205 protein-coding genes and 6 tRNA genes (2 of these 211 only partly in view) are annotated in these 227,310 nt (G+C 67.5%); 74 read left to right on the top strand and 137 right to left on the bottom strand.

Annotation, left to right across the window (positions count from 1 at the left end):
- Positions 1-1,825 carry the 3' portion of a PepSY domain-containing protein gene (locus tag ACQHGV_RS03860; protein WP_440979495.1) on the top strand. Its footprint begins 677 nt before the window's first position, so 1,825 of the gene's 2,502 nt are visible here — the last part of the coding sequence; the start codon falls outside the window, past its left edge; its stop codon occupies positions 1,823-1,825.
- A 271-nt stretch (positions 1,826-2,096) separates the two neighbouring features.
- Here ACQHGV_RS03860 and ACQHGV_RS03855 read toward each other — a convergent pair whose 3' ends face one another.
- Positions 2,097-2,918 carry an IclR family transcriptional regulator gene (locus tag ACQHGV_RS03855; protein WP_440979494.1) on the bottom strand — a complete coding sequence of 274 codons (822 nt, stop codon included), beginning with the start codon at positions 2,916-2,918 and terminating at the stop codon, positions 2,097-2,099.
- A gap of 68 nt (positions 2,919-2,986) precedes the next feature.
- Positions 2,987-4,000: a zinc-binding alcohol dehydrogenase family protein gene (locus tag ACQHGV_RS03850; RefSeq protein ID WP_440979493.1), complete on the bottom strand. Its 1,014-nt coding sequence runs from the start codon at positions 3,998-4,000 to the stop codon at positions 2,987-2,989.
- A gap of 133 nt (positions 4,001-4,133) precedes the next feature.
- On the opposite strand from ACQHGV_RS03850, the gene ACQHGV_RS03845 reads away from it, so the two are divergent.
- Positions 4,134-4,472, top strand: coding sequence for an L-rhamnose mutarotase (locus ACQHGV_RS03845; protein WP_440979492.1), 339 nt, complete (start codon positions 4,134-4,136; stop codon positions 4,470-4,472).
- Between the two features lie 149 nt (positions 4,473-4,621).
- Here the strand turns inward: ACQHGV_RS03845 and ACQHGV_RS03840 are convergent, their stop codons facing one another.
- The 11 genes from ACQHGV_RS03840 to epsC all read right to left on the bottom strand — a co-directional run bounded on the left by ACQHGV_RS03840 (position 4,622) and on the right by epsC (position 14,694).
- Positions 4,622-5,845, bottom strand: a complete 1,224-nt coding sequence (locus ACQHGV_RS03840) for a UxaA family hydrolase (RefSeq protein WP_440979491.1) — start codon at positions 5,843-5,845, stop codon at positions 4,622-4,624.
- A complete protein-coding gene (locus ACQHGV_RS03835) occupies positions 5,842-6,144 on the bottom strand; it encodes a UxaA family hydrolase (protein ID WP_440979490.1) in 303 nt (100 codons plus the stop codon). Before ACQHGV_RS03835 ends, ACQHGV_RS03840 begins: the two co-directional genes overlap by 4 nt.
- Positions 6,141-7,172, bottom strand: a complete 1,032-nt coding sequence (locus ACQHGV_RS03830; protein WP_440979489.1) for an aldo/keto reductase — start codon at positions 7,170-7,172, stop codon at positions 6,141-6,143. The genes ACQHGV_RS03835 and ACQHGV_RS03830 overlap by 4 nt, the downstream gene beginning before the upstream one ends.
- Complete coding sequence (locus ACQHGV_RS03825) at positions 7,169-8,056, bottom strand: amidohydrolase family protein (RefSeq protein WP_440979488.1); 888 nt, start codon at positions 8,054-8,056, stop codon at positions 7,169-7,171. The genes ACQHGV_RS03830 and ACQHGV_RS03825 overlap by 4 nt, the downstream gene beginning before the upstream one ends.
- Positions 8,053-8,784 (bottom strand): SDR family oxidoreductase, encoded by a 732-nt coding sequence (locus tag ACQHGV_RS03820; RefSeq protein WP_440979487.1) that lies wholly within the window; start codon positions 8,782-8,784, stop codon positions 8,053-8,055. Before ACQHGV_RS03820 ends, ACQHGV_RS03825 begins: the two co-directional genes overlap by 4 nt.
- A 1-nt stretch (position 8,785) precedes the next feature.
- Positions 8,786-10,090 (bottom strand): L-fucose:H+ symporter permease, encoded by a 1,305-nt coding sequence (fucP, locus tag ACQHGV_RS03815; protein ID WP_440980130.1) that lies wholly within the window; start codon positions 10,088-10,090, stop codon positions 8,786-8,788.
- A 124-nt stretch (positions 10,091-10,214) separates the two neighbouring features.
- Positions 10,215-11,042, bottom strand: coding sequence for an AAA family ATPase (locus ACQHGV_RS03810; RefSeq protein WP_440979486.1), 828 nt, complete (start codon positions 11,040-11,042; stop codon positions 10,215-10,217).
- Entirely contained in the window at positions 11,032-12,003 is a 972-nt protein-coding gene (locus ACQHGV_RS03805) for a 2-hydroxyacid dehydrogenase (protein WP_440979485.1), read from the bottom strand. Before ACQHGV_RS03805 ends, ACQHGV_RS03810 begins: the two co-directional genes overlap by 11 nt.
- A gap of 28 nt (positions 12,004-12,031) precedes the next feature.
- Entirely contained in the window at positions 12,032-12,877 is an 846-nt protein-coding gene (locus ACQHGV_RS03800) for a fumarylacetoacetate hydrolase family protein (protein ID WP_440979484.1), read from the bottom strand.
- Between the two features lie 105 nt (positions 12,878-12,982).
- Positions 12,983-13,723, bottom strand: a complete 741-nt coding sequence (locus tag ACQHGV_RS03795; RefSeq protein WP_440979483.1) for a gamma-glutamyl-gamma-aminobutyrate hydrolase family protein — start codon at positions 13,721-13,723, stop codon at positions 12,983-12,985.
- On the bottom strand, positions 13,720-14,694 hold the full coding sequence (gene epsC, locus ACQHGV_RS03790) for a serine O-acetyltransferase EpsC (protein ID WP_440980129.1): 975 nt from the start codon (positions 14,692-14,694) through the stop codon (positions 13,720-13,722). The genes ACQHGV_RS03795 and epsC overlap by 4 nt, the downstream gene beginning before the upstream one ends.
- A gap of 205 nt (positions 14,695-14,899) precedes the next feature.
- Here epsC and ACQHGV_RS03785 point away from each other — a divergent pair, with 205 nt between their 5' ends.
- Positions 14,900-15,919 carry a class 1 fructose-bisphosphatase gene (locus ACQHGV_RS03785; RefSeq protein WP_440979482.1) on the top strand — a complete coding sequence of 340 codons (1,020 nt, stop codon included), beginning with the start codon at positions 14,900-14,902 and terminating at the stop codon, positions 15,917-15,919.
- Positions 15,920-16,915: 996 nt separating this feature from the next.
- Here the strand turns inward: ACQHGV_RS03785 and ACQHGV_RS03780 are convergent.
- The 9 genes from ACQHGV_RS03780 to ACQHGV_RS03740 all read right to left on the bottom strand — a co-directional run bounded on the left by ACQHGV_RS03780 (position 16,916) and on the right by ACQHGV_RS03740 (position 25,851).
- Positions 16,916-17,968, bottom strand: a complete 1,053-nt coding sequence (locus ACQHGV_RS03780) for a LacI family DNA-binding transcriptional regulator (protein ID WP_440979481.1) — start codon at positions 17,966-17,968, stop codon at positions 16,916-16,918.
- Between the two features lie 37 nt (positions 17,969-18,005).
- A complete protein-coding gene (locus ACQHGV_RS03775) occupies positions 18,006-19,688 on the bottom strand; it encodes a GMC family oxidoreductase (protein WP_440979480.1) in 1,683 nt (560 codons plus the stop codon).
- A gap of 82 nt (positions 19,689-19,770) precedes the next feature.
- Positions 19,771-20,604: a sugar phosphate isomerase/epimerase family protein gene (locus tag ACQHGV_RS03770; RefSeq protein WP_440979479.1), complete on the bottom strand. Its 834-nt coding sequence runs from the start codon at positions 20,602-20,604 to the stop codon at positions 19,771-19,773.
- Positions 20,601-21,191: a gluconate 2-dehydrogenase subunit 3 family protein gene (locus ACQHGV_RS03765; RefSeq protein ID WP_440979478.1), complete on the bottom strand. Its 591-nt coding sequence runs from the start codon at positions 21,189-21,191 to the stop codon at positions 20,601-20,603. The genes ACQHGV_RS03770 and ACQHGV_RS03765 overlap by 4 nt, the downstream gene beginning before the upstream one ends.
- Complete coding sequence (locus tag ACQHGV_RS03760) at positions 21,188-21,997, bottom strand: 3-keto-disaccharide hydrolase (RefSeq protein ID WP_440980128.1); 810 nt, start codon at positions 21,995-21,997, stop codon at positions 21,188-21,190. The genes ACQHGV_RS03765 and ACQHGV_RS03760 overlap by 4 nt, the downstream gene beginning before the upstream one ends.
- Before the next feature lie 17 nt (positions 21,998-22,014).
- Complete coding sequence (locus tag ACQHGV_RS03755) at positions 22,015-22,935, bottom strand: hydroxypyruvate isomerase family protein (protein ID WP_440979477.1); 921 nt, start codon at positions 22,933-22,935, stop codon at positions 22,015-22,017.
- The gene (locus ACQHGV_RS03750) at positions 22,932-24,236 is read right to left on the bottom strand and encodes an MFS transporter (RefSeq protein ID WP_440979476.1); all 1,305 of its coding nucleotides are present in this window, start codon (positions 24,234-24,236) and stop codon (positions 22,932-22,934) included. The genes ACQHGV_RS03755 and ACQHGV_RS03750 overlap by 4 nt, the downstream gene beginning before the upstream one ends.
- 161 nt (positions 24,237-24,397) lie before the next feature.
- Complete coding sequence (locus ACQHGV_RS03745) at positions 24,398-25,438, bottom strand: sugar phosphate isomerase/epimerase family protein (RefSeq protein ID WP_440980127.1); 1,041 nt, start codon at positions 25,436-25,438, stop codon at positions 24,398-24,400.
- A 23-nt stretch (positions 25,439-25,461) separates the two neighbouring features.
- Complete coding sequence (locus ACQHGV_RS03740) at positions 25,462-25,851, bottom strand: c-type cytochrome (RefSeq protein WP_440979475.1); 390 nt, start codon at positions 25,849-25,851, stop codon at positions 25,462-25,464.
- Between the two features lie 119 nt (positions 25,852-25,970).
- Between ACQHGV_RS03740 and ACQHGV_RS03735 the strand changes: the two genes are divergently transcribed.
- Positions 25,971-27,143, top strand: a complete 1,173-nt coding sequence (locus ACQHGV_RS03735; RefSeq protein ID WP_440979474.1) for a Gfo/Idh/MocA family protein — start codon at positions 25,971-25,973, stop codon at positions 27,141-27,143.
- Positions 27,144-27,236: 93 nt separating this feature from the next.
- A complete protein-coding gene (locus ACQHGV_RS03730; protein WP_440979473.1) occupies positions 27,237-28,013 on the top strand; it encodes a hypothetical protein in 777 nt (258 codons plus the stop codon).
- Positions 28,014-28,018: 5 nt separating this feature from the next.
- Here ACQHGV_RS03730 and ACQHGV_RS03725 read toward each other — a convergent pair whose 3' ends face one another.
- Positions 28,019-28,474, bottom strand: a complete 456-nt coding sequence (locus tag ACQHGV_RS03725; RefSeq protein ID WP_440979472.1) for a DUF4126 family protein — start codon at positions 28,472-28,474, stop codon at positions 28,019-28,021.
- Between the two features lie 96 nt (positions 28,475-28,570).
- Between ACQHGV_RS03725 and ACQHGV_RS03720 the strand changes: the two genes are divergently transcribed.
- Genes ACQHGV_RS03720 through ACQHGV_RS03710 form a run of 3 tightly spaced genes read left to right on the top strand, consistent with a single transcriptional unit; the run spans position 28,571 to position 30,186 of the window.
- The gene (locus ACQHGV_RS03720; RefSeq protein WP_440979471.1) at positions 28,571-28,768 is read left to right on the top strand and encodes a hypothetical protein; all 198 of its coding nucleotides are present in this window, start codon (positions 28,571-28,573) and stop codon (positions 28,766-28,768) included.
- Between the two features lie 7 nt (positions 28,769-28,775).
- Positions 28,776-29,732, top strand: a complete 957-nt coding sequence (locus ACQHGV_RS03715; protein WP_440979470.1) for an aldo/keto reductase — start codon at positions 28,776-28,778, stop codon at positions 29,730-29,732.
- A gap of 58 nt (positions 29,733-29,790) precedes the next feature.
- Entirely contained in the window at positions 29,791-30,186 is a 396-nt protein-coding gene (locus ACQHGV_RS03710; protein ID WP_183951120.1) for a response regulator, read from the top strand.
- On the opposite strand, the gene ACQHGV_RS03705 is transcribed toward ACQHGV_RS03710, so the two are convergent.
- Positions 30,168-32,219 (bottom strand): putative bifunctional diguanylate cyclase/phosphodiesterase, encoded by a 2,052-nt coding sequence (locus ACQHGV_RS03705; protein ID WP_440979469.1) that lies wholly within the window; start codon positions 32,217-32,219, stop codon positions 30,168-30,170. The two genes, ACQHGV_RS03710 and ACQHGV_RS03705, sit on opposite strands and share 19 nt — an antisense overlap.
- A 46-nt stretch (positions 32,220-32,265) precedes the next feature.
- Entirely contained in the window at positions 32,266-33,657 is a 1,392-nt protein-coding gene (locus ACQHGV_RS03700; protein ID WP_440979468.1) for a helix-turn-helix domain-containing protein, read from the bottom strand.
- A gap of 184 nt (positions 33,658-33,841) precedes the next feature.
- Between ACQHGV_RS03700 and aceA the strand changes: the two genes are divergently transcribed.
- From aceA to ACQHGV_RS03680, 4 genes are all read left to right on the top strand, one after another.
- Positions 33,842-35,122 (top strand): isocitrate lyase, encoded by a 1,281-nt coding sequence (aceA, locus tag ACQHGV_RS03695; protein WP_440979467.1) that lies wholly within the window; start codon positions 33,842-33,844, stop codon positions 35,120-35,122.
- A gap of 29 nt (positions 35,123-35,151) precedes the next feature.
- Positions 35,152-35,310: a hypothetical protein gene (locus tag ACQHGV_RS03690; protein ID WP_183951124.1), complete on the top strand. Its 159-nt coding sequence runs from the start codon at positions 35,152-35,154 to the stop codon at positions 35,308-35,310.
- A 293-nt stretch (positions 35,311-35,603) separates the two neighbouring features.
- Positions 35,604-36,563: a cation diffusion facilitator family transporter gene (locus ACQHGV_RS03685; protein WP_440979466.1), complete on the top strand. Its 960-nt coding sequence runs from the start codon at positions 35,604-35,606 to the stop codon at positions 36,561-36,563.
- Between the two features lie 8 nt (positions 36,564-36,571).
- Entirely contained in the window at positions 36,572-37,249 is a 678-nt protein-coding gene (locus ACQHGV_RS03680; RefSeq protein WP_440979465.1) for a hypothetical protein, read from the top strand.
- Here the strand turns inward: ACQHGV_RS03680 and ACQHGV_RS03675 are convergent.
- The gene (locus ACQHGV_RS03675; RefSeq protein ID WP_440979464.1) at positions 37,156-37,827 is read right to left on the bottom strand and encodes a DUF4893 domain-containing protein; all 672 of its coding nucleotides are present in this window, start codon (positions 37,825-37,827) and stop codon (positions 37,156-37,158) included. The genes ACQHGV_RS03680 and ACQHGV_RS03675 overlap by 94 nt on opposite strands.
- Positions 37,827-38,612, bottom strand: a complete 786-nt coding sequence (locus ACQHGV_RS03670) for a 3-hydroxybutyrate dehydrogenase (protein ID WP_440980126.1) — start codon at positions 38,610-38,612, stop codon at positions 37,827-37,829. The genes ACQHGV_RS03675 and ACQHGV_RS03670 overlap by 1 nt, the downstream gene beginning before the upstream one ends.
- Before the next feature lie 124 nt (positions 38,613-38,736).
- Here ACQHGV_RS03670 and ypfJ point away from each other — a divergent pair, with 124 nt between their 5' ends.
- On the top strand, positions 38,737-39,639 hold the full coding sequence (ypfJ, locus tag ACQHGV_RS03665) for a KPN_02809 family neutral zinc metallopeptidase (RefSeq protein ID WP_440979463.1): 903 nt from the start codon (positions 38,737-38,739) through the stop codon (positions 39,637-39,639).
- 145 nt (positions 39,640-39,784) lie between these two features.
- Here the strand turns inward: ypfJ and ACQHGV_RS03660 are convergent, their stop codons facing one another.
- Together ACQHGV_RS03660 and ACQHGV_RS03655 are read right to left on the bottom strand one after the other, a co-directional pair.
- Positions 39,785-40,768, bottom strand: coding sequence for an NADP-dependent oxidoreductase (locus ACQHGV_RS03660; protein ID WP_440979462.1), 984 nt, complete (start codon positions 40,766-40,768; stop codon positions 39,785-39,787).
- Between the two features lie 101 nt (positions 40,769-40,869).
- Positions 40,870-42,117: a DUF2171 domain-containing protein gene (locus tag ACQHGV_RS03655; RefSeq protein ID WP_440979461.1), complete on the bottom strand. Its 1,248-nt coding sequence runs from the start codon at positions 42,115-42,117 to the stop codon at positions 40,870-40,872.
- Between the two features lie 246 nt (positions 42,118-42,363).
- Here ACQHGV_RS03655 and ACQHGV_RS03650 point away from each other — a divergent pair.
- The 3 genes from ACQHGV_RS03650 to ACQHGV_RS03640 all read left to right on the top strand — a co-directional run bounded on the left by ACQHGV_RS03650 (position 42,364) and on the right by ACQHGV_RS03640 (position 44,047).
- Positions 42,364-42,439, top strand: a tRNA-Ala gene (locus tag ACQHGV_RS03650).
- A gap of 103 nt (positions 42,440-42,542) precedes the next feature.
- Positions 42,543-43,316 (top strand): NUDIX hydrolase, encoded by a 774-nt coding sequence (locus ACQHGV_RS03645; protein WP_440979460.1) that lies wholly within the window; start codon positions 42,543-42,545, stop codon positions 43,314-43,316.
- Positions 43,316-44,047, top strand: a complete 732-nt coding sequence (locus ACQHGV_RS03640) for an extensin-like domain-containing protein (protein WP_440979459.1) — start codon at positions 43,316-43,318, stop codon at positions 44,045-44,047. The genes ACQHGV_RS03645 and ACQHGV_RS03640 overlap by 1 nt, the downstream gene beginning before the upstream one ends.
- A gap of 55 nt (positions 44,048-44,102) precedes the next feature.
- Here the strand turns inward: ACQHGV_RS03640 and ACQHGV_RS03635 are convergent, their stop codons facing one another.
- From ACQHGV_RS03635 to ACQHGV_RS03620, 4 genes are all read right to left on the bottom strand, one after another.
- The gene (locus tag ACQHGV_RS03635; protein WP_420854063.1) at positions 44,103-44,627 is read right to left on the bottom strand and encodes a hypothetical protein; all 525 of its coding nucleotides are present in this window, start codon (positions 44,625-44,627) and stop codon (positions 44,103-44,105) included.
- A gap of 213 nt (positions 44,628-44,840) precedes the next feature.
- Positions 44,841-45,128 (bottom strand): hypothetical protein, encoded by a 288-nt coding sequence (locus tag ACQHGV_RS03630; RefSeq protein WP_440979458.1) that lies wholly within the window; start codon positions 45,126-45,128, stop codon positions 44,841-44,843.
- A 61-nt stretch (positions 45,129-45,189) separates the two neighbouring features.
- A complete protein-coding gene (locus tag ACQHGV_RS03625) occupies positions 45,190-45,969 on the bottom strand; it encodes a transglutaminase-like domain-containing protein (RefSeq protein WP_440979457.1) in 780 nt (259 codons plus the stop codon).
- A 75-nt stretch (positions 45,970-46,044) separates the two neighbouring features.
- The gene (locus ACQHGV_RS03620) at positions 46,045-46,791 is read right to left on the bottom strand and encodes a Bax inhibitor-1/YccA family protein (RefSeq protein WP_183951137.1); all 747 of its coding nucleotides are present in this window, start codon (positions 46,789-46,791) and stop codon (positions 46,045-46,047) included.
- A gap of 122 nt (positions 46,792-46,913) precedes the next feature.
- Here ACQHGV_RS03620 and thpR point away from each other — a divergent pair, with 122 nt between their 5' ends.
- The 3 genes from thpR to ACQHGV_RS03605 all read left to right on the top strand — a co-directional run bounded on the left by thpR (position 46,914) and on the right by ACQHGV_RS03605 (position 48,793).
- Positions 46,914-47,474 (top strand): RNA 2',3'-cyclic phosphodiesterase, encoded by a 561-nt coding sequence (thpR, locus tag ACQHGV_RS03615; protein WP_440979456.1) that lies wholly within the window; start codon positions 46,914-46,916, stop codon positions 47,472-47,474.
- Positions 47,475-47,526: 52 nt separating this feature from the next.
- Positions 47,527-48,063 carry a superoxide dismutase family protein gene (locus tag ACQHGV_RS03610; protein ID WP_440980125.1) on the top strand — a complete coding sequence of 179 codons (537 nt, stop codon included), beginning with the start codon at positions 47,527-47,529 and terminating at the stop codon, positions 48,061-48,063.
- Positions 48,064-48,130: 67 nt separating this feature from the next.
- On the top strand, positions 48,131-48,793 hold the full coding sequence (locus ACQHGV_RS03605) for an HAD-IA family hydrolase (protein ID WP_440979455.1): 663 nt from the start codon (positions 48,131-48,133) through the stop codon (positions 48,791-48,793).
- Positions 48,794-49,026: 233 nt separating this feature from the next.
- Here the strand turns inward: ACQHGV_RS03605 and ACQHGV_RS03600 are convergent, their stop codons facing one another.
- The 21 genes from ACQHGV_RS03600 to ACQHGV_RS03500 form a co-directional block, all read right to left on the bottom strand.
- Positions 49,027-49,380: a HesB/IscA family protein gene (locus ACQHGV_RS03600; protein ID WP_440979454.1), complete on the bottom strand. Its 354-nt coding sequence runs from the start codon at positions 49,378-49,380 to the stop codon at positions 49,027-49,029.
- Between the two features lie 2 nt (positions 49,381-49,382).
- Positions 49,383-49,841 carry an SUF system Fe-S cluster assembly protein gene (locus ACQHGV_RS03595; protein WP_183951141.1) on the bottom strand — a complete coding sequence of 153 codons (459 nt, stop codon included), beginning with the start codon at positions 49,839-49,841 and terminating at the stop codon, positions 49,383-49,385.
- Positions 49,838-51,043 (bottom strand): aminotransferase class V-fold PLP-dependent enzyme, encoded by a 1,206-nt coding sequence (locus tag ACQHGV_RS03590; protein WP_440979453.1) that lies wholly within the window; start codon positions 51,041-51,043, stop codon positions 49,838-49,840. The genes ACQHGV_RS03595 and ACQHGV_RS03590 overlap by 4 nt, the downstream gene beginning before the upstream one ends.
- Positions 51,044-51,179: 136 nt before the next feature.
- A complete protein-coding gene (locus tag ACQHGV_RS03585) occupies positions 51,180-52,259 on the bottom strand; it encodes a SufB/SufD family protein (RefSeq protein ID WP_440979452.1) in 1,080 nt (359 codons plus the stop codon).
- A gap of 136 nt (positions 52,260-52,395) precedes the next feature.
- The gene (gene sufC / locus ACQHGV_RS03580; protein WP_183951144.1) at positions 52,396-53,139 is read right to left on the bottom strand and encodes a Fe-S cluster assembly ATPase SufC; all 744 of its coding nucleotides are present in this window, start codon (positions 53,137-53,139) and stop codon (positions 52,396-52,398) included.
- Between the two features lie 186 nt (positions 53,140-53,325).
- A complete protein-coding gene (gene sufB / locus ACQHGV_RS03575; RefSeq protein ID WP_440979451.1) occupies positions 53,326-54,789 on the bottom strand; it encodes a Fe-S cluster assembly protein SufB in 1,464 nt (487 codons plus the stop codon).
- Positions 54,789-55,244, bottom strand: a complete 456-nt coding sequence (locus tag ACQHGV_RS03570) for an SUF system Fe-S cluster assembly regulator (protein WP_440979450.1) — start codon at positions 55,242-55,244, stop codon at positions 54,789-54,791. Before ACQHGV_RS03570 ends, sufB begins: the two co-directional genes overlap by 1 nt.
- 249 nt (positions 55,245-55,493) lie before the next feature.
- On the bottom strand, positions 55,494-56,540 hold the full coding sequence (locus ACQHGV_RS03565; protein WP_440979449.1) for a Glu/Leu/Phe/Val dehydrogenase dimerization domain-containing protein: 1,047 nt from the start codon (positions 56,538-56,540) through the stop codon (positions 55,494-55,496).
- Between the two features lie 133 nt (positions 56,541-56,673).
- Positions 56,674-56,750 (bottom strand) — tRNA-His (locus ACQHGV_RS03560).
- A gap of 64 nt (positions 56,751-56,814) precedes the next feature.
- On the bottom strand, positions 56,815-57,537 hold the full coding sequence (locus ACQHGV_RS03555; RefSeq protein WP_440979448.1) for a type II secretion system protein N: 723 nt from the start codon (positions 57,535-57,537) through the stop codon (positions 56,815-56,817).
- Positions 57,537-58,010 (bottom strand): type II secretion system protein GspM, encoded by a 474-nt coding sequence (gene gspM / locus ACQHGV_RS03550; RefSeq protein WP_183951149.1) that lies wholly within the window; start codon positions 58,008-58,010, stop codon positions 57,537-57,539. The genes ACQHGV_RS03555 and gspM overlap by 1 nt, the downstream gene beginning before the upstream one ends.
- Positions 58,007-59,089, bottom strand: a complete 1,083-nt coding sequence (gspL, locus tag ACQHGV_RS03545) for a type II secretion system protein GspL (protein WP_440979447.1) — start codon at positions 59,087-59,089, stop codon at positions 58,007-58,009. Before gspL ends, gspM begins: the two co-directional genes overlap by 4 nt.
- Complete coding sequence (gene gspK, locus ACQHGV_RS03540; protein WP_440979446.1) at positions 59,089-60,078, bottom strand: type II secretion system minor pseudopilin GspK; 990 nt, start codon at positions 60,076-60,078, stop codon at positions 59,089-59,091. The genes gspL and gspK overlap by 1 nt, the downstream gene beginning before the upstream one ends.
- Positions 60,071-60,760 carry a type II secretion system minor pseudopilin GspJ gene (gspJ, locus tag ACQHGV_RS03535; protein WP_440979445.1) on the bottom strand — a complete coding sequence of 230 codons (690 nt, stop codon included), beginning with the start codon at positions 60,758-60,760 and terminating at the stop codon, positions 60,071-60,073. Before gspJ ends, gspK begins: the two co-directional genes overlap by 8 nt.
- Positions 60,761-60,831: 71 nt before the next feature.
- Positions 60,832-61,287: a type II secretion system minor pseudopilin GspI gene (gspI, locus tag ACQHGV_RS03530; RefSeq protein ID WP_440980124.1), complete on the bottom strand. Its 456-nt coding sequence runs from the start codon at positions 61,285-61,287 to the stop codon at positions 60,832-60,834.
- A gap of 73 nt (positions 61,288-61,360) precedes the next feature.
- Positions 61,361-61,828: a GspH/FimT family pseudopilin gene (locus ACQHGV_RS03525; protein ID WP_440980123.1), complete on the bottom strand. Its 468-nt coding sequence runs from the start codon at positions 61,826-61,828 to the stop codon at positions 61,361-61,363.
- A gap of 119 nt (positions 61,829-61,947) precedes the next feature.
- On the bottom strand, positions 61,948-62,403 hold the full coding sequence (gspG, locus tag ACQHGV_RS03520) for a type II secretion system major pseudopilin GspG (RefSeq protein ID WP_183951155.1): 456 nt from the start codon (positions 62,401-62,403) through the stop codon (positions 61,948-61,950).
- Positions 62,404-62,415: 12 nt separating this feature from the next.
- Positions 62,416-63,639 carry a type II secretion system inner membrane protein GspF gene (gspF, locus tag ACQHGV_RS03515; protein WP_312489632.1) on the bottom strand — a complete coding sequence of 408 codons (1,224 nt, stop codon included), beginning with the start codon at positions 63,637-63,639 and terminating at the stop codon, positions 62,416-62,418.
- A gap of 387 nt (positions 63,640-64,026) precedes the next feature.
- Positions 64,027-65,604: a type II secretion system ATPase GspE gene (gene gspE, locus ACQHGV_RS03510; RefSeq protein ID WP_440979444.1), complete on the bottom strand. Its 1,578-nt coding sequence runs from the start codon at positions 65,602-65,604 to the stop codon at positions 64,027-64,029.
- A gap of 19 nt (positions 65,605-65,623) precedes the next feature.
- Entirely contained in the window at positions 65,624-67,846 is a 2,223-nt protein-coding gene (gspD, locus tag ACQHGV_RS03505; protein ID WP_440979443.1) for a type II secretion system secretin GspD, read from the bottom strand.
- Positions 67,843-68,676 carry a type II secretion system protein N gene (locus tag ACQHGV_RS03500; RefSeq protein ID WP_409791819.1) on the bottom strand — a complete coding sequence of 278 codons (834 nt, stop codon included), beginning with the start codon at positions 68,674-68,676 and terminating at the stop codon, positions 67,843-67,845. The genes gspD and ACQHGV_RS03500 overlap by 4 nt, the downstream gene beginning before the upstream one ends.
- 105 nt (positions 68,677-68,781) lie before the next feature.
- Between ACQHGV_RS03500 and ACQHGV_RS03495 the strand changes: the two genes are divergently transcribed.
- Positions 68,782-69,453, top strand: a complete 672-nt coding sequence (locus tag ACQHGV_RS03495) for a prolyl hydroxylase family protein (protein WP_440979442.1) — start codon at positions 68,782-68,784, stop codon at positions 69,451-69,453.
- Between the two features lie 280 nt (positions 69,454-69,733).
- Here the strand turns inward: ACQHGV_RS03495 and ACQHGV_RS03490 are convergent, their stop codons facing one another.
- The 5 genes from ACQHGV_RS03490 to lon all read right to left on the bottom strand — a co-directional run bounded on the left by ACQHGV_RS03490 (position 69,734) and on the right by lon (position 78,057).
- The gene (locus tag ACQHGV_RS03490) at positions 69,734-72,574 is read right to left on the bottom strand and encodes a TonB-dependent receptor domain-containing protein (protein WP_440979441.1); all 2,841 of its coding nucleotides are present in this window, start codon (positions 72,572-72,574) and stop codon (positions 69,734-69,736) included.
- A gap of 113 nt (positions 72,575-72,687) precedes the next feature.
- On the bottom strand, positions 72,688-74,319 hold the full coding sequence (locus ACQHGV_RS03485) for a hypothetical protein (protein ID WP_440979440.1): 1,632 nt from the start codon (positions 74,317-74,319) through the stop codon (positions 72,688-72,690).
- 701 nt (positions 74,320-75,020) lie between these two features.
- Positions 75,021-75,095, bottom strand: a tRNA-Val gene (locus ACQHGV_RS03480).
- A 62-nt stretch (positions 75,096-75,157) separates the two neighbouring features.
- Positions 75,158-75,487, bottom strand: coding sequence for an HU family DNA-binding protein (locus ACQHGV_RS03475; protein WP_312487854.1), 330 nt, complete (start codon positions 75,485-75,487; stop codon positions 75,158-75,160).
- Positions 75,488-75,630: 143 nt separating this feature from the next.
- Positions 75,631-78,057 (bottom strand): endopeptidase La, encoded by a 2,427-nt coding sequence (lon, locus tag ACQHGV_RS03470; protein ID WP_440979439.1) that lies wholly within the window; start codon positions 78,055-78,057, stop codon positions 75,631-75,633.
- Between the two features lie 136 nt (positions 78,058-78,193).
- Between lon and ACQHGV_RS03465 the strand changes: the two genes are divergently transcribed.
- On the top strand, positions 78,194-79,951 hold the full coding sequence (locus ACQHGV_RS03465; protein ID WP_440979438.1) for a M1 family metallopeptidase: 1,758 nt from the start codon (positions 78,194-78,196) through the stop codon (positions 79,949-79,951).
- A 123-nt stretch (positions 79,952-80,074) separates the two neighbouring features.
- Here the strand turns inward: ACQHGV_RS03465 and ACQHGV_RS03460 are convergent, their stop codons facing one another.
- The 5 genes from ACQHGV_RS03460 to clpP form a co-directional block, all read right to left on the bottom strand.
- Positions 80,075-81,202 carry a calcium:proton antiporter gene (locus tag ACQHGV_RS03460; protein ID WP_240455956.1) on the bottom strand — a complete coding sequence of 376 codons (1,128 nt, stop codon included), beginning with the start codon at positions 81,200-81,202 and terminating at the stop codon, positions 80,075-80,077.
- Positions 81,203-81,426: 224 nt separating this feature from the next.
- Positions 81,427-82,113, bottom strand: a complete 687-nt coding sequence (locus tag ACQHGV_RS03455) for a RibD family protein (RefSeq protein WP_440980122.1) — start codon at positions 82,111-82,113, stop codon at positions 81,427-81,429.
- A gap of 101 nt (positions 82,114-82,214) precedes the next feature.
- On the bottom strand, positions 82,215-82,805 hold the full coding sequence (locus tag ACQHGV_RS03450) for a GNAT family N-acetyltransferase (RefSeq protein ID WP_440979437.1): 591 nt from the start codon (positions 82,803-82,805) through the stop codon (positions 82,215-82,217).
- 89 nt (positions 82,806-82,894) lie between these two features.
- Entirely contained in the window at positions 82,895-84,166 is a 1,272-nt protein-coding gene (gene clpX, locus ACQHGV_RS03445; RefSeq protein ID WP_183953117.1) for an ATP-dependent Clp protease ATP-binding subunit ClpX, read from the bottom strand.
- 112 nt (positions 84,167-84,278) lie between these two features.
- On the bottom strand, positions 84,279-84,968 hold the full coding sequence (gene clpP / locus ACQHGV_RS03440) for an ATP-dependent Clp endopeptidase proteolytic subunit ClpP (RefSeq protein ID WP_056434117.1): 690 nt from the start codon (positions 84,966-84,968) through the stop codon (positions 84,279-84,281).
- 171 nt (positions 84,969-85,139) lie between these two features.
- Here clpP and ACQHGV_RS03435 point away from each other — a divergent pair, with 171 nt between their 5' ends.
- Entirely contained in the window at positions 85,140-86,552 is a 1,413-nt protein-coding gene (locus ACQHGV_RS03435; RefSeq protein WP_440979436.1) for a hypothetical protein, read from the top strand.
- Here the strand turns inward: ACQHGV_RS03435 and ACQHGV_RS03430 are convergent.
- From ACQHGV_RS03430 to ACQHGV_RS03420, 3 genes are all read right to left on the bottom strand, one after another.
- Entirely contained in the window at positions 86,516-87,448 is a 933-nt protein-coding gene (locus ACQHGV_RS03430; protein WP_440979435.1) for a glycosyltransferase family 2 protein, read from the bottom strand. The genes ACQHGV_RS03435 and ACQHGV_RS03430 overlap by 37 nt on opposite strands.
- A 304-nt stretch (positions 87,449-87,752) precedes the next feature.
- Positions 87,753-89,405: a trigger factor gene (tig, locus tag ACQHGV_RS03425; RefSeq protein WP_440979434.1), complete on the bottom strand. Its 1,653-nt coding sequence runs from the start codon at positions 89,403-89,405 to the stop codon at positions 87,753-87,755.
- 60 nt (positions 89,406-89,465) lie between these two features.
- Positions 89,466-89,550, bottom strand: a tRNA-Leu gene (locus ACQHGV_RS03420).
- Positions 89,551-89,671: 121 nt separating this feature from the next.
- Here ACQHGV_RS03420 and ACQHGV_RS03415 point away from each other — a divergent pair.
- Both ACQHGV_RS03415 and ACQHGV_RS03410 read left to right on the top strand, forming a co-directional pair.
- Positions 89,672-89,830, top strand: a complete 159-nt coding sequence (locus ACQHGV_RS03415) for a hypothetical protein (protein ID WP_183953121.1) — start codon at positions 89,672-89,674, stop codon at positions 89,828-89,830.
- 12 nt (positions 89,831-89,842) lie between these two features.
- Entirely contained in the window at positions 89,843-90,085 is a 243-nt protein-coding gene (locus ACQHGV_RS03410; RefSeq protein ID WP_440979433.1) for a hypothetical protein, read from the top strand.
- A gap of 267 nt (positions 90,086-90,352) precedes the next feature.
- On the opposite strand, the gene gatB is transcribed toward ACQHGV_RS03410, so the two are convergent.
- The 4 genes from gatB to gatC are packed head-to-tail and all read right to left on the bottom strand — an operon-like array spanning position 90,353 to position 94,009.
- Positions 90,353-91,834 (bottom strand): Asp-tRNA(Asn)/Glu-tRNA(Gln) amidotransferase subunit GatB, encoded by a 1,482-nt coding sequence (gene gatB / locus ACQHGV_RS03405; RefSeq protein WP_440979432.1) that lies wholly within the window; start codon positions 91,832-91,834, stop codon positions 90,353-90,355.
- Positions 91,831-92,250, bottom strand: a complete 420-nt coding sequence (locus ACQHGV_RS03400; RefSeq protein ID WP_440979431.1) for a hypothetical protein — start codon at positions 92,248-92,250, stop codon at positions 91,831-91,833. Before ACQHGV_RS03400 ends, gatB begins: the two co-directional genes overlap by 4 nt.
- Entirely contained in the window at positions 92,241-93,722 is a 1,482-nt protein-coding gene (gene gatA / locus ACQHGV_RS03395; protein WP_440979430.1) for an Asp-tRNA(Asn)/Glu-tRNA(Gln) amidotransferase subunit GatA, read from the bottom strand. The genes ACQHGV_RS03400 and gatA overlap by 10 nt, the downstream gene beginning before the upstream one ends.
- A complete protein-coding gene (gatC, locus tag ACQHGV_RS03390) occupies positions 93,722-94,009 on the bottom strand; it encodes an Asp-tRNA(Asn)/Glu-tRNA(Gln) amidotransferase subunit GatC (protein WP_037568622.1) in 288 nt (95 codons plus the stop codon). The genes gatA and gatC overlap by 1 nt, the downstream gene beginning before the upstream one ends.
- A gap of 138 nt (positions 94,010-94,147) precedes the next feature.
- Here gatC and ACQHGV_RS03385 point away from each other — a divergent pair, with 138 nt between their 5' ends.
- The 6 genes from ACQHGV_RS03385 to ACQHGV_RS03360 all read left to right on the top strand — a co-directional run bounded on the left by ACQHGV_RS03385 (position 94,148) and on the right by ACQHGV_RS03360 (position 102,218).
- Positions 94,148-95,254, top strand: coding sequence for a DUF3089 domain-containing protein (locus ACQHGV_RS03385; protein ID WP_440979429.1), 1,107 nt, complete (start codon positions 94,148-94,150; stop codon positions 95,252-95,254).
- Complete coding sequence (ruvX, locus tag ACQHGV_RS03380) at positions 95,251-95,715, top strand: Holliday junction resolvase RuvX (protein WP_183953126.1); 465 nt, start codon at positions 95,251-95,253, stop codon at positions 95,713-95,715. Before ACQHGV_RS03385 ends, ruvX begins: the two co-directional genes overlap by 4 nt.
- A gap of 213 nt (positions 95,716-95,928) precedes the next feature.
- Positions 95,929-98,262: a TonB-dependent receptor gene (locus ACQHGV_RS03375; protein ID WP_440979428.1), complete on the top strand. Its 2,334-nt coding sequence runs from the start codon at positions 95,929-95,931 to the stop codon at positions 98,260-98,262.
- Between the two features lie 190 nt (positions 98,263-98,452).
- Positions 98,453-99,976 carry a hypothetical protein gene (locus ACQHGV_RS03370; RefSeq protein WP_440979427.1) on the top strand — a complete coding sequence of 508 codons (1,524 nt, stop codon included), beginning with the start codon at positions 98,453-98,455 and terminating at the stop codon, positions 99,974-99,976.
- 44 nt (positions 99,977-100,020) lie between these two features.
- Complete coding sequence (locus ACQHGV_RS03365) at positions 100,021-101,004, top strand: aspartate carbamoyltransferase catalytic subunit (RefSeq protein ID WP_440980121.1); 984 nt, start codon at positions 100,021-100,023, stop codon at positions 101,002-101,004.
- Entirely contained in the window at positions 101,001-102,218 is a 1,218-nt protein-coding gene (locus ACQHGV_RS03360) for a dihydroorotase (protein WP_440979426.1), read from the top strand. Before ACQHGV_RS03365 ends, ACQHGV_RS03360 begins: the two co-directional genes overlap by 4 nt.
- Positions 102,219-102,410: 192 nt before the next feature.
- Here the strand turns inward: ACQHGV_RS03360 and ACQHGV_RS03355 are convergent, their stop codons facing one another.
- A complete protein-coding gene (locus ACQHGV_RS03355) occupies positions 102,411-104,150 on the bottom strand; it encodes a DEAD/DEAH box helicase (protein ID WP_440979425.1) in 1,740 nt (579 codons plus the stop codon).
- Between the two features lie 213 nt (positions 104,151-104,363).
- On the opposite strand from ACQHGV_RS03355, the gene ACQHGV_RS03350 reads away from it, so the two are divergent.
- Together ACQHGV_RS03350 and ACQHGV_RS03345 are read left to right on the top strand one after the other, a co-directional pair.
- A complete protein-coding gene (locus ACQHGV_RS03350) occupies positions 104,364-104,825 on the top strand; it encodes a GreA/GreB family elongation factor (RefSeq protein ID WP_440979424.1) in 462 nt (153 codons plus the stop codon).
- A 563-nt stretch (positions 104,826-105,388) separates the two neighbouring features.
- A complete protein-coding gene (locus ACQHGV_RS03345) occupies positions 105,389-106,576 on the top strand; it encodes an NAD(P)/FAD-dependent oxidoreductase (protein ID WP_440979423.1) in 1,188 nt (395 codons plus the stop codon).
- 43 nt (positions 106,577-106,619) lie between these two features.
- On the opposite strand, the gene ACQHGV_RS03340 is transcribed toward ACQHGV_RS03345, so the two are convergent.
- Positions 106,620-107,933 (bottom strand): SPOR domain-containing protein, encoded by a 1,314-nt coding sequence (locus ACQHGV_RS03340; protein ID WP_440979422.1) that lies wholly within the window; start codon positions 107,931-107,933, stop codon positions 106,620-106,622.
- Positions 107,934-108,118: 185 nt separating this feature from the next.
- On the opposite strand from ACQHGV_RS03340, the gene ACQHGV_RS03335 reads away from it, so the two are divergent.
- Entirely contained in the window at positions 108,119-109,153 is a 1,035-nt protein-coding gene (locus tag ACQHGV_RS03335) for an SPOR domain-containing protein (protein ID WP_440980120.1), read from the top strand.
- A 34-nt stretch (positions 109,154-109,187) separates the two neighbouring features.
- Here ACQHGV_RS03335 and serB read toward each other — a convergent pair whose 3' ends face one another.
- Complete coding sequence (gene serB, locus ACQHGV_RS03330; protein WP_440979421.1) at positions 109,188-110,072, bottom strand: phosphoserine phosphatase SerB; 885 nt, start codon at positions 110,070-110,072, stop codon at positions 109,188-109,190.
- Between serB and miaA the strand changes: the two genes are divergently transcribed.
- The 5 genes from miaA (at position 110,071) to ACQHGV_RS03305 (ending at position 115,496) form a co-directional block, all read left to right on the top strand.
- A complete protein-coding gene (gene miaA, locus ACQHGV_RS03325; protein ID WP_440979420.1) occupies positions 110,071-111,003 on the top strand; it encodes a tRNA (adenosine(37)-N6)-dimethylallyltransferase MiaA in 933 nt (310 codons plus the stop codon). The two genes, serB and miaA, sit on opposite strands and share 2 nt — an antisense overlap.
- 86 nt (positions 111,004-111,089) lie before the next feature.
- On the top strand, positions 111,090-112,835 hold the full coding sequence (locus ACQHGV_RS03320) for an acetolactate synthase 3 large subunit (protein WP_440979419.1): 1,746 nt from the start codon (positions 111,090-111,092) through the stop codon (positions 112,833-112,835).
- Positions 112,836-112,972: 137 nt separating this feature from the next.
- Complete coding sequence (ilvN, locus tag ACQHGV_RS03315; RefSeq protein WP_183952815.1) at positions 112,973-113,488, top strand: acetolactate synthase small subunit; 516 nt, start codon at positions 112,973-112,975, stop codon at positions 113,486-113,488.
- Positions 113,489-113,555: 67 nt separating this feature from the next.
- Entirely contained in the window at positions 113,556-114,575 is a 1,020-nt protein-coding gene (gene ilvC, locus ACQHGV_RS03310; RefSeq protein ID WP_306999421.1) for a ketol-acid reductoisomerase, read from the top strand.
- 315 nt (positions 114,576-114,890) lie between these two features.
- On the top strand, positions 114,891-115,496 hold the full coding sequence (locus ACQHGV_RS03305) for a YceI family protein (RefSeq protein ID WP_440979418.1): 606 nt from the start codon (positions 114,891-114,893) through the stop codon (positions 115,494-115,496).
- Positions 115,497-115,541: 45 nt separating this feature from the next.
- Here the strand turns inward: ACQHGV_RS03305 and ACQHGV_RS03300 are convergent, their stop codons facing one another.
- On the bottom strand, positions 115,542-115,943 hold the full coding sequence (locus tag ACQHGV_RS03300; RefSeq protein WP_440979417.1) for a BLUF domain-containing protein: 402 nt from the start codon (positions 115,941-115,943) through the stop codon (positions 115,542-115,544).
- A 293-nt stretch (positions 115,944-116,236) separates the two neighbouring features.
- On the opposite strand from ACQHGV_RS03300, the gene leuA reads away from it, so the two are divergent.
- Both leuA and ACQHGV_RS03290 read left to right on the top strand, forming a co-directional pair.
- Entirely contained in the window at positions 116,237-117,895 is a 1,659-nt protein-coding gene (gene leuA, locus ACQHGV_RS03295) for a 2-isopropylmalate synthase (protein WP_440979416.1), read from the top strand.
- 138 nt (positions 117,896-118,033) lie between these two features.
- A complete protein-coding gene (locus ACQHGV_RS03290) occupies positions 118,034-118,843 on the top strand; it encodes a hypothetical protein (RefSeq protein WP_440979415.1) in 810 nt (269 codons plus the stop codon).
- A gap of 3 nt (positions 118,844-118,846) precedes the next feature.
- Here the strand turns inward: ACQHGV_RS03290 and ACQHGV_RS03285 are convergent, their stop codons facing one another.
- The 9 genes from ACQHGV_RS03285 to ACQHGV_RS03245 all read right to left on the bottom strand — a co-directional run bounded on the left by ACQHGV_RS03285 (position 118,847) and on the right by ACQHGV_RS03245 (position 126,118).
- The gene (locus ACQHGV_RS03285) at positions 118,847-120,295 is read right to left on the bottom strand and encodes a porin (protein WP_440979414.1); all 1,449 of its coding nucleotides are present in this window, start codon (positions 120,293-120,295) and stop codon (positions 118,847-118,849) included.
- 265 nt (positions 120,296-120,560) lie between these two features.
- Entirely contained in the window at positions 120,561-120,914 is a 354-nt protein-coding gene (locus ACQHGV_RS03280; RefSeq protein ID WP_183952820.1) for a dihydroneopterin aldolase, read from the bottom strand.
- Entirely contained in the window at positions 120,911-121,657 is a 747-nt protein-coding gene (locus tag ACQHGV_RS03275) for an SDR family oxidoreductase (RefSeq protein WP_440979413.1), read from the bottom strand. The genes ACQHGV_RS03280 and ACQHGV_RS03275 overlap by 4 nt, the downstream gene beginning before the upstream one ends.
- On the bottom strand, positions 121,654-122,280 hold the full coding sequence (gene folE, locus ACQHGV_RS03270; protein WP_183952822.1) for a GTP cyclohydrolase I FolE: 627 nt from the start codon (positions 122,278-122,280) through the stop codon (positions 121,654-121,656). Before folE ends, ACQHGV_RS03275 begins: the two co-directional genes overlap by 4 nt.
- Before the next feature lie 260 nt (positions 122,281-122,540).
- Positions 122,541-123,383 (bottom strand): S-formylglutathione hydrolase, encoded by an 843-nt coding sequence (fghA, locus tag ACQHGV_RS03265; RefSeq protein ID WP_440979412.1) that lies wholly within the window; start codon positions 123,381-123,383, stop codon positions 122,541-122,543.
- Positions 123,380-124,240: a formyltetrahydrofolate deformylase gene (purU, locus tag ACQHGV_RS03260; RefSeq protein ID WP_440979411.1), complete on the bottom strand. Its 861-nt coding sequence runs from the start codon at positions 124,238-124,240 to the stop codon at positions 123,380-123,382. The genes fghA and purU overlap by 4 nt, the downstream gene beginning before the upstream one ends.
- Positions 124,237-124,620, bottom strand: coding sequence for a VOC family protein (locus tag ACQHGV_RS03255; RefSeq protein WP_183952824.1), 384 nt, complete (start codon positions 124,618-124,620; stop codon positions 124,237-124,239). The genes purU and ACQHGV_RS03255 overlap by 4 nt, the downstream gene beginning before the upstream one ends.
- On the bottom strand, positions 124,620-125,006 hold the full coding sequence (locus ACQHGV_RS03250) for a VOC family protein (RefSeq protein WP_440979410.1): 387 nt from the start codon (positions 125,004-125,006) through the stop codon (positions 124,620-124,622). The genes ACQHGV_RS03255 and ACQHGV_RS03250 overlap by 1 nt, the downstream gene beginning before the upstream one ends.
- Positions 125,006-126,118, bottom strand: a complete 1,113-nt coding sequence (locus ACQHGV_RS03245) for an S-(hydroxymethyl)glutathione dehydrogenase/class III alcohol dehydrogenase (RefSeq protein WP_440979409.1) — start codon at positions 126,116-126,118, stop codon at positions 125,006-125,008. The genes ACQHGV_RS03250 and ACQHGV_RS03245 overlap by 1 nt, the downstream gene beginning before the upstream one ends.
- Positions 126,119-126,225: 107 nt before the next feature.
- Between ACQHGV_RS03245 and ACQHGV_RS03240 the strand changes: the two genes are divergently transcribed.
- Both ACQHGV_RS03240 and ACQHGV_RS03235 read left to right on the top strand, forming a co-directional pair.
- Positions 126,226-126,429, top strand: a complete 204-nt coding sequence (locus tag ACQHGV_RS03240; protein ID WP_183952827.1) for a DUF2945 domain-containing protein — start codon at positions 126,226-126,228, stop codon at positions 126,427-126,429.
- 56 nt (positions 126,430-126,485) lie between these two features.
- Entirely contained in the window at positions 126,486-126,746 is a 261-nt protein-coding gene (locus tag ACQHGV_RS03235) for an SWIB/MDM2 domain-containing protein (protein ID WP_007405135.1), read from the top strand.
- A 56-nt stretch (positions 126,747-126,802) separates the two neighbouring features.
- Here the strand turns inward: ACQHGV_RS03235 and ACQHGV_RS03230 are convergent, their stop codons facing one another.
- A complete protein-coding gene (locus ACQHGV_RS03230) occupies positions 126,803-127,228 on the bottom strand; it encodes a hypothetical protein (RefSeq protein WP_440979408.1) in 426 nt (141 codons plus the stop codon).
- Between the two features lie 174 nt (positions 127,229-127,402).
- Here ACQHGV_RS03230 and ACQHGV_RS03225 point away from each other — a divergent pair, with 174 nt between their 5' ends.
- The 3 genes from ACQHGV_RS03225 to ACQHGV_RS03215 all read left to right on the top strand — a co-directional run bounded on the left by ACQHGV_RS03225 (position 127,403) and on the right by ACQHGV_RS03215 (position 130,308).
- Complete coding sequence (locus ACQHGV_RS03225) at positions 127,403-128,752, top strand: methyl-accepting chemotaxis protein (protein WP_440979407.1); 1,350 nt, start codon at positions 127,403-127,405, stop codon at positions 128,750-128,752.
- A gap of 270 nt (positions 128,753-129,022) precedes the next feature.
- Complete coding sequence (locus ACQHGV_RS03220; RefSeq protein WP_440979406.1) at positions 129,023-129,688, top strand: class I SAM-dependent methyltransferase; 666 nt, start codon at positions 129,023-129,025, stop codon at positions 129,686-129,688.
- The gene (locus ACQHGV_RS03215) at positions 129,685-130,308 is read left to right on the top strand and encodes a hypothetical protein (RefSeq protein WP_440979405.1); all 624 of its coding nucleotides are present in this window, start codon (positions 129,685-129,687) and stop codon (positions 130,306-130,308) included. The genes ACQHGV_RS03220 and ACQHGV_RS03215 overlap by 4 nt, the downstream gene beginning before the upstream one ends.
- Positions 130,309-130,517: 209 nt before the next feature.
- On the opposite strand, the gene ACQHGV_RS03210 is transcribed toward ACQHGV_RS03215, so the two are convergent.
- A complete protein-coding gene (locus ACQHGV_RS03210) occupies positions 130,518-132,194 on the bottom strand; it encodes an aminotransferase class III-fold pyridoxal phosphate-dependent enzyme (RefSeq protein ID WP_440979404.1) in 1,677 nt (558 codons plus the stop codon).
- Between the two features lie 38 nt (positions 132,195-132,232).
- Between ACQHGV_RS03210 and asd the strand changes: the two genes are divergently transcribed.
- Both asd and ACQHGV_RS03200 read left to right on the top strand, forming a co-directional pair.
- Positions 132,233-133,093, top strand: a complete 861-nt coding sequence (asd, locus tag ACQHGV_RS03205; protein ID WP_440979403.1) for an archaetidylserine decarboxylase — start codon at positions 132,233-132,235, stop codon at positions 133,091-133,093.
- Between the two features lie 64 nt (positions 133,094-133,157).
- A complete protein-coding gene (locus ACQHGV_RS03200) occupies positions 133,158-133,610 on the top strand; it encodes an SRPBCC domain-containing protein (protein ID WP_440979402.1) in 453 nt (150 codons plus the stop codon).
- Between the two features lie 230 nt (positions 133,611-133,840).
- Here ACQHGV_RS03200 and ACQHGV_RS03195 read toward each other — a convergent pair whose 3' ends face one another.
- The 6 genes from ACQHGV_RS03195 to ACQHGV_RS03170 all read right to left on the bottom strand — a co-directional run bounded on the left by ACQHGV_RS03195 (position 133,841) and on the right by ACQHGV_RS03170 (position 138,362).
- On the bottom strand, positions 133,841-135,712 hold the full coding sequence (locus ACQHGV_RS03195) for a methyl-accepting chemotaxis protein (RefSeq protein WP_440979401.1): 1,872 nt from the start codon (positions 135,710-135,712) through the stop codon (positions 133,841-133,843).
- A 228-nt stretch (positions 135,713-135,940) separates the two neighbouring features.
- Positions 135,941-136,017: transfer RNA gene (locus ACQHGV_RS03190), tRNA-Arg, on the bottom strand.
- A 57-nt stretch (positions 136,018-136,074) separates the two neighbouring features.
- Positions 136,075-136,506: a DUF1178 family protein gene (locus ACQHGV_RS03185; protein ID WP_409790235.1), complete on the bottom strand. Its 432-nt coding sequence runs from the start codon at positions 136,504-136,506 to the stop codon at positions 136,075-136,077.
- Complete coding sequence (locus ACQHGV_RS03180) at positions 136,503-137,327, bottom strand: carbon-nitrogen hydrolase family protein (RefSeq protein ID WP_440979400.1); 825 nt, start codon at positions 137,325-137,327, stop codon at positions 136,503-136,505. The genes ACQHGV_RS03185 and ACQHGV_RS03180 overlap by 4 nt, the downstream gene beginning before the upstream one ends.
- Positions 137,324-137,581 carry a glutaredoxin 3 gene (gene grxC / locus ACQHGV_RS03175; RefSeq protein ID WP_183952837.1) on the bottom strand — a complete coding sequence of 86 codons (258 nt, stop codon included), beginning with the start codon at positions 137,579-137,581 and terminating at the stop codon, positions 137,324-137,326. Before grxC ends, ACQHGV_RS03180 begins: the two co-directional genes overlap by 4 nt.
- A 31-nt stretch (positions 137,582-137,612) precedes the next feature.
- The gene (locus ACQHGV_RS03170; protein ID WP_440979399.1) at positions 137,613-138,362 is read right to left on the bottom strand and encodes a ComF family protein; all 750 of its coding nucleotides are present in this window, start codon (positions 138,360-138,362) and stop codon (positions 137,613-137,615) included.
- A gap of 72 nt (positions 138,363-138,434) precedes the next feature.
- Between ACQHGV_RS03170 and ACQHGV_RS03165 the strand changes: the two genes are divergently transcribed.
- Positions 138,435-139,280 (top strand): class I SAM-dependent methyltransferase, encoded by an 846-nt coding sequence (locus tag ACQHGV_RS03165; RefSeq protein ID WP_440980119.1) that lies wholly within the window; start codon positions 138,435-138,437, stop codon positions 139,278-139,280.
- Here ACQHGV_RS03165 and ACQHGV_RS03160 read toward each other — a convergent pair whose 3' ends face one another.
- From ACQHGV_RS03160 to ACQHGV_RS03125, 8 genes are all read right to left on the bottom strand, one after another.
- Complete coding sequence (locus ACQHGV_RS03160) at positions 139,281-139,670, bottom strand: response regulator (protein ID WP_183952840.1); 390 nt, start codon at positions 139,668-139,670, stop codon at positions 139,281-139,283. It abuts the gene before it with no gap.
- Positions 139,671-139,733: 63 nt separating this feature from the next.
- Entirely contained in the window at positions 139,734-142,145 is a 2,412-nt protein-coding gene (locus tag ACQHGV_RS03155; RefSeq protein WP_440979398.1) for a tetratricopeptide repeat-containing sensor histidine kinase, read from the bottom strand.
- Positions 142,132-143,448: an EAL domain-containing protein gene (locus ACQHGV_RS03150; protein ID WP_183952842.1), complete on the bottom strand. Its 1,317-nt coding sequence runs from the start codon at positions 143,446-143,448 to the stop codon at positions 142,132-142,134. Before ACQHGV_RS03150 ends, ACQHGV_RS03155 begins: the two co-directional genes overlap by 14 nt.
- A gap of 304 nt (positions 143,449-143,752) precedes the next feature.
- A complete protein-coding gene (gene argE, locus ACQHGV_RS03145; protein WP_440979397.1) occupies positions 143,753-144,922 on the bottom strand; it encodes an acetylornithine deacetylase in 1,170 nt (389 codons plus the stop codon).
- A 157-nt stretch (positions 144,923-145,079) separates the two neighbouring features.
- Positions 145,080-149,315 carry a translocation/assembly module TamB domain-containing protein gene (locus ACQHGV_RS03140; protein WP_440979396.1) on the bottom strand — a complete coding sequence of 1,412 codons (4,236 nt, stop codon included), beginning with the start codon at positions 149,313-149,315 and terminating at the stop codon, positions 145,080-145,082.
- Positions 149,315-151,402, bottom strand: a complete 2,088-nt coding sequence (locus ACQHGV_RS03135) for a BamA/TamA family outer membrane protein (protein WP_440979395.1) — start codon at positions 151,400-151,402, stop codon at positions 149,315-149,317. The genes ACQHGV_RS03140 and ACQHGV_RS03135 overlap by 1 nt, the downstream gene beginning before the upstream one ends.
- 234 nt (positions 151,403-151,636) lie before the next feature.
- Complete coding sequence (locus tag ACQHGV_RS03130) at positions 151,637-152,068, bottom strand: hypothetical protein (RefSeq protein ID WP_440979394.1); 432 nt, start codon at positions 152,066-152,068, stop codon at positions 151,637-151,639.
- Entirely contained in the window at positions 152,065-152,841 is a 777-nt protein-coding gene (locus ACQHGV_RS03125; RefSeq protein ID WP_440979393.1) for a prepilin peptidase, read from the bottom strand. Before ACQHGV_RS03125 ends, ACQHGV_RS03130 begins: the two co-directional genes overlap by 4 nt.
- Before the next feature lie 93 nt (positions 152,842-152,934).
- Here ACQHGV_RS03125 and ACQHGV_RS03120 point away from each other — a divergent pair, with 93 nt between their 5' ends.
- On the top strand, positions 152,935-154,116 hold the full coding sequence (locus tag ACQHGV_RS03120) for an acetyl-CoA C-acyltransferase (protein ID WP_440979392.1): 1,182 nt from the start codon (positions 152,935-152,937) through the stop codon (positions 154,114-154,116).
- A gap of 253 nt (positions 154,117-154,369) precedes the next feature.
- Here ACQHGV_RS03120 and ACQHGV_RS03115 read toward each other — a convergent pair whose 3' ends face one another.
- On the bottom strand, positions 154,370-154,870 hold the full coding sequence (locus ACQHGV_RS03115) for an SH3 domain-containing protein (RefSeq protein ID WP_440979391.1): 501 nt from the start codon (positions 154,868-154,870) through the stop codon (positions 154,370-154,372).
- 138 nt (positions 154,871-155,008) lie between these two features.
- Here ACQHGV_RS03115 and ACQHGV_RS03110 point away from each other — a divergent pair, with 138 nt between their 5' ends.
- From ACQHGV_RS03110 to ACQHGV_RS03100, 3 genes are all read left to right on the top strand, one after another.
- The gene (locus ACQHGV_RS03110; protein ID WP_440979390.1) at positions 155,009-156,007 is read left to right on the top strand and encodes a 2-hydroxyacid dehydrogenase; all 999 of its coding nucleotides are present in this window, start codon (positions 155,009-155,011) and stop codon (positions 156,005-156,007) included.
- 181 nt (positions 156,008-156,188) lie between these two features.
- Entirely contained in the window at positions 156,189-157,592 is a 1,404-nt protein-coding gene (locus ACQHGV_RS03105; RefSeq protein WP_440979389.1) for an outer membrane protein assembly factor BamB family protein, read from the top strand.
- Positions 157,593-157,825: 233 nt separating this feature from the next.
- On the top strand, positions 157,826-158,017 hold the full coding sequence (locus ACQHGV_RS03100) for a hypothetical protein (protein ID WP_183952992.1): 192 nt from the start codon (positions 157,826-157,828) through the stop codon (positions 158,015-158,017).
- A 63-nt stretch (positions 158,018-158,080) separates the two neighbouring features.
- Here the strand turns inward: ACQHGV_RS03100 and ACQHGV_RS03095 are convergent, their stop codons facing one another.
- From ACQHGV_RS03095 to ACQHGV_RS03085, 3 genes are all read right to left on the bottom strand, one after another.
- Positions 158,081-159,484, bottom strand: coding sequence for an NAD(P)H-dependent flavin oxidoreductase (locus ACQHGV_RS03095; RefSeq protein WP_440979388.1), 1,404 nt, complete (start codon positions 159,482-159,484; stop codon positions 158,081-158,083).
- A gap of 92 nt (positions 159,485-159,576) precedes the next feature.
- Positions 159,577-160,713, bottom strand: coding sequence for a glycosyltransferase (locus tag ACQHGV_RS03090; protein ID WP_440979387.1), 1,137 nt, complete (start codon positions 160,711-160,713; stop codon positions 159,577-159,579).
- A gap of 212 nt (positions 160,714-160,925) precedes the next feature.
- On the bottom strand, positions 160,926-161,786 hold the full coding sequence (locus ACQHGV_RS03085; RefSeq protein WP_440979386.1) for an alpha/beta fold hydrolase: 861 nt from the start codon (positions 161,784-161,786) through the stop codon (positions 160,926-160,928).
- Positions 161,787-161,823: 37 nt separating this feature from the next.
- Between ACQHGV_RS03085 and ACQHGV_RS03080 the strand changes: the two genes are divergently transcribed.
- Positions 161,824-163,200: a protein adenylyltransferase SelO family protein gene (locus ACQHGV_RS03080; protein WP_440979385.1), complete on the top strand. Its 1,377-nt coding sequence runs from the start codon at positions 161,824-161,826 to the stop codon at positions 163,198-163,200.
- A gap of 10 nt (positions 163,201-163,210) precedes the next feature.
- A complete protein-coding gene (gene astD / locus ACQHGV_RS03075) occupies positions 163,211-164,614 on the top strand; it encodes a succinylglutamate-semialdehyde dehydrogenase (protein ID WP_440979384.1) in 1,404 nt (467 codons plus the stop codon).
- A 47-nt stretch (positions 164,615-164,661) separates the two neighbouring features.
- Here the strand turns inward: astD and ACQHGV_RS03070 are convergent, their stop codons facing one another.
- Positions 164,662-167,703 (bottom strand): TonB-dependent receptor domain-containing protein, encoded by a 3,042-nt coding sequence (locus ACQHGV_RS03070; RefSeq protein ID WP_440979383.1) that lies wholly within the window; start codon positions 167,701-167,703, stop codon positions 164,662-164,664.
- Between the two features lie 177 nt (positions 167,704-167,880).
- On the opposite strand from ACQHGV_RS03070, the gene cobA reads away from it, so the two are divergent.
- Genes cobA through ACQHGV_RS03045 form a run of 5 tightly spaced genes read left to right on the top strand, consistent with a single transcriptional unit; the run spans position 167,881 to position 171,791 of the window.
- Entirely contained in the window at positions 167,881-168,672 is a 792-nt protein-coding gene (cobA, locus tag ACQHGV_RS03065) for a uroporphyrinogen-III C-methyltransferase (protein WP_440979382.1), read from the top strand.
- Positions 168,669-168,965: a DUF2849 domain-containing protein gene (locus ACQHGV_RS03060; protein ID WP_183953000.1), complete on the top strand. Its 297-nt coding sequence runs from the start codon at positions 168,669-168,671 to the stop codon at positions 168,963-168,965. Before cobA ends, ACQHGV_RS03060 begins: the two co-directional genes overlap by 4 nt.
- 10 nt (positions 168,966-168,975) lie before the next feature.
- Positions 168,976-170,601: a nitrite/sulfite reductase gene (locus ACQHGV_RS03055; protein ID WP_440979381.1), complete on the top strand. Its 1,626-nt coding sequence runs from the start codon at positions 168,976-168,978 to the stop codon at positions 170,599-170,601.
- Positions 170,594-171,052, top strand: coding sequence for a DUF934 domain-containing protein (locus ACQHGV_RS03050; protein WP_183953002.1), 459 nt, complete (start codon positions 170,594-170,596; stop codon positions 171,050-171,052). Before ACQHGV_RS03055 ends, ACQHGV_RS03050 begins: the two co-directional genes overlap by 8 nt.
- The gene (locus ACQHGV_RS03045; RefSeq protein WP_440979380.1) at positions 171,045-171,791 is read left to right on the top strand and encodes a phosphoadenylyl-sulfate reductase; all 747 of its coding nucleotides are present in this window, start codon (positions 171,045-171,047) and stop codon (positions 171,789-171,791) included. Before ACQHGV_RS03050 ends, ACQHGV_RS03045 begins: the two co-directional genes overlap by 8 nt.
- 81 nt (positions 171,792-171,872) lie before the next feature.
- Here the strand turns inward: ACQHGV_RS03045 and ACQHGV_RS03040 are convergent, their stop codons facing one another.
- The 3 genes from ACQHGV_RS03040 to ACQHGV_RS03030 form a co-directional block, all read right to left on the bottom strand.
- Positions 171,873-172,889 (bottom strand): hypothetical protein, encoded by a 1,017-nt coding sequence (locus ACQHGV_RS03040; RefSeq protein WP_440979379.1) that lies wholly within the window; start codon positions 172,887-172,889, stop codon positions 171,873-171,875.
- 26 nt (positions 172,890-172,915) lie between these two features.
- Positions 172,916-173,557, bottom strand: coding sequence for a hypothetical protein (locus tag ACQHGV_RS03035; protein ID WP_440979378.1), 642 nt, complete (start codon positions 173,555-173,557; stop codon positions 172,916-172,918).
- 122 nt (positions 173,558-173,679) lie between these two features.
- Positions 173,680-175,173 carry a replicative DNA helicase gene (locus ACQHGV_RS03030; RefSeq protein WP_183953007.1) on the bottom strand — a complete coding sequence of 498 codons (1,494 nt, stop codon included), beginning with the start codon at positions 175,171-175,173 and terminating at the stop codon, positions 173,680-173,682.
- A gap of 98 nt (positions 175,174-175,271) precedes the next feature.
- Between ACQHGV_RS03030 and ACQHGV_RS03025 the strand changes: the two genes are divergently transcribed.
- Genes ACQHGV_RS03025 through ACQHGV_RS03015 form a run of 3 tightly spaced genes read left to right on the top strand, consistent with a single transcriptional unit; the run spans position 175,272 to position 176,883 of the window.
- A complete protein-coding gene (locus ACQHGV_RS03025) occupies positions 175,272-175,754 on the top strand; it encodes a UPF0262 family protein (RefSeq protein ID WP_183953008.1) in 483 nt (160 codons plus the stop codon).
- The gene (locus ACQHGV_RS03020; protein WP_440979377.1) at positions 175,754-176,428 is read left to right on the top strand and encodes a GH25 family lysozyme; all 675 of its coding nucleotides are present in this window, start codon (positions 175,754-175,756) and stop codon (positions 176,426-176,428) included. The genes ACQHGV_RS03025 and ACQHGV_RS03020 overlap by 1 nt, the downstream gene beginning before the upstream one ends.
- Positions 176,425-176,883 (top strand): cytidine deaminase, encoded by a 459-nt coding sequence (locus ACQHGV_RS03015; RefSeq protein ID WP_409790158.1) that lies wholly within the window; start codon positions 176,425-176,427, stop codon positions 176,881-176,883. The genes ACQHGV_RS03020 and ACQHGV_RS03015 overlap by 4 nt, the downstream gene beginning before the upstream one ends.
- A 364-nt stretch (positions 176,884-177,247) precedes the next feature.
- Here ACQHGV_RS03015 and ACQHGV_RS03010 read toward each other — a convergent pair whose 3' ends face one another.
- Complete coding sequence (locus ACQHGV_RS03010; protein ID WP_440979376.1) at positions 177,248-178,027, bottom strand: MerR family transcriptional regulator; 780 nt, start codon at positions 178,025-178,027, stop codon at positions 177,248-177,250.
- Between the two features lie 113 nt (positions 178,028-178,140).
- Between ACQHGV_RS03010 and dcd the strand changes: the two genes are divergently transcribed.
- A complete protein-coding gene (gene dcd / locus ACQHGV_RS03005) occupies positions 178,141-178,695 on the top strand; it encodes a dCTP deaminase (protein ID WP_440980118.1) in 555 nt (184 codons plus the stop codon).
- A gap of 415 nt (positions 178,696-179,110) precedes the next feature.
- On the opposite strand, the gene ACQHGV_RS03000 is transcribed toward dcd, so the two are convergent.
- The 5 genes from ACQHGV_RS03000 to ACQHGV_RS02980 all read right to left on the bottom strand — a co-directional run bounded on the left by ACQHGV_RS03000 (position 179,111) and on the right by ACQHGV_RS02980 (position 182,616).
- On the bottom strand, positions 179,111-179,470 hold the full coding sequence (locus ACQHGV_RS03000; RefSeq protein WP_221211568.1) for a tetratricopeptide repeat protein: 360 nt from the start codon (positions 179,468-179,470) through the stop codon (positions 179,111-179,113).
- 576 nt (positions 179,471-180,046) lie between these two features.
- On the bottom strand, positions 180,047-180,472 hold the full coding sequence (locus tag ACQHGV_RS02995; protein WP_183953013.1) for an ExbD/TolR family protein: 426 nt from the start codon (positions 180,470-180,472) through the stop codon (positions 180,047-180,049).
- A 35-nt stretch (positions 180,473-180,507) separates the two neighbouring features.
- Positions 180,508-180,981, bottom strand: a complete 474-nt coding sequence (locus ACQHGV_RS02990; RefSeq protein WP_183953014.1) for an ExbD/TolR family protein — start codon at positions 180,979-180,981, stop codon at positions 180,508-180,510.
- Between the two features lie 100 nt (positions 180,982-181,081).
- Positions 181,082-181,882, bottom strand: coding sequence for a MotA/TolQ/ExbB proton channel family protein (locus ACQHGV_RS02985; RefSeq protein ID WP_183953015.1), 801 nt, complete (start codon positions 181,880-181,882; stop codon positions 181,082-181,084).
- Between the two features lie 53 nt (positions 181,883-181,935).
- Entirely contained in the window at positions 181,936-182,616 is a 681-nt protein-coding gene (locus ACQHGV_RS02980; RefSeq protein WP_440979375.1) for an energy transducer TonB, read from the bottom strand.
- A gap of 215 nt (positions 182,617-182,831) precedes the next feature.
- On the opposite strand from ACQHGV_RS02980, the gene ACQHGV_RS02975 reads away from it, so the two are divergent.
- Entirely contained in the window at positions 182,832-183,737 is a 906-nt protein-coding gene (locus ACQHGV_RS02975) for a hypothetical protein (protein ID WP_440979374.1), read from the top strand.
- On the opposite strand, the gene ACQHGV_RS02970 is transcribed toward ACQHGV_RS02975, so the two are convergent.
- Positions 183,713-184,000 carry a Rossmann fold domain-containing protein gene (locus ACQHGV_RS02970; RefSeq protein WP_440979373.1) on the bottom strand — a complete coding sequence of 96 codons (288 nt, stop codon included), beginning with the start codon at positions 183,998-184,000 and terminating at the stop codon, positions 183,713-183,715. The genes ACQHGV_RS02975 and ACQHGV_RS02970 overlap by 25 nt on opposite strands.
- A 5-nt stretch (positions 184,001-184,005) precedes the next feature.
- A complete protein-coding gene (locus tag ACQHGV_RS02965) occupies positions 184,006-184,374 on the bottom strand; it encodes a dihydroneopterin aldolase (RefSeq protein ID WP_183953019.1) in 369 nt (122 codons plus the stop codon).
- A 110-nt stretch (positions 184,375-184,484) separates the two neighbouring features.
- Between ACQHGV_RS02965 and ACQHGV_RS02960 the strand changes: the two genes are divergently transcribed.
- From ACQHGV_RS02960 to ACQHGV_RS02945, 4 genes are read left to right on the top strand one after another with little or no spacing between them, the layout of a single operon-like run.
- Positions 184,485-185,036: a GNAT family N-acetyltransferase gene (locus ACQHGV_RS02960; RefSeq protein ID WP_440979372.1), complete on the top strand. Its 552-nt coding sequence runs from the start codon at positions 184,485-184,487 to the stop codon at positions 185,034-185,036.
- Between the two features lie 2 nt (positions 185,037-185,038).
- Entirely contained in the window at positions 185,039-185,611 is a 573-nt protein-coding gene (locus ACQHGV_RS02955) for a DUF1285 domain-containing protein (RefSeq protein WP_440979371.1), read from the top strand.
- On the top strand, positions 185,608-186,198 hold the full coding sequence (locus tag ACQHGV_RS02950) for a CoA pyrophosphatase (RefSeq protein ID WP_440979370.1): 591 nt from the start codon (positions 185,608-185,610) through the stop codon (positions 186,196-186,198). The genes ACQHGV_RS02955 and ACQHGV_RS02950 overlap by 4 nt, the downstream gene beginning before the upstream one ends.
- Positions 186,195-187,346: a CCA tRNA nucleotidyltransferase gene (locus ACQHGV_RS02945; protein ID WP_440979369.1), complete on the top strand. Its 1,152-nt coding sequence runs from the start codon at positions 186,195-186,197 to the stop codon at positions 187,344-187,346. Before ACQHGV_RS02950 ends, ACQHGV_RS02945 begins: the two co-directional genes overlap by 4 nt.
- On the opposite strand, the gene ACQHGV_RS02940 is transcribed toward ACQHGV_RS02945, so the two are convergent.
- The 4 genes from ACQHGV_RS02940 to ACQHGV_RS02925 form a co-directional block, all read right to left on the bottom strand.
- On the bottom strand, positions 187,337-188,929 hold the full coding sequence (locus ACQHGV_RS02940; RefSeq protein ID WP_440980117.1) for a putative bifunctional diguanylate cyclase/phosphodiesterase: 1,593 nt from the start codon (positions 188,927-188,929) through the stop codon (positions 187,337-187,339). The genes ACQHGV_RS02945 and ACQHGV_RS02940 overlap by 10 nt on opposite strands.
- Positions 188,930-189,130: 201 nt before the next feature.
- Positions 189,131-191,383, bottom strand: a complete 2,253-nt coding sequence (gene parC / locus ACQHGV_RS02935) for a DNA topoisomerase IV subunit A (protein ID WP_440979368.1) — start codon at positions 191,381-191,383, stop codon at positions 189,131-189,133.
- A gap of 62 nt (positions 191,384-191,445) precedes the next feature.
- Complete coding sequence (locus ACQHGV_RS02930; protein ID WP_440979367.1) at positions 191,446-192,180, bottom strand: hypothetical protein; 735 nt, start codon at positions 192,178-192,180, stop codon at positions 191,446-191,448.
- Positions 192,181-192,199: 19 nt separating this feature from the next.
- Positions 192,200-192,382: a hypothetical protein gene (locus ACQHGV_RS02925; protein WP_440979366.1), complete on the bottom strand. Its 183-nt coding sequence runs from the start codon at positions 192,380-192,382 to the stop codon at positions 192,200-192,202.
- A 165-nt stretch (positions 192,383-192,547) separates the two neighbouring features.
- Here ACQHGV_RS02925 and purC point away from each other — a divergent pair, with 165 nt between their 5' ends.
- The 3 genes from purC to purQ are packed head-to-tail and all read left to right on the top strand — an operon-like array spanning position 192,548 to position 194,226.
- The gene (gene purC / locus ACQHGV_RS02920) at positions 192,548-193,327 is read left to right on the top strand and encodes a phosphoribosylaminoimidazolesuccinocarboxamide synthase (RefSeq protein WP_007405170.1); all 780 of its coding nucleotides are present in this window, start codon (positions 192,548-192,550) and stop codon (positions 193,325-193,327) included.
- On the top strand, positions 193,328-193,558 hold the full coding sequence (purS, locus tag ACQHGV_RS02915) for a phosphoribosylformylglycinamidine synthase subunit PurS (RefSeq protein WP_440979365.1): 231 nt from the start codon (positions 193,328-193,330) through the stop codon (positions 193,556-193,558).
- Positions 193,558-194,226: a phosphoribosylformylglycinamidine synthase subunit PurQ gene (gene purQ / locus ACQHGV_RS02910; RefSeq protein WP_440979364.1), complete on the top strand. Its 669-nt coding sequence runs from the start codon at positions 193,558-193,560 to the stop codon at positions 194,224-194,226. The genes purS and purQ overlap by 1 nt, the downstream gene beginning before the upstream one ends.
- A gap of 565 nt (positions 194,227-194,791) precedes the next feature.
- On the opposite strand, the gene ACQHGV_RS02905 is transcribed toward purQ, so the two are convergent.
- On the bottom strand, positions 194,792-195,526 hold the full coding sequence (locus ACQHGV_RS02905; RefSeq protein WP_440979363.1) for a queuosine precursor transporter: 735 nt from the start codon (positions 195,524-195,526) through the stop codon (positions 194,792-194,794).
- Between the two features lie 81 nt (positions 195,527-195,607).
- Between ACQHGV_RS02905 and ACQHGV_RS02900 the strand changes: the two genes are divergently transcribed.
- Positions 195,608-195,684: transfer RNA gene (locus ACQHGV_RS02900), tRNA-Arg, on the top strand.
- 9 nt (positions 195,685-195,693) lie between these two features.
- Here the strand turns inward: ACQHGV_RS02900 and ACQHGV_RS02895 are convergent.
- The 6 genes from ACQHGV_RS02895 to tssK are packed head-to-tail and all read right to left on the bottom strand — an operon-like array spanning position 195,694 to position 204,865.
- A complete protein-coding gene (locus tag ACQHGV_RS02895; RefSeq protein ID WP_440979362.1) occupies positions 195,694-197,502 on the bottom strand; it encodes a serine/threonine-protein kinase in 1,809 nt (602 codons plus the stop codon).
- Positions 197,499-198,254: a PP2C family protein-serine/threonine phosphatase gene (locus tag ACQHGV_RS02890; RefSeq protein ID WP_440979361.1), complete on the bottom strand. Its 756-nt coding sequence runs from the start codon at positions 198,252-198,254 to the stop codon at positions 197,499-197,501. The genes ACQHGV_RS02895 and ACQHGV_RS02890 overlap by 4 nt, the downstream gene beginning before the upstream one ends.
- Complete coding sequence (gene tagF, locus ACQHGV_RS02885) at positions 198,251-198,724, bottom strand: type VI secretion system-associated protein TagF (RefSeq protein WP_440979360.1); 474 nt, start codon at positions 198,722-198,724, stop codon at positions 198,251-198,253. The genes ACQHGV_RS02890 and tagF overlap by 4 nt, the downstream gene beginning before the upstream one ends.
- The gene (gene tssM / locus ACQHGV_RS02880; RefSeq protein WP_440979359.1) at positions 198,694-202,197 is read right to left on the bottom strand and encodes a type VI secretion system membrane subunit TssM; all 3,504 of its coding nucleotides are present in this window, start codon (positions 202,195-202,197) and stop codon (positions 198,694-198,696) included. The genes tagF and tssM overlap by 31 nt, the downstream gene beginning before the upstream one ends.
- Positions 202,197-203,564, bottom strand: a complete 1,368-nt coding sequence (gene tssL / locus ACQHGV_RS02875) for a type VI secretion system protein TssL, long form (protein WP_440979358.1) — start codon at positions 203,562-203,564, stop codon at positions 202,197-202,199. The genes tssM and tssL overlap by 1 nt, the downstream gene beginning before the upstream one ends.
- Positions 203,561-204,865, bottom strand: a complete 1,305-nt coding sequence (gene tssK / locus ACQHGV_RS02870; RefSeq protein ID WP_440979357.1) for a type VI secretion system baseplate subunit TssK — start codon at positions 204,863-204,865, stop codon at positions 203,561-203,563. The genes tssL and tssK overlap by 4 nt, the downstream gene beginning before the upstream one ends.
- 169 nt (positions 204,866-205,034) lie before the next feature.
- Here tssK and ACQHGV_RS02865 point away from each other — a divergent pair, with 169 nt between their 5' ends.
- Together ACQHGV_RS02865 and ACQHGV_RS02860 are read left to right on the top strand one after the other, a co-directional pair.
- Complete coding sequence (locus ACQHGV_RS02865) at positions 205,035-206,384, top strand: M23 family metallopeptidase (protein ID WP_440979356.1); 1,350 nt, start codon at positions 205,035-205,037, stop codon at positions 206,382-206,384.
- A gap of 161 nt (positions 206,385-206,545) precedes the next feature.
- Complete coding sequence (locus ACQHGV_RS02860) at positions 206,546-206,713, top strand: hypothetical protein (protein ID WP_440979355.1); 168 nt, start codon at positions 206,546-206,548, stop codon at positions 206,711-206,713.
- Here ACQHGV_RS02860 and ACQHGV_RS02855 read toward each other — a convergent pair.
- The 10 genes from ACQHGV_RS02855 to tssG all read right to left on the bottom strand — a co-directional run.
- Entirely contained in the window at positions 206,692-207,549 is an 858-nt protein-coding gene (locus ACQHGV_RS02855; RefSeq protein ID WP_440979354.1) for a lysostaphin resistance A-like protein, read from the bottom strand. The genes ACQHGV_RS02860 and ACQHGV_RS02855 overlap by 22 nt on opposite strands.
- On the bottom strand, positions 207,546-210,665 hold the full coding sequence (locus ACQHGV_RS02850) for a CHAT domain-containing protein (RefSeq protein WP_440979353.1): 3,120 nt from the start codon (positions 210,663-210,665) through the stop codon (positions 207,546-207,548). Before ACQHGV_RS02850 ends, ACQHGV_RS02855 begins: the two co-directional genes overlap by 4 nt.
- The gene (locus ACQHGV_RS02845) at positions 210,662-220,030 is read right to left on the bottom strand and encodes a two-partner secretion domain-containing protein (protein WP_440979352.1); all 9,369 of its coding nucleotides are present in this window, start codon (positions 220,028-220,030) and stop codon (positions 210,662-210,664) included. The genes ACQHGV_RS02850 and ACQHGV_RS02845 overlap by 4 nt, the downstream gene beginning before the upstream one ends.
- A 9-nt stretch (positions 220,031-220,039) precedes the next feature.
- Entirely contained in the window at positions 220,040-221,752 is a 1,713-nt protein-coding gene (locus ACQHGV_RS02840; RefSeq protein WP_440979351.1) for a ShlB/FhaC/HecB family hemolysin secretion/activation protein, read from the bottom strand.
- A gap of 119 nt (positions 221,753-221,871) precedes the next feature.
- A complete protein-coding gene (locus ACQHGV_RS02835) occupies positions 221,872-222,354 on the bottom strand; it encodes a hypothetical protein (RefSeq protein ID WP_440979350.1) in 483 nt (160 codons plus the stop codon).
- Between the two features lie 146 nt (positions 222,355-222,500).
- Entirely contained in the window at positions 222,501-222,923 is a 423-nt protein-coding gene (locus ACQHGV_RS02830; RefSeq protein WP_440979349.1) for a hypothetical protein, read from the bottom strand.
- Between the two features lie 36 nt (positions 222,924-222,959).
- Positions 222,960-225,605 (bottom strand): type VI secretion system ATPase TssH, encoded by a 2,646-nt coding sequence (gene tssH, locus ACQHGV_RS02825; RefSeq protein WP_440979348.1) that lies wholly within the window; start codon positions 225,603-225,605, stop codon positions 222,960-222,962.
- A gap of 52 nt (positions 225,606-225,657) precedes the next feature.
- The gene (locus ACQHGV_RS02820) at positions 225,658-226,185 is read right to left on the bottom strand and encodes a hypothetical protein (RefSeq protein ID WP_440979347.1); all 528 of its coding nucleotides are present in this window, start codon (positions 226,183-226,185) and stop codon (positions 225,658-225,660) included.
- A complete protein-coding gene (locus ACQHGV_RS02815; RefSeq protein ID WP_440979346.1) occupies positions 226,182-227,099 on the bottom strand; it encodes a glycoside hydrolase family protein in 918 nt (305 codons plus the stop codon). Before ACQHGV_RS02815 ends, ACQHGV_RS02820 begins: the two co-directional genes overlap by 4 nt.
- Positions 227,096-227,310 carry the final stretch of a type VI secretion system baseplate subunit TssG gene (gene tssG, locus ACQHGV_RS02810; protein WP_440979345.1) on the bottom strand. The gene runs 829 nt beyond the window's last position, so 215 of the gene's 1,044 nt are visible here — the last part of the coding sequence; the start codon falls outside the window, past its right edge; the stop codon is at positions 227,096-227,098. The genes ACQHGV_RS02815 and tssG overlap by 4 nt, the downstream gene beginning before the upstream one ends.

The raw sequence follows: 227,310 nt of genomic DNA, 5'->3' as shown, positions 1-227,310 counted from the left end.
CGGGGTCCAATATCTGTTGGGTACCGAGCGCGCGGCGGCGCACGGGCCGAAAGGCAAGCCGGGCAAGGATGCGCCCCCCGCCAACCTGCCGCTCGCCTGGGCCAGCTTCGCCAGGGCGACCGCCGGCCGAACCTATGAACAGGTGACCGCGACCGTCCGCGACGGCACGGTGCAGTTCCGCGCGAAGCTGCCCGGCGGGCGGCATGACCGCGTGTCCGACGAACTCAGCATCGACGGCGCGACCGGCAAGGTCGTCACCGACCAACGCTATGCCGCGCGTCCGCTGGGTCAGGATATTTTGACCAGCGTCTATGAAATTCATCGCGGCGCCTATTTCGGGCTGATCGGGCGTATCCTGATGGCGCTGGCCAGCCTGACCATGCCGTTGTTCACCATCACCGGCTTCCTCCTCTATTTCGCGCGGCGACGGCGCAAGGCGGCGCTGGGCGCGGTGCTGGCCGAGGCCCCGCCGGCGACCATGTCGGCGGATCACGCGACCACGCTGGTCGCCTATGCCAGTCAGACCGGCACCGCCGAGCGGATCGCGCGCCTGACCGCGCAGGTGCTGCCCGACGCCGCCGCCGTGCCGATCACCGAGCTGGATGCCGACCGGCTAGCCAGAATTCGCCAGCTGTTCGTCGTCGCCAGCACCTATGGCGAGGGCGAGCCGCCCGACAGCGCACGCGCCTTCGCCCGGACGATGGCCGACGCGCCGCCCGCCCTTCCCGACCTGCGCTATGCCGTGCTGGCGCTGGGCGACCGCGAATATCAGGATTTCTGCGCCTTCGGTCATCAGATCGACCGCTGGCTGCATGCCGGCGGGGCCGAGCGTCTGTTCGATGCGATCGAGCTGGACGGCGACGATGCCGATGCGCAGCGGCTGTGGCAGCAGCAGCTCGCCAGCCTGGGCGGCCGTACCGATCAACCCGACTGGGCACCCGCCCCGATGCGCGACTGGCGACTGGTCGAGCGGCGCCTGCTCAATCCGGGCAGCAGCGGCGGGCCGACCTGGCACATCGCGCTGGAACCCGCCGATGGCCATGCCGATTGGGCGGCGGGCGACATATTGGAAATCCTGCCGCAGCAGGACGAACGCCGCGTCACCGCCTTTCTGCGCGCGACGGAATTGGCCGATACGCCAGCGCTTCGCGAACGGCTGCGGACATCGATCCTGCCGGCGGATGCCGGGCCGGGCTTCGACGCCGATACGCTGCGCCCGCTGGCGCACCGCGAATATTCGATCGCTTCGCTTGGGGTCGGCGGCCGTGCCGAGCTGATCGTCCGGCTGTGCGAGGCGGAGGACGGGCTGCCGGGTCTCGGGTCGGGCTGGCTGTGCGAGGGCGCACCGCTCGGCTCGATCGTCTGCGGCCGGGTCCATGCCAATCCCGCCTTCCATTCGCCCGCCGACGCCGCGACGCCGATCGTGCTGATCGGCAACGGCACCGGGCTGGCGGGGCTGCTCGGCCATCTGCGCCAGCGCGCCGCGACCGGCGGCGGGCCGGCCTGGCTGTTCTGGGGCGAGCGGCATCCGGACGCGGACGATTACCATGCCGCCGAGCGCCGGGCCTATGTCGAGGATCGGGTGCTGACCGGGAGTGCGACCGCCTGGTCCCGTCTCGGCTCGGGGCCACGCTATGTGCAGGATGCCGTCGCCGATGCGGCCGAGACGATCCGCCAGGCCGTGGCCGGGGGTGCTATCCTCTATGTCTGCGGCAGCCTGAAGGGCATGGCGGGCGATGTGCACCGCACGCTGACCGGGATATTGGGCGACGACCGGCTGGAAGAGCTGGCGGCGACCGGCCGCTATCGCCGCGACATTTATTGACCGCTGGGAGCGGGATGAAATCGCATCGAGGCAACGCGAGCCCCTCCCCTTCAGGGGAGGGGTTGGGGTGGGGCATCGCGGCGAACGACCCGCCTGTGGAAGCGCCCCACCCTCGGCCCAGTGGCAGGTAAACGATGCGCCGCATCGTTTAGGTCATGCCGGGGGCATGACCGACCTGCCACTCCTGAAGGGGAGGGGTGAATTTGTGTCATGTCACCCGGATGTAGAAACTGTTTGAAAACGTACTGGGGCCACGTTTCCAAACGGACGCTCAGCCTTCGTCCCGGCGATAGCCCAGCTGCGCGGAGATCCGCGTCGTCGTCTCCGCGAGCAGCTTGCGCGCCTCCGCCAGCGTCACCGACTGCGATCCGTCGATCGTCTCGAGGAAGGGGATGGTCAGCGCGGCCATGAACTCGCCGCCAAAGCCGAACACCGGATAGCTGATGTCGGTAACGCCGCGCGTGATCGGGCTTTCGCGCAGCTCATAGCCCTGTGACCGCACCCGGTCGATCGCCTCATGCAGCCCGGCGCGCCCGATCGGCCGCCCCTGCACCAGTTCCAGCCGGTCGATGATCCGCGCCACCTGCCCCGCCGGCGCGAAGGCCAGCAGCACCTTGCCCGAACAGCTGTTCAATATGTCGATCGACGCGCCCATCCGCAGCGCGAAGCCGCGCGTGCCGGGATTTTCCTCGCGCGCGATGACCAGTCCCGCCCCGCCCTCGATCACCACCAGGTGACAGGATTGCCCGGCGGTCAGCGCCAGCGCCTGCATCTCTGGCAGCGCCGCCGCCGTCAGCCGCCGCGCGGGCGTCGCGCGGTACGCGATGTCGAGGAACTTGTACGTCACCCTGTAACGGTCGTCGGCGGGCGACTTTTCCAGATAGCGCGCTTCCTCCATCACCACGACGATCCGGAACAGCTCGCCCAGCGATCGGCCCAGCGCCACCGCCATCTCGCTGACCAGCAGCCCCTCGGGATGGTCGGCCAGCAGCTCGATGATCTGGAACGCCTTGTCGAGTGCGGGCGCGGCATAGCTGCCCTTGCGCACCCGCCCCTCGGCCCGCCCCCCGTCCGCCTTGCTGTCTTGCGTCATGTCATTCCCCATGGGCCACGGGATTAGGATGGCGGTGCTGGCTCGGCAAGCGTGGGGCGAGCGGTGGATCAGATCGTGACGATCGCCTTCAACACGCTGTCGGCCTCGGCGATCAGTTCGGGCATGCGCGCGGGCGCCTCGTCCAGCGTCAGCCGATGGGTACGGATCGCGTCGGTCGGGATCGCGCCGCTGCGGATGCTGGCGATGACATGGTCGAAATCGACCGACAGCGCGTTGCGACTGGCGATCAGCGTCGTCTCGCGCTTGTGGAATTCGGGATCGGCGAAGACCAGATCGTCCTTGCACACCCCGACCAGCGTGTAGCTGCCGCCATGCGCGACATGATCCAGCCCGGCACGCATCGCATGGATATTGCCGGTCGCGTCGAACACATGGTCGAACATCTCGCCATCGGTCATCGCCGACAAAGTCGCGGTCAGATCGCCATCGGCCACCACCCCTTCGTCGAAGCCGAAATGCCGGGCGGCATAGGCCATGCGCGGCGCGCGCGTATCGACAAGCACCACCCGCGCCGCGCCGGCGATCCGCGCGAACAGCGCCACACCGACGCCGATCGGCCCCGCCCCGATGACGACCGCCGTCTCGCCCTTCGCCAGCGCCGAGCGACGGACGGCATGCGCGCCGATCGCCAGAAACTCGACCATCGCCGCCTGGTCGAGCGACAGGCCCGCGGCATCGACCACCGCGTTTTCGGGCACCGCCAGCCATTCGCACATGCCGCCATCACCGTGCACGCCCAGCACGCTGATCGGCGCGCAGCAATTGGGCTTGCCCCGGCGACAGGCGCGACAGGTGCCGCAGGCGATATAGGGATTGACCGTCACCACCTGCCCGGCGGTGAGAGGTGACCCGGCCGGCGCCTCGACCACCTCGCCCGCCAGCTCATGCCCGATAAGGCGCGGATATTGGAGGAAGGGATGCTTGCCCGCATAGATATGATAGTCGGTCCCGCAAATGCCCGCCCGGCGCATGCGCAGCAGCACCTGCCCCTCCTGCCGCACCGGCATGGGGCGATCCTCCACCCTGATCTCCAGCGGCTGCACACAGACCAGCGCCTTCATTCCGACCCCTCCTACATTCTTCTGCGCAACCATGCTCTCATATATGGCATTGATGCGCCAGAGGGTGGTCGCTAGGTTGTTGATTGGAAAGGTTTCGAAGCGATCGGGGCCACCATAGGAGAGAGGAGCCGATATGGCCCGACGGGTGTGTTTCGCGCTGGATCTGGTCGCGGATGCCGATCTGATCGCCGACTATGAACGCGCGCACGCCGCCGGCGCGGTCTGGCCTGCGGTGACCGAGGCGATCCACGCCAAGGGGTTCGAGGCGATGGAGATATGGCGCACCGGCGACCGGCTCTTCATGATCGCCGAGGTTGCGGAAGACTGGCCTCGTGCCATCCCCGACGATCTGGCCGCCACCGACGCCCGATGGGAAGCGGCGATGGACCGGTTTCAAAAGCCCCTGCCCCAGGCCGATGCGGGCGAAAAATGGGTGGCGATGGAGCGAATTTATTCGCTCGCCGACCAGTGACTGGCTGCGTCGATACGGCGGACCTTTTACAGCCCCAACCGCCGTTCAGCCTGAGCGAAGTCGAAGGCCACGCCTCAACGCTTGCGGATAGCCAATCCCTTGGCCTTCGACTTCGCTCAGGCTGAACGGATGACGGAATATTGCCGGCGCTAGGCCACGCGCGGCAGGCAGGACGGGCCGTTCGACCCCGACGCCTTGTAGGTCAGGACGAATTCCTGATGCCCCAGCGCCTCGGACTTGGTCTGCGCGCCGCCCGACACCGCGACGATCAGGTCGACGATCTCCGCACCCACCGCGTCCAGCGTCGCCTCGCCATAGAGGATGCGCCCGGCGTTCACGTCCATGTCGCCCTCCATTCGGGCATACATTTCCGGATTGGCCGCGACCTTGATCACCGGCGAGATGGCGGAGCCGACCACCGAGCCGCGCCCCGTCACGAACAGGTTGATATGCGCCCCGCACGCGATCAGCTCGCCGATCTCGGCATTGTCGACGATGTTGGGAAAGCCGAATTTCGGATCGCCCGGCGGCACCACGTCGAGCAGATAGAGGCCCGGTCCCGGCGCCTGTTCGGCGGGCAGGATCACGCCCGAAATCGGCCGGCTGCCCGACTTGGCATAGGCGCCCGCCGACTTCTCCTCCTGGCTCGACAGGCCGCCTTCGGCATTGCCCGGCGCGAAGCTGCCATAGCCCATCGCGCGGTAATAGCGCTCCGCCTGCGCGACCGAGGCGATCAGGTCCTGCGCGACCGCCGGCGTCGCGGCCCGCTCGGCCATATGGCCTTCGCAGCCGATCATCTCGCCGGTTTCCTCGAAGATGCAGACCGCGCCGGCATCGACCAGCGTGTCGAAGGCGCGGCCCACCGCCGGGTTGCCGGTGATGCCGCTCGTCCCGTCCGACCCGCCGCAGATGGTGCCGATCACCAGTTCGGACATACGCATCGGCACGCGCACGGCTTGCGCATCGGCCGCCGCACGCACCCGCTCGACGGCGGCGATCCCCGCCTCCATCGCGCCGCGCGTACCGCCCGATTGCTGGATCACGATCGTCTCCACGGGGCGCCCCTGTTCGCGCGCATTGGCGGCCAGCGCCTCGCGGTTGAAGCTTTCGCACCCCAGCGACAGCAGGACGACGCCGCCGACATTGGGATGCGTGGTCAGCGCCTTCATCATCGCCAGCGCATAGTCATTGGGGTAGCAGCCGGGAAAGCCGATCAGCTGCACGCGCGGGTCGTCCATCCGGTCGACGATCCGCCGCGCGACATGATGCGCGCACTCGACGAGATAGACGACGACGATCGCGTCGCGAATGCCCTTGCGCCCGTCGGGCCGCGCCCAGGCCTGCCAGGTCCGCTCGGCCATGTCGCCCGTCATGCGTGATCTCCATGCGCGTCGCGCAGATGCGCGGGGATATAGTCGCTTTGCATATTGTGCATGTGGACCCAGCCACCGGCGGGCGCATCATGCGTCATCGACCCGATCGGCATGCCATATTTGATGACCTTGTCGCCGGTTCCCAGGGGCATGACCGCCAGCTTGTGCCCCAGCGCCACACGCTCGGTGATGGCGAGTTCGTAACCATCGACGGTGATCCGCTCGCCCGGCTCGACCGTGCGGCAACAGACCGCGACATTATCCCCCGGGGTCAACCGGATCGCCGCGACACTCATCATGATACTCCTGGCAAGGGCGCATCGGGGCGGACCAGCCCCGCATGCCGCAATTCGTTCCAAAAATCCTGTGGGATCGGCGCGTGATAGAGCCGGATCGTGTCCGCCACCTGTTCCGGATTGGCGAGGCCGGGGATGACGCTCGCCACCTGCGGATGCGCCAGCACGAAGGCGAGCGCCGCCGCCGCCAGCGACACGCCATGCCGCGCCGCCACCGCCTCCAGCGCGCGGACCCGGTCCAGCACGCCCTGCGGCGCAGGGGCATAGTTATAGCGGGGAATGGCCGCCGCCGCGCTGCCGGTCGCCAATATGCCGCTGTTATAGGGACCACCGACGATCAATGCCGTGCCCGCCGCCGCACAGGCCGGGAAAAACCGGTCGAGCGGCGCCTGTTCCAGCAAGGTATAGCGCCCGGCGAGCAGGATGACGTCGAACCGCGCCTCCTCCATCAGCTCCAGACAGACATCGACCTCGTTGACGCCCAGCCCGAAGCCCCGGATCGCGCCCTCATCACGCAACCGCTCCAGCGCCTTCAGCCCGCCGCCCTCGACAAGCTGCGCACGATACTGCGCATCCGCCGCGCCATGCGTGACCCGGCCGATGTCGTGGACGAACAACAGATCGACCCGCGCCAGCCCCAGCCGTTGCAGGCTATGCTCATGGCTGCGCAAAATACCGTCATGGCTATAGTCATAAGCCATGCGGAACGGCATGGCGGTGTGGAAGCCGTCACGCTCGCGGTCGTCGGTGATGGTCGCATCGGGCGCCATCAGCCGCCCGACCTTGGTCGAAACGATGACGTCGCCGACCCTGCGCAGGCCGTCGCCGACCCGGCGTTCGCTCAGCCCCCGGCCATAATGCGGCGCGGTGTCGACATAGCGAAGCCCCGCCGCCAGCGCGGCGTCCAACGTCGCCGCCGCCTGCGCATCGTCGATCGCGGCATAGAGATTGCCCAGCGCCGCCGCCCCGAACCCCAGCTCGGGCAGCGCGAATCCGGACGACCCCACCGGGCGGTGTGGAATGGCGCTCACAGGTCCAGCCCCAATCGATAGATGCGGTTGGCGTTGCGCCCCCAAAGGTCGCGCCGCTCGTCGTCGGAAAAGCCGGTCAGCAGCGTCTCATAGGCACCAAGTGTCCGGTCCAGCTCGGCCGCCAGCCGGTCGGTGGGAAAATTGGTCGCGACCATGACCCGGTCGGTGCCGAAGCGCTCGATCACCTCGGCCACAACATCGCCGAACATCGCCGGGTCGAAGCGCGGAGCGATGAACCCCGCCCCCGACAGCTTGATCGCGGCCTGCGGCATGGCGGCAAAGGCGATCAGGCCGGCGCGCCATTGCTCCCAACCGTCCGCCGGGATCGGCAGCGCGAGATGGTTGAGGATGACCGGCACCTCGGGATGCCGCGCCGCCACCTCGGCCAGTCCCGCCAGTTGCGGCGGAAAGCCATGAAAATCATAGCTCAGGCCATAGCGGCCCAGCAGCGCATAACCGGCCTGCCAGCGCGGATCACGGGTCAGGTCTTGGGAGCAGGCACGACGCGATGGATCGCGCGGGTGCCAGTTGATCAGGTGGCGGATGCCCTTCACCCGCGCATGCGCCGCCTGCCACGCCAGCTGCGGCTCGACCGCCGGATGGTCCAGCTCGACACGCGCGACGATGCCGCTGGGCAGTCCGTCCGCATCGGCGACCCGGTTCAGCCAGACGGTCTCGTCCGCCCCCTGCGCCGGGTCCGCGCCCGCATCGACATGCACCGCGCCGACGAGGTTCCACGCCGCCAGCTCGGCCCGGTAATCGTCAACGCGATAGGTCTCCGCGATCGCCGCGTTCTCCGGCGCATCGAGCCACGGATAGCGCAGCACGTCGCGGTCCCACAGATGGACATGCGCATCGACGAAGGGCGGCCGCTTGGCGCTCACGCCATCGTCCAGCCGCCATCGATGACGTGCATCTGCCCGGTGGTATAGGCGCTCTCGTCCGAGGCGAGGTAGAGCGCCAGCGCGGCGATCTCCTCCGCACGGCCCAGCCGGCCCATGGGCTGGCGCGCGACGAAGGCGGCGCGTGCCGCCTCGGCGTCGCCGGTGGCGGCCAGCCGCTCGTCCAGGCTGGGCGACTGGACGGTGCCCGGGCAGATCGCGTTGCAGCGTATGCCCTTGCCCACATAATCCAGCGCCACCGAGCGGGTGATGCCCGCCACCGCGCCCTTGGACGCGCAATAGGCATAGCGATTGCCGACGCCGATCACCGCGCCCGCGACCGAAGCCATGTTGACGACCGCCCCGCCGCCCTTCGCGATCATCGCGGGCAGGAACGCCTGCAGCATATGGGTGATGGCATGGACGTTCAGGTCGAAGGACAGGCGATAGCCATGATCCTGCGTCGCCAGCAGGTCACCCGCATCGACATAACCGGCGCAATTGAACAGCACGTCGACCGCGCCGACCCGTTCCCCGAACGCGGCGATCGCGGCGGGATCGAGCAGGTCGAGCACTTGCGTATCGCACGTCGTCAGCGTCGCCAGCGCCTCGGCATTGCGGTCGACCGCGATCACCGCTGCGCCCTCGGCGGCGAACAGCTCGGCGGCGGCGCGGCCGATGCCCTGGCCCGCGCCCGTCACGATCGCCCGTTTCGCCTGTAACCGACCCATATCAATTCGTCTCCATTCGGCGGCCCGCCCACCAGGCGAAGGCCGCGACAACCGCAAAGCTCACGACCGGGACCAGCATCGCATTGGTGATCCCGGCCAGGTCCGACACCAGCCCCATCAGCGCGGTCAGGCCGGCACCGCCGATGATCGCCATCACGATCAGCGAGGCCCCCGCCCGGCGCAGCGGCCCCAGCCCCTCGATCCCCAGCGCGAAGATCGTCGGGAACTGGATCGACATGAAGAAGCTCGCCGCCACCAGCGCGATCAGGCCCAGCCAGCCGCCCGCCAGCGCGGCGACCGCGATCAGCGCGATCGACACGCCGGCGAAGATCAGCAGCAGTCGGACGGGCGCCAGCCGCGCCATCAGCGCGCTGCCCAGGAACCGCCCGGCGGCGAACAGCGCCAGCGACAGCAGCAGCGCATCGGCCCCGCCGCGCTCGTTCAGCCCGACATTGGCCTGGGCATAGCGGATCGTATAGCTCCACACGCCGACCTGCGCGCCGACATAGAAGAATTGCGCCACTACCGCCGCGATCAGGCGGGGGCGGCGGAAGACGTCGAGGAACCGGCCTTCGTGTCCGTCCTCATCGGTCGTCGCCGCGTTGGCGGGAAAGACGACCAGCGCGGCGGCCAGCGCGAACAGCAGCACGACGATGGCGATCACGACATAGGGCGGCGCGATCGCCTGCACCTCGGCGCGGTAGAAGGCGTTGCGCGCGGCCGCGTCCATCGTCGCCAGCGCGGTCTCGTCATGTTCGATGCCCGACAGGATGAAATAGCGTCCGACCAGAATGCCGGTCAGCGCGCCGAGCGGATTGGCCGCCTGCGCCCAGTTCAGCCGCCGCGTCGCGCCCGCCGGGTCGCCCAGCTCGCCCATCAGCGGATTGGCCGATGTCTCCAGAAAGGCCAGCCCCGCCGCGATCACGAACAGGCCGAGCAGGAACAGCTGATAGACCCCGGCCGACGCCGCCGGATAGAAGAGCAGCGCGCCGGTGCCATAGAGCAGCAACCCCAGCACGATCGCCGCCTTGTAGCCATAACGCCGCATCACGACCGAGGCCGGCACCGCGAGCAGGAAATAGCCGAGATAGAAGACCTGCTGGACAAAGCTGGTCTCGAAATCGCTGAGCGTGAAGGCTTTGCGAAACTGCGCGATCAGGATGTCGTTCAGGTTGTTGGCCATGCCCCACAGGAAGAACAGGCTGACCGTGATGACGAGCGCGGGGAGATAGCGGCGGGGAACGCCGATGGCCCCGGCGGCGGAAGCCCCGGCGCCGGCGCGGCCGAGCGGCATGTCGGCGTGCATGGCCATCAGGACCTTCCTCCGCCACGGTCGAACGCAGTCCCTGCCGCCATGAGACGCTCCTTCTCCATGAAAACTATCTTTTATGAGCGTGAGGATAAGGGGAGGTGTCGCAAATTGGCAAGCGCTATCGGATGAATTGGTCCTGTCCGTCGTCGGCCACCCGATCCGGGCATTCGACATGATGGATGGCGGTCGGCTGCCGCTGTGCGTCCAGATACAGGGTCAGGTCGGCATAAGCGGGCATGGTCCGCCAGATATGGCGGGTCAGCCGCTCATAATGCTGGACGAAACGGGCCAGTTGCGCCGCATCCATGCCGCGCCCCGCCAACCCGGCCTCCTGCTCGGTCCGCCAGCGCAACACGGTCGGCCAGTCGGGTGGCACCAGCAGCGCCAGAATGTCGATCGATGCGAACAACGCGGGATAGTCGCGCGTCAACGCGGCATGGACATGGGCGCGCCAGAGGCCATCGGCATCCTCCTCGGCTTCCAGCCGGTTGACCGGCGGGACCAGTTCGGCCGGGTCCTGCGGCACCGCGCCGACGCACCAGCCCTCGAAGATCAGCAATTCGCAATCCGCCGGCGCGCAGGGCCATTCTTCGGCCGGCATGCGGTCGTCACACGCCTTGTCGAAGCGCGGCAACGGAACGGGCTTTCCGGCCCGCAAGGCCCCGATCGTCGCGATCCCCAGCGCCACGTCATGCGTCCCCGGCACGCCGCGTGTCGCCAATAGCGGATGGACCCGCCGGCCGAGTTCCTGTCGATCGGCATGGGTGCGGTAGAGATCGTCGAGCGACAGCACCGCGCTGCGTGGAAAACGCCGCGCCAGCCGGGCGGCGATGGTCGACTTGCCGCTCCCTTGCGCGCCGCACAGACCCAGCACCAACGGCCCTACCCCATCGCGGCGCGCCAGCCGCCGGGCGACCAGCGCCGCGATGGCGTCGTCAGGCGACACGATCCCCCGGCGCTTCCCCACGGAAAAAGGCGTCGAGATTGGCGACCGCGCGCATCCCCATCGCCGTCCTCGCCTCGATCGTGGCGCTGCCCAGATGCGGCAGCAGCACGGCGCGCGGATGCGCCAGCAGGCCGGGATGCACCACCGGCTCGTGCTCATAGACGTCCAGCCCGACGCCCGCGATCCGCCCCTCGGCCAGCGCTTCGGCCAGCGCGGCCTCGTCGATCACCGATCCGCGCGCGGTGTTCACCACGATCGCATGGCGCGGCATCACCGACAACAGCGCCGCATCGACCAGATGCCGGGTCGCCTCGCCGCCGGGCACATGCAGCGACACTATATCGCTTTCCGCCGCCAGCGCCTGAAGCGACGCGGCGCGCTCCGCCCCGAGTGCCGCCTCCACCTCGGGGGCGGCGCGCGAACGGCTGGCATAGCGGATGCGCATGCCCAGCCCACGCGCCTTGGCGGCGGTCGCCTGACCGATCCGGCCGAAGCCGACCAGCCCCAAGGTCCGCCCCGCCAGCCCCTGTCCGATCAGATGCGAAGGTCGCCAGCCGGTCCAGCGCCCGTCGCGCAACTCCCGCTCGCCTTCGCCCGCGCGGCGGCTGGCCATCAGCATCAGCAGGATGGCGATCTCGGCCGTCGCCTCGGTCAGCACATCAGGGGTATTGGTGACGACCACCCCCGCCGCGCGCGCCGCGTCGAGGTCGATATGATCGACCCCCGCGCCATAATTGGCGATGATCCGCACCCGGCGATCGGGCCGGCCGAGCAGCGCCGCGTCGATCCGGTCGGTGATGGTGGGCAACAATGCGTCATGACCCGCCATCGCCGCCGCCAGTTGTGCGGGCGTCGGCGGCTGATCCCCGGCGCTCAGCGTCACGTCCCAATGCGCGCGCAAATGCCGCTCCACCGCATCGGGCAGGCGGCGCGTGACGTAGAGCGAGGGCCGGTCGGTCATGATCATCGCTCCCGGCCCCACCCCATCATCAGGCCGCCGCGACGAAGCGCTGCTGCTGCTCGCCCAGCTTGTCGATGCCCAGCCGCACCGTCTGGCCGGCGCGCACGAAGACCGGCGGCTTATAGCCCATGCCCACGCCCTTGGGCGTGCCGGTGGTGATGATGTCGCCCGGCTCCAGCGTGCAGAACTGGCTGACATAGGCCACGATCTCGGCGACCGTGAAGATCATGTCGGAGGTGTTGCCGTCCTGATGCCGGTGGCCGTCCACCTCCAGCCAGAGGCGCAGGTCTTGCGGATCGCCCACCTCGTCGGCGGTAACCAGCCAGGGGCCGGTCGGACCGAAGGTGTCGCACCCCTTGCCCTTGTCCCAAGTGCCGCCGCGCTCCAGCTGATAGGCGCGCTCACTGACGTCGTGGACGACGCAATAGCCGGCGACATGGGCCAGCGCGTCGGCCTGTTCGACATAACGCGCGCGGGTGCCGATCACGACGCCCAGCTCGACCTCCCAATCGGTCTTTTCCGAGCCCCGCGGAATCTCGACATCGTCATTGGGGCCGACGATCGCGCTCGACCATTTGCCGAAGACGACGGGTTCGGCCGGGATCGGCAGATTGCTCTCGGCGGCATGGTCGCGGTAGTTCAGGCCGATACAGACGAACTTGCCCGGCCGGGGGATGCACGAACCCAGACGCGGGTCGCCCTCGACGACCGGCAGGCTGGCGGGATCGAGCGCGGCGATCTCGGCCAGGCCCTCGGGCGACAGCCGCGCGCCGGTCAGGTCACCCAGCGCCTCGGGCAGCGCACGGATTCGGCCATCGGCATCGAGAAGCCCTGCGCGTTCCTGTCCCGGTTGACCATAACGAAGCAGCTTCATCGATTCGGACTCCTCGGATCGCGGGCGCCGGTCGCGCCCCGTTACCCGTCCTCCTTATCGGGGCAGCCGCCACGCTGTCACTTGCAAATATGATCGCGCACTTTCTCATGCATGGCCCCGCGCAGACTCGCCGAGCAGCGAGAAGAAGCGCCGGGCGACCTGGCAATGCGCGACGTCCCATTCGGGATGCCATTGCACCGCCAGCACATCGGCGCCGCAGCCCGGCGCGCGAAACCCCTCGATCAGCCCGTCCTCGCTGTCGCGCGCCTCGACCACCAGGCCATAGCCGAGCTGGTCGATCCCCTGCTGATGCACCGAGTTCACCTCGACCCGGCGATGCCCGCCCTGCCCCGCCAGCCAGCCGCCGGGGGTGAGGTCGACGGGGTGATGATGGCCGAACAGCGACTCGTAATCCTCGTCCCACGACCCGCGATGATGGCGCGGCAGGCCCCCCAGGCAGGTTAGCGAGCCGCCGAACAGCACGTTGATCTCCTGCATCCCCCGGCAGATGCCATAGACCGGCTTGCCACGCTCGATCATCTTGCCGCCCAGCGACAGCGCGACGGCATCGCGCTCGGGGTCGCTGACGCACGGCGCTGCGGCATCGGTGTCGCCATATTGCGCCGGGGCGACATGCGAGCGGCCACCGGTCAGCAACAACCCGTCGAGCATGTCGGCCATGCTGGCGGGATCGACTGCCTCGCGGATCGCGGGGACGATCACGACATTGGCGCCGCACAATGTGACCAGCGGCTCGATGAAACGCGTCGCCACCGCTTGGATCGGGCGGCCGGCGACCTCATTGCCGCACATCAGGCCGATGACGGGCTTGCGCGCGGCGGTCATGCGGTCGTCTCCAGTTCCTGGCGCAGCGCCCGCGCATCGGCACGAGGCAGCGCGCGGGCCTCGGGCTGCACCAGGACACTGTCGGGCTCGACATCGGCCAGCAGCCAGACATTGCCGCCGATCACCGACCGCGCGCCGATCGTCACCCGGCCGAGAATGGTCGCGCCGGCATAGATGATGACATCGTCCTCGACGATCGGGTGCCGCGCGAAACGGTCGTGCGGCGACCGGGGCGCGGTGCCCAGCGCCGACCGCGCGCCCAGCGTCACATGCTGATAGACACGCACCCGCTCGCCGATGATCGCGGTCTCGCCGATGACGACGCCGGTGCCGTGATCGACGAAGAAATGCCGGCCGATCGTCGCGCCCGGATGGATGTCGATCCCCGTCCGCTCATTGGCGAGTTCCGACATGATCCGCGCGACGATGGGGGCGCCCAGCGCGTTCAATTCATGCGCGATGCGGTGATGCAGGCTGGCGACCGCACCGGGATAGCAGAGCAGGATCTCGTCGACGCTCTGCGCCGCCGGATCGGCCAGGAAGGCGGCCTCGACATCGCTGTCGACCAAATCGCGGATACGCGGCAGCGTCGCGCCGAACAGCCGGGCGATCAGCGCGGCCTGTTCGGGCGGGAAGGTCGCATCGGCATCCTTCTGCCAATAGGCCAGCTCCGCGCCGATCTCGCGCTCCAGCGCGGTCAGTCCGGCGAGCAGCTTGGCCGCGACGAAGCGATCCTCCTCGGCCGCGCTTCCCCGAAAATGGCCCAGCCGGCGGGGATAGAGCGCGGCGGCAATCAGCGCGACGACATCCTCGACGCCCGAGCGCACGGGGAAACGTTCGACATCGCGCCCCGCATCCTGCCGCGCGCGCCACGACTGGCGCGCAACGCGCAGCGCGGAGACGATACCGTCGATCCCCGCCGACCCGCTGGCGGGGCTGTGCTGGTCTGCGATGAACGGCCTGCTCGACATCATGGTCCTCCGAGCCCTATCATATCCCATCGTCGCCATAGGATATAACAGATTTGCTACGTCCCGATAAAGCGCCTCCATTGCTTAACCCATGGTTGCGCACGCCGCCGGGCACGGGCAAGGACCATCCGCCACCATGGTTCGGCCCGGCGGGAGGGAGACCGCGGGGTCGATCGTCGCCGTCCTTTCCCGGAGCCTTCCGACGATGCCCACCCCGCGCCAAACCACGCTGACCCGGTTCCTGATCGAGCAGCAGCGCCGATCCGAAGAGACCTGCCCCCCCGAACTCCGCCTGCTGATCGAAACCGTTGCGCGCGCGTGCAAGGCGGTGAACCAGGCGATCTCCAAGGGCGCGCTGGGCGACGTGTTGGGGTCGCTGGGCAGCGAAAATGTGCAGGGCGAGGTCCAGAAGAAGCTGGACGTGATCGCCAACGACCTGCTGCTCGACGCCAATGAATGGGGCGGGCATCTGGCGGCGATGGCGTCGGAGGAGATGGAGACGATCCACCGCATCCCCAACCGCTTCCCACGCGGCGAATATCTGCTGCTGTTCGATCCCATCGACGGGTCGAGCAATGTCGATGTCGACCTGTCGGTCGGCACCATCTTCTCGGTCCTGCGCGCGCCCGAGGATTGCGCGGGCCGTGAAGTGACCGAGGCCGATTTCCTGCAACCGGGCCGCGCGCAGGTGGCGGCGGGCTATGCAATTTACGGGCCGCAGACGCTGCTGGTGCTGACGGTCGGCGACGGCGTCTATGAGTTCACGCTCGACCGCGAGATCGGATCGTGGCGGCTGACCGACGGGCCGATGCGGATACCGTCGGGCAATCGCGAATTCGCGATCAACATGGCGCGCCGCCGCCAATGGTCGCCCGGTATCGCCCGCTATATCGAGGAGCGCATCCTCGGCACCGAGGGGCCGCTGGGCGAGGATTACAACATGCGCTGGACCGCCTCGATGGTGGCGGACATCCACCGCATCCTGAAGCGCGGCGGCGTGTTCCTCTATCCCGGCGACCATCGCGAGGCCGGCAAGGCCAAGCTGCGCCTGCTCTATGAGGCCAATCCGATGAGCTTCCTGATCGAACAGGCGGGCGGCGCATCGATCGACGGCGCGGAACCGATCATGGACGTGGCCCCCATCGGCCTGCACCAGCGCGTCGGCGTGGTGCTGGGCGATGCCGAGGAGGTGGCGCTGGTCGCGGACTATGGACGGACTGGTTAAGGGCTGAACGACGCTAACGCCGTCCATATTCCTCCCCTGTAAGGGGAGGTGGCAGGCCGAAGGCCTGACGGACGGGTGTGGCCGCTGGCAAGGTAAGACCTTCCTCTCAACCGGTGACACCCCTCCACCATGCTGCGCATGGTCCCCCTCCCCTTGCAGGGGAGGAATGAAATTCGTTTTTGACAAGCGCTCTCATGAAGCTTTTCAAGACACGCTCTCCATTCGGCAATTACCCGCCCCCGTTCAGCCTGAGCGAAGTCGAAGGCCAAGGAACGCCCCAAGCCGTTGCACAGCCACCCATCCTTCGACCTATATTCGAACCGCTGGCATCAAGATCTTGCGGCTTTCGTAAAATCAGCGGAACGCATCGCCATTCGCGCCAAAATCATATCGCTTTCTCGCGACCTTTTTGAAAAGCCATTCGCATATCCTGCTTGTCTATCGACTCCTGAAAACAAGACCTATTAGCGCGAACTTTCGAAAATTGCCGATTTATCCGCGATACCTGGTGATCGAACCGGTGACGCGGTAGCGGGTGTTGGCGTTGCCGCACTTCTCAAAAATCATCCCGCGCTGGCGTTTGGCGCAGCGCTTCTCAATCAATTTTCCGGACAATCTAAAGATTATTACAGCTTCTATGCGGGGAGAATATTGAATGAACTTGCGCTCCGAGGAACTCCCGCATCGTCGGTCAAATAAGATGATGAGCCTCGCCATCCTGGCTGGCCTGATCATCACGAGTTACGCAGGCCTAAAAACCTTACCCTTGCCTGGCTTTCTATCGACCGGCTGGCTCACAGGCTTGGTCCTGATTGCCGGCGGAAGCCTATTCTGCCGATGGAGGGCCAAGATGTTTTTGCCCGATCTGAACAACACCGCAAGTGTCGGGTGGTTCGCGATCGGGGTTCTCGTTGCACAAGCCGTTTGCCATGTCGCGGCTATGACCGGGGCCTAAAGTCTGGCCCGATCGGACTCGGCAAACAGGCGGGCCGCTCGCTATCCCCGCCCCACCGACTCCCGCACCACCACTTCATGCGCCACCACCCGGTCCTCCACCGCGCGCGATCGGAGCGAGGCCAGCACCTGCTCCACCGCGCGGAAGGCCATGTCGCCCACCGGCTGGCGGATGACGGTCAGTGGAGGCCATAGCCGTGCCGCGATCGCGGTGTCGTCGAAACCGGTGACCGCCAGATCGCGTGGCAGGGACAGCCCCATGCGATGCGCTTCGCCGATCAGCCCGGCGGCCATGTCGTCGCTGCTGCACAGGATCGCGCTCGGCCTGTCGGGGCGCGATAGCAAGACGCGCGCCGCCGCCGCGCCGCTGGCCGGTTCGAACTCGCCGCGTATCTCCAGCGTCGGATCGACCGGCAGGCCGCTCGCCACGAGGCCGTCGCGAAAGCCCGCCAGCCGCTCGTCCGCCACCGAGAAGCGCGCCAGCCCCGCGACAAAGCCGATCCGGCGATGCCCCTGCCCCGCGACATGGCGGGTCAGCGCCGCCATCGCCGTCCGATTGTCGATCCGCACCGTCGAAATGTCCGGCAAGGCATGGCCCGTCGCGATCGCCGCCGCCGCGACCCCCAGTTGCTCGAACAGCCCCGACCCGCTGAGCAGTTCGGCGAAGGGCGGCACCAGGAGCACGCCCGCCGCGCCGCTCTGCACCAGCGCGCGTACCGCCGCCTCGGCCGCTTCGCGGGTCAGCCCCTCCTCGGCCTGGGCGATGAATTGCAGGCCGCGCGCATTGGTCGCGCGCAGGGCGCCGAGCAACACGGATTCGATGAAGGGTGTTCGCCGGTCGCTGTAGATCAGCCCCAGCGTTGTCGCGCGCGCCTTGGCCAGCCGGCGTGCGGCGATATTGGGGCGGTACCCCAGTTCCTCGATGGCGGCGAGCACGGCCGCGCGCGTCGCCGGCCCGACCTTGCCGGTGCCGTTGATCACGTTGGACACGGTCATCGCCGACACGCCGGCGCGTTCGCCGACCGCGCGGATCGTAACTCCCTCGGGCTTGCGCATGGTCATGACCGGCACGGCGGTAACGGGCTTTTCCGTCACCGGCCAGTGCCCGCCATGAACCGGGGAGCCCGGCGCGTCAGACCGCGCCCGCCTTCAGCCCCTTGACCGCATGGTCGACCGCCCGCGCGGTCAGCGCCATGAAGGTCAGCGAGGGGTTCACGCACGAGATCGAGGCCATCTGCGCGCCATCGGTGACGAACAGGTTGGAGGCGTCATGCGCCTGGCTCCATTTGTTGAGCACCGAGGCACGCGGGTCCGCGCCCATGCGCGCGCCGCCCATTTCATGGATCGCGTCGCCGGGAATATGCTCCTGCTCGCCGCTGGTGACGTTCTTCATCCCCGCTGCGCGCAGCATCGCCTCGCCCTCGCGCCGGGCATCGGCCATCATCTTCAGCTCATTGTCGCGGAAGGTGACGTCGAACTTCATCAGCGGCACGCCGAACCGGTCGACCTTGCTCGGGTGGAGCGAGACGCGATTGTCCTCATAGGGCAGACATTCGCCGAACGCGCCCATGCTGAACTGCCACGGGCCATAGCGGCGCATGCCGTGCTTCATCTCGGCACCGAAGCCGACCGGCTTGGCGGCGTTGCGATAGGCCGATCCCTGATAGCCATAACCCCGCTTGAAGCCGAGGCCCTCGTCGCCCTTCAGATTGCGGAAGCGCGGCACATAGACGCCGCCCGGCCGTCGGCCATATTCGATCAGGTCGTCCATGCCGGGGATCTCGCCCGACACGCCGACGCGAAAGATATGGTCCATGACATAGCGGCCGAGCGTCCCGCTCGAGTCGAAATGGCTACGCTCCGAACCGGCCGCGCGCGAGTTCATCAGGATCTGCACCGATGCCATCGACGATGCGCAGACGAAGACCAGGTTCGCGGTCGCCTGCATCGCCTGACCCGTCTTGGCATCGATATAGCGGACGCCGGTCACCTTCTTCCTGGCCGCATCATAGTCGATGCCGGTCACCACCGCATCCGACTGCAACGTCAGCCGCCCGGTCGCGCGCGCCGCCGGTAAGGTTACCGCCTGGGTCGAAAAATAGGCGCCGAAGGAACAGCCATTGCCGCACTGGTTGCGGAACTGGCACTTGGTACGGTTCTGGTCGGGCTTGTCCTCAGTCATGTTGGACAGGCGGGTGTTGATCAGCTTGCGCCCCGGAAACTGGCCCTCCAGCCGCTCCTTCAGCCATTTCTCCGCGACGTTCATCGGGATCGGCGGCTGGAATTCACTATCGGGCAGATAGGGCAGGTTCTCGCGTGAGCCGGATACGCCGATATATTTCTCGACATAGGCATACCAGGGCTCGACATCATCATACCGGATCGGCCAGTCGGCCGCGACGCCCTCGCGCTTGTTCGCCAGGAAGTCGTCCGGGCTCCATCGGAACGACCAGCGTCCCCAGATCAGCGACTTGCCGCCGACCGCACCGGGCCTGATCCAGTAGAATTTGCTCCCCTCGTCATAGGCATAGGGATTCAGCCGGTCGTCATTGTAGAATTTGCGATTGCTGGGCGCGACATAGCCATGTTTGGCGATGAAATAGTCGCTGTCCATCAACGGCTTGGGCATGATGTTGCGCGCCGGCACCTCGAAGGCGGGCTTGCCGTCATAGGGATAGCCCTCGCCATGTTCGACCATGACGCCCCGATCGAGCATCAGGACGCGCAGGCCCTTTTCGGTCAGTTCCTTGGCGGCGAACCCGCCGCTGATGCCCGACCCGATCACGATCGCGTCGAAACGGTCCGTCGCCGCCATGGCTGTCCTCCCTAATCTCTTATGTCGTTACATTTATTCGTCATTGCTTCGCCGCGCTCGCAATGACGGGATGCGGCATGGTTCAGAACCGCAACGCCCGCAGCGTCCGGTAGCTGGTCGTGATGTCGGGCAGATAGGGCGCGGGCGCTTGGTCGTTCTCGACATAGAAATGCTTCACGCCGACCAGCCCGTTGAGCTTGAAGATCGAGGCGAAGTCGGTCTGGCCCGCGCCCACCGCCGTCATGCTGCCATCGGCGCGCGCGTCCTTGACGTGATAGGCATAGATGCGCCCGGCCAGCCGCCGGATCAGCGCCTTCACATCCTCGCCCGCGTGCAGCGCCCAATAGAGATCGATCTCCAGCTTCACGAGCCTGGGGTCGGTCGCCTTCAGCAGCCGCTCGTACAGGCTGACGCCGCCGGGCTTCACGGTGAACTCGAAATCATGGTTGTGATAGGCGAAGCCCAGCCCCGCCTTCTTCAGGCCTTGCGCAAAGCGGTTGAAATTGGGCAGCGCCGCATTCCACCCTGCCTCGGTGCGATGCTCGTCGGTCATATAGGGCAGGATGACGGTATCCGCGCCCAGCGTCTTGGCCATCGCCACGCTCTGGTCGAACTTGTCGCGCAGGCTTTCATAGGGAACGTGGATCGACGGCGCCTTCAGCCCCAGCCGGTCCTGCGTGCGGCGGAGCATGGCATGGTCCATCGCGTCATAGCCGCCACCGCCATATTCGATCTCGCGATAGCCGATGTTCGCCACCGCCTCGAGCGTCTTGACCGGATCGGCGGCGAACAGCTCGCGGATCGTATAGAGCTGCAAGCCGATGGGCCCCAGCTGCGCCGCCTGCGCCTCGCCCGGCAGGAATCCGGCCGCGCCCAGACCCAGCCCGGCGCCGATGAGCGAACGACGATCGATCATGCCGAATATACCTTGTTGACCTGAGAATAGGGGAAGGCACCATTATATTCGCCGGGCACGGGCAGATATTCGCGCTCCTGCGTGATGCCGATTTCGGACGTGTAATAGCCGGTGATGACGAGCTGCCGGAACGGCTCGAAAAAGGCGCGACCCTCGGGGATGACGCCCTCCATCGCCTCGGTCAGCAGCGTGTCCTGCTGCTGCGTGGTCGCCTTGGCGGCGGCGAGCTTGTTGACGCTCTGGCTGCGCGCGTCGATCGCGTTCAGCCCGTTGACGATCGGTATCCGGTCCTCGGGCAGCGACCAGTCGGCCAGCATCTTCTCGATGAACGCCGGCACCTCGGCGGCAATCGCGCCGGGGGTGTCGGTGGTCGGCAGCACCCGCTCGGCCAGCGCGGTCATCGTCGCGCGTTGGGTGGGGGTGAAGACCGCGACGCTGGGCGGCCCTTCGGAAATGACGGGGATGGCACCGCGCGTCTGTTCCACCGCCCCCGCCGCTCGGGCGATGGGCGCGAACAGCGCGGAGCCGAACATGGCGGTGATCCCCGCCAGCGCGTGGCGGCGGTCAATATGGGGGTGGGCGATCATCGGACATCCTCCGGCAGGTCCTGCGCGATCGCCTCGGGCGGCAGCGGGCGGACCCAGATATTGCGGAACGAAACGGGCGAATCATGATCCTGAAGCTGGATCGGCGCGGCGTCGCCATGCGCCTGATACTGGCCGATCTGCCGCCAGACGGTGGTGCCCAGCATCGCCTGATGGTTCTGGACCAGCACGCCGTTCAGGAACGCGGTGACATAGGCGGGGCGCAGCAGCTTGCCGTCCGCCGCGAAACGCGGCCGCTCGAAGACGATGTCATAGCTTTGCCACTCGCCGGGCTTGCGCGAAGGGTTCACCAGCGGCGGCTTCCAGGCATAGACCGCACCGACCGTGCCATCGGCATAGGTCGGGTTGTCATAGCCGTCGAGGATCTGAACTTCATAGCGCTGCATGAACCAGATGCCGCTATTGCCGCGATCCTGCGACGCTTTCTGCGGCGGGGTCGGCGAGCGGAATTCGAGGTGCATCTGCACGTCGCCGAAGCTCTGCTTGCTGACCAGCACGCTCTCCGCCTTGCCATCGCGCGGCGGCACGGTCATCGCGCCGTCTTTCAGCACCCAAGGCTTGCCGCTGGGCCTCCAGGCGTCCATCGAGCGCCCGTCGAACAGCACCACCGCATCGGACGGTGCACCGCCGGGTTGCGCGGCGGGCGTCACGACCTTGGGCGCGGGCCGGTCGGGGTCATGGACATGCCATTTGCCGCCGGGCAGGATCGGCGTGTCGCGGAACCCCAGCCCCGGCTTGTCTTGCGCGACCGCACCACTCGCCACGGCCAGCGCGATCAACGGCACCATCCGCATCGCTCCCCTCCTCATATTCTCGGATCGATCGCGCGATAGGCGGCGATCAGCTTGTCTTCGCCCGCCCGGCCCTTGACCGAATTGCCATGCTCCATGCCGATCACCCCGGCATAGCCCTGCGCCTTCAGGAAGCGGCAGACATTGGCGTAGTTGATCTCGCCGCTGCCCGGCTCGTTGCGGCCCGGATTGTCGCCGAACTGGATATAGCCGATCTCGTCCCAGCACAGCTTCATCGTCGGGATCAGATTTCCCGACTGGATCTGCTCGTGATAGAGATCGGCCAGCACCTTCACGCCCGGGCTGTTCGCGCCGCGCGCGACCGCATAGCCCTCCGCGATCGACTGCATGAAGACGCCCGGATGGTTGGTCCGCGTGTTGAGCGGCTCCATGACCAGCGCCATCCCATGCGGCGCGACGATGTCCCCTGCGCGGCGCATCACGTCGATGATCCGGCCCATCTGGATGGCGGGGTGCAGACGCTTGTCCATGAAGCCGGTGACGACCGTCATCCGCGTCGCGCCGACCCGTTTTGCGACATCGACCGCGCTGGTCACGTCGGCCAGAAACGCCTGCCGCTCGGCATCGTCGTCCCCGCCCAGCAGGGGCCGCGATTCCGACCATTTGGGCATCGAGGCGACGAACACGCCCATCGTCATCTTGCGGTCGCGCAGCGCCTTGGCGATCGCCTCCTGCTCGGCGATGGGGCGGAGGCGGTACTCATTGTCCTCCCAGGCCCAGAAGCCCTGATCGGCGGCATAGGCGATCTGCTCGACCGAGCTGTCGCCCCGGCTGGCGAAGCTGCCCAGATGCGGCGCGAAGCCCAGTGTGAAGCGCGCGGCATTCGAAGATCGGCCGGCCTTCTGTCCCGCCAGCGTGGCGGCGGGGACGGCGGCGGCCAGGCCACCGATGACGGTACGACGCGACCAGTTCATGCGACGCTCTCCGCAACGGGGCGGCGGGGACGGCGGCGCTCGGCCAGCCAGATTCCGCCGAACACGAACAACAGGATCACCGGCACGATCGCCAGCCGCGCGAAGGACTGCGACGCCGCCGCATCCTCGACCTGGCGCAGCGCCTCACCGGTCAGCCGGGTGAACGCCTCCGGTCCACCGGCCAGCTCGACCTTGGCGGCGTCGAACATCGCGCCCAGACGGGGCAGAACGAAGAAGCTCGCCAGCGCGCCCGCCGATCCGACCAGCCCGAGCGCCCAGGCACCGCCGCGCGGATAACGCTCGGCGACCGAGGCGAGCATGGTCGGCCACATCGCGCAGACGCCCAACCCCCACACGGTCGAGGCCAGGATCGCCGCCACCGGCGACTGCGCGCGCGACAACAAGAACAGACCGATCCCCGCCAACAGGCTCGACACCCAGAGCAGCCCCGGATTGGACAACCGCCCCGCGATCCGCCCGGCGAAATGGCGGAACACGAACATCAGCGCGCTGACATAGACCAGCAGCAGGATACCGCGCATGCCCACCCGGCTGCTGAGCGCGACGTCGAGCCACTGGCCCGGCGCCAGTTCGGAGGCGGCGGTCAGGAACATCGCGGCGAACCAGACGAAGAAGCTCGGCCGCTTGAAGACTTCGGCGATCATGCCGCCGAAACCGACGTCACGGACTTCGCGGGGGACCGGCGGAAAACGGGTGGTCGCCGCCATCACCAGCACACCGAGCGCCGGGATCAGCACCAGCGCCATGATCGCCTGCCACGACAGCGCCTCCGCCAGGAACACCCCCGCCAGACCGCCGACGATCAGCCCGCCGGGATACCAGGCATGAAGCACGTTCAGGCGATGCGTCGTGTCTTCGGGATAAAGCCGTGCGGTCAACGGGTTGATCGATGCTTCCGCCAAACCCCAGCCGATACCGCTGAGCAGCATCCCGCCCCAGACGACATGATAGACGCCCATGCCGCTGGCGACCGAGCCCGCCCCGATGATCGCCGTCGTGCCGACGAGGAAACACAGGCCGCAGCCGATCAGCATCTGGCGCGCCCCGACCCGGTCGAGCAGCGCGCTCGCCACAAACAGGGTCGCGGCAAAGCCCAGAAAGGCCGAACCCAGGGCCGACCCGATCAACTCCCCCGCCTCGACCGGCGCGATCGGGTCGATCCACTGCGCCTTCAGGCTGCTCGCCACCGCCGCACGCAGCGCCGCACTCGCGGCGGCCGTGAACAGGGCCAGCACGCTTAGCCAGAACAGCCGCGACCGATTCTCCGGTATCGCTTCCATGCCCCTCTCCCGCTTATCTTTTTTGTCAGACTTGACCGTCCGGAGCGAATGGTCAAGCCATTGAATTATTATCCGTCATTGCGAGCGCAGCGAAGCAATCCACGGCGCCTTGCCCGGGCACTGGATTGCTTCGCTGCGCTCGCAATGACGGAGAGCATATTTCAAATTCCCAGCCAGCGCCGATTGGCGGCCGGATCGCCCCCACCGGCGAAATCGTCGAAGGCGCGCTCGGCCCGCCGGATCATGTGTGCGGCGATGAAGGGCGCCCCCTCCCGCGCGCCGTCCTCGGGATGCTTCAGGCAGCATTCCCATTCCAGCACTGCCCAACCGGCATAGCCGTACTGCGTCAGCTTGGAGAAAATGCCGCCGAAATCGACCTGCCCGTCGCCCAGCGAGCGGAACCGCCCCGGCCGATCGACCCAGTCGCTATAGCTGCCATAGACGCCCGCACGGCCGGTCGGATTGAACTCGGCATCCTTGACGTGGAACATGCGGATGCGGTCGTGATAAAAATCGATGAACTGCAGATAATCCATCGCCTGCAGCACGAAATGGCTGGGGTCGTAGAGGATGTTGGCGCGGGCATGGCCGCCGACCGCCTCCAGGAACCGCTCGAACGTCACGCCGTCATGCAGGTCTTCGCCGGGATGGAGTTCGTAGCAGAGGTCGACACCTTCCTCCTCGAACGCGTCCAGGATCGGCCGCCAGCGCTTGCCGAGTTCGGCAAACCCTTCCGCCACCAGCCCGGCGGGCCGCTGCGGCCAAGGATAGACGAAGGGCCAGAGCAACGCGCCCGAGAAGGTCGCGTGCGCGTTCAAGCCCAGTCGCCGGCTGGCCTTGGCGGCGTAACGCAGTTGCTGGAACGCCCATTCCTGTCGCTCGGCGGGCTTGCCCCGCACCGCCTCGGGCGCGAAGCCGTCGAACGCTGCATCATAGGCGGGATGGACCGCGACCAGTTGCCCCTGCAAATGGGTCGACAATTCGGTGATCGCGACGCCCGCCTCGGCGCAGCGCCCGGCCAGATCGTCGCAATAATCCTGGCTTTCGGCGGCCAGCTTCAGGTCGATGCAGCGCGCATCCCAGGTCGGGATCTGCACGCCCTCATAGCCCGCCTCCGCCATCCAGCGCGCCGCCGAATCAAGCGTGTCGAACGGGGCGGCATCGCCCATGAACTGGGCCAGGAAGATACCCGGCCCGCGCATCGCCGAGGATGGGGCGGTCTCGGTCACTTCGCGGTCTCGGCCTTGAGGTACGCGATCAGCGCGGCGCGCTTGGCGGGGTCGGCGACGCCGATCGGCATGCGCGTGCCGGGCACCTTCTTCATCGGCGCGGCGATGAACTCGTTGAGGGTCTTGTCATCCCATTTCAGCCCGGAGGCCTTCATCGCGGGCGAATAGTTGAAGCCGGCGATACTGCCCGCCTGCCGCCCGAAGACGCCGTTCAGATTGGGGCCGACCCCGTTGCGCCCGCCCTTGTTGAGCGTGTGGCATGCACGGCATGCGGCAAAGGCCTGCGCCCCGGCGGCGGGCGCGGTCTGCGCGGTCGAGGGTGCCTGCACCGCCAGCATCACGGCGATCGCACCAGGCAGGGCGGCCAACCAGACGAGTTGCCTCATCCTCTCTCTCCTGAAATTTTCTTGTCCAGACTCGCTGGTTCTACACGGAGTTTACCGGTAAACCCGTGGCTTGCAAGTATCGAATGTCGCCTTTCGAGCGACGCGCATGACAGGAGAGGATGATGGCGGGACGCAGGTTGAAGCTGGCGATGGCGGGCGGCGGCGAGGGCGCGTTCATCGGCGGCGTGCACCGGATGGCGGCGGCGCTGGATGGCGACTGGCATTTGGTCGCGGGTGCGTTCAGCAGCGATCCAGCGCGCAACCGGCGCACCGGCGAGCAGTTCGGCCTCGACCCGGCGCGGGTCCATGACACGCTCGATGCGCTGCTCTCCGACGAACGCGCGCGCCCCGAGGGTGACCGGATCGACGCGGTCGCGATCGTCACGCCCAACCATCTCCACGCCCCCATGGCGATCGCCGCGCTCGATGCGGGCTTCCCCGTGTTCAGCGAAAAGCCGATGGCGATGAACCTGGCCGAGGCGCAAGCCATCACCGAGGCGGCGCGGGCGTCGGGCCAACTCTACGCGCTGGCCTTCACCTATAGCGGCTATCCGATGGTCGAGGAGGCACGCGCGCGCGTCGCGCGCGGCGATTTCGGTCGCGTCCGGCTGGTCCATGTCGAATATGTCCAGGGCTGGCTGAGCAGCCCGCTCGACCGCGAAGGCAACAAGCAGGCCGAGTGGCGCACCGATCCCGCGCGGGCGGGCCTCGGCGGCGCGCTAGGCGATATCGGCACCCATGCCTTCCAGCTGGCCGAACATGTCTCCGGCCTCACGGTCGAGGCGCTGTCGGCGGATGTGTCCACTCATGTGGCGGGACGGATGCTTGACGACGACGTCAATGTCCTGCTGCGCTTCGCCGAGGGCGCGCGTGGCACGCTGCGCGCCACGCAGGTGGCGGCGGGCGAGGAGAACGGCCTGCGTATCCGCATCCATGGCGAGAAGGGCGGGCTGGAATGGTCGCAGATGGAGCCGAACACGCTGACCCTGCGCTGGCTCGACCGCCCCGCCGAGATCGTCCGCGCCGGCGGCCCGGGCCTCAGCCCCACCACCCTGCCCCGCCTGCGCACTCCCTCGGGCCATCCGGAAGGCTATATCGAAGCGTTCGGCAACCTCTACCGCGCGGTCGCGGGAAGCCTGCGCGACGATGCCCCGACGGGTGGCGCATTGGGTGAGCCCGACTGGTTTCCGGGGCTGGAATCCGGATTGCGGACGATGGCGTTCGTCGAGGCGGTGCTGGAAAGCGCGCGGTCGGACGAGAAGTGGACCGTGTTTCCCGCGCTAGCCGACTGAGTGCGTCGAGCCGGCTTGACGCAATTCCCATCACATCGATACGTTTTGAAAACGATCGATGGGGAGTTGATCATGCGGTGGTTCGGCATTGGAATGGCCCTGCTGGTCCTGGCGGGTTGCAGCAAGGCGCCCGATCAGGATCAGGCCGGCGAAACCGCGAGCAAGGCCGGCGGCCTGGCCTTTTCCTATCGCTACGACGTGCGCCTGCCGTCGGCGCGGATTTCCGATGCACAGGAGTTGCAAGCCCAGGCATGCGAGCGGCTGGGCGCACGGTGCCGTATCACCGGCATGGCGTTCAACGTCGACAGTTCGGGTCGCGCCTCCGCCAGTCTGGATATGAGTGTTGCCTCGGCCATCGCCCGTACCTTTGGCCGGGAAAGCGTCAAGCGGGTCGAAGCGGCGGGCGGCGCACTGACCGGTGCGGAGATCATCGGCAAGGATACCGTGCCCGACATCCAACAGGCCGATGCCAGCGCCGCCGATACCCGGACCGATCGGAGTGAAATCGACAAAAGGCTGGCGATTCAGGGCCTACCGGCTGCCGAACGAAGCGGATTGCTGATCCGTCGCGCCGCGCTGGAGCGACAGCAACGCGACAATCTCGCCGCCAAGGCTGCCACCCAGGCCAGCGTCACCTTCACGCCCATCAGCTTCTATTATGCCGCCGGGTCCGGCGTCGGACTACAGGCGCAGCTGAGCGAGGTGGCGAACATCGCCTATGCCTCGCTCAGCTGGACGATCACGACGGTTCTGACCCTGCTCGCCTATCTGGGGCCGCCCCTGTTGCTGGGGCTGCTCCTGGCGCTGGCATGGTTTCATGTCGGGCGGCGCTGGTTCGCCCGGCTGTTTCCCGCCGATCGGAACCGCTGAGCCGGTCAGACCCGCCCGCGCACGATCCCGGCCGCGCTGGCGAGCACCGCGACGTCCTCGGCGAAGCCCGTCTTGGTCTGGCCGTAGCGTCCCAATGCGGCCATCCGCCCGCGCCAGCCGGGATAGGAGGCGACCACCGCCGTCACGCCGCCGATCGCCGCACCCAGCCAGCGACGCTTGGGGTCGGCCAGCACCGCGCCGGCGATCGCCGAGGTCGTGAAGCGCGCGACCAGACCGATCGGCACGATCCGGTCGGGCGCGGTCTTCTGCTTGTCGCCCGCCATTTCGCCGATCGCGAGCGCCAGCGTGCCGACGGCGACGACCGGATTGGCCAGCCAGCGCAGCACGCCCTTGCCCGGCTTCAATTCGCCCCGCGCGGCGGCGATCGACACGGCGGCCAGCGGCGTCATCGCGCGCTGTCCGCCGACCAGACCCATTTTGAACGATGCGAGCATGACCATGACCTCGTGCCTTGAAAACAGATCGTCCCAACGCTCGCCCCCGTCCGGCGGGTTCCCCCTTCCCTTCAACACCCCGGCTTTGGCATCATCCGCGCCATGATCCGCATCCTGACCACCGCCGCGCTGCTGGCGCTTGCCGCCTGTTCCTCCAACGACCAGCCCGAGGGGCTGAGTGAGGCGGAGAACCGCCAGCTGAACGAAGCCGCCGCGATGCTCGACGCCAAGGCGGTCGATCTGAACGCGATCGCCCCTTCGGACGTTGAGGCGACGACATCCACCGATAACGAAAGCTGATGCCGTCATGACCGATACGCCGCTCCGCCGCCTGGGCTCGACCGACCTGATGATCGCGCCGCTGGTGCTGGGCGGCAACGTCTTCGGCTGGACCGCCGACCGGGACGCGAGCTTCGCGGTGCTCGACGCATTCGTCGATCAGGGCGGTACGATGATCGATACCGCCGACGTCTATTCCGCCTGGGTCGACGGCCATCAGGGCGGCGAGTCCGAGACGATGATCGGCGAATGGCTGAAGGCCAGCGGCAAGCGCGACCAGGTGCTGATCGCGACCAAGGTCGGCATGCTGCCCGGCGAGGGCGGCGAGAAGCTGGCCCCCGCGCGCATCGCCGCGGCGGCGGAAGCGTCGCTCAAGCGGCTCCAGACCGACCGCATCGACCTGTATTTCGCGCATCAGGATGACGAGGATCAGCCGCAGGAGACGGTGATGGAGGCCTTCGCCAGGCTGGTCGAGGCGGGCAAGGTCCGCGTGATCGGCGCCTCCAACTTCCATGCCGCCCGGCTGATGCGCGCCAACAACGCCGCGCGCGACGCCGGCCTCCCGCGCTACCATGTGCTGCAGCCCGAATATAATCTGGTCAGCCGCCACAAATATGAGGGCGAGTTGCAGGATTACTGCGTCACCGAGAATATCGGCGTCGTGCCCTATTACGGCCTCGCTTCGGGCTTCCTGACCGGCAAATATCGCCGCGAGGCCGATCTGTCGCAAAGCGTGCGCGGACAGAAGATGGGCGAACTGCTTCACGGCAAGGGTGCGGAGGTGCTTGCCGTGCTCGACGGCGTGGCCGAGGAAACTGGGGCCACCCCGGCGCAGGTCGCACTCGCCTGGCTGATGGCGCAGGCCGGCGTCACCGCGCCGATCGCGAGTGCCACCAGCGTCAAGCAGTTGTCCGAACTCACCCCCGCCATGCGGCTCCGGCTGTCGGAGGATCAACTCGCGCGGCTAAATGCGGCCGGATCGTAACCACATAAAATATGTTAGTCGGCGGAAACCATCACGATGACCAAATCATTAAAGCCGCATGACTTCTACACCACGTACCATCATGGTGGTCGATGATCAGTTCCTCCTGCTGCTCCATACGCAATTCGCGTTGGAGGATGCGGGATACCAGGTCGTTCAGGCAAGCTCGGCGGACGAAGCGCTGCGCATGCTCGACAGCAATCCGGGCATCAGCGCGATCTTCACCGATGTGGTGATGCCCGGGTCGCTGGACGGTGCGGCCTTGGCCGCGCGGGTGCGGGATAGCCATCCGCACGTCACGGTGATCGTCACCTCCGGTGAACCCGGATATGATCCGGCGACGCTGCCGGCCGAGGTTCGCTTCCTCCCGAAACCCTATACCGGCCACGAGGTCATTCGCCTGATCGGCGACCTTTCGGCCGGAAACGATCTGCGTCAGGCCGCCTTCGCCTGAAAAGTGGCGGGGCGGCCGATCAGATAGCCCTGGATCTGTTCGCAGCCCAGCGCCTGCAGCACCGCATATTGCTGCTCGCTCTCCACACCCTCGGCCACGACGGGGATATTCAGGCTGCGCCCCAGGCCGACCGAGGCCCGCACGATCGACAGCGCCGGCCCTTCCTCGTTCATCCCGGCGATGAAGCTGCGGTCGATCTTGATCTTGTCGAACGGGAATTGCTGCAAACTGCTGAGCGACGAATAGCCGGTTCCGAAATCGTCCATCACGATACGGACCCCGGCGGCGCGCAGGGCCCGCAAATTGGCCATGGCAGTGTCGCGCTCGTCGATCAGCACGCCCTCGGTCACCTCCACCTCCAGCCGGTACGGGGCAAAGCCTCGCGCCGCGATCGCCGCCAGCATCCGCGCCGCCAGCGCCGGGTCGCGCAGCTGGACGGGCGACAGGTTGATCGCCAGCATCCATTCGACCGGCCATTGCCGCACCACGGTCAGCGCCTCGACGAGCAGATGCTGGCCGATCTCGGCGATCAGGCCATCCTCTTCGGCGATGGCGATGAAGACATCGGGGGACACCGCCCCCAGGACCGGATGGGTCCAGCGGGCCAGCGCCTCCTGCCCGATGATCCGCCGCGTCGCGCAGTCCGCGATCGGCTGGAACGCCAGATGCAGTTCGCCGCGCGTCACCGCGTCGCATAGTTCATGCGCCAGCCAGCGACGCTGCCGGCGCTCCTCGTCCATCGCCGCGTCATAATGGCGCGCGCGATTGCGACCGTCCGCCTTGGCGCGATACAGCGCGATGTCCGCACAGGCATGGAGTTCATCCCCCTCCAGCGCATGATGTTGCGACAGGGCGACGCCGATGCTCAGGCGGATCACCGGGGTGGCGGCCTCATGGCCCGCGATCGCGAATATCCGCTCGACCAGCGCGGCGGCGTCACGCTCCCCATCGGACAGGACATGGATGATCGCGAACTCGTCCCCGCCGATCCGCGCGACCACATCGCCGTCGCGCACCGCCGTCGCCAGCAGCGCGGCGGTGCGGATCAGCATCTTGTCCCCGGTCGCATGGCCCAGCGTGTCGTTGACGCCCTTGAACCCGTCCAGATCGATCGCGAGCAGCGCGACCCGCTGCCCCGCCAGCAACAGCGCGGCCAGCCGTTCGGAAAAGACCACGCGGTTCACCAGCCCGGTCAGCGGATCGTGATGCGCCAGATACTCGACCTGACGCTGAATCCGCGCCCGCTCCGCGCCCGCGCGCGACAGCGCCTCCAGCCCGCGCGTCAGTTCGCCGATCTCGTCCTGGTCGGCCGCCATGGGCAAGGGGGCGAGCGGCTGGCCGGCATTCATCGTCCGGATCGCCGCGACGATGTCGAGCAGCGGCCGCACGATCCGCCGCCGCAGCCAGACGATCAACAGGGAGACGAAGAGCAGGATCAGCACGCCCGCCATCGCCACCTGGATCAGCGCATGGCGCGCCAGCTGCTCGACCTGCGTTCCGCTGATCGCGAGTTGCCGGTTGAGCAAATCGTGCGAGGTCTGCCGCGCCTGTTCCAGCGCGTGCAGGCTGGCGACGAAGGCGGGCATCCCGGCCTTGACCGACGCGGCTCCCTGACGTGCGCCGGCCATCAGCGCCATCGCCGCCGTGGCGAATTGGCGTTGCACCCGATGCTCGGCGACCAGTGCGGCATGGATCGACCGGGGCATGTCGGGCGAGACCGTGACGGGCGTCGACAGGCCGGCGACCGTCTCACGCTCCAGCGGCCGCCAGCGCGCATCGGCGACGGCGCGCCCCTTTTCCACGTCGCGGGTCAGATCGCCGATCGCGATGCGCAACGCGCGCAGCCGGGCATCCTCGGCATCGTGCCGTGTGATCGTCGCCGTCAGATGGCGGTTCGCCTTGACCGTCGTCAGCAGCTGGCTGCCCAGCGCCAGGCCCAGTCCGCACAGCGCGAGCGACACCAGCAGGCCGATGGTCAGCATCACCGCGAAGCGGAACTGCAAGGACCGATGGCGATGCGACAAAGCTCTCATCGCGCGAACCCTAGATCCATGATGCTTAAAAATGGTGAAGCCATGATCAGTCGCCCGCGAAGACGAGCGGCGCGACCCGCCGTTCACGCTCGGTGGTCAGCAGGCTGCGGCCCATGGGGGGATGCGATCGCTGCGGGCAGTCGGGGCGGGTGCAGCGCCGGCACCCCGGCCCGATCGGCGTCGCCGCCCCCTTCAGGTCGCGCCCCCGCGCCGCCGCCAGTCCGTCGGCCAGCGACGCCTCCACCCCCAGGACGATGACGAAGCGCGCGGTGACCCCGCTGATCGAACGTCCCGCCTTCTCGATGCCCGAGGCCATGGTCAGGAGCCGCACGCCACCCTCCATTTCGACCAGCTCGGTCAGCGTCTCGCCCGGCCGGTCGACCAACGACAGCGCCCGCCACAAGGGGCAGCGCCCCTCCGCCTTGACCAGCGCGGGATGCGCGGGGCCGGCATAGCGTTTCGACACCTGCCCCGCCCGGTCCAGCCGCATCAGGAAAAAGGGCAGGCCGCGCGCGCCCACGCGGCCGAGCGTCGTCAGCCGGTGCGCCAGTTGCTCGCGCGACACGGCGAAGCGGCGCTCCAGGACGGGCAGGTCATAGCCCGTCGCCTCGCACGCGCGCAGGAACCGCGCATAGGGCATGACCAGCGCGGCGGCGAAATACTGGCCCAGATAGCGGCGGAACAGCCGTTCGGCGGTGCGGTCCCCGAACGCCGCACCGCGCGTCAGCGCGTCGATCTCACTCCGCGCCTCCAGCAGTCCCAGTTGCATCGCCAGCGCGAAGACGCGCGCGGGCCCCTCCAGCATTTCCGACAGCTGGATCTGGCGGGCATGAAGGTCGAGGCGAACGAGCGTGTCCGGCAGGATGTCGATCGGCAGGATGCGGATCGACAGCGCATGTCGCACACGCAGCCGCTCGGTAAGCGCACCGTACAGATCGGCCGCCCCCATGCGGAGTTCGTCGGCCAGCATTTCGGCGGCGGCGTCGAGATCGGGGAAGTGGTTGCGCCAGCGTTCGATCTCGCGACGGACCATGATCGTCGGATCGATCGCGACCGGAGTGGCGGCCGGCGCGCCCTCCCCGCTCCAGCGGTCGAAGGCGCGGGCGAACGCCTCCGCGCCGCCGGGTGCTGCGGCCAGCCATTCCTCCAGCTCGGCGCGGTCGATCTCCAGATCGGCGAACATGGGATCGGCCAGCCGCCGCCGCATCGCCGCCGCGCCGCCGCCCGGCGCATCGGCCGTCAGCGCGCGTGGATCGAAGTCGAACGTCTCGACCAGCCGGACCAGCAACGCCGCCGACACCGGCCGCTGGTTGCGTTCGATCAGGTTGAGATAGCTGGGCGAGATGTCGAGCATCTCGGCCATCGCCGCTTGCGACAGACCCTGCTGGCGACGCAGCCGCCGCACCGCATGGCCCGCGATCAGCTTTGCCGTACTCATGTCGCCGCTCCCTCTCCGACGATGCTGCGCCCCGCCAACCAGCTTGTCAATTCTTTACATTGCGACTTTTGATAGCTTGGCGATGATGACGTCATCACCCGCCATTTCTTACCACTTGCTGTTCTACGTCGCCCTCACCCGTCAATCTCATCATCAAGGACAGTGACTTTGTAAAGGATATGCCATGACGCTCAGCTTCTCCGACCTCATTCCCGCCCCCGCCGGGCGGTTCGACGGGATTGAGCGCCCCTACAGCCCGGCCGATGTCCAGCGGCTGCGCGGGTCGGTGGCGATCGAGCATACGCTGGCGCGGCGCGGCGCGCTGAAGCTCTGGGAGCTGTTGCGGACCGAGGATTATGTCCATGCGCTGGGCGCGCTGTCGGGCAATCAGGCGATGCAGATGGTGCGTGCCGGGCTGAAGGCCATCTATCTGTCGGGCTGGCAGGTGGCGGCCGACGCCAACACGGCGGGACAGATGTACCCCGATCAGTCGCTCTACCCCGCCAATGCCGGGCCGGAACTGGCGCGGCGGATCAACGCGACGCTGGCGCGCGCCGACCAGATCGAACATGCCGAGGGCGGCGTCACCCGCGATTGGTTCGCCCCGATCGTCGCCGATGCCGAGGCCGGGTTCGGCGGCCCGCTCAACTGCTTCGAGATCATGAAATCCTATATCGCGGCGGGCGCGGCGGGGGTGCATTTCGAGGACCAGCTCGCCTCGGAAAAGAAGTGCGGGCATCTGGGCGGCAAGGTGCTGATCCCCACCCAGACGCATATCCGCAATCTGGACGCGGCACGGCTGGCGGCCGACGTGTCGGGCGTACCGACGATCATCTGCGCGCGCACCGATGCCGAAAGCGCGCGCCTGATCACCTCCGAGGTCGACGAGCGCGACCGCGAGTTCCTGACGGGCGAGCGGACCGCCGAGGGCTTCTACCGCCTGAAGGAGGGAACCGGCGTCGACCATTGCATCAAGCGCGGACTGGCCTTCGCCCCCCATGCCGACCTGTTGTGGTGGGAGACGTCCAAGCCCAATCTCGACGACGCCCGCCGCTTCGCCGAGGCGATCAAGCGCGAACATCCCAATAAAATGCTGGCCTATAATTGCTCGCCCAGCTTCAATTGGGAAAAGAATCTCGACCGCGACGACATCGCCCGTTTCCAGCGCGAGATCGGGGCGATGGGGTACAAGTTCCAGTTCGTCACGCTGGCGGGGTTCCATCAGCTGAACTTCGGCATGTTCGAGCTGGCGCGCGGCTATCGCGATCGAGGCATGGCGGCCTATTCCGAACTGCAACAGGCCGAGTTCGCCGCCGAAACCCATGGCTATACCGCGACCCGCCACCAGCGCGAGGTGGGCACCGGCTATTTCGACCTCGTCGCACAAGTGGCGGCGGGCGGTGAAAGCTCGACCACCGCGCTCGCCGAATCGACCGAAGCCGCCCAGTTCGAGCAGGCGGCATAATAACCCCGAAATGGAAAGGAGACCTGATCATGCAGACCGAACCCCAACGCAGCCGTGCCGTCTTCTCGACCGAGGACTTCGCGCTGATGAAGGAAGCCATCGCCGAACACGTCAAGCGCGTCGCGGACGATCCCCGCTCGGTGAAGTTCGCGCATCTCTACCACCGGCTGGGGCGGATCGCCTCTTGAGGTGATCCCTTGGCCTTCGACTTCGGCGCAACGCGCCGAAGTTTATCCTGAGCGGCTGGCTTGCCAGCCAGTCGAAGGGCTCAGGCTGAACGACGGTTTGGGATCGGCTCTGACACGAGGCCTTTGTCCCAACCTCCGTTCGCGCTGAGCGAAGTCGAAATGCACGCTTCGAATGACAGTAACGCACCCCACCGTCCAAGACTTCCTTGGGGAAGGAGGCACCCCGCCGGCACCCACCGGCGGGGTTTGTTTTCACGGCGGAACAACGACCCCGATGGGACGCTTAGCGCTCCATGCCCGATACCGGCCTGACCGCGCGTATTCGCGAGAACATAGTCCTCTACGGCGCGCTGGCGGCCAATCTGGGCATCGGCGTGGCCAAGTTCGTCGCCGCCGGCATTACCGGATCGTCATCGATGCTGACCGAGGGCGTCCATTCGGTCGTCGACAGCGGCAACCAGATCCTGCTGCTCTATGGCCAGAAGCGCGCCAAACGCGGGCCGGATGCCATCCACCCGTTCGGCTATGGCCGCGAGCTGTATTTCTGGGCGTTCGTCGTCGCCATCCTGATCTTCGCACTGGGCGCCGGCATCTCGATCTATGAAGGCTGGCTGCACGTCCGTGCCCCTGAACCGCTGGTCGACCCGACGGTCAACTATATCGTGCTGGCCATCGCCTTCGCCCTAGAAGGAGCATCCTGGACGATCGCGGTACGCGAGTTCCGCCGGTCGAAGGGCGATGCCGGCTGGTGGCGGGCGATCCACGAGTCGAAGGACCCGGCGGGTTTCATCGTGCTGTTCGAGGATTCGGCGGCGCTGGCGGGGCTGGTCATCGCGGGCCTGGGCGTCTTCCTGTCGCACGAACTTAACGATCCGCGCATCGATGGCATCGCCTCGATCCTGATCGGGGTGGTGCTGGGCCTGGTCGCGGTGCTGCTGGCGCGCGAGGCAAAAGGGCTGCTGATCGGCGAGCGGGCCGACCCGGCGGTGGTCGAGACGATACGCGGCATCGTCGCCGAACGCCCGTGGATCAGCCATGTGAACCATATCCGCACGATCCACACCGCGCCCGACAGCATCTTCGCCGCGATCAGCGCCGATTTCGTCGACAGCCTGCCCATGGGTGCGGCGGAGACGATGATCGAGACGCTGGAGGATGATCTGCGGCGCGCGGTGCCCAGCCTGTCATCCATCTATATTCGCCCGGAAAAGCGCGAAAATGCCGCTACGGCTGCGCCCCAACCCAGGTTATAAGCGGTATCATGACCAAGTCGCTGCGCCTTCTGCTCGCCTTCGCTTTGTGGATCGGATGGGCCCTGCCGGCCCAGGCCGCCGTCACGATCACCTTCTGGAGCCATGAGCTGGGGAACAGCTTTCCCCACGCCTTCTTCTCGCTGCGCGGCACGGTCGATGCGACGGGCCAGCCGGTCGATGCCAATTACGGCTTCACCGCCAAATCGGTGTCGCCGGCGATCCTGATGGGCACGGTGCCGGGGCGGCTCGACATCTCGAAACCCTTCTATATCTCGACCAGCGACGCGCAGTTTTCCTATGTCATGACCGACGCGCAATATGGTGACATATTGGCGCTGGTCGCGGCGTGGGACGACAAGACGGGCGACGGCCATTACAATCTGAACCGGCGCAACTGCGTCCATTTCGTCCAGGAGGCCGCCCGGCGGCTGGGTCTCGTCGGACTGGATCACCCCGAGCTGATGAAGAAGCCGCGCTCCTATCTGAAGGCGGTGGCCAGCGCCAATGCCGACCGGGTCACGGTGCTGGGCATGTCGGGCAAGGCTTATCTCGCCTCGCTGCTGCCGCTGCCGGCTTTCGGCGCGCCGATCGGTCAGGTGCCGCTGGCCCCGGCGGTGCCGCCTGCGCCCGTACCGGCCGTACCTTCATCGGCCACCAGTTCGACCACGTCCAGAATCGACTCGTAAGCCGGATAGGGAAAGGCGATCCGCCAGCTGCGCTCGCCGACCCGCTCCAGCACGCCCGCCATGTCGCGCGCGCGGTCCTGGCCATAGGCATAGGATCGCTCTTCGTCCCCCAGCATCAACGTGCCCAGGAAAATGCTGCGCGCATCGGTGTCGGGGTAGAGGCGCCCCGTCAGCCGCTGCGATCCGGTCAGCTTCACCAGCTGCTTGCCGCCGTCCGACACGCGGCAGCGGAAATAGGGATAGGCGATATAGGTCAGCGTGCCGCGCCCCTGCGACCCCAGCTTGATCGTGCGGCATCGGTAATCGCCATCGGGCAGCCCGGGCTCGGCGATCGAACGGTCCGGATTGACCAGTTCGCCCAGCGCCGCGACGTCCGTTTCCCAGCCGCCGGCCCGTGCCTGGCGCAGCCCCTTCATCCACGCGTCGCGCCAGTTGCGCAGCCGCAGCCGATCCTCCTCGGTCGCGGCGCGCCGCCAGTCGACCGCCTCCGCCTGCCGCCGCGCGGCATGGGCGATCCCCGCCCCGCCAGCCGCGAGCCCCAGCATCAGCACCAGCGAGCAGCGCTTGCCCCCGCGCATCACTGCGCCGTCCAACCGCCATCGACCGACAGATTGGCGCCGGTGATCGCCTTGGCCTCGTCCCGGCACAGGAACAGCGCCAGCGCCGCGACCTGTTCGATCGTCACGAACTCCTTGGTCGGCTGCGCCTTCAGCAGCACATCCTCGATCACCTGATCGCGGGTCAGCCCGCGCGACTTCATCGTATCGGGAATCTGGTTCTCGACCAGCGGCGTCCAGACATAGCCGGGCGAGATGCAATTGGCGGTGATGCCATCGGTCGCCACCTCCAGCGCCACCGTCTTGGTGATGCCGACGACGCCGTGCTTGGCCGCGACATAGGCCGACTTGTTGGGGCTGGCGACCAGGCTGTGCGCCGAGGCGGTGGTGATGATCCGGCCCCAGCCCTTCTCCCGCATATGTGGGATGGCGGCGCGCATCATGTGCCAGGCCGAGGACAGGTTGATCGCGATGATCGCATCCCATTTCTCGACCGGGAATTCGGTGATCGGCGCGACATGCTGGATACCGGCATTGTTGATGACGATGTCGACCGATCCGGTTTCCTTTGCCGCGCGGTCGATCATCGCCGCGATTTCGTCCGGCCGGGTCATGTCAGCGGGGTCGTAGAGCGCGGCGGCGCCACTCGCCTGTTCCAGCGCGGCGCGGTTCGCCTCGATCGCATCCGCATCGCCGAAGCCGTTCAGCATCACAGCCGCCCCCTCCGCCGCCAGCGCCTTGGCATAGGCCAGTCCGATGCCCGAGGTGGAACCAGAGATCACCGCGGTCTTGCCCTTCAGGAACATGCGCTTCTCCTTGATATGCGCCGCACCATGCGGCCTGGCATCCGCGCGTGCAACCGCCGGAAGGGCTTGCGGGTTCAACGAACCAGACCCGATAGGTGGGCGAGGACGAAAGGGGTGATGTGCCATGCGGCTCGACGATTATGACAACGACATCAATGTCGGCGAGGCGCAGGGTGGCGGCGGCTTCGGCGGCGGCGGCGGCGGGCTGCTCTTCGGCCTGTTGCCGCTGATCGGCAGCCGCTTCGGCTGTGGCGGCATCGTCGTCGTCCTGATCATCCTGGCGGTCCTCGGCATGAACCCGCTGGGGCTGTTGACCGGTGGCGGCTCCAGCAACGTGCCCGTCACGCGGACCGCGGGGTCCAGCGAAGGCGGAAATGTGCGGCAGGTCTGCGAAGCCTCGCCCGAACGCCGCGAGACCTGTCAGGCGTTCAGCAACGCCCAGAACACCTGGGAAAAGATCTTCGCCGAGTCCGGCCAGCGCTTCTCGCCGCCGGGTCTGCGCTTCTTCACCGGCTCGGGACAGTCGGGCTGTGGCGCGGCGCAGGCGGCGATGGGGCCCTTCTACTGCCCGACCGACAGCAGCATCTATCTCGACACGAGCTTCTTCGACGAACTCGCCAACCGCTTCGGCGCGAAAGGCGATTTCGCACGCTATTATGTCGTCGCGCACGAGTTCGGCCATCACATCCAGAATCTGCTCGGCACGTCGGATCAGGTGCGGCGCGCACAGCAGGCGGCGGGTCAGGCGGAGGGCAATGCCCTGTCGGTGCGGCTGGAGCTGCAGGCGGATTGCTATGCCGGCGTCTGGGCCGCACGCAATCGCGACCGTCTGGAGCCCGGCGACGTGCAGGAAGGCATGACCGCCGCGCAGGCGATCGGCGATGATACGCTCCAGCGCGAGGCCTCCGGCCGCGTGGTGCCCGACAGCTTCACCCATGGCACCTCGGAACAGCGGATGCGCTGGCTGCGGCGGGGCATCGAGACGGGCGATCCGGCCCAGTGCAACACCTTCTCGGGCGCGATCTGAACGGATCGATCCTCCCCTTATAGGGGAGGTGGCAGGCCGAAGGCCTGACGGAGGGATGTCCCGGTTCGCGAGGAAACAGATCCTCACCACCGGCGACACCCCTCCACCATGCTGCGCATGCCCCCCTTACAGGGGAGGAAGGCGGTTACAGCTTGACGAGCATCTTGCCCTTGTTGCCGCCGGAGAACAGCGCCAGGAACGCCTCGGGGGTCTTGTCCAGTCCTTCGAACACCGTCTCCTCGCGCTTCAGCTTACCCTCCGACAGCATCGCGGCCATGTCGCGATAAAAGCCCTCATGGTCCTTGAAGTCGGACACGATGAAGCCCTGAATCCGCACGCGATTGCCGATCAGACGGGCGAGATATTTCAGGCTGGTCGGCTTGGCGTCGTTATAGACGTCGATCATCCCGCAAATCGCGAAGCGCGCGCCCGGATTGGCATGGGCGAGCGCGGCGTCCAGATGGTCGCCGCCGACATTGTCGAAATAGACGTCGATCCCGTCGGGGGCGACCTGCCCCAGCGCCTCGGTGACCGGCGTGCCGCTCTTATAGTCGATGACCGCATCGGCCCCCAGCTGGCGTACCCATTCGACCTTTTCGGCGCCGCCCGCCGATCCGATCACCGTCATGCCCTTGGCCTTGGCGATCTGCACGACCGTCGAGCCGACCGCACCCGCCGCCGCCGAGACGAACACCGTGTCGCCCGGCTTGGCCTCGGCGACATGCAGCAGGCCGTAATAGGCGGTCATGCCGGGCATGCCGAACTGGCCCAGAAACGCCTGCGGATCGGCCTTGATGTCGGGCAGCGGCTGGACATGCTGCGCGGGTAGCACCGCCTCGTCGCGCCAGCCGGCCATGTGGCTGACCATGGTTCCGACCGCGATGCCATCCGCCTTGCTCTCGACCACCTCGCCGATCGCGCCGCCCTGCATCGGCTCGCCGAGCTGGAACGGGGGCACATAGCTCTTCGTGTCGTTCATTCGCCCGCGCATATAGGGGTCGACCGACAGCCAGCGATTGACGACGCGCACCTGCCCCTCGGCAATATCGGGCAGCGTTTGCTCGACCAGCGCGAAGTCGGTGTCGACGGGCAGCCCCTTGGGGCGCGCGGCCAGGGTCCAGGCCTTCATATAATTGTCCTCTTCGTTACAATATTCGTAAATGGGAAAGGGCCCGGGTGTTGTCCACCCGAGCCCTTCCCTGTCGTCACCGATGGCGACGAGCCGTGCGATCAGTAACCGCGATTGGTGTCCGACGTGCTGCCGGTCGTGGTCGTGCCGGTGGTGCCGGTCGTCCCCGTGGTGCTCGACGTGCTGCCCGTGGTGGACGTGCCGGTCGTGGTCGAGCCGGTGCCGGTGGTCGAACCGGTCTGGCCATAGCTGTTCGACTGGCCGTAGCTGTTCGACGACTGGCCATAGCGGTTGCCACGGTCGTCATTGGTGCGGTCGCCGAACATGGCGCGCGCATTCTCTTCCTCGCGCCACTGGGCCTTGGCTTCGTCGGCGGTCTTGGTCAGCGTGACCTTGTCATCGACCGACTTCAGCCAGCGCGACGGGATCGAGTGGTGCTGGCCGCCCGCGTCGCGGTCGTTCTTGGTCAGCAGGATGCGATCGCCGCGCAGCTTGTCGACGGTGCCGACATGGCTGCCGTCCGAACCGACGACCTCCTGATGCTCCTTCACCTTGTTCAGCAGGTCGCGCTGGCCCTGACGCTCGGTGCGCCAGCTGCTGAACTCGTTCTGGAACTTGGTGCGGTTCTCGCTGCGATATTCGTCATAATCGCGGTCGAGCGCGGCGATCTGGCCCGAGCGCCAGTCGTTGTAATGATGGTCCTGCTCCGCGTAATAACGCTCGTCATAGCGGGCATCGGCCTCGCGACGACGCTCCGCGTCCTCGTCACCGAACCACGAGCGGACCTCGTCCCCGGCGCGAGCGAAGAAGCCGCGATCCTCATAGTCATAGCCCTGCGGCTGGCGACCGTAATCGCCGCGCTGGCCCTGCTGACCCTGACGGCCATAATCGCGGTCCTGGCGATCGTCGCGGCCATAGCGGTCGCCGGTATAGCCATAGCCGCGCGACGAATTGCCGTAGCTCGACGTGCGGTTGTCGTCGCGATCGTAATCGCGGTCGCTGCGGTAATCGCGGCCATAGTCGCGTTCGCCGCGATAGCCGGTATAACCGCCCGAGCGACCTTCGCCGTAACGGCCCTCGTACGCGCGACCGTCGAAATCCTGACGACCCCGGTTCAGCGAGTCGCGGTTGCCATAGCCCTGATAGCCATAGTCGCGTGCGCCATAACCGCGGCGGTCATCGTTGCGGCTGCCATAACGGTCGTCGTCGCGGTCGCGATCGAAGGCGCCCGCCGCTTCATAGTTGCGCGCGCTGGAATAGGTATAGTCACGGCCCGAGCCGTAGTCGCGGCCATAGTCGAAGTCGCGGTCGCCCCGATTGGCGTCGCGGGAATAGCGATCATAAGCCATCCATATTCTCCTGAATTCCGGTCCTGCGGGGGCCAGGGTCGCTCACCGGCGCCTGTACCGTCCGAGCGTTTCAATGAGGCAGATCAAGACATTGTTCCGTGGCCGATGCGGTGCGCACGACGGAATGCGCCACCCGACAGGTCGAAGGAGTCGGAAAAATTTTTGAGCGATGGCATCGAACCGGTGTTGCGTCGCCCCGGATCACCGGCTAATGGCGTCGCTCCCGATCATGATCGGGCACGGGGCGGGGCTGTAGCTCAGATGGGAGAGCGCTGCAATCGCACTGCAGAGGTCAGGGGTTCGATTCCCCTCAGCTCCACCACCCCGCCTATCTCCCGACATCGCCGATCCGACATGAAGCCCGCCAATCGTGCCATCATCGCGCGCGGCTTGCCCGACCGGCGGCTTTGCGCGTTAAGCGGGCGATGAACGACGATCCCGCCATCCCGGATGCGATCCCCGCCGCCAGTCTGATCCTGATACGCGACGGCATGGACCCGGGCGACCCGCCCGAGATATTGATGGTGCAGCGGGGTGCGACGCTCGCCTTTCTGGGCGGCGCGATGGTCTTTCCCGGCGGGCGCGTCGATCCCGCCGATCATGCGCTGGTCCCCCATGACGATCCCGACCCCGCCGACACCGCCGCGCGGATCGCCGCCATTCGCGAGACGATCGAGGAGGTCGGCCTTGCGGTGGGCCTCTCCCCCACCCTCGATGCCGCGGCGCGCGCGGCGCTATGCGAGGGGGTGCGACAGGGCCGGGCGTTGGCGGACGTGCTGCGTGACCACGACCTGACGATCGACACCGCCGCCCTGATCCCGTTCGCGCGCTGGTGCCCCGAACATAGTCCCGTCCGCCGCTTCGACGCGCGCTTCTATCTCGCCCGGATCGACCGCGACCGGTCCGAGACCAGGATCGACGGCAGCGAGACGGTCGATGCGCGGTGGCTTCCCGCCGCCTCGGCGCTGGCACAAGCGGACGCGGGTCGGATGCGGATCATCTTTCCCACGCGCCGCACGCTGGAGCGGCTGGCGCTCTACCAAAGCTTCGCCGCTGCGGCCGCCGATGCCGGAGCATGGCCGGTGCGGCGGATCATCCCGTTTCTGGCCGATCGCGACGGTGTGCCGTCGATCTGCATCCCTGACGATCTGGGCTTTCCGGTGACGGCGGAACCTGCGTCGCGGGCCGAGCGCGGCTGATGCGTGGGCTTCGCCACGGCGTTCGCCTTCTGGTCGGCATCGTCGTCGTCGCGGCGCTGGCGCTGCTGCTCTGGGGCCTGAGCCGGCAAAGGCCGCAAGACGTGCCCTGGGCACCGCTCGACCTCGGCCAACCGGTGGGCATGTCGACCGGGCGCAAGCTGACGGCGCTCACCCAGGATCGCGAGCAATGCATGGCGCTGCTCGACCGGGCGGGCATCCGCTACAACCCCCTGCCGACGCGACGTGATGGCGCACAATGCGGCTATGACGATGCCGTGCGGTTCGCCGATGGCGGCGCGCAGGCCATCGCCTATCGCCCGGCCTCGCTCGGCGTATCCTGTCCGGTCGCCGCCTCGCTGGCGCTATGGGAGTGGAATGGCGTGCAGAGCGCCGCCCGCGAATTGCTGGGGTCCGAGGTCGTCCGGATCGATCATCTCGGCAGCTATAACTGCCGACGTATCAGCGGGCGCAGCACGGGCGACTGGAGCGAGCATGCCCGCGCCAATGCCGTCGACATCGCCGGTTTCGGCTTGCGCGATGGCCGCCGGATCAGCGTGTTGCGCGACTGGTCGGACAGCGGCGCCAAGGGCAGGTTCCTGCGCCGTGTCCGCGACTCGGCCTGCGAGCTGTTCGCGACGACCCTGTCCCCCGATTACAATGCCGCGCATGCCGATCATCTCCATCTCGATCAGGCCTATCGCGGCCCGATGGGATGGCGCGCCTGCCGGTGACTTGACCGGTAATCCCGGCGGTGACGAGGCCCCCCGGCCCGTCACCGGCCCGGGGTCAGCTGGCCAGCGAGGTGCCGTTCGTATCGACCTTTTCCACCCAGTGCGGGAAGAAGGCCGGCTGGCGGCTCGACCAGCCGGCGGCGGTGGCCGCCGCTTCGCTGATCGACTGGAGTAGCTGGCGACGCAGTTCGGGATGCAGATGCGGCAGCGCCGCCGCCGCGCAGAACAGCGAGGGCAGCCACGGCCGCACCTCGGCCCCGATCAGCCGCTCATAGAGAAAGCGAAAGGCCGAGAAGCTGGTCAGACGCCCCTGCCCCAGATCGAATGCCGCGATCATCACCGCTGGCGCCAGAAAGGGTTCAAGCGATTCGAGACCGCTGTCGATCGGAATATGGTGCCGCACCTCGGGCAGGTTGCGATATAGACGCGCCTGCGCGCGGATGCTGGCGGCCTCGACGACATCGCGCGACCAGCGGGTCATCGCATCGTCGCGGTCCAGCCCGATATCGAGCGAGCGGCGGATATAACGCTGCGTCGATGCCGAGAAGCTCGCAAATTCCTTCATTTCGGCCAGGGTCATCGCACCTTCGGCTGGCCTGTTCTTCGATCCCATATCGTCACCCCACCCATTGGTTGAACGCGCCCAGCTTACGCCAAGTTGGTTAACGCAAGGCTGAACGCGTCAGGGACAGACGATCATGAAATGCGCCGCATCGCAACATTGGTTGCGACGAACCGCTGTCGTCGCAACCAATTACGAACCTAAAGCGGCGTCGCGGCAACTTTCATGCGCTCAGTGCTCGTCCTTGTCGTAACCCGAGGACGGTGCCGGATCGCTGCGCCCCGGCTGGGTGATCGAAAGCGGATCGCTGGCGTCCATCGTCTCGTCCAAGCTTTCGTCGAGCTGCGCGTCGACATCGTCGGGATTGCCTTCGATCTCGTCGGTGATCGCCTCGTCCTGGCCGGCATCCTGCTCGGGCTGTTGGCTGGGCTGGTCCGGCCGGTTGCCTTCCTCGGCCTTGGCGCCGCCGGGCGCTACCGAAACGCTGTCCAGCGCGCGATCGTCGATGCTGTCATTCATGGCACTTCCCCATCTCAGTGGACAGGATCAACGAGCCACCCCGCGCAACCGTTCCTGCCCGTCAGTCGAGCCGGTCGACGCGCACGCTCTGCTCGCACAGCTGCGCCTCGCCAAAGATGGTCATGAAGGCGATGTCGGTCGCGTCACGCCCCACCCCGACCAGCGCGATCTCGTCGGCGCGCGCCATGCCGGTGGCGTCGACCAGATGCCAGCGGCCATCGAGCCACAATTCGGCCACCGCATGGAAATCGGGCGGATCGACGCCCGGCGCATAGGCCGAAACGCAGCGCGCCGGAATCTCCGCCGCCCGCGCCAGCGCGACCAGCAGATGGGCATAGTCGCGGCACACGCCGGTGCGCGAGGCGAAGGTGTCGAGCGCGGTCGTAACCCCCTGCGAACTGCCCGCGCGATAGGTCATCCGGGTCTTCACCCAATCGACCAGCGCGGCGGCCAGCGCGCCGCCAGACAGCCCGCCGAAGCGCGCGCGGACGAAGCCCTCCAGCTTGTCCGACTCGCAATAACGGCTGGGCAGCAGATAGGGGATCAGGACTCCGGGCAGCGCGCGGGCCGGCGTCGCCGGCAGGACGTGGAGGTCATGGACCGGGCGGTCGATCACGACCACCGCCTTGTACCGCGCGGACAGGGCATGGTCGGCGCGGACCCAGCAACGCTGCCCGATGCCGTCCTCACCCGGCACCGCCGTAACGCCATGATCGGACCAGATGGTCAGCGACTGTTCTTCCAGCCACTGGTCGGCCATCGCCGCCGCTTCGATCTGCAGCAATATGTCCGCCGGCGCGGTCAGCGTATAATCCAGCGACACTTCGATCGACAGCCGCATACATCATCCCGTCATAGCAAAAGGGCCTGGCGGATCGTCCGCCAGGCCCTGAAAGATACTCATAGTCGCCGTGCGTCAGTCGCGGCTGGAGCCGGTCAGGCGCAGGATGAACAGGAACATGTTGATGAAGTCGAGGTACAGGCTGAGCGCCGACATGATGACCACGCGGTCCTGCATCGACGTACCGCGCACCTCGTAATAGAGCGACTTGGTACGCTGCGTATCATAAGCAGTCAGACCGGCGAACAGCAGCACGCCGACGAAGCTGATGACCAGACCCATCGTCCCCGACTGAAGGAAGATGTTGATGATGCTGGCGACGATCAGACCGACCAGACCGATGATCAGGAAGGTGCCGAAGGCCGACAGGTCACGCTTGGTGGTGTAGCCGTACAGGCTCAGCGCCGCGAAGCCTGCCGCGGTGGCGAAGAACGCGCCCGCGATCGACGAACCGCTATAGACCAGGAAGATGGTCGACAGCGACAGACCCATGACGATCGCGAACGCCCAGAAGAGCAGCTGCATCGTCGAGGTCTTCATCCGCGACTGGCCCATGCTCAGCGCGAAGACGAAGCCCAGCGGCGCGAACATGATGACGTACTTCAGCGGACCGCCGCCCATGAAGACCTGCGCGGCCGGGCTCGACGCCCCGCCCCAGGCGAACAGCAGCGCGACGATACCCGTCAGCAGCACGCCGGACGCCATATAGTTGTAGACGGACAGCATGTACGAACGCAGGCCGGCGTCGAACGCGGTCGAGCCCGTGTTGGCGGTGGTTCCGAACGGCGCGGCGCTCGGCCGTGGATCAGACCAGTTTGCCATGGTGAACTATTGCTCCTTTGCCCGGCCATATGCCGGTTGATGGAAATATCGCTCTCTCGGGGACGCATTTCAAGCCAAAGCGGTTCCCGATCATAGCGTCATTACGATAGAAACACTTTGTTATGCTCCGCCTGTTCATCGCACTCCGCCCGCCGCCCGCCATTCGCGACCTCCTCGCCGATGCGATGGATGGTGTTCCGTCGGCCCGCTGGCAGGATGACGACCAGCTGCATCTGACCCTGCGCTTCATCGGCGAGGTCGATCGCCCGGTGGCCGAAGACATCGCCGCCGCGCTGGAACAGGTCCATGCACCCGCGCCGACCGTGCGGATCGCGGGTGTCGGCACCTTCGATCGCCGGGGGCGGGTCGACACGCTGTGGGCCGGGGTCACGCCGCACGATGCGCTCGCGCATCTGCACCGCAAGGTCGACCAGGCCTGTGGGCGCGCGGGCCTGTCACCCGAGCCGCGTGCCTATCTGCCACATATCACCTTGGCCCGCCTGCCCGGCTCGGCCGGCCGCGCGCCGGAGATCGCGGGGTGGCGCGCGGTCCATGCCGGCCTGTCGAGCGCGCCCTTCGCGATGGAGCACCTCGTCCTCTACCAAAGCCATCTGGGTCATGGCGGCGCATCCTATGAACCCGTGATGCGTTGGCCGCTGGACACCGGCGCGCCCGATGCCTGAACCTTGGCGTGCCGGCTATGAAAAGACGTTCGAACAGGGAGCTTCCGACATGATGAAATATGCCACGCTGCTGACCATCGGCACCCTCGCACTGGGCCTGGCCGCCTGCGACCAGACCAAGATGGAAACCGGTGCCCCCGTCCCCGGCGCCCCGAGCGCGACCGCGATGCTGCGTACCGGCACCGGCGGCGAGGCCGGCCGTGCGACCGCGACCGAGGTAGCGGGCGGCCTGCGCGTCACGCTCGACGCGATGAACGTGCCGGCGGGGCTGCACGGCGTCCATGTCCACACCGTCGGCCGGTGCGACGCGCCCGATTTCACCACCGCCGGCGGCCATTGGAACCCCGCGCAGCGCCAGCATGGCAGCATGAACCCGCAGGGCCCGCATGAGGGCGACATGCCCAACATGACGGTCGGCAATGACGGGCGCGGTACGCTGGGCGTCGTGCTGCCGGGCGCGACGATGGCGGGGCTGCTCGATGCGGACGGCTCGGCGATCATCATCCATGCCGCCGCCGACGATCTGAAGACCGACCCCAGCGGCAATAGCGGCGCGCGTCTGGCCTGCGGCGTGTTCCAGGCCAACTAAGCCCCACTCCGATCGGCCCCGTCGCATGACTCCCGTGCGGCGGGGCTTTTCCTGTCAGGATGTCCGCATGACCAGCGCCCTGCCCACCCGCCGCTTCGGCGGGTTCCTGTTCGACATGGACGGCACGATCCTCAGTTCGATCGCCTCGGCCGAACGCGCCTGGACGGATTGGGCGACGCGGCAGGGGCTGGATGTCGACGCGTTCCTGCCGACCATCCACGGCGTCCAGTCGGTCGAGACGATCCGCCGGCTGAACCTGCCCGGCATCGATCCGGTGGCGGAGGCGCATGCGCTGACCGAGGCGGAGATGCTGGACGTCGACGATGTCGTGCCGATCGGCGGTGCGGCGGAATTCCTCGCCGCGCTGCCGGCGGATCGCTGGGCGATCGTGACCTCCGCGCCACGGCGGCTGGCGGAGGTGCGGCTGAAGGCGGCGGGCCTGCCGCTACCGGGCGTGTTCGTGACGGCGGAAGATGCCGAGCGGAGCAAGCCCGCACCCGACGGCTTCCTGCTGGGGGCGAAGCGGCTGGGCATCACGCCGAAGGATTGCCTAGCGTTCGAGGACGCACCCGCTGGGATCGCGGCGGCCGAAGCGGCGGGGATGACGGTCGTGGTGATCACCGAGACGCATCGTCACGCGATGGATACGGCGCATGCGACGGTGACGGATTATCGCGATCTGGCGGTGGAGTGGGACGGTGCCAGCCTGAAGCTGGACCACCGGATTTAAATCGCCATCCTCACCCTTCCCACCCACCTTCCGTGGGCGGGCCCCTTCCCTCTCCCATCGGGAGAGGGAGGGAGGCGCGGAGTGCCGGAAGGGTGAGGGCATCCCGCCCCACCGTTCAGCCTGAGCGAAGTCGAAGGCCAAAGGATTCCGGATAGTGCAGGGCGTGCACTTCGACTTCGCTCAGTCCGAACGGAACGAGAGCTAGGGGCGACGGACCATCTGGCCGCCTCTCCTCAAACCGTAAAGCTCTCCCCGCACCCGCACGCACCCTTGGCATTGGGGTTCTGGAACACGAAACCGGCGGTGAAATCGTCCTCGACCCAGTCCATGGTCGAGCCGATCAGATACAGGATCGACCCGCCATCGACGAACAGCGTCCCACCCGGCGTATCGATCTTCTCATCGAACGCCTTGGCCTCGGTGACATAATCGACCGAATAGGCCAGCCCCGAACAGCCCCGGCGCGGCGTCGACAGCTTGACCCCGACCGCCCCTTCCGGCGCGCGCGCCATCAGGTCGGCGATCCGCGCTTGGGCCGAGGGCGTCAGGTTCAGTGCGGCGGGGCGCGGACGGAGCGTGGTCGCCATGGTCAGAGCATTCCCAGTTCGAGCTTGGCGTCGTCCGACATCTTCTGCGGGTCCCATGGCGGGTCCCAGACGAGATTGACGTCGGCCGTCGCGATGCCTGGGACCGCCGAGACGCGGAGTTCCACCTCGCCCGGCATCGACTCGGCGACCGGGCAATGCGGGGTGGTCAGCGTCATCGTGACGACCGCATGGCCGCCCTCGGTCACTTCGACGCCGTAGATCAGCCCCAGGTCATAGATGTTGACCGGAATCTCGGGGTCGAAAATATCCTTCAGCGCGTCGATGATGCCATCGTACAGCGCGCCGCCCGGCTGGGTCGGATCGTCGGCGGTCGGCTTTTGCGACAGGAAGCCCGACAGATAGTCGCGCTGGCGCTCCGCCGGGGCTTCGACCACGTCCTGCACGCGCGCCTTGGGCGGCTGCGCCACGCTCTCGACCTCTTCGATCTTGTAATCGCTCATCCGAAAATCCTCGTGACCCGCCGGACGCCATCCACCAGCGCCGCGACGTCATCGGGTCCGTTATACACGCCGAAACTCGCCCGCGCGGTGGCAGGCAGGCCGAGCGCCTCCATCAAAGGCTGCGCACAGTGATGGCCCGCGCGGATCGCCACCCGGCTCTCGTCCAATATGGTGCCGATGTCGTGGGGATGAACCCCCTCGACCGCGAAACTGACGATTCCCGCCGAGTCTTCCGGCCCCAGCAGCCGCACCGAGTTGATCGCCGACAACCCTTCCCGCGCCTGGGCGACCAGCGCCGCCTCATGCGCATGGATCGCATCCAGCCCGATCACCGAGACATAGTCGATCGCAGCATGGAGCCCCAGCGCCCCGACGATATGCGGCGTCCCCGCCTCGAACCGGCCCGGCGGCGGGGCGTAGGTGGTCTTCTCGAAGCTCACCCGGTCGATCATCGATCCGCCACCCTGATAGGGCGGCATCGCCTCGAGCAGTTCCGGCCGCGCCCACAGCACGCCGATGCCGGTCGGGCCATAGAGCTTGTGACCGGAGAAGACGTAGAAATCGCAGTCGAGCGCCTTCACATCGACCGCAATGCGCGGCACCGCCTGGCACCCGTCGAGCAGGATCTTCGCACCGACGCCATGCGCCAGATCGGCCGCGCGCCGTGCGTCGAGTACAGAACCCAGCACGTTCGACACATGGCCCAGCGACACAAGCTTGTGCGCCGGGGTCAGCATGCGCGCCATCGCATCCAGATCGATGCGGTGGTCCGCCGTCAGCGGCAGCACGTCGATCGCGACGCCCAGCCGCTCGGCGACCATCTGCCACGGCACGATGTTGGAGTGATGCTCCAGCATCGACAGCAAGATGCGGTCGCCCGCCTTGAGGTTGGTCACGACCCAGCACTGGGCGACGAGGTTGATCCCCTCGGTCGCACCGCGCGTGAAGACGATCTCGTTCGCCGACCCAGCGCCAATGAACCGCGCCGTCGCCTCGCGCGCCTTTTCATAGGCGACCGTCATGTCGGCCGAGCGCTGATAGACGCCGCGATGCACCGTGGCATAGCTGGTGTCATAAGCCCGCGTGATCGCGTCGATGACAACTTGCGGCTTCTGCGCGGTCGCGGCGGTGTCGAGATAGGCCCAGCCGTCCGGGATCGCGGGGAAATCCGCCACGCGATCAAGAGGTGAAGCGGTCGCCATCAAATCCTCCCCAAGCTGTGCTTGGGGAGGGGGACCATGCGCAGCATGGTGGAGGGGCAAGCCCCTCGCCCCTCCACCACCGCTTCGCGGCGGTCCCCCTCCCCATCGGAGATGGGGAGGATTTGGGTGGTCGTCGTCAAAGCGCCGCCTCCAGCCAGGCATCGGCATCCGCCGCAAAGGCTTCGCGCACCACCTCGTTGCCGATCCGGTCGATCGCGTCCGCCACGAAGGCGCGGGTCAGCAACGCCTGCGCACGGGGCTTAGGGATGCCACGGCTCTGCATGTAGAACAGTGCCTTGGCATCGAGTTCACCCACAGTCGCGCCATGCGCGCACTTCACGTCGTCGGCGAAGATTTCCAGCTCGGGCTTCAAATTCACCGTCGCCGTCCGCTGGAGCAGCAGACCGCGCAAGCTCTGCTCGCCATCGGTCTTCTGCGCATGACGCGCCACTTCGACCCGCGCGGCGAGGCTCGCCTGGCTGCGATCGGCGGCGACCGCACGCCACAGCTGATGGCTCTGGCCGTTCAGCGCAGCATGGCGCAGCGAAACCGCACATTCCTGCTTCAACTCACCCTTGGTCAGCAGCGCGCCGCCGAACTCGGCATAGGCGCCGTCGCCGGTCTGTGTGATGCCGCCATCGATCCGCGCACCCATCGTACCCGCCGCCAGGAAGGTCGCGGTCAGGCTCGCCCCCTCGCCCAGTTCGGCTTCCTCGCGCAGCGACACGAAGCCGTCATCCTGCAGCAGCCGCACCGCCCGCATCAGCCGCGCCGACGCCGCAAGCTTCACCCGCGTCAGCCGGTTGGTCCAGCCGTGCCCGACATAAGTCTCATAGACCTGCGCCGCCGCATCCTCGGCGAGCACGATCTCGGCCGGCAGGTGATTGGCCGCACCGCTGGCGACATGGACGATCTGTACCGGCTCGGCGACAGCATCGCGGTCCAGCCGCAACGACCAGCCACGCCCCAGCGCCTGCCTACCCAGCGGATGGTCGCTGGCATCGATCTGGGTCAGTTGGACCGGGCCGAGATCGCTGGCGCTTTCATCCAGCACGCCGTCGACGAACAGCAGCCGCGCGCCGCCCAAGTCGAGGAAGCGATCCGCCCCCGCGACCGGCACCGCCCGCTCGCTCTCCGCCGCCCGGCGCAAGCTGTCGATATCGGCCCAGCGCCACGCCTCCTCGCGCGTCAAGGGGAGTTCCAAAACGTCCGCCATCAATTCCTCCCCAAGCTTTGCTTGGGGAGGGGGACCAGCCGCAGGCTGGTGGAGGGGCAAGCCCCTCGCCCCTCCACCACCGCTTCGCGGCGGTCCCCCTCCCCATCGAAGATGGGGAGGATTTGGAAGGCCGCGCTCATGCCTCCACCCCGGCATAGCCCTCACGCTCCAGTTCGAGCGCGAGTTCGGGGCCGCCCGAGCGCACGATGCGGCCATCGGCCAGCACATGCACCCGGTCGGGCTGCACATAGTCGAGCAGCCGCTGATAATGGGTGATCAGCAGCACCGCCTTGTCGGGCGCGCGCATGATCCGGTTGATGCCGTCCCCGACGATGCGCAACGCGTCGATGTCGAGGCCCGAATCCGTCTCGTCCAGGATCGCGAACTTGGGGTTCAGGATACCCATCTGGACCATCTCGTTGCGCTTCTTCTCACCGCCCGAGAAGCCGACATTGACCGGACGCTTCAGCATGTCCTGGTTCAGCCCCAGCCCATCGGCCTGCGCGCGGGCGAGCTTCAGGAACTCCCCACCCGACAGCGGCTTTTCGTCGCGCTGGCCGCGCTGCGCGTTCAGGCTCTCGCGCAGGAACTGGACGTTGGACACGCCGGGGATCTCGACCGGATATTGGAAGCCCAGGAACAGGCCCACGGCGGCGCGCTCGTTCGGCTCCAGCTCGAGTAGGTCGACGCCGTCGAACGTCACCGAACCCTCGGTCACTTCGTACCCCGGGCGCCCGCCCAGCACATAGCCCAGCGTCGACTTGCCTGCGCCGTTCGGCCCCATGATCGCATGGACTTCGCCCGCATTAACCTCGAGCGTCAGGCCCTTGAGGATCGGCTTGCCGTCAATCTCGGCGTGGAGGTTTTCAATCTTGAGCATGGCCACCGAAAGCTACTTTCCAAGCTAGTGTATCAAGATCGCCAAACCACTCTTGAGCAAGCGATCGGACGTCTTCTTTCGTCATATCAAACGAGCGAGCTGCCTCGCTAAGTGCGTCGTCCACTGGGAGTTGTATCACCAGCAGGTGATACAAGCAGTTGAGCACCCCTTCCCTGGGAGGAGCCCTCACCCGACCGAACCCTCCAACGAAATCCCCAGCAGCTTCTGCGCTTCGACCGCGAACTCCATCGGGAGCTGCTGCAAGACTTCCCGCGCAAAGCCGTTGACGATCAGCGCGACCGCCGCTTCCTGATCCAACCCACGGCTCATGGCGTAGAACAGCTGGTCCTCGCTGATCTTGCTGGTCGTCGCCTCATGCTCGATCTGCGCGCTGGGGTTCTTCACCTCGATATAGGGCACGGTATGCGCGCCGCACTGGTCGCCAAGCAGCAGGCTGTCGCACTGGGTGAAGTTGCGGACATTCTCGGCGGTCGCCGCCACGCGGACCAACCCGCGATAGGTGTTGTCCGAATGCCCGGCCGAAATCCCCTTCGACACGATGGTGGACCGCGTGTTCTTGCCCAGATGGATCATCTTGGTGCCGGTATCGGCCTGCTGGCGATTGTTCGTCACCGCGACCGAGTAGAACTCACCGACCGAGCCGTCGCCCGCCAGCACGCAGCTTGGGTATTTCCACGTCACCGCCGAGCCGGTTTCGACCTGCGTCCACGACACCTTGCTGTTCTTGCCCTGACAGAGCGCGCGCTTAGTGACGAAGTTGTAGATGCCGCCGACGCCATTCTCGTCGCCCGGATACCAGTTCTGGACGGTCGAATACTTAATCTCGGCATCGTCCAGCGCGACCAGCTCGACGACCGCCGCGTGAAGCTGGTTCTCGTCGCGCATCGGCGCGGTGCAACCTTCGAGATAGGAGACGTACGCCCCCTTGTCCGCGACGATCAGCGTGCGCTCGAACTGGCCGGTATTCTCCGCATTGATGCGGAAATAGGTCGACAGCTCCATCGGGCAGCGGACGCCCTCCGGGATGTAGACGAAGGTGCCGTCCGAGAAGACCGCCGAGTTGAGCGTCGCGAAATAGTTATCCCGCTGCGGCACGACCTTGCCCAGCCATTTGCGGACCAGATCAGGATATTCCTTGATCGCCTCGGAGATCGAGCGGAAGATCACACCCGCCGCTTCCAGCTCCTTGCGGAAGGTGGTCGCGACCGACACCGAGTCGAACACTGCGTCGACCGCGACCTTGCGCGCGCCCTCGACGCCCGCCAGCACTTCCTGCTCGGCGATCGGAATGCCCAGCTTTTCGTAGGTCCGGCGAATTTCGGGGTCGAGCTCGTCCAGCGACGCGATCGTCTTCTTCTGCTTCGGCTCCGCGTAATAATACGCGTCCTGATAGTCGATCGGCGGGATGTTCAGCTTGGCCCAGTCCGGGCTCTCCAGCGTCTGCCACAGGCGAAACGCCTTCAGCCGCCAGTCGAGCATCCATTCGGGCTCGCCCTTCTTGGCAGAGATATAGCGAACCGTATCCTCGCTCAGCCCCTTGGGCGCGAAGTCCTGCTCGACCTCGGTGGCAAAGCCCCACTCGTACTTCTTGTTGGCGGCGGCGAGCGCCTCTGCATTCTTCGTGGCCATCAGGCGAATACCCCCGGACGCGGCGACACGTCCATCACTTGCGATTCAACAGGATCGGCGGCGAGCGTCGCGAGCGTCACCCCGGAAAAGGCGGCGCGTACCGCCTGATTGACGACATGCCAATGCGGACGCACACGACATTGCATTTCCAGGCCGCAATCATGCGCGGCGCCATCGACACAGGCGGTCAGCGCGATCGGGCCGTCCACCGCCTCGACGATATCGGCCAGGCTGATCGTGTCGGCGTCGCGGGCGAGGCGGATGCCACCGCCGGTGCCGCGCGTGCTCTCGATCAGCCCCGCGCCCGCCAGACGGCTCACGAGCTTCTGCGCGGTGGGCAAAGGCACGCCTGTCTGCCCCGCCAGCAGGGTCGCGTTGCTCCGCCCGCCAGCGCCTTCGCGCGCGGCGGCGGTCATCATCACGACCGCATAATCGGCTAGGCTGGAAAGGCGCATGATCTCCAATCGGATGGATTTGGTCCGATTGGCAAATGGGCGTGAGGGAGCGGTTCGTCAACCGCGAATGCGTGTGGGAATTTCGATGGGTGTGAGTGAGGGGGCCTCACTTCTTACTTCTTAAGCCCCTCCCGTAAACGGGAGAAGTTTGGGGAGGGCATGGGGTCTCACCGAGCCTGTCGCCCGTGGCCTTGCCCTCCCCCATCCCCTCCCGCCTGCGGGAGGGGCGTGAGACTCAGCAGGCGTGGGTCAGCGACCGATCAGGCCTTGCGCGATTTCGTCCGCCACATCCGACGCCGGATGGCCGGTTTCGGCCGAGCGCTGCCACACCTGTTCCAGACGCTCCGGGATCTTCGCGATGCGCGCCATGACCTCGGCCTCGTCGCCTTGGCCCAGATATTCCAGACCAACATTGATGATACCGCCCGCATTAATGACGTAATCGGGGGCATAGAGGATGCCCGCTTCCGCCACGCGCGCGCCGTCTTCACGGGTCGCCAGCTGGTTGTTGGCACCGCCCGCGACCACCTTGGCCTTCAGTCTCTGGATCGAGTCGGCGTTCAGCACCGCGCCCAGCGCGTTGGGGCTGACCAGATCGACATCCGCGAACAGGATCTCGTCGGCCGAAGCGACGCTCGCGCCCAGCTCCGACGCCATCTGCTCGGCCCGCGCCTGATTTACGTCCGCGATGGTCAGGACCGCACCATCCTTGGCCAGCAGCTTGGCGAGACCACCGCCGACCGAGCCGACGCCCTGGATCGCGACGCGCACGCCCTTCATGTCGGTCGCACCCAGACCGCGGCTAGCGGCGGCCTTCACGCCCAGATAGACGCCGTGCGCGGTATAGGGGCCGGGATCGCCGCCCGCAGCGCCGCTCGCCACCGGCAGGCCCGAAACATAGCGCGTCTGGGTCGCGATGACCTTCATCCGCTCCTCGGACATGCCGACATCCTCGGCGGTCACGTAGCGCCCGCCGAGCGATTCGACCGCGCGACCGAAGGCTTCGAGCTGGGCGGTGGTGATGACGTCGCCGGGCTTGGCCGCCAGGACCACGCCCTTGCCGCCGCCCAGCGCCAGACCCGCCATCGCGTTCTTGTAGCTCATGCCGCGCGACAGGCGCAGCGCGTCGGTGATCGCCAGCGCGGGCGTGCCATAGTTCCAGAAGCGCGCCCCGCCCGCCGCCGGGCCGAGATGCGTCGAGTGCACGGCGATGACCGCCTGCAGACCCGATGCGGGATCGGTGAACAGATGCACGCCTTCATGCGCGTCGAAATCGGGAAAGCCCCAGTTCGTCATGCTCGTCCTTCGGTCCGACAAATGCGGAACCGGACCGAGTCTTCCGACCCGGCCACCCAGATCGGTGAGGATGTTGGGGGGACACGGCTCTGAAGGGGGCCGGTGCCGTGGCCAGCGCACTGGCCTGAAAGAATGGGGCGACCGACGGGACTTGAACCCGCAACTTCCGGCATCACAAGCCGGCGCTCTAACCAATTGAACTACGGTCGCCGCGAAGGCTTGCGCCCCTAAACGGGATCACCCGGCTTCGTCAAGCGCTCAAAAAGCGCCCGCGTCAAAATCTCCCCTGCGCCGACAGGCGATAGCCGCCGCCCGACCCCGCGACGAAGCCCAGCTGCTCCAGCTTGGCCGCCGCCGCCGGATCGCCAGGCGTCAGGACGAGGTCTGCGGTATAGCGGCCATCGGGGCGGATGCGCAGGTTCACCGCCTCGGTCCCGCCCTGCCCCGTCATCGGCAGCAGCAGCGCGCCGGCCTCGCACCGGGCATTGCCCATCATCGTCGGCGGCAAAGGCAGCCCGCCCGCCTCGCCGGTCACGGTCGCGCGCACGCGCCCGCCCGCTTCCTCGCACACGCCGTCGCGGAAACGGACGGTGACGTCCTCCAGCGACAGCATCGTCACCGGCAATGGCGCGAACAGCGCGGCGGCGGGCAGGTTGGCGGTGACGCCGTCGATGCCCATCGCATGGCGGCTGATCGTCGCGGCGCCCATGATCGGGCGACCATCGGCGCCGGCGCCCTCGAACGCCAGCCGCGCCCGGCCGACGAGCAGGGCGAGCGGTGACAGCGACACACGCAGATCGCCGAGCGCGACCTCACCGAACCGCGCCTCCAGCATGCTGCCGCCCCAGATGGTGCCACCGACCCGCCTTGCGCTCAGCCCCTGAGCGGCCAGCCCGGTCGCGCCTAGCGCCAGGCGCATCGGCAGGAAGACGATCAGCGCCACGACCAGCATCGCGGCGAACAGCACCGATGGCCGCGTGGTCATCCGCAACCGCATCAGGACACCCGTGTCCGCAGGAGGAGTGCGACGCCGACCGTGCGGTCGCCATTGTCGGTCAATGTCGCCTGTTCGACCAGCACGCCGCCCCGCTCCAGCCGGGCGAGCCACGGCGTCAGCGCGGCGGGGCGCGCCGACCCGATCTGCGCGCGGACCCGGCCGGGGCCGTCCTCGGTCAGGCTGGTCAGCGTGAAGCCCGCCTGCTCGGCCGATACGCGCACCGTGTCGGCCAGCGTGCCGGACAGCGCGGCAGGACGGCGGCGGCGTTGCGAGAGTTCGGCGGCGATGGCTTGCGCCTCGCCCAGCCGGATCACCGCATCGGCATGGCGTTCGCGCGCGCTCGACAGGCCATCGCTCATCGGGCGCAGGATGCCGCCCCAGATGATCGTCACGATCAGCAGCGCGCCCATGACCAGCAACAGCCGTTTCTCGCGCAGCGAACGCCCGTCGAACCAGAGTTTCAGCGCCTTCATCGCCCACGCACCGTGAATTCTCCCGTGATCCGGCCGTTTGCCGCGACGAAGGTGCTGGGCTGGACGGTGAAGCCCTGCGCCTCGATCGCGCGCTTCAGATCGGTCGCCAGCGCCTCGCGGTCGACCGCCACGCCCAGCCGGACGTCCCCGCTCGGCTGGAAGTCCAGCGCGGTCAGCTCGGTGCCGGGCACGCCGCGCACCGCCGCGAAGATCGCCGCCGCCGTCCGGCTGAACCCCTGGCCCGGCCCGCGCACCGCCGACAACCGCTCGGTCAACTGCCGGTCGGCATCGACCAGGGTCTCGCCGCGCGGCAGCGCGGTGCGCGCGACCTGCTCGATCTTCGCCTCGGTCGCATCGGCGGCGAAGCTGTATTTGGTCCACTTCACCAGATCGATCGCCAGCGTGACGACGATGATCGTCAGACCCAGCCACGCCAGCCGCCTGACCAGCCGCCAGTCGATCGTAAAGCCGCGCCGCCGCGCGAACGGCCCCTGCCGCAGGTCGAGCGCGGGGGCTGCGGCGACCGCCCCCAACGCCGCCTCGACACCGTCGGCGTCCAGATCGGCGAGCGGCGCCTCACCGGTGACGATCTCGGTAAAGCCCGGCTCGTCGGCAAAGCCCGACGAACGCCCGCGCACCACGCCCTGCCCGGCCAGATCGCCCCGGACATAGCCCTCATCCGGGCGCGGCAGCAGCAACGGCGCAGGCACGACCGCGACCGGGTCCACCCCCGCCGCGCCCAGCCGCGCCAGCCAGCCCGCCATCGCGCCGCGATTGACGATCCCGATCGGGCGGCCGCCATCCTCGTCCTCGCCGACCGCGACATGGAGTTCGTCCATTGGCGCGGCACTGACCTCGGCCGCCAGCAGCCGTGCGGCGGCGGCGGCCTGCGCGGTCGAGCGCGCCGGGATGTCGGCCCAGTGCAGCGACACCGCATCGGCGGGCGCGACCGCGATCACCTCGCCGTCACCCTGGGGCAGGCCCTCACCGCTGGCGGCGATGCGTTCGTCCTCGATCCGCATCCAGCGATAGTCGCCGCCCTCGCCCGGCGGCAGGAACAGGAGGTTGGTCGCACTCATCACTCTTCCCCCCAAATCCGCGCCACCAGCTGCGGCATTCCCTGTCGCGCATCGACCAGCGCGCGTTCGTCGACCCGGACGCTGCCCAGCGTCACCGTGATGCGCAGATTGAACCAGCCGGTGGTCGTCGCCACACCGCCGCCCCCGCTCGCCCCCGGCATCTGCGCCCAGAACGCGCCCGCGTCCGCATAGCCTTGCGGTGGACGGCGCAAAAGGGCCTGCGCGATGGCACCCGGCGAAATCGTATCGACCTGCGCCATCGCGACCAGCGGTGCCTGCTCGGGGGCCAGCGTGTTGATGTTGACCATGGTCGGCGTCGCCTGGGGCAACGTACAGATCCAGGGGCGCAGCTGGGCATACAGCTCGGGCGTCACGCCGTTGACCATGCGGAACTCGCTGACATCCGCCATCATCGCGCCGCCGGTGCGATAGGGCGGATCGCGAGTAAGATAGAGCGCATCCTCCGCGCCGCCGCCCTGCGGGTTCTGATCGCTGTCGATCCAGTCGGAGGTGGCGGTGGCGACCTGCTCGGCGACCTGACCGGGGATACCCAGCAACCGCATCAGCTTGGCGAAATGCGCGACCTCGACTGCGTTGCCGATCAGTACGCCGGGCTGGCCGGGCAGCGCGCTCGCCAGGCCGTTCAGGTTGAAGCAGTTGCCGCCGTCGGTCACCCGCGCCACCGCCGAGCCGCCCCCCGCCATCCCGCCGAGCGGCAGGGCGAAGGGCCGGTCGCTCCATCCGCCCAGCAGCGACACGCGGCCCTGCGCCTGTTGCAGCAGATCGCCGATACGGATCATCGCCAGCGCCTCGGCCGCATAGGCGTATCCGCGCGCCTGCTCGATCGCCACCGCATTGCCGCCCAGCCGGGTCGCCAGCCGCAGCTTTTCCAGCGCGGTCGCGGCCAGCACCGCGATGACCGCGACCAGGATGAGGACGGTCAGCAGCGCGGCGCCCCGCTCGCCGGACTTGGGGTGATGGTCAGCCACCGGGGGTCGCGGTCGGGGTCGGAGTGGGTGTCGGCGTGGCACCCGGCCCGCCGACCGCGCTGGCGGCGGTGCGATAGCCGGTGCCGACCAGAAACAGCTGGCGGAAGATCTGGCCGTCGTCGCGCACGATCGTCACCTCGGCCGCCTGGGGCAGGGCGACGCCCGGTTCGCCCTGCCATTGCTCCAGCCAGGCCCCCTGGAAACGGTAGCGCAGATGCAGCTCGCGGACATGATCCATCAATGCGGCCGGCTCCATCGGCGCGGCCCCGTCGAGCAGCGGCCACGCCGCCCGCTCCAGCACGTCGCCGTTGAGGCGATAGGCGACCTTCTGCAACGACGGCCGCTGGGCATCGTCGAGATTGCTCCAGCCCGCCCGGACCAGCCGCATCGCATCGGGTCCGGCGACCATCGCGGGCGTCTGCACCCCGCCCTCGTCGCGCGTCGGCCGGTCGACCGCCTGCGCCAGATCGGCCGACAGGATCGCGGTCGTCCGACTGACGGCGGCCATCGAATCCAGCCGCTCCCCGGTCACCCCCTGCGCCCGCACGCTGAGCGACAGGATCGCCACCGCGGCGGCGGCCAGCATCGAAAAGATGAGCAGCGCCACCATGACTTCGACCAGGGTGAAGCCCGCCTGCCCCGTACCCCCGCGCGGGCGGGAACCCAGTTCTTTCTCAACCATTGCTGCCGCAGCCGGCGTCAAGGATACTGGGCCCCCGCCCGCGCGGGGGCACCCAAAGGCGGGCAGGCCGATCACGACGCCGCCACCCCGATCGCCGCCGCCGCCATGGGCGGACGCACCATCGTCATCCGCCCGACGATGCTGCCCCCGGCATTGGCGACCGCGACGTCGATCCGCACGACGCGGACATCGCCCGTCCCGCTGACGATCCGCGTCCATTTCCAGCTTCGCCCACCATTCACCTCCGCCCCCGTCGTACGCCCGAGCGCGGGGGCTTGTGGATCGGTGACGGCGGCGATCGCGACGTTGCGCGCGACCATCTGCGCCACCAGCGTCTCGTCTAGGATCGAGGCGCCGCGAATCGTCGCGCTCTCCAGCCGGACCAGCGCCATCGCCGCCAGGCTGAACACCGCGAGCGCGACCATGATCTCGATAAGGGTAAAGCCCGCTTCTGTTCCTCCCCTGCAAGGGGAGGTGGCAGGCCGAAGGCCTGACGGAGGGGTGTAACGGCCAGCGAGGGGACGGATCGCGAGCGGCGATACCCCTCCGTCACGGCTGCGCCGCGCCACCTCCCCTTGCAGGGGAGGAATATGGGATGCCTCACCCATCGACGCGCACCGTACCGTCCGCCCCGATCCGCACGATGCTGCTCGCCCGCTCGCGGGTCAGGCGCAGCTCGACCGGGCGGTCGGCCAGCCCCGTCACGTCGAAGGTGATCCGCACCCGCCCGCTGGCGTCGGGAATTTGCGCCTGCGTTCCGTCCTCCCATTGCGCCACGCGCAACGGCTTGGCGGTCATCGGACTCCACGCGCCCTCCGCGCGCCGGTCGAAGCCATAGCCGCCGCGCGTCACCCAGATGCTGACCGGCGACGCCTCGACCACCGCCACGTCATGCGCGGCGCGGACGCGGGCGGCGAATTTCAACGCCTCGTCCGCCACCCGCCCGCGCCGATCGGGCAGCGACCAGACCGCGATGGCGGAGGCCAACCCGATGACGGTGATGACGATCATCAGTTCGACCAGGGTGAAACCGTTGGCCCTTGCACTTCGACTTCGCTCAGTGCGAATGGAGGTTCGGACCGGTGCCCCCGCTCCGTTCAGCCTGAGCGAAGTCGAAGGCCACGCCCGAACCTCCCCACGCAGGCCCGGCCCGCCGCCGTTCCCGGCATCCAGGCGGGCACGCAGGCTCACTTATCCCAGTTGCCAATATCCGCGTTGATCCCCTCGCCGCCTTCCTTGCCATCGGCGCCATAGGTCCAGACATCCGCCTCGCCATGCTGGCCGGGCGAAGCGTAGAGGTACGGACGGCCCCAAGGGTCGTCGGGCAGCTTCTTGAGATAGCCGCCCTTCTGGTAACGCGACGGATCGGCGAGGCCGGCGGGCATCGTCACCAGCGCCTGCAATCCTTGCGAGGTCGTCGGGAAGGTCAGGTTCTGGAGCTTGTACAGCTCCAGCCCGCCCTCGATCTGCGCGATGTCGGCCTTGGCCTTCTGCACGCGCGCAGTGTCGCCCGAGGGGAGCACGTTCAGCGCGACGATCGTCGCCAGGAGGCCGATGATGACGATCACGACCATCAGTTCGACCAGGGTAAAGCCGTTGGCGGGCCGCTTGCGGCGAATCGGACGGCGATTTTGGGTACGCATCAACATGTCCTCTTATTGACCGGCCAGCGTGTTGAGCTGGAGGATCGGCAGCAGGATGGATAGCACGATCGTCGCGACCACGCCGCCCATCACGACGATGATCGCGGGCTCCAGCAGCGAGAGCGCGGTGGCGGTGAAGCGGTCGAACTCGCGCTCCAGATAATCGGCGGCGCGCTCCAGCATCTCGTCCAGCCGCCCCGCCGCCTCGCCGCTGGCCGCCAGATAGGTGAGCAGCGGCGGAAACACCCCCGCCCGCCGCATCGCCGCCGACAGGCTCCCGCCGCCCCGGATCGAGTCGACGATGGCGTCGGACGCCACGCGCAACCGACGGTTGTGGATGGTCCCGGCGGTCAGCGTCAGTCCTTCGAGCAGCGGCAGCCGGCTGGCCACCATCGTGCCCAGCGTGCGCGCCATTCGCGCAGCGTGCAGGTCGCGCAGCAACCGCCCAAGCAGCGGCAGCTTGAGCAGCCAAGTGTCGAAGGACAGCCGGATCGCCGGCACCTTCAATGCCCGCCAGAAACCGACGCCGACGATCGCCGCCAGCCCCGCCATCAACCACCACCAGCCGACCAGCAGGTCCGACACGCCGATCACCATACGGGTCAGGAAGGGCAGTTCCTGCCCGACCGTGTCGAACTGCTCGACCACCTGCGGCACGACGAACATCATCAGCGCGGTGACGACGCCGAGCGCCACGACCGCCAGGATCGTCGGATAGGCGAGCGCGGTGATCAGCTTGCCGCGAATTTCCGCCTGCCGTTCGAGCAACGCCGCCAGCCGTTCGAGGATGGTCGGCAGCGTCCCTGAACTCTCCCCCGCCGCGACCATTGCGCGATAGAGCGGGGGAAAACTCTTGGGCTCGCGCGCCATCGCGTCTGCCAGGCGACGACCTTCGGTGACGCCCTGATGCACCGTCGCGACGATGGCGCGCACGCGCTCCTGTTCGGTCTGGCGGGTGATGGTGCGCAAGCTCTCTTCCAAGGGCGAGACGCGATTGAGCGTGGCGAGCTGGCGGGTGAACAGGGTCAGCTGCTTGACCGACATGCGCGCCCGGCCGAGCTTCAGCCCGAAGAGCGGACGCCGTTCGGCGGTGTCGCCGCTGCCCGGCTTGACCGAGACGACGTAGAGCCGCTGCTTCTCCAGCGCCGCGCGTGCGGCATCGCTGGTCTCGGCGGGGATGAAGCCGCGCTTCTCCGCACCCTTCGTATCGATCGCGACATAGTCGAACCCGGCCATGTCAGTGCACCTTCACAAAGGCCTGTTCCCCCGCGAAGGCGGGGGTCCAGTTGCTGCGAGGCGTGTCGGATCGCCATTTTATCTCACGCGGAGACGCGGAGACGCGGAGAAGGGCATTTTCGCGCAGGGGCGCAGAGGACGCAGAGATGTCGTCCTTGCCGCGCCAGCGGCCCTCCAGTTTCGGCTTGTTAAAAAGGCTGTGCGCTACCGCGCACGAGACACCTCTGCGTCCTCTGCGCCTCTGCGCGAACCTATTCTTTCTCCGCGTCTCCGCGTCTCCGCGTGAACCGATGACATGACGACCGGCAGCGTTCGCCCCGATACGGCCAAGGTACTGGGCCCCCGCCTTCGCGGGGGAACGGGAGGTGAGGAGCGTGCGCACCCCCCTCACCCCGCGTCGGAATCGCGGCGGGAGACGCGGATGGCTTCCTCCGCCGTCGTGACCCCGTCCAGCACCAGCGTCCGCGCCGCCGCCGCCAGCGGTTGCTGCCGGGCGAAGGCGTGCGCGGCGATCGCCTGTTCGTCGCCGCCTTCGTTGATCAGGCGCCGGATCGTGTCGTCGACGCGAACCGCCTCGTACACCCCGGTCCGCCCCTTATAGCCGCTGCCGTTGCAATGGGGACAGCCGACCGCCTCGTACACCGTCGCCATGTCATCGATGCCCAGCAGCGGCGCGACCGTTTCCTTCGCCTCGACCGGCCGCTTGCACGCCGGGCACAGCCGCCGCACCAGCCGCTGCGCGATGACGGCACGCAGCGTCGAGGCGAGCAGGAACGGCTCGACCTTCATGTCGCGCATCCGGGTGATCGCGCCCACCGCATCGTTGGTATGGACCGTCGACAGCACCAGGTGCCCGGTCAGCGAGGCCTGCACCGCGATCTCGGCCGTCTCGCGGTCGCGGATTTCGCCGACCATTACCACGTCCGGGTCCTGGCGCAGGATTGCGCGCAAACCCGCCGCGAAGGTCAGGCCGACCTTGGCGTTGACCTGGGTCTGCCCCACACCCTCGACCGCATATTCGACCGGGTCCTCGACGGTCAGGATGTTGCGGCTGCCATCGTTGAGCAGGCGCAGCGCGGCATAGAGGCTGGTCGTCTTGCCCGAGCCGGTCGGCCCGGTGACGAGGATGATGCCATTGGGTTCGCTGAGCGCCTCGCGCAGCAGCGCGTACATCGCCGGGTGCATGCCCAGCGCGTCGAGGTCGATGCCGGCATTCTCCTTGTCGAGGATACGCAGCACCACCCGCTCCCCCGCCCGGCTGGGCAAGGTCGAGACACGCACGTCGAGCAGCTTGCCACCCAGCGTCAGCGCCATGCGCCCGTCCTGCGGCACACGGCGCTCGGCGATGTCGAGACGGGCCATGACCTTGATACGACTGACCACGACGGGCGCGACATGCGGCGGCATGCGCAGCGTCTCGCGCAGCACGCCGTCGATGCGCATGCGGACGACGAGGCCGGTCTCGTAAGGCTCGATATGGATGTCCGACACGCCGTTACGCGCGGCGTCGGCGATGATGCCGTTGATGAGGCGGATGGCGGGCGCATCGTCGGCGGTGTCGAGCAGATCCTCGGCGGTCGGGATGCCGTCGGCCAGCATGTCGAGTTCGTCGCCCATACCGACCGCCGCGATCGCGGTCGCCTGTCCGTCCATCGCATAGGCGTCGGACAGGAGGCGGTCGAAGGCGGGGCCTTCCACGCGCGCGATGGCGAAGGGGCGACCGATATGACGGCGCAGCTCGATCAGCGCGCGCGGGTCGGCGCCTTCGCGAAGCGCCACGGTGAGCGGGTCGGTGCTTTGGACGACCGTGCCGAATTTGCGCGCGAAGCCGTAGGGGATGGTCAGCGGGGCGACCAGTTCCAGCGTTTCGTCGGGCGTGGGGAGCGGGAGAGCGGGTGGCCCTCCCCCATCCCCTCCCGCCTGCGGGAGGGGCGTGCCCAGTGGCAGAGGGACAGTGTCCCCCATGGGAAGGGGTTCGCTTGCGTCAGTCACGGCGCTTGATCGGCTCGACCGACTTGGCGACGGGGACGGCGATGCGCGGGTCCTCGATATTGCCGGGCATCGGCGCGTGCGGGATCGGCGGCGCGGCGTTCATGTAATCGCGGACCAGCTCGTCGATCGACGGCTCGACGCCGGGCTGGGCATAGCCCTGCAACTGGCGGAGATAGCCGTAACGCTGTTCGGTGACGCGGCGGCTGTCCTCGGGGGTGCGCAGGATGGTCGGGCGGATGAAGACCATCAGGTTCGTCTTGGACCGGCTGCGCGCCTTGGAGCGGAACAACGCACCGAGGCCGGGGATGTCGCCGAGCAGCGGGATCTTCTCGATCGTGCGCCGCTCATTGTCGTCGAGCAGACCGCCGATGACCGTGATCTGGCCGTCGTCCGGCGTGAAGACATTCTCGAACGCGCGCTTGTTGAGGATCAGTTCGCTGTTATTGCTCGACACCGGCCCCGCGATCGAGCTGACTTCGAGGCGGACATAGAGTTTCAGCGAGCCACCCGCATTGACCTGCGGCTTCACGTCCAGCTGGATGCCGACATTCTGGCGCTGCACGGTGCGGAAGGCATTGTCGAAATTGTTCGACAGCGCTTGGCCGGTCGTCACAGGAATTTCCTGACCCACCAGGCTGTGCGCCTGCTGATTGTCCAGCGTGATGATGTGCGGGACCTGGAGCAGGTTCGAGGTCGTGTCGCTCTTCACCGCATTGATGATCGCACCGAACACCGTGTCGCCGATCTGCCCGCCCCAGCCGGCAAAGCCGCCGGTCGTGCCCAGGATCGACTGCACCGCCGACTGGGTCAGCTGGTTGAACGAGGCGTTGGGGACGTTGGTCTCGGTGCGCGTGCCATCGGGGGCGACGACGACGGTGCGATTGCCGCCCAGCGTCTGCGCACCCACAGCACCTGCGATCTGCAGGATGTTGGGCGCGGTATTGCCATAGGTCGAGGCCGCGAACGCCCCGCCCGACAGGCTGCCGAGCAGGAACTGCGCGCCCAGCCGCCGCGCGGTCTGGTCGGACACCTCGGCGACGATCGCCTCGATCAGCACCTGTTCGCGGCGCACGTCGAGCTGGCGGATGACCTCGCCGATCTGACGCTGGATGTCGGCGGGCCCCGCCACGACGATGGCATTGGCGCCGGTGAAGCGGGTGACGACCGCCGCTGTCCGCCCACCTTGCGTGCTGATCGCGGGCTGCTGGCCATTCTGCCCGCCGGCCCCGGGGGCGCTCTGCGCCTGGGGCTGGGCGACCGGCTGGATACGCTGCGCGATCGAGGTGCCCGCGGCCGAGCCGGCCTGGCTGTTGGTCTGGGTGAAGCTGCCGCGCGACAGGGTGGTTTCCTGCACCGGATCGGGCTGTTGCCCGACGAGTTGCTGGAGCACGGGCAGAAGCTGCTCGGCATCGGCATTTTGCAGGAAGACGACGCGGATTTCAGTGCCGCTCTTGGCTTTGTTGTCCAGGTCGATCGCGATCTGGGCGAAGCGCGCGACGCTCGACGGATCGCCGCGCAGCGCGATCGAGTTAGAGCTGTCGATCGCCACGACCGACACGCCGGTCGACCCCTGCGGCCCACCGCCGCCCTGGCCCCCGCCGCCGCCACCCGCCAGCGTCTGGAGCGCGGTCGCAATCTCACGCGCGCCGGCATTGCGCAGCGCGATGACGCGGGTCGAGGCATTGTCGGCATCGATCCGGCGGACGACCTCGCGGATGCGGCGGATATTGTCGGCGAAATCGACCACGACCAGGCTGTTGCCGCCGCGATTGGCGGTCACCGATCCTTGCGCGCTGACCAGCGGGCGCACCGTCTCCAGCGCGCTCGTCGCATCGATCGCGCGCAGGCGGATGATCTCGGTGACGTAGGAATTGCGGTTCGCGCCCGCAGACCCGATGCGGCTGGGCTGCGACGCGGCATTGTCGATTGGCTGCACGCGGAACGCGCCACCCGAGGTCGGCACCGCGACCAAGCCGTTGGAGCGCAGCGTCGACAGGAAGATCTCGAAATATTCGGAGCGCGACAGCGGCCGGTCGGTGACCACCGTCACCTTGCCGTTGACCCGGCTGTCGATGATGAAGGTCCGCCCCGTCACCTTGGCGGCATCGGCGATGAAGGCGCGGATGTCGGCGTCACGGACGTTGAGCGTGGTCTGCGCCTGCGCGCCCACCGCGAGCGCCAGCGCCAGAACCGAACCGAGAACGAGCTTTTTCATGGCTTGGATGCTGCAATCTGAAGGGACAGCGGCAGCGTCTGATCGCCCCGCTCGACCGTGATGGAAAGAGAGCCGCCCTGTGCGAAGTCGCTCGCCAGACGGTCGATGTCACCGGGGCCGGTCACCGGACGCCCGGCCAGCGCGGTGACGACATCGCCCTCGCGCAGGCCCGCCGACCGGAACGCCGCGCCCGAGCCGATCGGGCGGACGACGAGGCCGGAGACACGCCCGCCCTCCAGGCGCGGGATGAAGCCGATGTCCTGCCGCACCTGCCCCAGCGCGACGCCCTGCCCGCTTGGCGCCGGAGCGGTGGCGACGGGCGTCATGCCCGGTGCGGTGCCGGCGGCGGGGGGCGCGTCGGACTGGTCGAGATACAGGTCCTCGGTCGCGCCGCCGCGATCGATGGTGATATGGTCGAACGCCACCGCCTTCAGCGTGACGCCGGGCTGCACCTCCTCGCCGACCGAGACCGAGCGCTGGACGCCGTCCGGCCCCGCCACGATCGCCGAGCCGCGCCCCGACGCCTCGTCGATGCGCGTGCCGAACAGGGTCAGCTGAAGATTGGTGACGGCGGCCGGCGCGGCCTGCTGCCCCTGCAACCGGAAGAAGGGGTCGAAGCCGTCGAGGATCGCGGCGGTCGATCCGGCGATGACCGGCGCCGCCGGACGCCAGTCACCCAGCGGCGAGACCGGGGTCGCCAGCACCCATAGCAGCCGCGCGCCCTGAACGGCGAGGACCGCCATCAGCGCCAGCTCGGCCACCGAATAGACATTCACGACGGGCAGACGCCGCAACAACCGGCGCCCGCGCGCGTCGAGCCTCAACCGCATGAAACCAGACCCCATCCGCTTTATTCGCACTAGGCATGGCATGTTACATGTTTGCGTCAAAGCCCCGAAACATGTTCGTCATATTGGTTTCACATGAGAGATGCGATGAACGCCCTGTCCGAAGCATGGCCCGATCTGGGCAATGGCCTTGATTCCACACCGATTGTCGCGCGACTGACGGCGACGCCGGGCGTCCAGCGGCTGCCCAGCCCGAAGCTGACCCTGTTCGTCAAACGCGACGTCCTGCCGCCCGAACTCTGCGCCGAGCTGATCACCCGAATCGATGCGGTGCGCCGCCCCTCGACCATCGCCGACCCCAATGGCGACAGCGCGTTCCGGACCAGCGAGACGGGCGACCTGCCCGCCGACGATCCGGCGGTGATCGACACCGAACGCCATATCGCGATGCTGACCGGGCTGTCGGCCGCGCATGGCGAGCCGATCCAGGGACAGCGTTACGCGGTGGGTCAAGAGTTCAAGCCGCACACCGATTATTTCGACCTGAACGGCGCCGACTATCACCGCTATTGCGGGTTGTCGGGCAATCGCACCTGGACGGTCATGCTCTACCTGAACACGCCCGAGGCCGGCGGCGCGACCCGGTTCAAGGCGGTCGACAAGATGATCCAGCCCGAACCCGGCAAGATGGTCGCCTGGAGCAACCGCCGCGCGGACGGCTCGCTCAACCCCGCGACGCTGCACCAGGCGATGAAGGTGCGGGCGGGGGTGAAATATGTGATCACCAAATGGTATCGGGAATTGCCCTGGCGGGGGTGAGTGCCCGCTGGCACGGCTTTCCGCCTCCGTTCTCACTGAGCGCGGTCGAGGCGCACGTCCCGGTGCGGGTGGCTTGGTGGATTGTGTCCCGTGGCCTTCGACTACGCTCAGGCTGAACGGGGGGTGCCGGACAGCCCCACTCCCAACCCCGTTCGCACGGATTCCCACCTCCGTTCGCACCGAGCGAAGTCGAAGTGCACGCCCCCACCCCGCCCAAAACCAAAGGGCCGCCGCCCGGATCACTCCGGACGACGGCCCCTGGCCCACGAACCCTCCGCGATCAGAAGGTCGTGCTGATCCCCAGTGAGAAAACGCGGCCCAGATTATACCGGTTCAGATACACGAACCGGCCATTCCCGAAGTCCTGCCGCTCGTTATAGCGCGTCCGAGTCAGGTTGCGCGCCTCCGCCTTCAGCTCGAACTTGCCGCCGGCCAGCTCGAAGCCCTGACGCGCGACGAGGTCGAGGCGGATGCCGGGCACCTCGATGATGTCCGGCTGGAACCCGTCGCCCGACAGATAGGACGGACCGCGATTGGTCACGCGGTTGCTGGCATAGTTGAACAGCAGCGTGACCTGCGACAGCGCGGCGGTGTCCTCGACGCCCAGCTGCAGGTTGACCAGATGGTCCGACTGGCCGGTCAGCGACGCGCCGTCGCGGAACAGCAGCCGCGCCTGGCCGAAGCCCGAGGCGCACCCGTTCAGGCCGGGCGACCCGGCGGCCACCGCCGGATTGGGCACGCAGGTCGAGTCGGCGTTAATCTTCGACTTGGTGTAGGTATAGTTGGCGATCGCGACCAGGCGGCGGGTCGCGAAGAAGTCGCCGCCCAGGCCCGAAAGCGGCACATATTTCTGCAACTCGACCTCCGCACCATAGAGGATCGCCGAGGGCAGATAGGTGAAGCCCGTCTGCAACCGGTCGTCCGCGCCGGTGTAGAAGCCGACCTGTTCGATCGGGTTCTTGATCCGCTTGTAGAAGCCGGCCAGCGTAAAGCGCTGATCGCGCGCATAGAACCATTCGTAGCGCGCCTCGAGATTCCACAGCTCGCTGTCGCGCAGGTTCGGGTTACCGAAGAACAAGCGGTCCGAGTCGGGATCGCGGAACTGCTGCGGTGCGAGTTCGCGGAACTGCGGCCGCGAGATCGTCTTGGCGCCGCTCGCGCGCAGCTGCATGTCGGCCGCGAAGTTCCAGGTCAGCGTCCCCGCCGGCAGGAAATAGGCGTTCTTCAGGCGGGTCGTGGTGCCAAGCACCGGCGTCACCGTCTCGACCGCGTTTTCATAACGGATACCCGCCACCGCGCGCAGGCCATCGGTGACCTCCGCCTCGGCCTGGGCATAGCCGGCATGCACGTCCAGCTTGGCGTCATAGGCATAGGCGCCGGCCTGGGTCGAGAATTGCAGCTGCAGCGTGCACTTCGGGTCGGCGCGCAGCGGGCAGGCGTTGTTGATCACGTCCGGGCTGAGCAGATAGTCCGGGCGGTACAGATTATACGGGAAGCCCGGCGCGGTACCCGCACCGTCGCTGGTCTGGTAGTTCAGCTGGATACGGCTCGAATAGCGGTCCGTGCCCTGGTAGAAATAACCGGTGCTCAGCGTGATCGGACGGTCGCTGTCGAGCTTGTAGGAAAGGTCGGCCTGACCGGTCCACAGATTCTCGTTCAGTTCCGAGAAGATGATCGAGGCGAACGGCGTGAAGCGCTGCGTCACCTGGAAGGCGCCGTTGCACTGGAAGCCGCCCGCGCCATTGGCGCCGTCATAGCTGATCGGCAGGCCCGTGGTCGTCCGGTTCGAGCAGAGATAGTCAAACTGCCGCTCATAGGGCGCGTTGCGCTTGGAGTTGGCGAAGGCGCCGCGCGCGTCGAACTTCAAGGCGTCGGTCAGCTTGAACTCGCCGACCAGCTGGCTCTCGATCAACTGGCGCTCGAACCAGTTGGTGTTCTGCTGGAAGCGCAGGCCGCTGGGATTGTTGTAGAGTTCGGCCGCCGATCCGCGACCCTGCTTCAGCGTGTCGTGGATATAGACGTTGGTCCAGCGGATCGTGTTGTTGCCGAACTCATAGCCCAGGCCGACCAGCGCGTTGGCGACGATGCGGTTGTCGGTCAGCAGCGTGCGGAAATCGTTGCGCAGCGTGCCGTCGGGCGACACCGAATCCTGCTGGATCGCCGAGCGGGTGCGGAAGGTGTTGGACAGGCTGAGCGACGAGATCACGCCCAGACGGTCGCTGCCGATGTCGAACACCGAACCACCCGACAGCTCGCCCGACCAGTTGGCCGGCAGCTGGTTGTTGCGCTGGAGCAGCGTGGTCGAAGCGTTGGAGAGCTGCGCGACCTGCGCCGCCGGGATCAGGCCCGAGCCACGCCCGGCCTGAATGTCGCGTACGAACTGCGGCACGGCGCGCGTGCCGTCGTCGAAGCCCAGCCAATCGGCGTCGCCGCCGCGATAAGTATAGCCCAGCTCGCTGGTCGTGGCATCGTCGGCCGCCAGCGTGACGCCGCCCGAGATGAAGTTCTTGGCCGGGATCGCCTTGGTCGTCAGGTTGATGACGCCGCCGCCGAACTCGCCCGGATAATTGACCGAATAGGTCTTCTGGACCAGCGCCGAGCCGACAATGGTGGTCGGGAAGATGTCGAGCGGGACCGAGCGGCGTAACGGCTCGGGGCTGGGCAGCGGCGAGCCGTTGAGCAGCGACGAGGAATAGCGGTCGCCCAGACCCCGGACATAGACGAAGCCGCCGCCGACGACCGACAGGCCGGTGACGCGGGTCAGCGCGCCGGCGATGTCGCCCTCGCCCGTGCGCGCGATGTCGGCGGCCGACAGGACCGAGACGATCTGCGGCGTGGCGCGGATGGTGTTGGGGATGTTGCGGCCGACCACGACGATCTCGCCGCTGGCCGAGGCATCGACGCCGGGGGCCGAGATTTCGACCGGCTCTTCCGCCGCCTGGCCGTCCTGGCCGGTCGGGGTCTGGCTCTGCGGGGTCGCCGGCCCGTCGGGGCTGGTGGCGGTGGTGCTGGTCTGCGCGGGCGCAGGGGTGGCGCCACCCGCCGTCTGCGCGAGCAGCGCCGGCGCGACGAGTTGCGAGGTCAGGAGCAGGAGGGAGGCATAAGCGAGGCGTCGCTGCATGGCCGGGTCATCCAATCAGATTTTCATGGGGGAAAGCCGGGGCGGCGATGATCCGCCACCCCGGCTTGCCGAGAGCGCCCGGAGAAGACCCAAGCGCATGGTTCAGCCGGGCCTTAGCGGCCGTTGCAGCTGAAATAGACCGAGGTGAAGACCGGCGGGCCCTGATCCTGCAGGTCGGCATTGGCGGCGCGGATCGTGGTGCGATCGGCGCCCGAGCCGGCACCCGCGATCAGGTTGACGCAGGCGACGCCCGACTGGGTCGACTTCACGATGCCGTTGATGAAGGTCATGTCCGCACCACCGCGCAGGCGGATCGCGGCGGGCGCGTTCGCGGTCTGGACGAAGGTGAAGTTGGCATAGCGGCCGAAGGTGCGCGGCAGCAGGTCCTCGGCATTGTTCGAGTCGATCTCGGTCGAGAAGCTGTCCGCCGTCGCGCCCAGCGTACGCTGCGCCGCGATCATGAACTGCATGAAGCCGCGATACCCATTGTCGATGTCGAAGCCGTCATCGTCCGCGCCTGTGATCGCGATGTACTTCAGGTTCGACGTGCCGCCGAAGATCTCGATGCCGTCATCGGCCGAGTTGTGGCTCTGGATATGATCCAGAACGGTGCCCGACCCGGTGCCGCCCAGCGTCAGGCCCTGCAGCTCGTTGCCGTCCGAGATGGCGATCCCCGAATAGCGGATCTGGACATAGGACATCTGGCCCGACGAGTCGGCCTGGTTCGCGCCGCCATAGAAGCGGCCGGTCACGCCCTCGATCGCCAGCTGGCAGGTAGTGGAGGTACCGGCGGCGTTGTTCGGGCCGGTGCCCGTGGCGCAGACGGCGGTCGGCGCACGGCCGAGTAGGATGATGCCGCCCCACTGGCCCTGGGTTGCGTCGGACACGCCGTTGCTGACCAGATTTTGCTGCGAGGTGAAGACGATCGGCGCGTCGCGGGTGCCGACGGCCGAAATCTTCGACCCGCGATTGACGAGCAGCAGGTCGTTGGTCGCCTCGGTCGCGTCGGCCGCGATCACCACGCCCGGTGCGATGGTCAGGGTCGCGCCGGTGCCACCGGTCGAACCCAGATCGGCACCGACTTCGGTCTGGCCGCGCAGGCGATAGACGACGCCGGCGATCTTCGGCAGCGTCAGGTCGCTGGTGATGTTCTGCGGCAGGCGGCAGAAGCGCAGCGTCGGCGAGGACGAGCTGTTGGTACCGTCATCGGTGGTGCCGGTCGGGCAGGTCGAGGTCGACGCCGAATAGGTGCCGATCGACGGCACCGCGGTGCAGCGCGCACCCGAACCGCCGAATTCAGCCGAGGTCGAGTTGCAGGTCCAGCCCTGGAAGGCGGTGTCCGACGGACCGTTCAGCGCGCCGACATAATTGGTCGAGGTGAAGAAGCTGTTCAGCGTCGAGGGATCAGACGCGGTGGTCAGCGAGGTGCTGCTGGTCGGATAGATGCCGTTCAGCGCACCGCCGGTGCCGTTGACGTTGTTGTTGCTGCCCGCATTGACGATCGCGAACTGCTCGGCGGCGGTGATCGTCACGCCGTTGACGGTCGTTTCCTTGGCGAAGTCGGCCGCGGTGATGGCGGCGGTCGGCGCCGGGGTGGGCGACGGGGTCGGCGTCGGCGCCGGCTGCACGATCACCACACTGCCCGCGCCGGGCGAGGCCACGCTGTCCGCTCCGCCGCAGGCGGCGAGCGCCGCGCAGGCCGAGCTGGTCATGAGAATGAGGCCGAAGCGCTTGATGCTCGCCATCGCCGAAAAACTCCCGATCTTATCGTTGCTGTGCGGGCGAGGGTCCGCCCGGCGATCGACTCGAGCCTGTTCCCCCTGGCCGATCCCGAGCCGGGCGTTAGGCGTGACAGATGACGCCAAGATGCCGTTTCAGAGAAACTTTTGTGACGGTTGCGAGTCGATTTCGTGACAGTGCGGGGTTGCTGGGGTGACGCGTGGGGCGTGGCGGTTGACTTTGCCCAGGTTGAATGAGGCGTGGGAATTGGGGTTTTCGGTCAGAGACTTGTCTCCGAGGCATTCCGTCGGACGTGAAGTGGCGGATCGTGTCGGGGCTGTTAGCGTGGCTTTGGCCCTTGGCCTTGGCCTTCGACTTCGCTCAGGCTGAACGGAGGGGGCAGCGCTGAACGGCGGGTGGAAGGACCGAATGGAGGGTGGGCGCGCGGAGCGGCGGGCGGATGCGCGTGAACCGGGGCAGCTGGGGGGGGGGGGAACGCCTAACGGAGGTCAGAAAACACACTGGAGGAAGGCTTGGACATCGACTTCGCGCGCTCGCCAAAACACCCCACCATCCGTTCACACTGAGCGAAGTCGAAGTGCACGCCCCGCCCTTGCGGCTTGGCCCGCCAACAGCCGCCGTCATCGCAGCACCCCCGCCCCAAACGCAAAATGGCCGCCCGATCCACTCCCGTTGGGAAGCGACCAGGCGGCCATTACCATTTGCATGGTGGGCGCGACAGGGATTGAACCTGTGACCCCACCCGTGTGAAGGGTGTGCTCTACCGCTGAGCTACGCGCCCGGTAACCGGGAGACGGGCCTTTAGGCGGCACCGCGCCGCCTGTCCAGCCCCAAAACGCCGAATTAGTTGACCGAGTCCTTCAGGAGCTTGCCCGGCTTGAACTTGGGCTGCGACGACGCCTTGATCGTCATCGGCTCACCGGTGCGGGGATTGCGGCCGGTCGAGGCCTTGCGCTTGGAGACCGAGAAGGTGCCGAACCCGACCAGACGGACTTCATCACCCTTCTTCAGCGCGGCGGTGATCGCCTCGAACACCGCGTCGACCGCCTTGACCGCATCACCGCGCACGAGACCCGAGGAGTCGGCAACGGTGGCGATCAGCTCCTGCTTGTTCATTCCATAACCCCCTATGATGTCGACGATAAAAGGAACGGACTCGGTGCCGCCCCCGATATGAAAGGACCGATAATGACGTGGCTGAGCGTCGTGTCAAACCCCGTCGTTATGCAAAGCGAACGATTCCGTATACAGAAGCGCATGTCATGGCGATGACACGGGCCGCCGATCCGTGACCGGCGGCCCTCGAAACGCGACGATCAGTGGTGACGCTCGCCCCCGACCGGCGGGATCGGCGCGGGCGGCAGCGCCGCCAGCTCGTCCGCGTCGGTCCAGTCGATCGCCTCCAGCGGCTCGACCAGCGCCAGTCGCAGCACTTCGTCGACATGCGCGACCGGCACGATCTTCAGCCCGTTCAGGATGTTGGCGGGGATGTCCGCCAAATCCTTCTCATTCTCCTGCGGAATGAGCACGGTGGTGATCCCGCCACGCAGCGCCGCGAGCAGCTTTTCCTTCAAGCCACCGATCGGCAGCACGCGACCGCGCAGCGTGACCTCGCCGGTCATCGCCACATCCTTGCGCACCGCGATGCCGGTCAGAGTCGACACGATCGAGGTGACCAGACCGATGCCCGCCGACGGACCATCCTTGGGCACCGCGCCCTCGGGCAGGTGGATATGGATGTCCTTGCGGTGGAACAGCGACGGCTTGATCCCGAAGCTGGGGCTGCGCGCCTGGACGAAGCTGAAGGCGGCCTGCACCGATTCCTTCATCACGTCACCCAGCTTGCCGGTGGTCTTCACCTGGCCCTTGCCGGGCACCGTCACCGATTCGATGGTCAGCAACTCGCCACCCACCTCGGTCCAGGCGAGGCCCGTAACCGCGCCGATCTGGTCCTCCTGCTCGGACAGGCCGTGGCGATACTTCTGGACGCCGGCGAACTCGTGCAGATTCTCCGGCGTGATCGTCACCGACGTCGCCTTGCCCTCTAGTATCTGGCGCAGCGCCTTGCGGGCGAGGCGCGCGATCTCACGCTCCAGCGTACGCACGCCCGCCTCGCGGGTGTAGCGTTGGATCAGGGCACGCAGCCCCTCCTGGGTCAGCGTGAACTCGCCGTCCTTCAGACCATGGGTCTCGACCTGCTTGGCGATCAGGTGACGCTCGGCGATCTCGACCTTCTCGTCCTCGGTATAACCCTCTAGACGGATGATCTCCATCCGGTCGAGCAAAGGCTGCGGCAGGTTCAGCGTGTTCGCGGTGCACACGAACATCACGTCCGACAGATCGATGTCGATCTCCAGATAGTGATCGTTGAACTTCGCATTCTGCTCGGGGTCGAGCACTTCCAGCAGCGCCGAGGCGGGGTCGCCGCGGAAGTCCTGGCCCAGCTTGTCGATCTCATCGAGCAGGAACAGCGGGTTGGACGTACCGGCCTTTTTCAGGTTGGTCACGATCTTGCCCGGCAGCGAGCCGATGTACGTCCGGCGGTGGCCGCGAATCTCGGCCTCGTCGCGCACGCCCCCCAGGCTCTGGCGGATGAACTCGCGCCCGCACGCCTTGGCGATCGACTGGCCCAGCGAGGTCTTGCCGACGCCCGGCGGGCCGACGAGGCACAGGATCGGGCCCTTCAGCTTGTTGGTGCGCGCCTGGACGCCGAGATATTCGACGATCCGGTCCTTCACCTTCTCCAGCGCATAATGATCCTGGTCGAGGATCGCCTGCGCCGCCGCAATGTCCTTCTTGACCTTGGACTTCTTGCCCCAGGGCAGGCCGAGCAGCACGTCCAGATAGTTGCGTACGACCGTCGCCTCGGCGCTCATCGGCGCCATGGTCTTGAGCTTCTTCAGCTCGGCGGTCGCCTTGGTGCGCGCTTCCTTGGACAGCTTGAGCGTCGCGATCTTGCTCGTCAGCTCGGCGATTTCGTCGCCGTCGCCGTCCTCGCCCTCATTGCCCAGCTCGCGCTGGATCGCTTTCAGCTGTTCGTTGAGATAATATTCGCGCTGCGTCTTCTCCATCTGGCGCTTGACGCGGCTCTTGATCTTCTTCTCGACCTGCAGGACGCCGAGTTCGCCCTCCATCAGGGCATAGGCCATTTCCAGCCGCTTGGCCGGATCGGTTTCCACCAGCAGCGCCTGCTTGTCGGCGACCTTGACCGAGATGTTCGCGGCGACCGAGTCCGCCAGCTGCGCCGGGTCCTCGATCTCGGCGAGCTGGACCGCCGTCTCGGCGGGCAGCTTGCGATTGAGCTTGGCGTAATTCTCGAACTGGTCGACCACCGAGCGCATCAGCGCGGCGATCTGCGCCTTCATGTCGTGGTCCTGCGCTTCGAGCCCGGCATCGTCCGCCTCGACCAGCGCCGTGTCGATCGTCGCGGTCAGGAAGGCGCCCGACTCGTCCAGCTCGGCCAGGCGGCCGCGCGTCTTGCCCTCGACCAGCACACGCACAGTGCCGTCGGGCAGCTTCAGCAATTGCAGGACGGTGGCGGTGACGCCGATTTCATACAGATCCTCGCGCGTGGGGTCATCTTCGGCGGGATCGAGCTGGGCGACCAGGAAAATCTCCTTGTCCGCCGCCATCGCCGCTTCCAGTGCCGCGACCGATTTGTCGCGACCGACGAACAGGGGCACGATCATGTGCGGGAAGACGACGATGTCACGCAGCGGAAGGACGGGATAGGACTGGTTCATGCAAACTCCGGTCGGCCCCGACCGGGGCCTGTTTCATCGTTATATATGGGGAGGGTTGCCGATCCATCAATTCCCGCTGCGACCAATCGACCGGGACCGCTTGCCAAGGCCGTGGGCTTGCGCGACACCATGAGCTATGGATCGTATACGGAATTGCGTCGCGGGCCTGCTGGCCTCCTCCCTGTTGCTGACCGCCGCCGTCACGTCGGCGCAGGGGACGAAGCCCCTGCCGGCCAAGGGCGAGCCGCCGCTGACCGCGCAGACCATGGTATCCGGCGGCGTCCGCCCGCCCGAGCAGCTCGCCGTCTCCTTCGACCGCGCCGACCTGTCGTTCGAGGTGCTGCCCGATACACAGGAATTGAACGGCATCGCGGTGCTGGACTTTACCGCCAAGGCGCCGCTGGGCCGGCTGGTCATCGATCTTGACAGGAATCTGCCGGTCGAGGCGATCGCGATCGACGGCAAGCCGCTGAAGGCCGCTGCCTGGTCCAATCCCGAAGGGCAGCTGGTCGTCACCCTGCCCCGCCCGCTCCGCGCCGGGCAGAAGGTCAGCGCGAAGATCACCTATGGCGGCACGCCGCATGTCGCGGTGCGCGCGCCCTGGGATACCGGCGTCGTCTGGGCCAAGACCCCCGATGGCCGCCCCTGGTTCGCGACGACCGCGCAGGGCTATGGCTGCGACCTGTTCTGGCCCTGCCTCGACTATCCGATGGGCGAACCGGGCGTCGTCACGCTGCACATCACGGTGCCCAAGGGGTTGAAGGCCCCGTCCAACGGCGTGCTGCTGGGCATCGATACGCTCGGCGATGGACGGACCCGCTGGAACTGGCGGACCAAGCATCCCAACACCTACGCCATCGCGCTGAATGTCGGTCCGTATGAGGTGGTCGAGGGCAGTTATAAGAGCCGCTTCGGCAACACGATCCCGATGTTCTACTGGTATCTGCCCGGCGAGAAGGAAAAGGCCGAGAGGCTGTTCGCCGAGTTCGCGCCGACGCTGGATTTCTTCGAATCCACCATCGGCCCCTTCCCGTTCGGCGACGAGAAGCTGGGCGTCGTCGAGACGCCGCACAAGGGCATGGAGCACCAGACGATCAACGCCTATGGCAATGAATATGCCAAGGCGCCCGAGGGGTTCGACTGGCTGTTCCAGCATGAGTTCAGCCATGAATGGTTCGGCAACCAGCTGACCAATGTCGACTGGGACGATTTCTGGCTGCACGAGGGCTATGGCAGCTATATGCAGCCCTCCTATGGCCGCTGGCGCGAGGGCGAGGCGCGCTATGCGGTGATGATGGATGCGCAGCGCGGGCAGATCGCGAACAAATCCCCCATCGTCCACGACCGCAGCATGACCGAGCAGGATGTCTATGAGCCGGCCAAGGGCGGCCCCGGTCTCGACATCTATATGAAGGGGTCGTGGATGCTGCACACGCTCCATAATCTGATCGGGGACAAGGCGTTCTGGGACGTGACGCGGCTGGCCGTCTATGGCCGCACCGACCCGAAGCCGGGCAATTTCAGCCCGCGCTATGGCTCGACCAAGGAATATGAAGGCTTTGTCCGGCAGGTGACCGGCAAGGATTATGGCTGGTTCTTCGACGTCTATCTCCGCCAGGCGGCGCCACCCGAGATCGTCGAGACGCGGGAGGGTGACCGGCTGACGCTGAGCTGGAAGGTGCCGGGCGGCGGCCCCTTCCCCCTGCCGGTCGAGGTGAAGGTCGGCGACCGCATCGAGATGCTGCCGATGACGGACGGCACCGGCACGCTGACCGTACCGGCGGGCGCGCATGTCGTGGTCGATCCCTGGTCGAAAATCCTGAAACGTTCGGTCGCGATCGAGCAGTTCCAGGCGTGGAAGGCGGAACAGGCGGCGAAGAAGAAGGCGAATTAAACCTCACCCTCCGTTCAGCCTGAGCGAAGTCGAAGGCCAAGGGAATCCCTGTCCAAAAACCCCTTGGCCACCGTTACCGCGTGGCCTTCAACTTCGCTCAGGCGGAACGGCTGTGGAGATTGGTTACGGCACCACCGTCACGAACAGATAGGCCGCAAAGATCACCAGATGCACCGCGCCGCCCAGCACGGTGGTCCGACCATTGCCCAGCGTCAGCGTGATCGAAAACAGCGACAGCACCAGCAGGATCATCTGCTTGGTGCCGATCCCCAACGCCAGCGGCAGGCCCAGCATCAGCGAGACGATCGCCACCGCCGGAATGGTCAGCCCGATCGTCGCCAGCGCGGACCCGAGCGCGAGGTTGAGGCTGGTCTGCAACCGGTTCCGCCGCGCCGCGCGGTACGCCGCCAGGCTTTCGGGCGCCAGCACCAGTGCCGCGATCACCACGCCGACGATGGCCAGCGGCAGGCCGGCGTTCAGGATCGCCGCCTCGACGATCCCCGACAGCCCCTTCGCCAGCAGCACGACCCCGACCAGCGCGACCAGCAACATGCCCAGCGCCGCCCAGGCGGCCGCATTGCTCGGCGGCTCGGCATGCGCGTCGGCGGGCATGTCCTCATCGGCGGGCAGGAAGTAGTCGCGGTGGCGGACCGTCTGCACCATGACGAAGGTGCCATAGAGGATGACGCTGACGATCGCGACGAAGATCAGCTGCGACGGCGCATAGGTCGGCCCCGGCGCGGACGATACGTAATTGGGCAGCACCAACGACAGCACCACCATCGCGGTGAGCACGTTGAGCGACGAACTGGCGCCCCGCAGCGAAAAGCGCTGCTCGCCATGCCGTGCGCCGCCCGCCAGCAGGCAGACGCCGACGATGCCGTTCAGGATGATCATGATCGCCGCGAACACCGTATCGCGCGCCAGGCTGGAGGCGTCGCCCGCGTCCGACAGCATCAGGCTGACGATCAGCGACACCTCGATCACCGTCACCGCCACCGCCAGCACGAGCGTGCCGAACGGCTCGCCGACCCGGTGCGCGACGACCTCCGCCTGATGCACCGCCGACAACACGCAGCCGAACAGGATGATCGAGGCCACCACCGTGCCGGCCGCCCCCATCTTGTATAGCGACACCGCAATGGCGAGCAGCCCCAGAAGCGGAAACACCAGGGTCCACCAAGGCATCAGCAGCCGCTTGAGCAGCGCCCGCTTCTGTCCGGCGGTGACGATGGCGTCGGGTTCGCTCATGGCTGGTCGGGCCTCCTTTTCGGCATGGTGGGGTGTGACGCTCTATATGCGAATGCGCCAACCGCCGGGTTGGCTCCCAGTGCGATCAAATTCGTTGCGACCGGGCAATAACCGCCCTCACCCTTCCGGCGCTACGCGCCTCCCTCCCTCTCCCATCGGGAGAGGGAAGGGGCCCGCCCGCTTTAGCGGGTGGGAAGGGTGAGGGCAGCCGGACGGTAATCGAGCTAACTAGCCCCATTCTCTACTTTGTACCGCAACCAGACCTCACCACCCGGCAGCATTTCATGATGGGTCAAGGTCAATCCGGTCAGCGGCGCAGGCGTGTCCGCGTCCATATCTGCCGAATGGAACACGCTCGGCGCGCCCGCCCCGCCATCGACCGCCGGGCAGAGCGCCATGCTGATCTCATCGATCAATCCGGCGCGGAGGAATTCGCCATTGGCGGTGCCGCCCCCCTCGACCAGCAAGGTCTCCACACCCAGTTCGCGGTTGAGGATATCGGGGACCGCTTTCAGATCGATCGTCTCGGCGCCCGCAAAAATATAGGACACCCCGTCGCTCCGTAGTCCGGCGAGATGCGTGTCCGACACCGCTTCGGTCAGGACGACGACGATCGGATCACCGCCGATGTCACCACGGCCCCAGACGATCTTACCCTGTTCGTCGAGCACGACGCCGAACGCCTCAGCCTCTCGGCGCGCGAACCAGTTTTCGCGGGGGAAGGTTTCATCGGTGTCGGGGTAGCGATCGCCCTTGGCGAATTCCTGCCCCGTGACGCGCCCGACGATCCAGGCATCGCCGCCGATCCGGTCGTGCAGATCCTCGAACAGCTCGCCCGGTTTGTAGCTTTCCGGCCGCCACCGACTTTGCAGGATACGCCCGTCCAGGCTGCAAATCATGTGGCAGATCATATGGGGCTTCATAGGCGGCTCTCCTGTTCAGAGCGGCAACGCGTGGGGAGGCAGAGGGGTTCGCATGTGATGTATTCCTCCCCTTGCAGGGGAGGAAAGGTTCAGCCTCCGACCGGGCGCAGCATCGACCAGAAACGCGGGCCGCCCTTCGACACCTGCCACTCGTCGACCAGTGCGAAGCCCAGCCTGGCATAGAGCCCGACATTGCTCTTGGTCGCCGTCTCCAGATAGGCGGGCTCGCCCGAGACGTCGCACCGCGCCAGCCCTGCCCGGATCGAGGCGCCGCCCAGCCCCTGCCCTTGCCGCGCCGGATCGACGCCGGCGATATGGAGATACCAGAAGGGTTCGGCCGGGAAATGCGCCTCGATCGCGTGCGACAGGCGCAGCGCACGGGGCAGCGCGGTGCTCAGCGTCGTCAGCAGCGGGATCGCCTGGGCCAGCATCGCGGTCATGGGCACATGCGCCTGCCCCGGTGGCCGCCAGAAGGTGCCGGCATCCGCGTCCTGGGCGACCAGCCGCATCCCCACCGCGTCACTGTCGAAAAGTAGCGCGAACAGCCTGGGCAGGCGCTTCGCCCGCTGCGTCGCGTCGGGGAAGATATAGGACATGGCCGGATCATCGGCGAAGGCGCGGCCCAGCATCCTCGCCACCGCCGCCCGGTCGCCGGCTTGCGCCTCACGGATCGTCACCATCGCACACATCCCATGGGAAACGGGCCATGAAAAACGGGCGCTCCCCGAAGGAAGCGCCCGTCAACAATTCCGAACCGTCACGGTGCCGATCAGGCCGCCGCGCCGTCCTTCTGCTTGGACTTTTCGGCATAGACGCGGATCGGTTCCTTGCGGCCCTCGACCACGTCCTTGTCGACCATCACCTCGTCGACGCCGTCCATGCCGGGCAGGTCGAACATGGTGTCGAGCAAAATGCCCTCCAGGATCGAGCGAAGCCCGCGCGCACCGGTCTTGCGCTCGATCGCCTTCTTGGCGACCGTGGTCAGCGCGTCGTCGGTGAAGTCGAGTTCGACATTCTCCATCTCGAACAGCTTCTGATACTGCTTGACCAGCGCGTTCTTCGGCTCGGACAGAATCTTGACCAGTGCCGAAATGTCGAGGTCTTCCAGCGTCGCGATGACCGGCAGACGGCCGACGAACTCGGGGATCAGGCCGAACTTGAGGAGATCCTCCGGCTCGGTCTGACGTAGATATTCACCCGTCCGCTTCTCCTCGGGAGCCGCGACATAAGCGCCGAAGCCGATCGACTTGCCCTGCAGACGGTCGCCGATGATCTTCTCGAGCCCTGCGAACGCGCCGCCACAGATGAACAGGATGTTCGTCGTGTCGACCTGCAGGAATTCCTGCTGCGGATGCTTGCGGCCACCCTGGGGCGGAACGCTGGCGGTCGTGCCTTCCATCAACTTCAGGAGCGCCTGCTGAACGCCTTCGCCCGACACGTCGCGGGTGATCGAGGGATTCTCGGCCTTGCGGCTGATCTTGTCGATCTCGTCGATATAGACGATGCCGCGCTGCGCCCGCTCGACATTGTAGTCCGACGCCTGGAGCAGCTTCAGGATGATGTTCTCAACGTCCTCACCGACATAACCGGCCTCGGTCAGCGTCGTCGCGTCCGCCATGGTGAACGGCACGTCGAGGATGCGCGCCAGCGTCTGCGCGAGCAACGTCTTGCCGCAACCGGTCGGGCCGACGAGCAGGATATTCGACTTGGCGAGTTCGACGTCGGCGCCCTTCGCGCCGTGGTTCAGGCGCTTATAGTGGTTGTGCACCGCGACCGACAGGACGCGCTTGGCCTGCTTCTGCCCGATGACGTAATCGTCGAGCACGTTGCAGATTTCCTGCGGCGTCGGGACGCCACCATCCTTCTTGGAGACAAGCGCGGACTTGGTCTCCTCACGGATGATGTCGTTGCACAGCTCCACGCACTCGTCGCAAATGAAGACGGTCGGCCCCGCGATCAGCTTGCGCACCTCGTGCTGCGACTTGCCGCAGAACGAGCAATAGAGGGTGCTTTTCGAGTTGCCACCGCTCACCTTGTCCATCAATCACCTCTCGCACCTATGAAGCGGTGCGCTACCGTTGCCGGGGTGCGCATCGTACCGCACCCCGATAAAGTCACAATCGAAATAAACCGTTCACGCTGAACGACCCGTCTTACGCTGCGGTCGACGCGTCGTCGGCCGGGGTCGGACGCTTGTCGAACACCTGGTCGATCAGGCCGAACTCCTTGGCCTCCTCGGCGCTCATGAACTTGTCACGGTCCATCGCCCGCTCGATCTCCTCGAGCGGCTTGCCGGTGTACTTGGCGTACAGCGTGTTCAGGAAGTGCCGCATGCGCAGGATCTCGCGCGCCTGGATCTCGATGTCCGCGGCCATGCCCTGCGCCCCGCCCGAAGGCTGGTGGATCATGATGCGGCTGTTCGTGGTTGCCACGCGCATGCCCGGCTCACCGGCCGACAGCAGGAAGCTGCCCATCGAGGCGGCCTGACCGATGCACAGCGTGCCGACGCGCGGACGGATATACTGCATCGTGTCATGGATCGCCATGCCCGCCGTGACGACACCGCCCGGCGAGTTGATGTACATGTAGATGTCCTTCTTCGGATTTTCCGACTCAAGGAACAGCAGCTGCGCGCAGATCAGCGAGGCCATGCCGTCCTCGACACCGCCGGTGACGAAGATGATGCGCTCGCGCAGCAGGCGGCTGAAGATATCGAACGACCGTTCGCCGCGGTTCGACTGTTCGATGACGATCGGAACCAGCCCGGCCTGCGTCTGCCGCAGCCCGACGCCAGCATGGGCCAGCGGGCTCGCGAAATCGCCGGTCTCGAACGGATTGTGCATGGAAATCTCTCTTATGCCCAGAAGAGCCCCTATGTCGCGTGGGCGGCCCGCAAGTTCAAGCCCCGCCAGCTGTCCCATTGGTGCGGGGCGTGGGTGTTTACCCTCTTTCCATGCGTCCCGGTCTAGGGCCAGGATCGGTCGGGCATCACAAGGGGCGGCGAAAGAAGGATCATGACGGTATCCCAAGCTGACGCCCCGGCGCGCGCCAAACGCCTGACGACCCTGGCTTTCTGGCGCGGGCTGCTGCCCGATGCTGTCCGCGCGGGGCTGGTCGGCATGGTGATCGGGGCGCTGTTCTTCGGCCTGTTCTGCCTCGCCAATCGCGCGAGTCTGGGCCGCGACGTGGCCACCGCCCGTGCGCACATCGCGCAGGCCTTTGCCAGCGGGGCGTTGCAGGATCAGGATTATCTGGACGGCAATACGGACATCGGCCGGCATCAATATAATGACTGTCTGATCCTGCGCCTCGCAGTCGACCAGCGCGCAAGCCCGGCCCAACTGACCGTCAGTCCGCTGGTGCAGGTGCCGGTGCCCCCACGCGGCGAGTGCCAGACGGTACATGGCTTCCTCAATGGCGAACCACCGGTCGGCACCGTCTTCTACCACCGTTATATCCATGGCCATGCGATGCTGGCGCGGTATCTGCTGCCCGTCCTGTCGGTGGCGGCGATCCGCAACCTGTATCACACGGTCCTGACGCTGCTCGTGCTCGCCGGGATCGTCACCGGCCTGATCGCGCTCGGCCGGGGACGCCGGCCGGTACAGGGTCTGTTCTGGCTGATCGTCTTCCTCGCCGTCTCGCGCTGGTTCGGGCTGGAGACCTATGGCCAGTCGCTGGGGCATGGGCCGGCGGACATCGTACTGATCGGCTATCTGCTGTTCCTGGCGGTGGTCGGCACGACGCGGGGGATCGGTCGGCGCGCGGCGCTGATTTCGGCCGCGTTGTTCGGCGCGCTGACCATCTGCTTCGAGTTCCTGACCGGCGGCATCCCGCTGGGGCTGGCGGCGGTGATCGGCGGACTGCCCTTCGCCTGGAGCAGCCGTGCCGAGGCGCGCGGGCCGGTCTTTCCCCTCGCGCCGCTGATCGGTTTCTGCGCGTCGATCGCCACCGTCATGCTGCTGAAAATCGCGCTGGTGCTCAAGGTCTTCGGTCTCGCATCGATGCGCGAGGATGCGCTTCAGCTGAAGATGCGGATGGGCATGGATGCGACACGCGGTGAGACACGCGATCTGGGCCTCGCGCTGATGGCCAAGAAGCTTGCCAAGGGGATCAACGGCTTGGCGCCGGGCATGCATGTCATGGCCGGGGCGATCGTCGCCATCGCGCTGCTTGCCGGCCTATGGGGTGCACGCCACCTGCTGCGCTCCGCCGACCCGGTCATGCGTCAGCGCACCCTGGCGCTCCTCGCCTCGAACGCGGCGATCCTGTTGATGCTGGTCGGTTTCTGGCAGCATACCATGATCCACGCCTGGTTCATGGAGCGGACGTTGGTCTGGACGATCGCGACCGGCTTCGCGCTGTTCGCGCTGGCCTGTCGCGACCGGGCTTATCGCGTGCCGCCCGGCGCGGGGTGCGACAGATAGGCTAGCCGCCGGACCTCCTGTCGTCCGCGCACCACCGTATCCAGGATCAGCCCGGTGAACAGGTTGAGCGCGGCCAGCAGCATCAGCCCCATCGACAGGATCGCGGTCGGGAAGCGTGGCACCTGATGCGTGTGCAGATAGGTCAGGATGATCGGAATGGCGAGCAGTACCGACAGCGCCGCCAACAGCCCGGCGACCGCGCCGAAGAACCACATCGGCCGCTCGATCCGGTACAGCTTGATAATGGTACGCAGGATGCGCCAGCCGTCCGAATAGGTGCTCAGCTTCGACGCCGACCCCTCGGGGCGCGCATAATAGGGGGTCGCGATTTCGGCGCAGGGCATTTTCAGCTCCAGCGCATGGACGCTGATCTCGGTCTCGATCTCGAACCCGACCGACAGGACCGGGAAGCTCTTGACGAACCGGCGTGAAAACACGCGATAGCCGGACAGGATGTCGGTGAAGCTGCGCCCGAACAGCTTGGCGAGCATGCCGGTCAGCATCGCATTGCCGAACCGGTGGCCGCGTCGATAGGCGAGTTCGGCCTCGCTCACCCGCTGGCCGACGACCATGTCGAGCTGTTCCTCGATCATGCGCGCGACCAGCTCGGGCGCCGACGCGGCGTCATAGGTCGCGTCGCCATCGGCCATGACATAGATGTCGGCATCGATATCGGCGAACATCCGCCGCACGACCGCGCCCTTGCCCTGGATACGCTCCGACCGGACGACGGCACCGGCCGCACGCGCGACCTCCACCGTGCGGTCGCGGCTGTTATTGTCATAGACATAGATGGTCGCGGCGGGCAGCGCCTCGCGGAACCCCGCAATGGTCTGCGCGATCGCCGCTTCCTCGTTATAGCAGGGCAGCAGCACCGCGATCCGGGGTTCGTTCACAACCTGTCCTCGTCCAAAGGCGGGCGATCCCGCCCTGCGTCCCTTTGCGCCACCTGACATGGCGCGATGCTCGTATACCAATCCTCCCCTGCAAGGGGAGGGGGACCAGCGAAGCTGGTGGAGGGGTGTCCCCGGTCGCAAAGGCGGTTCGACCTCACCGCGGGTAACACCCCTCCGTCAGGCCTGCGGCCTGCCACCTCCCCTTACAGGGGAGGAATGAAGGCGCTTCCAGATACAGGAAGGGCGACCGCTCGCGCGACCGCCCTTCCCTTGTTTCGTCACGAACCGAAGTCCGACACCGCCCTTATTCGGTCGGCGCCGCCTTCTTGGCGCGCGGCTTCTTGGCGGGCGCCTCGGCAGCCTCGGCCTCGCCTTCCGCCGGAGCGGCGGCCTTCTTGGCGCGCGGCTTCTTCGGCGCGGCTTCCTCGGTCGCCTCGGCGGCATCGCCCTCGACCTCGGCCGGAGCGGCCTTCTTGGCGCGGGTCGTCTTCTTCGGCGCGTCCTCAGTGCCTTCGTCGGCGGCGTCCTCGGTCACGTCGGCCTTGTTGGCCTTCGCCTTCGACTTCTTGCCGTGGTCATGATCATGGTCGTGATCGTGATTATGGACGTGCGTGCCGGTCGCGAAGCCGTCCTCGCTCTCGATCGCGGCTTCCAGCTCCTCACGGGTGGTCTCGCGGTCGGTGATCTCGGCCTTGTCGAACAGGAAGTCGACGACCTTGTCCTCATAGAGCGGGGCGCGCAGCTGGGCGGCGGCCATCGGCTCCTGCTGGATATACTGGATGAAACGCTGGCGATCTTCCGGGCCGTACTGCTGCGCGGCCTGCGCGATCAGGCGGTTCATTTCCTGCGCGGTCACGTCGACGCCGTTCGCCTGACCGATTTCCGACAGCAGCAGGCCCAGACGGACGCGGCGCTCGGCGATCTTGCGGTAATCGTCGCGCTCCTTCTCCATCTCGGCCTTGGCGGCCTCGGGGTCCTCCTCATGGGTCGCTTCATGCTCGAGCTGCGCCCAGATCTGCGAGAACTCGGCCTCGACCATCGACGGCGGCACTTCGAAGTCATGGCCATCGGCCAGCTGGTCGAGCAGCTTGCGCTTCATGTAGGTACGGGTCAGGCCGTTATGCTCCTGCTCGATCTGCCCCTTCAGCAGGCCGCGCAGCTGCTCCAGGCTTTCCAGGCCCAGATTCTTGGCCATCTCGTCGTCGACCTTGGCTTCGCCGGCGGTCTTCACCGACTTGATCGTCAGGTCGAAGGTCGCGGGCTGACCGGCCAGGTTCTTGGCGGGATAGTCCTCGGGGAAGGTGACCGAGATCTGCTTCTCTTCACCGGCCTTCACGCCGACCAGCTGGTCCTCGAAGCCGGGGATCAGGCGACCGCCGCCGATCTCGACCGCCATATCCTCGCCCGAGCCGCCCTCGAAGGCGACGCCGTCGGCGGTCTTGCCGACGAAGTCGACGGTGACCTGGTCGCCCTGCTCGGCGGCCTTGTCGCCCGCATCGTCCCAGCGCTTCTGCTGGTCGGCAAACTTCTGGAGCTGCTCGTCTACCGCCTCGTCGGCGACCGGCACGGTCAGACGCTCGAGCTTCAGCGCGTCGATCGCCGGGGTCGGGACCTGCGGCAGAACTTCGAGCGTGACGTTCAGCGTGGCCTCCTTGCCCTGCTCATATTCACCGACCAGTTCGACCTGCGGCTGCATCGCGGGGCGCAGGTTCTTCTCGGCGATCAGCGACTGCACGCCTTCCTGCAGCGCGGTGTTCAGCGCGTCCTGGAGGAGCGCCGGGCCGTGCATCTTGCGGACCAGGTTGGTCGGCACCTTGCCGGGGCGGAAGCCGGGCATCTTCATCTGCGGAGCGATCCGCTTCAGCTCGGCATCGACCTTGCCCTCGATATCCTTGGCGGTGATGGTGAGCGTGTAGGCGCGCTTCAGCCCCTCGTTCAGCGTCTCGACAGTCTGCATCTAAAGGCCTTCAATCTGGAGAAATTCCGTGTGGCTGTCGCCCCGTTCTTGACCGGGGACTGGTGCGGGCGAAGGGACTCGAACCCCCACATCTTACGATACTGGAACCTAAATCCAGCGCGTCTACCAGTTCCGCCACGCCCGCACGAGGACACCGCCGATGGGCGCGCGTCTATATCACCATGGGCGGCCTGCACAAGGGACAACAGGCAACATGTGCGTGCGACATGCGTTTAAGCCCTCCAATTCCCGAAAGGAGAGCGAGAATGGCCACCCAGCCCCCGCCCGAAAGCCCGCAGCCGACCCAGCCGGCGCAACCCGACACGCCCCCGCCCGAGATCGTGCCGCCCGGCCCGGACATCGACCAGCCCGCACCCGGCGTGGGTCCGGGCGATCCCGGCACGGCCCAGCCGCTACAGATTTGAGAGGAGCTGACGATGGCGAGCAACCCCGAAAACCATCCCGACAGCCCGCCGAGCGAGGCGCCCGAGAACAACCCGGACAGCCCGCCGCGTGAGGATGAGCGCAGCGACATCGAGCAGGCCGTCGAGGCGCGCTCCGATGCGGTCGCGCGGGGTGAGGGCGGTGGGGAGCCGGTGACCTTTACCGATACCGGCGAGCATGACGGCGTCGGCGGGACCGGCGGCGTGGTGCGGAACCAGGATTTGGATGCGCAGTAATTGAGGGGGTGGTCTCGGTGAGACCCCCTTGCCCTCCCCCAGCCCCTCCCGCCTGCGGGAGGGGAGCGGGTTATGGCGGAGTGCGACGATTATCGCAGGTCGATCGGTGCATCCGAATCTCATAACTGCGCATGGCGCTCGCCCGAAGCACGCCCCTCCCGCAGGCGGGAGGGGATGGGGGAGGGAAAGCCACGGGCGACGCCCTCTGCGAGGCTCACTACCCTCCCCCCAACCCCCTCCCGCCTGCGGGAGGGGGAGCACATCACATCACCCCGCCAGCGCCTTCTTCAGCAGGTCATTGACCACCGCCGGATTGGCCTTGCCGCCCATCGCCTTCATCGTCTGACCGACGAAGAAGCCGAACAGCGCTTCCTTGCCCGCGCGGTACTGACCCAACTGGTTCGGGTTTTTCTCCAGAACCTCGGCGATCACCGCCTCGATCGCGCCGGTGTCGCTGGTCTGCTTGAGGCCGCGCTCCTCGACGATCTTGGACGGACCGTCGCCCGTCTCCAGCATGATCTCGAACACCTGCTTCGACAGGCTGCCCGACAGCGTGCCATCGGCGACCAGCGCGAGCAATTCGGCGGCCTGGGCAGGCGACACCGGGCTCTCGGTGATGTCCTTGCCCAGCCTGTTCAGCGCGCCGAACAGCTCTGCCGCGACCCAGTTCGCCGCCTGCGCGGGCTTGGCGCTCGTGCCGTCGAGTGCGTCGAGCAGGCCGTCGAACCAGCGCGCCGTCTCGACTTCGGCGGTCAGCACGCCCGCATTATACGCGGTCAGGCCCAGCGCCTCGTAGCGGCGACGCTTGGCGTCGGGCAGTTCGGGCAGGCTGGCGCGGCATTCCTCGACGAACGCGTCGGTCAGTTCCAGCGGCAGCAGGTCGGGATCGGGGAAGTAGCGATAGTCATGCGCATCTTCCTTCGACCGCATCGAGCGGGTTGTGCCGCTCTCGACGTTGAAGAGGCGCGTTTCCTGGACGATCTTGCCGCCATCCTCCAGCACCGCAACCTGGCGCTTGGCCTCATATTCGATCGCGGCCATGACGAACCGGACCGAGTTGACGTTCTTCGTCTCGGTGCGCGTGCCGAACTCGTCGCCGGGCTTGCGCACCGACACGTTCACGTCGGCGCGCATCGAGCCTTCTTCCATATTACCGTCGCACGATCCGACATAGCGGAGAATGGCACGTAACTTACGGAGATAAGCCCCTGCTTCGGCAGGCGAACGCATGTCGGGGCGGCTGACGATCTCCATCAGCGCCACGCCCGAGCGGTTGAGGTCGACGTATGACCGCGTCGGATGCTGATCGTGCATCAGCTTGCCCGCATCCTGCTCGACATGGATACGCTCGACGCCGATCGACTTGGTGGGACCGTCAGGGTTCTTCTCGTCCAGGCTGATCTCGATCGCGCCCTCACCCACCAGCGGGTGGTAAAGCTGGCTGATCTGATAGCCCTGCGGCAGATCGGCGTAGAAGTAATTCTTCCGGTCGAAGCGCGACCACTTATTGATCTGCGCATCGATCGCCATGCCGGTGCGCACCGCCTGACGGATGCACTCCATGTTGGGCACGGGCAGCATGCCGGGCATCGCGGCGTCGATCAGCGACACCTGCGTATTGGGCTCCGCACCGAAGGCGGTGGCCGCGCCGGAGAACAGCTTGGCGTTGGAGGTGACCTGGGCGTGGACTTCCAGGCCGATCACGACCTCCCATTCCCCCGTCGCGCCCTGGATGCGATATTCGCTCATGTTCGATCTCGATGATGAAGATAGTTGATCGCCGTCAGGACGGCGTTGCTGCCCAGCAGGGCGACGATCCAGCAGGTCGACAGGATGCGCAGGATCGCGGTCTCGAAGCCGAGGTTCCGCGCCTCCCTCAACCCGATATAGGCCGCGCCCGCGCCCAGCAGCAGGAAGAGAACACCCAGCCGAAACTCACCGCGCAGGATCACGCTGTTGCCCACGCAAAGGCACAGGATGAAGCCCGCCACGCCCAGAAAGAAGCGCGCCAGCGTGTGATGGTCGAAGGGGTGATTGTCGATGTTGGTCAGCGACACGCCGACATAGGCGCTGAGGATCGCCCCGAACGCGACGTTCAGGGCGCCCTGCGCCTCCCGCAACACGGCGATGTTGCGGGCCGTAAAGGCGCGGTCGCTTACCACCACGCCTGCGGACGCGCGGTGAAGCCCGCGCGCTGCTCGATGGCCAGGCTGGCGTTCAGCACGCCCTGCTCATCCAGCGCCTTGCCGATGATCTGGAGGCCAAGCGGCAAGCCGTCCTTGTCCAGGCCACCCGGCACCGACATGGCGGGGAGCCCGGCCAGCGAGGCGGGCACCGTGAACACGTCGTTGAGGTACATGGCCAGCGGATCGGCCTGCTTCTCGCCCAGCGCGAACGCCGCCGACGGCGCGGTCGGGGTCAGGAGCACGTCGCACTCGTCGAACGCCCGCTCGAAATCGCGCGCAATCAGCGTGCGGACCTTCTGCGCCTGGGTGTAGTACGCATCATAGAAGCCCGCCGACAGCACATAGGTGCCGATCAGGATGCGGCGCTTCACCTCGTCGCCGAACCCGGCGGCGCGGGTCGCGGCATACATGTCCTGCAGGCCGGCCCCTTCGGGCAGGTCGCGCAGGCCATAACGCACGCCGTCATAGCGGGCGAGGTTGGACGACGCCTCGGCCGGCGCGATGATGTAGTACGCCGGCAGCGCATATTTGGTGTGCGGCAGCGAGACCTCGACGATCTCGGCACCGGCATCGCGCATCCAGTCGATACCCTGCTGCCACAGCGCCTCGATCTCGGCGGGCATGCCGTCGACCCGGTATTCCTTGGGCACACCGACCTTCTTGCCCTTCAGGTCCGCCGACAGCGCGGCTTCCCAGTTGGGCACGTCCAGCTTCAGCGAGGTGGCGTCCTTGGCGTCGAAGCCCGCCATCGCCTCCAGCATGATCGCACAGTCGCGCACGTCGCGCGCCATCGGCCCCGCCTGGTCGAGCGAGGAGGCGAAGGCGATCGTGCCCCAGCGCGAGCAGCGGCCATAGGTCGGCTTGATGCCCGAAATGCCGGTGAAGGCGGCCGGCTGGCGGATCGAGCCGCCGGTGTCGGTACCCGTCGCGCCCGGCGCCAGCCCCGCCGACACCGCCGTCGACGACCCGCCCGAGGACCCACCGGGGGCGAGCGGGGCGGTGTCGTTCGGGCGACGCCAAGGCGAGACGACATTGCCGAACGCGCTGGTCTCGTTGGACGAGCCCATGGCGAACTGGTCGAGGTTCAGCTTGCCCAGCATGCCCGCACCGGCATTCCACAGATTCTGCGAAACGGTCGACTCGTAGGGCGGCACGAAGCCTTCGAGGATCTTGCTGGCGGCGGTGGTCGCGACGCCCTTGGTCGCGAACAGGTCCTTCATGCCGATCGGCACGCCGGCCAGCGGCTTGAGCGTTTCACCGGCGGCACGCGCGGCGTCGGCCGCATCGGCGGCGGCGAGCGCATGCTCCGGAGTCTTGACCAGGAAGGCGTTGAGCGCGTCAGCGCCTGCGACCTTGGCGTTAAAGGCCTCGGCGACTTCGCGCGCCTTGAACTGGCCGTCGCGCACGCCGTCGCGAATGGCGGCGATGCCGAGCGTGGTCAGGTCGGTCATTATTCGATCACCTTGGGCACCGTGAAGAAGCCATGTTCGGCCTGTGGCGCATTCTGCATGAGGAGGTCGCGGATGCCGCCGTCATTGACGACGTCGTCGCGCAGGCGAAGCTGGTTCGGGATTACCGCCGTCATCGGCTCGACGCCTTGGGTGTCGACCTCGCCGAGCTGCTCGATCCAGCCCAGGATGTTCCCAAGCTCGGGGGCGAGGCGCGTCGCGTCCTCCTCGGTGATCGCGATGCGGGCTAGGCTCGCGATCTTCTTCACGGTTGCGGTATCTACGGACATGGATTTGCGGCTAGCATCGCCGCGCGGCTTCGCGCAACGCTTTTGCCGTCCCGGCGATTGCAACGGTGACAAGTGGGGCATCATGGATAGCAATTGCAGGCCCCGATCTTTTGCTGCAACGCACAATGGAGTGACGAGTTGGCGCGCAAATTCCTGTATGTCGTGGCGGCGCTCATCGTGCTGACGATCGCGGCCGCCTTCGCCTATCGGCTGTTCGGCAACCAGCTGCTCCGCTGGTCGACCGTACCCTCCGAGGCGTTCCAGACCCAGGCGGCAACGCGCGCCGAGCAATATCGCGATGCCAGGATGTGGCTGGCGCGCCCCGACCTGCCGGGCAATCCTGCCCTTTGGGTGCCGACGGGGTATGAGCCGGGCAAGCCGGGCCAGGGCGCGGCGGTCTTCTTCATCCACCCGACCTCGTACATCAGCAAGGCGCATTGGAACGCCCCGCTCGACGATCCCGAGACCAATGGCCGCGCCGAGCTGTTCCTGCGGGGACAGGCGAGCGCCTTCAACGGGGCGGGCGACATCTGGGCGCCGCGCTATCGCCAGGCGACCTTCGGCGCGTTCCTGACCAGCATGGCCGATGCCGAGCGCGCGCTCGACCTCGCCTACAAGGACGTGGATGCCGCCTTCACCGCCTTTCTGGCGGATGCCGATCCCAACCGCCCGCTGATCCTCGCTGGACACAGTCAGGGCGCGCTGCATTTGTCGCGGCTGCTGACCGACCGGGTGGCGAAGGACCCCGCGCTGAAACGCAGGATCGTCGCGGCCTATGTCGTGGGCTGGCCGATCTCGATGACCGCCGACCTGCCCGCCATGGGGCTGCCCGCCTGCATGGCGCCCGACCAGACCGGCTGCATCCTGAGCTGGCAGAGCTTCGGCGAACCGGCCGATCCGTCACTGATCCTCGACGTGTTCGACCAGACCAATGGCTATACCGGTCGACCGCGCAAGGATACCCAGATGCTGTGCACCAACCCGCTGACGGGCACGCCGGGCGTCGCCGCGCCGGCGGCCGCCAATCTGGGCACGCTCTACCCCTCCGCCGACCTGAAGACCGCCGCCATCGCGGCGGGCAAGGTCCCCGCCAAGTGCGAGGGGCGTGGCATCCTGACCATCGGCGAGGGGCCGAGCGTCGGCCCCTATGTGCTGCCCGGCAACAATTACCACGTCTATGACTACAGCCTGTTCTGGGCGAATGTCCGCGCCGATGCGGATCGCCGTTTGAAAGCCTTTCGATGAGCCTGATCACCACCGACCGCACCGAGTTCCGCGCCGCCCTCCCCTCGGGTGGGCGGCTGATCGGGCTGGACGTCGGCACCAAGACGGTCGGCACCGCTTTGTGCGATGCCGGATGGAGCTTCGCCAGCCCCGCCACCCTCATCCGCCGGACCAAGTTCACCAAGGACAAGGAACAACTGATCGCGATGATCGCGCAGCAGGGGGTGCAGGGTCTGGTCATCGGCCTGCCCCTCAATCTGGACGGCAGCGAGAGCCCGCGCTCGCAATCGACCCGTGCCTTCGCCCGCAACTGCGCCGATCTGGGCCCGATCCTGCTGTGGGATGAACGCTGGTCGACCGTCGCGGTCGAACGCACGATGATCGAGCAGGATATGAGCCGCGCCAAACGCGCCGAACGTATCGACAACCTCGCCGCCGCGCATATCCTGCAGGCCGCGATCGACGCACTGGTGATGGCGTAAGAACATTCCTCCCCTGGAAGGGGAGGAAAGATCGCTCGTGAACCATGGTGCAGACCGTTGACCATAAAACGATCATTTCCGCCTGAAATGTCACATATTGGTCTTTAACCAGTCGTTAACCCGTCACCCAAGCCCCCTAGCTGCGCCGCTCCTTTGAAAGCCTTTGGGGGGCCCCAAGTCGTGCAGCGTTTCTCTCTTTCCCGTTCCCTGCTGATGATCGGCACCGCTGTCATCGCGATGCCCGCCTGGGCGCAGCAGCAATCCGATCCGACCGCCGCCGAGGCGACGACCAATGGCGATCAGATCGTCGTCACCGCGACGCGCACCACGCGCTCCTCGGTCGAGCTGGGCGCGGCGGAGATTCAGAAAGTGCTGCCCGGCGCGAACCCGGTGAAGGCGATCCAGACGCTGCCCGGCGTGCAGTTCGAGACGGCCGATCCCTGGGGCAATAACGAGCAGAACATCGCGCTGTTCGTCCATGGCTTCAACCAGAACCAGCTGGGCTTCACGCTCGACGGCGTGCCGCTGGGCGACCAGTCCTATGGCAATTACAATGGCCTCAGCCCGCAGCGCGCGGTCATTTCCGAAAACGTCGCGCGCGTCCGCCTGACCGCCGGCGCGGCCGATCTCGGCACCGCCTCGGCCAGCAATCTGGGCGGCGGGATCGAGACCTATTCGAGCGATCCGACCGCGACCATGGGCGTTCGCTTCGCCCAGACGCTGGGCAGCTATGACGCCAGCCGCAGCTTCCTGCGCATCGACAGCGGTGAGGTCGATGGGCTGGGCGGCACGAACAGCGGCTATCTCTCGGTCGTCCGGCAAAAGGCGCGCGCCTGGGAATTCAATGCCAGGCAGGGCGGGTGGCAGGGCAATGCCAAGTTCGTCCACAAGGGCGAGAACGGCACGCTGACCGGCTATTTCAACATTTCGGACAAGGTCGAGCCGAACCAGGACTCGGTCGCGCACAATGCGGGCGGACTGGAGCCCTATTACCGCTCGCTCCTCTATCCGAACTGGCAGGCCGCGCTCGCCTATGTCGATGCGAACGGCGCGCCGCCCGCGAACAATCCCAATAATTACATGAACTATTTCGGCGACGCGCAGCGCACCGACTATCTGGGCTATATCAAATATGAGCGCCGCTTCGGCGACGCCGTCACCTGGGCCAATCAGGTCTATTATCACCATGACGAAGGCCAGGGGCAGATCACCGGCCCGATCGCGGCCGCCGGTCTGCCCGGCCTGTTCCGCATCTATTATCCGGGGCAGAATCTGAAGCAGGTCTTCGGCGGCTCGGGCTATGCGCTGCGCACCACCGAATATGGCATCGACCGCAAGGGGGCGATCTCGACACTGGCGATCCGTGCGGGCGCGCATGAGATCGAGCTGGGCGGCTGGTACGAGCATAACCGCAACACCATCTTCCGCCGCTGGTATGCAGCACCTATCGACAATCCCCCGTCGCCCTATGAATGGGCCGATCCCGCACAGCGCCGCCTGACCCAATATGCCGCGATCACCAAATACGACCTGATCCAGACGCATATCCAGGATCGCTGGCACATCACCCCGGCGGTGACGCTTGAGGCGGGCTTCAAGTCCAGCCTGCAATTCGCAGACGGCCGCGTGCCGACCCAGCCGCTGCCCGGCGCGCTGCCTGGCACCTCGACCGGCTATCCCGAGGGGCGGCTGAACACGAAGAAGTGGTTCCTGCCCGCCATCGGCGCGATCTGGGACATCACCACCAACGACCAGCTGTTCGGTCATGTCCAGAAGAATGTCCGCCAGTTCCAGGCCTCGGTCGCGGCGGGTCTGTCGCCCTTCGCGGTCGGCAGTCAGCAGGCGTTCGACCAGATTAAGGCGAACACCTCGCCCGAAACGTCGTGGACCTATGAGGCTGGCCTGCGCTCGCGCCACGCGCTCGACCTCGGCCCGCTGACCGGTATCGAGGCGCAGATCAGCGCCTATCATGTCGATTTCGACAACCGCCTGCTTCAGATCAGCGCGACGCCGGTCATCGCCTCGGTCATCGGCGGCGTGTCGATCCTGCAGAATGTCGGCCGCGTGCGCACCAACGGCGTCGACGCGGCGGCCACGCTGCGCTTCGGACCGCATCTGTCGGTCTATAACGCGCTGTCCTATAACAGCTCGAAGTATCGCGACAATTATGTCAGCGGCACGACCACCATCGCGACCGCGGGCAAATATGTGCCCAACACCGCGCGCTGGCTGAACAAGACGGTTGTGTCGATCAACGACGGCCCGTTCGAGATTCAGGCGATCGGTGACTATGTCGGGCCGCGCTATGCCACCTATACCAACGATCAGGGTATCGGCGGCCGCTATCTGTTGAACCTGCAGGCAGGCTACAGCCTGCCGCCAATCGACGGGTTAAGCGTCAGGGACCTGAAACTGTCGGTCAACGTCACCAACGTGACCAACCGCAAGGGCATTTACGAACTGGTCGTCGGCGCCGCCGCCAAGACCTGGAACAGCTACGCCCAGCCGCCGCGCATGGGCTTCATCACCCTGTCGGGCGCGTTCTAAGGTCACATCGACATTCATCTGATGACATCGCTCTGAAGCAACCCGAGCCCCTCCCCTGAAGGGGAGGGGTGGATTCGTTTCATGCCATCCTGACCCTAAGGCGAGCGGCGTGCCGGATCGGGAAGCCGGGTGCTCCCGGTCCGGCACGCTGGCTTGCCGCATGGCGAGAGGTGCGGCAGACCGGCACGCCATGACCCCGGATCGCCGCTCCAGCCCGTCGCCACGCCGCCTGCTGCCCGGCGTGCCGTCCATCGTCACGGGCGCGATGCTGGCGATCGTCATCGTCGCGCTGGTCGCGGCCATGAGCTGGGCCATGCGGCTGCGCGGGCCATGGTATGACGAATTCTACACGCTCTATGTCGCGCAGCCCGCCATTCCCCTGCCTCATGCGTTCGACCGTTGGCTGGCGGACAATCACCCACCGCTGTTCTACGCGCTGGTCCGCGCGACCGCTTGGCTGGGGTCGACGGTCGAGGAACGGCGGTTCGTCAACCTGATCCTGTTCGTGGGGGCCGCTATCCAGCTCGCCTGGTGGCTGATCCCGCAGCACCTGCGCCGGATCGGCTGGGTCTTCGCGATCGCGCTCGCCAGCGCATGGCCGGCGATCGACCGGGCGGCGGAGTTGCGCTCCAACTATCTCGCCTTCGCGGGCAGCGCCGTCGCGGTCGCGGCGCTGATCGGGTTCGACCGGGGGCATCGCGCCACCCGAGCCGCGGAATGGGGGATGCTGACGCTGGCGCTGCTCGTCGCGCTGAACGTCCATCTGGCGACCAGCATGATCGTCGGCGGGCTGGTGGCGGCGATCGTCTTGCGGCGGCTGCTCGCGCGCGACTGGCCGGGGGCCGTACGGCTGGCGACGGCGGCGATCGTGGCGGCGGCGCCGATGCTGCTCCACCTCGCCCTGTCATTCGGGCGGATCGAAGCCAATACGCGCAGCTTCTGGATTCAGGGCGGTTTCAACAGCGCACGCTGGGCGATCCAGACCGAGGTCGTGCGCAACCTGTCGGCCAATCCGGCGGTGACGATCGTCGCATTGGTCGGTTTCGGCGTGCTGGCCTATCAAAGCTGGCGCGCGCGACGGCTGGCGCGCGATGCCGATCTGGCGGTGACGCTCGGGGCCGGCCTCGCGCTGGGCTGCATGGTGATGATCGCGATCCATCTGTGGCGGCCGTTCGTCATCGATCGCTATCTGGTCGCCCTGCATCCGCCGCTCGCGATGATCCTGGCACTGGGCGCAGGCGCGCTGCTCGTTCGGGTTCGGCCGATCTTCGCGGTGATCCTGGCGCTGCTCATGGCCTTTTGCGCCATGACCGCCATCACACTGAATGCGGGCGCGACCGTTGCGCGACCCAACTGGTATGGGACGGGTCAGACCATCGCCGTGATCCGGCGCAACTGCCCGGCGACGCGGGTGCATGTCGATCTGCGCGGCAACCGCCCCGTGCTTGATGCGCCACCGACCGAGAACCGCGCGGTCATCCCCTTCGCCTATCACACCGTCGCCGCGCATTTCGGCTTTCCGCTCGCTTCGCCTCGCGATCGGACCATGCCGCGGGAATGCCCGACCCTGTTCTGGACCGAGCATGTCGCGGGCGAATCGGTGACGGCGGAAAGCCTTGCCGCGCCGTTACGCGCCGCCGGCTTCCCGATCGGACGCGCCCGGTTGCTCAGGATCGGCGACGGCCATGTGCTGGAGGCGTGGCCCGCGCGCTAAGCGGCCTTGCCGAACCGCGCGCGCACCGCTACCCGGCGGCTTTAATGCAGACATCGGATCATCGCCCCGGCACGCTCATTCAGGGTGGCGCCGTTTTCCCGCACCGGCATCTGACCGGAATCGACGGCCTTCAACCGCATGAGATCATGTTCCTGCTCGACGAGGCGGAACATTGGCTCGATCGCGGCGCGACCGACACGCCCGATACCAGGCTGGCGGGCCTAACCCAGATCAACGCGTTCTTCGAGAACTCGACCCGTACGCTCTTGTCCTTCGAGATCGCAGGGAAACGCCTGGGTGCCGACGTCGTCAACATGCACGCCGCGCAGTCGAGCGTGAAGAAGGGCGAGACGCTGATCGACACGGCGATGACGCTGAACGCGATGCGCGCCGATGTGATCGTCATCCGCCACATGGCGAGCGGAGCCGTCCGCCTGATCGCCGACAAGGTCGACTGCCCGGTCCTGAACGCGGGCGACGGGCGGCACGAGCATCCGACCCAGGCGCTGCTCGACATGCTGACCATCCGCCGCCGCCGGGGCAGCGTGGCGGGGCAGAAGGTCGTGATCTGCGGCGACATATTGCACAGCCGGGTCGCGCGCTCGGACATTCTCGCGCTCACCGCGCTGGCGGCCGAAGTGCGGGTCTGCGCGCCGTCCACCCTGATGCCCAAGGGGATCGAGCGCATGTTCGTCACCCCCTTCACCGATTTCGATCGCGCGATCGAGGATGCCGATGTCGTCATGATGCTGCGCGTCCAGAACGAACGGATGGCGGGCGGCTATATCCCCTCCACCCGCGAATACCGGATGCGCTACGGCCTGACCGCCGAACGTCTGAAGCGCGCCAAGCCCGACGCGCTGGTCATGCATCCCGGCCCGATGAACCGGGGCGTCGAGATCGACTCGGAGGTGGCCGACGGCCCGCAATCGGCGATCACCGAGCAGGTGGCGATGGGCGTCGCGGTGCGCATGGCGTGTCTGGACGTGCTGACCCGCCGCGCCCGCAAGCTGGAGGGCTGGGCATGAGCATCACCGCCTTCACTAACGCCACGCTGATCTGCCCGGTCGGCGGCGAGATCAAGGGCCAGACCCTGCTGGTCGAGGACGGCATCATCACCGGCACCGGGGACGCTCCCGAGGGTGCGACCATCATCGACTGCGGCGGCAAGATGCTTAGCCCCGGCATCGTCGATCTGGGCGTGTTCAAGGTCGACCGCGCCGCCTGTCGTGCGGGCGGCATCGTGCGCATCGGCCTGATGCCCGATCAGTCGCCGGTCCTCGACGATCCGGGCGTGGTGCAGCGTGCCGCGCTGATCGGGCGACCGGATCTGTGGATTCACCCGATCGCGGCGGCGACGCGCTCGCTCGCGGGGACCGACCTGGCCGAAATGGCAGTCTGCGTCTCGGCGGGCGCGAAGGCGGTCGGCACCGGGCGCGGCTGGATCGCCGATTCGGGCGTCATGCACCGGGTGCTCGCTTATGCGGGCGATCTGGGTCTGACCGTCATCGCCCATGCCGAAGACGGTGGCCTCGCCGCCGACGCGGTCGCGACCGAGGGTGAGACGGCCAGCCGCCTGGGCCTTCCCTCCGCCCCCGCCATCGCCGAAGCGCTCGCGATCGCGCGCGACCTGATGCTGGCCGAAGAGACGGGCGCGAAGCTGCATATTCGGCAGGTCACGACGGCGGCGGGCTTCGACCTGATCCGCGCGGCCAAGCGGCGCGGGGTGAAGGTGACGTGCGGCATCACGCCTGCGCATCTCCACCTGTCCGACATCGCGATCACCGATTTCCGCACCTTCGCCCGCCTCTCGCCCCCTTTGCGCGACGAGAGCGACCGGCAGGCCGCGCTGGCGGCGGTCGCGGACGGGACGGTCGATGTGATCGGCTCGGGCCACGACCCGCATGCCCCGGAAGAAAAGCGCCTGCCCTTCGTCGATGCCGAGGCGGGCATGGCGGGGGCGGAGACGCTGCTGCCGCTGGCGCTGATGCTGGTGCGCGACGAACAGATCACCCTGCCCCGGCTGTTCGCGCTGCTCGCGAGCAATCCGGCCAAGGTGCTGGGGCTCGACACCGGCACGCTGGAGCCGGGCAAGCCCGCCGACCTGATGCTGTTCGATGCCGACACGCCATGGATGGTGTCGGGCGACGCCTTCGCCTCGGCGGGCAATACGCCGTTCGACGGCTTCCCGGTCCAGGGCCGCGCGTTGCGTCTGTGGAAGGCCGGGCGGGAAATTCACTGAGAAATCCTCCCCATCTCTTGATGGGGAGGGGGACCGCGCCGGCAGGGCGTGGTGGAGGGGCGTGGCCAGTTCGTCACGCCCCTCCACCACGCCCTGCCGGCGCGGTCCCCCTCCCCAAGCGAGCTTGGGGAGGAATAAAAAAGCCCTCCCCGAGACGTTTCGGGGAGGGCTTTTCACTTAACCGTTATCGGCTCAACCGCGACGCGGACCGCGCGGGCCGCCCTGGGTGGGGCGCGGCGAGTAGCGGCGCGGGCCGCCGGGGCCACCGGCGGGGCGACCGCCCATCGGACGGTTGCCACCCGGACCACGACGCGGACCACCGCTGGGCGCGCCGCCGGCGGGCGGGCCATCGGCCTGCTCGATCGCGATATCATCCTCGGCATGATCCGCCTCGGTCCGCTTCAGCGCGGCGATGAAGCGCGACGCCAGTGCGGTCGGGATTTCGAACAGCGTCTCGTTGGGCTGTATGCGGATCGCGCCGATCTCGTTGCGGGTGATGTGCCCGCGACGGCAGATCAGCGGCAGCAGCCAGCGCGGATCGGCGTTCTGGCGACGACCGACGCTCATGCGGAACCAGGCGGTATCGTCGAAGCCCTCGCGACGCTCGCGCGGCGGCGGCGCATCGCCCTCGACCAGCTCCTCGGCCTGGGGCAGCGCGGCGCGGTGCGCGCGAACCAGCGCGGCGGCGATGTCCTCGGCCGACTTTTCGGCAAGCAGGCGGGTGGCCAGTTCGCGATCGGCCTCGTCCACCTCGACCGGCGCGAGCAGCGCGGTCAGCAGGCGCTCGCGGTCCTGCTCGCGAATTTCCTCCAGCGTGGGGGCACGACGCCATTCGGCGTCGATGCGCGCGCCGCGCAGCATGCCCTCGACCCGGCGACGGCGCGGGTACGGCACGATCAGGATCGCGGTGCCCTTGCGGCCCGCGCGACCGGTGCGGCCCGAACGGTGCTGAAGCGCTTCGGCATCGCGCGGAATTTCGACATGGATCACGAGCGTCAGGCCGGGCAGGTCGATGCCGCGTGCGGCGACGTCGGTCGCGACGCAGACCCGCGCACGGCCGTCACGCAGCGCCTGGAGCGCATGGTTGCGCTCGTTCTGCGAATGCTCGCCCGACAGCGCCACCGCCGAGAAGCCGCGCTCGACCAGGCTGGCGTGCAGGTGGCGGACATTGTCGCGCGTCGCGCAGAACAGGATCGCGACCTCGGCCTCGTGCAGGCGCAGCAGGTTGACCACCGCCGCCTCGATGTCGGCCGGTGCGACCGTCACCGCCTGATAGGCGATGTCGGCATGGCCCTTGTCCTCGCTGATCGTCTCGATCCGCTTGGCATTGGTCTGATAGCGCTTGGCGAGCTGCACGATCGGGCGCGGCATGGTCGCCGAGAAGAGAAGCGTGCGACGCTCGGACGGCGTGCCGTCGAGGATCTGCTCGAGATCCTCGCGGAAGCCCATGTCGAGCATCTCGTCCGCTTCGTCGAGGACGACGAACTTCAGCGACGACAGATCGAGCGCGCCGCGCTCCAGATGGTCGCGCAGACGACCCGGGGTGCCGACGACGATGTGGGTGCCGTGGCTGAGCGCACGACGCTCGCGCGAGGCATCCATGCCGCCGACGCAGGTGGCGATGCGCGCACGCGCCCCGGCATAGAGCCATTCCAGCTCGCGGCTGACCTGCAGCGCCAGCTCGCGGGTCGGCGCGATGACCAGCGCCATCGGCGCGCCCGGCTGGGGCAGGTGATCGCCACCGTTCAGCAGCTCGCTCGCCATGGCGAGGCCGAAAGCGACGGTCTTGCCCGAACCGGTCTGGGCGGAGACGATCAGGTCACGGCCCTGGGCGTCATCCTCAATGACGGCGGCTTGGACGGGGGTCGGCGCGGTATAGCCACGCGCGGAAAGGGCAGCCGACAAAACCGGCGGCAAAGCAGAAAAAGGCATGGGGACTCCAACGACAAAAAGGAGCGCGTACCGCCGAACCAAGGGACCCATCCCTCTCGGTTGGCGGATACACCCATGCGGCACGGGTGAATGTGTAGCGTTCCGTGAAAGCGTGGCCCTATACACGATTGCAGCCAAAACTCAAGCCGTGCTTGCGGTGAATCGATCGGCCCGTCATGGGAGCCCGGCTATGACCTTACGCGTTGATCCCCGATGAGTGTCGCCTTTCGCCGCGAATCCGATGAGGAACATCTCGAACCCAAATTCGAGCTGCCCATCCCACCCGGCCCCAATCTGGTCACGCCGCGCGGGCTCGAGCTGACCCGCGCGAAGGTGGCGGAGGTGGAGGCGGCCGTCGCGGCGGCGACCGATGACGAGGAGCGTCCCCGCCTCCAACGCGAACTCCGCTATTGGAACACCCGCGCCGCTACCGCCGAACTGGCCCCCGCGCCCGAAGACGGCGAGATCGGGATCGGCAGCACGGTCACGATCCGGCTGAACGGGCAGACGAAGACGCTGACCATCGTCGGCCATGACGAAGCCGACCCCGCGCACGACCGCATCGCCTATGCCGCGCCGCTGGCCCGCGCGCTGATGGGCGCGATGGCGGGCGAAACGGTCGCGTTCGGCGGCAAGGCGGATGCGGTGGAGATACTGGACGTAGGCGCCGCCTGACCTCAATCCCCTCCCGCAGGCGGGAAGGCCCCCTTCTTCTCCCCTCCCGCAAGCGGGAGGGGTCGGGGGAGGGCAAGGAGTCTCACCGAGACCATCGCTCGCGGCCTGCCCTCCCCCATCCCCTCCCGTACACGGGAGGGGCGTGCCAAGCGCCTACCGGAATGCATACTCGAAGCATTTGCCGGAATCACGCAGCCTGCCGCCCCCTTCTTCCTCCCCTCCCGCAGGCGGGAGGGGACCGAAGGGAGGGCAAGGGGGCTCACCGAGACCATCGCTCACGGCCTGCCCTCCCCCATCCCCTCCCGTAAACGGGAGGGGCGTGCCAAGCGCCTACCGGAATGCACGATCGAGGCATTTGCCGGAAACATTTTGCCTGCCGCCCCTTCTTCCTCCCCTCCCGCAGGCGGGAGGGGACCGAGGGGAGGGCAAGGGGTCTCACCGAGACCATCGCTCGCAGCCTGCCCTCCCCCATCCCCTCCCGTAAACGGGAGGGGCGTGCCAAGCAGCGATGGCAAGCGCGGCTCCACCTATCGCCCCCCGCCAAATCCCCCTAAACCCCCGCCATGCAACACTATGACGCGATCATCCTCGGCGCGGGCGCGGCGGGGCTCATGGCGGCGGCGACCGCCGGGCAGCGGGGGCGGCGGGTGCTGGTCGTCGATCATGCCGATGCGCCGGGCAAGAAGATTCTGATCTCGGGCGGCGGGCGGTGCAACTTCACCAATATCGGCACCGCGCCCGACCGCTTCCTGTCCGCCAACCCGCATTTCGCCAAGTCGGCGCTCGGCCGGTATACGGCGGCCGATTTCCTGGCGCTGGTCGAGGCGCATGGCATCGCCTGGCATGAAAAGACGCTGGGGCAGTTGTTCTGCGACGGATCGGCGCGGCAGATCGTCGAGATGTTGCTGGACGAATGCGACAAGGCGACGCGGTCGGGTGGGCAGGTCGACATCGCACTCGGCGCGCCTTTGGACTCGGTAACGCATGACGGCACAGCCTTCCGCATCACTCGACGCGGTAACCAAGCCACCGCCCCCCGCCTGATCGTCGCGACCGGCGGGCCGAGCATCCCCAAAATGGGGGCGACCGGCTATGCCTATGACCTCGCCCGCCAGTTCGGCCTGAAGGTCGTCGAGCCGCGCCCCGCGCTCGTGCCCCTGACGCTGGGCGGCGAGGAGACGCTGTTCCGCTCGCTGTCGGGTGTGGCATCGGAGGTCGTCGCGCGCGCCGGCAAGACCCGGTTCCGCGAAGCCGCGCTGTTCACCCATCGCGGTCTGTCCGGCCCGGCAATCCTGCAAGTGTCGTCCTATTGGCGGCATGGCGAACCGATCGGCATCGACTTTACTCCCGACGCCGTGCCCGACTGGCTGATCGCCGCCAAGCGCGCGCAGCCCCGGCTGTCGCCACGCCGGGCGCTGGGCCAGCATCTGCCCGACCGGCTGGCCGAGACGCTGGCCGAGCGGCTGGCGCTGCCCGCCGAGCTGGGGGCGACGACCGACAAGCTGCTGGCGGCGGCGCAAGGGCGCCTCGCCGACTGGACCTTCCACCCCAATGGCAGCGAGGGCTATGCCAAGGCCGAAGTGACGGTCGGTGGCGTCTCGACCGCCGGGCTATCGTCGCGCACCATGGAGGCGAAGACGGTGCCCGGCCTGCATTTCGTCGGGGAGGCGGTGGACGTCACCGGCTGGCTGGGCGGCTATAACTTCCAATGGGCGTGGGCCAGCGGCCGCGCGGCGGGTGAGGCGGTGTAACGCCATCCGATCGTCCCCTGACCAGCGAGGCCCGCCTGACCCCTTATAGCGCGGCCAGCCCGATTCCGGGGCGCGCCCAGTGGACCACCTGATCGCCGGCGCGCTGGCGCACGAAACAGGCGCCACCCGCCCCTCGATAGCGGCGGCACAGCATATCCGCCTGCGGCCGGGTCAGCCCGCCGACCGACAGGCGGTAGAGATCACCCTCCGGCCGGCGCAGCGTCGCGCTCGACGGGGTATAGCCCGACAGGCCTGCAAATTGGCGGGTCAGCCGTCCCCACGCCTTTTGCGCCCCCTCCTCGTCCGTGAAAGCCCCGATCTGCACGTTCCAGTCACCGCGTGGCAGCGCGGTGCGGCGCTCCTCGGCGCGGCGGAGCAGCGCGGGGGTGGTGACCAGGCCGGGGGCCATCCGGGCAAGGCGGGAGGCCTGCACGGCCATCATCGGCAAGGGCTGAACCACCGGCTGCCGCGCGGCGAAGACGATCGCGGGAGCCATCGGCACCGGCTTTTGGAGGACCGGCTCGGTCGCCGCGATCTCGGTCGGCAGGGGTACAGGCTCGGCCGGCAGCGCGCGGGCCATGTCGCTGACCATCGCGACCGATGGCGCGGCGTTGAGCGCGAGCGTCAGCGGCTGGCCGGTATCCGCCGCGCGCTGCACACCCAGCAGGCCGGCGATCTGATCGGCGGGGCTGGTGGCGCCCGCAAAGGCCGCCCATTCCTGCATCCGCACTTCGACATCGGACGGCGCCATATCGGCCGAGGCGGCCATGCGCGCCATCTCCCACTGACCGGCGAGCGCGAGCACCAGCGCAAGGTTCTGCCGCGTCTTGGCGGTCGCCCCCGGCTCACGCGCGGCGGCATTGAGGATTTGCACCGCCTGCCCCGTATCCCCGGCCAGCGCCATCGCCAGCCCCAGGTCGGCCGCCGGGATGCGATCCGCATGCCCGCCGAGTATCGCGCGCGCCGCCGCACCGTCGCCCCCCGCGATCAGCGCCAGCGACAGGTTGAGCGCCGAACGCCCGTCATCGGGATTGAGCTGCAGCGCATCGACAAAGGCCTGTCGCGCCGAGGCGAAGCGCCCGGCCTGAAGATAGCCCTGCCCCAGCAGCGCGCGATACTCCGCCCGCTGCGGATCGGCCACGACCAGCCGCTCGGCCAGCGTGACCGCGCCGGCGCCATCGCGCTGCGCCAGGATGCGCCGTGTCTGGTCGGCGAGCGCGGCGGTGGCGCGGTCCTCGCCCGTCTTGCCCGTGTCCGCGATCGACCGCGCCGCACGGTGATCGCCGGCGGCACAGCCGGCCAGCATCGCGGTGCCGGCGCCACAGGCGATAAGGGTGCGGATCGTCGTCATGGTCATCACCGGGTTCGAGCATGGCGGGAAGAAACGCGGGCGCGCATGCCCCCTTCCCCGTTCGCCCGTCACGCTACCGAGTGCGCTCTAAGGAAGTGTTAAGCCGTCTGCGGCATAGCCGTCCGGCTTTACCGCAACGGGGCACCGGGGCATGGATGGGCCGGCGACCGCCTGGAGGATGGACGAAGATGATGCGCAGCTTTCCCCGGATCGGCACGGGGCTGACCGCTCTGGCCACCTGTCTCGTCGCGGTGCCGGCGCTGGCCGATGTGAAGGCGGGGGTCGAGGCCTGGGCGCAGGGCGACTATCGCAAGGCGGTCGAGGAATGGCGGCCTGCCGCCATCGCGGGCGATGCCGATGCGCAGTTCAACCTGGGCCAGGCCTATAAGCTGGGGCGCGGCGTTCCGGTCGACCCGACGCTCGCCGAAAGCTGGTTCCGCAAGGCCGCCGCACAGGGCCATGTTCAGGCCGCCGACAATTACGGGCTCGCGCTGTTCCAGTCGGGCAAGCGCGCCGAGGCGCAGCCCTGGCTGGAAAAATCGGTCGCACGGGGCGAACCGCGCGCGCAGTTGGTGCTGGGTACGATGCTGTTCAACGGCGACGGCGTCACCCGCGACTATCCACGCGCCTATGCGCTGATGACGCTGGCCTCGCAGAACGGGCTGAAGGCCGCGTCCGAGACGCTGGCGCAGATGGACCAGTATATCACCCCTGCCGACCGGCAGAGGGGCACCCAACTCGTCCAGCAATATGCGGCGCGCGCCGCCGCCATTCCTACGCCGGCCGCGCTGCCCCCCGAGGCACCGCGCCGCATCGTCGACAATCGCGGGTCCATGCCGGTGCAATCGGTGCCGATACCGCCTTCGGGGCCCGCCACGGCCGGCGCCAGTTATGCGGTGCCGGGCCAGGAACGCCCCGCCGCCGAGGCACCCCGCTCCACCCAGCCCGCACGCGTGGCCGCCAAGCCGCAACCGCAGCCCAAAGCGCAACCCAAGCCTCCGGTCGCGACCAGCGGCCCCTGGCGGATACAGCTCGGCGCGTTTCGCGATCGCGGCAATGCCACCGCGTTATGGCAGAAGGTTCGCGGACGGCTGGGCGGCGCGCAACCCTCCTATGTCACCGCCGGTGGCGTGACCCGGCTCCAGGCCGGGGGCTATGCCAATCGCGCACAGGCCCAGTCGGCCTGCACCCGATCAAGCCAGCCCTGCGTGGTCGTCGCGCCCTAACCCGCCATATCGGGGCGGCGTTCGGATTGCCGGCTCAGGCCTGAACCCACTCGGCGCGCGCGATGCCCTGCGCATAAAGGAGAGCGGTCAGGTCGTTGTGATCGACCCGTGCCGCCGCCGCGCCCGCGACGATCGGCTTGGCGCGATAGGCGATGCCCAGCCCCGCGCGACGGATCATCGCCAGGTCATTGGCACCGTCGCCCACCGCCATGCTCTCGGCCGCATCGATGCCAAGATCGTCGAGCGCGGCGAGCAGCGTCTTTTCCTTGGTGTCCGAGCCGACGATGGGCTTGCGCACCGTGCCGGTCAGCTTGCCATGCGCGATCTCCAGATAATTGGCGATGGCGCGGTCGAAGCCGATCTCGGCCGCGACCGGCTCGGCGAAGCGGGTGAAGCCGCCCGACACCAGAATGGCGTGGCCGCCCCGCGCCTTCATCGTGCGGACCAGCGTCCGCGCGCCCGCCATCAGCGTGACCCGCTCGACCAGGCATTGTTCGATGACGGCCTCATCCAGCCCTTCGAGCAGCGCCACGCGCGCGTCGAGCGCGGCGGCGAAATCGAGTTCGCCGCGCATCGCGCGTTCGGTCACCTCGGCGACCTGTTCCTTGATCCCGGCATAGTCGGCCAGTTCGTCGATGCACTCGACGGTGATCATGGTCGAATCCATGTCGGCGACCAGCAGCCGCTTCCGACGGTGCGCCGCCGCCTGCACGATGACGTCGGTCGCGTCGAACCGCCCCTCCAGCGCCTCACGCGCCGCCAGTGGATCGCCCGTGAAGTCGAGGTCCGCCGCGACACCCGTATCGATCCAGCGGCTTGCGGAAACGGTGCAGCCCACCGCCGCCAGTTTCGCCTGCGCGGTCGTCAAATCGGCATCGGCCAGTTGGCCCTTGGCTGCTATCAGCGTGGCGATGAACATGGCGAACTCCTCTGACCGACCCAGGGTCGCGCTCATCGCAGGGCCGACCGCCAGCGGCAAGTCCGCATTGGCGCTAGATCTGGCGAAGGCGACCGGCGGCACGATCATCAATGCCGATTCGGCGCAGGTGTACCGCGACCTGTCGATCCTCACCGCCCGGCCCGCGCCCGACGAAGAAGCACAGGCTCCGCACCGGCTGTTCGGTCATGTCGACGGCGCGGACACCGGCTATTCGGCGGCGCGTTGGGCCACAGAGGCACACGCGGCCATAGACGACAGCGTGACGGCGGGATCGCTGCCCATCCTGGTCGGCGGCACCGGCCTTTATATGCGCACGCTGCTCGACGGCATCGCGCCGGTGCCCGACATCGATCCCGCCATCCGCGCGCAGGTCCGCGCGCTGGCCGTCGCCGAGGCGCATGCCGCCCTTTCACGCGAGGACCCGGTATCGGCCGCCCGGCTGAATCCCGCCGACACTACCCGCGTCGCCCGCGCGCTGGAGGTGGTACGCTCGACCGGCCGGCCGCTGCACGAATGGCAGGCCCGGAAGGAAGGTGGCATCGGTGACCGCATCGCCCTGTCCGCCGTCATCCTGCTCCCCGACCGCGACTGGCTGAACGCGCGGATCGACCGGCGTTTCGGCGAGATGCTGGACGAGGGGCTGGACGAAGCCGCCGCCCTGCTCGCAAGGCCCGACCTGTCCGACGACGCCCCCATCCGCCGCGCGATCGGCGTTCCCGAGGCCGCCGCGCTGCTGGCGGGCATCATGACCCGCGCCGAGGCCGAAGCGGCCGGCGCACTCGCGACAAGGCGTTATGCCAAAAGGCAATATACCTGGTTCCGGCATCAGCCCGGCCCCGATTGGACGGTGATTTCCGACACCCGACCAGATGTGCGCCGCAACATAATAGAAACTTTATTACGTCTTTGACGGTTGACGCGCACTTTTTAAACCTGTAGCCGCGCCATTCCCGACACGCCCCGTCAGCGGGCAACGGATGCAGAAGGACGAAGACGATGACCGAGAAAAGCGGAGCCGATATCCTGGTCGAGGCGCTGTGCGATCTCGGCGTGGAGGTCGTCTTCGGCTATCCGGGTGGTGCGGTGCTGCCGATCTATGACGCCATGTTCCGGTCGAAGCGCATCCGCCACATTCTCGTCCGCCACGAACAGGCGGCGACCCATGCGGCGGAGGGCTATGCCCGCTCGACCGGCAAGCCCGGCGTGGTGCTCGTCACCTCCGGCCCCGGCGCGACCAATGCGGTCACCGGTATCACCGACGCGCTGCTCGATTCGATCCCGATGGTGGTCATCACCGGCCAGGTGCCGACCGCGCTGATCGGCACCGACGCGTTCCAGGAAGCCGATACGGTCGGCATCACGCGCCACTGCTCCAAGCACAATTACCTGGTAAAGGACCCCGCGCGCCTGGGCGAGGTGGTGCATGAGGCGTTCCATATCGCGACTTCGGGCCGCCCCGGTCCGGTCGTGATCGACATCCCCAAGGACGTGCAGGTCGCCACCGCCCGCTATCAGAAGCCGGGTCCGATCCGCCACAAGACCTATCGCCCGCAGGTGAAGGCCGACCAAGCCCAAATCGAGCAGCTGGTCGACATGCTGGCGGCCGCCGAACGCCCGATCCTCTATACCGGCGGCGGCATCATCAATTCGGGTCCGGCCGCGTCGCAGCTGCTGCGCGAACTGGCTCGTATCACCGGCGCGCCCGTCACCTCGACCCTGATGGGCCTGGGCGCCTTCCCGGCCAGCGATCCGCAATGGCTGGGAATGCTGGGCATGCACGGCACCTATGAAGCCAATATGGCGATGAATCAGGCCGACCTGGTGGTGGCGCTGGGCAGCCGCTTCGACGACCGCGTGACGGGCCGTCTGGATGCGTTCAGCCCCAACAGCCGCAAGGTCCATGTTGATATCGACCGGTCGAGCGTGAACAAGAATGTTCGCGTCGACCTGGCGATCATCGCCGATGTCGGCCACGCGCTGGAGGATGCGGTGCGCATCTGGAAGTCGCGCCAGCATCCCAAGCCCGACACGACCGAGTGGCAGCGCCGCATCGCGGGCTGGCGCGCGGTCGGTTGCCTCTCCTTCCCGGAGAATGGCGACGCGATCATGCCGCAGCGGGCGATCCGCGCGCTGTACGAGGCGACAAAGGCGCGCCAGCCGATCATCACGACCGAGGTGGGCCAGCACCAGATGTGGGCCGCGCAGCATTTCGGCTTCGAGAAGCCCAACAAGTGGCTGACGAGCGGTGGTCTGGGCACCATGGGTTACGGCCTGCCCGCCGCGATCGGCGCGCAGCTCGGCAATCCGGGTGCGCTGGTGATCGACATCGCGGGCGAAGCCTCGATCCAGATGAACATCCAGGAACTGGCGACGGCGACGCAATATCGCCTGCCGGTCAAGATATTCATCCTGAACAACGAATATATGGGCATGGTCCGCCAATGGCAGGAGCTGACCTATGAGAGCCGCTATGCCGAGAGCTATTCGGACAGCTTGCCCGACTTCGTGAAGCTGGGTGAGGCTTACGGCTGGAAGGGCATATTGATCGAGCATCGCGACCAGCTGGAGGACGGCATCGCCGCGATGCTGGACCATGACGGGCCGGTGATCGTCGACTGCCGCGTGGCCAAGCTCGCCAACTGCTTCCCGATGATCCCGAGCGGCGCGGCGCATACCGACATGATCCTGCAGGCCAATGAGGTATCGGGCACCATGGACGACGAGGCCAAGGCGCTGGTTTGACGACCATTTCCCTCCCGCAGGCGGGAGGGGTTAGGGGAGGGCTTTTCCCTCCCTCGCCTTCCCTCCCCGGCCCCTCCCGCCTGCGGGAGGGGAGAGGATATACGGCCCGCCATCACGGGTGCGCAGAAAGAAGACCGATGCACATCAAGACCGAACAGGTGGAACGCCACACGCTGGCGGTGATCGTCGACAACGAACCGGGCATCCTCGCCCGGATCGCGGGGCTGTTCACCGCGCGCGGCTATAATATCGAGAGCCTGACCGTGTCGGAGATCACCGCCGACAAGGCCGTCAGCCGCATCACCATCGTCACCAGCGCCTCGCCGCCGGTGATGGAGCAGATCATCGCCCAGCTTGACCGGCTGGTTCCCGTCCACAAGGTCACCGACCTGACCGTGCTGGGCGACCATGTCGAGCGCGAGCTGGCGCTGGTGAAGGTGGCGGGCACCGGCGACCGCCGGATCGAGGCGCTGCGCCTCGCCGAGGTCTACCGCGCCCGCGTGGTCGATGCGACGATCGGCAGCTTCGTGTTCGAGGTGACCGGCACCATCGCCAAGATCGACAAGTTCGTCGAGCTGATGGGCGAAGTCGGGCTGGTCGAAGTCGCTCGCACCGGCATCGCCGCCATCTCGCGCGGCGCCGAAGCGGCCTGAACCACCCGAAGTTTCCAGACTATCATGAGGCCCGACGCGGCCCGCCTATTTCGAAAGGGAAGTTGAAATGCGTGTCTATTACGATCGCGACGCCGATCTGAACCTGATCTCCGAGAAGAACATCGCCATCCTGGGTTACGGCTCGCAGGGCCATGCCCATGCGCAGAACCTGCGCGATTCGGGCGTCAAGAATGTCGCGATCGCGCTGCGCCCCGGTTCGGCCTCGGCCGCCAAGGCGGAAGCGGCGGGCTTCAAGGTCCTGTCGAATAAGGAAGCGGCCGCCTGGGCCGACATCCTGATGATCCTGGCCCCCGACGAGCATCAGGCCGCGATCTACGACGCCGATCTGAAGGGCAATCTGAAGCCGGGCGCCGCGCTCGCCTTCGCCCACGGCCTGAACGTGCATTTCGGCCTGATCGAGCCGCCTGCGGACATCGACGTCATCATGATCGCGCCGAAGGGCCCCGGCCACACCGTGCGCAGCGAATATGTGCGCGGCGGCGGCGTGCCCTGCCTGATCGCGATCCATCAGGACGCCAGCGGCAATGCGCATGACGTGGCGCTCGCTTACGCCTCGGGCGTCGGCGGCGGTCGCTCGGGCATCATCGAGACCAACTTCCGCGAAGAGTGCGAGACCGATCTGTTCGGCGAGCAGGCCGTGCTGTGCGGCGGCGCGACCGCGCTGGTGCAGGCGGGCTTCGAAACGCTGGTCGAGGCGGGTTATGCCCCCGAAATGGCCTATTTCGAGTGCCTGCACGAGCTGAAGCTGATCGTCGACCTGATGTATGAGGGCGGCATCGCCAACATGCGCTACTCGATCTCGAACACCGCCGAATATGGCGACATCAAGACCGGCCCGCGCATCATCACCGAAGAGACCAAGAAGGAAATGAAGCGCGTCCTCGCCGACATTCAGTCGGGCCGCTTCGTGAAGGACTTCGTGCTCGACAACCGCGCTGGCCAGCCCGAACTGAAGGCTAGCCGCATCGCCGCCAAGCGCCACCCGATCGAACAGGTCGGCAGCGAACTGCGCGCGATGATGCCGTGGATCGGCGCGAACAAGCTGGTGGACAAGGCGAAGAACTGATTTTTCGTCTTGGGGGGTGGGCTCGGTGAGACACCGTGGCCCTCCCCCATCCCCTCCCGTTTACGGGAGGGGAGCGCTGTTTGGCAGTCGTCATCCATTACCGCTACCTATCGGCGCGCTTCTAAGTCAGTTAGCGCGCTTGCCGCAGCCGCTGACACGCCCCTCCCGCAGGCGGGAGGGGATGGGGGAGGGCAAGGGGCCTCGCAGAGACCACCCTCCCCACCCCAACGGAAACGCATCGTTGCGACCTTGGCCTTTGACGCGCGTTAACCCCGCGCCCCACAAAGGCCATCGTTCAACAGGGAGTACCCACCCATGCGTTTCGTCCTTCCCGCCGCACTGGCGCTCGCCACCGTCGCCGCCCCCGCCATCGCCCAGACTCAGCCGGGCGCTGCCGTCGCCTCGCGCGTCACCGCCGGCACCTATGCCGTCGACCCGGCCCATACCCAGGTCACCTGGGCGCTCAACCATATGGGCTTCACCATCCTGGAAGGGCAGTTCGGCGCGTCCGAAGGCTCGCTGACCCTCGACCCCGCCAAGCCCCAGGCGGCCAAGGTCGACGTGACCTTCAAGATCGACGAACTGTCGGTCACCAGCGCCAAGTTCGCCGAGCATCTGAAGTCGAAGGATTTCTTTGACGCGGCCACCTATCCGACCGCGCGCTTCGTCTCGACCGGCGTCAAGGTCATGGGCAACAAGGCGGTCATCACCGGCAACCTGACCATCAAGGACCAGACCAAGCCGGTGACGCTGAACGCCACCTTCTTCGGGGCGGGCACCAACCCGATGTCGAAGAAGCTGAACATCGGCTTCCGCGCGACGGGCAAGATCAAGCGTTCGGACTTCGGCGTCGGCGCCTATGCCCCGGTCGTGGGGGACGAGGTCGACCTGACCATCAACGCGGCCTTCACCGCGCAGTAATCCGCGCTTCGGTTCGCCCCTGGCCGCGATACGGCCGGGGGCGGATCAGAACAGGCGTTTCAGCTCTACAAAGCTTTCGAACGTCGCGCGCACCGCCGGCGATGCCTTCGCCGCCAGCCGGCCGATCCGGTTGATCAGGACCGCACGGTCCTCGCCATCGCGGGCATGGCCCATCGCCCAGTTGCCGAACTCGCGCGCCGCGACCATCCGGTCGGACAGGATTACCAGCGCGTGATGCCGGGGATCGGTGGCGATATGGCGATAGAGCCGCTCCACCGCCTCCACCTCGCCCTCCAGCGCCTGGAGGAAGCGTCGCCCGTCATAATAAAGCAGCCCGGTCACGCCCGACCGGGCGTTGTTACGGCGAGAGACATGCAGGATCGCATCGGGGTTGATCGCCCCGGGATCGCCCTTCACGCTGCTGATATAGACGAGTTGGCGTATCATTCCGATGTCCGCGTGCCCGATGGTTGCCGGCGTCCGATCCCATCGATGCCGAGTGGCGACTTAACAAAGCGTGCACGCGCGCCCCGCCGGATATGGACAAGCCCGGCCCGACGCGGCATGAACCGCTGCATCATGATCGCCGCGCTGCTGCTCCGTTCGCTTCGACTTATCCGCCCTTAGGGGAGGATCGGCGTGGCCATGCGCGACTTCCCTAAGGGCGGAATGAACCATAAGCCTATCCCCGCCGCGCCCCTGGCCTGACGCGGCCGAGACTGCTGGAAGACCCGACGATCATGCTGCGCGATCCCTCGACCAAGTACCGCCCCTTCCCCACCATCGCCCTGCCCGACCGGCAGTGGCCGAACCGTACGATCACGAAAGCGCCGCGCTGGCTGTCGACCGATCTTCGCGACGGCAACCAGGCGCTGATCGATCCGATGGACGCGGAGAAGAAGACGCGGATGTTCGACCTGCTGGTCAAGGTCGGGCTGAAGGAGATCGAGGTCGGTTTCCCGAGCGCGGGCGCGACCGAGTTCGACTTTATCTCCGGGCTGATCCGGGACGACCGCATCCCTGATGACGTGACCATCCAGGTCCTCACCCAGTCGCGCCGCGACCTGATCGAACGCAGCTTCGAAAGCCTGGAGGGCGCGCGCACCGCGATCGTCCATCTCTACAATGCGGTCAGCCCGGCGTGGCGCAAGATCGTGTTCGGCATGACCCGCGACGAGGTTCGGCAGATCGCCGTCGAGGGCGCCAAGATCCTGCGCGACGAGGCGGCCAAGCGACCGAACACCGACTGGTTCTTCGAATATAGCCCCGAGACCTTCTCGACCGCCGAGCTGGATTTCTCGGTCGAGGTCTGCGCCGCCGTCATGGACGTGCTGAAGCCGACGCCCGACCATCCGCTGATCCTGAACCTGCCCGCTACGGTCGAATGCGCGACCCCCAATGTCTATGCCGACCAGATCGAATGGTTCGGGCGCAACATCCCGAACCGCGACTCGGTGGTCATCTCGCTCCACACGCATAACGACCGGGGCACTGGCGTCGCCGCCGCCGAACTGGGCGTGATGGCGGGGGCGGATCGGGTCGAGGGCTGTCTGCTGGGCAATGGCGAGCGGACGGGCAATTGCGACCTCGTGACCGTCGCGCTCAACATGTACACGCAAGGCGTCGACCCCAAGCTCGACCTGTCGGACATCGACGAGGTCGTGAATACGGTCAATTACTGCACCAAACTGCCCGTCCATCCGCGCACCCCCTATGCGGGCGACCTGGTCTTCACCGCCTTTTCAGGCAGCCATCAGGACGCGATCAAGAAGGGCTTTGCAGCCCAGGCGGCGCGCAACGACGATCTGTGGGAAGTCCCCTACCTCCCCATCGACCCCGCCGATCTGGGCCGCAGCTATGAAGCCGTGATCCGCGTCAATTCGCAGTCGGGCAAGGGCGGCGTCGCCTGGGTGATCGAGCAGGACAAGGGGCTGAAGCTGCCCAAGCGGCTCCAGGCCGATTTCAGCCGCCATGTCCAGGCGATGGCCGACGCGACCAGCCGCGAGCTCAACGCCGCCGATATCTGGGGCGGGTTCGAGGCGACCTATCTGCCACGCGAGGGCGATCGGTTCGTGCTGCGCGACTATGAGGAAACCGGCACGACCGGCCAGCGCACCTTTATCGGCCGCGTGCAGGTGGACGGCGAGGAGCGCTCGATCTCGGGTCGCGGCAACGGCCTGATCTCCAGCGTGATCGCGGCGCTGGCCGACACGACCGGCCCGAACCTGGAAGTGATCGACTATAACGAACACGCCATCGGCCACGGCGCGGATGCACAGGCCGCCGCCTATGTCGAGGCGCGGACCCCCGACGGCCGCGTCGTGTTCGGCGTCGGCCTGGACACCGACATCGCCACCGCCAGCGTCCGGGCGGTGCTGTCCGCCGCCAACCGGGCCTGATGCGCCCGACCTCTGCCCTTCTCGGCTAAGACGACGCGCCGTGCCGGCCATCGGAGCGTCGTTCTTTCCTCCCCTGCAGGGGGCGGTGACGGACCGAGGGTCTGACGCAGGGGTGTCCCGGCTTATGGTGTTTCCATCATGAGCCTCGACACCCCTGCCTCCCCTCCGTCGTCGCTCTGGAGCCTCATACCCGAGCGATACCGCGACCAGTTGCGCGAGCGCGGTGCCTCGCTGACGCTGACGATCCTCGCGCATCTGCTGCTCGCCTGGCTGTTGCTGCACCTGGCGCCCAAGCTGATCGCACCAGACAAATCGCCTTCGCTCAGCACCTTTTCGGTCTCCCCCTCGAACGAGAATGCCGGCGCGCCGGTGCCCAAGACGCGCACCGTGACCCGCAAGCCCACCGCCGCCGGCGGGTCGAAGGCGCCCGCTACCGAGAAGCAGCCCGACACGCCGACGCCTCCGACCGAGAAGCCGGCAGAGACAACGCCGACCCCGGCCTGGCAATGGGGCGACAAGTCGCTGTTCGATGCGGGCAACATCGCCGCCCTGCCCAAGGGATCGGGCAAGGGCGTCGGGTCGAGCGAGGGCGACGATCGCGGCGAGGATACCGCCTCGGCCTATGGTCCCGGCGAAGGCCCCGGCGGCAAGCGCCTCTACAACGCGCAATGGTATCCGCGCCCGCCCAGCGATGCCGAACTGCGCGGCTATCTGCGCAACCCGCCGCCGCCGGGCAGCTGGGCGCTCATCGCATGCCGGACCATAGCCGATTACCGGGTCGAGAATTGCCAGATCCTGGGCGAGTCCCCCGCCGGTTCGGGCCTCGCCCGCTCGATGCGCGAGGCGGCGTGGCAATTCCGCGTCCGCGCGCCGCGCATCGGCGGCAAGGAAATGGTCGGCGAATGGGTACGCATCCGCATCGACTTCACCACCCGGGGCGGCGGCTGATCCTCAATAGGTGAATTGCAGCTGGGTGCGGATCAGGTCACCGGTCGCGCGGCCGGTCCGTCGCGAATCCGCCTCGCGTCGTTCCATCCGGGCATAGGCGAGCGTCAGTTCCAGCGCCTCGACCAGTTGCAGCTCGACGCCGGCCTCCCATTCGTCGGTTTCGAGCCGGGGCGCGTCGGCATTGGCCTTCCACCCGCCGCGATAGCGCTGCCAGCGGACATAGGGGATGGCGCGGCCGACCGGGGTCCGGCCCAGATTGCCCATCAGCTGGACATAGCCGCCGCCCAGCGGCGACGATCGCACCATGCGCAGATCGCTGTCGAACTGCGGACCATAGCCGCTGGTCCATTCGGTCTGGATGCCGAAGGGCTGCGGATAGAGGATGGCGTGGAAACCGACGCGTTCGTCGCGATAGCTTTGTGTGCTGACCCCGCCGCTGCGCAGTTCGGGGCGGAAACGGTTGAACAGCGCCGACCCGCCGACCTCCAGCACCTGCCCCCGGAACAAGGGACCCAGGCGATCGAGTTCGATCGGCCAGGTCGCCATCGCGACCTTCATCACCGTCGGATTGCGCTCGGTCCGGTTGGTCCCCTGCCCGTTATAGACCGACAGTCCGAACGCGCCGTAATTGCCGAACAGCTTCTGCTTGGCCTTGGTCAACCGGTCCCAGATTGCCTGGACGCGGTCGGGGGTGTAATAGAGGTTCATCCCGACATCGCGCTCGCCCGGCACGCCGCTGTTCATCGCATCGGACCGGTCGAACGGCACGCGGTTGGACGAGGATTGCAGATTCTCCCATCCGAACGGCACCTTGGACTGGCCGAAGCGCAGCCGCAGGCGGCGCTCGGGATCGAGGAACCAGTCGACATAGACGTCGCGCAGCTGGCCGAAATTCTCGCGCCGCTCCGCACTCGACTGGTTGTTCACCGCCGTGCCGAAGTCGTGCTGGAAATAGAGTTGCAGCCGGTCGGTGATGTCGCCTTGCAGCACCAGCCGGACGCGGCGCAGCAGGAAGCCGCCATCCTCGTTGATCGAACTGTCATGCACCGAGCGCAGACGCGATCCGGTGTCGGACGGCGGGCCGTCCTCGTCCAGCACGGCATTATAGCGCAGCTGCGTATAGCCGCGCAGGCGGAACCGTTCATACCAGGGCGCGCGGGCGGATGGAGGCTTGGCGGCGGCGATGCGCGGTGCCGGGGCGCTGGCCGGGGGCGTGGTCGCCGCCAGTTGCGGCGGGGCTGCAGGAGCGGCCGGGGCGGCGGGCGGGATCGCCGGTGCCGCGACGGTGACGGCCCCCTTTTGCGCGTCGGTCAGCGCCTTGATCTGCGCCTTCAGCTCATCGATCTGACGTTGCAGCTCCTGCACCGTCTGCGCGGCGGCCGGCACCGGGTAGATCGCCAGCGCGATGGTGGCGGCCAGCCCGTAGCGGGCACGATGGGGTCTCGACTTCATCACCATGCTGGTTCCGCCCTGTTTGCGGCGGCTTAGGCCAGCCCCCGGCCGGTTCGCAACAGATTGATGACAGTCCGGTGATAATTTGATGACAGCGCTGGACCACCGCCATGCGATGGAACCATTCCTCACCTCCGGGGACCAGCGAAGGTGGTGGAGGGGTGTCACCGGCTGCGATGACAGCCTCATCTCTCATGGGATGACACCCCTCCGTCAGGCCTTCGGCCTGCCACCTCCCCTTGCAGGGGAGGAATGCCGATTGCTGCTAGCGCGCGCGGCGTATCTCACACCCGACCCGCGCGTCGGGGTAGATGCCGGTCTTCATCGACCGGACCGTCACCATCTCCACGCGCGGATCGGTGAGGCACAGGGCCGCCACCGCTTCGCACAGGCTTTCCTGGAGCGCGAAGCCGGGTCCTTGCGCCATCGCCAATATGCCGTCGCGCAAGAAGTCGTAATCCAGCACCTCGTCGATCCGGTCGGCGCTGGGGGCAGCGGGATAGGTGACGGTCATCGCGACCGAAAGGCTGATCGGCTGTGGTTCGGCTTCGTGGGGGTGGATGCCGAGGCGCATCGCCAGACGCAGGTCCTCGAGCAATATCGTATAGGTCGCGCTCATTCCCGCCCCTCGAACATTACATCGCCGTCACGGCGGCAGAAGCGCTGCCCGCAATCGACATAGAGCGTCTGCCCGGCAATACCCCGCGCGGTCAGCAGGAAGGCCACCGCCTCCGCCACCGCGTCCGCCCCGATCGGGCGGCCGAGCAGGTTCTTGGTCGAGGCGGCGGCGAACTCTTCGTCGGACTGGTCGCCGCTTTGCAAAGTGAGGCCCGGCGCGACCGCGTTCACCGCGATGCGTGGCCCCAAACCTTGCGCCAGCATCGTGTTCGCCCCCGCCAGCGCGAACTTGGCGCAGCTATAGGCGAAGAAATCGGGGTTCGGATTGGCGAGCTTCTGGTCGAGGATGTCGATCACCGCACCGTCCGCCACATCGTCCTGCCGCGCGAGCGCCGACGCCAGCAAGGCAGGCGCGGCGGCGTTGATGGCGTAGAGCTTCGCCATCAGGCCCGCATCCGTTTGCGGCGGCCGGTCGAACGCGAACGCCGAAGCGGAGTTGACCAGCCCGTCGATCGGCCCACCAGCCGCTTCCTGGGCGCGCGTGAACAGCGCATCGATGTCGCCCAGCTCGGACAGGTCACCCTGCACCGTCGGCGCATCCAGCTCCGCCGCCAGTGCCGCCGCCTCCTCGACCGAGCCGTTATAATGGATCACCACCCGGTGCCCGTCCGCGACCAGCCGGCGCGCGATCGCCGCGCCCAGCCGCTTGGCCGCGCCGGTCACCAGGACGGTGCGGCGGATCATCCGGCCATGCCCATCAGCGACAGGACTTCCTTGCGGCTGCGATCATCGTCGCGGAACACACCCATCATCCGGCTGGTCACCATCGACACGCCCGGCGTGCGCACCCCGCGCGAGGTCATGCAGCCATGCGTCGCCTCGATCACCACCGCGACGCCCAGCGGCTTCAGATTCTCCCAGATACAGTCGGCCACCTCGGCGGTCAGTCGCTCCTGCACCTGCAAGCGGCGCGCGAAACCATGCAGCACGCGCGCAAGCTTGGAGATGCCGACGACATGGTTGCGCGGCAGATAGGCGATATGCGCGCGCCCGGTGATCGGGGCCATGTGATGTTCGCAATGCGATTGGAAGGGGATGTCCTTCAGCAGCACGATCTCGTCATAGCCGCCGACCTCCTCGAACACCCGCGACAGGTGCACGGCGGGATCGTCGCCATAGCCGGCGCAATATTCGCGCCAGGCCCGCGCGACGCGCTTGGGCGTGTCGATCAACCCTTCGCGCGTGGGATCGTCGCCGGCCCAGGCGATGAGCGTACGGATCGCGTCGGCGACATGATCGGGCACAGCGATCTTGCCGTCCTGACCGATCAGGTCGCCATCCTCCGGATCGCCATGCGCGCAGCTCATATCATGTCCTTCACGTCAAAGCCGGTGCGATAGCGTATCGATTGCCGGGGTGCAAAACGGGCAACACCTTAACCCATATCACGATTTCGGGTTCAGTGCGGCTTCGCATTGTGTCCCACGCCCGGCCTTCGCCCCCGCCCCGTTCGGCCTGAGCGAAGTCGAAGGCCATGCTATAAGGGCTGAGCCCAGGCGTATTCCCTTGGCCTTCGACTGCGCTCAGGCTGAACGGAGGGAGCGACGCTTGGCCCGGTGGGCAGCAATTACGGCCGCAACCGCTCCGCCGCCCACACCACATGGTCGGCCATGAAGGTGGAGATGAAGTTATAGCTGTGATCATACCCCGGCTGCATCCGCAGGGTCAGAACGATCCCCGCCTTCTCGCACGCCTCGGCCAGCAATTCGGGGCGGAGTTGCTCGGTCAGGAACTGGTCGGCATCGCCCTGATCGACCAGCAGGTCGGGCACCCGCGCGCCGTCCTCGATCAGCGCCACCGCATCCGCCTGTCGCCATGCCGCGCGGTCCGGCCCAAGATAACCGCCCAGCGCCTTTTCACCCCACGGCACTTGAGACGGCGCAACGATGGGAGCGAAGGCCGACACGCTGCGGAAGCGGTCCGGGTTGCGCAGACCGATGGTCAGCGCCCCGTGCCCGCCCATCGAATGACCGGTGATTCCTTGCGCGTCCATGTCCGCCATGGGAAAATGCTCGGCGATCAGCGCGGGCAGTTCCTGCTCGATATAGCTGCGCATCCGGAAATGCTTTGCCCAGGGCTCCTCTGTCGCATCGACATAGAAGCCCGCCCCCTGCCCCATGTCATAGGCGTCGTCATTGGCCACGCCCTCCCCGCGCGGCGAGGTGTCGGGCGCGATGAAGATCACCCGGTGCTCGGCGCAAGGCCCCCGAAACTCGCCCTTGTCGGTGACATTGGCATGGGTGCAGGTCAGGCCCGACAGATACCAGAGGACGGGCAGTTTCTCGCCCTCGTCATGCTCGGGCACGAAGACCGAGAAGGTCATACGTGTCCCCGTCGCCGCGCTGTCATGCGCATAGACGCCCTGCACGCCGCCATGCGCTTTCGAAGTCGACATCGTCTCGATCGTCATCGGAACACCACCGTCCGGTTGTCATTGAGGAACACCCGCCGCTCGCCCACCCAGGCGACGGCGCGGGCCAGCACCTGCGCCTCGATGTCGCGGCCGATGCGGATGAGGTCGTCGACGCTGGCGCGGTGATCGACCCGTTCGACCGCCTGTTCGATGATCGGCCCTTCGTCGAGGTCGGCGGTCACGAAATGCGCGGTCGCGCCGATCAGCTTCACCCCGCGCGCATGGGCGCGGTGATAGGGCTGCGCGCCCTTGAAGCCGGGCAGGAAGCTGTGATGGATGTTGATGCACCGTCCCGGCAGCGCGGCGACCAGCCGCTCGCCCAGCACCTGCATATAGCGGGCGAGGACCAGATAATCGGCGCGGGTGCTCTCCATCAGGTCGAGCATCGCCGCTTCCTGTTCGGCACGGTTGCTGTTGTCGACCGGCAGGTGATTCCAGGGCAGGCCATGCCACTCGACCAGCGGGCGCAAGCTGTCATGGTTGGAGACGACGCCGACGATCTCGACCGGCAGCGTGTTGGTCCGCCAGCGATGGAGCAGATCGTTCAGGCAATGCGAGCCCTTCGACACCGCGATCAGCATCCGGGGCCGCTCGGTGGCGGGGGCGACATGCCAGTCGAAACCGAACCGCGCCGCCGGTTCCGCCAAGGCCGCGCGCACCCCCTCGACCGAGGCAGGGAACCGCGCCCCCTGCCCGGTGAAGACGATGCGCAGGAAGAAGCGCCCCGTCTCCAGATCGGCATATTGCTGGCTGTCGAGGATGAACCCGTCGATCCCCGCCAGCGCGCCGGACACGGCGGCGACGATGCCGACCCGGTCCTGGCACGCCAGCGTCAGGATATAGTCGTTGCTCACGCTTTCGGCAGGCGACAGCCGAGGCACAGCTTGTTGCCGTCCGGGTCACGCAGATAGCCGAGATAGGCCGCGCCCATCGGCGTCTGCCGCTCGCCCACCGGCGCTTCGATCGCGGTGCCGCCATGTGCCACGCCCGCCGCATGCGCGGCATCGAGCTGCGCCGGATCGGCCGCGCCCAGCCCGATCGTCCCGCCATTGGCGAAGGTCGCGGCCTCGCCATCGATCGGACGCGTCACCATGAAGGCCGCGCCATTGTGCCGGTAGAGCAGACGGTCGCCCATCTGCATCCCCGGCTCGCCGCCCAGCGCGCCGAACAGCGCGTCATAAAAGGCCTTGGACCGCGCGATGTCGTTCGATCCGACCATGACATGCGTATACATCAGTTCGCCTCCACCAGATGCCGCGCGCACAGCTTGTTGCCGGTCGGGTCGCGCAAATAGGCCAGATAGACCTTGCCGACGGGCACGTTGCGGATGCCGGGCGGGTTTTCGATCGCGGTGCCGCCGTTTGCCAAGCCTGCCGCATGCCAGGCATCGGCCTGTTCGGGCGATTCCATCGCGAAACCCAGCGTCGCGCCATTGGCGTAGGTCGCGGGCTCGCCATCGATCGGCTTGGAAATCAGGAAGCGCGCGCCGTTATGGCTATAGACCAGCCGCCCGAGAGAATCGACCACGCCCTCGGGCGCGCCCAGCACGCCCAGAGTCGCATCGTAGAAGCGCTTGGCCGCATCGATGTCATCGGCCCCCAGCATGACGTGGCTGAACATCAGAAGATCACCACGCTGCGGATGCTCTCGCCCGCATGCATCAGGTCGAAGCCCTTGTTGATCTCCTCCAGCGTCAGGCGGTGGGTGATCATCGGGTCGATCTCGATCATGCCGTTCATATACCAGTCGACGATCTTGGGCGTGTCGGTGCGCCCGCGTGCGCCACCGAACGCGGTGCCGCGCCAGTTGCGGCCCGTGACCAGCTGGAACGGCCGTGTGCTGATCTCCTTCCCCGCCTCGGCCACGCCGATGATGATGCTCGTGCCCCAGCCGCGATGGCAGGATTCCAGCGCGATACGCATCACCTCGGTATTACCCGTCGCGTCGAAGCTGTAATCCGCGCCGCCATCGGTCAGTTCGAGGACCTTCGCGATCGTGTCCTCGCGGCTCAGCCCCTTGGAATTGAGGAAGTGGGTCATGCCGAAGCGGCGGCCCCATTCCTCGCGATCAGGATTGATGTCGACGCCGATGATCCGGCCCGCGCCCGCCAGCTTGGCGCCCTGGATGACGTTCAGGCCGATGCCGCCCAGCCCGAAGACGACGATATTCTCGCCCGGCTGGACCTTGGCGGTGTTGACCACCGCGCCCACGCCCGTCGTCACGCCGCAGCCGATATAGCAGCTGGTGTCGAACGGCGCGTCCTCACGGATCTTCGCGACCGCGATCTCTGGCAGGACGGTGAAGTTCGAGAAGGTCGAGCAGCCCATATAATGGAAGATCGGCTGCCCCTTGTAGCTGAACCGGGTCGTGCCGTCGGGCATCAGCCCCTTGCCCTGCGTAGCGCGGATCGCAGTGCACAGGTTCGTCTTGCCCGACAGGCACGACTTACACTGGCGGCATTCCGGCGTGTAAAGCGGGATGACGTGGTCGCCCGGCGCCACGGACGTCACGCCCGCGCCCACCTCGCGCACGATGCCGCAGCCTTCGTGACCCAGCACGCTGGGGAAGATCCCCTCGCTGTCCAGACCGTCCAGCGTATAGGCATCGGTATGGCAGATGCCGGTCGCCATGATCTCGACCAGGACCTCACCCGCCTTGGGGCCTTCCAGATCGAGTTCGACGATTTCGAGCGGCTTCTTGGCCTCGAAGGCGACGGCGGCGCGGGTCTTCATGGGTTCCTGTCTCCTTGGATGGCCGCCCTGATGCCCCGCCGGGCCGGGCGTTGCAACCAACGAACGCCCCGGCGGATTGATGGCGACCAAACCTCAGGAGAGTGACGATGACCGAGTTCAAGAAGGGCGATCATGTCGAGTGGAACAGCCATGGCGGCACGGCCGAGGGCAAGGTCGTGAAGAAGCAGACCAGCGATACCCAGATCAAGGGTCACACGGTCCGCGCGTCGAAGGACGAGCCGCAATACATTGTAGAGAGTGACAACGGCGGAAAGGCGGCGCACAAGGCGGACGCGCTGAAGAAAGCGTGATTCACGCGCGTCCCGCCGACAGGCCGGGACGCTGAAGGATTATAGGAAGGAATAACATGGCCACCGCAACCACGGGCACCGGCATCCACGCCCCGGTCCAGCCGTCCGAGGAACTGGGCGCGATCGTCGGCAACGAGAAGCTGCCGCGCAGCCAGGTCATCAGCAAGGTGTGGGACTATATCAAGGCCAACAACCTGCAGAACCCGGAAAACAAGCGGGAAATCCTGGCCGACGACAAGCTGAAGAAGGTGTTCGGCAAGGACAAGTGCACCATGTTCGAGATGAACAAGTTCATCTCGGCGCACCTGAAGAAGTAAGCCTTCCCGCCGCATCCCCGGCCCTTGCCCGGGATGCGGTCCCGCCCGTTCGCGCGCTATCGCAGGTCGAGGACCAGCGGTTTGCGCGCGGCGGGTGACGGCGACGGACGCGGCTTTGGCGAGGCCGGGGCTTTGTTCGTCGATCCCGCAGGCGCGGCGGGCGATGCCGCCGGCGTCTGCACCGATGGCTCCACGCCCAGTTTCTGCGCCTCGATCTGGTTCAGCCGCTGCTCGACCAGTTTCGCATCCAGCAATTTGCGATCCCCCTGCATCATGGCGATCTGCGCCTCCAGGGCCGCCACGCGCTGCTCCAGCATCCTGACGCGGACCTGATCCTCGGTCTGCGCCACCATCTCGCGCGCCGCCTTTTCCTGGCGCGAGCGTTCCTGCTGCTCGGCCTTGGCCAACCGGTCATCGGGTGAGGAGGGCTGACAACCGGCGAGCACGCCCAGGATCAACAGCGGAACACAGAAACGACGCATCGACGATCGCCCGATCAGAGGGAAGCGGCCGGCTTATCGTCCGTCCTCGCCCACGCAAAGCCCCGTTGCGCCGGGGTTTTCCTAAGGACTCCCCTCTAAACCTAAATTAACCGCTCCACGCTATGGCCGGTCGTGATCGACACGCACCGCACCTCACGAGGAAGAGGCCCCGTTATGAAGTGGTTACACCGTCCGACGACCAGCCTGAACGATCAGGTGGCCTCCGCGCTTTTCGAGCGTTCGCCGGACGCCATCCTGCTTCTGTCCGAGAGACGTTTCATCGCCTGCAACAAGGCGGCCGAAATCATCTATGCCCGCCCCCGGTCCGAGATCCTGGGCCATAATCCCCAGACCTTTTCGCACCCGACCCAAGGAGACGGCCGGCCGACAGGTGTCCACGTCATGGAGCGGGTGCAGCAGGGCCTGCGTGACGGATCGGCGCGGTTCGAATGGATCAATCTCACCCCCAAGGGTGAGGAGCAGCGGCTGATGGTGACGCTGATCCCCGCACCCGTGACGAGGCCCGACGACCTGCTGGTCATCATCCAGAATCTGGACGAGACCGCGCAGGTGGTCGACGCGCTGCGCAGCGGCATGGCGGTCATCGCGTCGGGCGACCTGACCTATCGCATCGAGACGCCCTTCCGCAGCGATTACGAGCCGCTGCGCGCCAGCTTCAACGACACCGCCGCGATGCTACACAGCTCGATGGGCGAGATCGACGCCGCCTCGCAGCGGGTGCGCAGCGGGGCCGACGAAATCCACCGGGCGGCCGACGACCTGTCGATGCGCACCGAGCAGCAGGCCGCCTCGATCGAGGAAACCGCCGCCGCCGTGCAGGAGATCAACGTGTCGGCACAGCAATCGGCGGTCAGCGGTGCCAAGGCGGCGGGCGTCGCCTCCTCCGCGCAGGCCAATGCCGCCGAGAGCAGCGTGGTGGTGCAGCGCGCGATCGACGCCATGGCAGGGATCGAGCGCACCTCCGCCGAGATTTCCGAGATCATCGCGGTGATCGACGGCATCGCCTTCCAGACCAATTTGCTGGCGCTGAACGCGGGCGTCGAAGCGGCGCGTGCGGGGGATGCGGGCAAGGGCTTCGCCGTCGTCGCCTCCGAGGTTCGCGCGCTGGCGCAGCGTTCGGCCGACGCGGCCAAGGACGTGAAGAGCCGCATCGGTGCCTCGGCGGATCAGGTGCGCGCGGGCGTCGAGCATGTCCATGCCGCCGGCTCGGCCCTCGACCGCATCGCCGCGCAGGTGCGCGAGATGAGCGGGCTGATCGCCGACATCGCGGGCGCGGCCCAGCAACAGGCGACCGGCTTCTCACAGATCAACCTGGCGATCGGTGACATGGATTCGATGACGCAGCAGAACGCCGCGATGGTCGAGGAAACCACCGCCGCCGCGCGGCAGCTCGCGATGGAGGCCAGCGGCATGGCGGAGACGATCGGCCGATTCGACCATGGCGGCGGGCACCGGTCTGTCGCACCGGCGCATCGGGGATCAGCGCCCCGGCTCGCCGCCTGATAGCGCTCGCTCTCATAAGACACAAAGACCACGAAGACGAAAACCGACGTTGCCGGCCCGGTGAAACACATGTTTCACCGATGCCCGGACGGCGGGATAATATTCGTCACCATCTCCACTATAGGATCATTGCGACATATTCATGCCATGCGCATGACAGTTCGGTTTCTTAATTGCGAAAAATTCGCATGAGACTCGGCATTTGTCGTCAAATTGTCACCGCCCGCTGCGAACAGGGGCCGCATCGTCGTTCAACGGGATGCCCCTTCGATGGCCACGCAGATGAGTACCGCCAGCGTCACCAAGGCCTATGACCGCTGGTCGCCTGTCTATGATTTGGTCTTCGGACCCGTTTTCAAAAAAGGCCGCTCCGCCGCCATCGTCGCCGCCGAGCGGATCGGCGGCCGGATCATCGAGGTGGGGGTCGGCACCGGCATCTCGCTTCCCCAATATTCCAATCGAAACCGCATCGTCGGCGTCGACCTGTCCGAGCCGATGCTCGACAAGGCGCGCGAACGGGTGCGCAGCGGCAAGCTGACCCATGTCGAGCAGATCGCGTACGGCGATGCCGAGGCACTGCAATTCGCCGATGACAGCTTCGACGTGGTGGTCGCGCAATATGTCATCACCGCCGTGCCCAATCCCGAAAAGGCGCTGGACGAGTTCGCGCGCATCTGCCGCCCGGGTGGCGAGATCGTCATCACGACGCGCGTCGGCGCGGGCGAGGGCCTGCGCGGGCGGATCGAAAAGACGCTGATGCCGATCACCAGCCGCTTGGGGTTCCGCACCGACTTCCCGTTCGAGCGCTATACGGATTGGGCGGCGACGCGCGGTGACGTGGAACTGGTCGAAAGCCGCCCCCTACCCCCGCTCGGCCATTTCTCGCTGGTCCGCTTCGCCAAGCGCCAGCCTTCCCTCCAAGGACAAATCCAATGACGGGTTTTCGCGCGCAACTCGCCGAACAGCGGTGGGACGATCATCGTTACTATCATCACAGCCTGGTCAACCAGAGCCTGCACTTCGTCAGCGCCTGCACCTTCCTGACCGCCTATGTGCTGCTGTTCATCGACCCGGCGGTCGCCAGCCTGCTCGCCTGGGGCGTGGCGATGACGAGCCGCCAGGCCGGGCATTTCTTCTTCGAGCCCAAGGGCTATGACCATGTGAACAAGGCGACGCATGAGCATAAGGAAGAGATCAAGGTCGGCTACAATCTGCACCGCAAGTACGTGCTGATGGGCATCTGGGCCGCGATCCCGGTCGTGCTGCTGTTCCAGCCGACTTTGTTCGGTAGCCTCGAATATCCCGATGGCTTCATGGGCTATCTGCGCCATGTCGGCATCGGCTGGCTGGGCCTGGGCGTCAGCGCGATCTTCGTGCGCGTCATGCAGCTCTGGGCGAAGCGCGATCTGGAAACGGGCCTGGTCTGGGCGACGAAGATCGTCACCGACCCGTTCAACGACTTCAAGATGTACAAGAGCGCGCCGCGCCGCCTGATGAAGGGCGAGCGGATGGATCATCACGATGTCGATGATTTCGAGGATTTGAAGGCGGCGTAACGCGTGGCCTGGGTTTGATGGACAGGGCGGCGGTTCGAAAGGACCGCCGCCCGCTTTTGTAACAAACCCTCGTCTCTTGCCGCTCCCCTCCCGCAGGCGGGAGGGGATGGGGGAGGGAAGGCCGCAAGAGACAGGCTCGGTGAGACACCCTGCCCTCCCCCCTACCCCCTCCCGCCTGCGGGAGGGGGAGCAGAAAAAGCGGGAGATGCCTACCCTCCCCGCCTCAACCTGACCGCCAGCGACTCCTTCAAGATCCGCCGCCGGATCGCCTTGTTCGCCGCCTTCAGCTCCTTTGGCGCGTCCGGCGACGTCCACCACCAGCCATCGTCACGCATCTGTTGTCCCGCTGCAACGAAGCGGTCGCAAATATCGGCGAACAGGGTGTCGTCGATGTCGAGGCTGAAGATCAGCCGCCCGGTCCCGACCCAACTCAACGCCAGGCCGTTCGTCCGGAGATAATATTGCAGCATCCAGTTATAGGGCGAGGCGACCGAGTAGAGGATGGTCCAGATCGTCTGGACATGCGCGACCGACAAAGGCAGCCCCGCCGCCGCCATGCGGGCGTTGAACATCGCGGCGCGGGCATCCCAGCGTGCATCCAGCCCCTCGTACAGCGCGCCGACCTCGGGCGTCTCCAGCCGTCGGAGGAAGGCGTTCATCGCCCCCATGACCATGGGATGCGAGTTGAACGTGCCGCGCGCGAAGCAGATGTCGACCGGGCGATCCTCACGCCAGCGCTTCATGAGATGCGCGGGGCCGCAGAGCACGCCGACCGGCAACCCGCCGCCCAGCGTCTTGCCATAGGTGATGAGGTCGGGCTTCACCCCGAAATATTCCGGCATGCCGCCTTTGGCCAGGCGGAAACCCATGAACACCTCGTCGAAGATCAGGACGATGCCGTTCGCCCGGCACACATCCGCCAGCCGGTGCAGCCAGTCGCGATAGGCGGCCAGATCCGCCCCCGCCTTGCGCCCGCCATCGACCAGTTGCCCGTCCGAAGGCGCCGAGCCATTGGGGTGCATCGCCTGGAGCGGGTTGACCAGCACGCAGGCGATGTCCTTGCGGGTGGCGAGCACCTTCAGCGTCCGCTCGGACATGTCGGCCAGCGTCAGCGTGCGGTCGGCGGGCACGGGGTTGCCGATGCCTGGCTGCACGTCGCCCCACCAGCCATGATAGGCCCCCGCGAAACGTACCAGACGCGGGCGCTTGGTATGGTAACGCGCCAACCGTACGGCCTGCATCACCGCCTCGGTCCCCGACATGTGGAAGGACACCTCGTCCATCCCCGACAGCGCGGTCAGACGGCGGACATTGTCGGCGACGACCGGATGGAACGACCCCAGCACGCCGCCCAGTTCGCCGACCATCGCCGCGCCCTCGGCCATGGTCTGTTTGTAGAAGTCGTTGCCGAACAGATTGACGCCATAGGAGCCGGTCAGGTCGATCAGCCTATTGCCGTCCAGATCGACCAGGATCGGCCCTTCCGACCGCTGATAGAAGGCACCCGTCGCCAGCGTCGTGCGCACCTTCTCGCGGAACTGGAACGGCACGCGATAGGCGCCGGTGAATTGCAGATCGGACAGCCCGGAGCGTGTCTCGCGGGTCAGCGCCAGCGTCTTCGCATATCGCTCGGCGAACAGCGCCCCCAGCCGATCGAATCCGGCGCGACGCTGCGCGGCGACCGCGTCCGGCGCATCATCTACACGGAAGAATCGATCCTCACCGTAGCTGTAGAACGGGATCTGCCCGGCGATGCGCTTGGCCATGCGGACATGGCCGCCCAGCCCAGGATGCTTGGCGCGCGACAGGGTCAGTCGCCGATGCCCCTTCGTCAGGGCGACGGCACCGGCGGAAGCGGCCAGCAGGCCAGTGAGAATCGGGTTCATGCGGTCTTTGACCGCGTACCCATGACGGAGGCATGACAATGCGTGGACCCATCATGCGGTTCTTCCTGAACGAGGACATCAATTTCCTCGTCACCAACCGCCTGCCGCGTCGGTTCGCGACGAAGCTGGTCGGCCGGATCGCGCGGATCGAGCATCCGCTGATCGCCCGGCCCAGCCTGGGCTTGTGGAAATTCTTCGCCGGCGTCGACCTGTCGGATGCGCGCACGACGCGGTTCAAATCCTTGCGCGATGGCTTCGTCCGCCCGCTGCGCGACGGCGCGCGCGCGTTCGACGGCGATCCCGATACGCTGGCCAGCCCTTGCGACGCGCTGGTCGGCGCGCACGGCCGGATCGAGGACGACCGGCTCTATCAGGTGAAGGGCTTTCCCTATCGGCTGCAGGACCTGATCCCCGACCCCGCGCTGGTCGAGCGGTTCCGCGACGGATCGTTCGTCACGCTGCGGCTGACGGCGGGCATGTATCACCGTTTCCATGCGCCGACCGACCTCGCGGTCGAAGGCGTGACCTATGTTTCGGGCGACTGCTGGAACGTGAATCCGATCGCGCTCCAACGGGTCGAACGGCTCTTCTGCCGCAACGAGCGCGCGGTGATCGAGGCGCGCACGCTGATCGGCGGCCAGCCGCTGCTGATCGTGCCGGTGGCGGCGATCCTGGTGGCGAGCATCCGGCTTCACTGCCTCGACACCGAACGCACCTTGCGTGAGCGCGGCCCCGGCCGCTCGCCCTGTGCGGCGCGGATCGGCAAGGGTGAGGAAATGGGCTGGTTCGAACATGGCTCGACCATCATCCTGTTCCTGCCCAGGGGGATGCGGCTGGCCGATACGCTGGCGGAGGGACAGGCGATCCGCGCCGGCCACGTGATCGGCCGCGTCGCCTGAAATCGCTATCCCGCCGAAGTCGGGGCCGTTACTCTGGCCCGTAAGCCCATAGGGGAGCGACATCATGGCCGAGGCGCGCTTCGAACTCAGCGTAGAGCGACGGATCGCTGCCCCCGTCGAACGGGTCTGGCACGTCATGACCGCGCGCCTTGAGGAATGGTTCTGCCCCGCCCCCTGGCGCGCCGAGGCGCGGACGCTGGAATGGCATGCGGGCGGCCGCAGCCTGATCGTGATGCACGGCCCCAATGGCGAGGAGATGCCGAACGAGGGCATCGTGCTCGCCGTCGAACCCAATCGGCGCTTGGTGATGACCGATGCCTTTACCGGCGACTGGCAGCCCGCCGGCCCGTTCATGGTCGGGCTGTTCGAAATCGAGCCGGATGGCGACGGCACGCTCTATCGCGGCACCGCCCGTCACTGGACCCGTGAGGCGATGGAACAGCATCGCGCCATGGGCTTCGAGAAAGGCTGGGGCACGGCGGCGGATCAGTTGAAGGCGCTGGCGGAACACGCCTGATCCCGGCGGTATCCGGCTGAGAAACGGTGCTCCGCCAGACAACCGGGATAGCGCCAGCGCCGGGATCGACGGTCACCATGTTGTGACCGTGGCGGAGAATTGTCCCGGTCCGAGAGATCAGACCGCGTCCCTGATTGGAAAACCCGTCCACCATGTTTGGGATGGTCCCCCCTCCCCTTAGAGGCGAGGAGAGAACGGTGGCGGTCTGACCCTGAGGCCGGCTTGTACGGTCAGAACTCTGACCAGTCGCCGTCATCGACCGCGACGGCCACGTTGGACGTGCGGGCGACGCGCGGGGCGGCGGCGATTCGCGGAGCCGCCTGCGCCACACGGGCCTGCACCTGATGCACCGGCAAGTGATGGATAGGCGCGGGTGCGCGCGCGGACACGGCGCCGTCGCTCAGGCGAAACCGCGCCACTTGCCGGGTCATATTGTCCGTTTCCTCCGACAGGCTGCGCGCGGCTGCCGTCGCCTGTTCGACCATGGCCGCATTTTGCTGGGTCACGCCGTCCATTTCCGAGACGGCGGTGTTCACCTGCCGAAGCCCGGTCGCCTGCTGGGCGGCGGCCGAGGCGATGTCGGAGACCAGCACATTAATCTCGCCGATGCGGCCCGTGATGCGGGTCAGCGCGGCCCCGGCCTGCCCGACCAGCTCGACCCCGGCCTCGACCTGATCGGTCGAGGCGTTGATCTTGGCCTTCACGTCCTTGGCCGCATCGGCCGAACGCTGCGCCAGCGCGCGGACTTCGGAAGCGACGACGGCGAAACCCTTGCCCGCATCGCCCGCACGCGCCGCCTCGACACCTGCGTTCAATGCCAGCAAATTGGTCTGGAAGGCGATGCCGTCGATCACCGCGATGATCTCAGAAATCTCGCTCGACGACCGTTCGATGCCGTTCATCGCCTCGACCGCGCGGCGCACCACGTCCGAGGATTGCTCGGCGTCGCCGCGCGTGGTGGTAACGACCTCATTGGCCCGGCGCGCGTTGCTGGCGGTCTCGTTCACCGTCTCGGTGATTTCGTGCATCGCGGCCGCGGTTTCCTCCAAGCTGGCGGCCTGTTGCTCGGTACGGCGGGACAGATCGTCGGACGCCTGGCGAATATCGCTGGCGCCATTGCCGATGCCATGGGCACTGGCGGTGACGGCGGACAGCGTGGCGGAGACGGCTTCCATAGCTTTGTTGAAGTCGTGCTTCAGCTTTTCGAACGGACCGGTCAGCTCGGCATCGATCCGTGCGGTCAGATCGCCCTGCGCCAGCGCGTCCAGCCCGTTGCCGACGCTGTCGACGATCAGGCGGGTCTGCTCCGCCTTGGCACGCTCGGCACCCGCCAGCTGATCGCGAAACGAGACCATCGCCTCAGCCAACTGCCCCACTTCGTCCCGGCGAGGATCGACGGCGACCTGGGCCTCCAAGTCCCCGCCGGCCAGCCGACGCATCGCCGCCGTCATCGCCGCAAGCGGGTGGGCGATGCCCCGGATCAGTGACATCAGCATGAAACCGGTCAGCGCCAGCACCGCAATCGCAATCCCGATGGAGATGTTGCGCGACCAGATATAATCCCGGGTCGCCTGCACCATTTCGCTTTCCATCAGCTCGATCTGCGCAGCCTGCATATCCTCGATCAGGACGTTGCTTTTGTCATACTGGGCCTGACCCATGCGAAAATTGGCGGTAGCCGCCGGGATCGCGCCCTGGCCCGTCAGGACAAGCGTCTGGCGCGCCGTGTCGACGAACGCGCTCCAGTCCTGCCGGAATTGTTTGAACAGCGCGATCGCCTTGGGCGCGGTCAGTGTCTTTTCCAGATAATCGATATGACGGTTGATTTCCGCCAGACTGGTCCGGGCATCCTGCAAAGCGCGGCTGCGCATGGCGGAATCGACCGCGAGAATGCTCACGCCCTGTGCGGCGCGGAAATCGGACGTCGCGGTATTGATCGATGCGATCGCGACTAGCTTCTCCCGACGCGCACGCCCCAGATTTTCCGCCACGCTGTTCAAATGCTGCTGCGCGGCCAGTGACAGTAACATGGTCGCGATCAGCGCCGCCGCGAGGATACCGAAGGCGACACATAATTTTTTGCTGATCTTCAGATTCTTCATCGACTCAACCCCACCCCTGGAATGGCATCAAACATGGATTAGGGGCGTTTAAATCACGTTAGCTGGGGTCGAGGCCGGACGACGGACGGAATCATGCCTTACGAAAAGAGCCGAAGTCCCTTCAAATCATGGCAATATTTATCGATGGCGAGCGCCGAACTCTTGCGGGCCTGCGGCGGGAGGGCCGCAACGACTCCGGCGTTCGACGGATTTTTCAGAGGCTTTGCGTGGTGACCCCGACTGGATTCGAACCAGTGGCCCTCAGATTAGGAATCTGATGCTCTATCCTGCTGAGCTACGGGGCCGCGCACGGGGGCGGTGATAACCGGGACGCGGCATGCGGTCCAGAGTGGTTCGGTGTTTCAGTTCGCCAGCTTGGGCGGCACCACGGGGAAGGGCAGCGGCGCGACGGGGACGCCGTCCTCGACCAGCGCCTTGGCCTCCGCCAGGCTGGCCTGGCCGTGGATCTGGGTCACGGGCGCGTCGCCCTCATGCATCGCGCGGGCGCGGTCGGCGAACGCGGTGCCGACCCAGGTCGATGTCTCCAGCGCCTTGGCCTGGGCCTGCGCCAGCTGCTCCAGCGCGGCCTTGATCGCCTGCGGCGAGGCCATGTCGGGCTTGCTGTTGCTCTTGGCGCCGATCTGCGGGGCCATCACCGCCTTTTCGATCCGGCGGTCGCCGCACATCGGACATTCGACCCGCCCGCCCTCGCGCTGTTCGGCATAGGCGGCCGAGGAGGCGAACCACGCCTCGAACACATGGCCGCTGGTGCAGCGCAGGTCGAAGACGATCATGCCCGCGCCACCGGTCCGATCGTGCGGCGATGGCGGATGGCGGGCAGCCGCGCGCGCACCGCCTCGACCTGACCTGCGTCGATAGTCGCAAGGCCGAGGCCGACCGCCTCGCCCATATCCAGCAGCACCTCGCCCCAGGGCCCCACGACGAGCGAATGGCCATAGGTGGCGCGGCCATCCTGATGGTCGCCGGTCTGCGCAGGCGCGACCAGATGCACTCCCGCCTCGATCGCCCGTGCGCGCAGCAGCACATGCCAGTGCGCCGCGCCGGTCGGCCGGGTAAAGGCGGCGGGCACCGACAGGATCGTCGCCCCCGCCTCGGTCAGCGCGGCGAACAGCGCCGGGAAGCGCAGGTCGTAACAAATGGCCAGCCCCAGCCGCCCGACCGGCGTGTCGACCACCACCGCCTGTTCGCCGGGCGCATAGGATGCGGACTCGCGCCAGCTCTCGCCGCTGGGCAGATCGACGTCGAACAGATGCATCTTGTCATAGCGCGCACGGATGTCGCCGCGATCGTCGATCACATAGGCGCGGTTGGCCAAGCGCCCATCCGCCCGCCGGATCGCCAGCGAGCCGATATGCACCCACAGGCCATGCTCGGCCGCCGCCGCCCGGACGCGCCGCAGGACGAGGTCCTCATCCTCGGGCATCAGCTTGTCCGCCGCACGCGCGCGATCCCGATCGATCAGCCCGGACATTTCGGGCGTGAACAGCATCGCCGCACCGCGCGCCCTGGCCTCGGCGACCGCCTGCTCCAGCGTGTCAGCATTGGCGGCGGGATCGATGCCCGCCGTCATCTGCAGGACGGCGATGTCGGTCATGCCGACAGGAGCGGGTCGAGCCCTCCCCGCTTGTCGAGCGCGGCCAGATCGTCCGAGCCGCCGATATGCTGCCCGTCGATAAAGACCTGCGGCACCGTGGTGCGCCCGCCGGCGCGCTCGATCATCTCGCCGCGCTTCGGCCCGCCCATGGTGATGTCATATTCCTCGGGCTCGACGCCCTTGGAGGCGAGCAGCGCCTTGGCCCGGGTGCAATAGGGGCAGAACGCCTTGGTGTAGATTTCGACCTTTGCCATGGCTGTCAGGTGTGTCGCACGAGGCCGCTTGTCAATCACCGCCGCCCGCATCGCGGTCGATCACCCGCGCCCAGCACAGGATCGCAACCGAGGTGGCGCCCGCGCGCAGCAGCGCCCGGACACAGGCCGTCGCGGTCGCGCCGGTGGTATAGACATCGTCGACCAGCACCACGCGCCGCCCCGCCACCGCCGCGCGGTCGCGCACCCGAAAGGCCGACGCCACCGCCGCCCGACGCTGACGCGGGGACAGACCACGCAGCAGCGGCGTCGGCTTTACCCGGACGAGCGCATCGCGGGCGACCGGCACCTCGCTCCGCCGCGAAACGGCGGCGGCGATCAGCACCGCCTGGTTGAAGCCGCGCCGCCACAACCGCCAGCGGTGGAGTGGCACCGGCACGAGCAGCTCGGCATCGCCCGGCATCCGCCGCACCATCGGCCCCGCCATGGTGTCGGCCACGCCGATCCGCCCGCCATGCTTCAACCGGATCGGCAATTCGCGCGCGATCGGGCCATAGGCGACGGCGGCATGGATGCCGGCATGGACCGGCGGATCGGCCAGACAGCGTCCACAGCGCGAACGCTCGCCGGGCAGGCCGCAGCCGGGACAGCCCGATGCGTCCAGAAAGCGCAGCCCGCCCCAACAGGCGGCACAGAAATGGTGATCCGCCTCGACCGGCTCGCCGCATCCGGGGCAACGCGGCGGCAGCGCCCAGTCAGTGACGACGCGCGGCACGGCCCGCAGCGCTCCGCCCCAGCCCGCCGCAAATCCCGGTCCGTTCATATGCCCCGCCCCATGGAGCGACTTGTTCCCGATCCCACAAGCGCGCACAAGCGCCCCGTGACTGCCCCCGCCATGACCGCACCCGCCATCTTCGACCGATCCGCGCGCCGCCTACGTCGCGACCGCGCCCAGCCCAATTATGCCGAGCATGATTTCCTGCGCGCCGCGATGCTCGACGGCATTGCCGAGCGGCTGGACGCGGTGACCCGGCCGTTCCACGACGTGCTCGACCTGGGTTGTTTCGACGGCGCCTTCCTGCCCCCGCCGGGTGCGCGGGTGGCGCGGGTCGATCCGGGTTTCGCGTTCGCGCGCGCCGCGCACGGCGTCCAGGCGGACGAGGATCGCCTGCCCTTCGCCGATCGCAGCTTCGACCTGGTGGTCAGCATCGGCGTGCTCGACCAGATCGACGACCTGCCCGGCGCGCTGACGCTGATCCGGCGTGTGCTGCGTCCCGACGGGCTGTTCCTGGGCGCGTTCGTCGGCGGCGGTTCGCTGCCCCGCCTGCGCGCCGCGCTGCGCCAGGCGGAGGCCGAGCGGCCGGTGGCGCGGCTGCATCCGCAGGTCGATGTGCGCTCGGCGGGCGATCTGCTGATGCGCGCGGGCTTCACCCTGCCGGTCGCGGACATAGAGACGCTGGACGTGCGCTACCGCGATTTCGGGCGATTGCTGGGCGATCTGCGCGGCATGGGGGCGAGCAATCTGCTGGCCGAGCGGCGGCCGATCGCGCGGACCGCGCTCGCCATGGCGGCGTCGGCCTTTGCCGGCATGGCGGACGACGACGGCCGGACGGCGGAGCAGTTCAACCTGGTCTTTCTGACCGGCTGGGCCCCCGACCCGTCGCAGCCCGTGCCCGCCAAACGCGGCAGCGCCACCGCGTCGCTGGCCGAGGCGCTGCGCACCCCGCCCGAGGCGGGGTGATCAGGCGATCATCGATCCGCCGCGATCGCCCGCCAGGATACGGCCCATCGCCTCGAACAGCTGGTCCATCGCGACCGGCTTGACGATGACGTCGTCGGCACCCGCCGCCAGACAGCGTTCGCGCAGGTCGACGCCGCTGTCGGCGGTGACCACGATGATCGGCAGTTCCGCCTTGGCGTCGCCGCGCGCACGGATGTGACGGATCGCGGTGATGCCATCCATGCCCGGCATGCGCAGGTCGATCAGGATCATGTGATAGGTGTCGCGATCGATCATCTCCAGACCGATCTCGGCGCTCTCCGCCTCGGCCATGGTGGCGCCCGCGACGTCGAGCATGTCGCGCACCACCCGCCGGTTCATGCGATCATCCTCGATGAAGAGGACGTTCATCGCCCTCCCCTCTGGCTGGGGGGGCGTGGCGTTTCGAGCGCGATCATGAATTCGCCCTAACGGTCATGCCGCTTGCGTTACAAGTGGGCGTTGGTCGGATTGCGGCGAGGGGTCGAATATCATGCGCATCACCTCGCCTCCTGCGACAGGCTTCGTGATAACATTGATCAATTCCGCGCCGATAAAATCGTTCCCGGCGGGCGGCTCGTCCTTCGGCCAGAGCAGCGCGACCGGAAGCGGCCGGGGCATGGCCGCCCGAATTCGCACGATCGGCGCGGTGCCCTCGTCCCGGACCGCGCTGTCGTCGATCAGCAATTGCGCGACGTCGCCCTCCCCCAGTCGCGCCGCCGCCTCGTCCGGCGAACCGGCAAAGACCACGCGCGCATAAGGCGAGGCCAGCTTGGTCCACATCGCCCGCCGGATGGGATTGCGATCGACGACCAGCAGCAAGGGCCGTTCCGGCGCGTCGGCGGCGGCGGCCTCCTCGACCAGCGGCAGGGTCAGGGTGAAGCGCGCGCCCCGCCCCATTTCGCTGTCCACCGTCACGTCGCCGCCCATCGCCCGCGCGAGCCGCCGGCAAATGGCCAGGCCCAGTCCGGTGCCGCCGAACTGGCGCGTCGTGCTGGCATCGGCCTGACGAAACGCCTCGAAGATCTCCTCCAGCTTTTCCGCCGGGATGCCGATGCCGGTATCGCGGACCTCGATGGCGATGCCCCCGGCCTGGCGGCGGACGGCCAGCGTCACCCTGCCCTCGCGTGTGAATTTCAAGGCATTGGACAACAGGTTGAAGACGATCTGGCGGATACGCGCGGGGTCACCCGTCACGATCGCGGGGCAATCGCCCAGGTCGACGGCAAAGCCGATCCCCCGCGCCGCCGCCTGATCCTCCCACAGCCGCGACGCCTCGCGAATGGTGGCGGCAAGGTCGAACGAGGTTTGCTCCAGGGTCAATTGGCCATGTTCGATCTTGGCCACGTCGAGCAGATCATCGACCAGCGCGCGCATGGTCAGGCCCGCGCCGTGCATCACTTCCACCCGCTCGCGCGTGGCGGGCGGCAGGCTCGTGTCGGCGAGCATCACCTGGGTCATGCCGAGAATACCGTTCAGCGGCGTGCGAATCTCGTGGCTGGTCGTCGCGAGGAACTCGGTCTTGACCGCCAGCGCCTTTTCCAGCCGGTCGTTGGTGATCGCCAGATCGCCATGCGCGGCGCGTATCCGGTTGCGGCTGCGCCCCAGCGTCAGCAGCCAGATGCCGAGCAGCCCCAGCACGATGATGATCGCCGCGACCGACCCGATCATGATCAGCCGCTGGGTACGCAACTGCCGGCGCTCGAAGGCGATGTTGCGTTGCAGATCGGCCGCCTTCATCCGCGCGATACGCAGTTCCTGATTGGCGAAGTCGAACCGCGCGCTCATCAGCGCCAAATTGGTCGAGGTCGCCAGCCGGGTCGACTCGTCATCGATCCGCTTCAGCGCCTGAAGATGCCGCAGCGCGTCCGCCGTGCGGCCGCTGGCGACATAGATGTGATAGGCGCTTTCATGCGCATCGCGCAGCGACACCGGGGTGGCCGTCAGGTCCATGCCGGCGAAGCTGCGGTCGATCGCCTGCACCGCCCCCACCCTCTGCCCGCGCTGGAACGCCGCCTGCGCCGCGATGCTCAGCAACGCGCGGTGATCGGCGGGGTCGCCATCGGTATCGAGCCGGCGCGCCCTGTCGATCGCGATCTCGGCGGCGGCGACCCGCCCCTGTCGCAGCTCGCCGCGCGCGATATTGCGCCAGATCAGCGCCTGAAGCGGCGCGCTGCCGATCCGCTGGGCGAGGCGAAGCGCGCTGCGGAACTGCGTCAGCGCATCCCCGGTCCGCCCCATACCGCTCAGCGTCAGGGCACGGTTGTTCAGAATGGCGAGTCGAAAGCTGTCGTCACCGCGATAGGTCGCATCGGCCAGTTCCAGATAGTGCAGCGCCGAGGTGAAATCCTTGGCGTCGTTGTACAGGTCGGCGATCTGCAGCAGCGCGCGTGCCTGCCCACGGGAGTCGTTCAGGCGCTGGAAAACGCGATATGCCGACTGATAGGCATCGAGCACGCCGGCGATATTGCCCCGATCACGCTCCAGCCCGCCGCGCGACAGCAGCAGATTGCCGTACAGATCCGATCGCGGCGCCAGTCGCCGCGCGACCGGCAGGGCGCGGGCGATCGCCGCCTCAGCCCGATCCGGCTGATTGAGGCGGATATTGGCCTCACCCTCCAACCAGTCGACCGTGGCCAGCGCCATTTGCCGCGCGGGGTCCGCCGGCATGGCGGAGGCCGCCCGCCTCGCCTGATTCGCATAGTCGATGGTGCGCGCCGGATCGCGCAGCATCTCCGCCTTGGCCGCGCCGATCGCGGTGTCGAAGGCGGAGGACCGGGATGCCCGCGCCTCGGCGCCCGCGATCAGCAAGGCCAGGGCGACGATCGCGATCCTAAGCGCGCGCATGAGCGACGAGGCGCCCCAGCGACAGCGGGGTGGTCCGCGCGATCACCGCCTGATGCGCCTGTTCGTCGAGGAACCGGCACAATGCCTCGAAGCCGATCGGCCGGCTGATCAGATAGCCCTGGACCATGTCGCACCCCATCACCGTCAGCAGCGCGAGCACGTCGGGCGTCTCGACCCCCTCGGCGACCACTTCCATCTCCAGCGCATGCGCCAGATCGATGGTCGACCGGACGATCAGGGGATCGCGGTTGGAACTGGTCAGCTGGGTGATGAACAGCTTATCGATCTTCAGCTCGCAGGCCGGCAGCTGCTTCAGATAGGAGAGCGAGGACAGGCCCGCGCCATAATCGTCGATGGCCAGCGCGATGCCGATATCGACAAAGGTCTGGAGATTGGCGATCGCGCTTTCGGGATCGCGGATGACGGAGGTTTCGGTGATCTCGAACCCGACGCTGGCGCCGCTCTCGGTCACCAGCGCGCAGGCCTGACGAACGAAATCCTCGTCGCCCAGCAGAATGCCCGAAATATTGATGAAGATGCGCTGATCATGCCCCGACGCGCTCAGTCGACGCTGGTCGGCGATCACCCGGCGGATGGTCCACAGCGTCAGCGGCGCGATGATCCGCGACTCCTCGGCCACCGGAATGAACTCGGCCGGCGAGATCAGGCCGTGCACAGGGTGGCGCCAGCGCAGCAGCGCCTCGATGCTGCACACGCGCTGCTGGCGGACATGCACCTTGGGCTGATATTCGACGAACAGCGCATCGCCCGCGACCGCCTGGGTCAGCTCGCGCGCCAGGGTGATGCGGTCGAGCCGATCGACCCGGATCGTCAGGTCGCGCACTACCGAGCGACATTCGATATGCGCATCGGCCAGCGCCTGCTCGGCTTCCTCCAGCAGGCGAATATCGTCTTCGTGCGGGCGGGAGGCAGTCGCGGCGCCCAGCACCGGCTCGATCCGACATTCCTGTCCCGCAATCGTGAAGGGCCGCGCCAGCGCCGTGGCGAGCAGCGCGAGATGGACATCCATGTCCGTCCGCTTGGGCGCCAGCATCATGATCTCGATCTGGGTGGTGCTGGTCGAGCGCACCAGCGCATCGGGGAACAGCCCGGCCACCCGCGCCGCGACCGCATCGGCCAGCAAGGCCCCGTGCGCACGACCGATCTGGCGACGCAGCACCGCGAAATTGCCGATCGCGACCAGGATCAGGAACTGCCACGCCACATCCTCCGCCACGGCACGAGGATCGGTGCCGACAGGGGGCGCGATGCCGGGCGCAGATCGGGGAAGCTTGTCGTTCACACCTCCAGTCTAGGCGCGATCATTAAACAAGGTGTTAACCCCGTTTCTCGCCTTGCGACAAACCGTTGGCCCGATCGCAGGCACTCCATTGCGATATGGTTAATTTCCCATTAACTATCTTTTCGCGCTCAACGGGGCGCTAACAAGGGAGAAATTCCATGCTGAACTTCATTCTCGCGCTGATCTACGGCGAATCCATTCGCCCCTGGTAAACTTAGGTTATGGGCGCGAGGCGGCTGGGACAGACGATGTCCAAGCGCCTCGCGCTTCGCCGCCCCCTCGACCCGATTGATTTTTACGTCCGTTACCGGACCAGATCATCTGCCAGCCGCAGCATGAAGGCCGCGCCCCGCTCCATTTGAGCGATCTCGATATATTCGTCCGGCTGATGCGCCTGGGCGATCGAGCCGGGGCCGCAGATGATCGTCGAGAAACCCGCGCCCTGGAACTGCCCGGCCTCCGCCGCATAGGGCACCGCCCGCGCCGGTCCGTTATCCCCCGCCCAGCCGCGCGCCAGCCGCTCCGCCACGCCATCCGCCTCGGGCGCGAAGGACGGGGTGCGCGAGCGGCGCTCGACCCGCACGCCCGCCCCGGGGAAGCGCGCGGACATCATGGCGTCCGCCTCCGCGCAGGCCGTGAAGAAGGGGGTGAGCAGCGCCTCCGGCTCCTGCCCCGGCAGCGTGCGCAGGTCGAAGGCGAAGCGGCACTCGCGCGCCAGGATGTTGACGGCGGTGCCGCCATGGACCTGCCCGATCGTCAGCGTCGCGTGATGCGGGCAGAAGGGGCTGTGCGGATCGCCCTCCCCCGTCAGACGATCGGCGATGTCGGCCAGCTGCTGCATCAGCCGCACCGCGATCATATTGGCCGATACGCCCAGATGGGTCAGGCTGGAATGCGCCTCATGCCCCGTCACCGTCACGATCCAGGTGGCGATGCCCTTATGCCCGCTGACCACCACCATCTCGGTCGGCTCGCCCACCACGACGGCGGCGGGCGGCGGCACCTCGCGCGCGATCTCGGCGATCATCGACGGCGCGCCGAGACAGCCGACCTCCTCGTCATAGGAAAAGGCCAGATGGAGCGGCCGGGCCGCCCCCTGCCGCGCGACATGCGGCGCGACCGCCAGCGACAGTGCCAGGAACCCCTTCATGTCGCAGGTGCCCCGCCCGAACAGTCGATCGCCGCGCCGGGTCAGCCGCCAGGGGTCGCTGGTCCAGGGCTGGCCATCGACCGGCACGACATCGCTATGCCCCGACAGCACGACGCCGCCGCGTTCCATCGGGCCGATGGTCGCGTAGAAATTGGCCTTGGTACCGTCATCGTTGAACACGCGCCGGCCGGTGACCCCGATCCCGGCCAGATGCCGCTCGACATAGGCGATCAGCGCCAGATTCGATTCGCGCGACGTGGTGTCGATCGCGATCAGGTCGGCGAGGATGGCGGTGGCTTGGGCGGTAAGCTGGTCGGGGGTCATGCCGCCATCCTGCCGGATGTTTCACTTTGGTGAAACCCCGGCGAGCCATCGGCCCTCACCCTTCCCACCCGCTTAGTGCGGGCGGGCCCCTTCCCTCTCCCGGTGGGAGAGGGAGGGAGGCGCGTCAGCGCCGGAAGGGTGAGGGTGGCTCAAAGCCTCAGAAGTCCCGCGAGTAGCGCAGCGATCCGGCCGAGCCACCGAACGACCCGGTCTGGGTCAGCAGGCTGAGCGTCCGGGTCAGCGCGATCTGCAACTGCGTGGCGGTGAAGCCGCGCGCGTCGGTGACGATCTCCACATAGATATTGTCGGTCAGGTACTTGCCCGCCGCCAGGCTGGTGCCGCGTCCGGTCGCCTCGTCGGCGCCCAGCACGCGCAGACGGTCGAACCCGGTCGCCGAGCGCAGCTTGCCCAGCGGGTTCAGCCCGCCACCCGAACCACGCAGTGAATTGAGCGCGGCGGCCAGCTGGATCGCCTCGGTCGCCGACAGATTCTCCGGGTTGGTGCCGAACAGAAGCCGGCTGAGCACCTCGTCCTGCGGCAGGTTCGGGGTCGAGGTGAAGCTGATCTGCGGCCGCTGGCCCGTTCCGGTCACGTTGATGACCGCGGTGATGCCATCGGTGGTGGTCGTCGCCTGGATATTGATGTCCGGATCGGTCAGCGCGCCGCCACGGAAGCGCACCGTGCCCCGGTTCACCTCGAACCGCTTGCCGGCAAAGCTGTAGGTGCCGCGCACCAGGTCCAGCCCGCCATTGATCGTCGGCGCCGCGCTGGTGCCGCCGATGCGCAGATCCATCTCCCATTCCGACTCCAGCCCCATGCCCGACACGAACAGCTGGTTGTCGGCGCGGACACGCAGGTCGAGGCGGAAGAGGCCCGCCGGCTGGGGCGGGGCCGGGCGATCGGTCGGACGGGGTGTGCGGATTTCGCTGCGCCGCCGCACGCCGGTCAGCTCGGGCACTTCGGCCTGGCCCTGGCGGATGATCTGATAGCGGGCGTTGGGGACGGTCAGGTCGCCCTTGATGAGCCCGCCGTCGCGACCATAGGTCACGCGGATCGTCCCGCTGGTCGTCGCGGCCAGCGCGTCGCTGTCGGCCAGCCGTGCATTGTTCAGCTGCGCGCGCAGATCGACGGGATAGCCGCTGTCCGCCGCCAGCCCGATCGAGCCCTGCGCCTGGATGCTGCCCTCGCCCGCCTTGGCCTGGAGCCGCGTGATCTCCAGCCGGTCGTTGTTGAAGCGGCCCGCCAGCTGCATGTTGGTCAGGCGGGTGCCATAGGCCTCGTTGTCATAGGTCAGATTGTCGGCGCGGATCAGGCCGTTCAGCTGCGGCGACGACACGCGCCCGCCGAAATCGGCGGCGACCGCGATCGGTCCGCTGAGCTGCTGATTGGGCAATGCCGCGAAGGAAAACAGCACCGAGGACGGGCCGTTATAGCGGATGCCGCCCGACAGAGGCGCCTGCATCAGCCGGTTGACCCAGCCGCCATTGCCGGGCGGTAGCGGCCGTAGGCTGGCGACCATGCGGCCGACCACCGTCTGCCCACGCCGGATCAGCGCGCGCGCCTCGCCGCCATCGGGGACGAGCCGGCCGGCGAACACCACATCCACCGCCTCGGACACCGCCGACAGGCCGGTGCGCCGGAAATTGGCGATGGTCAGCCGCGCCTCGGCGGTCGGGAAGCTGGCGTCGCGCGCCTGCACGAAGTCCAGCGCGCCGCTCGCCTGCCCCGAAATGCCGAGATTGGGCACGAAGGCGTCGAGGATCGACATCTGCAGCTTGTCGAGCCGCGCCTGCACGTTCAGGCCATTGCCATAGGAACCGGCCATCAGCACCGAACCGCGACCGAAATCTATCCGGGTCGGCGACAGACGCCATGCGCCCTGATCCTGCCGGATGCGCGCCGGATTGGCGGTGCGGAAGCGGATGCCGTTGGCCTGCCCCTGCGCCGCGACCAGATAGTCGTTGGGCGACAGGCGCGCGTTCAGCGCGACGTTGAACGGAATGCTCGACGATCCGGTCAGCACCGCCTGCGCCGTGCCGCGCCCGCCGGTATAGTTCACCTTGGCACGCGCCGACTGGATGACGATCTCGCCATAGCGCGTATCGGCCAGCTGCGCATCGGCGACGATCTGCGGCGCGTTGGGCAGCATCACGACGCTGGCATTCACGATCGCGCGGCCGATGGTGAAGTCGACCATGCCGGGGATGCGCGCATTATAGGCGCGCGCGGCGATGTCGGCGCGCTGGTTGCCACCCTGATCGGCGAGCTGGACGCGGCCGTTGATCCCCTGCCCGGCGAATTGCAGCGCACCCGCGAACGGCCCCGCCGCCGTCTGCACCACGCGGCCCGTCGCGTTGATCCCGGCAAAGACCAGGCTGCGGACATCGATCGCCAATTGCCGCCCGGTGCTGACCAGCACATTGGCGGTGAACGGGCCGTAGTTCGTATCGCCGCGCGCATTGACGGCATAGGCGCCGTTCTGCCCGACGATCCGCGCTTGCAGATTGGCCAGCCCGACGCCGACGCCCGGCCGGGGGGCGCTGAGCACCACCACCGGATTGGTCTGCGACCCCGTCACCCGAGCGGTCAGCGGGCCATATTGGTTGGAATAGGCATCGGCCGACACCGCCACCGCCCCGGTCGCGGGATCATAGCGGCCGGAACCCCGCGTCACGCGGAATTGCGGCGCGGTCAGGCGCAGGCCGCTGAAGGTCACGATGCCTTGCGGGCTATATTCGACATCGGCGCGCACGATCGCGTTGCCGCCCAGGAAGTTGCGCGCGCCCTCGTTGAAGATCTGCTGCGTCTGCGCGACCACGCGGCCCTTCATCCCGAAGCCGCCGGGCGTCGCCACCAGATCGGCGTCGGTCGTCAGGTTGATGATGCCGATGCTCTCGACCCGGTAATTGTTGACCCGGCCCTTCAGCGCACCGGTATAGCGGCCAGTCGACAGGTTCGCGACCACCACCGCCGTCGCGTCAATATTGTCCGATCGGATGCGCAGATTGTCCGACAGGATATTGGGCATGGCGATCGCGAAATCGCCCTCGATCGCGACATTGTTGGTCAGCCCGCCGACCGCCGCGTTCAGCCCCGCGATCCGCTTGGCGCGCGCCTTGACCGGAACCAGGATGCGGTCGGCATTCACCTTGGCCAGACCCTCGGCATAGAGATTCTGGACCGAGGTCTCGCCGAAGCCGAGTGCGGCCGCGCGGACCTTGTAATCCACGGTCGGCGTCGCGAACGCACCGTTCAGCACCACCCGCGCCAGCACGTCGCGACCGGTCAGGTTCGGGGCGATGGCACCGGGCGTCAGCAGTTGCGCATCGACCGCGAAGTTGCCGAACTGGCTGTTGGCCAGATCGATCAGACCGCCCGCATCGACCAGCAGCGCAGAAGAGCGCAGCTTCATCCGCGTATCGGCACGCCGCTCATTGAGCGTGGTGTCGAGCGCCACCTGCAATGCCGGCGCCGTCAGCCGTTCGACAGGGCCTTCCAGGTACAGGCCGGGCCGGGTGACGCCCCGCACCTCGATATGTCCGTCCCGCGCGGTGGCGTTCAGATTCGCGAGCTGACCGCCGCCCAGGGTCGCGATCGCGCGCCCCTGCCACGCCTTCCAGCCGCCGCGTCCATCGACCGACAGGGTCAGCGGCGCCTTCAGCCCCGCCATCGAAGCGACGACGCCCCCGGTCGGCGCGGTCAGCTTGACGTCCACCGCCAGCCGGTCGGCATCGGGCACCGCGTCGAGCACCAGCCGTAGCCGGTCGCCACCCGCCACGCCGGGTCCGCGCAGCGCGTCGGCGCTGGCCGTCACCTGCGCGCGGCGGTCGGCGATATGAACCTTGCCGTCGATCGCCAGCACATGGCGCTGCCCCGTCACCGGCGCACCGATCACGAAGCGCTTGAGCGTCAACCGGTTCACATCGATGTCGAGATCGGGGAGCAGCGGCGCATTGGGATCGCTCGGCGTCGGTTTCAGCTCGGGCCGCCGCGCCAGCGTGACGAGGTCGGCGCTCAGCGAGCGGACGTCGATATGGTTGTTCGTATAGGCGAAGGGCCGCCAGTCGACGTTCAGCCGCGGGCTGGACAGAAACACGCCCTTGGGATCGCTGACCCGCAGATCGACCAGGCTCATCCGGCCGTAAAGCGATCCCTCGATCCGCCCGACCTTGATGTTCAGGCCCGAGGCGGTGGTATAGCCGCCCAGCTGGTCCGCGACGAAGCGGCGACCCGGATCGGTGTTGATCCCCAGGATGATCGCCCCGACCAGCAGGATCAGGCCCAGGATCGCGATACCGATCCATTTGAGCACCCGCTGCCACAGCGGGCGACGCACCACCACGGTCTCGGTCGTGGTTGCAGACTCCGGCGACATGCCCTGTTCGTCCGCCATCAGAATGCCTGCCCGATCGAGATATACAGGGCCACCTTCCCGTCGCCCGGACGCGGGTTCAGCGGGGTCGCGACATCGACGCGCAACGGCCCGAAATTGGTATAGAAGCGCCCGCCGATGCCGGCGCCGAAGCGCAGGTCCTTGCCCGTGGGGAAGGTGCTGTCATAGCTGTTGCCCGCATCGACGAACGGCACGATGCCGAAATTGCCGAAGCGATAGCGTGCCTCCAGCGCGAACTCGTTCAGGCTGCGCCCGCCGACCGGATTGCCCTGCGGATCGAAGGGCCCCAGCCGCTGGAAGCCGTAACCGCGCACCGATCCGCCGCCGCCGCCATAATAGCGCCGCGACGGCGCCAGATCGTCGCGCTCGATCCCGAAGATCGCGCCCGCCCGCGCGCGGCCCGCGATCACCAGGCTGGTGTTCAGCGGATAATAGAAGGTCCCCTCGATCATCGTGCGCGCATAGGGGCGCACCGCGCCGCGCACCGAGGTCTCGGGGCTGAGATTCAGTTTCAGGCGATAGCCGCGCGTCGGGTTGAGCAGATCGTCCGACTGGTCGAACACGACCTGCCCCGGAATGGCCGCGATGCCATAGGTGCCGCGCCGCCGCTCGCCGGCCGTGAAGTCATAGACGCTCTCGTTCGTGCCGGTCAGCTCGCCACCGAACGCATAGGTGAACTTCTTCTGCCAGATCGGCGTCGAGTCATAGCTCCAGCGGAAGGCGACGGTGCCGATGAACGCATCGAACGCATCGTAATTCTGGTGGCTGGCCGAGGCGATCACCTGGAACGTCCGGTCGCGCCGCCCGGCATTGGAGCGGCGGAACGTCCCGCTCAGCCCCTGTTCCTGCGTACCTGCGATCACCGAGGCGATCAGCGCGCCTTCGGGCGGGAAGAGGTTGCGGTGGGTGAAGCTGGCCTGCGCGCGCACGCCCTGGCCGGTCGAATAGCCCGCCTCGCCCGACAGGGTGCGCGCCGGCCCCTTGGTCTGCGTCACCTGCAGGTCGATCGCCTCGGTGCCGTCGGGGTTCATGCGGCCGGTCCGCTTCGGCTCGACCCCGACGCCGTTGAACAGCCCGGTCGCAACCAGCGCGTTGCGCAGATCGTCGGTCAGCCGGGAATCATAGAGCTGGCCTTCCTCAAAACGCGGGAAGATGTTCAGATGGCCGAGGTCGAACACGGCGTCGCCGGTCGTCGTGAGCTGTCCGAAGGACGAACGCGGCCCGGTATCGACCGGCAGCGTATAGGCGCCGACCGGCTCCGGCCCCTGATCCTCCAGCAGGATGTCACGCTCGCCGACCTTGACGAAGGGGTAGCCGCGTTGCGGCAGGACCAGGCTGACATTGGCCTCGGCGCCCTGGATACGCGCCGCCTCGATCGGATCGCCGACCTTCAGCGGTAGGTTCGAGCGGATCAGGTCGGACGGCGTGGTCGGTTGCGCATTCACCGTGATCGACGACAGGCGATAGAGCCGCCCCGGTGTCGCGGTCAGCACGACCTTCAACCGGCCCGCCTCATCCCCACCCTGATCCTCACCCTGGCCGGGGCGTTGCAGCGTCGAGATCGCGGCCGCGTCATAATAGCCGAGCGACTTCATCAGCCGGACGGCCAGCGCCTCGTCCTCGCGCGCGCGCGCCGACACCTGGGTCGCGTTGCTCGCCTTGCCCTTGCCGTCGCGCAGCGCCGAAAGCGAGCGGAACTCGTCATCGAGGTTCAGCTCGGCCAGCCCCTTGACCTCCATGTCGTAGCGGATGTCGGGCGCGCGGTCGCCCTTCACATCGGCCGCCGTCTGGAGCGGGGTGGAATCGAAGCTGCCGAGCGGCGTCAGCGGCTGGGCGAGTTGCGGGTCCTCGGGCGCGACGGGGGCGATCGTATCGCCGGTGGCGAGCGGCTGGCTGGTCGCCGACTGGGGCAGCGGCGGCGCGGTCTGCGGCGTCGGGATGGTCGCCGGTGCCGGTTGCCCGTCGCGCATCGTCGACATCGATTCGAGCGGTGCGTTGATGTCGCCGCTCAGCGGGGGCAGCGCCGCGTTGAACTCGGCATCGGGCACGATCGGCGCATTGCCCTGCGGATCATTCCCCTCGCGCACGTCGCGCGGAAGATCGGGTCCGCGTGCCGGTGCGGTGCCCGGCTGGGTCAGTTGCGAATGAGCGGGGGAAGCAAAAGAGAGAGGAGCGACCAGCGAGACTGCGAGCCAATAATGTCTACCGATCCGTCGCGTCACGCCGTTCAAAGCCCCTTTCCCGCAGGGCCTTCCGTTATTCGGATCGATCCCCCAACATGCCCCTGAACGCAAAAAGGCCCGCGCGGGTTCCGTTGTCGATCAGCGGGATACCGGCGCGCAGCCCACCAGTCCGCCGACCGGCACGACCATTTCGTCCTGTCCGGCGCGCGCGATCCGCAGGCTGGCGTCGCTGACGATCGCGCCGTCCTGCAACGTCTCGCGCTGGGCGATCGTCATCTCCAGCGTCGCGTCGACGCCGTTGGCCGCATAGCGCGTGGTGCTCGCCAGGCCGAGCGCGCCCGCCCCGCCCGCCTGCACCGCCGCCAGATCGGTCGCCTTGCCGTCGAGCATGATGCGCAGCCGCGTCGGCTCGACCATCGCGACGAAGCGCTGGTCCTGGACCGACCACAGATAGGCGGCGCATCCCCGCGCCGGCAGTTCCTGACGCGGCAGGGTGCCGAGCGCCGGCACGGCGGGGGCGGTCGGCGCGGCCTGAATGCCGGCCAGCGCAAGCAGGATGGGAAGCATCATGCCGCCGATCCTATCATCAACAGCCAGGCGGGATAAGCCGCCAGTGCGAGCAGCGTACCCAGCGGCACCATATCGTCCCCCGCCATCCGCCGCCCCAGCCCATGGCGAACCACGACCCAGCCCAACCCGATCAGACAGGCCGCCAGCAACACCCCCGGCAGCATCCGCCACCCCAGCCACAACCCGATCGCACCCAGCAGCTTGGGATCGCCGCCGCCCAGCCCCTCGTGCCCGCGCCACCGGCGATACCCCGCCGCGATGGCCCAGAGCAGCCCGAACCCGATTACGCCGCCCAGCATCCGCTCGCCGAAGGACGGCCCGAACCCCAATGCGCCGGTCATCATCCCCGTCCCCGCCAGCCACAGCGTCAGCCGATCGGGCAACCACAGCGCCAGCGCATCGAGCGCCCCGAGCGCGAGCAGCGACCAGCCGAACAGCGCGCCGGTCCAGCCATCCGGCCCCGCCACCCAGCCCGCAGCGACACCGATCAGCGCCCCCAGCCCTTCGATCCGGCCATGCACCGGATCGATCCGCGCCCCGCACCGCGCGCAGCGACCGCGCAGCCACAGGGCGCTGAGCACCGGCACCAACTCCCGGACGCGCAAGGTCTTGCCGCACGCGTCACAGGCCGAGCGCCCGGTCAGTACCGATCGATCGTCCAACCAGCGCAGCACCAGCGCCGCCACGAACGACCCGACGATCGCCCCCGCCACGCCGTACAATGCGGCCCAGATCGTCGATCCCGCCCCGAAATCCCCCGTCCCGAAATCCATGGGCCCGCCTTACCGCCCCGCCCCTTTGCGCGCCACGGGCAAACAGCGTAAGGCGCGGCGCAAAGACCAGAAAATCGGAGAGAGATCGCCGCCATGACGGACCCCATCGTCATCCTGTCCTATGCCCGCACCCCCATGGGATCGTTCCAGGGCAGCCTGGCCGACGTGACCGCGCCGCAACTGGGCGCGACCGCCGTCAAGGCCGCGGTCGAGCGCGCCGGTGTCGCGCCCGCCGCGATCGAGCGCATCCACATGGGCTGCGTCCTGCCCGCCGGCCTGGGCCAGGCGCCCGCGCGCCAGGCGGCGATCTTCGCCGGCCTGGGCGAGCATGTCGAGGCGACGACCGTCAACAAGATGTGCGGATCGGGCATGCAGGCCGCGATCATGGCGGCCGAGGCGCTGGCCGCCGGATCGGCCGACATGATCGTCGCCGGCGGCATGGAGAGCATGACCGGCGCACCCTATCTCAGCCACAAGCATCGCGGCGGCGCGCGGATCGGCCACGATACGCTGTACGATCACATGTTCCTCGACGGGCTGGAGGACGCCTATGAGCGCGGCCGGCTGATGGGCCATTTCGCCGAGGAAGCCGCGCAGGAATATCAGTTCACGCGGAGTGCGCAGGACGATTTTGCCATCGCCTCGCTGGAGCGTGCCAAGGCCGCGCAGGCCTCGGGCGCGTTCGATCGCGAGATCACGCCCGTGACGGTGAAGACCCGCAAGGGCGAAACCCTCATCACCCAGGACGAACAACCGGCTAAGGGCGACCCGGCCAAGATTCCGACGCTCAAGCCCGCCTTTGCCAAGGACGGCACGATCACCGCGGCCAATGCCTCGTCCATCTCGGACGGCGCGGCGGCGCTGGTGATGACCCGCGCCAGCGTCGCCGAACGCCTCGGCCTGACGCCGATCGCGCGCGTCGTCGCGCATGCCGGCCATGCCCATGCCCCCGCGCGCTTCACCACCGCGCCGGTCTTCGCCATGCGCAAGGCGCTGGAGCGCGCCGGCTGGTCGACCAGCGATGCCGATCTCTATGAGGTCAACGAAGCCTTTGCGGCGGTGGCGATGATCGCGATGCGCGACATGGACCTGTCGCACGACCGGCTGAACATCCATGGCGGCGCCTGCGCACTGGGCCACCCGATCGGCGCCAGCGGCGCGCGCGTGCTGGCAACATTGTTGTCGGCGCTGGAGACGCAAGGGGCCAAGCGCGGGGTCGCGTCGCTGTGCATCGGCGGCGGCGAAGCCACCGCGATGGCCGTGGAGCTGATGTAAGGGCCCCTTCTTCCCTCACCCGTCTGCGGGAGGATGCCCTCTTTCTCTCCCCTCCCACAGGCGGGAGTATGCCCCCTTCTTCTCCCCTCCCGCAGGCGGGAGGGGCCGGGGGAGGGCGAGGAGTCTCACCGAGACCATCGCTCGCGGCCCTGCCCTCCCCCATCCCCTCCCGCAAGCGGGAGGGGCGTGCCAAGATCATCACGCTCGCTGAAAACGGGACCCGGCCCTCAAGCCTCAGGCCTTGCCAGAAACCCTACGGCAACGTCTCCCCCGGCTCCACGCCCCAGATCGCACCGACCGGCACGAAGCCCGCCTGCCCCTTCACATCCAGCCGGCACCAGCCGCCATTACACTCGCTGATCCGCCCGACCACGCCGGGCGCGGCGCGCCACAGCGTCTTGGCATCGTCGCTGGGGGCCGAGCGCATCGGCAGCGGGTCGGCGCTCCGCACGATCGCGGTGCGGGTGTTGCGCAGCAGGACCGCGAGCATCCAGCCCTCGGTGCCGTCCGGGTCCTGCACCTTGCGCCACTCCTTGAACGCGGCGACGACCTTCACGGGCAGGTCGGGACGGCGATAGGTCCAGCTGGCGGGATAGGCGCGCGCCGGGCCGGTCCGCATCCGCGCCAGCGACGCGCCGATTGAGCCATAATAGGGCATGGCCCGCTTTTCGGACGCGGCGGCGGCGGGTGGAGCGATCGGGCCCGCCATCGTCACCACCGCCATGACGGCCAGTCCGGTCATGGACCTGCGCATTCTCAATTCCTCTGCTTACCCGCCCGCACCGGCTCTACGCCGAGCCGGGGTCCCGCTTCAACCATGTTCCATCCCCGGATCGCCGCCGCCCGCATCACCGGTTGACGGGCCGGCGGGCATGGCCCAATCCCTTTGGCCATGGTCGATCCACGCCGCTGCCTGAACCCCAGGGTGGTCGTCACCCGCGAACTCCCCGATCCCATCATGGAGCGGATGGCCGCGCTGTTCGACACCCATCTGAACCGCAGCGACGAGAAATGGAGCCAGGCGGAACTGGCCGAGGCGATGGCGACCTGCGACGTGCTGGTACCGACCGTGACCGACAGCATCGATGCGACGCTGATCGCCGGGGCCGGCCCCCGGCTGAAGCTGATCGCCAATTTCGGCGCGGGCGTGAACCATATCGACCTGAAGGCGGCACGCGCACGCGGCATCATCGTGACCAACACGCCGGGCGTCCTGACCGAGGACACCGCCGACATGACCATGGCGCTGATCCTGTCGGTGCCACGCCGGCTGGCCGAGGGCGAGAAGCTCGTCCGGTCGGGCGCGTGGAAGGGATGGAGCCCCGGCGCGATGCTGGGTCACCGTATCGGCGGCAAGGCGCTGGGGATCGTCGGCATGGGCCGCATCGGCCAGGCGGTCGCGCGGCGCGCGCGCGCCTTCGGCCTGTCGATCCATTATCACAACCGCCGTCGCCTGCCGCCCAGCATCGAGCAGGAGCTGGATGCGCATTGGTATCCCGATCTCGACGCGATGCTGGGGGCAGTCGACATCGTGTCGATCCATACCCCGCTCAACGCCGACAGTCACGACCTGATCGACCGCCGCCGCATCGCCCTGATGCGGCCCCATGTCTATCTGATCAACGCCAGCCGGGGCGGCATCGTCGACGAGGATGCGATGGTCGACGCGCTGGAGGCGGGGCGGCTGGCGGGGGCCGGCCTCGACGTGTGGCGCCACGAACCGCAGATCGACCCGCGCCTGCTGGCGCTGCCCAATGTCGTGATGACCCCGCATATGGGATCGGCCACACTCGAAGGCCGCGTCGCTTCGGGCGAAAAGGTCATCGCCAATATCCGCAGCTGGGCCGACGGCCACCGCCCGCCGGATCAGGTGCTCGAGGGGTGGTTGTAACTCTCTTTTGCGGGCGTGCCGTGGCAAGCGTTCGGAGGATGCTTTGCAATAGGCAACGCCGTGCGCATATGCCCGGCAACTTTTCTCTGGCATTTCGGGGACTTCACAAATCTGGTCCGATAGCGGCCGTCTGACATGCCGGATTCGTATGGACAGACCGCTCCATGATCTTAAGAGATGCATGGATTTTTATTTACTGGATGCCGGGGGGCACATGAAAAAGCTGACGCTGTCTACACTTCCTCTGCTGTTTCTTCTTGGCGCTTGTGGCGGCGGTGACGGTTCAAAGGGCGGGGGCGATATAACCGTTACCCCCGCTCCCTCGCCAATCCCGACGCCTGTTCCGACACCGACACCAACACCGACACCAGCCCCTACTCCGACGCCGACGCCCGCCCCCACTCCGATCGCGCTCACGATATCGCCGCTCATTCCCTCAGACGGAAACTGGTCTACCTTTCAGGGTAATCCCGGTCACACAGGGTACGTCGCCGCCAGCTTCTCCGCTGCCAATTTTGCCGATGCGTGGACCATCACAACGCCCAATGCCCCCAGCGCCGTAGCAGCGACGTCCGGCAAGATTTTCTACAATGTCGTTCAAGCAGACCGCCACGTCTATACGCGTGCGATCGCGACGTCCGATGGGTCCGCGCTATGGGGTTTCGATTTGGGCGGCAACAATGTCTATCCAACCACGCTGCCCTATGGTCCATCCTATGCCAATGGTCGGGTGGCATCCATGGCGCCGAACGATACGTCGTCCGCGGCGCCTTTGCAGGTCATCAATGCCAGCAATGGCGGCTATGTCAGCACCGTGAATTATGATGCCCAATTTAGTCGAGGCAGCGTCCTGACACCAGTCGGCAATGATCTATACTTCGCGTCTGGCTATTACGGCAATGTTGTCTATGCCGCGAATGCGGTCACCGGTGACCGCATATGGCGCACGGCGGACAATTCGCAATATGGCGGCTATGTCATGGAGGGAGAGAGCATAGCAGTCGATCAGGATTATGAGTATTTTTTCAAAGCCGGCTCGCTTTTAATCCTCAGCCGATCCGGAAAAGTTTTGCAGGCGATAGAAAACCCGTTCTTCACAAAGAATTTTATCAGTTACTCTGGCGAATATGTGGGCGCACCGATGCTGGACGGCGCGGGTCATATATTTACATTCTCTGAAAATTACTCAGCCGGACAGGCTCTGCCGATCGTGTCCTTCGCCCTCAACAATAACAAGCCGCTTTGGCGGACCAGCTACAGCTATACTGGACAGCCTGCCACTCGCAATGGCTTCATCTACGCCATCCGATCCGCAAGCGCCATTATCGACATGATCGACGTGTCGACCGGGCTAGTGGCGAAGTCGATGCAGGTCAGCGATGCCGACAATTTGACGAGCAACATCATCGTATCGGACAGCCATATCTTCGTCGCGAATTCCAAAGCGACTTTTGCGATCGACATGGGCAATGCCAATGCACCCATAGCGTGGAAAACATCCTTTGGCGGCAATCTGGCACTGACGCCGGACGGATATCTGGTGATTTCCACCAAAACGGCGATCCATGCCGTAAAGTTGAGGTAAAGAACGGCGACGATCGGGGAGGCAGCCATCGTCATGATGACGGTAGCAATCCGGGGCCTCCTTGGTCGAACCACTCTTCATCATCGTGGCGCTCTACACGACGGGCGGACTGCCACGATGATCTCACCCGATCCTTTGACGCTGCTCGCTTGCCCCATGTCAAAATGTTGCGGCACGGAACCGCTTGGGGGCCGCCGCATTCCCCCTCCTGTCATTCAACAGGAGCTACCCTCATGAAAAAGCTGGCTATTGGCCTGACCCTTGCCGCGACCGCCATGGCGATGTCGGCCTGTTCGACGCTGAAGGGCGCCGCGATCGGTGGCGCGGGTGGCGCGGGTGTGGCCGCTGCGACCGGTGGCAGCGTGGAGCGCGGCGCGGCCGTGGGCGGCACGGCGGGTGCGGTCGTCGGCACCGTCGCCGACTAAATCAAAAGGGCCTCTTCCGACTGGCGGAAGAGGCCCTTTTTCCTTGGTCGGACGCCGACCGGATCAGTCGCCGGTCAGGATGCGGTCGACCAGTTGCTTCACGCTCGGCACGAACCCGTTCGAGTAGAAGGGGTCGCGCTTGAAATTGTACGCCGCATGGCCGGCGAACATCAGATTCTGTTCGACATCGCCGCCATGCGCGATGTCCTGCAGCGTCTTCTGGATGCAGAAGCTGCGCGGATCGGCCAGGCGGCCGGTCGAATTGGTCTCGCTGTCCGCCCAGCTCGAGAACAGGCACTGCGACAGACAGCCCATGCAGTCGGCCTGATCCTTGCGGATCTCCTTGGCTTCCTCAGGGCTGACGAACACCAAGGTATTGTCCGGCGTCTTCAGCGCCATGGTGAAGCCATGGCCGAACCACTCGCGCGCGCGCAGCAAGTCGCCCTTGGTCACCCAGAAATTCTTGCCCTTCACGCCCACGTCGAGCTGGAAGACATGGTCGCCCGCTTCCTGCGTGGAGAAGGCGATCTGGCGGTCCGAACGCGCTTCCAAGTTGCGAAGGAACGGGTTGCGCACCGCACTGGAATAGAAACCGGTCGGCGAGAAACGGTGGAGCAGGACATCGCCCTGCTCGATCGTCATCAGTCGCTGCTTCCATTCCTCGGGGATCGGGCTTTCCTGCGTCAGCAGGGGCCGCGTACCGAACTGGAAGGCGATCTTGCCCAGCTCGGGATTGTCGATCCATTCGTTCCAGTCGCGCAAATACCAGACGCCGCCGGCCATCACGATCGGCACGTCGTCCGAAATCCCGCCCTCGCGCATCGTGTCGCGCAGCGCCTTCACGCGCGGATACGGGTCCTGCGGCTGCAACGGGTCTTCGGCGTTGGACAGGCCGTTATGACCGCCGGCGAGCCAGGGGTCCTCATAGACCACCGCCGCCAGCCATTCCGCCGCCTTGGAATAGGCACGCTTCCACAGCGCGCGGAAGGCGCGGCCCGAGGAGACGATCGGCAGATAGCTGACCTGGTGATGCGCCGCGATCTCGGACAGCTTATAAGGCATCCCCGCACCGCAGGTGACGCCCGCAACCAGGCCCTTGGTGCGCGCCAGCACGCCTTCCAGCACCCGCTGCGCGCCGCCCATTTCCCACAGCACGTTGATGTTGATCGCGCCCTTGCCGCCGGCAATGTCCCAGGCGCGCTTCACCTGCTGGACCGCGCCCTCGATGGCATATTCGATCAGTTCCTCGTGCCGCTCGCGCCGGGTCAGCGCGCGGTAGATCTGGGGGATGATCTTGCCCTCGGCATCATAGCTGTCGGCATTGACCGCCGAGACGGTGCCGATGCCGCCGGCCGCAGCCCAGGCGCCCGCCGACGCATGGTTCGTCGCGGCGACGCCCTTGCCCCCTTCGATCAGCGGCCACACTTCCCGGCCGTTATAGAGGATGGGGCTCAAGCCTTTGAACACGTCGTACCCTTCTGGTCCTGAAAGGGCCTCATATAGCGTGTTAGGAAAGCGAAGCGAGGAGAATTAACGGCACCGTCACATGCACCCCCGGATCAGCCCAGGGCGCCCGGCCGGCCGAGCACCTGTTCGTAGAGCGCCTTGTACCGCGCAACCATCAGGCTTTCGTCGAATTCGGCGCGCGCGCGGGCCTGATTGGCGGCCCCGGCGGCGGCGCGGTGATCGGGGTGCAGCATCAGCGCCTGGATCACGTCGCGCAGTCGCACTTCGTTGGCGCGGTCGGCGATGAACTGGTGATTGGCCTGCGACACCATCGACGCCACGTCCCCCACCGGCAGCGAGGCGATGGGCAGGCCCGCCGCCATCCCCTCCAACACCGAGATCGGCGCCTGTTCGGACAGCGAGGACAGCGCGACGATGTCGAAATGCCGGATGAAGCGATAAGGTCGGTCGAGAAAGCCCGGCATCACCAGCCGGTCGGCGATGCCCATCGCGGCGGCGGCCTGCTGGATATTGGCGCGCTCGGGCCCCTCACCCACGATCACCAGTCGGAACTTGCCGGCCACGCCGCCCATGGCGCGGACCAGCATCGGCAGGTTCTTGACGGTGCGCAGCCCCGCGAGCGCCCCGACCACCACCTCCTTGGGCTGGCGCACGAAGCCGGGAATCGCCTTGGGTTCGGGGTCGCGGGCATAGAGCGCGGTGTTGATGCCGTTGGGGATGCGATGGACGCGTTCGGCCGGCTGCTTCCAGGTCGTGCGCGCGATCCCTTCGAGCACATGGCTGGGCACCGCCAGCGCATCCGCCGCCGACAGCGCGATGCGGCGATAGATATTGCGCTCGATCTTCAGCCCGCGCGCTTCGTCCGCGTTGAAGCCGTCCTCGTGATGGACCAGCGGCGGCGCGCCCTTGGCATAGACGCGGCGCGCCATCACCCCGTCGATCGCGCCCCAATTATAGGTCAGCACCAGGTCGAAGCGGCGCATATAGGCGGCGATCGCCTCGTACCGCTTGACCGAGGGCTTGCCGGTCAGCGGCGGCGCATCCTGCGCGATCTCGTAACGGATGCCCTTGGCGATGGCATCGCGCGCGCCCAGTTCGTCGGGCAACCCCGAGACGATGGTATGCTTCGCGGTATCGCCGAACGCGTTCATCAGCGCGACCGCCCGCGCCTCCTTGCCGCCCAGCGAGAAGGAGGAGTGGAGATGGAGGATGTGAAGCGGACGGGCCATGGCCGCCGGATTAGCGGGCGGCGGCGGCGATGAAAACCGCCCGTACCGATCGCCGTCCCATTTTCCTCCCCTGTAAGGGGAGGGGGACCATGCGCAGCATGGTGGAGGGGTGTCCCCGGTTGTGAGGATACGTCCATCTCTCCGACGGGGACACCCCTCCGTCAGGCCTTCGGCCTGCCACCTCCCCTTGCAGGGGAGGAATGCAACCGGCCTTACCCCGCCACCCGGTCGAGCAACCGGTGGATGCCCGCCAGCGCCTCCGGCTCGGTCAGCAGCGGCGTGTGGCCGACGTGCGGCACCGTCACCAGTTCGGACGGGGACAGCGCTTGCACCATCCGCTCGGCGACATCCGCGCTCAATATGTCCGATCGCTCGCCGCGCACGACCAGGGTCGGCACGCCGTTGAGCGCATCGAGCGCCGCCCACATGTCCGGCCCCGCCTCGCTGCCCGGCACGCGGAACGGCTCGGCGATCTTCAGGTCATAATCGAGCACCACCCGCCCCGCGCTGGTCAGGCGATAGGTGCGCTTGGCCATGGCCAGCCAGTCCTCGATCCCCCAATCGGGATAGACGTCCTCATTATTCTCCTGGACGCAGCGCGCGGCGTGGAGCCAGGTGGGAAAGCTCTGCGCGCGGCCGACATAGCCACGGATGCGCGCCAGCCCCGCCGGCTCGATCTCCGGCCCGATGTCGTTGAGCACCGCGCCCGCCAGCCGCCCGCGCGCGGTCGCCGCCAGCACCATCGTCACGATCCCACCCAGCGAGGTGCCGACCGCGACGAACCGGCCGATGCCCAGCTCGTCCAGCATCGCCTCGACATCCTGGACATAGGTCAGGGGGACGTAGCTCATCGGGTCCTTGGCATAGGCGCTCTCGCCCCGCCCCCGGAAACTGACCGCGATCACGCGCGCGCGGGTCTCCAGCGCCTCGGCCAGCCCCTCGAAATCGCGGGCGTTGCGGGTCAAGCCGGGCAGGCAGATGACCGGGGGCAGCGCGTCATCCCCCGCATAGTCACGCGCATGGAGCCGCAACCCGTCTTTCGACCACCAATATCGATTCTCATAAGAGGTCATGCTTGAAGGTCCTCCGGTGCCGCCTCCATATCGCGGCATGCCCCTATCCCCGCAAGCCTATCGCCCCGCGACCACGCTCACCGAGATCGCCGACGTCCTCGCCGATCCGGTAGCGCCCGCCGACTTCCCGCAAACGATCATCCGCTTCCGCAACGACCGCGCCGCCGCCGAGATCGGGCTGGACACGCTGACCGACGACGAATGGGTCACGCATCTCGGCCGGTTCGCCCCCTTGCCCGGCACGCTGCCGGGGCCGCTCGCGCTACGCTATCACGGGCATCAGTTCCGCCAATATAACAGCGATCTGGGCGACGGGCGCGGCTTCACCTTCGCGCAGATGGTCGCGACCGATGGCCGGTTGCTCGAACTTGGCACCAAGGGCTCGGGGCAGACGCCGTACAGCCGCTTCGGCGACGGCCGCCTGACGCTGAAAGGCGGGGTGCGCGAGATCCTGGCGACCGAGATGCTGGAGGCGCTGAACGTCCCCACCTCGCGCACGCTGTCGATTATCGAGACGGGCGAGGCGCTGCACCGGGGGGACGAGCCCTCCCCCACCCGCTCGGCCGTGATGGTGCGGATGAGCCATGGCCATGTCCGCATCGGCAGTTTCCAGCGCCTCGCGTTCGAGCGCGACGAGGCCGGCATGAGGCGGCTGGTGACATATGTGCTGCGCCATTTCTACGGTGAGGAGTTGGACGATCCCGTCCGCTTGCTGACGCTGGTCGCGGAACGCACCGCGACGCTGGCGGCGCGGTACATGGCGGCGGGCTTCGTGCACGGCGTGCTCAATTCGGACAATATCAATGTGACGGGCGAGAGCTTCGACTATGGCCCCTGGCGGTTCGCGCCCACCTGGGACCCGGAATTCACCGCCGCCTATTTCGACCAGACCGGGCTCTACGCGCTGGGCCGCCAGCCCGAGGCGATCCAGTGGGACGTGATGCAGCTCGCCTCCAGCCTGCGCCTGATCGCGGAGAACGATCCGCTGATCGCAGCACTCGATCGGTTCGCGACGACCTATCAGACCGAAATCGTGACCGCGATCCTGTGGCGGCTGGGCGTCACCCCGCGCGGCGGCACCGAGGACCGCGCGCTGGTCCAGACCTTCGAGCGGGCGCTGCGTGTCTCGCAGGCGAGCATAGCGCAGGTCTATTTCGACCTGTTCGGCGGACAGGTGCCCGATCATTATGACGAACAGTGGAACGGCCTACGCGACCTGATCGAGCCCTATGCCCCCCGCCGCGCGCGCGATCACGCCTATTGGCGGGGCGCGCCCGAATCGATGCTGATCGACGAGGTTGAGGCGATCTGGGCGCCGATCGCCGAGCAGGACGACTGGACGCTGCTGTACGAGAAGGTCGAGCGGGTCCGCGCCATGGGCGAGGCGCTTGCCGATGGTCCCGCCGCGGCCTAGCCTCTCCGCCATGACCCATTTGTCGACCTACGAACCCGCCACCGGCGCGCTGATCGCCGAACTGCCGATCGGCGATGCCGCCCGAGAGGTCGCTGCCGCGCGCGTCGCCTGGCCGGCCTGGGCGGCGACGCCGCTGGCGACACGGATCGCGACATTGCAGCGCTTTGCCACCATCGTCCGTGCGCGCGCCGATGATTTCGCCACGCTGATCGCGCGCGAGACGGGCAAGCCCTCATGGGAGGCGCGGACCGAGGTCGACACGGTGGTCGCCAAGGTCGCCATCTCGATCACCGCGCAAGCCGAGCGCGCGGGCGAGCGTTCGACCGAGCAGCCGGGCGGCGGGCGCATGGCGCTGCGGCATCGCCCCCACGGCGTGATGGCGGTACTGGGGCCGTATAACTTCCCCGCGCATCTGCCCAATGGCCATATCGTGCCGGCACTTCTGGCAGGCAATGCAGTCGTCTTCAAACCGTCCGAGAAGACGCCAGCGACGGCGGCGTTTCTGGTCGATTGCTATCACGCCGCCGGCGTGCCCGAGGGGGTCGTGCGGCTATTGATTGGCGGCCCGGACGAGGGGCGCGCGCTGGCCGGGCATGAGGACATTGACGGGCTGCTCTTCACCGGATCGGCGCGCACCGGCATCGCGCTCAACCGCCAGTTCGCCGAACGGCCCGAAAAGATCCTGGCGCTGGAAATGGGCGGCAACAATCCGATCATCGTCTGGGACGATCCCGATCTCGACGCCGCCGCCGCGCTGATCGTCCAGTCGGCCTATACCAGCGCTGGCCAGCGCTGCACGGCGGGGCGGCGGTTGATCGTCGAGGATCGGCTCTACGATCGGCTGATGGCGGCGCTGACCGGGCTCACCGACCGGCTGATCGTCGGCGCGCCCTTCGACCAGCCGCCGCCCTTCATGGGGCCGGTGATCGACAATGATGCCGCCGACTCGCTTTTGACGGCGTTCGACACACTCGTCGGCTTGGGTGCACGCGTGGTACGCCCGCTGGCGCGGATCGCGCCCGACCGCCCGCTGCTGACGCCGGCGATCCTGGACGTCGGCGATGTCGCCGAGCGCCCCGATGACGAGCTGTTCGGCCCCGTCCTGCAAGTGTCGCGCGCGACCGATTTCGATGATGCGATCGCACAGGCCAATGCGACCCGCTACGGCCTGTCGGCCTCGCTGATCAGTCCGTCGCGCAAGCGCTACGAGTGGTTCTGGACCGGCATCCGCGCCGGTATCGTCAACTGGAACCGCCCGACCAACGGCGCGGCGTCGAGCGCGCCGTTCGGCGGCATCGGCTGGTCGGGCAATCACCGCCCCAGCGCCTATTACGCCGCCGACTATTGCGCCTATCCGGTCGCCAGCGCCGAGACGGAGAGCGCCGCCGCCACGATCCCGGTCGGCCTTCGTTAAATCCCCAAAAAAATGGCCCGGAACCGAGGTTCCGGGCCATATCGCGATCAGAAGCGGGCGGAAATGCCGACCCGCAAGGTCCGCCCCCGCACCGTGTAATAGGTCGGGTAGGTGTTGAAATAGGAATCCGACGAGAAATTCGTGTCCGTGCCGATCAGCGGCGGGTCCTTGTCGAACAGATTCTGGACGTTGAACCGGACGTCGATCCCCTTCACCAGCGTTACGTTGGAGTTGAAGTCGAAATAATTATAGGCGGGAATACGCAGCGCCACCTTGTAGATTTCATCGGGCCGGGCGGCGAGAACCGGGTTGCTCGACAATTTCGAATTGGTGGTGCCGCCGATATGGCGCCATGTGAAGCCGAACCCGCCCTTGATCCAGGGCAGCTGCCAATTCACGCCCGCGACATGCCGCCAGCGCGGCATCGGATCGCGACAGGTGAAGCCGAAATAGCCAAGGCATTCCCAGGGCGTATTGCCCGGGGCGAACTGCTTCTCGAACTTGGTGGTCAGCGTGCCGTTGAAGTTCAGGTTGAAGGTGCCGATGTCCTCGGCGATCCCCAACCGCTTGGGATCGAGGTTATAGGTCGTGCTGAAATCGATACCACGCGTCCTGGTATAGCCCGAATTATTGTACCGGGCATCGGCGACCAGCAATCGTCCGTTCTGCGGGTCGCGCTGATAGAATTGGCAGAAGAAATCGACCTTGTTATCGTAGCATTGCGTGAACGCCATGCCGATGCGGGTCCATTCGAAGGCACCCTCAATATCGATGTCGTACCAGTCGACCGTCGCCGCCAATCCCGGAATGCCTCGCGGCTGGAATACGACGCCCAGCGTCTTGCTGCGCGACCGTTCGGGCTGAAGCGCGGAATTGCCGCCATTGACCAGAGTGGTCGGGCAGAAGCCCTGCGAGTCGCAACCCGTATAGTTGGTCAGCGCGTCATATTGGGCACGAGTCATACCGATCGAGCATTGGTCGAAGGTGTAACGCTGCCGGGGCTTGGCGCCATTGGTCGTGTCGGTCGTCGCGCGCGGCGGCGCGCAAAGATCGAGCATAGGCGTGTTGGGGTAGCGATTCTCGCCCTCCAACCGCTCCTTCACACCAACGCGCACCGCGCGATTATAGCTGCCCCGGAAGCGCAACCCGTCGATCGGGGCCCAGCTGGCTTCCGCCTTCCAGCTATGGACCAGATAATCATAAACGTCATAGTCCGAGATGCGATAGCCGCCGTTGACGCTCAGTTCCTTGAAGAAGGGCCGATCCTCGATCAACGGGATGTCGATTTCGCCACCCAGTTCCTTGACGGTGGTGCGTCCATCAAAGGTGGTGAAGTTCGACCAAGCGCCATAGCCGGTCGATTGGTTGCGATACTTGCGATACTCGCCGGTGACCGCGAAGCCGATACCGTTGCCGGCCCAGGGGCTCTTGATCCCATAATCTTCCAACGTGCCGGACACGACCCCGTTGATGACCTGCAGGTCGTTTTGCTGGCGGCGACCACCGACGTCGGTCAGCCAGTTATAGACCGCATCGCTGATCGACGTATTGGACGAAAAGGCATCGATCGGCTGGCAGGTGGGATCGCTGCCATCGATCTTCGACAGGCAGGTCGGCACGCCGCCGACATTGCGCACCTGAAGGCCACGCCCCAGCCGTTCGGCCTGATCGGGCACCCACTGATGATCGGCCATACCGTTATAGATGCTGCGCGTCTGCTGATAGCTCAGCTCGAAACGGATCTTGTCGACGATCATGCCCGCCAGGTTCAGCGCGCCGCGCCAATCGTCGGTGGAATTGCGGAAATTCATGATCATGCCCGGCCGGAACAGCGACAGCGCGATGGGGTCGCTCAGCGCCGTCGAACCCGCCGCCGCGCCGCAGATCACCTGCGCCTGTTGCGCGCCCAGAAAGGGGTTGTCGCAATTGACGGGGGAGCCGGGCGTATACATGCCGCCATCGATCGAGTTGAAGCCCCGCTCGACGATCTTGCTGTAGAGGAAGCTGCCGCTCAGCCGCATGCCCGCCGGCAGGTCGGCGGTCAGGAAACCGCCGGCATTGACCGTCTCGCTGCGCCGTTGAATCGAATCGATGCTCTGGATGCGCACCTCGTCCGCCGTGGTGTAGGGACGGAAGCTGCGCGAGCCGTCGCGCGCATTGGTCAGATTCTCCCCGCCGGCATAAAAATAGTTATAAGGATTATATACCGTACCGGCGCAGGTCCATTTGACATTCCCCGCCTCGTAATTGTTCGGATCGAACATCAGCAGCGGGCAGTTCGTCGTATCGATATTGCGGAACTGGATCGGGTCCGCCTTCTTATACGTCGCGAAGGCACTGATATTGACCTTGTCGTCGAGCAAATTCTTGCCCGCCGCCAGCGAAGCGAAGTAATTGCCGCCGCCGAGATAAGTCCCACGCGGATAGGTGTAACCCGCGTCCTTCGCCAGGCCCGCCAGCAGCGGGTTGTTGTTGTTATGGTTATACCCGCTGACCTCGCCATCGAAGGCGATGCCGTTGAACTTGCGCTTCAGGATGAAGTTGACGACGCCCGCGATCGCGTCCGAGCCGTACACCGCCGAGGCGCCGCCGGTCATGATGTCGATCCGCTCGATCAGCGCGCCGGGGATGATGTTGACGTCATTGTCCATCCGCTGCCCGTTGAGCAGCGTCAGCGTGCGGCCGCCCCCTAGGCTGCGCAGCCCGACCGGCGCGGAGCCGGAGTCCCACCGCTGACCCTGAAGCCCCAGCATCGGCGTCACCTGCGGCAATTGCGCCAGCGCATCCTCGACCCGTGCGAGCCCCCGCTCCTTCAGGAAGGTCGAGTCGATCGTGGTGATCGGCGCATTGCTGGTCATATTGGGGCGGACGATGCGCGTGCCGGTGACGATCACATCGCCCGGATCGGCCTTCTGCTCCTTGGCGTCGATCTTGTCGGTCGACGCCACCACCCCCGTGACGGTGCCGGCCTGATCCTGCTCCGTCGTATCCGTCGCCGCGGCGGACGTAGTCTGCGCCGCTGCCATACCCGAACAGGCCAGGGCCAGCACCGAAACACCGATGCCGTACTTTACGAAAGCAAATTTCATTTTAAACGCGTCCCCCGACTCTCATCTGTAACGGGGAGTTCAACATAGCTTATATCATTATGCAAATATAATATACGGTATGCCGATTTTTTAGCGCCCACGCTCCCAAGTTAACCTACCCCCGCCCCAAGGATCACTCGGTTGTGGCGCGGCGCCGGGAGGGTCATCTGTCAGGCTATGGCTACCCTTCTCGACCCTGCCGCGCGTGGTCGCGTGATCCTGGTTGGCGCCGGCCCGGGCGATCCGGGCCTGCTGACCGTTCGCGCGGTCGAGGCGCTGAAAACCGCCGATGTCGTCGTCCATGACGGGCTGATCGACGCGCGCGTGCTCGACATCGCCCCGCCGGAGGCCCAGCGCATCTCGGTCGCCAAGCGGCGCGCGCGGCACACTTTGTCACAGGACGCGATCAACGCGCTGATCGTCGCGCATGTGAAGACCGGCGCGATCGTCGTGCGGCTGAAGGGCGGCGACCCGTTCATCTTCGGGCGCGGCGGCGAAGAGGTGGAGGCGGTGCGCGCCGCCGGCCTGCCGGTCGAAGTGATCCCCGGCGTCTCGGCCGCACTCGGCTGCGCGGCGGAGGCGATGCTGCCGCTCACCCACCGCGACCACGCCTCCGCGGTGTCGTTCGTCCCGGGGCAATGCAAGGGGCTGACCGATCAGGACTGGTCGGGGCTAGCCGGGCAAGGCCGCACGCTCGTCATTTATATGGGCGTGGCGACCGCCAATGGCATCGCCGACAAGCTGATGGCCGATGGCGTCGCCCCGGACATGCCGGTCGCGGTGCTGGAGCGCGGCACGCTGGAAGGTCACCGCGCGATCCGTACCCTGCTTGCCGATCTCGGCCCGATGGTCGATCGTGAGCGGGTGCAGAGCCCCGCGATCATCGTGGTCGGCGAGGTCGTCGAATTGTCGGATGCCGAGGACAAGCTCGCGCGTTGGGCCCGCGTGGCGGAAGGAATGAGCGCATGAAGCTGTTGACGGGCAACGACTTGAGCACCGGCGATGTCGTCTGGTGGACGGGGCGCGACTGGTCACGACATATCGAGGATGCAGTCGATGTCGGCGGACAGGGTGAGGCGATCCTGCGCGCCGAAGAGGGCGCGCGCCGGGTCAACGTGCCCTATCTGATCGATGCCGAGGCGACCGAGCAAGGCCCCCGCCCCGCCCATATCAAGGACCGTATCCGCGCGCTCGGCCCCACGGTGCGCCCCGACCTGACGCTGAAGCCCGCCGATGCGGACGCCGGCGCCTGGGTCATCTGAGAGAGACGCCATGTACGTTTACGACGAATATGATCAGAGCATCGTCGATGCCCGTGTCGAGGAATTTCGCGACCAGGTGAACCGCCGCCTGTCGGGCGCGATGACCGAGGATCAGTTCAAGCCGTTGCGGCTGATGAACGGCCTCTATCTCCAGCTGCACGCCTATATGCTGCGCGTCGCGGTGCCCTATGGCACGCTGGACAGCCGCCAGATGCGGATGCTTGGCCATATCGCGCGCAAGTACGATCGCGGCTACGGCCATTTCACCACGCGCCAGAACATCCAGTACAATTGGATCAAGCTGGCCGATGCGCCCGACATCCTCGCCGAGCTGGCGACGGTGCAGATGCATGCCATCCAGACCTCGGGCAATTGCATCCGCAACATCTCGTCCGACCAGTTCGCAGGTGCCGCCGCCGATGAGGTCGCCGACCCCCGCCCTTGGGCCGAGTTGCTGCGGCAATGGTCGACCTTTCACCCCGAATTCACCTACCTGCCGCGCAAGTTCAAGATCGCGGTGATCGCGGCGGACGAGGACCGCGCGGCGATGCGGCTGCACGACATCGGCATCCAGCTGCTCACGCGCGACGGTGTGCTCGGCGCGAAGATCTTCGTCGGCGGCGGCATGGGCCGCACCCCGATGATCGCGCATGAGGTGAAGGACTTCATCACCGCCGATCATCTGATGAGCTATCTGGAGGCGTGCCTGCGGGTGTATAACCGCTATGGCCGCCGCGATAATATCTACAAGGCGCGGATCAAGATCCTGCTGCACGAGATCGGCGTCGACGCCTATCGCGAGCAGGTAGAGGCGGAGTTCGCCGCGATCCGCGAGCTGGGTATCGACCCGCCGGTCGCCGAGCTGGAGCGGATCACGGCGATGTTCGCCGGGCCGGACTTCGCGACCGATGCGCCCGACACGGTCGACCGTTCCGATCCCGATTTCGCGGTCTGGCTCGACCAGAATGTTGCTGCGCACAAGCAGCCCGGCCACGCCATCGTCACGATCAGCCTGAAGCCGATCGGCGGCATCCCGGGCGACGCCTCGGCCGACCAGATCGACCTGATGGCCGACTTGGCCGAGCGGTACGGCCATGACGAGCTGCGTGTGACCCATGCCCAGAACATCGTGCTGCCGCATGTCCGCAAGGCCGATCTTTATGCCATCTGGACCGCGCTTCGCGAGGCGGGGCTGGCCGAGGCCAATCTCGACCTGATTTCGGACATCATCGCCTGCCCGGGCCTCGATTATTGCAGTCTGGCCAATGCCCGCTCCATCCCGCTGGCGCAGAAGATCGGCGAGCGTTTCGCCGGGCGGCAGCGCGAACTGGGCGAGTTGAAGCTCAAGATTTCGGGCTGCATCAACGCCTGCGGCCACCATCATGCCGGGCATATCGGCATCTTGGGCGTCGATAAGAAGGGCACCGAGAATTATCAGCTGCTGCTCGGCGGATCGGGCGCGGAGGATGTGTCGCTCGGCAAGATCACCGGCCCCGGCTTTGACGAGGACGGCGTGGTCGACGCGATCGAGCGCGTGACCGACCGCTATGTCGAACTCCGCGAGACGGACGAGCGCTTTCTCGACACCTATCGCCGCGTGGGTATGCAGCCGTTCAAGGAAGCGATCTATGGTTGATCCCATCACCGTGAACACCAACGCGGGCGAGACGCTGCTGCGCTTCCGCGACGATGTGGTGCATGACGAACCGGCGGTGACGCTGGACGCGTTTCTGGGCCAGACCAACGCCACCGCCGTCCGGCTGGAGGCGGGTGACGATGCGCGCGAACTGCTCCCCCATCTGGGGCAGATCGCTTTGGTCGAGATCAGCTTCCCCACCTTCCGCGACGGGCGCGGCTATTCGGCGGCGCGTATCCTGCGCGAGGCGGGCTTCGAGGGCGAGCTACGCGCGGCGGGCGATGTGCTGGTCGACCAGATTCCGCATATGCGCCGCTGCGGCTTCGACAGCTTCGCCCCCGAAAAGCCGATCGATGCGGCGACGCTGACCAAGCTGCTCGCGCTCTACCCCCAGCCCTATCAAAAGGCCGCCGATGCGCGCGTGCCGGTGTGGAAGCTGCGCCATGGCTGAGCGCGCGCTCGACCGGATCGACGTTCGGCCGGCTTACACGGTGGAGGATGCCGCGGCTTATGAGGCGCGGTTCGCCGGCGTGCCCGCGCCCGAGATGCTACGCACCCTGCTGACCGGCGAGTTGCACGGCGGAGTCGCGGCGGTGTCGTCCTTCGGCACCGAGTCCGCCGTATTGCTGCACATGGTCGCGAGCGCCGATCCGGCGACGCCGGTGGTGTTCACCGACACGCTCAAGATGTTTCCCGAAACGCTCAGCTATCGCGACACGCTGGTCGAGCGGCTGGGCCTGCTGGACGTCCGCGTGATCCAGCCCGACCCCGCCCTGCTGGCGGCGAAGGACCCGGACGGCATCCGTCACGGCTATGACCCCGATGGCTGCTGCGACCTACGCAAGGTCGAGCCGCTGGCACGCGGCCTGGCTCCGTTCGAGGCGTGGATTTCAGGCCGCAAGGGCTTCCAGGCCGGCACCCGCCGCGCCCTTCCCCGCTTCGAGGTCGAGGATGGCCGGCTGAAGCTCAACCCGCTAGCCGATTGGGACAAGGCGGCGCTGGACGGCTATTTCACGGCACACGACCTGCCGCGTCATCCGCTCGAGGCGCAAGGCTATCTCTCGATCGGCTGCGCGCCGTGCACCAGCAAGGTCAAGCCCGGCGAAGACCTGCGCGCGGGCCGCTGGCGCGGGTTCGACAAGGTGGAATGTGGAATTCATCGGCCCATGGAAGCGGCGCCACCGCCTTGAAAGCCAGAGACGTCACTTTCCCCGCAAGGCTCTGAGCCAAGGTGGTGAAGGGCGCGGTGGGAATTCAGGTGTTGCGCACGGTCAGGCGAAGCGGACGTCACTCAAATTTCGAGGCGAAGCGGATTTGGAGAGCCTCTTCAACACCGCCTCCGCCCGGACGAGTTCCTCCGCTTTCCCGCCGGGCCATTGCATACCGAGATAGCGTTGATGCGTGTAGAAGGGGTGACCGAACACCTCCTTGTGAACACGGTCGATGTGATCCTGAACGTTGTTTGCCGGGCGATCGACCTCGACCGTATTGTAAAATGCCATGGCTGAAGCCGGCTGCGATTTAGGATAGTCGGGATCAGACGGCATAGCCTTGATACCGCCAGGCACTCTACGGGCCGGAAGACGGGAACCGATTGGACCGTGGCGCAAAACGTAATCGCGATCCAAGACGACATTCATCAGCATCGCGAGTTCGATCGACGGTCGTAGCTTCTGCCAATCCATTTTCTTTTCGGGCTTGTTCGCCAAAAATGGCGCTTGCATCAAGGCGTCCATCATCGCCTTTTTTTGCCCTGCATTCATCTGGGGATCTTCCAGGATCGCGGTACCAACCCGCTCCACCATCATCCCTTGCGTATCGACAAGGCCCAACAGCTCCTGGCTGCGGCTCAACGGGTCCGTTGCGGTCACGCCGGCCGAAGTATTGCGCGCAAGGTTACTCAGCATGCTAGTGATGGCCGTGCCACCCTTGTCCTTTGCCATGCCCGCCAACTTTCCGAATGCGAACGCCACGGCGGGATGCTTACCATCCGCCTTCAAATAGGATAAGGCGAGCCGCAAATTATCGGCACCCAAGCGCCGCACGCCGATCTTCTGTATTGCACGTCGAAAGCTCGGGGTCGCGATGACGGCCATCAGTACGGAGGTCGGCAGGATCGCGACGATCGATACAAAGAGCTCGGCCTGCGCCTTGGCATTGTCCTCTTCTTTCTTCAGGCTGGCCTGAACCGCCTTATATGCCTCATTATATGCCAGAATATATGGCCGCGCGACGTTGCTACGCCACATAACGGTCGCCCAGTTTACCTGCTGAGAAAATGTCGGCATGTATCTTGGTCCTCGTCAGGGATGCCTTATCGCGTCAGAAATGCGGCCCCTCTTGTCACTAGCGAATGCTCGAAGGTCGGCTGCAAATCGTCGAGATTTGGTTTGCCATTCCGGATCGCGACCGGTTCTTCGCCCCGGAATTCGCCCGAAAGCGACTTTACGACCTGCGGAAAGGCGGAAACCATTGCCGGTTGGCGCATCCATTCCGGCGCAGCGACCAGTTGAAAACGATACGCGACCCTCGGCCCCGCATTGGTATTGGTGATGGCGATGTCCTTGATTTGTCGCCGGGCGTAGCATAGCAGCCAGCCATCGGACGTGCCCCACTTGGCTTTCGTAAAAGAGGGCAAATAGCGCTGGGCGGGGCGATACCGCACGACGCGCTCGCCACCGGCCATCTCGGCTTCCCCCCGAACGCGTTCGATCAATCCGGCCTCCGACAAGGCGCGGGCGGCGGGATCTTGCGGTTGGGCGATCAGATCACCGCTCGTGGCATCCGTCGACAGAAGCGGTGCGCATTGGAGATGTTTGTCGAAATAGGCTTGCAGCGCCGCCCGCACATCATTGGCGCCAGCGATGCTGTTCGCAACCGGGTCCGTGACCGCGCCGCCGCGCTGACAGCCGGCAATCGTCAGTGGCACCATCACCGCCATCAGCGCAGCCAGCAATACGCGTCCGTTCATGCCATGCATTGGTTTCCCCCAAGTGGCAGCAACCAGATAGACGCAACTCTTATAAGGACTGCGGACGTGGCTACAACATAGGAGTGCAGGCGTCGGACAATATCGGATCAATAGCCCGCGAAGTCGGTAAACCGCGTGATCGTCGGGTCGAACTTCATCACCACCTTGCCGGTCGCACCGTGACGCTGTTTCGCGACGATCAGTTCGGCCAGGCCATAGACCCGTTCCACCTCGGTCGCCCATTTCGCGTGATCCTCAAAGACCTTGCCGTCATCGCCTTCCATCGGGCGCTTGGGCTCGCGCTGCATCATGTAATAGTCTTCGCGGAACACGAACCAGACCATGTCGGCGTCCTGCTCGATCGAGCCCGATTCGCGAAGGTCGGACAGCATCGGGCGCTTGTCCTCGCGCTGCTCGACCGCACGGCTGAGCTGCGACAGCGCTAGCACCGGCACGTTCATGTCCTTGGCCAGCGTCTTCAGCCCGCGCGAAATCTCCGAGATTTCCTGCACGCGGTTGCCCTCCGACGACTTGCCCGAACCGGTCAGCAGCTGGAGATAGTCGACTACGACCAGCCCCAGCTCGTTGTTCAGCCGCCGCTGCAAACGCCGGACGCGGGTGTGCAGCGCGGAGATGGTCAGGCCGCCGGTATCGTCGATGAACAGCGGCAACTGCTCCAGCTCGGCGGCGGCGGCGGCGAGCTGCGCGAACTCGTTGCGGCTGATCTTGCCCATGCGCAGCGCCTCGGAGCTGATGCCCGACTGCTCGGCCAGGATACGCGTCGCCAGCTGGTCGGCGGACATTTCGAGGCTGAAGAACGCGACCTTGGCGCCGACCGACTCGGAGGGCGGAATGCCGTCGGCCATGTCGCGCATCCAGCGCCGCGCGGCGTTGAACGCGATGTTGGTCGCGAGCGAGGTCTTGCCCATGCCCGGACGCCCCGCCAGGATCATCAAGTCGGAGCGGTGCATGCCGCCGATCTTGGCATTGACCGAGTCCAGACCCGTGGTGATGCCCGAGACATGGCCGCCCGAGTTCAGCGCGCGCTCGGCATTCTTCACTGCCATGGTGGTGGCCTGGGAGAAGCTCTTCACCGCATTCTCGGAGCCGCCGTCTGCTGCCACCTTGAACAGCTCGTTCTCGGCCAGCTCGATCTGTGCGCGCGGATTCACCTCTTCGGACGTGTCCATCGCCCGGTCGACGAGCGTCCGCCCCACCGTCACCAGCGCGCGCAGCATCGCGAGATCATAGATCTGCGTCGCGAACTGCCGCGCGCCGATCAGGCTCGCCCCCGACCCCGTCAGCTGCGCCAGATAGGACGGGCCGCCCAGCGCCTTCATCCCCTCGTCCGCCTCGAACATCGGACGCAGCGTGACGGGGGTCGCCAGCATGTCGGTGGCGCGCAGATTCTTGATCGCGGAGAAGACGCGGCCATGCACGGGCTCGAAGAAATGCTCCGGGTCCAGCCGGTCGACCAGATCGTCGGCCAGCCGGTTGTCGATCATCATCGCGCCCAGCAGCGCGGCCTCCGCCTCGATATTGCGGGGAAGCTGCTGCGGCTCGGCGCCGGCAGCGGGGTTCGGAAATGCGAGGGTGGCCATTTCTCCGGCGTTAGCGCGAGCGGCCCCTGTCTGTGAAGTTGATTGCGTCGATCAGCAGGGGATTTGCGGCGCACGCGCTTCGCGACTATCCCTGCGGCATGGCCGATCCGCGGATCATCTCTATCGACCTGGACGAACGCAGCCTGGGCTGGCGCTCGGCCGATGTCGAGCAGGAGCGGCGGATCGCGATCTTCGACCTGATCGAGGAGAATTATTTCGCGCCGCAGCGGCCGCAGGCGGACGGCTATGCCGGGCCCTACCGGATCAAGCTGGAGTCCGAGGAAGGGCGCCTCGGCATCCATATGTACCGCGAGGACGGCACGCATATCGAAACGCTGGTGCTGGCGCTCGGGCGGTTCCGGCGGCCGATCAAGGATTATTTCGCGATCTGCGACAGCTATTATCAGGCGATCCGCGCATCCACCCCGCAACAGATCGAGACGATCGATATGGCGCGGCGGGGCATCCATAACGATGCCGCCGAGATGCTGAAGGAGCGGCTGACCGGCAAGATCGAGGTCGACTTCGATACCGCACGCCGCCTCTTCACACTGATCTGCGTCCTGCATATCCGCAACTGATGTCGATTCTCTGGAAAATCGGTGCCGGCCTGCTGGCGCTCGGCGCGGTCACGGCGGGCGGGCGGCATTGGGTGACGCATTGGCAGCCCTCGACCGAGCGCTATCCGCTCCAGGGCATCGACCTGCCCGAAAATCCGCCGACCGTCGAATGGCGGACGGTGCGCGCGCATGGCGCGGACTTCGCCTATCTCGTCGCGACTTCGGGCGCGGACCGGCGCGAGCCGTCGTTCGAGGCGAACTGGGGCGCGCTGCCCGAGGCGGGCCTGCGACGTGGCGCCATCCATATCTATTCGCTGTGCCAGCCCGCGACCGCGCAGGCGGATGCATTCAACATCTTCGTGCCGCGCGTGGGCGACGCCCTGCCCGCCGCGATCGACCTGTCCTATCATGACGACTGCACCGCGCGGCCAGAGCGCGCGACGCTGGTCGCCGACCTGACCCGCTTCGTGACCATGGTCGAGACGCATACCGGCAAGCCGGTAATGCTGCGCGTGTCCAAGCCGTTCGAGTCGGACTATAGCATCACCGCCGCGCTCGACCGTCCGATCTGGGCGATCGGCAATATTTTCAAGCCCGACTACGCCGCGCGCCCCTGGCGCATGTGGCGTGCCAGCGACTTCCGCCGGGTCGAAGGGGTGGAAGGCCCCGTACACTGGGATGTCGTTACACCATGACCGAAACCGCCTCCGACGCGACCGCGCTGATCGCCGCCGCGCGTACCGCCGCCCTGCATGCCCATGCGCCCTATAGCCGGTTCGCGGTGGGGGCGGCGCTGTTGATGGCGGATGGCTCGGTGATCACCGGCGCCAATGTCGAGAATGCCAGCTATGGCCTGTCGCTCTGCGCCGAGACGGTCGCGATCGCCACCGCCTCGGCCGCCGGGCGGCTGCGCGAGATCGTCGCGATCGGCGTGATCGGCGGCGCGATGGACGCCGACGGCAAGGCGACCGGCACCACCCCGGTCAGCCCCTGTGGTCGCTGCCGCCAGGTCATCAACGAAGCCGCGCAGATGGGCGGCCGCGACCTCCCCGTCCATTGCGGCGCGGCCGAGGGCGATGCGGTGCGGACCTATCGCCTGTCCGAACTGCTGCCGGATGCGTTCGGCCCGGCGGATTTGGGGATCGGCTGAATCTGTCGCGCGGCGGCGCGAAGATGGTTCGCGTGGAGGCGCAGAGGCGAAATTCGGAATTTGTCTATCGTCCGCGATAGCGGGCCATCGCCAATGGCAAGCTCTCGCTGCGTCCTCCGCGCCTCTGCGCGAACAAATGGCTTGGCGCTCTCCATACCACGGCAGGTGATTTTCACGCGAAGCCGCGAAGCCGCAAAGATTTTTTCGCGCGGAGACGCGGAGGCGCGGAGAAGACGTGCTTGGTCTCCCGTCTCCAGCGATGACCGGCCATCGTCAACGATGGGATACGCTCCCTCCGCGTCTCCGCGCGAACCAATGTTCTAAAAAGGACTTCGCGGCTGCACCTTTGCGTGACCAAACCGATTCAGCCCTCCGGCTCTTCTCCCCGCGCCTGCATCGCCGCACTGGCGGCCTGAATGAATTGCCACACCTCAGCGGAGAAGCCCGGATCGGCCTGCCCCTTCCAATGTTCCCGGTTCTGGTGCAGCCGCGTCGCCCCCGCCCACATCTCGGGCGTCGCGACGGCCCGGAACGGCGCCAGCAGCGCGGACCACTCACGGACGAAGCCCCGCGCCGCCTCCGAGTCCGGATCGAGCGGTAGCGCCGCCGCGATCCGCCCGCCCAGATCGGCCCATTGCGCCTGATAGGCCTCCTGATCGAAATCGGGCGCCAGCGCGTTCCTCCGCTCGGCCCAATGCGCCTGTTCCTCCTTCGTGAACTGCCGGTCGATCACCTGCTTCCATTGTGTCGTCGTCATGCTGTGTCCCTTTCGGATCAGCGAGCAAAGCGTCGCGACGTCGATGCGCTCGCCGGCATCGATGCGGGACTGGATGGATCGCAACAGGCTGGCCGTATCGGCGAGCGCGGCGGCCTGCGCCTCGACCGCCGTCAGTTGCGCGGCGACCATGGCCCCCAGTCGCGCATCGGGCCGGTCGAGCATCCGCCCGATCGCCGCCAGCGTGAACCCGGCGCGTTTCAGGGCGACGATGGCGTGCAGCCGCTCCAGTTCGCCTGTGCCGAAGATACGCCGCCCACCCTCGCTGCGTAGCGGCCGGATCAGGCCGCGCGCCTCGTAAAATCGCAGCGCCCGGCTGCTCAGGCCGGTGGCGCGGGCGATCTCGGCAATATCGAGCATGGTCGTCATGACAACCGGAGTACCGCTTGACGCAACGTCAACCGCAAGCCCCATTTTGCGTTTCGACGCTTGCCCTGCCCCCGCGATCCGGCGATGAGCGGCAACGCTTAAGGGGAATGAAGATGTCGATCCTGTCCGACCGCTGGATTCGTGAAGCCGCGCAGACCCAGGGGATGATCGAGCCCTTCGTCGAGAATCAGCGTCGCGACGGCTGTATCAGCTATGGCTTGTCCTCCTATGGCTATGACGCGCGGGTGGCGGACGAGTTCAAGATTTTCACCAATGTCGACAGCGCGGTCGTCGACCCGAAGGATTTCGCGTCGAACAGCTTCGTCGATCGCAAGACCGATGTCTGCATCATCCCCCCCAACAGCTTCGCGCTGGCGCGCACGGTCGAATATTTCCGGGTGCCACGCGACGTACTGGTCATCTGTCTGGGCAAGTCGACCTATGCGCGCTGCGGGATCATCGTGAACGTCACACCGCTGGAGCCGGGCTGGGAAGGCCATGTGACGCTGGAATTTTCTAACACCACGCCGCTCCCCGCCAAAATCTACGCCAATGAAGGCGCGTGCCAGTTCCTGTTCCTGAAGGGCAATGAACCTTGCGAGGTCAGCTATGCCGACCGCGCGGGTAAATATATGGGGCAGCGTGGAGTGACGTTGCCAAAACTGTAACGGGGGGAAGCCCCAACCTACCCCTATCAAGCCGGTCATTCCCCAAACTATTCCTCCCCTGCAAGGGGAGGTGGCAGGCCGGAGGCCTGACGGAGGGGTGTCCCGGTCGGAGAGGTGAGGCTGAACTGCAAATCGGCAACAGCGCTTGCCATTGCATGCCGTCATCAAGGGCGAACAAGTGCGATGCAATGCGTACTGGCGGCGACGTCGGTCGCCCTGATGACCTTCAATCGACTGTAAAAAAGTCGAGACTGCCCGGCCTGAAAATAGCCAACTTTTCAGCCGTCGCTCGGCATCAGTTTCTCATGACCGCCGCACGATCGAACTGGCCTGCCCTGCGCGACATATCCTGTCAGCGACTCAGGACCTTGGACAAGTCCGAACCCGATATGGTCCGGACTCGTCCGCTGTCTCATCAGCGCGAGGCCATGACCTGCGTCAGATGACGCAGCCCGGTCTGCGCGACACTATGCGACGACGTCACCGCGCCCGAGGGCATATCCATCGCGATCGGCTTTTCGTTGAGTACCGCACCGTACAAGGCACGCGCTTCGCTCGCCCGGCCGGTCTGCGCGTACACCGCCGCGAGGTTGAGCATCAGCTCCGGGCTGTCGGGGCTGGTCCGGCGCTCGGCCAAAAGGGTGCGCTCGGCGGCCGCCAGATTACCGGCGGCGATTTCCTGATACCCCGTGCGCTGCGGCCAACCGTCCTGGGCCATGGCCGGGGCTGCCACGCCCGCCGCCGCGACAAGCAACACTGAAACGACTCCACGCATCTCTCTTCTCCTATGTTTCACTTTTATGACGTTACGTTGTCATTTTCGTGAAACACACGCAAGAGGTGAAAGATGCGTGCGGCGATGCCGTTATCGGACAGCGCGCCGACCGAAGGCGTCGACGGTTGTTGGGTCGGAAGTTCGCGCCGACGGCTGGGGAATGTGGAGGGTTACAGAGGCGAGGAGTGGATACATGGTGGCGCTCCGCTTTCACTGAGTGATGCCGCCTTTGCATGTCTCACATTTTTGCGGGAAGCCGGACTGGATCGTGTCTCATGCCGACAGACGAGATCGCGCTTGGTCCCTGTCAACGCTTGGACCAACATGTAGGGCTTGGGCCACGATGCCCTGCAAGGTTCAGAAGGGCCAGCGGTGGCGATGCTCCCCCCTCTCCGACGTGGACACCCCTCCGTCAGGCCTTTCGGCCTGCTACCTCCCCTTGCAGGGGAGGAATAGGACGCGGCCCGATCTACCCTTGATAAGCCGTTGCACCGGAGGATCAGTTCCACCCCCCTAACGCAAAAAGGGCGGCCCTTGCGGGGCCGCCCTCTTCCATCAACGTTCCGATCGGGTCGATCAGAAGTCGTTGCGGTACTGCTCGTTGCCGATGAAGCCGAGCTTGCTGACCGCCGAGCGCTTGATCACGGCCAGGGTCTCGTCGACCTTGGCGTATTTGGCGTCGGGGGCCGGCTGGAAGTGTAGTTCCGGCTCGGGGTTCATGGCAGCGGTCTGATCCAGATACTGACGCAGCGTCACCTCGTCGACCGGCGACCCGTTCCAGGTCACCGTGCCGGCGGCGTCGATACCGACCTTGTTCTTTTCGGTATTCACGACCGGCGTGTTGTTCTTCGAGTTGACCGGCAGGTCGACCTTCACCGCGTGAGTCTGGATCGGGATGGTGATGATGAACATGATGAGGAGCACGAGCATGACGTCGATCAACGGCGTCGTGTTCATGTCCATCATCGGCTCGCCATCATCAGATCCGGCGCTCATTGCCATGGCGTGCTAACTCCTACTTGTGTCCGCCCGGCCGATCAGGCGCGGGCGTTGCCGCCGGGGGGCGGCTCGGAGATGAAGCCGACACGGGCGAAACCGGCCTGCTGCATCGTGTAGATGGTGCCACCGATGCACCGATACGGCGTATTCACGTCACCGCGAATATGCGCCTCGGGAAGCGATTCGGGGGTGATGTTGGCACCCAGCCGCTCGACCTCGGCCTTCAGCTTGTCGACCGCGCGGGTGCGCAGTTCGTCCGACGTCACCGGGGTCAGGTTCCAGTACACCTTGCACTGGCCATTCTCGCTGGTGACCGACAGCGAGACGTTTTCCGGCTTCGTCGTCGTCGGATCGAAGCGGACGTTCGGCAGTTTCAGCGGAACGGTCTGAATCACGACCGGAACCGCGATCAGGAAGATGATGAGGAGCACCAGCATGACGTCCACGAGGGGCGTCGTGTTGATCTCCGACATCGGTTTCTCGGCGGAGTCACCGCCAACGCTCATCGCCATGAGAGAGCTATCCTATCCATGCATTCTATCACCGTCCCAAAGGGAGCGGCGGGGGGTGGCGGGGCCGTGTCCCGAGGGACCGGTCCCCGCCCCCTTAGGCTCAGGCGCGGGTCTGAACGCCACCAGCCTGACCGGCGGTGGTCGTCGCCGGGGTCGCCTTGACGGCGGTCGGCTTGGCAGCGGCGCCCGAAGCGATGGCGGGGCGAACCGCACCGTTCGAGGCCAGGAAGCCCAGCACGTCGTTCGAGAACGACGACAGGTCTTCGGCGATGCCCTTGTTACGACGCTGCAGCCAGTTGAAGGCGAGCACGGCCGGAACCGCGACGACCAGACCCAGTGCGGTCATGATGAGCGCTTCACCGACGGGGCCGGCGACCGCGTCGATCGACGCCTGGCCCGACGAGCCGATCTTGATGAGCGCGCGGTAGATGCCGATAACCGTACCGAACAGACCGATGAACGGCGCGGTCGCACCGACGGTCGCGAGGAAGGCGAGACCGCCGCCCAGCTTCGAGTTGATCGCGGCTTCCGAACGCGCCAGCGAGCCGTGCAGCCAGTCATGCGCTTCGACCGGATCGGTCAGCTTCGAGTGCTGGTCCTGCGCGGCCAGACCATCGTCGACGATCTGCTTGTAGGCCGAGTTCTTCTCGAGCTTGGCCGAACCTTCGCGCAGCGAGTTCGCCGACCAGAAGCCCTGACGGACGCGCTTGGCCTGGTTGATGATCTTCTGCTGCTCGAACAGCTTCGAGAACAGGATGTAGAACGACACGATCGACATCAAGCAGAGGATGGTGAACACCGACTGCGAGATGAGGCCGCCTTCCTTCAGGGCCTGGCCGAGACCGTAGGGGTTTTCGGCACCGGCCGCGGCGCCGCCCGCGGCGAGGATGGTGGTGAGCATGGTTGGTTAGGTCCTCTGACTAAAGCGTTTGAGTTTGAACCGGCTTTTAGCCGTTATTCCTGTGGCAACTGCCAACGGATGTTAAGCGTGTAGGACGAGGCGACCGGATTACCGGCGGCGTCCTGCGCCGGGGTAAAGCGGACACGCGCCTTCGAGATGCGACAGGTCGCATCGTCCAGGGCCCGGTTGCCGCTGCCCGACAGGATCGAGCAATCGGTCACGCGGCCATCGGTGCCGATCGACAGCTTCGCCGACACGCGACCTTCCGCGCCTTCGCGCTGGGCCGAGGGCGGATAAGCGTCGGGACCGAAATACTGGCCCGGGTTACCGCGCAGACCGGCGGCCTTCGAAACCGTCGGCGGTGCGGGCGGCGCAGGCGGAGCCGGCGGCGCAGGCGGGGCCGGCGGCGCGGTCGGCTGGCTCAGCGGGATGATGCTCGTCGTCGTGACCGCGGGTGCCGGGACAGGCACGTTCACGATCGGCGGCGGCGTGACCACCGTGGTCGGCGGCGGAGGCAGATTCGGCTGCTCCGGCGGCGGGGGCGGTGGTTCATCGGGCGGGGGTGGGGGCGGCGGCTCTTCCACGTTGAACGTGTCAAGCTTTTCGGTCGCCTTCTTCACGTACTGGTATGCCAGTCCCGTGACGAAGGCGTAGCCCAGGGCTGCGTGGATGAGCACGACGATAACGATCGCGACCACCTTGCCCCCGGACATCTTCTGGTCAGTATAGGCCATTCAGCAACGAAACTCCTCAGTCTGCCAGTTTCGCCTCGCCGTAGCGTGGGGACGTGGGAAACTCCTGCCATGCTCTTTCGGCATGCGGCAGAGCCTTGGACCCTATCGTGACGGCTGGCGCGGCGCAATCAGTTTGTCGGACGTAATAAACGTACAATAGCGCCATGACGAAATTATTTCTGTATTGTTAATAAACGAAGGAGTAGCGCGAAGCGATGAATCCGCTGTCCCACGCCGTGTCCCGCGCCGTCCGCATCGGTGCCCTGAGCCTTCTGATTCCCGTTCTGGCCACCCCCGCCTGCGCGCAGGTGACGACGATGGCCTCGCCGCGACCGGCGGATGCCGCGCCGGGCGTGCCCGGCCTGGGCTATGCCGACCTCGCCGATCTGGTGCTCTCCGCGCCCGTCATCGCCGACGTCACCATCCGCTCGACGACCGCGATCAAGGGGGCCGAGGCGGCCGGCGTCGCGCCGGGGCATCAGCGGCTGTACGTCGAGGCGGATGTCGGCACGCTGCTGCGCGGATCGGGTGGGCTGCCGGCGCGGGTCGGCTATCTGTTCGACGCGGCGACCGATGCGCGTGGACGGGTGCCCAAGCTCAGGAAGATGCGGGTGCTGATCTATGCGCGGCGGGTGCCCAATGCCCCCGACCAGTTGCAGTTGGTCGCCCCCGATGCGCAGCTGCCCTGGACGCCGGATACCGATCAGCGCAGCCGGACGATCGCGCGCGACGCGCTGTCGCCCGATGCGCCGCCGGTCATCACCGGCGTCGGCAATGCCTTTTACGTGCCCGGCACCCTGCCCGGCGAAGGCGAGACGCAGATTTTCCTGACCACGGCCAAGAACCGCCCCGTCTCGCTATCGGTGCTGCGCCGTCCGGGCGAGGAGCGCCGCTGGGCCGTGGCGCTGAGCGAGATCGTCGACGAAGCCGCCGCCCCGCCGGCGCGCGACACGCTGCTCTGGTATCGCCTTGCCTGTGCGCTCCCGGAGTCGCTGCCCGATCACAGCACCGCCTCGCTCTCGCCCGAGGATGCGCAGGCGGCGCGTGAGGATTATCGTTATGTCGTCCAGAAGCTTGGCCCGTGCAGCCGGACGCGTCAGGTCCCGACCGCGAGCAGCTGACCGGTGACGGCGTGCGCGGCGGCGAGATAAGCGACCGCCGCCGCGATCGCGTCGGGCGACGCGTCCGGCGACGGCACGACGGCGTTGACCCGCGCGTCCGGTGCGACGGCGACCGCGAGCGGGCCGATCGCCGCCTCCGCCATCGCCTGCGCCACCGAGTCGCGCCCGGGCATCAGGACCAGCACGAGGTCGGTGCCGGGATGCGCCGCGACCACGGCGCGGACGTCGGCGTCGGGGGCCAGATCGATGCGCCGCGCGACCATGGCGGTCAGCGGCGGTGGCGGACCAAGGTGATGCCGATCGCCTCGCCATCCTCGGCGATGGCCAGCTTCACGATCTTCACCTTCACCCGCTGCACCCGCTGGTCCTGCAGGAACAGCGTGTCGCAGATATGGTCCGCAACCCCTTCGATCAGCGTGAAATGCACGCCCTCGGGCAGCACCGTCGCGGCATGCTTCAGATCGAGATAATTCTTCGATGCGGCCAGCGGCGTGTCCGGCGTATAATGGTCCGGACAGTCGAGATCGACGGTCAACGAGATCCGCAGCGGCTGCGGCAGGTGCGTTTCCTCGGAATAGATGCCGGTCAGCACCTGGACTTCGAGGTCATGGACTTCAAGCTGGAGACGGTCTTCCATGACAGCGCCTCTAGCCAGAGCGCGCGACCAAGGGAAGCATGGGCTTGCATCGCGCACGCCACGGGTTAAGGGCGCGCCTTTCCCCACCCCGGCGATCGGACCCCGCCCTTTTGTCCCAGACGATCGATCTCATCCCGCTCGACGCGGTCGACCCGGCTTTGGTCGAGGCGCTGCTCGACCGCGCCTTTCCGCCGGGGCGGCAGGCGCGCACGGCGTATCGCGTGCGCGGATCGGTGGCGCCGGTGGCATCGCTCTGCTTCGCCGCGCTGGCGGGCGACGGCACGCTGATCGGGTCGATCCAGTGCTGGCCGATCACGCTGACCGATGCGCAGGGATCACGCTGGCCGATGATCATGATCGGGCCGGTCGCGGTCGCGCCGGAGCGTCAGCGCGACGGGATCGGCCGGCGGCTGTTCCTCCACATGCTGGCCGCCGCCGAGCGACAGGGGCTGGACCGCGCGATGATGCTGATCGGCGATCCCGAATATTATGGCCGCTTTTTCGGCTTCTCGGCGGAGCGGACCGCGCGGTGGGAACTGCCCGGTCCGGTCGAGCGCCACCGGTTGCTGGCGCGCGGGCCGGACGTGCCCGACCGGGCGGGGATGCTGGGGCCGGGCGACCCGGGCTTTACGGCGCAGGCTTCGATCCCTACCTCGAACTGATCATGCCCATGGCGCCGCCCCCCGACCTGTCCTCCCTGAGCCTCGCCGAGATCGTGCGGGCGATGGAGGAGCAGAAGCTGCCGCCCGTATCGCAATGGAATCCCAGCCATTGCGGCGACAGCGAGATGCGGATCGCGCGTGACGGCACCTGGTATCATCAGGGCAGCCCGATCGGTCGCCCCGCCATGGTGCGCCTGTTCTCGACCATCCTGCGCCGCGAACCCGATGGCCGCCATGTGCTGGTCACGCCGGTCGAAAAGCTCGACATCGCGGTCGAGGATGCGCCCTTCGTCGCCACCGTGCTGAAGACCGAGGGCGAAGGGCGCGACGGCCGGCTGATGTTCCAGCTCAACACCGGCGATCTGGTCGCGGCCGGCCCCGACCATGGCCTGCGCTTCGAAGAGGGGGAGGACGGCCCCCGCCCCTATCTGCATGTCCGCGACGGGCTGGAGGCGCTGATTGCGCGGCCGGTCTATTACGAACTGGCCGAACGTGCGCTGGCGAGTGGCGATTCGGCACCGGGCGTCTGGAGCAACGGCGCGTTCTTTCCACTGACCGCTGCGGAGCCGGCATGACGCTGGCCGAAAGGCTGGCGGAGGCGATGGCACGTATTCCGATCGGCGAATTGCTGACCGGTGACGGCGTCGAAAGCCATGAGATGGCGGCGGTACCGACCGCCGCCGCCGTGCTGGTGCCGGTCACCGATCGTGCCGAGCCGGGCGTCGTGCTGACCCAGCGGACCGAGACGTTGCGCAATCATGCCGGGCAGGTCGCCTTTCCCGGTGGTCGCGCCGATCCGGGCGACAGCGATCTGGTCGCGACCGCGCTGCGTGAGGCGGAGGAGGAGATCGGCCTGCCCCCGCGCGCGGTCACCGTCGTCGGGCTGGCCGACCGCTATCGCACCGTCACCGGGTTCGAGGTGACGCCGGTGCTGGGCGTCATCCCGCCCGACCTGACACTCAACCCGTCCGAGGCGGAGGTTGCGAGCCTGTTCGAGGTGCCGCTGGCCTATCTCCTCGATCCCGCCCATCACCACCGGGTCAGCACGCCGTGGCGCGGACGGACCCGCCATTTCTACGAGATATTATGGAACGACCGGCGCATCTGGGGCGCGACCGCGGCGATGATCGTCAACCTGTCACGGCGGCTGCAATGGGCATGAACCCCGCCACCGTGCCTTGGGCCGATCGCGACGACCTGATCGCGCTGGCCGCCACGCTGGAGGCGCGTTTCGTCGGCGGCGCGGTGCGCGATTCGCTGCTGGGGCATGGGGTCGCCGACATCGATCTGGCCACGCCGCTGTCGCCTGAGACCGTCATCGCCCGGGTGCGCAACAGCGGGTTCAAGCCGGTGCCCACCGGCATCGCGCATGGCACCATCACCGCCGTCCTGCCGGATGGCCCGGTCGAGGTCACGACGCTGCGCCGCGACGTCTCGACCGATGGCCGCCATGCCGTGGTCGCCTTCACCGATGACTGGCGCGAGGATGCGGCGCGGCGCGACTTCACGATGAACGCGCTCTATGCCGATCCTCGGACGGGGGCGCTGTTCGACTATTTCGGCGGGCTCGACGACCTGAAGGCGGGACGCGTCCGCTTCATCGGCGATCCGTTGCAGCGCATTGCCGAGGATCATCTGCGCATCCTGCGCTTCTTCCGCTTCCATGCCCGTTTCGGTCAGGCGATCGACGAGGCGGGGCTGGCGGCGTGCACCGCGCGCGCCAACGACCTGATGGCCCTGTCGCGCGAGCGGATCGCGGCGGAATTGCTCAAGCTGCTGGTGGCGGCGCGCGCGGTGCCGGTCGTTGCGCTGATGGTCGAACGCGGCATCCTGCGCGCGGTGATCCCGGAGATCGATGCGCAGGGTGCCGAGCGGCTCGCGGTGCTGGCTGAGCGCGAGCGGGCGGCAGGTGTCGCCCCGGACGCCATCCGCCGCCTCGCCGCCTTGCTGCCCCCCCAGGCCGCCGAAGCGGTGGGCGCACGATTGAAGCTGTCCAATGTGGATCGCAAGCGCCTGATCGCCGCCACCGCCGGGCCGGGCGACGAGGGGCCGCGAGCGCTGGCCTATCGTGTCGGCGTTCCGGGTGCGGTTGACCGGTTGCTGCTGGCGGGCGAGTCGGTGGACGCGGTTCGCGACTGGAGCCCCCCTGCCCTGCCGCTGACCGGCGGGGCTCTGGTCGCGCGCGGGATCGGCAAGGGGCCGGAGGTGGCGCGGCTGCTGCGTCAGGTCGAGACGCGGTGGATCGCGGAGGGTTTCCCCGACGAGCCGCGCGTCGCGGAACTCGCCGACGCGGCGGTCGCTCAGGCCTGAGCCGCGATCATCGCCCAGGCGGCATCGGGATCGAGCGGGCGGGCATAGACATAGCCCTGCCCATAGGTGCAGCCGAGCGCGGCCAGGGTCTGGCCCAGCTCGATCGTCTCGATCCCCTCGGCGGTGGTCTTCATGCCCAGCGCCTGGGCCAGGCCCAATATGGCGCGGACAATCGCGATCTTGTCGCGGTCGGCCAGCATGCCCGAGACGAAGCTGCGATCGATCTTGAGCACGTCGATGGGCAGGCGCTGTAGATAGGCCAGGCTGGAATAGCCGGTGCCGAAATCGTCCATCGCCACCATCGTGCCCAGCGCCTTCAGCGCCTCCATGATGCCGGTCACCCGGTCGGGATCGCCGACGATCGCGCTTTCGGTCAGCTCCAGCGTCAGGCGGTCGCCGGTCAGCGCGGTGCGCGCCAGCGCCTGCTCGATCACATCGGGAATGACGTCGCGCTGCAACTGGATGGCCGAGACGTTGACCGACATGCGGATGCCGCAATGCCCCCCCGCCCGGCGGTCCCATTCGGTCAGCTGGCTCAGCGCCCGGTCGATCGCCCAGCGGCCCAGCGGCACGATCAGCCCCGATTCCTCGGCGACGGGGATGAAGTCGGATGGGAAATGGTCGCGCCCATCGGCATCGCGCCACCGGGCCAGCGCCTCGAACGAGACGACCTTGCCGGTGGAGAGGTCGCAGATCGGCTGATAGGCCAGATGCAGCTCTTCGCGCTCGATCGCGTGGCGCAGCGCGGTTTCCATCGCGAACTGCGCGCGCGCCAGGGTGAAGGCCTGGGGGTGATAGACCTGGGTATGGCCGGCGGTCTTGGTCTGCTTGACCGCGAATTGCGCGTGGCGGATCAGCTCCTCGGCATCGCCGTCCTGATCGGCGCCGAAGGCGATGCCGATCGAACCTTCGACATTGACCTCGAAATCGGTCAGCCGGAACGGGGCGGCCAGCGCGCGTTCGATCCGCTCGGCCAGGACATGCGCCTCGTCCTCGCCGCCGTCGATCATCATCAGCACGCCGAACTCGTTGCCGCCGATCCGGCCGATCGAGTCGCGCGACCGCAGCGCGCCCTTCAACCGGCGCGCGACCGTGATCAACAGTTCGTCGGCGACCAGCGAGCCCATGCACGCGTTCAGCCGCCCGAAGCGGTTGAGATCGACCACCAGCACCGCATGGGCGTGGCCGGTCTCCATCATCAATTCGATCAGATCGCCGAAGCCCTGCCGGTTGGGCAGGCCGGTCAGGCTGTCGATCGTCATCTCGCGGCGCAGGCTGCGTTCGGTATGATGCTGCGCGGTGTGGTCGACCAGCATCAGTACGAAGCTGTCCGGCTCGTCCTCGGCCGACCGCGTCAGCGTCGCCTGGAAATAGCGGCGGTCGATCACATCGCCCAGGGCGATCGGGAATTCGATCGAATCGCGCTCCTGCCCCGGAAACATGGCGAAGCGGGTGGCGAGTTCGTCGATCAGCATCGACAGGGCGGCCGCCTCGTTCAATCCGGCGCGGCGAAACGCCTCGTTGCTGGTGACGACGATCGGGCGGCCATCGACCAGCGCGATCTCGGCGGCGGGAATCGCCATGATCCCGACCGCGCATGATGTCAGCGTGGCGTAATGTCGCGTCGAGGGGCGCGGCGTGGGATAAGCGATCGAGGCCATCGCCACATCGTGTAGCCCAGGGAAGGTTAAAAGCCCCTAAAGCGTACGCAACGATCGAATCCGGAAACGGTTGTGATCCAACACTTCCTTAGCCGATCGCGAAACACCGTTGCCCGGTGCCGATCAGCCGAACCGATTGTCGCGCGGGAACCCCGTCGGCGGCATCCGCCCCGCCGCCCCGCGCGCGGTGCGCCAGGCGGACAGATCGGCCTCAGTCCGCACCCGCCCGGTCTCGCCGCCCATCGGCCAGCTCAGCCCGTCCTTGAACACGAAGGTCGTCGCATCCGACAGCCCGCCGTCGCGGTAGCGCTGGAGCTGGACGCCGGTGCCGCGCGACAACTCGACGAACTCGGTCAGCGGGAAGACGAGCAATTTGCGGTTGTCACCGATCGCCGCGACATAATCATCCTCCGCGCCCACCGGCCGCACGACCTTCAGACTGGCGCCTGCGCGCGGGGTCAGCACGGTCTTGCCCTTGCGCGTCTCGGCGATGGTGTCGGCGGTCGGCACGATGAAGCCGCGCCCATCCGAGGCGGCGACCAGCAGCTTGGGCGCACGGCTCGCCGGCAGGAAACCGGTGATGCCGATCGATCCGTCCAGGTCGATCATCGCGCGCACCGGCTCGCCGAAACCGCGTCCGCCGGGCAGCTTGTCCGCTGCCAGCGTGAAGAACCGGCCATTGGCCGCCGCCAGCAACAGTTTGTCGGTCGTCTGCGCATGAAAGGCGAAGGCGGGGCCGTCGCCTTCCTTGAACTTGGCGGTGTCGGCCGAGGCGAGGTCGACATGCCCCTTCATTGCGCGAATCCAGCCGCGCTGCGACAGGATGACGGTGATCGGTTCGCGCTCGATCATCGCCTCCAGCGGAATGTCGCGGGTCGGTGCCGCTTCCTCGATCACCGTGCGGCGTGCGCCGAGCGGCGTCTCCAGGCCATAACGGTCGCGGATCTTGCCCAGATCCTTCTTCATCCGCGTCCGCTGGCGCTGTTCGGAGCCGAGCAACAGCGTCAGCTGCTCACGCTCCTTGTCGAGCTTGTCGCGCTCGCCGCGAATTTCGAACTCCTCCAGCCGCCGGAGCGAACGGAGGCGCATGTTCAGGATCGCTTCCGCCTGGCGGTCGGTCAGGCGGAACTCCTCGATCATCACCGCCTTGGGCTCGTCCTCGGTGCGGATGATCTCGATCACCCGGTCGAGATTGAGATAGGCGACCAGATAGCCGTCGAGCAGCTCGATCCGGTCGGCGATCTTGCCCAGGCGATGTTCGGAGCGACGGCGCAGCACCACGAACTGATGCTCGACCCACGCGGCCAGCGCCTCGCGCAAGCTCATGACGCGCGGGGTGCGGTCCTTGTCGAGCACGTTGAGGTTCAGGCTGATCCGCGTCTCCAGATCGGAAAAGCGGAACAGCCCGTCCATCAGCACCTGCGGATCGACGGTGCGGGCGCGCGGCTCCAGCACGATGCGAACCTGCGCATCCGATTCGTCGCGGACATCGGCCAGGATCGGCAGCTTCTTGTCGTTGATGAGCGTGGCGATCTGTTCGATCAGCTTGCCCTTGGCGACGCCGTAGGGGATCTCGCTGATGACGATCTGCCAGCCGCCGCCCTTCTCGCGTTCGATCTCCCAACGTGCGCGGACGCGGAAGCCGCCCCGCCCCGTGGTGTAGCTTTCGCGCAGGATCGCCGGCGCGTCGACGACCATGCCGCCGGTCGGGAAGTCGGGCCCCTTGACCAGCGCCAGGATGGCGTCGTCATCGGCTTCGGGCCGATCGACCAGCAGGATCGCGGCCTCCAGCAGTTCGGCGGCGTTATGCGGCGGGATGCTGGTCGCCATGCCGACCGCGATGCCGCTCGCGCCGTTCGCCAGCAGGTTCGGGAACAGGCCGGGGAACAGCTCGGGCTCCTGCTCCTCGCCATTATAGGTCGGGCGATAAGCGACGGCGTCTTCGTCGAGGCCGTCCATCAGGTCGATCGCAACCTGGGTCAGCCGCGCCTCGGTATAGCGGTACGCGGCGGCGTTATCGCCATCGATATTGCCGAAATTCCCCTGTCCGTCGACCAGCGGATAGCGCAGCGCGAAGTCCTGCGCGAGGCGGACCATCGCGTCATAGACCGACTGGTCGCCATGCGGATGGTATTTACCGATCACGTCGCCCACCACGCGCGCGCACTTCTTGTATCCCGCCGCCGGATCGAGCTTGAGCAGCCGCATCGCCCAGAGCAGCCGTCGGTGCACAGGCTTCAGCCCATCGCGCACATCGGGCAGCGAGCGCGCGGTGATCGTCGACAGCGCATAGACGAGATAACGCTCGGACAGCGCGCTGTCGAAAGGCGCGTCCAGCACGCCGACGGGAGGATTGTCGCGGAGATCGATCGCCATGGAAGCCGAGCTTCTAGCAAGCGTTGTGCGGAAGGACAATCATCCGGATCAAAAAGGGAACATCAGGCTGATGGCAGCGCCGGCGGATCGTCCATATCCTCCTCGACCAGGATGACGCGGAAGGCGATGTTGCGCCATTCCTCCGACGACAGCGCGATCCAATCGATCGACTCGCCCACCTCACGCCGGCGCGGCCGATCGCCGGCCAGTTCGAGATAGAAGATCGCGACGTTGCGCATGACGACCTTCACCGGGAACCGGTCGGCATCGCGGATCAGGCTGACGACCGTGCCCTGATAGCCCAGGATGCCGCCCTCGACATCGGTCTTGGTCAGGACATAGGCGTTGATGAAGTCGTTCGGACCGACGTTGAGCGTCAATATGTCGGCCAGCGGTCCGTGAAAGACACCCGGATCGCCGTATCGCTTGCCCAGCCAGGCCGCACCGCGCCCGGTGAGGTCCGCCAGAAAGCTCAGCCAGATCAGCCCGAGCAACAGGCCGATGACATGGTCGCGGGTCAGATCGGCGTTGGAATGCAGTGCGAAGACGGCATAGGGATCGGCCAGCGGCAAGGGGATCAGCGGCGGCAGCCCGGCGACGCCGGCAAGGATGATCGCATAGGCGGCATGGACCGCGATGCAGCACATCCCTGCCTGGGCCAGCCCCTCGACCCCCGATAGCGGCGGAAAGACGGGGTCGGCCTCCGCCACGCGCCCGGCGCGGTAATAGGCGCGCATCGCCAATATGCCGGGAAGCAATAATGCGGTCGCCAATATGGCGAGGAGCGTCAGGCCCATGACATGGCCCGACCGGGCATCAACGCGGCTGGTCGACCTGTTGGCGGCGAGCGCGTTCGATGTCGCTGCGGCGTATCACACGGACCCCGTCGGCGCGCACCTGCGCGATCCGCTCGACCGCCTGCCAGCTGCCGCCAAAGGCCGAAAACACGTCGGCGGCGGTCTCGATCGAGGCGGGCGAATTGATGCGTCCAGCGGCCATGCTCCCGATATAGCATCGCCCCGGCGCGAAACCAACCACCGCCCCCAATTCTGCCCGCCTTGCGCCATTGCACCCGCGTGCGCGTTCCCTTATAGGCCGCGCCATCCCGCCTCGGGCCTCAGAATGTGGGGCACCGGGGCTGTACTCATTTCAGGGGACCGCCGCATGGCTCGCCGCCGCCAAATCTACGAAGGCAAGGCCAAGATCCTGTACGAGGGCCCCGAGCCCGGCACGCTGATCCAGTATTTCAAGGACGACGCCACCGCGTTCAATGCCCAGAAGAAGGGCACGATCAACGGCAAGGGCGTGCTCAACAACCGTATCTCCGAGCATGTCTTCACCATGCTCGACCATATCGGCGTGCCCACCCACTTCATCCGCCGCCTGAACATGCGCGAGCAACTGATCCGCCAGGTCGAGATCGTGCCGATCGAGGTCGTGGTGCGCAACGTCGCGGCGGGCTCGCTGTCCAAGCGGCTGGGCATTGAAGAGGGCGTGAAGCTGCCCCGCACGATCATCGAATATTATTACAAGGACGATGCGCTGGGCGACCCGATGGTCACCGACGAGCATATCGCCTGCTTCGGCTGGGCCAGCCAGGAAGAGATGCACGACATCGCCGATCTGGCGATCCGCGTGAACGACTTCCTGTCGGGCATGTTCGCCGCGATCGGCATCCGCCTGGTCGACTTCAAGCTGGAATTCGGCCGCATCTGGGACAATGACTTCGGTCGCATCATCCTGGCCGACGAGATCAGCCCCGATGGCTGCCGCCTGTGGGACATGACCACCAACGAAAAGCTGGACAAGGACCGCTTCCGCCGCGATCTCGGCGGCGAGGTCGAGGCCTATCAGGAAGTGGCGCGCCGTCTGGGCCTGCTGCCCGAGGGGGGCGACACCGCCGTCCTCGACCTGGAAGAACACCGCAAGAGCCGGGGCAAGTAAATGAAGCTCAAGATTTTCGTCACCCTGAAGCCCGGCGTGCTCGACCCGCAGGGCAAGGCGATCCATCACGCGCTGGAAAGCCTGGGCTTTGCGGGCGTCAATGACGTGCGCGCGGGCAAGCTGATCGAGCTGGAAGTCGCCGACGCGACGACCGATGCGCAGATCGACGAGATGTGCCACCAGCTGCTCGCCAACACCGTGATCGAGAATTACCGGGTGGAGCGCGCCTGATGAAGACCGCCGTCATTGTCTTTCCCGGCTCGAACTGCGACCGCGACCTCGCCGTCGCGCTGGAGGCGGTGACGGGCGTCAAGCCGGCCATGGTCTGGCACGGCGACAGCGAACTGCCCGAGGGGCTGGGGCTGATCGGCGTGCCGGGCGGCTTCTCTTACGGCGACTATCTGCGCTGCGGCGCGATCGCGGCCCGCTCGCCGATCATGCGCGCGGTCGTGGAGTCGGCGAACAAGGGCACGCCGGTGTTCGGCGTGTGCAACGGCTTCCAGGTGCTGGCCGAGACCGGCCTGCTGCCGGGCGCGCTGATGCGCAACCGCTCGCTCAACTTCGTGTGCCGCGACGTCGATCTGGAGGTGGCCAACACCGACAGCGCGTTCACCCGCCTGTACGAACAGGGCGAGACGATCCGTATCCCGGTCGCGCATCATGACGGCAATTACTTCGCCGACGCCGACACGCTCGACCGTCTGGAAGGCGAAGGCCGCGTGGCCTTCCGCTATGCCGAGGACGTCAACGGTTCGGCCCGGGGCATCGCGGGCGTGCTGAACGAGAAGCGCAACGTGCTGGGCATGATGCCCCACCCCGAACGCCGCATCGAAGCCGCGCACGGCGGCAACCATGGCCGCCGGTTGTTCGAGGGCCTGCTGGAGATGGTGGGGGCCTGATCCCACCCCCCGTTCAGCCTGAGCCCTTCGGCTGGCTGGCAAGCCAGCCGCTCAGGGTAAACTTCGGCGCTTCGCGCTGAAGTCAAAGGCCACGCGATGAGGTTCGAGAGGGGAAGCGGGGCAACTCGCTTCCCCTTTTTGTATTGGCTCACGCGAAGCCGCGAAGCCGCAAAGAAGATGTTTGTTCGCGCGGAGGCGCGGAGAACGCGGAGGTGTCGGGCCTCTTGGAGGCCTTAGCCCTTTCAAATAGGATCATCTAAATGAACTCACCCCTCCCCTTCAGGGGAGGGGCCGGGGGTGGGGCGCCTCCCCGGGCCGGGCGTTTGACGCGATGCCCCACCCCAACCCCTCCCCTGAAGGGGAGGGGCTCGCGTTGACTCAATGCAATGTCATCACGGTCTATACCTCGCCAGGGGCAAACATGGGTCGGCTGCCGCTGGATAGGACACCTCTGCGTCCTCTGCGCCTCTGCGCGAACCTGACCTCTTTTCGGCCCCTCCGCGTCTCCGCGCCTCCGCGCGAACTCAATCTCAAACCCTTCGCGTCATCGCGGCTTCGCGTGAACTCAAACCCGCGCCCGGAACGGCGAAAAGTCTGTCCCCTCATCGAACACATCAACCCCCTCGGCCCGCTTCAGCCAGCCGACGATCAGATAGGTCACCGGCGTCAACAAGACCTCCCAGCCCACCTTCAGCGCCCATTGCGTGAACAGCACGACGACCACCAGATGCGGCGTCCACCCCACCGCGCCCCAAAAGGCCAGCGGATAGAAGATCAGGCTGTCGACCCCCTGCCCCACCAGCGTCGAACCGATCGTGCGCGACCAAAGGTGACGTCCGCCCGTCCACACCTTCATCCGCGCCATGACATAGGCATTGGCGAACTCGCCCGCCCAAAAGGCGCAGACGCTGGCCAGCACGATGCGCGGCACCTGGCCGAAGATCACCTCATAGGCCGCCTGGTTGGTCCAGGTCGGTGCGGGCGGGAGCGCCACCACGACATAGCTCATGAACGCCATGAACAGCACCGCCGCCGTCCCCGCCCAGATCACGCGCCGGGCGCGGGCATAGCCATAGACCTCGGTCAGCACGTCACCGATGACATAGCTCAGCGGAAAGAACAGGATGCCCGCCCCGAACGGCCACTGCCCGACGAGCGGCAGGTCGATGACCGCGACCTTGCCCGCGCCAATGACATTGGAGAGGAGCAGGATGGTGACGAACGCCGCCATGACGAAGTCGAACCAGCGGAACGCGCCCCGCTCCATATCGCGCGCCGCGACGATTCGTTCTGCGCTCATGCTCGTTCCCCTCTGGCCTCGACGGGTTCGTTTATCGCCATTCCCTTGGGCTGCAAACCGCGCTAGGACGCCGCCATCCGCGCGTCCGTAGCTCAGTTGGATAGAGCAAGGAGCTTCTACCTCCTCGGTCGGGGGTTCGAATCCCTCCGGGCGCGCCACACTTTCCCCTATTGCCCCGCCTCGGCCGCCGTCGATCGGAACCAGATCATGTCGGTGGTCCAGCCGCGCTCGGCCGCCAGGCTGGTCAGCCGGTCGCGCCAGTCGGCGCCACGCTGGCCGAAGGGGGGCGCGACGACCTCGGCGGGGAACGGTCCCTTGCCCGTCAACAACAACAGGCCCGACCAGCCGATATGGTCGAGGTCGATCTGGAGGCGATAGCGGTCGCCGCCCAGGTCGCTGATCGGCACGCCCTCGCGCGACTGGGCCAGCGCCTGGCGGAAGGCGGCGCGGTCGGGGATCAGCATGTCGATCTTGCCCGACGGCTCCAGCCCGACCAGCGCGAAGTCGAGCGCGGGGTCGCCGATCGCGATGTCGATCACCGCATTGGCCGCCATCCGCCCGGCATAGGCCTTGCCCGGCGGCTGCATCCGCATCGCGAAGGCGCGCTGCGGCACCGACAGGCGGCTGTTCCCGGTCGCGCGGATCTGGCGATAGACGTCGAGCGCGGCGCAGCCCGACTGGGTGATCGGCGAGACCTGCGCGAAGTCGATGTCGCTGCTCGTGATCTTCTGCGCATCCAGGCTGTGTCGGATTTCCTGCTGCGCCACCGCCGGATTGCCCGCGACGCCGGTTAGGATAACGCGCGGTCCCTTCGCCCCCGGCTCGACCGACACGATGCGCAGCCAGGTGCAGCCGACCGAGGGCAAGGTCGCATCCACCGCGCCGCGCGCGCGGTCGACGGGGTCGGCCTGCGCGATGGCGGCTTGGCCCGGAGCGCTCCTATCCCCGCCATCCTGGGTCGCGAACCAGCCGACCGCGCCGAGCGCCAGCACGGCCGCCGCCGCCATGCCCGGCCACCAGCGGGTCCAAGGCGCGCGGCCGACCCCCGGCACTTCTGCGGCATCGAGCGCAGCGATGACGTCGTCCATCGAACGGAACCGCTCGGCCGGATCGGCGCGCACCATCCGCTCGACCACGGCGCGAAGCGGCGGCGGCACCGCGCCGACGTCCAACCCGGCGCGGCGCTTGTCGACCGCATCGACCAGCGTACCGCCCAGCCCCAGATCGCCGCCGCGCGCCAGCGCCAGGATGACCAGCCCCAGGCTATAGACATCGGTCCATGGCCCCAGCGATCGATTGAAATCGCCCAGCTGCTCAGGCGCGACATAGCCCAGCTTGCCGGCAAAGCCGTCGCCGACCACCGTCGCGGTCCCGGCGTCGAGATCCTTGGCGATGCCGAAGTCGATCAGCTTGGCCGCCTCCAGCGCGCCGCCGGGCAACAGGACATTGTCGGGCGACACGTCACGGTGCACCGCCCCCAGCCGATGCGCCGCCGCCAGCCCCGAGGCGAGCCGGCGGAGCAGCACGCCCAGCTGCGTCACGTCCGGCCGCAACCGCCCCAGCATCTCCGACAGGCTGGTGCCGTCGATATATTCGGTGACGATATAGAGGACGCCGAGTTCCGGCTCCTGCGCCAGCACGCGGTACTGCACCACCGCCTCGTGATGCAGCCGGGTCAGCGTCTGCGCCTCGCGCCGGAACAGCGTGACGACATTGGGATCGTTGGCCAGCGCGGGCAGCATGACCTTGATCGCGACGCGCTCGTCGGTGACGAGGTTCGCCCCCTCGAACACCTCGCCCATGCCGCCGCGCGCCAGGAAGCGGCGCACCGCGAACATGTGGTTCAGGACATCGCCTTCCTGGATCGCGACGCCGGTGCCGCGCGTGGCCGCGCGGTCGAACACGGTGCGCTCGCCACCCGCCGGCTCGCCCGCCGAAAAGACGGTGCGGTCGTCCTCGGGCTCGTCGGTCATCATGCGCGAGACCCGACCGGATCGAGCCGCGTCGTCTCGCGCACGCCGACCAGGATCGCGGTGACATTGTCGGGCGCGCCGCCGTCCAGCGTGCGGCGGATCAGCGTGTCGAGCGCGGCGGCGCGATCGCTGGCCGCCATCACCTCGGCCAGCGCGGCATCGTCGAGCACCCCGGTCAGCCCGTCGCTGCACAGCAGGAACAGATCGCCCGGCGCCAGTTCGTCGGTCACGACATCGACCTGCAACCGCGCATCGACCCCGATCGCGCGCGCCAGCACATGGCCGCGCGGGTGATGCCGCGCCTCGTCCTCGCGGATCAGGCCGCGATCGACCAGCTCCTGCACCTGGCTGTGATCGCGGCTGAGCGGATGGAGCGTGCCGTCGCGCAGCAGATAGGCGCGGCTGTCGCCGACCCACAGCACCGCGAAACATCCGTCGCGCGCCAGCAGCGCGACCACGGTCGACCCCATTTGCTGGGTGCGCCGCTGCGCCTCGCTGAAGATGCGGCGATTGGCGGAATGGATCGCATCCGCCACGGCCTGGGTTGCCGCGTGGAAATCCATCGGCAGCGTCAGGCTGTCGAGCGCCTGCGTCACCGCATTGGCCGCCCAGTCGCCATGCGCATGACCGCCCATCCCGTCCGCCACCGCCCACAGCCCGATCTCGGGCCGCTCGCAATAGCGGTCCTCGTTCACCCGGCGGCGCAGGCCGGGGTGCGAGGTGGCGACCGCCTCGATCCGCCAGCCGGTGCTCATGCCAGCATCACCGTCAGCAGATCGGCCGGACGCTCGCCCGCCAGTCGCTCATCATCCGGCCCGGTCCAGCCGGCGACCGGCCCATCGGGCGCCGCCCCCGCCTCGGCGGCGAGCCGATCGGCGTCCCAGCCCTCGCCGATCGCGCGGAACAGCAAATCCTCGCAATGCGCCCCCGCATCGCCGTCGCCGGCGACCAGCAGCAGCAGCGGAAAGCGACGGCCGACCGCATCCTGCGACGGGGTGATAGCCCCCACCACTCCCGTTCCCTCGGCCCGCCAGGGCAGCGCGCGGTCGAAGCGGTCGGCAAAGTCGGAATAGGCCGCGACCGCCGCCGCCTGCGATGTCGACAGCCACGCATCGAGCGCCTGCCGCTGCGCCTGCCCCACCCCGCGCACGACGAAGTCGCCATGCGCGGGCAGCTTGCCGAACAGCAGCGCGGTCATAGCGTCGCCGGGCAGCGGAACGACCATAGTCCACCCCGGCTGAACGGATTGGTCGTGCCCGGCAGGACGATGGTCAGCACGCTGCGCTCCGGACCGGTGCCGAACGCCGCCTGGATGGTCTGCGGCCCAGCGTTGCGCTTGTCGGCCTGGTCCATCAGGCGGAACAGCGCCCAGGGTCCCTCGGTCGCGCGGCGCAGGATTTCGGTCCGCGGCGGGGCATCGCCCTCCGCCGCCCTGGGTGCTCCTGCCCCAGCGCTGCGATACAGGGCCACCGACGCCTCGGGCAGGCCCCCGGTCGCCGACCACAGCAGCGGGCGCGGCTGGTTGCTGGTGGGGGTGAAGCGATAGCGGGTGCCACCGCTCGCCACCTCGACCGTGTCGACGCCGCTGCCGAAGCTTGCCACCGACACCTTGACCGGCAGGCCACCCGCCAGCAGGTCGCGAATGTCGCCCGCGCGCTTCAGCGTCTCGGGCGTGGCGGGGTTCAGCGCACCCGCCACCGGATCGTCGCGCCGCCAGCGCCAGACGGGACCGCTAGTGTCGATCATCGGCATCAACCGCTGGCGCACGAAGCCGTCGATCACCCCGTTCATGCCGAACACGCGCAGCACCTCAGCCATGGGGGCATCCGCCTCGGCCGCCGCGAAAAAAGGGTAGCGCTCCTGGGCAACCTCCCGACAGGCGGGCAGCACCGTCTGCGCATAGGCATCGCCGACCGCACCGCTCGCCGCACTCACCTGCGCCGCCGATCCGCCCTTGGCCGCCTGCGTCACGAAGGACTGGAGTTGCGGCGGTGCCGACGCCGCCGAGGCGCGAACCTCCGCCAGCGCGGCGGCCATCTGTGCCTGGGTGGCATCCGCGCCGCCGCCGCCGCCGACCGACTGCGCCGCCATCACCGCTTGGCCCGCCGACTTGATCGCGCCGACGAACTCGTCGACCGGGGCCGGGCGGCTGCCGTCGCCGACATATTCGTGCAGATTGGCGAAATAGCCGCTGATCTCGTCGCCGGCATCGATCCCTTGCGCGCGGTCGCGGCCCATATCCTCGGCGAAACGGCCGTAGCGCGAGCGGTTGAGGCCATAGCGCCCCACCCGTGCCAGCCCGGCCTGCACCCCGCCGGAGAAGATGGTGTTCTTACGGAGTTCCAGCAGCACGCGCTTGAGCGGCGACGGGCTCTTGGTCAGCGCGCCGAACGCGGCCGGGTTCTGGAAATAGGCCCCCGGCGCCATCGCCGCGACCATGCCTTCCCAGGCGGCGATATACTCCTTGGCATAGAGCCCCGCGACGCCGGGGCGGACATTGGACAGCTCGGCCCCGACGCCCGCCTCGCCCGCACCGCCCAGCACCCACAGGTCGCGCTTCAAATCCTGCTGCACCGTGGCGAGGCCCGGGAGATAAGCCTTCTCATAACCGGCGCGGGTGAAGAAATAGGGTATGCGATACTCCGCGACCTTTTCCGGGTCCGAAAAGGCCAGCACATCGCCCTGCGACAGGACATTGGCCGCCGCCCAGGACGGTCCGGCCGACGCCGCCTTCTGCTTCATGATCGCATAGGCGCGGTCGGCGAGGCTGAGCGTCTGTACCGCCGCACGCGCCCCCGCGACCAGCGCACCGTCGAGCGGCGGCTTGCGACCCGGCCACACCGAGGCCATGTCGCGGTCCTCCAGCAGCGCATCCAGATGCCGCGTCAGCGCCGTGCGCTCCGCCTGGCTGTCGGCCCCGGGATAGAGCGCGGTCGCCCAGTCATTGGTCACCCACGCCTTCACCGCGCCGGCATCCATCGGCCCCTGCTGGCCCAGCATCAGATAGACCTTGAGCGGTTCGTACAGCCGCGACGGATCGCCCGCCTCGCCGCGCAATACCTGTTCCAGCCGCAGGAGCAGGCGCGGCAGCATGATCCGGCGCAGCGCCTCGCGATAGCTTTCCTCCGCCTGGCGGCTGAGGCTGCCCTGATACAGGCCCAGCGTCATCATCAGCGGCGGCCCGCCCGCGCGGCGTTCGGCATAGCCGCGCGGCAGGTTGCGCAGCGTGTCGAGCGCGGGCAGCGCGGCGCGCAGATCGGCGTCGTCGCCGCGCACCTGGGTCAGGTCGATCCCGGCCTCGCGCAGCTGTGCCTCGGCCTTGGCGGTCTGCGTCGTCAACGCCGACTGGAAGCTGCGATTGCGCGCATAGCTGACGCCCCAGCCCGCCAGCACCAGTGCGGTCGCGACGCCGATGCCGACCAGCGCCGCGATCACCCGCCCGCGCTGCCGCGCCTTGGCCTTGGCATCGGTGGCGACCAGCCCGGCCTCGGGGAAGGCGACCTCGGTCAGCAGGCGGTTGAGGAAATAGGCACGCCCGCGCCCGGTGACGCCGCTGTTGCCGGGCTGTTCATAGACCTCGGCCATCGAGGCCAGGATGCGGTCGAGCGGTGCGCCGTCCTGGACGCCGCTGGTCAGGTAGAAGCCGCGCAGCTGGCCGATCGGTTCGTCACCGGCGACGAACGCACCCTCGGCAAAGCGCATCAGCCGCGAGCGCAGCGACCGCAACTGCGCGGGGAAGCCCAGCATCATGCCGCGCCGGCGCTGGTCGACCTCTTCGAACAAGCGGCGTGCCTGGCGATCCGCCACCGCCTGCGCCGCCACGTCGAACGCCTGCGCCAGCGCGGGCGCGGTCGGCTTGCCATCGGCATAGGGCAAGGTCGCGCCGAACACCGCGCGCCGCCCCTCGACATCCAGATCGTCGAAATATTCGGTGAAGCCCGCCAGCAGATCGGCCTTGGTCAGCAGCAGATAGACTGGCACCGCCGTCTCCAGCGTGCGGCGCAGCTCGGCCAGCCGCCGGCGGACCGCGCGGGCATGCGCGTCGATCGCGGCACAGTCGCTGCCGACCAGCGTGTCGATGCCGATCGCGACCAGCACGCCGTTGACCGGCTGGGTCGGGCGATGGCGTTTCAGCAGGGTGAGAAACGCCCCCCAGCCCGCCGAGTCGACGGTCGCATCCGAATCCTGCGTCGTGTAGCGGCCGGCGGTGTCGACCAGCACCGCCTCATCGGCGAACCAGAAGTCCAGATTGCGGGTGCCGCCCACCCCCTGCACCGCCTGTTCGACGAAGGGAAAGCGCAAGCCCGAATGGAGCAAGGCGGTCGTCTTGCCCGCGCCGGGCGGGCCGATGATGACATACCAGGGACGTGTGTAGAGATAGTCGCGCCGCCCCCCGCCCGCCTCGCGCAACTTGGCGACCGCCTCGCTCATGCGGCGACCGAGCTCCTTGCCTTCCTCCTCGGCGGCGTTGGGACCGGCCAGCTCGGCGGCGATCGCCTCGGCCGCCTTGCGCGCCTTGCGCCGCCGCAGCCACCACCACAGCCCCCAGCCGAGCAGGATGACGACGACCCCGGCGATCCGCACGCTCCACGGGCGGAAGAAGGGCACGAACAGCGGCAGCCCGAAGACGAGCATCGCCGCCAGGATCAGCGCGGCGGTGATCGTCACCGCATACCAGTTGGTGAAGAAGCGTTTCATCAGTAGCGCCGCGGCACGATGATCTCGACCCGCCGGTTGCGCGACTTGCCCGCCGCGGTGTCATTGGAAGCGATCGGCACCGTTTCCCCCAGTCCCTTGGTCGTCACCCGCGCCGGATCGGACAGATCGGCGCGCAGGATCTTGCCCACCGTCTCCGCTCGCGCCTCCGACAGCGCCATATTGTCGGGGAAGCGCACGGTGTGGACGCGGTCGTTGTCCGCATGCCCCTCGACCAGCACACCGCCCTTCTCCGCCTCGATCGCGCGACCGATGCGGTGGAACAGCGCCTCACGCCCCGTCTCCAGTTCGTCCGAGCCGGATTCGAAGAGCTGGCCGACCGTGGTGCGGACGCGCACGGTCTGGGCATCCTCCTCGACGGTCACCAGCCCCTCGCGGATTTCGGGTTCCAGGAAGCGCTTCAACCGGCTGGCCTGCGCGCTGTCGGTCGCCGGCATGGCGGCAGCGGGGCGCGACAGGGTCAGCCGCGCATCGGGCGACAGCGCGCTCAGCCGGTTGAACGGCTCCTCACCGCTCGACCCCAGCATCAGCCGCAAAACGATATAGACGAGCAGCAGCAGCGCGAGCGCGCCCGCACCGGCCAGCGCCAGCACGCTCCACCCCATGCGGCGCATCGGCACCGCCTCGCCGCGCCAGTGCGGGACCAGCTCGACCGGCGATAGCGAACGGACATGCGGCAGCGCGCTCTGCAACCGCGCCATGATCTCGTGCAACCGCCGCTGCCCATCAGGCATGACGCGGAACCGCCCCTCGAAGCCGGCGGCGAGACAGGCGTGGAATAGTTCGATCAGGTCGAGATTGTCGTGCGGCACGCGCAGCATGTCGTCGACCAGCTGCCAGAACCGGTCGCCGCCGATATTCTCGTGAAAGAACTGCACGACCATCGAGCGGCGCGCCCATTCCGCGCCATCGGTGCCGACCCCCGCCAGATTCTGCGCGACGTCATCGGCGGTCGCGCACACCGCGTAGCGCGCACGCTGGCGCTTTTCCTCGGAATAATGCGGCTGGATCGCGCGTTCGAATTTGGCGATCGCCGCCGAACAGCGCCGGTGCAGCTCGGGCATGGGCAGACGCACGCGGCCGGCGCGCACGGCGGCGAGCAGCGCCAGCACCGGCTCCGCCTCGGCCAGCATGATGTTGCGGATCGCGGGCGGCGTCGCGGGATGCGGCACATCGTCATCGGCCAGCCGCGACGGCGCCAGCCCCGCGCCCATCGGCGGCGCACCGCTGGTCGACAAGGGCGGCGGCGCGCCATAGCCGCCGGGATGCGATCCGGCGGTGCCCGGCCGCTTCAGGCCCTGGAGCGGCGACGGTCGAAAGATGGTCTTGTCGCCGTCGTCCTCGCTCACCGTCCGCTCCGTTTCACGCACCAGAGTTCAAGGCGCAGCTGCGGCCAGTCGCCCGCCACGTGCAGACCCAAGGCGCTGGCCTGTTCGAAATCGCGCCAGTCGGGCACGCCGCGATCCAGCTCGAAATAGACGAAGCCGGGCAGCACGCGCAGTTGCGGCGGCGGGGTCGGCGTGTGGCGCAAGGGCACGCCGGGCAGCGCGGAATCGACGATCTGGCGCATCTTCTGCACGGACCCGATCTTGGCGACCGAGGGGAAGAGCGCGCGGATTTCCTCGACCGGCGAGGCGGCGGACACCGCCAGATAGAAATAGCCGGTCTTATACAGCCCATGATCGGTGATCCGCGAGACATAGGCCCCCGGCCCCGCCTCATTGAGCGGCAGCTGCACCGCCGAGCGTTCGAACACCGCCGACAGCATGGATTGCAGCAGATCGAAGACCGGCTCGAAACAGGTCTGCGGATTTTCGTGGTCGTAGCGCGGCAGCGGCGGCGCCTTGCGCTCGGGACGGATCAGCGTCGCCAGCTCGCCCGCCATCGAGATCAAGGTTTCGTAGAGCCGTTCGGGGTGGACCATCGGCAGGAACTGCAGATGCTCCAGCACCGGCAGCCAGCGATTGAGCGCCTGGAGCAGCAGGAAGCCGGCGAATGTGTCGGTGCCGCCATCGGTCGCCTCGACCGCGCGCAGCGCCAGTTCCTCGGCGCGCTGGCCGGCGCGGCCGATAATATCGGACAGGCCACCGCTCAACCGGGTTGCGGCATCAATGTCGAGCGTCGGCGGGATATAGCGGTCGTCGAACATCAACCGCTTGCTCTGCACCTCGCGCACCCGCGCCAGGCCCAGCGTCACGCGGCCGTACAGCTGGTCGCGGGTCACGCCATAGCGCAGATTGGGGCGGCCCATCCCGACCGGCTCGCTGGTCCGGTCGTCGGAATAGCTGTCGACGATCTCGACATCCTCGACCAGGAAGCGCGCCTCGACCGAACGCTGTTCGGCATCGCCGAACTGCACCGCGCCATGCTGGCTGGCGGGCAGGGTCAGCGAGACGAGCGCGTCGCGCGCGTCGCCGGGGACGTCGAGCGGCTCTGGCGGGGGCAGATCGTCGGGGATCGAAAAGGGCGTGCCATCGGGCAATACGCCGGTCGCCTGCTGGATCGCGAACTTGCCGAGGCTGGCCAAGTCCTCGTCGAGGGTCAGCGAGGTGAGGCCCCAGGGCCAGGGCCGCACGGTGTCGACCCGGGCGCCCAGCTGCCCCTCGAAGAACCGGTCCTGCACCTGGAAATGCTGGGGCCGCAGGAACATCCCCTCATGCCAGGCGACCCTGTTCTTGCCAGCCAAACCGCGTCCCCCAACACCCTGTTTCACCCGGCCACCGGCGCGGCCGATCGACCGCAAAGGTTATTGATGCCGTTACAATGGCACAATAGTTTTGATCGACCGTTTGTTCCGGCAGTGAAAAGATAAGGGGCAGATGCGGGCAATGGACGGTCGGCCGGATGAGCTTTCCTATGATCCGCGATCCTGGCTCGGCCCGGTGCCGGGACCGGCCGCCAAGTCGCCCTCGCCGCCCCCTCCCCCGCCACGACAGTCGTCACGATCCGCGAGACCTTTATGGCTGGCGAGCGCGGCGGTCGCGGTCGCAGGATTCGCCACCGCCTATCTGGCGCGCACGCCGACCCAATGGGCGGCCCCCGCCAGCGCGCCGGCGACACGCGCCGCCCCTGCGCTAGCCTCCGCCGAGCAGCGCATCCTGAACCTCGCCAGTGCCGCCGATGTCGGTTCCAGCCTGTCGGTGCTGGGCATCGTACCGGCGGACGCGAACCAGGCGGGGCGGATGGCGATCGCGCGGCTGGGTCGCGATCCGGGGGAGATACGGCTGGCGGTGACGGCCGATGCCTCGGGCCGCCAGCTTCGCCATGCCGAGATCACCCGGGCCGACGGATCGGGGATCGAGATCGCCCGCAAGGGTCAGGGCGCGCTCCAGGCGACCAATCTGTCGGCCAAGCTGACCCGCCAGATGATGTTCGTGCGCGGCGAGCTGGATGGCGAGAGCTTCTACAGCTCGGCGGTGGCGGCCGGGGTCGCCGATGTCCTGGTCGACGAGTTTGCCAACGCCTTTCGCTACGACTTCGACATGCAGCGCGAGGTGCAGCCCGGGGATGTGTTCGAGGCGGGGTTCGAGCAGCGCATGACACCCGATGGCGAGCGGGTCGGCCAGCCCGAGCTGGTCTATGCCGGGCTGACCACCAACGCCAAGTCGCGCGCGCTCTATCGCTTCGCCGGGACGGGCGACGGCGTGGCCGAATGGTTCGACAGCGCCGGCAAGAGCAGCCGCCGCGCGCTGATGCGCACGCCGGTCGAGGCGGCGCGGATCAGCAGCGGCTTCGGCATGCGCAACCACCCGATATTGGGCTTCGCCAAGCTGCACCGGGGCACCGACTTCGCCGCCCCCACCGGCACGCCGATCTTCGCGGCGGGCGATGCGACCGTGGTCTTCGCCGGTCCCAAGGGCCCCAACGGCAATTTCGTGAAGCTGCGCCACGACAATGGCTGGGAAACCCTATATCTCCACATGAACCGCATCATGCCGGGAGTCAGCGTCGGCGGCCATGTCGCGCAGGGGCAGCAGATCGGCGAGGTCGGCACCACCGGCCGCTCGACCGGACCGCATCTCCACTACGAAGTGCATATCGCAGGCGCGCCGGTCGATCCGCTGTCGATCGATACCGGCCAGACACGGACCCTGACCGGGGCCATGCTCGCGCGGTTCCGTAAGGTGCGTGACACGATCGATGCGCGACGCGCGGCGGATGGCGTGTGAGCGGGGTTGCGGCCTTGTCCGCATGCCTCGGCGCCCTCGCCCTGATCGGGTGCGGCCCCGGCACCGAGGCTGACAGCAACCGACCAGCCCCCGCCGAGGCAAAGGCCACTCTGCCCGCCGATGTGCGGGCCTTCCGCACCAGGCGAGACGCATGCGATCACATGCGAGGCGAAGAAGCCGCCGACGAAGCGCGCGCCGCCTTCCTCGAAAAGAGGCTGGCCCGTACCTGCACCGGCACCGATGCGGCGCTCGCCTCGCTGAAGCGGCGTTATGCCGACCGGCCCGCCGTCATGACGGTGCTATCGCGCTATGAGGAACGGATCGAGTAGGCGGCGTCCATTCGCGCCGCACTGGTCGGCGAACGGCCGCTGAGCCCCCGCATCGCGGCCGCCAGCGCGAGCAGCACGGTGATCAGTGCGAAGCTCATGGCGAGGCTGGCGTTCAGGCCGGCCTCGCCCCCGCTCCAAAGCGGGGCACCGGCCAGTTCCAGGTCGAGGATCGCGCCGAAGCCGCCGATCCCCGGATTGGGGTCCAGCCCCAGTACCAGTTGCTCGCCGGCATTCCATGCCAGATGCGCCGCCACCGCACCCGATATGCCGCGCTCCCGCCAGGCGAGCAGGCCGAACAGCAATCCGCCCAGCGCCATGTTGCCGAGTGCGATCAGGTGGCCGCCCTGCACCCAGATATGGAGGCCGGCGAAGATCAGGGCGACCAGCGGCACCGCGACCCAGGCACCCAGCCAACGCTGCGCCACCGGTTGCAGCCAGGCGCGGAACACCGCCTCCTCGGCGACGACCTGCACGGCGATGGTGACGATGCCCAACAGCCAGACCGTACCGATGCCGCCGCTTTGTCCCCGGTGCAGCACACCGGCGGTGGCCACATAAGCGATGGCGAGCGCCAGCCCGCCACCGCCGCAGAGCAGCCCGGTGCGCACCGATCGCCCCATGCCACCGCGCGGCCATATCGCACCGCCGCCCAGCCACGCCCCGATGATCCCCAGCGCCAGCATCGGCGCGAAGATCAGCAGGTTGAACAGCGCCTCGCCCGCCGCCGGCCCCATGCTCGCCACCAGCCCGCCGACCCAGCCGGGCGCGACCCGCAGCCAGACCGCGACGATCGCCAGCCCGGCCACCGCCGCCACGCCGGCGGCCGCGCGCGTCACCGCTGCGCCACCTGCGCGGGCGGCGGGGAGAGCATCGTCTTGCTGCTGTCGCCGACCAGGAAATAGGGCGCCCAGTAGAAGGGATGCGAATAGGCGCTCTGCGTCATCAACGTGCGTTGCGCCGCCTGCAACGCCTCGCCCATCGTGCCGGTGCGGCCGCGTTCGTAGAAGGCGCGGATGAAGGCATCGCTCTCCGCCTCGGCCGACACCTGCCAATAGGTCGCGAGCACCGCGCGCGCGTTGGCGGTCAGGAAGGCGCGGACCAGCCCGTCGAGCGTCGCCCCCGCCTCCTCCTGGCCGGCCGAGCGCGCCACCGCCTCGTCCTGCACGCCTGCCGCCGTGTCGCAGGCGGACAGGACGACGAGGTTCGCGTCGAGCCGGAAATCGGCGATCTCCGAGAAGCTGAGCAACCCGTCCGACCCCGCATCGCCAAAGGAGGTGACCAGCGCGGGCGGCGACTTGGCGCAGCCCCACATGCCTTCCTCAAGCCCGTGCGTGGCGAAGTGCAGCACCTCATATTGGTCGAGATCGGTGCGCGCCTTGACCGCCGTATCGCTGAACGCCGCGCCGGTTATCATCGTGCCGTGTCCGTCGCCCAGCGCGCCGGCGGCGATGCCCAGTTCGCGCGGACTGATCGGCTTCAGGCTGCGCGACAGGCTGGCCAGCCGGCCGAAATCGACCGCGCAGCCATAGCCCACTTCGACCGGCCTGGCGGCGACGCCCGGTGCCGGCGTCGGCGGCGGCCGGTGGTCGCCCATGCCCAGGAAGGGCCGCCGGGCGCGCGATGGCGGCAATGCGCGCGCGACCAGGAAGGAGCGCGGCGACAAAGCGGTCGAAATCGCGGCGCTGCGCGCCAGAAAAGCGGTGCGCGAGAAATCGAAGGGATCGGCCCCCTTGGGCGCCTGTGCGTCGTAGCGCGTGACCAGCGTGCCCAAGGGCAGGCGCGCGAGCGGCCCCGCCGGATCGACGACGATCGAGGGCGCCGCCGCGATCAGCCCCGCCGCAGGGCCGCTGACCAGCCGGTAGAGCGTATAGCCGCGCGCCTCGTCGAACGGCACCAACTGCCCCTGGCGCAGGCCGCCGTCGATCGATGCGCGCAGCTGATCGCCGAGCTGGTCGACCGCCGCCTTCGCCTCGGTCGAATTGGCGACATGGTAGATCATCGTGCGATCCGCCGTCACCACCAGGCCATAGATGCGCCGATTGAGTTCGGTCAGCTTCACATAGACTTCGCCGGGGCGCAGCGCGCCGCGCAATTCGGCGAGTGTCGCGGGCGCCTCGTCCACCTGACGATAGCGCGGGTCGGCGGCGAGCTGCGCATCGATCTGAAGCAGCCGCGCCTCGGCCGCGTCGCGCGCGCGCACCAGATCGGTGCCCGATGCCGCCGCATCCTCGCGCTTGTCGGCCAGCGCATAGCGCAGACGGGTGATCTCACGCTCCAGATCGGCGCGTTCGCGGATCACCGCGCCCAGCTTGGGATCGGCGGCGACCACCGCGCGCAGCTGGGTCAGCTGGCGTGCGACCGCCGGTTCGCCATTGGCCTGCACCGCGCGGAAGAAGCGGTCATAGGTATCGGCGCGCGGCTGCGCCGCCTCGCCCACCAGCAGGTCGAGATAATCCTCCATCCCGATCGAATTGCCGAATGAGGTGGAGCCGGAGGCGATCAGCGCGTCGACCGCTTCGGCAAAGGTGTTGCGCACCGAATCGCGATTGGCGCCGGTGCGCGCATAGACCGCCGCGCGTTCCAGCTCGGCCTCGGCGATCGCCGGTTCGGCCCCGGTGCCGCCATTGGCGATCGAGCCGCGCCGCAACTGGTCGACCGCATCGTTATAGCGGTCGAGCGCGCGGCCATAGCGCCCGGCGCGCGCCTCCAGCCGCCCGCGCTGTCGCGCGATCCGCGCGCCCAGCCACAACAGCCGCGACTGGTCGAGCCGCTGGTTCGACAGCGGGCGATAGGCCAGCGCCGCCGCGTCCATCGCGGTCGTCGCCCCCGCCTCGTCCCCCAGCGCCAGCAAGGCGACGCTGCGGGTATAGTCGCGCTGCACGTCCAATACGCGCGCCGCCAGGTTGGAGGCGTCGGCCACCGCCAGCGCCGCCGCGCCCGCCGTGCGCGGCTGGTTGAGCTGGCGCAGAGTCTCGGGATCGGTCAGCGGCTGTGCGGCGGCGCTTTGCGCGACCTGCCCGCTGCGGTCGATCTCGGTCAGCGCCTCGCGAAAGGCGCGGCGGTTGAGCGCGTCGAGCGCGTGATAGGTGTCGCGCTTGCGCATCAGGAACGCGTTGCGCGCGGCCGGCACATTGGTCAGCAGCGTGTCCGCCTCGGCGAAATGCGCCGCCGCCGTTTCGGGGAACAGGATGTTGGAATCCGCGAGTCCCGCCTCCAGCAACAGCTCGACCCGGGTCGCGGGCGGCGTCTCGGCGGGCAGGCGGCTGAGCGCGTCGTTCAGGATGCGCGACGCCTCGACATTCAGCCCCTTGTGATTGAGCGAAATACCCTGTGCCAGCACGCCCGCGACGTTCAGCGCATCGCCCTGTACGCCCGCGACGCTGGCCGGGGCGGCCGCGCCGATGCCGGTGACCACCGCCGGGTCGATCGTCGCGGTCAGGGTGCGGGTCACGTCGGCGCTCGGCGCCCGCTCGCCCGAGGTGATGGCGATCCCCTCCTCCAGCTGCGCGAGCAGCGCGGGCGTGCCCGACGCGATATAGCGCCGGTCGCCGCGCACCTGATCCAGCCGCAGAGAGTCCAGCCCCGTCACCCGGTCCTGGCACCGGCGCAGCGTCGCCGGCCGCCCGGCCAGCGTCACCGCCTGTTCCGCGCCGCACCCGAATTGCGCGTCGAGCGTCGCCAGCGCTTCGGGACTGGTCGCGACGACGCGGATCGCCCCCAGCGGCCGGCTGGCCGCCGCCGTCGAACAGGTGATGGCATAGGCGCGTGCGAACGGATCGGCGATCGCGGGGTCCGCCCAGGCGCGGGTGGCGACGCAGGCCTCGCCGCTTGCGGTCTTCCCCAGATTGAAGCTGTCGAGCCGCGCGGGCGGCGGCACCGTGGCGCATCCCGCCATCAGCGTGGCGACGAACCCGCATCCCAGCGGCCAGGCGGCTTTGGTCCGAAGGCTCACTGGGCATTCTCCCGGTCGGCGGGCTTTTCGGGGGCGAGCGCGGGAAGGCCGGTCAAGAGATCCTCGTTATTGCCGCTGACGATCGGGGCGAAGGGGACGGCGACATCCTGCGAGATGCCGAACACGTCCTCGCTGTTCCAGTTGAACACCTGCAGCGTCGGCTGGATGACGATGGTGGTCAGGCACCCCGTGCCCGTACCCGCCAGACAGCCGTTGATGCGCGTGGTCGGGAGCAGCACCGGGTCGATCTCGATCACCGGATTGCCGAGCAGCGCGGCGGCGCCCCCCTCGATCCCGTTGATCGACCCGAACAGCGCGACGCTGGTATTGCCCGCGACGCCCGTGCCGTTGACACGCAGCGCCGGCGTGACCGGTGCCGTTTGCGACCCCAGCACCAGGCCCGATTGCCGCCCCGGCACGCCGGTATTCTGGAACAGCGCATAGTCGCCGAACCGCACGGTCAACGACCGCGCCTCCAGCGTGGTGGTCGCGGTCGGCTCGTAGAAGCCGCCGCCCAGTTGCGGGTTGTACAGCGCGGTATTGCCGGTCGAAAGTAGCGCCGCCGCCTGCGCGCGCGGATCGCCGCCCTCCATCAGCGTGTCGATGAAGCCGGGGCGCAGGCCGACCGCGATTCGCGATCCCTGCAACACCAGGTCGGCGTCCTGCATGCGCAGACGGCCACCGGCATCGCTCGTCGCCTCGACCATGATCGTGCTCGCCGATCCCTGGCCCGATGCGTCCCCGCCGAGCCGCAGCGTGCGCGTGCCGCCGCTGGTCACCGCACCGGTGACGCGCAGGTCGCCCGTGGTCGCAACATCGACCGCCGCCGGGGCGAGCGCCACGCTGCCCAGCTCGACCGCGCCGCTGCCACCGTTCAGCGTCAGACGATTGGCGGAGACGCGTCCCAGCTCGGTGGCGGACAGACGGAAACCGCTGGCCTCCGTTCCGTCGCCGATCCGCATCGCGCTGGTCGCGGCGGCGCGGTTGGTCAGCGTGACGGCTGTCCCGCGCACCGCACCCGACAGGTCGAGATCACCCGCCGAGACCGATACCGTCGGCCCACCGTCGAACGCCCCCAGCGTCGCGAGGCCGCCCGCCTCCAGCATCGCACCGCCGCTGGCGCTGCTGTCACCCAGGATCAGCGCATTGGTGCTGGTGACCGCGAGCGTGGCCGCGCGTGCGCCGCCGATCTGAACGCTGCTGCCGGTCGCATTGAGCGCGCCCGCCGCCTCAAGCTTGCCGGCGGTCAGCGTGTCGCCCGCACGCAGCGTCATCGTGTCGCCCGCGCCGGCATCGCCAATGGCCAAAGCGCGACGCGCCTCGGCCAGCAACCCGCGCGCCGCCTGAAGCCGGCCGGCGACATCGACCGTCTCGCCGCGCAAGGTCGCCGCGCCGGCGGAGCGGACATCACCCAGCCTCGCCGCGCCCGCCTCGACCGTCAGGTCGCCGCCGGTCGTCTCCAGCGTGGTGCGTGCGCCATTGGTGCCACCGACCGCGCCGGTGCTGCGCAGCGTGATCGCGCCGGCGCGGATACCGGGCAGGGTCACGCTGTTGCCCGCCACCGCTGCGGCACCGCTGGTGGCGATACTACCGGTCGCGACCGCGCCGGCGGAAGACAGGTCCACCGTGCCCGCACGGACCTCGCCCAGCGACAGGTCGCCCGCCGACAGCCGCAGCGCGAGCGCGTTCACCGCCAGATCGCCGGCGGTGAAGCCCGCGTCATGGGTGAAGACGCTGCCGATCGTGCTGCCATCGAAGCGGCCGATCGATCCGGCCTCGACCTGGCCCAGCTGCACCGCGCGCGCTGCCCCGACGCGCAGGCCCAGCGCCGCGCCGCCGCCCGGCCGCGCCTGAAGCCGGGTGCCCGCCATCTGGATCGCACCGCCCGCATCGAGGATCAGCGACTCCGCGCCGACGCCATCGGCGTCGCTCGCCAGCGTCAGCCCACTCGCGCCGGTGATGTCGCCGGTCGCGCTGGTGATGCGCACCGCGCCCTTGGCCCGCTGCGCCACCGTACCGCCGCCCAGCGCGACATTGGCGCCCGTCACCCGGTACGCCCCGCCCGCATCGACCGCACCGCTGACGCGCGCCAGCCCGCTCGCCGACACGATCGAGTCGCCGCCAGAGGTGAACGTCCCCACGCTCAGATCGCCACCCGTCGCGGCCAGGGTCAGCCCCTGCCCTGCGGTGGCACCGGCCAGCGTCACCTGCGCACCTTGCGCGTTCAGCGTCGTCCCGGCGGCCATCGTCTGCCCGCCGATCGCGCCGCCCGACGACGCCTGCACCGCACCACCGCTGACGTCGGTAAAGGACAGGCCAGTGCCACCCTTGAGCGACAGATCACCCGTGGTCGCCACATTGGCGAGCGCCGTCCGCCCCGTCGCGCCCAGCGTCGCCGTCCCGGCAGTCACCGGACCAGTGACGCTCAGATCGCCATTGGTGGCGTTCAACGTCAGCCCCTGCCCGGCCTTCACGCTGCCCAGCGATACCTGCGTACCCTGCGCGCTCAGCGTCGTCCCCGCGGTCGCCGTCTGGCCATTGATCGCGCCACCCGACGTCGCCCGTACCGCTCCGCCGCTCACCTCCGCAAAGGACAGGCCCGTGCCGCCGTTGAGCGACGCGTCACCCGTGGTCGTGACGGTGGCGAGCACCGTCCGCCCGGTCGCGCCCAATGTCGCCGTGCCGGCGGTGACCGGGCCAGTTACGGTCAGGTCTCCATTGGTTGCGTTCAGCGTCACACCCTGCCCGGCCTTCACCGAGCCCAGCGACAGCTGTGCGCCTTCCGCCGTCAGCGTGGTCGCGGCGGTCATCGACGGTCCGCTGATCGCACCGCCCGACGATGCCTGGACCGACTCACCGCTGACATTCGCGAAGGACAGGCTCGTGCCAGCCTTGATCGACAGGCCGCCGGTGGTCGCCACATCGGCGAGCACCGCCCGCCCCGCCGCGCCCAGCGTCGCCGATCCGGCGCTGACCGGGCCGGTCACGGTCAGGTCGCCAGTCGTGGCGTTCAGCGTCACACCCTGTCCGGCCTTCGCCGAGCCCAGTGTCACTTGCGTGCCCTCGCCTGTCAGCGTGGTTGCGGCGGTCACCGTCCCGCCGGTGATCGCGCCACCCGACACCGCCTGCACCGTGCCGCCGCCGACGTCCGCGAAGGACAGGCCGGTGCCGCCCTTCAGCGACACGTCGCCGGTGCTCGTCACATTGGCGAGGATCGCCCGCCCGGTCGCCCCCAATGTCGCCGTGCCGGCGGTGACCGGCCCCGTCACGTTGAGGTCGCCATTGGTGGCGTTCAGGGTCAGCCCCTGGCCGGCCTTCGCGCCGCCCAGCGACACCTGCCCGCCGTCGACCGACAGGACGGTGCCGGCGGTCATCGTCCCGCCAGTGATCGCGCCGCCCGACGCCGCCTGCACCGTACCGCCGCTGACATCGGTGAAAGACAGACCGGTGCCGCCCGACAGCGCGACATTGCCCGCGACGTCGACCGCCGCCAGGCTGGTCCGGCCGGTCGCGGACAGCGTCGCAGTCCCCGCCGTCACGAGGCCTCCGATGGTGAGGTCGCCGTCCGTGGCGCGCAGCGTGATCGCCTCGCTGCCCGTGTCGATACGCCCGGCGGTGATCGAGGCGGCGCTGATCGTCGTCTGGCCCGCCGAGATGTCGCCCAGCCGTGCCGCCGTGCCGACCGCCAGTTCGAAGGCGCGGCCGGGGCCGGCCGACAGCGCGGTGACGCTGCCCGGCGTCAGGCCGCTGACCTCGCCATTGGGCGCGCGCACGACCAGATCGCCGGCGCGGCTGCGGATCAGCGGCGCGCGGATATTGCCGGCGGACACGACGGACACCTTGTCCTGCGAGACGATGCCGTCGGCGACGATGATGTCGGCATCGCGTGCCGTGGTGGTCAGGCTGGCGGTGCGCGCGGCCTGCACGCCCTGCGCGCGCAAGGTGCCAACCGACGCGATCGTCACCGCCCCCGCCGTCGTGTTGACGGTGCCCAGGGTCACCGCGCCGCGCTGCGCCGTTACCGCGACGTCGTTGACCGCCGTGATCGCGCCGCCAGTGATGTCGCCCTGGCTCGCGATCGCCGACAGGCTGCCGACATTGGCATCCCCGAAGGCGAGCGCGCCGCCCGACAGCGCCGCGCTGCTCGTGCTGGTCAGCGCACCGATCGACAGCGCGCCGCTGCCGCTGTCGAGGGTCACCGTGTTCCCACGCACCTGCCCCAGCGTCAGGCGATCGCCGCCACCCCGCACCGCCACCGGGCCGGTCACCGCGACGTCGCCGCCGGTCACCGTGCCGCTGCCAGTCAGGTCCAGGCTGGCGGCGTTGACCGCGCCGACATTCACCGTTCCACCCGCCAGCATGACCGCACCGCCCGCCGTCACCGGGCCGAGCGACAGCGCGCCGCTGCCCGCATTGGCGCTGGCCGCGCCGGTGACGTCGACACGCGCGACCGTCAGCGCGCCGGTGCTGGTCGCGCTCAGCCCGCTCCCCGACACCGCACCGACGTTCAGCGTGGTGCCGCGAAGGGTCGCGCCACCGCCCGTCGCCACGTCGCCCAGCGTCACCGCACCGCCGCCGACCGACGCCGCGCCGCTCACGTTGACATCGCCACCCGTCAGCGCGCCCGTCGCCACCGCGTCCAGACTCTTGCCCGACACCGGTCCGAAGGCGAGCGTCGCCCCGCGCAAGGTCGCGCCATTGCCGGCGTTCACGCCCCCCAGCGTGACCGTGCCGCCGTTCAGCGAGGCCGCCCCGGTCACCGCGATGTCACCACCGGTCAGCGCTCCGGGGGTCAGCGCGTCCAGGCTCGCACCGTCGACCGCCCCGAAATTCAGCGATGCGCCGCGCAGGGTCGTACTGCCCGAAGCCCCGACCGCCCCCAGCGTGACGTCACCACTGCCGCCATCGACCGACACCGCACCGCCACGCGCGCGCAGCGCACCCAGCGTCGTTCGCGCGCCGCCACCGCGTACCGCGATGCCACCCGTCACATCGACATCGCCGCCGCTCACGACACCCGCGCCCGTCGCGGTCAGGCTCGCCGCCGACACGCGACCGAAGCGCAGCGTCCCGCCGTTCAGCGTCGTCGCGCCACCGGCGGTGATCGCGCCGGTCGACACCGCCGAGGCTCCGCCGTCGATCGACACCGCGCCGGTGCCGGTATCGATCGTACCGGTCGTGACGCCGCCCGCCGCCGCCAGCGACAGGTCGCCCGACAGACGAAGCGCGCCGGTGGTGATCGCCGCGGCGCTGCCCGCCGGGCCGGTCACCGCCAGCCGCCGCGCGACGACATCGCCCACCGTCACGCCGCCGCCATCGGTGGTGATCGTCACATCCGAACTGCCGCCGCGTCCACCCGACAAGGGGGCCGCGCCCAACTGCACCGCACCGCCCGTCGCGCTCAGCGCCAAAGGACGGCTGCCCGATCCGGTCGCATCGGACAGGATCGACAGGCCATTGCCGCCGGTGATCCCGCCCGCGCTGGCGGTCGCCGTATAGCCGCCCTCCGCGCTATGCGTTCCACCAAGCGCCAGCGACCGGCCGGCGATGGCGATGCTGCCCGAGGCCCGCGCGCCGTTGTTCAAGCTGACCGTGCCGGCCGAGGATGCGACCGACAGGTCGCCCGCCGTGGTCGCGATCGCGCCCGCGCTCAGATCGCCGCTCGACGTCAGTGACACCGGGCCGGCGGCATTGACCGCCAACAAGGTCAGCGGCCCGCCGCTCGCCGCCGCGCTGAACCCCGCGCCCGCGCGCTGGTCGCCCCCGGCGGTGATCGTGCCACCTGACAGCGCGACCGCACCGCTGGCGTCGGTGGCGCCGCGCAAGGTGACCGCCGCCGCCCCACCATCGACGCGCACGTCGCCGCCACGCGCGACCAGCGCGCCATCGGCGGTCACGCCCTGCGGTCCGGTCAGGGTAATCCCGCCCCCGGCGGTGATCGCGCCGGTCGCGACCGCGCCGTTGCTCGCGGTGGCGACAAAGCCCTGCCCCGCCTGCTGCACGCCGCCCAGCGTCACCGCCTGGCCCTGCACATTCACCGCGCCGCCTCCACGCACGCCATTGGCGACCGAAACCGCACCGCCGGTCGCGGTCACCGCGATCCCGCCATTGGCGGTCAATGCCTGGGTGGCGGTGATGCCGCCGCTGCCCGCCGTCAGGGTCAGCGCACCGCCGCTGTCCACGCTGGTCAAGCTCATCGCGCCGGCGCTGTCGACCGTCACGCCATTGCCCGTCACCGCCCCCAGCGTCGCCGTGCCCGTCGTCGCGGTCAGCGCGACCGCACCGCCGCGCACCGCGTCGATCGCCAGCGTCGTGCCCTGCGCGGTCACGCCCGTCGCGCCGCGCAAGGCGGCGAGTTGCACCGCGCCGCCGCTCGTCACCGAAGCCCGGCCGGCCCGGCTTTCCACGCTGCCCAGCGTCAGCCCGGCACCGCTCGCCAGGATCACGTCGCCGCTGGCGCTCAGGTCGTTCTGGACCGACAGCGTACCTTTGGCGGCGCTCAGGCTGATCCCCTGCCCGTCGCCGGTCACCGCGATCCGCCCGACGCTCAGATTTCCCCACAGGCTTTCCGCCGCGAAACTGTCGACCAGGTTCAGCGCGCCGAAGCGCAGGTCGCCATTGGCGGTGATCGCGCCGCCCAGCCGCGTCGCGTCCGCGTTCAAGGTCGACAGCGCGGACAGCGAGCGCGCGGTCACGTCACCCAGCGCCAGCGGCGCATCGGCGGTGCCGTTGAACACGCCGACGCGCAGCGCGCGATTGTCGCCCGCCACGATGCTGCTGCCGGTTGCAAAGGCGATCCCCTCCGCGCCGGCCGCTTGCAACCGCACGAAGTCGCGCGAGTCGCGGCTGGTCGACACCAGCGCCAGCGGCTGCGACGTCGCGATCCCGCCGCTGCGGGCCAGCAGGTCGATCGCGCCGCCACTCTGCGCCCGCGTGCCCGCCAGTCCCACCGACGCGCCGCGGATCGTCAGCGCGCCCCCGGCGGCAATGTCGCCGCCCAGCGCCACCGCGCCCGCCGCATCGACCAGCACGGCATTGCGCGCATTGAGCGCCCCGGCCGTGACCGCACCGGTATCGGCGGTCAGCGAAATCCGCCCGTCGTCCGCCCGCAGCGCACCCGCCTGCAGCGTGCCCGCGCGCAGCACCAAATCTTCGTTCAGCGACACGTCGCCGACGCTGATCGTGCCGGTGCGGGTCAGCCCGGTGGAAAAGCCGTCGCTGCCCACCGCGCCGCGCAGCGCATTCGCCTCGACCCGCCCCAGCGACACCGCACCGCCGGCATCCGCCGAGCGGATGAAGATGTTCGACTGCCGGTTCGATCCGCCGCGCAAGGACGTGTCGGCGGCGAAGGCGATCGCGCCACTGCCGGTGCCCTCGATCGCCAGCGTCAGCGGATTGGTGTCGACGCCATCGACATTGGACGTCAGCGTCAGCCCCGATGCGCCGGTGATCCCGCCCGCGCCGCCGGTGATCGCGACCAGCCCGTTGGCGGCCTGGGTCACCGTGCCGTTGCCGCCCAGCGCGACGGTGCCGGCACGGACGACATAATCGCCACCGGCAAAGACATTGCCGGTGATGGTCGCACTCGCGGCGGCCGATTGCTCGCCGATGCGGATATGCCGCGCGGCCTGGATCGTGTTCAGCGATACCGCACCGTCGCGGGTGATGAGCACGTCCGAGACATTACCCGTGCGGATATTCCCCGTGACCGTCGTTGCGCCCGTGCCGCTGAGCGCGACATCGTCACCGCGCGCGTTGAGCGCGGCGGCGGACAGCGCGCCCGTGGAAGCGACCGCGATACCGCCATCGCTGGCCAGACTGCCCGCGTTCAACCCGGCCACCTTCAGGTCGAGCGACTGGCGTACATCGACATCGCCCAGCGTCAGCGCCGTCGTCGTCGTCAGCGTCCCGCTGGTCGCGCCATTGCCCACCGCCCCGCGCAGCGATCGCGCCGTCACATTGCCCAGCGCCAGCGCATTGGCATCGCTGCGCCGCCGCAGGATCAGGTCGCCGCGCCGGTCGTCGCCCGCGCCGATCACGCTACCGGCCGCGAAGCGGATGTCGCCCGCGCTGGTGCCGCCGGTGCTCAGCGTGATCGACTCGCTGCCGCCCGATCGCAGCGTCAACCCTGCGCCGCCGACCAGGTCGCCATTGGTCGACACCGCCTGAACGCTGCCGCCCGCCTGCTGCACGATCGTATCCGCGCCGCCCAGCGTGATGCCCGAACCGGCCAGGCTATAGTCCTTGCCCGCCGTCACCGCGCCCGTCACCGACAGTGCGCCATCGGCGGTCAGGTCGACATTGCCGCGCGCGCGCAGCTCGCCGGTGAAGGCCGCCGTGCCGGTGGCACGCGCCTGCACGCCATTGCCGTTGCCGCGATAGTCATAATCGACGCGTAGCGGCCCGCTGGCGACCAGATTGGCCACGCCGCCGGTATCCGCCGCAGTGCCGCCGATGTCGATGCCGCGCAGTCCGCTGGGCGACTTGCCCGCCGACAGGATGATGCCGCGCGTGCCGCCGGACGCGGCGGTGACGCTGGCATCCACCTGCAACAGCGCATCGGTGACATTGTCCTGGCTCGCCAGCGCGAACAGCGCGTCGGTGCCCTGCACGCTGCCACGCACATATTGGCTGCGCCCCGGCACCGAGGTGCCCTTGTTCAGCGTGACCGACAGGATGCTGTCGTCGCGGTAGCGCAGCGTGACGTCGGTCGCGGTGACGAAGGCGGTATTGCCGGCCGAGACGAAGGTGCCCGCTGCGTCGATCTGCGGCGCGACCATCACCAGGCCCATCCGCTCGCCGCTGACGGTGATGCGCGCGCCGTTCATCACGGTGATGCCGGTCGTGCTGTTGGCCGCGCCCTGCAGGCGATAGCTGTTGCCGCTCGACAGGAAGTCGTTGACGTCGGGGTTGAGCGTGGTCAGCACCAGCGAGCCGGTGTTGAACGCCGCATTGGCGCCGACCATGATGCCGTTGGGATTATAGACCCAGACCGCGACGTCCTTGCCCGCGTTCAGCGCCCCCAACAGCTGCGAGGTGTTGCCCGAAATGTCGCGGTTGAGCACCGCGACATTGCCCGACAGCACCGATTCATTCGTGAAATTCGCCCGCTGGCCTTCGGGGATATTGAACCCCTTCCAGTCGATCACCGTGCTACGCGACCGCAAGCCGACGTTCAACTCGCCATTGCCGCTGCTGATGACCGGGCCGAGCAGGCTGGACCGGGTCGAGTCGACATCGGCCGGGGTCGGCAGGCGCGGCGGGGTCGTCTGCGCCTGCGCACCGGCGGCGATCAGCGCGCCCAGCGCGGTGCCGACGCCCAGCCGGAGCGTATGCCGGCGAACAGAGGAGATACGGCGGCTCATCACACTCTCCTATCGGGCGGCATCCCGCAGCTGCATGGTCAACGACACCAGCACGCGGTCGGTCGGCCGCTGGCGATCGAGCAACAGCGCACGGTCCAACGGCTTGGCATAGGCGACGTCCAGCACCAGCCGGTTGGGCAGCGACAGGCGGATACCGCCGCCTACGCTGTTGAAATTGCGCGGTCCCTCGATCGCGGTCCGGTCCAGGTTACGCAAATACAGATGATCGTAAAAGCCATAGAACTGCGTGCCCAGCCCCGACACCACGGGCAGGTCGGCGCGCAGCTCGGCCCGCCCGCCCAGCGCACGGTCGCCACTGTTGGAACCCGGATCGTAACCGCGCCCGATGGTCAGGCTGCCCAGCGCGAATTCCTCGTAATTCAGGAGCGGCCGGTCGGCCCACTGCACCTGACCGATGCCGGCGATGCTGAAGATCGGCCCCAGATTGAGCGTCGCATCCATCACGCCGCGTACCACCCAGGCCTCGGCACTGCCATCCAGCCGCGAGGTCAGCTGGCCGCTCTGGAAGCCGCGCTCGCTGGCGTTCAGGATGCCCAGCCCCTTGCGCACCTCGCCCGAAGCCGCGAGCGCCAGCCAGACATTGCCGTTGCGGTCGAGGAACTGGCGATCGGCGTCCAGCCCGACGAACAGCACGCGCAACCGGTCGCGGGTCAGCGTGACCGAGCGGTCGCCCGAGCCGACGCGCGAGACCTGATCGATGAAGTCGAACCCGCCGCGCGCCCGCGCATTGGCGCGCAACGAACGGATCAGCGGCTGAGTCACGTCGAACCCGGTGATCAGCGTGTTGGTGCGCAGGTCGAGCGCACCCAGATCGGGCCGCGACCAGGCATAGGTACCGCGAATGCCGAAGCTGGTGCCGCTGTCGTTCAACTGGAACACATGACCGCCCTGGACGATCTGCTGCTCCTTGAAATCGGCGGTGCTCGACAGGCCCAGATAGGTCAGGTCGCTGAGGCCCGTCAGGCCATAAATCTCGCCGCGCGCATAGAGCGTCTCGCGACCCAGCTGGCGCGCATTGTAGTTCTGCGCATTGGCATAAAGCGCGAAACGGCGCGAGCTGACGGTCAGATCGCCGATCACCGTGCCCCGCTCGCCACCCGACGGACGCAGCGACAAGGCGACGTCGAGACCGGGCAGGTCGCCGGTCAACAGCAACAGCCGCTCGGCCTCGCGCTCGTTGAGCGGGTCCATCGCCTTCAGCGCGTCGATCCGGCGGCGGAGCAGCGCCTCATAGCGCCCCGCCTCGCCCCGGACACGGACATCGACGATGCGCGCGGTCACGACCTGAAGGCGCAGCACGCCGTCATTGATCTCCTGCGCCGGAATCTGGACCGAGGCGATCCAGCCCCCACGGCGCAGCGCCGCGTTGGCGGCATCGCGCACGTCACAGATCACCTTGATCGGCTGGTCCCCCTGCGGCGCCTCCAGCCCGGCCAGCGCCTCGGCGATCTGCGGCTGGAGCGGCGAGCCGTCGGGCCGACTGAACGCGACCGAGCGGATCGTCAGCCGCAGCGTCGATTCGTCGAACGGGCAGTTGGACACGGGCACCGCGCCCTGCGCATCGACGCGCGCGGTCGACTCGGTACGCGGCTGTGGAGCCGGCGGCGTCACCTCCTGCCGGGTCGGCAGCTGCGGCGTCGTCACCTGCGCCATGGCCGTGGCGGGCAGGGTCAGCGCGACCAACCCGCCCAGCATCTTCATTCGTTCGGCAACCCGCGTCCGCAACTCGTCTACTCCCCCTTGTTACCGGTCCCGGCGATCTTCCTAGCGCCGGCGCTCCTTCCGCGCCCAGGTCGTCCTTATCCGCCGTCCCGCGATCGTCAGTCCTCGGCCTCGTAATAGATTTGCGTCAGCCGCCATCCGGCCGTGCCATGCGTGAACTCCATATCGCCGAAGCGGAACCGGTCCGCCGGCATCTGCGGATCGCGCCGGGGCACCGGCGTCGCCGCCAGCATCGCCCGCTGACTGCGCCCCGCATCATCGACGCCATCGGGCTGGGCGAGCAGCTTGGCGAGCACCGGCGGCACTTGGTCGGGCGTCAGCCGCTTAACCGGCACATCGTCCAGTTCGCCACGCTGCGTCACGATCGGCGCGCTCAAGCGGGCGATCCCCGCCGCATCATGGGCGAGTGCGGCCTTGCGGAATGTCGTCCAGAAACCCGGTAGCGTCCTGGCCGCCTGCGAAACGGCGGCGTTCGCCTCGGCCGATCGCGGCGCAATAGCCTGCGCCCCGATGCTGCCTGCGAGCAGCCCCGAAGATGTCAGACCCCATATCCCGGCACGCACCAGAATAGCGTTTCGCAATCAAAACCCCTTTCTGATTGCCCCTGGCCTCATCTGTCCTGTCGTCGACTGCTCACAAGACATAATGATGACGCCAACAGAACGAATTTGCGCCAGCCCCGATCCATCGCATCTGGATAAAATAGGTTAGCCCCGGCGGTATTTGCTCACGCATGGCTCGGACAACGCCGTCCGTCACCACGCACCCAGATGCTCGTCAGAAAGCGCATGCCCGCAACCGCGCCACAGCGGCGATACCCCTGCGCCGGAAGCGCCCGCCCTGACCAGATATGCAGCGTCAGCGCCGCCACGGGTGCCAATATGAGCCAACCGATGGCGAGCAGGGACATCCCCCTGTGCCACCGCAAAGGCAAGCGGATGATTATGATCACACCGATCGCCGTCATGGCCGCCGCCGCCGGAATCATAGCGGCGCCTCCTGTGCGGACCGTCACGACGGGGACCTGCCGCACGACCGCGTCATGGATAGCCAGGACATCGCTCAACCCCAGATAACCGCATACCAAGGCAAGCGTTACCAGCGCCAGCCCAAGGCCCCGATCGCGCACGCTATGCCGCGGGGTTTCCATCGACCGCCCGCTTCATGACCGCGATGACCAGCCCCCTCATGATCCCACCGCCTCATCAAGCGGCAGCGCAGCGGGTGTCGCCGCGGCGCCATCGAAACGATAGCTGAGCGTATCGCCCGCCATCTCGACGGTGATCGTCGCCACCTCTTCGCCGCGCATCCGCCGATCGAGCAGCGCGATCGACATGTCGGGCAGCAGGCTGTTGGTCAGGATCGCGTCGATCATCCGCCCGCCCGACGCCGCCTGGGTGCAGCGCGCGACGATATGGTCGACCACCGCATCGTCGATGGTCAGGACGATGCCATGCTGCTCCGCGACACGCCGCACGATGCGGTTCAGCTGCAACCGGACGATCCCCGCCAGCACCGGCTTGGACAGCGGGTAATAGGGCAGCACCAGCAACCGCCCGAGCAGCGCCGGCGGAAACACCTTGAGCAGTTCGGGACGCAGCGCCTCGGCCAGCCCGTCCGGGGTCGGCGCCAGTTCGTCATCCTCGGTCAGCGTGGCGATCAGATCGGTGCCGACATTGCTGGTCAGCAGGATGATCGTGTTGCGGAAATCGATATGCCGCCCCTCGGCATCGTTCATGAAGCCCTTGTCGAACACCTGGAAGAAGAGTTCGTGGACGTCCGGGTGCGCCTTTTCAATCTCGTCGAGCAGCACCACCGAATAAGGGCGGCGGCGCACCGCCTCGGTCAGGACGCCGCCCTGGCCATAGCCGACATAGCCCGCCGGCGCGCCCTTCAGCGTCGAGACGCTGTGCGCTTCCTGAAACTCGCTCATGTTGATGACGATCATCGAATCGTCGCCCGAGAACAGCAGTTCGGACAGCGCATGCGCGGTCTCGGTCTTGCCCACGCCCGAGGGGCCGCAGAGCATGAAGACGCCGACCGGCTTGTCGGGATTGTCGAGCTTGGCGCGCGAGGTCTGCACCCGCCGGGCGATCGCGTCCATAGCGTGGTCCTGGCCGATGACCCGGTCCTTCAGCGCATCGGCGATGGTCAGGACGCTCGCGATCTCGTCCTTGACCATCCGGCCGACCGGGATGCCGGTCCAGTCGCCGACGACCGCCGCGATCGCATCGCCGTCGACCATGCCGAACACCATCGGCGCATCCCCCGCCGCCGCGCGCGCCGCCGCCAGCGCGGTGTCGAGCGCGGCCGCATCGCCGCCTTCGCGTGCGGCACGAACCTGTTCGAGCGCGTCCTTTTCTTGCGCCCAGCGCGCCTCGACCGCCTCGACCCCGGCGCGCGCCTCGGCGATCGTCGCGTCCAGTTCGGCGATGCGCTCGTCCCGGCGATAGCGCGCATCGGTCTCGCGCTGGACGATGCCACGCTCGACCTCCAGCAGTTCCAGGCGGCGGCGACGATCCTCGACCACCGCCGGCGTCGCATGCTGCGACACCGCCACGCGCGCCGCCGCCGTGTCGAGCAGGCTGACCGCCTTGTCGGGCAATTGCCGCGCGGGCACATAGCGCTGCGACAAAGTCACCGCCGCCGCGACCGCCTCGTCGAGGATGACGACGCCGTGATGCGCCTCCATCGCGGGCATCACCGAACGCAGCATGGCGATCGCCACATCGGCCTCCGGCTCCGCGACATCGACGACTTGGAACCGCCGGGTGAGCGCGGGGTCCTTCTCGAAATATTGCCGATATTCGGCATAGGTGGTCGCCGCGATCGTGCGCAGCCGCCCGCGCGCCAGGGCGGGCTTCAGCAGATTGGCGGCATCGCCCGTCCCCGCCTGTCCCCCCGCGCCGATCAGCGTATGCGCCTCGTCGACGAACAGGATCACGGGCGAGGCCGCGCCCTCCACCTCGTCGATTACCTGGCGCAGCCGCTTCTCGAACTCGCCCTTTACGCCCGCACCCGCCTGCATCAGCGTCACGTCGAGCGAACGCAGCGTCACGCCGGTCAGCGCAGGGGGCACATCGCCATCGGCGATCCGCCGCGCCAGCCCCTCGACCACCGCCGTCTTGCCGACGCCCGCCTCGCCCACCAGGATCGGGTTGTTCTGCCGCCGCCGCATCAGCACGTCGATCAACTGGCGGATCTCGGCGTCGCGACCGACCACGGGATCGATCTCGCCCGCCGCCGCACGCGCGGTCAGATCGACCGAATAGCGGGCCAGCGCCTCGCCGACCGGCGCCGGGCTGGAAGCGGCGGGCGTCGCTCCGCCCGCAGCCTCGACGGCCGGCGCGGTGCTTTCGCGCGAGGGCGCGACGATCGCCTCGAACTCGCGCGCCAGCCGATCCGCAGAGACCTTACGCCACTCGTTGCTGGTCGCGAACAGCGCGCTGCGCAGCGTCGCGGTCTTCAGCATGCCATAGAGAAGATGCCCGGTCCGCACCTTGCCCGCGCCGAACTGCAGCGAGGCGTAAAGCCAGCCCTTCTCGATCGCCTCCTCGACCTGCGGCGCGAAATCGGAAATCGCCGAGGCCCCGCGCGGCAATATGTCGAGCGCCCCGACGATGTCGCGCGCCAACGCCGCCTCGTCGATCCCGAACGCCGCCCGAATCGCGGCGACATCCCCGGTCGCATCCTGAACGAGCAGGTGCAGCCAATGGACCAGCTCGACATAAGGGTTGCCCCGCATCCGGGCGAAACCGGTGGCGGACTCGATCGCCTGAAGCGCCGTCGCATCGAGACGACCGAACAGGGCGGTACGGCTGATATCGGTCATGCTGATCCTTGTCTGGCGAGGGATTGGAGGGCTGGCGGTCAGGGGCGCGGGGTCATGACTGGCATTCGCCCGCCAGCAAGCCGAACCCGCTTTCCAGCTGCAAAGCGGCATTGCCGGTCGGCGTATCGCCCTTTTCCGGTATCGACAGTTCGACGGGCGGTCCGTCCCGCTCGATCTTGATGATGCGACGTCCTGACGTGGTCCGGCTCACGACATTGCCCACCTTGTGCCAATCGACCTTCGTGGACCCGGCGGCCGTGACGATGCTCGTCGTGCAGCGATCGTCGAGGCGAAAATCGGTGATGCGCGCATCCTCCAGCGTACCGCCGTCGAGCAGGATTTCGCGGTACAGCTTCGCCCCGGTCTGGTTCGTGCGGTCGATCGTCGGTGCGGTCTGAGCCGCCGCCTCCGTGGCGATCGGCGCAGGGGCATCTGCCGCCATATTCACGGTCTCAGTCGATGTGTCGCCCGATCCGATGGCGTTCGCCGTCGTGTCATTGGCCACCACCTGCTCGGCCGGTGCGCCACATCCACTGAGGATCAGCGCGGGAACCAGTCCCTTCATCCAGATACGCATCATTCATATTCTCCGTACAAAAACATACGAGCTTCTGCCTCGCGCCGCCGGACCAAGCTGGCGACGACCGTCTTGCCCGATCGAACGTGCTTTTTGATCTCCAGCATCGCGTCATGCTTCTGGCCAGCATTGACCAGCCTCGCAGTTGCGGGCCAGCCAGCGCCGGGATTGTAAACATAGGATACCAGCGCATCGAACTCCTGCTGGTGCAGGGGTACGCGGATGCGGCGTTTCACGATCGCCTCGTAATGCGGGACGACGTGAATGATCAGCTGTCTTTGCTGCCCCTCGGTCAGGTTCAGCAGGTTCTTGTTTTCCTTCACGAAGGCGGTCGCCTGTGCGCCGAACAAGCCCGCGCCCATGGCAGCTGTTCGCGCCGCTGCGGCGGGCACCTGCACCGCGATCAGGTCGCGCTCAATGGCTGCCGCCGTGCGTTCCTTCATATCATAACCGGCGCCGATCGTGACGCCGCTCGACGCCGTGGGATGGTGCAACGCATGGCTGACCTTCCGCTGCGCCTCATGATCGAAGATGAAGTTCCGTCCCTTCAGCGACATATGCATATCGCCCACCGGCGAAGCCTCACCCCGAGGGGCAGGCGCGGTAGTGGCGCGCTGTCGAGCGTTGGCGACGGTAGGGCCAAGGGCACCGGGATTGCGACCAGCCTGACGCTGCGCACCCGGCAGGCTCGCCGCGCGCCCGCCGGTGGCGGCTCGCTGCAACGCACCGGCAGTATGGCGGCCAACGATTCCATCGGGGGGATACAGCCCTACCCGACGCTGAAATGCGCGCACCGCACGTTCGGTTTGCGAGCCGAATATGCCATCGGCCTGCAGGCTGGGATCGGTCGATTGGAGCTGCCGTTGTAACGCCCGCACGGCGTCGCCGCGACTGCCCATTCGCATCGTTCCTGTCATGCGACATCACTCCTGTGCAACTGTTCCTTCTGTGCCTTGCCCCCGGTCCGCCGCAGGTGCGCGTCACGGCGCACGTCGCTCCCGCCCCCGCCCAGCCATCCCGACCAGCCCAGCCGCGTGCGCCCGTCCAGCCGTGCCGCCGGCGCCTGTTCGGCGGGGGTTTCCAGGGCGACGTCCCATTCTAGGTGGCTGGGGGCGAAGGCGTCGAGCG

This window comes from Sphingomonas pseudosanguinis, assembly GCF_052056765.1.
Taxonomy (GTDB): Bacteria; Pseudomonadota; Alphaproteobacteria; order Sphingomonadales; family Sphingomonadaceae; genus Sphingomonas; species Sphingomonas pseudosanguinis.
The sequence above is the reverse complement of the archived record's forward strand: the minus strand, read 5'-3'. Positions and strand labels throughout refer to the sequence as shown.

Excerpts from the sequence above, each read along its gene's own strand:
- ACQHGV_RS03855 (WP_440979494.1), bottom strand. The coding sequence starts at position 2,918 with ATGACGCAAGACAGCAAGGCGGACGGGGGGCGGGCCGAGGGGCGGGTG.
- ACQHGV_RS03850 (WP_440979493.1), bottom strand. The coding sequence starts at position 4,000 with ATGAAGGCGCTGGTCTGTGTGCAGCCGCTGGAGATCAGGGTGGAGGAT.
- ACQHGV_RS03845 (WP_440979492.1), top strand. The coding sequence starts at position 4,134 with ATGGCCCGACGGGTGTGTTTCGCGCTGGATCTGGTCGCGGATGCCGAT.
- ACQHGV_RS03840 (WP_440979491.1), bottom strand. The coding sequence starts at position 5,845 with ATGACGGGCGACATGGCCGAGCGGACCTGGCAGGCCTGGGCGCGGCCC.
- ACQHGV_RS03835 (WP_440979490.1), bottom strand. The coding sequence starts at position 6,144 with ATGATGAGTGTCGCGGCGATCCGGTTGACCCCGGGGGATAATGTCGCG.
- ACQHGV_RS03820 (WP_440979487.1), bottom strand. The coding sequence starts at position 8,784 with ATGGGTCGGTTACAGGCGAAACGGGCGATCGTGACGGGCGCGGGCCAG.
- fucP (WP_440980130.1), bottom strand. The coding sequence starts at position 10,090 with ATGCACGCCGACATGCCGCTCGGCCGCGCCGGCGCCGGGGCTTCCGCC.
- ACQHGV_RS03805 (WP_440979485.1), bottom strand. The coding sequence starts at position 12,003 with ATGACCGACCGGCCCTCGCTCTACGTCACGCGCCGCCTGCCCGATGCG.
- ACQHGV_RS03800 (WP_440979484.1), bottom strand. The coding sequence starts at position 12,877 with ATGAAGCTGCTTCGTTATGGTCAACCGGGACAGGAACGCGCAGGGCTT.
- ACQHGV_RS03795 (WP_440979483.1), bottom strand. The coding sequence starts at position 13,723 with ATGACCGCCGCGCGCAAGCCCGTCATCGGCCTGATGTGCGGCAATGAG.
- epsC (WP_440980129.1), bottom strand. The coding sequence starts at position 14,694 with ATGTCGAGCAGGCCGTTCATCGCAGACCAGCACAGCCCCGCCAGCGGG.
- ACQHGV_RS03785 (WP_440979482.1), top strand. The coding sequence starts at position 14,900 with ATGCCCACCCCGCGCCAAACCACGCTGACCCGGTTCCTGATCGAGCAG.
- ACQHGV_RS03775 (WP_440979480.1), bottom strand. The coding sequence starts at position 19,688 with ATGGCGGCGACGGACCGTTTCGACGCGATCGTGATCGGGTCGGGCATC.
- ACQHGV_RS03770 (WP_440979479.1), bottom strand. The coding sequence starts at position 20,604 with ATGATCGATCGTCGTTCGCTCATCGGCGCCGGGCTGGGTCTGGGCGCG.
- ACQHGV_RS03765 (WP_440979478.1), bottom strand. The coding sequence starts at position 21,191 with ATGATCGCCCACCCCCATATTGACCGCCGCCACGCGCTGGCGGGGATC.
- ACQHGV_RS03760 (WP_440980128.1), bottom strand. The coding sequence starts at position 21,997 with ATGGTGCCGTTGATCGCGCTGGCCGTGGCGAGTGGTGCGGTCGCGCAA.
- ACQHGV_RS03755 (WP_440979477.1), bottom strand. The coding sequence starts at position 22,935 with ATGAACTGGTCGCGTCGTACCGTCATCGGTGGCCTGGCCGCCGCCGTC.
- ACQHGV_RS03750 (WP_440979476.1), bottom strand. The coding sequence starts at position 24,236 with ATGGAAGCGATACCGGAGAATCGGTCGCGGCTGTTCTGGCTAAGCGTG.
- ACQHGV_RS03745 (WP_440980127.1), bottom strand. The coding sequence starts at position 25,438 with ATGCGCGGGCCGGGTATCTTCCTGGCCCAGTTCATGGGCGATGCCGCC.
- ACQHGV_RS03740 (WP_440979475.1), bottom strand. The coding sequence starts at position 25,851 with ATGAGGCAACTCGTCTGGTTGGCCGCCCTGCCTGGTGCGATCGCCGTG.
- ACQHGV_RS03735 (WP_440979474.1), top strand. The coding sequence starts at position 25,971 with ATGATGGCGGGACGCAGGTTGAAGCTGGCGATGGCGGGCGGCGGCGAG.
- ACQHGV_RS03730 (WP_440979473.1), top strand. The coding sequence starts at position 27,237 with ATGGCCCTGCTGGTCCTGGCGGGTTGCAGCAAGGCGCCCGATCAGGAT.
- ACQHGV_RS03725 (WP_440979472.1), bottom strand. The coding sequence starts at position 28,474 with ATGGTCATGCTCGCATCGTTCAAAATGGGTCTGGTCGGCGGACAGCGC.
- ACQHGV_RS03720 (WP_440979471.1), top strand. The coding sequence starts at position 28,571 with ATGATCCGCATCCTGACCACCGCCGCGCTGCTGGCGCTTGCCGCCTGT.
- ACQHGV_RS03715 (WP_440979470.1), top strand. The coding sequence starts at position 28,776 with ATGACCGATACGCCGCTCCGCCGCCTGGGCTCGACCGACCTGATGATC.
- ACQHGV_RS03710 (WP_183951120.1), top strand. The coding sequence starts at position 29,791 with ATGACTTCTACACCACGTACCATCATGGTGGTCGATGATCAGTTCCTC.
- ACQHGV_RS03705 (WP_440979469.1), bottom strand. The coding sequence starts at position 32,219 with ATGAGAGCTTTGTCGCATCGCCATCGGTCCTTGCAGTTCCGCTTCGCG.
- ACQHGV_RS03700 (WP_440979468.1), bottom strand. The coding sequence starts at position 33,657 with ATGAGTACGGCAAAGCTGATCGCGGGCCATGCGGTGCGGCGGCTGCGT.
- aceA (WP_440979467.1), top strand. The coding sequence starts at position 33,842 with ATGACGCTCAGCTTCTCCGACCTCATTCCCGCCCCCGCCGGGCGGTTC.
- ACQHGV_RS03690 (WP_183951124.1), top strand. The coding sequence starts at position 35,152 with ATGCAGACCGAACCCCAACGCAGCCGTGCCGTCTTCTCGACCGAGGAC.
- ACQHGV_RS03685 (WP_440979466.1), top strand. The coding sequence starts at position 35,604 with ATGCCCGATACCGGCCTGACCGCGCGTATTCGCGAGAACATAGTCCTC.
- ACQHGV_RS03680 (WP_440979465.1), top strand. The coding sequence starts at position 36,572 with ATGACCAAGTCGCTGCGCCTTCTGCTCGCCTTCGCTTTGTGGATCGGA.
- ACQHGV_RS03675 (WP_440979464.1), bottom strand. The coding sequence starts at position 37,827 with ATGCGCGGGGGCAAGCGCTGCTCGCTGGTGCTGATGCTGGGGCTCGCG.
- ACQHGV_RS03670 (WP_440980126.1), bottom strand. The coding sequence starts at position 38,612 with ATGTTCCTGAAGGGCAAGACCGCGGTGATCTCTGGTTCCACCTCGGGC.
- ypfJ (WP_440979463.1), top strand. The coding sequence starts at position 38,737 with ATGCGGCTCGACGATTATGACAACGACATCAATGTCGGCGAGGCGCAG.
- ACQHGV_RS03660 (WP_440979462.1), bottom strand. The coding sequence starts at position 40,768 with ATGAAGGCCTGGACCCTGGCCGCGCGCCCCAAGGGGCTGCCCGTCGAC.
- ACQHGV_RS03655 (WP_440979461.1), bottom strand. The coding sequence starts at position 42,117 with ATGGCTTATGATCGCTATTCCCGCGACGCCAATCGGGGCGACCGCGAC.
- ACQHGV_RS03645 (WP_440979460.1), top strand. The coding sequence starts at position 42,543 with ATGAACGACGATCCCGCCATCCCGGATGCGATCCCCGCCGCCAGTCTG.
- ACQHGV_RS03640 (WP_440979459.1), top strand. The coding sequence starts at position 43,316 with ATGCGTGGGCTTCGCCACGGCGTTCGCCTTCTGGTCGGCATCGTCGTC.
- ACQHGV_RS03635 (WP_420854063.1), bottom strand. The coding sequence starts at position 44,627 with ATGACCCTGGCCGAAATGAAGGAATTTGCGAGCTTCTCGGCATCGACG.
- ACQHGV_RS03630 (WP_440979458.1), bottom strand. The coding sequence starts at position 45,128 with ATGAATGACAGCATCGACGATCGCGCGCTGGACAGCGTTTCGGTAGCG.
- ACQHGV_RS03625 (WP_440979457.1), bottom strand. The coding sequence starts at position 45,969 with ATGCGGCTGTCGATCGAAGTGTCGCTGGATTATACGCTGACCGCGCCG.
- ACQHGV_RS03620 (WP_183951137.1), bottom strand. The coding sequence starts at position 46,791 with ATGGCAAACTGGTCTGATCCACGGCCGAGCGCCGCGCCGTTCGGAACC.
- thpR (WP_440979456.1), top strand. The coding sequence starts at position 46,914 with ATGCTCCGCCTGTTCATCGCACTCCGCCCGCCGCCCGCCATTCGCGAC.
- ACQHGV_RS03610 (WP_440980125.1), top strand. The coding sequence starts at position 47,527 with ATGAAATATGCCACGCTGCTGACCATCGGCACCCTCGCACTGGGCCTG.
- ACQHGV_RS03605 (WP_440979455.1), top strand. The coding sequence starts at position 48,131 with ATGACCAGCGCCCTGCCCACCCGCCGCTTCGGCGGGTTCCTGTTCGAC.
- ACQHGV_RS03600 (WP_440979454.1), bottom strand. The coding sequence starts at position 49,380 with ATGGCGACCACGCTCCGTCCGCGCCCCGCCGCACTGAACCTGACGCCC.
- ACQHGV_RS03595 (WP_183951141.1), bottom strand. The coding sequence starts at position 49,841 with ATGAGCGATTACAAGATCGAAGAGGTCGAGAGCGTGGCGCAGCCGCCC.
- ACQHGV_RS03590 (WP_440979453.1), bottom strand. The coding sequence starts at position 51,043 with ATGGCGACCGCTTCACCTCTTGATCGCGTGGCGGATTTCCCCGCGATC.
- ACQHGV_RS03585 (WP_440979452.1), bottom strand. The coding sequence starts at position 52,259 with ATGGCGGACGTTTTGGAACTCCCCTTGACGCGCGAGGAGGCGTGGCGC.
- sufC (WP_183951144.1), bottom strand. The coding sequence starts at position 53,139 with ATGCTCAAGATTGAAAACCTCCACGCCGAGATTGACGGCAAGCCGATC.
- sufB (WP_440979451.1), bottom strand. The coding sequence starts at position 54,789 with ATGGCCACGAAGAATGCAGAGGCGCTCGCCGCCGCCAACAAGAAGTAC.
- ACQHGV_RS03570 (WP_440979450.1), bottom strand. The coding sequence starts at position 55,244 with ATGCGCCTTTCCAGCCTAGCCGATTATGCGGTCGTGATGATGACCGCC.
- ACQHGV_RS03565 (WP_440979449.1), bottom strand. The coding sequence starts at position 56,540 with ATGACGAACTGGGGCTTTCCCGATTTCGACGCGCATGAAGGCGTGCAT.
- ACQHGV_RS03555 (WP_440979448.1), bottom strand. The coding sequence starts at position 57,537 with ATGCGGTTGCGGATGACCACGCGGCCATCGGTGCTGTTCGCCGCGATG.
- gspM (WP_183951149.1), bottom strand. The coding sequence starts at position 58,010 with ATGAAGGCGCTGAAACTCTGGTTCGACGGGCGTTCGCTGCGCGAGAAA.
- gspL (WP_440979447.1), bottom strand. The coding sequence starts at position 59,089 with ATGAGTGCGACCAACCTCCTGTTCCTGCCGCCGGGCGAGGGCGGCGAC.
- gspJ (WP_440979445.1), bottom strand. The coding sequence starts at position 60,760 with ATGGTTGAGAAAGAACTGGGTTCCCGCCCGCGCGGGGGTACGGGGCAG.
- gspG (WP_183951155.1), bottom strand. The coding sequence starts at position 62,403 with ATGCGTACCCAAAATCGCCGTCCGATTCGCCGCAAGCGGCCCGCCAAC.
- gspF (WP_312489632.1), bottom strand. The coding sequence starts at position 63,639 with ATGGCCGGGTTCGACTATGTCGCGATCGATACGAAGGGTGCGGAGAAG.
- gspE (WP_440979444.1), bottom strand. The coding sequence starts at position 65,604 with ATGGGGGACACTGTCCCTCTGCCACTGGGCACGCCCCTCCCGCAGGCG.
- gspD (WP_440979443.1), bottom strand. The coding sequence starts at position 67,846 with ATGAAAAAGCTCGTTCTCGGTTCGGTTCTGGCGCTGGCGCTCGCGGTG.
- ACQHGV_RS03500 (WP_409791819.1), bottom strand. The coding sequence starts at position 68,676 with ATGCGGTTGAGGCTCGACGCGCGCGGGCGCCGGTTGTTGCGGCGTCTG.
- ACQHGV_RS03495 (WP_440979442.1), top strand. The coding sequence starts at position 68,782 with ATGAACGCCCTGTCCGAAGCATGGCCCGATCTGGGCAATGGCCTTGAT.
- ACQHGV_RS03490 (WP_440979441.1), bottom strand. The coding sequence starts at position 72,574 with ATGCAGCGACGCCTCGCTTATGCCTCCCTCCTGCTCCTGACCTCGCAA.
- ACQHGV_RS03485 (WP_440979440.1), bottom strand. The coding sequence starts at position 74,319 with ATGGCGAGCATCAAGCGCTTCGGCCTCATTCTCATGACCAGCTCGGCC.
- lon (WP_440979439.1), bottom strand. The coding sequence starts at position 78,057 with ATGAACCAGTCCTATCCCGTCCTTCCGCTGCGTGACATCGTCGTCTTC.
- ACQHGV_RS03465 (WP_440979438.1), top strand. The coding sequence starts at position 78,194 with ATGGATCGTATACGGAATTGCGTCGCGGGCCTGCTGGCCTCCTCCCTG.
- ACQHGV_RS03460 (WP_240455956.1), bottom strand. The coding sequence starts at position 81,202 with ATGAGCGAACCCGACGCCATCGTCACCGCCGGACAGAAGCGGGCGCTG.
- ACQHGV_RS03455 (WP_440980122.1), bottom strand. The coding sequence starts at position 82,113 with ATGATCTGCCACATGATTTGCAGCCTGGACGGGCGTATCCTGCAAAGT.
- ACQHGV_RS03450 (WP_440979437.1), bottom strand. The coding sequence starts at position 82,805 with ATGGTGACGATCCGTGAGGCGCAAGCCGGCGACCGGGCGGCGGTGGCG.
- clpX (WP_183953117.1), bottom strand. The coding sequence starts at position 84,166 with ATGGACAAGGTGAGCGGTGGCAACTCGAAAAGCACCCTCTATTGCTCG.
- clpP (WP_056434117.1), bottom strand. The coding sequence starts at position 84,968 with ATGCACAATCCGTTCGAGACCGGCGATTTCGCGAGCCCGCTGGCCCAT.
- ACQHGV_RS03435 (WP_440979436.1), top strand. The coding sequence starts at position 85,140 with ATGACGGTATCCCAAGCTGACGCCCCGGCGCGCGCCAAACGCCTGACG.
- tig (WP_440979434.1), bottom strand. The coding sequence starts at position 89,405 with ATGCAGACTGTCGAGACGCTGAACGAGGGGCTGAAGCGCGCCTACACG.
- ACQHGV_RS03415 (WP_183953121.1), top strand. The coding sequence starts at position 89,672 with ATGGCCACCCAGCCCCCGCCCGAAAGCCCGCAGCCGACCCAGCCGGCG.
- ACQHGV_RS03410 (WP_440979433.1), top strand. The coding sequence starts at position 89,843 with ATGGCGAGCAACCCCGAAAACCATCCCGACAGCCCGCCGAGCGAGGCG.
- gatB (WP_440979432.1), bottom strand. The coding sequence starts at position 91,834 with ATGAGCGAATATCGCATCCAGGGCGCGACGGGGGAATGGGAGGTCGTG.
- gatA (WP_440979430.1), bottom strand. The coding sequence starts at position 93,722 with ATGACCGACCTGACCACGCTCGGCATCGCCGCCATTCGCGACGGCGTG.
- gatC (WP_037568622.1), bottom strand. The coding sequence starts at position 94,009 with ATGTCCGTAGATACCGCAACCGTGAAGAAGATCGCGAGCCTAGCCCGC.
- ruvX (WP_183953126.1), top strand. The coding sequence starts at position 95,251 with ATGAGCCTGATCACCACCGACCGCACCGAGTTCCGCGCCGCCCTCCCC.
- ACQHGV_RS03375 (WP_440979428.1), top strand. The coding sequence starts at position 95,929 with ATGATCGGCACCGCTGTCATCGCGATGCCCGCCTGGGCGCAGCAGCAA.
- ACQHGV_RS03370 (WP_440979427.1), top strand. The coding sequence starts at position 98,453 with ATGACCCCGGATCGCCGCTCCAGCCCGTCGCCACGCCGCCTGCTGCCC.
- ACQHGV_RS03365 (WP_440980121.1), top strand. The coding sequence starts at position 100,021 with ATGCAGACATCGGATCATCGCCCCGGCACGCTCATTCAGGGTGGCGCC.
- ACQHGV_RS03360 (WP_440979426.1), top strand. The coding sequence starts at position 101,001 with ATGAGCATCACCGCCTTCACTAACGCCACGCTGATCTGCCCGGTCGGC.
- ACQHGV_RS03355 (WP_440979425.1), bottom strand. The coding sequence starts at position 104,150 with ATGCCTTTTTCTGCTTTGCCGCCGGTTTTGTCGGCTGCCCTTTCCGCG.
- ACQHGV_RS03350 (WP_440979424.1), top strand. The coding sequence starts at position 104,364 with ATGAGTGTCGCCTTTCGCCGCGAATCCGATGAGGAACATCTCGAACCC.
- ACQHGV_RS03345 (WP_440979423.1), top strand. The coding sequence starts at position 105,389 with ATGCAACACTATGACGCGATCATCCTCGGCGCGGGCGCGGCGGGGCTC.
- ACQHGV_RS03340 (WP_440979422.1), bottom strand. The coding sequence starts at position 107,933 with ATGACCATGACGACGATCCGCACCCTTATCGCCTGTGGCGCCGGCACC.
- ACQHGV_RS03335 (WP_440980120.1), top strand. The coding sequence starts at position 108,119 with ATGCGCAGCTTTCCCCGGATCGGCACGGGGCTGACCGCTCTGGCCACC.
- miaA (WP_440979420.1), top strand. The coding sequence starts at position 110,071 with ATGGCGAACTCCTCTGACCGACCCAGGGTCGCGCTCATCGCAGGGCCG.
- serB (WP_440979421.1), bottom strand. The coding sequence starts at position 110,072 with ATGTTCATCGCCACGCTGATAGCAGCCAAGGGCCAACTGGCCGATGCC.
- ACQHGV_RS03320 (WP_440979419.1), top strand. The coding sequence starts at position 111,090 with ATGACCGAGAAAAGCGGAGCCGATATCCTGGTCGAGGCGCTGTGCGAT.
- ilvN (WP_183952815.1), top strand. The coding sequence starts at position 112,973 with ATGCACATCAAGACCGAACAGGTGGAACGCCACACGCTGGCGGTGATC.
- ilvC (WP_306999421.1), top strand. The coding sequence starts at position 113,556 with ATGCGTGTCTATTACGATCGCGACGCCGATCTGAACCTGATCTCCGAG.
- ACQHGV_RS03305 (WP_440979418.1), top strand. The coding sequence starts at position 114,891 with ATGCGTTTCGTCCTTCCCGCCGCACTGGCGCTCGCCACCGTCGCCGCC.
- ACQHGV_RS03300 (WP_440979417.1), bottom strand. The coding sequence starts at position 115,943 with ATGATACGCCAACTCGTCTATATCAGCAGCGTGAAGGGCGATCCCGGG.
- leuA (WP_440979416.1), top strand. The coding sequence starts at position 116,237 with ATGCTGCGCGATCCCTCGACCAAGTACCGCCCCTTCCCCACCATCGCC.
- ACQHGV_RS03290 (WP_440979415.1), top strand. The coding sequence starts at position 118,034 with ATGAGCCTCGACACCCCTGCCTCCCCTCCGTCGTCGCTCTGGAGCCTC.
- ACQHGV_RS03285 (WP_440979414.1), bottom strand. The coding sequence starts at position 120,295 with ATGAAGTCGAGACCCCATCGTGCCCGCTACGGGCTGGCCGCCACCATC.
- ACQHGV_RS03280 (WP_183952820.1), bottom strand. The coding sequence starts at position 120,914 with ATGAGCGCGACCTATACGATATTGCTCGAGGACCTGCGTCTGGCGATG.
- ACQHGV_RS03275 (WP_440979413.1), bottom strand. The coding sequence starts at position 121,657 with ATGATCCGCCGCACCGTCCTGGTGACCGGCGCGGCCAAGCGGCTGGGC.
- folE (WP_183952822.1), bottom strand. The coding sequence starts at position 122,280 with ATGAGCTGCGCGCATGGCGATCCGGAGGATGGCGACCTGATCGGTCAG.
- fghA (WP_440979412.1), bottom strand. The coding sequence starts at position 123,383 with ATGACGATCGAGACGATGTCGACTTCGAAAGCGCATGGCGGCGTGCAG.
- ACQHGV_RS03255 (WP_183952824.1), bottom strand. The coding sequence starts at position 124,620 with ATGTATACGCATGTCATGGTCGGATCGAACGACATCGCGCGGTCCAAG.
- ACQHGV_RS03250 (WP_440979410.1), bottom strand. The coding sequence starts at position 125,006 with ATGTTCAGCCACGTCATGCTGGGGGCCGATGACATCGATGCGGCCAAG.
- ACQHGV_RS03245 (WP_440979409.1), bottom strand. The coding sequence starts at position 126,118 with ATGAAGACCCGCGCCGCCGTCGCCTTCGAGGCCAAGAAGCCGCTCGAA.
- ACQHGV_RS03240 (WP_183952827.1), top strand. The coding sequence starts at position 126,226 with ATGACCGAGTTCAAGAAGGGCGATCATGTCGAGTGGAACAGCCATGGC.
- ACQHGV_RS03235 (WP_007405135.1), top strand. The coding sequence starts at position 126,486 with ATGGCCACCGCAACCACGGGCACCGGCATCCACGCCCCGGTCCAGCCG.
- ACQHGV_RS03230 (WP_440979408.1), bottom strand. The coding sequence starts at position 127,228 with ATGCGTCGTTTCTGTGTTCCGCTGTTGATCCTGGGCGTGCTCGCCGGT.
- ACQHGV_RS03225 (WP_440979407.1), top strand. The coding sequence starts at position 127,403 with ATGAAGTGGTTACACCGTCCGACGACCAGCCTGAACGATCAGGTGGCC.
- ACQHGV_RS03220 (WP_440979406.1), top strand. The coding sequence starts at position 129,023 with ATGGCCACGCAGATGAGTACCGCCAGCGTCACCAAGGCCTATGACCGC.
- ACQHGV_RS03215 (WP_440979405.1), top strand. The coding sequence starts at position 129,685 with ATGACGGGTTTTCGCGCGCAACTCGCCGAACAGCGGTGGGACGATCAT.
- ACQHGV_RS03210 (WP_440979404.1), bottom strand. The coding sequence starts at position 132,194 with ATGAACCCGATTCTCACTGGCCTGCTGGCCGCTTCCGCCGGTGCCGTC.
- asd (WP_440979403.1), top strand. The coding sequence starts at position 132,233 with ATGCGTGGACCCATCATGCGGTTCTTCCTGAACGAGGACATCAATTTC.
- ACQHGV_RS03200 (WP_440979402.1), top strand. The coding sequence starts at position 133,158 with ATGGCCGAGGCGCGCTTCGAACTCAGCGTAGAGCGACGGATCGCTGCC.
- ACQHGV_RS03195 (WP_440979401.1), bottom strand. The coding sequence starts at position 135,712 with ATGAAGAATCTGAAGATCAGCAAAAAATTATGTGTCGCCTTCGGTATC.
- ACQHGV_RS03185 (WP_409790235.1), bottom strand. The coding sequence starts at position 136,506 with ATGATCGTCTTCGACCTGCGCTGCACCAGCGGCCATGTGTTCGAGGCG.
- ACQHGV_RS03180 (WP_440979400.1), bottom strand. The coding sequence starts at position 137,327 with ATGACCGACATCGCCGTCCTGCAGATGACGGCGGGCATCGATCCCGCC.
- grxC (WP_183952837.1), bottom strand. The coding sequence starts at position 137,581 with ATGGCAAAGGTCGAAATCTACACCAAGGCGTTCTGCCCCTATTGCACC.
- ACQHGV_RS03170 (WP_440979399.1), bottom strand. The coding sequence starts at position 138,362 with ATGAACGGACCGGGATTTGCGGCGGGCTGGGGCGGAGCGCTGCGGGCC.
- ACQHGV_RS03165 (WP_440980119.1), top strand. The coding sequence starts at position 138,435 with ATGACCGCACCCGCCATCTTCGACCGATCCGCGCGCCGCCTACGTCGC.
- ACQHGV_RS03160 (WP_183952840.1), bottom strand. The coding sequence starts at position 139,670 with ATGAACGTCCTCTTCATCGAGGATGATCGCATGAACCGGCGGGTGGTG.
- ACQHGV_RS03155 (WP_440979398.1), bottom strand. The coding sequence starts at position 142,145 with ATGCGCGCGCTTAGGATCGCGATCGTCGCCCTGGCCTTGCTGATCGCG.
- argE (WP_440979397.1), bottom strand. The coding sequence starts at position 144,922 with ATGACCCCCGACCAGCTTACCGCCCAAGCCACCGCCATCCTCGCCGAC.
- ACQHGV_RS03140 (WP_440979396.1), bottom strand. The coding sequence starts at position 149,315 with ATGGCGGACGAACAGGGCATGTCGCCGGAGTCTGCAACCACGACCGAG.
- ACQHGV_RS03130 (WP_440979394.1), bottom strand. The coding sequence starts at position 152,068 with ATGATGCTTCCCATCCTGCTTGCGCTGGCCGGCATTCAGGCCGCGCCG.
- ACQHGV_RS03125 (WP_440979393.1), bottom strand. The coding sequence starts at position 152,841 with ATGGATTTCGGGACGGGGGATTTCGGGGCGGGATCGACGATCTGGGCC.
- ACQHGV_RS03120 (WP_440979392.1), top strand. The coding sequence starts at position 152,935 with ATGACGGACCCCATCGTCATCCTGTCCTATGCCCGCACCCCCATGGGA.
- ACQHGV_RS03115 (WP_440979391.1), bottom strand. The coding sequence starts at position 154,870 with ATGCGCAGGTCCATGACCGGACTGGCCGTCATGGCGGTGGTGACGATG.
- ACQHGV_RS03110 (WP_440979390.1), top strand. The coding sequence starts at position 155,009 with ATGGTCGATCCACGCCGCTGCCTGAACCCCAGGGTGGTCGTCACCCGC.
- ACQHGV_RS03105 (WP_440979389.1), top strand. The coding sequence starts at position 156,189 with ATGGATTTTTATTTACTGGATGCCGGGGGGCACATGAAAAAGCTGACG.
- ACQHGV_RS03100 (WP_183952992.1), top strand. The coding sequence starts at position 157,826 with ATGAAAAAGCTGGCTATTGGCCTGACCCTTGCCGCGACCGCCATGGCG.
- ACQHGV_RS03090 (WP_440979387.1), bottom strand. The coding sequence starts at position 160,713 with ATGGCCCGTCCGCTTCACATCCTCCATCTCCACTCCTCCTTCTCGCTG.
- ACQHGV_RS03085 (WP_440979386.1), bottom strand. The coding sequence starts at position 161,786 with ATGACCTCTTATGAGAATCGATATTGGTGGTCGAAAGACGGGTTGCGG.
- ACQHGV_RS03080 (WP_440979385.1), top strand. The coding sequence starts at position 161,824 with ATGCCCCTATCCCCGCAAGCCTATCGCCCCGCGACCACGCTCACCGAG.
- astD (WP_440979384.1), top strand. The coding sequence starts at position 163,211 with ATGACCCATTTGTCGACCTACGAACCCGCCACCGGCGCGCTGATCGCC.
- ACQHGV_RS03070 (WP_440979383.1), bottom strand. The coding sequence starts at position 167,703 with ATGAAATTTGCTTTCGTAAAGTACGGCATCGGTGTTTCGGTGCTGGCC.
- cobA (WP_440979382.1), top strand. The coding sequence starts at position 167,881 with ATGGCTACCCTTCTCGACCCTGCCGCGCGTGGTCGCGTGATCCTGGTT.
- ACQHGV_RS03060 (WP_183953000.1), top strand. The coding sequence starts at position 168,669 with ATGAAGCTGTTGACGGGCAACGACTTGAGCACCGGCGATGTCGTCTGG.
- ACQHGV_RS03055 (WP_440979381.1), top strand. The coding sequence starts at position 168,976 with ATGTACGTTTACGACGAATATGATCAGAGCATCGTCGATGCCCGTGTC.
- ACQHGV_RS03050 (WP_183953002.1), top strand. The coding sequence starts at position 170,594 with ATGGTTGATCCCATCACCGTGAACACCAACGCGGGCGAGACGCTGCTG.
- ACQHGV_RS03045 (WP_440979380.1), top strand. The coding sequence starts at position 171,045 with ATGGCTGAGCGCGCGCTCGACCGGATCGACGTTCGGCCGGCTTACACG.
- ACQHGV_RS03040 (WP_440979379.1), bottom strand. The coding sequence starts at position 172,889 with ATGCCGACATTTTCTCAGCAGGTAAACTGGGCGACCGTTATGTGGCGT.
- ACQHGV_RS03030 (WP_183953007.1), bottom strand. The coding sequence starts at position 175,173 with ATGGCCACCCTCGCATTTCCGAACCCCGCTGCCGGCGCCGAGCCGCAG.
- ACQHGV_RS03025 (WP_183953008.1), top strand. The coding sequence starts at position 175,272 with ATGGCCGATCCGCGGATCATCTCTATCGACCTGGACGAACGCAGCCTG.
- ACQHGV_RS03020 (WP_440979377.1), top strand. The coding sequence starts at position 175,754 with ATGTCGATTCTCTGGAAAATCGGTGCCGGCCTGCTGGCGCTCGGCGCG.
- ACQHGV_RS03015 (WP_409790158.1), top strand. The coding sequence starts at position 176,425 with ATGACCGAAACCGCCTCCGACGCGACCGCGCTGATCGCCGCCGCGCGT.
- ACQHGV_RS03010 (WP_440979376.1), bottom strand. The coding sequence starts at position 178,027 with ATGACGACCATGCTCGATATTGCCGAGATCGCCCGCGCCACCGGCCTG.
- dcd (WP_440980118.1), top strand. The coding sequence starts at position 178,141 with ATGTCGATCCTGTCCGACCGCTGGATTCGTGAAGCCGCGCAGACCCAG.
- ACQHGV_RS03000 (WP_221211568.1), bottom strand. The coding sequence starts at position 179,470 with ATGCGTGGAGTCGTTTCAGTGTTGCTTGTCGCGGCGGCGGGCGTGGCA.
- ACQHGV_RS02995 (WP_183953013.1), bottom strand. The coding sequence starts at position 180,472 with ATGGCAATGAGCGCCGGATCTGATGATGGCGAGCCGATGATGGACATG.
- ACQHGV_RS02990 (WP_183953014.1), bottom strand. The coding sequence starts at position 180,981 with ATGGCGATGAGCGTTGGCGGTGACTCCGCCGAGAAACCGATGTCGGAG.
- ACQHGV_RS02985 (WP_183953015.1), bottom strand. The coding sequence starts at position 181,882 with ATGCTCACCACCATCCTCGCCGCGGGCGGCGCCGCGGCCGGTGCCGAA.
- ACQHGV_RS02980 (WP_440979375.1), bottom strand. The coding sequence starts at position 182,616 with ATGGCCTATACTGACCAGAAGATGTCCGGGGGCAAGGTGGTCGCGATC.
- ACQHGV_RS02975 (WP_440979374.1), top strand. The coding sequence starts at position 182,832 with ATGAATCCGCTGTCCCACGCCGTGTCCCGCGCCGTCCGCATCGGTGCC.
- ACQHGV_RS02970 (WP_440979373.1), bottom strand. The coding sequence starts at position 184,000 with ATGGTCGCGCGGCGCATCGATCTGGCCCCCGACGCCGACGTCCGCGCC.
- ACQHGV_RS02965 (WP_183953019.1), bottom strand. The coding sequence starts at position 184,374 with ATGGAAGACCGTCTCCAGCTTGAAGTCCATGACCTCGAAGTCCAGGTG.
- ACQHGV_RS02955 (WP_440979371.1), top strand. The coding sequence starts at position 185,039 with ATGCCCATGGCGCCGCCCCCCGACCTGTCCTCCCTGAGCCTCGCCGAG.
- ACQHGV_RS02950 (WP_440979370.1), top strand. The coding sequence starts at position 185,608 with ATGACGCTGGCCGAAAGGCTGGCGGAGGCGATGGCACGTATTCCGATC.
- ACQHGV_RS02945 (WP_440979369.1), top strand. The coding sequence starts at position 186,195 with ATGAACCCCGCCACCGTGCCTTGGGCCGATCGCGACGACCTGATCGCG.
- ACQHGV_RS02940 (WP_440980117.1), bottom strand. The coding sequence starts at position 188,929 with ATGGCGATTCCCGCCGCCGAGATCGCGCTGGTCGATGGCCGCCCGATC.
- parC (WP_440979368.1), bottom strand. The coding sequence starts at position 191,383 with ATGGCGATCGATCTCCGCGACAATCCTCCCGTCGGCGTGCTGGACGCG.
- ACQHGV_RS02930 (WP_440979367.1), bottom strand. The coding sequence starts at position 192,180 with ATGGGCCTGACGCTCCTCGCCATATTGGCGACCGCATTATTGCTTCCC.
- ACQHGV_RS02925 (WP_440979366.1), bottom strand. The coding sequence starts at position 192,382 with ATGGCCGCTGGACGCATCAATTCGCCCGCCTCGATCGAGACCGCCGCC.
- purC (WP_007405170.1), top strand. The coding sequence starts at position 192,548 with ATGGCTCGCCGCCGCCAAATCTACGAAGGCAAGGCCAAGATCCTGTAC.
- purS (WP_440979365.1), top strand. The coding sequence starts at position 193,328 with ATGAAGCTCAAGATTTTCGTCACCCTGAAGCCCGGCGTGCTCGACCCG.
- purQ (WP_440979364.1), top strand. The coding sequence starts at position 193,558 with ATGAAGACCGCCGTCATTGTCTTTCCCGGCTCGAACTGCGACCGCGAC.
- ACQHGV_RS02905 (WP_440979363.1), bottom strand. The coding sequence starts at position 195,526 with ATGAGCGCAGAACGAATCGTCGCGGCGCGCGATATGGAGCGGGGCGCG.
- ACQHGV_RS02895 (WP_440979362.1), bottom strand. The coding sequence starts at position 197,502 with ATGATGACCGACGAGCCCGAGGACGACCGCACCGTCTTTTCGGCGGGC.
- ACQHGV_RS02890 (WP_440979361.1), bottom strand. The coding sequence starts at position 198,254 with ATGAGCACCGGCTGGCGGATCGAGGCGGTCGCCACCTCGCACCCCGGC.
- tagF (WP_440979360.1), bottom strand. The coding sequence starts at position 198,724 with ATGGTCGTTCCGCTGCCCGGCGACGCTATGACCGCGCTGCTGTTCGGC.
- tssM (WP_440979359.1), bottom strand. The coding sequence starts at position 202,197 with ATGAAACGCTTCTTCACCAACTGGTATGCGGTGACGATCACCGCCGCG.
- tssK (WP_440979357.1), bottom strand. The coding sequence starts at position 204,865 with ATGTTCCTGCGGCCCCAGCATTTCCAGGTGCAGGACCGGTTCTTCGAG.
- ACQHGV_RS02865 (WP_440979356.1), top strand. The coding sequence starts at position 205,035 with ATGCGGGCAATGGACGGTCGGCCGGATGAGCTTTCCTATGATCCGCGA.
- ACQHGV_RS02860 (WP_440979355.1), top strand. The coding sequence starts at position 206,546 with ATGCGAGGCGAAGAAGCCGCCGACGAAGCGCGCGCCGCCTTCCTCGAA.
- ACQHGV_RS02845 (WP_440979352.1), bottom strand. The coding sequence starts at position 220,030 with ATGAGCCGCCGTATCTCCTCTGTTCGCCGGCATACGCTCCGGCTGGGC.
- ACQHGV_RS02840 (WP_440979351.1), bottom strand. The coding sequence starts at position 221,752 with ATGAAGATGCTGGGCGGGTTGGTCGCGCTGACCCTGCCCGCCACGGCC.
- ACQHGV_RS02830 (WP_440979349.1), bottom strand. The coding sequence starts at position 222,923 with ATGGAAACCCCGCGGCATAGCGTGCGCGATCGGGGCCTTGGGCTGGCG.
- tssH (WP_440979348.1), bottom strand. The coding sequence starts at position 225,605 with ATGACCGATATCAGCCGTACCGCCCTGTTCGGTCGTCTCGATGCGACG.
- ACQHGV_RS02820 (WP_440979347.1), bottom strand. The coding sequence starts at position 226,185 with ATGATGCGTATCTGGATGAAGGGACTGGTTCCCGCGCTGATCCTCAGT.
- ACQHGV_RS02815 (WP_440979346.1), bottom strand. The coding sequence starts at position 227,099 with ATGACAGGAACGATGCGAATGGGCAGTCGCGGCGACGCCGTGCGGGCG.